210 protein-coding genes, 3 tRNA genes, 3 rRNA genes and 2 pseudogenes (2 of these 218 running past the window's edge) are annotated in these 224,627 nt (G+C 70.4%); 100 read left to right on the top strand and 118 right to left on the bottom strand.

Annotated features, from left to right (window positions below; genetic code table 11):
• Together AB1285_RS01630 and AB1285_RS01625 are read left to right on the top strand one after the other, a co-directional pair.
• On the top strand, positions 1 to 546 hold the 3' portion of the coding sequence (locus AB1285_RS01630) for an iron-containing redox enzyme family protein (protein ID WP_268776619.1). It extends 501 nt beyond the left edge of the window; only the last 546 of its 1,047 coding nucleotides appear in the window; the start codon falls outside the window, past its left edge; its stop codon occupies positions 544 to 546.
• A complete protein-coding gene (locus tag AB1285_RS01625) occupies positions 543 to 749 on the top strand; it encodes a CDGSH iron-sulfur domain-containing protein (protein WP_187662356.1) in 207 nt (68 codons plus the stop codon). The genes AB1285_RS01630 and AB1285_RS01625 overlap by 4 nt, the downstream gene beginning before the upstream one ends.
• A 7-nt stretch (positions 750 to 756) precedes the next feature.
• Here AB1285_RS01625 and AB1285_RS01620 read toward each other — a convergent pair whose 3' ends face one another.
• The gene (locus AB1285_RS01620; protein ID WP_370428603.1) at positions 757 to 1,536 is read right to left on the bottom strand and encodes a YggS family pyridoxal phosphate-dependent enzyme; all 780 of its coding nucleotides are present in this window, start codon (positions 1,534 to 1,536) and stop codon (positions 757 to 759) included.
• A gap of 73 nt (positions 1,537 to 1,609) precedes the next feature.
• On the opposite strand from AB1285_RS01620, the gene gabT reads away from it, so the two are divergent.
• Positions 1,610 to 2,953: a 4-aminobutyrate--2-oxoglutarate transaminase gene (gene gabT / locus AB1285_RS01615; protein ID WP_292797317.1), complete on the top strand. Its 1,344-nt coding sequence runs from the start codon at positions 1,610 to 1,612 to the stop codon at positions 2,951 to 2,953.
• Here the strand turns inward: gabT and AB1285_RS01610 are convergent.
• Positions 2,937 to 3,617 (bottom strand): HAD-IA family hydrolase, encoded by a 681-nt coding sequence (locus tag AB1285_RS01610; protein WP_370428602.1) that lies wholly within the window; start codon positions 3,615 to 3,617, stop codon positions 2,937 to 2,939. The genes gabT and AB1285_RS01610 overlap by 17 nt on opposite strands.
• A 26-nt stretch (positions 3,618 to 3,643) precedes the next feature.
• On the opposite strand from AB1285_RS01610, the gene AB1285_RS01605 reads away from it, so the two are divergent.
• Entirely contained in the window at positions 3,644 to 4,357 is a 714-nt protein-coding gene (locus AB1285_RS01605) for a glutamine amidotransferase (protein ID WP_370428601.1), read from the top strand.
• A 59-nt stretch (positions 4,358 to 4,416) separates the two neighbouring features.
• On the opposite strand, the gene AB1285_RS01600 is transcribed toward AB1285_RS01605, so the two are convergent.
• Positions 4,417 to 4,962, bottom strand: a complete 546-nt coding sequence (locus tag AB1285_RS01600; RefSeq protein WP_268776613.1) for a carboxymuconolactone decarboxylase family protein — start codon at positions 4,960 to 4,962, stop codon at positions 4,417 to 4,419.
• Positions 4,963 to 5,086: 124 nt separating this feature from the next.
• Between AB1285_RS01600 and AB1285_RS01595 the strand changes: the two genes are divergently transcribed.
• The gene (locus AB1285_RS01595) at positions 5,087 to 5,938 is read left to right on the top strand and encodes an AraC family transcriptional regulator (protein WP_187662362.1); all 852 of its coding nucleotides are present in this window, start codon (positions 5,087 to 5,089) and stop codon (positions 5,936 to 5,938) included.
• A gap of 2 nt (positions 5,939 to 5,940) precedes the next feature.
• On the opposite strand, the gene AB1285_RS01590 is transcribed toward AB1285_RS01595, so the two are convergent.
• The 5 genes from AB1285_RS01590 to AB1285_RS01570 all read right to left on the bottom strand — a co-directional run bounded on the left by AB1285_RS01590 (position 5,941) and on the right by AB1285_RS01570 (position 9,971).
• The gene (locus tag AB1285_RS01590; protein ID WP_363589811.1) at positions 5,941 to 7,053 is read right to left on the bottom strand and encodes a DegT/DnrJ/EryC1/StrS family aminotransferase; all 1,113 of its coding nucleotides are present in this window, start codon (positions 7,051 to 7,053) and stop codon (positions 5,941 to 5,943) included.
• 44 nt (positions 7,054 to 7,097) lie between these two features.
• Positions 7,098 to 7,168 (bottom strand) — tRNA-Cys (locus tag AB1285_RS01585).
• 13 nt (positions 7,169 to 7,181) lie between these two features.
• Positions 7,182 to 8,420 carry an aminotransferase class I/II-fold pyridoxal phosphate-dependent enzyme gene (locus tag AB1285_RS01580; protein ID WP_370428600.1) on the bottom strand — a complete coding sequence of 413 codons (1,239 nt, stop codon included), beginning with the start codon at positions 8,418 to 8,420 and terminating at the stop codon, positions 7,182 to 7,184.
• Complete coding sequence (locus AB1285_RS01575; RefSeq protein WP_370428599.1) at positions 8,417 to 9,772, bottom strand: aminotransferase class I/II-fold pyridoxal phosphate-dependent enzyme; 1,356 nt, start codon at positions 9,770 to 9,772, stop codon at positions 8,417 to 8,419. Before AB1285_RS01575 ends, AB1285_RS01580 begins: the two co-directional genes overlap by 4 nt.
• Positions 9,773 to 9,821: 49 nt before the next feature.
• Entirely contained in the window at positions 9,822 to 9,971 is a 150-nt protein-coding gene (locus tag AB1285_RS01570; RefSeq protein ID WP_187662366.1) for a hypothetical protein, read from the bottom strand.
• A gap of 204 nt (positions 9,972 to 10,175) precedes the next feature.
• Here AB1285_RS01570 and AB1285_RS01565 point away from each other — a divergent pair, with 204 nt between their 5' ends.
• Positions 10,176 to 10,865 carry a DedA family protein gene (locus AB1285_RS01565; protein ID WP_187662367.1) on the top strand — a complete coding sequence of 230 codons (690 nt, stop codon included), beginning with the start codon at positions 10,176 to 10,178 and terminating at the stop codon, positions 10,863 to 10,865.
• Between the two features lie 35 nt (positions 10,866 to 10,900).
• Here the strand turns inward: AB1285_RS01565 and AB1285_RS01560 are convergent, their stop codons facing one another.
• Positions 10,901 to 12,298, bottom strand: a complete 1,398-nt coding sequence (locus AB1285_RS01560; RefSeq protein ID WP_280565035.1) for a DUF1254 domain-containing protein — start codon at positions 12,296 to 12,298, stop codon at positions 10,901 to 10,903.
• A gap of 126 nt (positions 12,299 to 12,424) precedes the next feature.
• Here AB1285_RS01560 and AB1285_RS01555 point away from each other — a divergent pair, with 126 nt between their 5' ends.
• Positions 12,425 to 13,210 (top strand): DNA/RNA non-specific endonuclease, encoded by a 786-nt coding sequence (locus AB1285_RS01555; protein ID WP_370428598.1) that lies wholly within the window; start codon positions 12,425 to 12,427, stop codon positions 13,208 to 13,210.
• A 16-nt stretch (positions 13,211 to 13,226) separates the two neighbouring features.
• Here the strand turns inward: AB1285_RS01555 and AB1285_RS01550 are convergent, their stop codons facing one another.
• The 4 genes from AB1285_RS01550 to AB1285_RS01535 form a co-directional block, all read right to left on the bottom strand.
• Entirely contained in the window at positions 13,227 to 14,315 is a 1,089-nt protein-coding gene (locus AB1285_RS01550; protein WP_370428597.1) for an alkene reductase, read from the bottom strand.
• A 62-nt stretch (positions 14,316 to 14,377) separates the two neighbouring features.
• Positions 14,378 to 14,845 carry a MarR family winged helix-turn-helix transcriptional regulator gene (locus tag AB1285_RS01545; protein ID WP_187662371.1) on the bottom strand — a complete coding sequence of 156 codons (468 nt, stop codon included), beginning with the start codon at positions 14,843 to 14,845 and terminating at the stop codon, positions 14,378 to 14,380.
• A 52-nt stretch (positions 14,846 to 14,897) separates the two neighbouring features.
• Positions 14,898 to 15,353 (bottom strand): MarR family winged helix-turn-helix transcriptional regulator, encoded by a 456-nt coding sequence (locus tag AB1285_RS01540; RefSeq protein WP_187662372.1) that lies wholly within the window; start codon positions 15,351 to 15,353, stop codon positions 14,898 to 14,900.
• Between the two features lies 1 nt (position 15,354).
• The gene (locus tag AB1285_RS01535) at positions 15,355 to 17,082 is read right to left on the bottom strand and encodes an MDR family MFS transporter (RefSeq protein ID WP_187662373.1); all 1,728 of its coding nucleotides are present in this window, start codon (positions 17,080 to 17,082) and stop codon (positions 15,355 to 15,357) included.
• A 124-nt stretch (positions 17,083 to 17,206) separates the two neighbouring features.
• Here AB1285_RS01535 and AB1285_RS01530 point away from each other — a divergent pair, with 124 nt between their 5' ends.
• Positions 17,207 to 17,668 (top strand): DUF2243 domain-containing protein, encoded by a 462-nt coding sequence (locus AB1285_RS01530; protein WP_280565047.1) that lies wholly within the window; start codon positions 17,207 to 17,209, stop codon positions 17,666 to 17,668.
• A complete protein-coding gene (locus AB1285_RS01525; RefSeq protein WP_370428596.1) occupies positions 17,638 to 18,555 on the top strand; it encodes a cytochrome c oxidase assembly protein in 918 nt (305 codons plus the stop codon). The genes AB1285_RS01530 and AB1285_RS01525 overlap by 31 nt, the downstream gene beginning before the upstream one ends.
• On the opposite strand, the gene AB1285_RS01520 is transcribed toward AB1285_RS01525, so the two are convergent.
• From AB1285_RS01520 to AB1285_RS01505, 4 genes are all read right to left on the bottom strand, one after another.
• A complete protein-coding gene (locus tag AB1285_RS01520; RefSeq protein ID WP_292797286.1) occupies positions 18,489 to 18,857 on the bottom strand; it encodes a hypothetical protein in 369 nt (122 codons plus the stop codon). The two genes, AB1285_RS01525 and AB1285_RS01520, sit on opposite strands and share 67 nt — an antisense overlap.
• A gap of 56 nt (positions 18,858 to 18,913) precedes the next feature.
• Positions 18,914 to 19,078 (bottom strand): hypothetical protein, encoded by a 165-nt coding sequence (locus AB1285_RS01515; RefSeq protein ID WP_164498166.1) that lies wholly within the window; start codon positions 19,076 to 19,078, stop codon positions 18,914 to 18,916.
• 106 nt (positions 19,079 to 19,184) lie between these two features.
• On the bottom strand, positions 19,185 to 20,510 hold the full coding sequence (locus AB1285_RS01510) for a flavin monoamine oxidase family protein (RefSeq protein WP_370428595.1): 1,326 nt from the start codon (positions 20,508 to 20,510) through the stop codon (positions 19,185 to 19,187).
• Between the two features lie 89 nt (positions 20,511 to 20,599).
• Positions 20,600 to 20,974 (bottom strand): VOC family protein, encoded by a 375-nt coding sequence (locus AB1285_RS01505; RefSeq protein WP_370428594.1) that lies wholly within the window; start codon positions 20,972 to 20,974, stop codon positions 20,600 to 20,602.
• Between the two features lie 113 nt (positions 20,975 to 21,087).
• On the opposite strand from AB1285_RS01505, the gene AB1285_RS01500 reads away from it, so the two are divergent.
• The 3 genes from AB1285_RS01500 (at position 21,088) to AB1285_RS01490 (ending at position 22,269) form a co-directional block, all read left to right on the top strand.
• On the top strand, positions 21,088 to 21,294 hold the full coding sequence (locus tag AB1285_RS01500) for a hypothetical protein (protein WP_025102541.1): 207 nt from the start codon (positions 21,088 to 21,090) through the stop codon (positions 21,292 to 21,294).
• Positions 21,295 to 21,345: 51 nt separating this feature from the next.
• Entirely contained in the window at positions 21,346 to 21,780 is a 435-nt protein-coding gene (soxR, locus tag AB1285_RS01495) for a redox-sensitive transcriptional activator SoxR (RefSeq protein ID WP_060922707.1), read from the top strand.
• A gap of 150 nt (positions 21,781 to 21,930) precedes the next feature.
• The gene (locus tag AB1285_RS01490; protein ID WP_292797276.1) at positions 21,931 to 22,269 is read left to right on the top strand and encodes an ATP-dependent DNA ligase; all 339 of its coding nucleotides are present in this window, start codon (positions 21,931 to 21,933) and stop codon (positions 22,267 to 22,269) included.
• 39 nt (positions 22,270 to 22,308) lie between these two features.
• Here AB1285_RS01490 and AB1285_RS01485 read toward each other — a convergent pair whose 3' ends face one another.
• Entirely contained in the window at positions 22,309 to 23,757 is a 1,449-nt protein-coding gene (locus tag AB1285_RS01485; RefSeq protein WP_429977415.1) for a protein kinase domain-containing protein, read from the bottom strand.
• 132 nt (positions 23,758 to 23,889) lie between these two features.
• Here AB1285_RS01485 and AB1285_RS01480 point away from each other — a divergent pair, with 132 nt between their 5' ends.
• On the top strand, positions 23,890 to 25,290 hold the full coding sequence (locus AB1285_RS01480; RefSeq protein WP_292796158.1) for a threonine/serine ThrE exporter family protein: 1,401 nt from the start codon (positions 23,890 to 23,892) through the stop codon (positions 25,288 to 25,290).
• 10 nt (positions 25,291 to 25,300) lie between these two features.
• Here AB1285_RS01480 and AB1285_RS01475 read toward each other — a convergent pair whose 3' ends face one another.
• Together AB1285_RS01475 and AB1285_RS01470 are read right to left on the bottom strand one after the other, a co-directional pair.
• The gene (locus AB1285_RS01475; protein ID WP_187662381.1) at positions 25,301 to 25,816 is read right to left on the bottom strand and encodes a GNAT family N-acetyltransferase; all 516 of its coding nucleotides are present in this window, start codon (positions 25,814 to 25,816) and stop codon (positions 25,301 to 25,303) included.
• An 86-nt stretch (positions 25,817 to 25,902) separates the two neighbouring features.
• Positions 25,903 to 26,394 carry a DUF1269 domain-containing protein gene (locus AB1285_RS01470; RefSeq protein WP_187662382.1) on the bottom strand — a complete coding sequence of 164 codons (492 nt, stop codon included), beginning with the start codon at positions 26,392 to 26,394 and terminating at the stop codon, positions 25,903 to 25,905.
• Positions 26,395 to 26,561: 167 nt separating this feature from the next.
• Between AB1285_RS01470 and AB1285_RS01465 the strand changes: the two genes are divergently transcribed.
• Both AB1285_RS01465 and AB1285_RS01460 read left to right on the top strand, forming a co-directional pair.
• Positions 26,562 to 27,392: a hypothetical protein gene (locus AB1285_RS01465; RefSeq protein WP_370428592.1), complete on the top strand. Its 831-nt coding sequence runs from the start codon at positions 26,562 to 26,564 to the stop codon at positions 27,390 to 27,392.
• 72 nt (positions 27,393 to 27,464) lie between these two features.
• Positions 27,465 to 27,809 carry a hypothetical protein gene (locus AB1285_RS01460; RefSeq protein WP_187662384.1) on the top strand — a complete coding sequence of 115 codons (345 nt, stop codon included), beginning with the start codon at positions 27,465 to 27,467 and terminating at the stop codon, positions 27,807 to 27,809.
• On the opposite strand, the gene AB1285_RS01455 is transcribed toward AB1285_RS01460, so the two are convergent.
• Complete coding sequence (locus AB1285_RS01455) at positions 27,747 to 28,490, bottom strand: metal ABC transporter ATP-binding protein (RefSeq protein ID WP_259954030.1); 744 nt, start codon at positions 28,488 to 28,490, stop codon at positions 27,747 to 27,749. The two genes, AB1285_RS01460 and AB1285_RS01455, sit on opposite strands and share 63 nt — an antisense overlap.
• Before the next feature lie 55 nt (positions 28,491 to 28,545).
• Here AB1285_RS01455 and aztB point away from each other — a divergent pair, with 55 nt between their 5' ends.
• The 4 genes from aztB to aztD are packed head-to-tail and all read left to right on the top strand — an operon-like array spanning position 28,546 to position 32,818.
• Positions 28,546 to 29,424, top strand: coding sequence for a zinc ABC transporter permease AztB (aztB, locus tag AB1285_RS01450; protein WP_268776595.1), 879 nt, complete (start codon positions 28,546 to 28,548; stop codon positions 29,422 to 29,424).
• Between the two features lie 20 nt (positions 29,425 to 29,444).
• Positions 29,445 to 30,671 (top strand): ABC transporter, encoded by a 1,227-nt coding sequence (locus AB1285_RS01445; protein WP_370428591.1) that lies wholly within the window; start codon positions 29,445 to 29,447, stop codon positions 30,669 to 30,671.
• Between the two features lies 1 nt (position 30,672).
• Positions 30,673 to 31,590: a zinc ABC transporter substrate-binding protein AztC gene (aztC, locus tag AB1285_RS01440; RefSeq protein WP_370428590.1), complete on the top strand. Its 918-nt coding sequence runs from the start codon at positions 30,673 to 30,675 to the stop codon at positions 31,588 to 31,590.
• A 28-nt stretch (positions 31,591 to 31,618) separates the two neighbouring features.
• Entirely contained in the window at positions 31,619 to 32,818 is a 1,200-nt protein-coding gene (aztD, locus tag AB1285_RS01435; RefSeq protein ID WP_370428589.1) for a zinc metallochaperone AztD, read from the top strand.
• 89 nt (positions 32,819 to 32,907) lie between these two features.
• Here aztD and AB1285_RS01430 read toward each other — a convergent pair whose 3' ends face one another.
• The 3 genes from AB1285_RS01430 to AB1285_RS01420 are packed head-to-tail and all read right to left on the bottom strand — an operon-like array spanning position 32,908 to position 36,162.
• The gene (locus AB1285_RS01430; RefSeq protein ID WP_187662390.1) at positions 32,908 to 33,528 is read right to left on the bottom strand and encodes an NADPH-dependent F420 reductase; all 621 of its coding nucleotides are present in this window, start codon (positions 33,526 to 33,528) and stop codon (positions 32,908 to 32,910) included.
• The gene (locus AB1285_RS01425) at positions 33,525 to 34,745 is read right to left on the bottom strand and encodes an FAD-dependent monooxygenase (protein ID WP_187662391.1); all 1,221 of its coding nucleotides are present in this window, start codon (positions 34,743 to 34,745) and stop codon (positions 33,525 to 33,527) included. Before AB1285_RS01425 ends, AB1285_RS01430 begins: the two co-directional genes overlap by 4 nt.
• Before the next feature lie 40 nt (positions 34,746 to 34,785).
• Entirely contained in the window at positions 34,786 to 36,162 is a 1,377-nt protein-coding gene (locus AB1285_RS01420; protein ID WP_187662392.1) for an MFS transporter, read from the bottom strand.
• Between the two features lie 147 nt (positions 36,163 to 36,309).
• Here AB1285_RS01420 and AB1285_RS01415 point away from each other — a divergent pair, with 147 nt between their 5' ends.
• On the top strand, positions 36,310 to 37,242 hold the full coding sequence (locus AB1285_RS01415; protein ID WP_259954035.1) for a LysR family transcriptional regulator: 933 nt from the start codon (positions 36,310 to 36,312) through the stop codon (positions 37,240 to 37,242).
• Here the strand turns inward: AB1285_RS01415 and AB1285_RS01410 are convergent.
• From AB1285_RS01410 to AB1285_RS01400, 3 genes and pseudogenes are all read right to left on the bottom strand, one after another.
• The gene (locus AB1285_RS01410; protein ID WP_429977494.1) at positions 37,206 to 39,332 is read right to left on the bottom strand and encodes a hypothetical protein; all 2,127 of its coding nucleotides are present in this window, start codon (positions 39,330 to 39,332) and stop codon (positions 37,206 to 37,208) included. The genes AB1285_RS01415 and AB1285_RS01410 overlap by 37 nt on opposite strands.
• Positions 39,312 to 39,491, bottom strand: a pseudogene (locus tag AB1285_RS01405) (hypothetical protein); the annotation flags it as partial. The pseudogene AB1285_RS01405 and the gene AB1285_RS01410, both read right to left, overlap by 21 nt.
• A gap of 55 nt (positions 39,492 to 39,546) precedes the next feature.
• Positions 39,547 to 39,996 (bottom strand): annotated as a pseudogene (locus tag AB1285_RS01400) (hypothetical protein); the annotation flags it as partial.
• A gap of 115 nt (positions 39,997 to 40,111) precedes the next feature.
• Here AB1285_RS01400 and AB1285_RS01395 point away from each other — a divergent pair.
• The 4 genes from AB1285_RS01395 (at position 40,112) to AB1285_RS01380 (ending at position 43,478) form a co-directional block, all read left to right on the top strand.
• On the top strand, positions 40,112 to 40,645 hold the full coding sequence (locus AB1285_RS01395; protein WP_370428587.1) for a DUF488 family protein: 534 nt from the start codon (positions 40,112 to 40,114) through the stop codon (positions 40,643 to 40,645).
• 120 nt (positions 40,646 to 40,765) lie between these two features.
• A complete protein-coding gene (locus AB1285_RS01390) occupies positions 40,766 to 41,857 on the top strand; it encodes a YihY/virulence factor BrkB family protein (protein WP_187662396.1) in 1,092 nt (363 codons plus the stop codon).
• Positions 41,858 to 41,976: 119 nt separating this feature from the next.
• Positions 41,977 to 42,471, top strand: a complete 495-nt coding sequence (locus AB1285_RS01385; RefSeq protein WP_187662397.1) for a transporter substrate-binding domain-containing protein — start codon at positions 41,977 to 41,979, stop codon at positions 42,469 to 42,471.
• Positions 42,468 to 43,478 carry a cation transporter gene (locus AB1285_RS01380; protein WP_370428586.1) on the top strand — a complete coding sequence of 337 codons (1,011 nt, stop codon included), beginning with the start codon at positions 42,468 to 42,470 and terminating at the stop codon, positions 43,476 to 43,478. The genes AB1285_RS01385 and AB1285_RS01380 overlap by 4 nt, the downstream gene beginning before the upstream one ends.
• Here AB1285_RS01380 and AB1285_RS01375 read toward each other — a convergent pair.
• The 4 genes from AB1285_RS01375 to AB1285_RS01360 all read right to left on the bottom strand — a co-directional run bounded on the left by AB1285_RS01375 (position 43,446) and on the right by AB1285_RS01360 (position 47,246).
• Entirely contained in the window at positions 43,446 to 44,936 is a 1,491-nt protein-coding gene (locus tag AB1285_RS01375) for a thioester domain-containing protein (RefSeq protein WP_370428585.1), read from the bottom strand. The two genes, AB1285_RS01380 and AB1285_RS01375, sit on opposite strands and share 33 nt — an antisense overlap.
• A 307-nt stretch (positions 44,937 to 45,243) precedes the next feature.
• Positions 45,244 to 45,759 carry a hypothetical protein gene (locus AB1285_RS01370; RefSeq protein ID WP_280568104.1) on the bottom strand — a complete coding sequence of 172 codons (516 nt, stop codon included), beginning with the start codon at positions 45,757 to 45,759 and terminating at the stop codon, positions 45,244 to 45,246.
• A gap of 13 nt (positions 45,760 to 45,772) precedes the next feature.
• Complete coding sequence (locus tag AB1285_RS01365) at positions 45,773 to 46,624, bottom strand: aminoglycoside phosphotransferase family protein (protein ID WP_280568102.1); 852 nt, start codon at positions 46,622 to 46,624, stop codon at positions 45,773 to 45,775.
• A 1-nt stretch (position 46,625) separates the two neighbouring features.
• On the bottom strand, positions 46,626 to 47,246 hold the full coding sequence (locus AB1285_RS01360) for a cyclodeaminase/cyclohydrolase family protein (protein WP_370428584.1): 621 nt from the start codon (positions 47,244 to 47,246) through the stop codon (positions 46,626 to 46,628).
• A gap of 117 nt (positions 47,247 to 47,363) precedes the next feature.
• Between AB1285_RS01360 and AB1285_RS01355 the strand changes: the two genes are divergently transcribed.
• A complete protein-coding gene (locus AB1285_RS01355; protein ID WP_370428583.1) occupies positions 47,364 to 47,753 on the top strand; it encodes a hypothetical protein in 390 nt (129 codons plus the stop codon).
• Between the two features lie 17 nt (positions 47,754 to 47,770).
• Here the strand turns inward: AB1285_RS01355 and AB1285_RS01350 are convergent, their stop codons facing one another.
• A complete protein-coding gene (locus tag AB1285_RS01350) occupies positions 47,771 to 48,442 on the bottom strand; it encodes a hypothetical protein (protein ID WP_370428582.1) in 672 nt (223 codons plus the stop codon).
• A gap of 211 nt (positions 48,443 to 48,653) precedes the next feature.
• Between AB1285_RS01350 and AB1285_RS01345 the strand changes: the two genes are divergently transcribed.
• The 4 genes from AB1285_RS01345 (at position 48,654) to AB1285_RS01330 (ending at position 50,606) form a co-directional block, all read left to right on the top strand.
• Complete coding sequence (locus tag AB1285_RS01345) at positions 48,654 to 48,968, top strand: hypothetical protein (protein ID WP_370428581.1); 315 nt, start codon at positions 48,654 to 48,656, stop codon at positions 48,966 to 48,968.
• A 100-nt stretch (positions 48,969 to 49,068) separates the two neighbouring features.
• Positions 49,069 to 49,686, top strand: a complete 618-nt coding sequence (locus AB1285_RS01340) for a hypothetical protein (protein WP_429977414.1) — start codon at positions 49,069 to 49,071, stop codon at positions 49,684 to 49,686.
• 88 nt (positions 49,687 to 49,774) lie between these two features.
• The gene (locus AB1285_RS01335; RefSeq protein WP_268776581.1) at positions 49,775 to 50,236 is read left to right on the top strand and encodes an adenylyltransferase/cytidyltransferase family protein; all 462 of its coding nucleotides are present in this window, start codon (positions 49,775 to 49,777) and stop codon (positions 50,234 to 50,236) included.
• Between the two features lie 94 nt (positions 50,237 to 50,330).
• Positions 50,331 to 50,606, top strand: coding sequence for a hypothetical protein (locus AB1285_RS01330; protein ID WP_259954065.1), 276 nt, complete (start codon positions 50,331 to 50,333; stop codon positions 50,604 to 50,606).
• A gap of 261 nt (positions 50,607 to 50,867) precedes the next feature.
• On the opposite strand, the gene AB1285_RS01325 is transcribed toward AB1285_RS01330, so the two are convergent.
• From AB1285_RS01325 to nrdH, 5 genes are read right to left on the bottom strand one after another with little or no spacing between them, the layout of a single operon-like run.
• Positions 50,868 to 53,075: a restriction endonuclease gene (locus AB1285_RS01325; protein ID WP_370428579.1), complete on the bottom strand. Its 2,208-nt coding sequence runs from the start codon at positions 53,073 to 53,075 to the stop codon at positions 50,868 to 50,870.
• An 18-nt stretch (positions 53,076 to 53,093) separates the two neighbouring features.
• Positions 53,094 to 54,074, bottom strand: coding sequence for a class 1b ribonucleoside-diphosphate reductase subunit beta (nrdF, locus tag AB1285_RS01320; protein WP_060922463.1), 981 nt, complete (start codon positions 54,072 to 54,074; stop codon positions 53,094 to 53,096).
• A 39-nt stretch (positions 54,075 to 54,113) separates the two neighbouring features.
• On the bottom strand, positions 54,114 to 56,258 hold the full coding sequence (nrdE, locus tag AB1285_RS01315) for a class 1b ribonucleoside-diphosphate reductase subunit alpha (protein WP_060922464.1): 2,145 nt from the start codon (positions 56,256 to 56,258) through the stop codon (positions 54,114 to 54,116).
• Positions 56,255 to 56,689, bottom strand: a complete 435-nt coding sequence (gene nrdI, locus AB1285_RS01310) for a class Ib ribonucleoside-diphosphate reductase assembly flavoprotein NrdI (RefSeq protein WP_060922465.1) — start codon at positions 56,687 to 56,689, stop codon at positions 56,255 to 56,257. Before nrdI ends, nrdE begins: the two co-directional genes overlap by 4 nt.
• 57 nt (positions 56,690 to 56,746) lie before the next feature.
• Positions 56,747 to 56,980, bottom strand: coding sequence for a glutaredoxin-like protein NrdH (gene nrdH, locus AB1285_RS01305; protein WP_017202656.1), 234 nt, complete (start codon positions 56,978 to 56,980; stop codon positions 56,747 to 56,749).
• A gap of 422 nt (positions 56,981 to 57,402) precedes the next feature.
• Here nrdH and AB1285_RS01300 point away from each other — a divergent pair, with 422 nt between their 5' ends.
• From AB1285_RS01300 to AB1285_RS01280, 5 genes are read left to right on the top strand one after another with little or no spacing between them, the layout of a single operon-like run.
• The gene (locus AB1285_RS01300) at positions 57,403 to 58,566 is read left to right on the top strand and encodes an MFS transporter (RefSeq protein WP_268776580.1); all 1,164 of its coding nucleotides are present in this window, start codon (positions 57,403 to 57,405) and stop codon (positions 58,564 to 58,566) included.
• Entirely contained in the window at positions 58,563 to 59,480 is a 918-nt protein-coding gene (locus AB1285_RS01295) for a sugar kinase (RefSeq protein WP_292796097.1), read from the top strand. The genes AB1285_RS01300 and AB1285_RS01295 overlap by 4 nt, the downstream gene beginning before the upstream one ends.
• A gap of 40 nt (positions 59,481 to 59,520) precedes the next feature.
• Positions 59,521 to 60,279 carry an alpha/beta fold hydrolase gene (locus AB1285_RS01290; RefSeq protein WP_268776578.1) on the top strand — a complete coding sequence of 253 codons (759 nt, stop codon included), beginning with the start codon at positions 59,521 to 59,523 and terminating at the stop codon, positions 60,277 to 60,279.
• Positions 60,276 to 61,436: an acyl-CoA dehydrogenase family protein gene (locus AB1285_RS01285; RefSeq protein ID WP_292796093.1), complete on the top strand. Its 1,161-nt coding sequence runs from the start codon at positions 60,276 to 60,278 to the stop codon at positions 61,434 to 61,436. Before AB1285_RS01290 ends, AB1285_RS01285 begins: the two co-directional genes overlap by 4 nt.
• Positions 61,437 to 61,490: 54 nt before the next feature.
• Positions 61,491 to 61,958: an Lrp/AsnC family transcriptional regulator gene (locus tag AB1285_RS01280; RefSeq protein WP_187662412.1), complete on the top strand. Its 468-nt coding sequence runs from the start codon at positions 61,491 to 61,493 to the stop codon at positions 61,956 to 61,958.
• 9 nt (positions 61,959 to 61,967) lie between these two features.
• On the opposite strand, the gene AB1285_RS01275 is transcribed toward AB1285_RS01280, so the two are convergent.
• The gene (locus AB1285_RS01275; protein ID WP_313366723.1) at positions 61,968 to 63,509 is read right to left on the bottom strand and encodes a PucR family transcriptional regulator; all 1,542 of its coding nucleotides are present in this window, start codon (positions 63,507 to 63,509) and stop codon (positions 61,968 to 61,970) included.
• Between the two features lie 98 nt (positions 63,510 to 63,607).
• Between AB1285_RS01275 and AB1285_RS01270 the strand changes: the two genes are divergently transcribed.
• The gene (locus tag AB1285_RS01270) at positions 63,608 to 65,092 is read left to right on the top strand and encodes a CoA-acylating methylmalonate-semialdehyde dehydrogenase (RefSeq protein WP_370428578.1); all 1,485 of its coding nucleotides are present in this window, start codon (positions 63,608 to 63,610) and stop codon (positions 65,090 to 65,092) included.
• A gap of 15 nt (positions 65,093 to 65,107) precedes the next feature.
• Positions 65,108 to 66,496, top strand: coding sequence for an aspartate aminotransferase family protein (locus AB1285_RS01265; RefSeq protein ID WP_370428577.1), 1,389 nt, complete (start codon positions 65,108 to 65,110; stop codon positions 66,494 to 66,496).
• Between the two features lie 20 nt (positions 66,497 to 66,516).
• Here the strand turns inward: AB1285_RS01265 and AB1285_RS01260 are convergent, their stop codons facing one another.
• Entirely contained in the window at positions 66,517 to 66,789 is a 273-nt protein-coding gene (locus AB1285_RS01260) for a metal-sensitive transcriptional regulator (protein WP_025102619.1), read from the bottom strand.
• Positions 66,790 to 66,825: 36 nt separating this feature from the next.
• Here AB1285_RS01260 and AB1285_RS01255 point away from each other — a divergent pair, with 36 nt between their 5' ends.
• Both AB1285_RS01255 and AB1285_RS01250 read left to right on the top strand, forming a co-directional pair.
• Positions 66,826 to 68,103: a DUF445 domain-containing protein gene (locus AB1285_RS01255; protein ID WP_366237456.1), complete on the top strand. Its 1,278-nt coding sequence runs from the start codon at positions 66,826 to 66,828 to the stop codon at positions 68,101 to 68,103.
• Position 68,104: 1 nt separating this feature from the next.
• Positions 68,105 to 69,019, top strand: a complete 915-nt coding sequence (locus AB1285_RS01250; RefSeq protein ID WP_366237455.1) for an agmatinase family protein — start codon at positions 68,105 to 68,107, stop codon at positions 69,017 to 69,019.
• Between the two features lie 30 nt (positions 69,020 to 69,049).
• On the opposite strand, the gene AB1285_RS01245 is transcribed toward AB1285_RS01250, so the two are convergent.
• Positions 69,050 to 70,054, bottom strand: a complete 1,005-nt coding sequence (locus AB1285_RS01245; protein WP_187662417.1) for a LacI family DNA-binding transcriptional regulator — start codon at positions 70,052 to 70,054, stop codon at positions 69,050 to 69,052.
• Positions 70,055 to 70,170: 116 nt separating this feature from the next.
• Here AB1285_RS01245 and AB1285_RS01240 point away from each other — a divergent pair, with 116 nt between their 5' ends.
• The 4 genes from AB1285_RS01240 to AB1285_RS01225 are packed head-to-tail and all read left to right on the top strand — an operon-like array spanning position 70,171 to position 75,222.
• Positions 70,171 to 71,421, top strand: coding sequence for a sugar ABC transporter substrate-binding protein (locus tag AB1285_RS01240; protein ID WP_259954071.1), 1,251 nt, complete (start codon positions 70,171 to 70,173; stop codon positions 71,419 to 71,421).
• Positions 71,422 to 71,423: 2 nt separating this feature from the next.
• Positions 71,424 to 72,521 carry a carbohydrate ABC transporter permease gene (locus AB1285_RS01235; RefSeq protein WP_259954072.1) on the top strand — a complete coding sequence of 366 codons (1,098 nt, stop codon included), beginning with the start codon at positions 71,424 to 71,426 and terminating at the stop codon, positions 72,519 to 72,521.
• Positions 72,518 to 73,357, top strand: a complete 840-nt coding sequence (locus AB1285_RS01230; RefSeq protein ID WP_268776569.1) for a carbohydrate ABC transporter permease — start codon at positions 72,518 to 72,520, stop codon at positions 73,355 to 73,357. Before AB1285_RS01235 ends, AB1285_RS01230 begins: the two co-directional genes overlap by 4 nt.
• The gene (locus AB1285_RS01225) at positions 73,354 to 75,222 is read left to right on the top strand and encodes a glycogen debranching N-terminal domain-containing protein (RefSeq protein WP_370428576.1); all 1,869 of its coding nucleotides are present in this window, start codon (positions 73,354 to 73,356) and stop codon (positions 75,220 to 75,222) included. The genes AB1285_RS01230 and AB1285_RS01225 overlap by 4 nt, the downstream gene beginning before the upstream one ends.
• Before the next feature lie 12 nt (positions 75,223 to 75,234).
• Here AB1285_RS01225 and hutI read toward each other — a convergent pair whose 3' ends face one another.
• Genes hutI through hutH form a run of 3 tightly spaced genes read right to left on the bottom strand, consistent with a single transcriptional unit; the run spans position 75,235 to position 79,590 of the window.
• Positions 75,235 to 76,401, bottom strand: a complete 1,167-nt coding sequence (gene hutI, locus AB1285_RS01220) for an imidazolonepropionase (RefSeq protein WP_370428575.1) — start codon at positions 76,399 to 76,401, stop codon at positions 75,235 to 75,237.
• Positions 76,398 to 78,056, bottom strand: a complete 1,659-nt coding sequence (hutU, locus tag AB1285_RS01215; protein WP_370428574.1) for a urocanate hydratase — start codon at positions 78,054 to 78,056, stop codon at positions 76,398 to 76,400. The genes hutI and hutU overlap by 4 nt, the downstream gene beginning before the upstream one ends.
• Positions 78,049 to 79,590: a histidine ammonia-lyase gene (hutH, locus tag AB1285_RS01210; protein ID WP_370428573.1), complete on the bottom strand. Its 1,542-nt coding sequence runs from the start codon at positions 79,588 to 79,590 to the stop codon at positions 78,049 to 78,051. Before hutH ends, hutU begins: the two co-directional genes overlap by 8 nt.
• 94 nt (positions 79,591 to 79,684) lie before the next feature.
• On the opposite strand from hutH, the gene AB1285_RS01205 reads away from it, so the two are divergent.
• On the top strand, positions 79,685 to 80,422 hold the full coding sequence (locus AB1285_RS01205; RefSeq protein WP_232089255.1) for an IclR family transcriptional regulator: 738 nt from the start codon (positions 79,685 to 79,687) through the stop codon (positions 80,420 to 80,422).
• A gap of 80 nt (positions 80,423 to 80,502) precedes the next feature.
• Here the strand turns inward: AB1285_RS01205 and rrf are convergent.
• The 9 genes from rrf to AB1285_RS01160 all read right to left on the bottom strand — a co-directional run bounded on the left by rrf (position 80,503) and on the right by AB1285_RS01160 (position 91,240).
• Positions 80,503 to 80,619, bottom strand: a 5S ribosomal RNA gene (rrf, locus tag AB1285_RS01200).
• A 111-nt stretch (positions 80,620 to 80,730) separates the two neighbouring features.
• Positions 80,731 to 83,833, bottom strand: a 23S ribosomal RNA gene (locus AB1285_RS01195).
• Between the two features lie 415 nt (positions 83,834 to 84,248).
• Positions 84,249 to 85,773: ribosomal RNA gene (locus tag AB1285_RS01190) — 16S ribosomal RNA — on the bottom strand.
• Together the 16S, 23S and 5S rRNA genes form the textbook arrangement of a ribosomal RNA operon.
• Positions 85,774 to 86,229: 456 nt before the next feature.
• A complete protein-coding gene (locus AB1285_RS01185; protein WP_370429138.1) occupies positions 86,230 to 87,618 on the bottom strand; it encodes an MFS transporter in 1,389 nt (462 codons plus the stop codon).
• 42 nt (positions 87,619 to 87,660) lie between these two features.
• Positions 87,661 to 88,872, bottom strand: a complete 1,212-nt coding sequence (locus tag AB1285_RS01180; protein ID WP_370429139.1) for an alpha-hydroxy acid oxidase — start codon at positions 88,870 to 88,872, stop codon at positions 87,661 to 87,663.
• 153 nt (positions 88,873 to 89,025) lie between these two features.
• Entirely contained in the window at positions 89,026 to 89,754 is a 729-nt protein-coding gene (locus tag AB1285_RS01175) for a GntR family transcriptional regulator (protein WP_370429140.1), read from the bottom strand.
• A 138-nt stretch (positions 89,755 to 89,892) separates the two neighbouring features.
• Positions 89,893 to 89,965 (bottom strand) — tRNA-Ala (locus AB1285_RS01170).
• 92 nt (positions 89,966 to 90,057) lie between these two features.
• A tRNA-Ser gene (locus AB1285_RS01165) sits at positions 90,058 to 90,148 on the bottom strand.
• 45 nt (positions 90,149 to 90,193) lie between these two features.
• Positions 90,194 to 91,240, bottom strand: coding sequence for a hypothetical protein (locus AB1285_RS01160; protein ID WP_370429141.1), 1,047 nt, complete (start codon positions 91,238 to 91,240; stop codon positions 90,194 to 90,196).
• A 176-nt stretch (positions 91,241 to 91,416) separates the two neighbouring features.
• On the opposite strand from AB1285_RS01160, the gene AB1285_RS01155 reads away from it, so the two are divergent.
• Positions 91,417 to 92,199 (top strand): hypothetical protein, encoded by a 783-nt coding sequence (locus AB1285_RS01155; RefSeq protein WP_370429142.1) that lies wholly within the window; start codon positions 91,417 to 91,419, stop codon positions 92,197 to 92,199.
• A gap of 3 nt (positions 92,200 to 92,202) precedes the next feature.
• Here AB1285_RS01155 and cydC read toward each other — a convergent pair whose 3' ends face one another.
• The 5 genes from cydC to AB1285_RS01130 are packed head-to-tail and all read right to left on the bottom strand — an operon-like array spanning position 92,203 to position 98,641.
• The gene (cydC, locus tag AB1285_RS01150; protein ID WP_370429143.1) at positions 92,203 to 93,870 is read right to left on the bottom strand and encodes a thiol reductant ABC exporter subunit CydC; all 1,668 of its coding nucleotides are present in this window, start codon (positions 93,868 to 93,870) and stop codon (positions 92,203 to 92,205) included.
• Positions 93,867 to 95,525, bottom strand: coding sequence for a thiol reductant ABC exporter subunit CydD (gene cydD, locus AB1285_RS01145; protein WP_187662431.1), 1,659 nt, complete (start codon positions 95,523 to 95,525; stop codon positions 93,867 to 93,869). The genes cydC and cydD overlap by 4 nt, the downstream gene beginning before the upstream one ends.
• The gene (cydB, locus tag AB1285_RS01140; RefSeq protein WP_187662432.1) at positions 95,522 to 96,550 is read right to left on the bottom strand and encodes a cytochrome d ubiquinol oxidase subunit II; all 1,029 of its coding nucleotides are present in this window, start codon (positions 96,548 to 96,550) and stop codon (positions 95,522 to 95,524) included. Before cydB ends, cydD begins: the two co-directional genes overlap by 4 nt.
• A 14-nt stretch (positions 96,551 to 96,564) precedes the next feature.
• On the bottom strand, positions 96,565 to 97,980 hold the full coding sequence (locus tag AB1285_RS01135) for a cytochrome ubiquinol oxidase subunit I (protein ID WP_363590456.1): 1,416 nt from the start codon (positions 97,978 to 97,980) through the stop codon (positions 96,565 to 96,567).
• Positions 97,967 to 98,641, bottom strand: a complete 675-nt coding sequence (locus AB1285_RS01130) for a helix-turn-helix transcriptional regulator (RefSeq protein WP_187662434.1) — start codon at positions 98,639 to 98,641, stop codon at positions 97,967 to 97,969. Before AB1285_RS01130 ends, AB1285_RS01135 begins: the two co-directional genes overlap by 14 nt.
• A gap of 100 nt (positions 98,642 to 98,741) precedes the next feature.
• On the opposite strand from AB1285_RS01130, the gene radA reads away from it, so the two are divergent.
• Positions 98,742 to 100,109 carry a DNA repair protein RadA gene (gene radA / locus AB1285_RS01125; RefSeq protein WP_187662435.1) on the top strand — a complete coding sequence of 456 codons (1,368 nt, stop codon included), beginning with the start codon at positions 98,742 to 98,744 and terminating at the stop codon, positions 100,107 to 100,109.
• Between the two features lie 18 nt (positions 100,110 to 100,127).
• On the opposite strand, the gene AB1285_RS01120 is transcribed toward radA, so the two are convergent.
• From AB1285_RS01120 to AB1285_RS01105, 4 genes are all read right to left on the bottom strand, one after another.
• Positions 100,128 to 100,547 carry a dehydrogenase gene (locus AB1285_RS01120; protein WP_187662436.1) on the bottom strand — a complete coding sequence of 140 codons (420 nt, stop codon included), beginning with the start codon at positions 100,545 to 100,547 and terminating at the stop codon, positions 100,128 to 100,130.
• Positions 100,548 to 100,788: 241 nt separating this feature from the next.
• Positions 100,789 to 101,439: a hypothetical protein gene (locus AB1285_RS01115; RefSeq protein ID WP_187662437.1), complete on the bottom strand. Its 651-nt coding sequence runs from the start codon at positions 101,437 to 101,439 to the stop codon at positions 100,789 to 100,791.
• A gap of 60 nt (positions 101,440 to 101,499) precedes the next feature.
• Positions 101,500 to 102,000, bottom strand: coding sequence for an amino-acid N-acetyltransferase (locus AB1285_RS01110; protein WP_259955273.1), 501 nt, complete (start codon positions 101,998 to 102,000; stop codon positions 101,500 to 101,502).
• A 204-nt stretch (positions 102,001 to 102,204) separates the two neighbouring features.
• Positions 102,205 to 104,736, bottom strand: a complete 2,532-nt coding sequence (locus AB1285_RS01105; RefSeq protein ID WP_071329948.1) for an ATP-dependent Clp protease ATP-binding subunit — start codon at positions 104,734 to 104,736, stop codon at positions 102,205 to 102,207.
• Positions 104,737 to 104,911: 175 nt separating this feature from the next.
• On the opposite strand from AB1285_RS01105, the gene AB1285_RS01100 reads away from it, so the two are divergent.
• The 6 genes from AB1285_RS01100 to AB1285_RS01075 all read left to right on the top strand — a co-directional run bounded on the left by AB1285_RS01100 (position 104,912) and on the right by AB1285_RS01075 (position 109,222).
• Positions 104,912 to 105,535, top strand: a complete 624-nt coding sequence (locus AB1285_RS01100; RefSeq protein ID WP_370429144.1) for a hypothetical protein — start codon at positions 104,912 to 104,914, stop codon at positions 105,533 to 105,535.
• The gene (locus AB1285_RS01095; RefSeq protein ID WP_370429145.1) at positions 105,535 to 106,167 is read left to right on the top strand and encodes a hypothetical protein; all 633 of its coding nucleotides are present in this window, start codon (positions 105,535 to 105,537) and stop codon (positions 106,165 to 106,167) included. Before AB1285_RS01100 ends, AB1285_RS01095 begins: the two co-directional genes overlap by 1 nt.
• Positions 106,167 to 106,919, top strand: a complete 753-nt coding sequence (locus AB1285_RS01090) for a hypothetical protein (protein WP_370429146.1) — start codon at positions 106,167 to 106,169, stop codon at positions 106,917 to 106,919. The genes AB1285_RS01095 and AB1285_RS01090 overlap by 1 nt, the downstream gene beginning before the upstream one ends.
• The gene (locus tag AB1285_RS01085; protein WP_071329944.1) at positions 106,916 to 107,152 is read left to right on the top strand and encodes a helix-turn-helix domain-containing protein; all 237 of its coding nucleotides are present in this window, start codon (positions 106,916 to 106,918) and stop codon (positions 107,150 to 107,152) included. The genes AB1285_RS01090 and AB1285_RS01085 overlap by 4 nt, the downstream gene beginning before the upstream one ends.
• A 162-nt stretch (positions 107,153 to 107,314) precedes the next feature.
• Positions 107,315 to 107,656 (top strand): hypothetical protein, encoded by a 342-nt coding sequence (locus tag AB1285_RS01080; protein ID WP_370429147.1) that lies wholly within the window; start codon positions 107,315 to 107,317, stop codon positions 107,654 to 107,656.
• A 144-nt stretch (positions 107,657 to 107,800) separates the two neighbouring features.
• A complete protein-coding gene (locus tag AB1285_RS01075; protein WP_187662442.1) occupies positions 107,801 to 109,222 on the top strand; it encodes a dicarboxylate/amino acid:cation symporter in 1,422 nt (473 codons plus the stop codon).
• A 160-nt stretch (positions 109,223 to 109,382) separates the two neighbouring features.
• Here the strand turns inward: AB1285_RS01075 and AB1285_RS01070 are convergent, their stop codons facing one another.
• Positions 109,383 to 111,113, bottom strand: a complete 1,731-nt coding sequence (locus AB1285_RS01070) for a cation:proton antiporter (protein ID WP_370429148.1) — start codon at positions 111,111 to 111,113, stop codon at positions 109,383 to 109,385.
• A gap of 57 nt (positions 111,114 to 111,170) precedes the next feature.
• On the bottom strand, positions 111,171 to 111,479 hold the full coding sequence (locus tag AB1285_RS01065) for a MerR family transcriptional regulator (protein ID WP_187662444.1): 309 nt from the start codon (positions 111,477 to 111,479) through the stop codon (positions 111,171 to 111,173).
• Positions 111,480 to 111,604: 125 nt separating this feature from the next.
• Between AB1285_RS01065 and AB1285_RS01060 the strand changes: the two genes are divergently transcribed.
• The 5 genes from AB1285_RS01060 to AB1285_RS01040 all read left to right on the top strand — a co-directional run bounded on the left by AB1285_RS01060 (position 111,605) and on the right by AB1285_RS01040 (position 115,083).
• The gene (locus tag AB1285_RS01060; RefSeq protein WP_025105470.1) at positions 111,605 to 112,027 is read left to right on the top strand and encodes an Hsp20/alpha crystallin family protein; all 423 of its coding nucleotides are present in this window, start codon (positions 111,605 to 111,607) and stop codon (positions 112,025 to 112,027) included.
• A gap of 66 nt (positions 112,028 to 112,093) precedes the next feature.
• Positions 112,094 to 112,321, top strand: a complete 228-nt coding sequence (locus tag AB1285_RS01055) for a DUF2795 domain-containing protein (RefSeq protein WP_259953410.1) — start codon at positions 112,094 to 112,096, stop codon at positions 112,319 to 112,321.
• Between the two features lie 36 nt (positions 112,322 to 112,357).
• Positions 112,358 to 113,395, top strand: coding sequence for an LLM class flavin-dependent oxidoreductase (locus AB1285_RS01050; protein ID WP_370429149.1), 1,038 nt, complete (start codon positions 112,358 to 112,360; stop codon positions 113,393 to 113,395).
• A gap of 816 nt (positions 113,396 to 114,211) precedes the next feature.
• Entirely contained in the window at positions 114,212 to 114,775 is a 564-nt protein-coding gene (locus tag AB1285_RS01045) for an endonuclease domain-containing protein (RefSeq protein ID WP_370429150.1), read from the top strand.
• Positions 114,776 to 114,876: 101 nt separating this feature from the next.
• The gene (locus AB1285_RS01040; protein ID WP_187662448.1) at positions 114,877 to 115,083 is read left to right on the top strand and encodes a methyltransferase; all 207 of its coding nucleotides are present in this window, start codon (positions 114,877 to 114,879) and stop codon (positions 115,081 to 115,083) included.
• A gap of 467 nt (positions 115,084 to 115,550) precedes the next feature.
• On the opposite strand, the gene pheA is transcribed toward AB1285_RS01040, so the two are convergent.
• A complete protein-coding gene (gene pheA / locus AB1285_RS01035) occupies positions 115,551 to 116,534 on the bottom strand; it encodes a prephenate dehydratase (RefSeq protein ID WP_187662449.1) in 984 nt (327 codons plus the stop codon).
• 45 nt (positions 116,535 to 116,579) lie between these two features.
• Between pheA and pgm the strand changes: the two genes are divergently transcribed.
• Positions 116,580 to 118,223, top strand: a complete 1,644-nt coding sequence (gene pgm, locus AB1285_RS01030; protein ID WP_429977413.1) for a phosphoglucomutase (alpha-D-glucose-1,6-bisphosphate-dependent) — start codon at positions 116,580 to 116,582, stop codon at positions 118,221 to 118,223.
• Between the two features lie 526 nt (positions 118,224 to 118,749).
• Here the strand turns inward: pgm and AB1285_RS01025 are convergent.
• The 10 genes from AB1285_RS01025 to AB1285_RS00980 all read right to left on the bottom strand — a co-directional run bounded on the left by AB1285_RS01025 (position 118,750) and on the right by AB1285_RS00980 (position 129,543).
• Complete coding sequence (locus AB1285_RS01025) at positions 118,750 to 119,568, bottom strand: ABC transporter ATP-binding protein (RefSeq protein WP_060922883.1); 819 nt, start codon at positions 119,566 to 119,568, stop codon at positions 118,750 to 118,752.
• A gap of 11 nt (positions 119,569 to 119,579) precedes the next feature.
• Complete coding sequence (locus AB1285_RS01020) at positions 119,580 to 120,614, bottom strand: ABC transporter substrate-binding protein (RefSeq protein ID WP_292795419.1); 1,035 nt, start codon at positions 120,612 to 120,614, stop codon at positions 119,580 to 119,582.
• Between the two features lie 30 nt (positions 120,615 to 120,644).
• Positions 120,645 to 121,496, bottom strand: coding sequence for an ABC transporter permease (locus AB1285_RS01015; protein ID WP_085605959.1), 852 nt, complete (start codon positions 121,494 to 121,496; stop codon positions 120,645 to 120,647).
• 141 nt (positions 121,497 to 121,637) lie between these two features.
• Positions 121,638 to 122,741: a glycerate kinase gene (locus AB1285_RS01010; RefSeq protein WP_370429036.1), complete on the bottom strand. Its 1,104-nt coding sequence runs from the start codon at positions 122,739 to 122,741 to the stop codon at positions 121,638 to 121,640.
• Positions 122,738 to 123,805 (bottom strand): LacI family DNA-binding transcriptional regulator, encoded by a 1,068-nt coding sequence (locus tag AB1285_RS01005; RefSeq protein ID WP_292794939.1) that lies wholly within the window; start codon positions 123,803 to 123,805, stop codon positions 122,738 to 122,740. Before AB1285_RS01005 ends, AB1285_RS01010 begins: the two co-directional genes overlap by 4 nt.
• 43 nt (positions 123,806 to 123,848) lie before the next feature.
• Positions 123,849 to 124,613 carry a sugar phosphate isomerase/epimerase family protein gene (locus AB1285_RS01000; protein WP_292794941.1) on the bottom strand — a complete coding sequence of 255 codons (765 nt, stop codon included), beginning with the start codon at positions 124,611 to 124,613 and terminating at the stop codon, positions 123,849 to 123,851.
• A 426-nt stretch (positions 124,614 to 125,039) separates the two neighbouring features.
• A complete protein-coding gene (locus tag AB1285_RS00995; RefSeq protein WP_292794943.1) occupies positions 125,040 to 125,957 on the bottom strand; it encodes a sugar phosphate isomerase/epimerase family protein in 918 nt (305 codons plus the stop codon).
• Positions 125,954 to 127,174: a DUF993 family protein gene (locus tag AB1285_RS00990; protein WP_292794945.1), complete on the bottom strand. Its 1,221-nt coding sequence runs from the start codon at positions 127,172 to 127,174 to the stop codon at positions 125,954 to 125,956. Before AB1285_RS00990 ends, AB1285_RS00995 begins: the two co-directional genes overlap by 4 nt.
• Positions 127,171 to 128,340 carry a Gfo/Idh/MocA family protein gene (locus AB1285_RS00985; protein ID WP_280567301.1) on the bottom strand — a complete coding sequence of 390 codons (1,170 nt, stop codon included), beginning with the start codon at positions 128,338 to 128,340 and terminating at the stop codon, positions 127,171 to 127,173. The genes AB1285_RS00990 and AB1285_RS00985 overlap by 4 nt, the downstream gene beginning before the upstream one ends.
• A gap of 102 nt (positions 128,341 to 128,442) precedes the next feature.
• Positions 128,443 to 129,543 carry a substrate-binding domain-containing protein gene (locus AB1285_RS00980; protein ID WP_292794948.1) on the bottom strand — a complete coding sequence of 367 codons (1,101 nt, stop codon included), beginning with the start codon at positions 129,541 to 129,543 and terminating at the stop codon, positions 128,443 to 128,445.
• A 186-nt stretch (positions 129,544 to 129,729) separates the two neighbouring features.
• Between AB1285_RS00980 and AB1285_RS00975 the strand changes: the two genes are divergently transcribed.
• Together AB1285_RS00975 and AB1285_RS00970 are read left to right on the top strand one after the other, a co-directional pair.
• Positions 129,730 to 130,743 (top strand): hydroxyacid dehydrogenase, encoded by a 1,014-nt coding sequence (locus AB1285_RS00975; protein ID WP_313366537.1) that lies wholly within the window; start codon positions 129,730 to 129,732, stop codon positions 130,741 to 130,743.
• Positions 130,740 to 132,698: a DUF2264 domain-containing protein gene (locus AB1285_RS00970; RefSeq protein WP_313366536.1), complete on the top strand. Its 1,959-nt coding sequence runs from the start codon at positions 130,740 to 130,742 to the stop codon at positions 132,696 to 132,698. Before AB1285_RS00975 ends, AB1285_RS00970 begins: the two co-directional genes overlap by 4 nt.
• A gap of 3 nt (positions 132,699 to 132,701) precedes the next feature.
• Here AB1285_RS00970 and AB1285_RS00965 read toward each other — a convergent pair whose 3' ends face one another.
• Positions 132,702 to 133,667: a LacI family DNA-binding transcriptional regulator gene (locus AB1285_RS00965; RefSeq protein ID WP_313366570.1), complete on the bottom strand. Its 966-nt coding sequence runs from the start codon at positions 133,665 to 133,667 to the stop codon at positions 132,702 to 132,704.
• 106 nt (positions 133,668 to 133,773) lie between these two features.
• On the opposite strand from AB1285_RS00965, the gene galT reads away from it, so the two are divergent.
• From galT to galE, 3 genes are read left to right on the top strand one after another with little or no spacing between them, the layout of a single operon-like run.
• Positions 133,774 to 134,961, top strand: a complete 1,188-nt coding sequence (gene galT / locus AB1285_RS00960; RefSeq protein ID WP_313366535.1) for a galactose-1-phosphate uridylyltransferase — start codon at positions 133,774 to 133,776, stop codon at positions 134,959 to 134,961.
• On the top strand, positions 134,958 to 136,142 hold the full coding sequence (galK, locus tag AB1285_RS00955) for a galactokinase (protein ID WP_313366534.1): 1,185 nt from the start codon (positions 134,958 to 134,960) through the stop codon (positions 136,140 to 136,142). Before galT ends, galK begins: the two co-directional genes overlap by 4 nt.
• Before the next feature lie 46 nt (positions 136,143 to 136,188).
• Positions 136,189 to 137,166 carry a UDP-glucose 4-epimerase GalE gene (gene galE, locus AB1285_RS00950; protein ID WP_292797446.1) on the top strand — a complete coding sequence of 326 codons (978 nt, stop codon included), beginning with the start codon at positions 136,189 to 136,191 and terminating at the stop codon, positions 137,164 to 137,166.
• Between the two features lie 2 nt (positions 137,167 to 137,168).
• On the opposite strand, the gene AB1285_RS00945 is transcribed toward galE, so the two are convergent.
• Genes AB1285_RS00945 through AB1285_RS00935 form a run of 3 tightly spaced genes read right to left on the bottom strand, consistent with a single transcriptional unit; the run spans position 137,169 to position 140,585 of the window.
• Positions 137,169 to 138,494 carry an MFS transporter gene (locus AB1285_RS00945; protein WP_292797443.1) on the bottom strand — a complete coding sequence of 442 codons (1,326 nt, stop codon included), beginning with the start codon at positions 138,492 to 138,494 and terminating at the stop codon, positions 137,169 to 137,171.
• Positions 138,491 to 139,420 carry a polysaccharide deacetylase family protein gene (locus AB1285_RS00940; RefSeq protein ID WP_292797440.1) on the bottom strand — a complete coding sequence of 310 codons (930 nt, stop codon included), beginning with the start codon at positions 139,418 to 139,420 and terminating at the stop codon, positions 138,491 to 138,493. Before AB1285_RS00940 ends, AB1285_RS00945 begins: the two co-directional genes overlap by 4 nt.
• 19 nt (positions 139,421 to 139,439) lie before the next feature.
• Positions 139,440 to 140,585, bottom strand: a complete 1,146-nt coding sequence (locus tag AB1285_RS00935) for an ROK family protein (RefSeq protein ID WP_187662465.1) — start codon at positions 140,583 to 140,585, stop codon at positions 139,440 to 139,442.
• Between the two features lie 224 nt (positions 140,586 to 140,809).
• Between AB1285_RS00935 and AB1285_RS00930 the strand changes: the two genes are divergently transcribed.
• Positions 140,810 to 141,337 (top strand): GNAT family N-acetyltransferase, encoded by a 528-nt coding sequence (locus AB1285_RS00930; RefSeq protein ID WP_268777081.1) that lies wholly within the window; start codon positions 140,810 to 140,812, stop codon positions 141,335 to 141,337.
• Between the two features lie 12 nt (positions 141,338 to 141,349).
• On the opposite strand, the gene AB1285_RS00925 is transcribed toward AB1285_RS00930, so the two are convergent.
• Complete coding sequence (locus tag AB1285_RS00925; protein ID WP_280567277.1) at positions 141,350 to 142,798, bottom strand: gamma-aminobutyraldehyde dehydrogenase; 1,449 nt, start codon at positions 142,796 to 142,798, stop codon at positions 141,350 to 141,352.
• Positions 142,799 to 142,897: 99 nt separating this feature from the next.
• Here AB1285_RS00925 and AB1285_RS00920 point away from each other — a divergent pair, with 99 nt between their 5' ends.
• Genes AB1285_RS00920 through AB1285_RS00910 form a run of 3 tightly spaced genes read left to right on the top strand, consistent with a single transcriptional unit; the run spans position 142,898 to position 145,142 of the window.
• The gene (locus AB1285_RS00920) at positions 142,898 to 143,365 is read left to right on the top strand and encodes an Lrp/AsnC family transcriptional regulator (RefSeq protein WP_025105441.1); all 468 of its coding nucleotides are present in this window, start codon (positions 142,898 to 142,900) and stop codon (positions 143,363 to 143,365) included.
• 26 nt (positions 143,366 to 143,391) lie between these two features.
• On the top strand, positions 143,392 to 144,795 hold the full coding sequence (locus AB1285_RS00915) for an NAD(P)/FAD-dependent oxidoreductase (protein ID WP_259953362.1): 1,404 nt from the start codon (positions 143,392 to 143,394) through the stop codon (positions 144,793 to 144,795).
• Entirely contained in the window at positions 144,792 to 145,142 is a 351-nt protein-coding gene (locus tag AB1285_RS00910) for a cupin domain-containing protein (protein ID WP_259953361.1), read from the top strand. Before AB1285_RS00915 ends, AB1285_RS00910 begins: the two co-directional genes overlap by 4 nt.
• Before the next feature lie 24 nt (positions 145,143 to 145,166).
• On the opposite strand, the gene AB1285_RS00905 is transcribed toward AB1285_RS00910, so the two are convergent.
• From AB1285_RS00905 to AB1285_RS00885, 5 genes are all read right to left on the bottom strand, one after another.
• Positions 145,167 to 146,084, bottom strand: coding sequence for a DNA-methyltransferase (locus AB1285_RS00905; protein WP_259953423.1), 918 nt, complete (start codon positions 146,082 to 146,084; stop codon positions 145,167 to 145,169).
• Between the two features lie 77 nt (positions 146,085 to 146,161).
• On the bottom strand, positions 146,162 to 147,211 hold the full coding sequence (locus AB1285_RS00900; protein ID WP_366236973.1) for a lipoate--protein ligase family protein: 1,050 nt from the start codon (positions 147,209 to 147,211) through the stop codon (positions 146,162 to 146,164).
• A gap of 33 nt (positions 147,212 to 147,244) precedes the next feature.
• Positions 147,245 to 147,982: a DUF1684 domain-containing protein gene (locus AB1285_RS00895; RefSeq protein ID WP_370429035.1), complete on the bottom strand. Its 738-nt coding sequence runs from the start codon at positions 147,980 to 147,982 to the stop codon at positions 147,245 to 147,247.
• Between the two features lie 926 nt (positions 147,983 to 148,908).
• Positions 148,909 to 149,763, bottom strand: a complete 855-nt coding sequence (locus AB1285_RS00890; protein WP_187662471.1) for an alpha/beta fold hydrolase — start codon at positions 149,761 to 149,763, stop codon at positions 148,909 to 148,911.
• Positions 149,764 to 149,772: 9 nt separating this feature from the next.
• Positions 149,773 to 150,531 (bottom strand): copper homeostasis protein CutC, encoded by a 759-nt coding sequence (locus AB1285_RS00885; RefSeq protein WP_370429034.1) that lies wholly within the window; start codon positions 150,529 to 150,531, stop codon positions 149,773 to 149,775.
• Between the two features lie 71 nt (positions 150,532 to 150,602).
• Between AB1285_RS00885 and AB1285_RS00880 the strand changes: the two genes are divergently transcribed.
• Genes AB1285_RS00880 through AB1285_RS00870 form a run of 3 tightly spaced genes read left to right on the top strand, consistent with a single transcriptional unit; the run spans position 150,603 to position 152,725 of the window.
• A complete protein-coding gene (locus AB1285_RS00880) occupies positions 150,603 to 151,043 on the top strand; it encodes a MarR family winged helix-turn-helix transcriptional regulator (protein ID WP_187662473.1) in 441 nt (146 codons plus the stop codon).
• Positions 151,044 to 151,048: 5 nt separating this feature from the next.
• The gene (locus AB1285_RS00875; RefSeq protein ID WP_187664233.1) at positions 151,049 to 152,380 is read left to right on the top strand and encodes an MFS transporter; all 1,332 of its coding nucleotides are present in this window, start codon (positions 151,049 to 151,051) and stop codon (positions 152,378 to 152,380) included.
• Between the two features lie 60 nt (positions 152,381 to 152,440).
• Positions 152,441 to 152,725 (top strand): hypothetical protein, encoded by a 285-nt coding sequence (locus AB1285_RS00870; RefSeq protein ID WP_025105431.1) that lies wholly within the window; start codon positions 152,441 to 152,443, stop codon positions 152,723 to 152,725.
• 90 nt (positions 152,726 to 152,815) lie between these two features.
• Here AB1285_RS00870 and rocD read toward each other — a convergent pair whose 3' ends face one another.
• The 7 genes from rocD to AB1285_RS00835 all read right to left on the bottom strand — a co-directional run bounded on the left by rocD (position 152,816) and on the right by AB1285_RS00835 (position 161,362).
• Complete coding sequence (gene rocD, locus AB1285_RS00865; RefSeq protein ID WP_370429033.1) at positions 152,816 to 154,090, bottom strand: ornithine--oxo-acid transaminase; 1,275 nt, start codon at positions 154,088 to 154,090, stop codon at positions 152,816 to 152,818.
• Entirely contained in the window at positions 154,087 to 154,965 is an 879-nt protein-coding gene (gene ddaH / locus AB1285_RS00860) for a dimethylargininase (RefSeq protein WP_187662474.1), read from the bottom strand. Before ddaH ends, rocD begins: the two co-directional genes overlap by 4 nt.
• A 163-nt stretch (positions 154,966 to 155,128) precedes the next feature.
• Complete coding sequence (locus AB1285_RS00855) at positions 155,129 to 156,127, bottom strand: NAD(P)-dependent alcohol dehydrogenase (protein ID WP_187662475.1); 999 nt, start codon at positions 156,125 to 156,127, stop codon at positions 155,129 to 155,131.
• Positions 156,124 to 156,354: a helix-turn-helix transcriptional regulator gene (locus AB1285_RS00850; protein ID WP_187662476.1), complete on the bottom strand. Its 231-nt coding sequence runs from the start codon at positions 156,352 to 156,354 to the stop codon at positions 156,124 to 156,126. The genes AB1285_RS00855 and AB1285_RS00850 overlap by 4 nt, the downstream gene beginning before the upstream one ends.
• On the bottom strand, positions 156,354 to 156,788 hold the full coding sequence (locus AB1285_RS00845; RefSeq protein ID WP_280567248.1) for a hypothetical protein: 435 nt from the start codon (positions 156,786 to 156,788) through the stop codon (positions 156,354 to 156,356). Before AB1285_RS00845 ends, AB1285_RS00850 begins: the two co-directional genes overlap by 1 nt.
• A 274-nt stretch (positions 156,789 to 157,062) precedes the next feature.
• Entirely contained in the window at positions 157,063 to 160,737 is a 3,675-nt protein-coding gene (locus AB1285_RS00840) for a proline dehydrogenase family protein (RefSeq protein ID WP_292797412.1), read from the bottom strand.
• Positions 160,738 to 160,801: 64 nt separating this feature from the next.
• Positions 160,802 to 161,362 carry an acyl-CoA thioesterase gene (locus AB1285_RS00835; RefSeq protein ID WP_187662479.1) on the bottom strand — a complete coding sequence of 187 codons (561 nt, stop codon included), beginning with the start codon at positions 161,360 to 161,362 and terminating at the stop codon, positions 160,802 to 160,804.
• A 130-nt stretch (positions 161,363 to 161,492) separates the two neighbouring features.
• Between AB1285_RS00835 and AB1285_RS00830 the strand changes: the two genes are divergently transcribed.
• Positions 161,493 to 162,002, top strand: coding sequence for a GNAT family N-acetyltransferase (locus AB1285_RS00830; protein WP_060922628.1), 510 nt, complete (start codon positions 161,493 to 161,495; stop codon positions 162,000 to 162,002).
• 52 nt (positions 162,003 to 162,054) lie between these two features.
• On the opposite strand, the gene AB1285_RS00825 is transcribed toward AB1285_RS00830, so the two are convergent.
• Entirely contained in the window at positions 162,055 to 163,206 is a 1,152-nt protein-coding gene (locus AB1285_RS00825; RefSeq protein WP_259953351.1) for an acetyl-CoA C-acetyltransferase, read from the bottom strand.
• A gap of 106 nt (positions 163,207 to 163,312) precedes the next feature.
• Here AB1285_RS00825 and AB1285_RS00820 point away from each other — a divergent pair, with 106 nt between their 5' ends.
• Both AB1285_RS00820 and AB1285_RS00815 read left to right on the top strand, forming a co-directional pair.
• Positions 163,313 to 163,684, top strand: coding sequence for an ArsR/SmtB family transcription factor (locus AB1285_RS00820; RefSeq protein WP_292797406.1), 372 nt, complete (start codon positions 163,313 to 163,315; stop codon positions 163,682 to 163,684).
• Positions 163,684 to 164,901, top strand: a complete 1,218-nt coding sequence (locus AB1285_RS00815) for an MFS transporter (protein WP_370429032.1) — start codon at positions 163,684 to 163,686, stop codon at positions 164,899 to 164,901. The genes AB1285_RS00820 and AB1285_RS00815 overlap by 1 nt, the downstream gene beginning before the upstream one ends.
• A 7-nt stretch (positions 164,902 to 164,908) precedes the next feature.
• On the opposite strand, the gene AB1285_RS00810 is transcribed toward AB1285_RS00815, so the two are convergent.
• The 4 genes from AB1285_RS00810 to AB1285_RS00795 are packed head-to-tail and all read right to left on the bottom strand — an operon-like array spanning position 164,909 to position 168,797.
• Positions 164,909 to 165,370 (bottom strand): ASCH domain-containing protein, encoded by a 462-nt coding sequence (locus AB1285_RS00810; RefSeq protein ID WP_292797400.1) that lies wholly within the window; start codon positions 165,368 to 165,370, stop codon positions 164,909 to 164,911.
• 22 nt (positions 165,371 to 165,392) lie between these two features.
• A complete protein-coding gene (locus tag AB1285_RS00805) occupies positions 165,393 to 167,045 on the bottom strand; it encodes a cytochrome b/b6 domain-containing protein (protein WP_363332475.1) in 1,653 nt (550 codons plus the stop codon).
• Between the two features lie 2 nt (positions 167,046 to 167,047).
• Complete coding sequence (locus AB1285_RS00800) at positions 167,048 to 168,019, bottom strand: electron transfer flavoprotein subunit alpha/FixB family protein (RefSeq protein WP_370429031.1); 972 nt, start codon at positions 168,017 to 168,019, stop codon at positions 167,048 to 167,050.
• Position 168,020: 1 nt separating this feature from the next.
• Complete coding sequence (locus tag AB1285_RS00795; RefSeq protein ID WP_268777069.1) at positions 168,021 to 168,797, bottom strand: electron transfer flavoprotein subunit beta/FixA family protein; 777 nt, start codon at positions 168,795 to 168,797, stop codon at positions 168,021 to 168,023.
• A gap of 175 nt (positions 168,798 to 168,972) precedes the next feature.
• Between AB1285_RS00795 and AB1285_RS00790 the strand changes: the two genes are divergently transcribed.
• The 3 genes from AB1285_RS00790 to AB1285_RS00780 are packed head-to-tail and all read left to right on the top strand — an operon-like array spanning position 168,973 to position 170,419.
• The gene (locus AB1285_RS00790) at positions 168,973 to 169,509 is read left to right on the top strand and encodes a MarR family winged helix-turn-helix transcriptional regulator (RefSeq protein WP_259953343.1); all 537 of its coding nucleotides are present in this window, start codon (positions 168,973 to 168,975) and stop codon (positions 169,507 to 169,509) included.
• Positions 169,509 to 169,979, top strand: a complete 471-nt coding sequence (locus AB1285_RS00785) for an SRPBCC family protein (RefSeq protein WP_187662486.1) — start codon at positions 169,509 to 169,511, stop codon at positions 169,977 to 169,979. Before AB1285_RS00790 ends, AB1285_RS00785 begins: the two co-directional genes overlap by 1 nt.
• Positions 169,976 to 170,419: a YdeI/OmpD-associated family protein gene (locus AB1285_RS00780; RefSeq protein WP_370429030.1), complete on the top strand. Its 444-nt coding sequence runs from the start codon at positions 169,976 to 169,978 to the stop codon at positions 170,417 to 170,419. The genes AB1285_RS00785 and AB1285_RS00780 overlap by 4 nt, the downstream gene beginning before the upstream one ends.
• A 93-nt stretch (positions 170,420 to 170,512) precedes the next feature.
• On the opposite strand, the gene AB1285_RS00775 is transcribed toward AB1285_RS00780, so the two are convergent.
• The 4 genes from AB1285_RS00775 to AB1285_RS00760 form a co-directional block, all read right to left on the bottom strand.
• Complete coding sequence (locus tag AB1285_RS00775) at positions 170,513 to 171,289, bottom strand: enoyl-CoA hydratase-related protein (RefSeq protein WP_370429038.1); 777 nt, start codon at positions 171,287 to 171,289, stop codon at positions 170,513 to 170,515.
• Between the two features lie 105 nt (positions 171,290 to 171,394).
• Complete coding sequence (gene mmsB, locus AB1285_RS00770; protein WP_370429029.1) at positions 171,395 to 172,273, bottom strand: 3-hydroxyisobutyrate dehydrogenase; 879 nt, start codon at positions 172,271 to 172,273, stop codon at positions 171,395 to 171,397.
• Positions 172,270 to 173,451, bottom strand: a complete 1,182-nt coding sequence (locus AB1285_RS00765) for an acyl-CoA dehydrogenase family protein (protein ID WP_247641450.1) — start codon at positions 173,449 to 173,451, stop codon at positions 172,270 to 172,272. The genes mmsB and AB1285_RS00765 overlap by 4 nt, the downstream gene beginning before the upstream one ends.
• Positions 173,452 to 173,460: 9 nt before the next feature.
• On the bottom strand, positions 173,461 to 174,960 hold the full coding sequence (locus AB1285_RS00760) for a CoA-acylating methylmalonate-semialdehyde dehydrogenase (protein ID WP_370429028.1): 1,500 nt from the start codon (positions 174,958 to 174,960) through the stop codon (positions 173,461 to 173,463).
• A gap of 944 nt (positions 174,961 to 175,904) precedes the next feature.
• On the opposite strand from AB1285_RS00760, the gene AB1285_RS00755 reads away from it, so the two are divergent.
• Positions 175,905 to 176,489: an antibiotic biosynthesis monooxygenase gene (locus tag AB1285_RS00755; protein ID WP_187664235.1), complete on the top strand. Its 585-nt coding sequence runs from the start codon at positions 175,905 to 175,907 to the stop codon at positions 176,487 to 176,489.
• A 13-nt stretch (positions 176,490 to 176,502) separates the two neighbouring features.
• On the opposite strand, the gene AB1285_RS00750 is transcribed toward AB1285_RS00755, so the two are convergent.
• The 6 genes from AB1285_RS00750 to AB1285_RS00725 all read right to left on the bottom strand — a co-directional run bounded on the left by AB1285_RS00750 (position 176,503) and on the right by AB1285_RS00725 (position 183,646).
• Positions 176,503 to 177,990, bottom strand: a complete 1,488-nt coding sequence (locus AB1285_RS00750; RefSeq protein WP_370429027.1) for an MFS transporter — start codon at positions 177,988 to 177,990, stop codon at positions 176,503 to 176,505.
• A 170-nt stretch (positions 177,991 to 178,160) separates the two neighbouring features.
• Complete coding sequence (locus tag AB1285_RS00745) at positions 178,161 to 179,294, bottom strand: bifunctional 2-methylcitrate synthase/citrate synthase (RefSeq protein WP_187662493.1); 1,134 nt, start codon at positions 179,292 to 179,294, stop codon at positions 178,161 to 178,163.
• Positions 179,295 to 179,296: 2 nt separating this feature from the next.
• The gene (prpB, locus tag AB1285_RS00740; RefSeq protein ID WP_370429026.1) at positions 179,297 to 180,199 is read right to left on the bottom strand and encodes a methylisocitrate lyase; all 903 of its coding nucleotides are present in this window, start codon (positions 180,197 to 180,199) and stop codon (positions 179,297 to 179,299) included.
• Between the two features lie 118 nt (positions 180,200 to 180,317).
• Complete coding sequence (locus AB1285_RS00735) at positions 180,318 to 181,844, bottom strand: MmgE/PrpD family protein (protein ID WP_370429025.1); 1,527 nt, start codon at positions 181,842 to 181,844, stop codon at positions 180,318 to 180,320.
• On the bottom strand, positions 181,841 to 182,506 hold the full coding sequence (locus tag AB1285_RS00730) for a GntR family transcriptional regulator (RefSeq protein ID WP_187662496.1): 666 nt from the start codon (positions 182,504 to 182,506) through the stop codon (positions 181,841 to 181,843). The genes AB1285_RS00735 and AB1285_RS00730 overlap by 4 nt, the downstream gene beginning before the upstream one ends.
• A gap of 195 nt (positions 182,507 to 182,701) precedes the next feature.
• Complete coding sequence (locus tag AB1285_RS00725; protein WP_370429024.1) at positions 182,702 to 183,646, bottom strand: EamA family transporter; 945 nt, start codon at positions 183,644 to 183,646, stop codon at positions 182,702 to 182,704.
• 38 nt (positions 183,647 to 183,684) lie between these two features.
• Here AB1285_RS00725 and AB1285_RS00720 point away from each other — a divergent pair, with 38 nt between their 5' ends.
• From AB1285_RS00720 to AB1285_RS00685, 8 genes are all read left to right on the top strand, one after another.
• Complete coding sequence (locus AB1285_RS00720) at positions 183,685 to 184,221, top strand: CGNR zinc finger domain-containing protein (protein WP_210675806.1); 537 nt, start codon at positions 183,685 to 183,687, stop codon at positions 184,219 to 184,221.
• 131 nt (positions 184,222 to 184,352) lie between these two features.
• Positions 184,353 to 185,621 (top strand): ABC transporter substrate-binding protein, encoded by a 1,269-nt coding sequence (locus tag AB1285_RS00715; protein WP_187662499.1) that lies wholly within the window; start codon positions 184,353 to 184,355, stop codon positions 185,619 to 185,621.
• A 165-nt stretch (positions 185,622 to 185,786) separates the two neighbouring features.
• Entirely contained in the window at positions 185,787 to 186,701 is a 915-nt protein-coding gene (locus tag AB1285_RS00710; RefSeq protein WP_370429023.1) for a carbohydrate ABC transporter permease, read from the top strand.
• Positions 186,701 to 187,555 carry a carbohydrate ABC transporter permease gene (locus AB1285_RS00705; protein WP_101848193.1) on the top strand — a complete coding sequence of 285 codons (855 nt, stop codon included), beginning with the start codon at positions 186,701 to 186,703 and terminating at the stop codon, positions 187,553 to 187,555. Before AB1285_RS00710 ends, AB1285_RS00705 begins: the two co-directional genes overlap by 1 nt.
• Positions 187,552 to 189,468, top strand: coding sequence for a hypothetical protein (locus AB1285_RS00700; RefSeq protein ID WP_370429022.1), 1,917 nt, complete (start codon positions 187,552 to 187,554; stop codon positions 189,466 to 189,468). Before AB1285_RS00705 ends, AB1285_RS00700 begins: the two co-directional genes overlap by 4 nt.
• The gene (locus AB1285_RS00695; RefSeq protein WP_259953317.1) at positions 189,465 to 190,247 is read left to right on the top strand and encodes a ribonuclease activity regulator RraA; all 783 of its coding nucleotides are present in this window, start codon (positions 189,465 to 189,467) and stop codon (positions 190,245 to 190,247) included. Before AB1285_RS00700 ends, AB1285_RS00695 begins: the two co-directional genes overlap by 4 nt.
• On the top strand, positions 190,217 to 191,161 hold the full coding sequence (locus AB1285_RS00690) for an aldo/keto reductase (protein ID WP_370429021.1): 945 nt from the start codon (positions 190,217 to 190,219) through the stop codon (positions 191,159 to 191,161). Before AB1285_RS00695 ends, AB1285_RS00690 begins: the two co-directional genes overlap by 31 nt.
• Before the next feature lie 21 nt (positions 191,162 to 191,182).
• Positions 191,183 to 191,992 carry an amidohydrolase family protein gene (locus tag AB1285_RS00685; protein WP_370429020.1) on the top strand — a complete coding sequence of 270 codons (810 nt, stop codon included), beginning with the start codon at positions 191,183 to 191,185 and terminating at the stop codon, positions 191,990 to 191,992.
• 174 nt (positions 191,993 to 192,166) lie between these two features.
• On the opposite strand, the gene AB1285_RS00680 is transcribed toward AB1285_RS00685, so the two are convergent.
• From AB1285_RS00680 to AB1285_RS00665, 4 genes are all read right to left on the bottom strand, one after another.
• Positions 192,167 to 192,817, bottom strand: a complete 651-nt coding sequence (locus AB1285_RS00680) for a GntR family transcriptional regulator (protein ID WP_136051814.1) — start codon at positions 192,815 to 192,817, stop codon at positions 192,167 to 192,169.
• A gap of 19 nt (positions 192,818 to 192,836) precedes the next feature.
• Positions 192,837 to 193,442: an SGNH/GDSL hydrolase family protein gene (locus AB1285_RS00675; protein ID WP_370429019.1), complete on the bottom strand. Its 606-nt coding sequence runs from the start codon at positions 193,440 to 193,442 to the stop codon at positions 192,837 to 192,839.
• Entirely contained in the window at positions 193,433 to 197,506 is a 4,074-nt protein-coding gene (locus AB1285_RS00670) for an Ig-like domain-containing protein (RefSeq protein ID WP_370429018.1), read from the bottom strand. The genes AB1285_RS00675 and AB1285_RS00670 overlap by 10 nt, the downstream gene beginning before the upstream one ends.
• Before the next feature lie 160 nt (positions 197,507 to 197,666).
• Positions 197,667 to 198,110 carry a hypothetical protein gene (locus AB1285_RS00665; RefSeq protein WP_370429017.1) on the bottom strand — a complete coding sequence of 148 codons (444 nt, stop codon included), beginning with the start codon at positions 198,108 to 198,110 and terminating at the stop codon, positions 197,667 to 197,669.
• A 246-nt stretch (positions 198,111 to 198,356) separates the two neighbouring features.
• Between AB1285_RS00665 and AB1285_RS00660 the strand changes: the two genes are divergently transcribed.
• The 6 genes from AB1285_RS00660 to AB1285_RS00635 all read left to right on the top strand — a co-directional run bounded on the left by AB1285_RS00660 (position 198,357) and on the right by AB1285_RS00635 (position 206,562).
• Entirely contained in the window at positions 198,357 to 199,211 is an 855-nt protein-coding gene (locus tag AB1285_RS00660) for a carbohydrate ABC transporter permease (RefSeq protein ID WP_174235390.1), read from the top strand.
• 189 nt (positions 199,212 to 199,400) lie between these two features.
• Positions 199,401 to 200,114, top strand: coding sequence for a carbohydrate ABC transporter permease (locus AB1285_RS00655; protein WP_429977412.1), 714 nt, complete (start codon positions 199,401 to 199,403; stop codon positions 200,112 to 200,114).
• 50 nt (positions 200,115 to 200,164) lie between these two features.
• Complete coding sequence (locus AB1285_RS00650) at positions 200,165 to 201,490, top strand: extracellular solute-binding protein (RefSeq protein WP_370429015.1); 1,326 nt, start codon at positions 200,165 to 200,167, stop codon at positions 201,488 to 201,490.
• 11 nt (positions 201,491 to 201,501) lie between these two features.
• Positions 201,502 to 203,307 carry a BNR-4 repeat-containing protein gene (locus tag AB1285_RS00645; protein ID WP_370429014.1) on the top strand — a complete coding sequence of 602 codons (1,806 nt, stop codon included), beginning with the start codon at positions 201,502 to 201,504 and terminating at the stop codon, positions 203,305 to 203,307.
• 37 nt (positions 203,308 to 203,344) lie between these two features.
• Positions 203,345 to 205,606: an FAD-dependent oxidoreductase gene (locus AB1285_RS00640; protein ID WP_370429013.1), complete on the top strand. Its 2,262-nt coding sequence runs from the start codon at positions 203,345 to 203,347 to the stop codon at positions 205,604 to 205,606.
• 68 nt (positions 205,607 to 205,674) lie between these two features.
• Positions 205,675 to 206,562 (top strand): LacI family DNA-binding transcriptional regulator, encoded by an 888-nt coding sequence (locus tag AB1285_RS00635; protein ID WP_268777049.1) that lies wholly within the window; start codon positions 205,675 to 205,677, stop codon positions 206,560 to 206,562.
• Between the two features lie 11 nt (positions 206,563 to 206,573).
• On the opposite strand, the gene AB1285_RS00630 is transcribed toward AB1285_RS00635, so the two are convergent.
• Entirely contained in the window at positions 206,574 to 207,383 is an 810-nt protein-coding gene (locus AB1285_RS00630; protein ID WP_370429012.1) for a DeoR/GlpR family DNA-binding transcription regulator, read from the bottom strand.
• Between the two features lie 80 nt (positions 207,384 to 207,463).
• Between AB1285_RS00630 and AB1285_RS00625 the strand changes: the two genes are divergently transcribed.
• The 7 genes from AB1285_RS00625 to AB1285_RS00595 all read left to right on the top strand — a co-directional run bounded on the left by AB1285_RS00625 (position 207,464) and on the right by AB1285_RS00595 (position 213,848).
• Complete coding sequence (locus tag AB1285_RS00625) at positions 207,464 to 208,438, top strand: acetylxylan esterase (RefSeq protein WP_370429011.1); 975 nt, start codon at positions 207,464 to 207,466, stop codon at positions 208,436 to 208,438.
• Between the two features lie 122 nt (positions 208,439 to 208,560).
• Positions 208,561 to 209,136, top strand: coding sequence for a glucose-6-phosphate isomerase family protein (locus AB1285_RS00620; RefSeq protein ID WP_370429010.1), 576 nt, complete (start codon positions 208,561 to 208,563; stop codon positions 209,134 to 209,136).
• 9 nt (positions 209,137 to 209,145) lie between these two features.
• Entirely contained in the window at positions 209,146 to 210,636 is a 1,491-nt protein-coding gene (xylB, locus tag AB1285_RS00615; protein WP_370429009.1) for a xylulokinase, read from the top strand.
• Entirely contained in the window at positions 210,636 to 211,613 is a 978-nt protein-coding gene (locus tag AB1285_RS00610; RefSeq protein WP_259953289.1) for a phosphoglycerate dehydrogenase, read from the top strand. Before xylB ends, AB1285_RS00610 begins: the two co-directional genes overlap by 1 nt.
• Positions 211,610 to 212,560, top strand: coding sequence for a shikimate dehydrogenase family protein (locus AB1285_RS00605; RefSeq protein WP_429977411.1), 951 nt, complete (start codon positions 211,610 to 211,612; stop codon positions 212,558 to 212,560). Before AB1285_RS00610 ends, AB1285_RS00605 begins: the two co-directional genes overlap by 4 nt.
• Positions 212,560 to 213,528: a phosphotriesterase family protein gene (locus AB1285_RS00600; protein ID WP_259953279.1), complete on the top strand. Its 969-nt coding sequence runs from the start codon at positions 212,560 to 212,562 to the stop codon at positions 213,526 to 213,528. The genes AB1285_RS00605 and AB1285_RS00600 overlap by 1 nt, the downstream gene beginning before the upstream one ends.
• A gap of 23 nt (positions 213,529 to 213,551) precedes the next feature.
• Positions 213,552 to 213,848, top strand: coding sequence for a putative quinol monooxygenase (locus tag AB1285_RS00595; protein WP_126894150.1), 297 nt, complete (start codon positions 213,552 to 213,554; stop codon positions 213,846 to 213,848).
• A gap of 737 nt (positions 213,849 to 214,585) precedes the next feature.
• On the opposite strand, the gene AB1285_RS00590 is transcribed toward AB1285_RS00595, so the two are convergent.
• The 4 genes from AB1285_RS00590 to AB1285_RS00575 all read right to left on the bottom strand — a co-directional run bounded on the left by AB1285_RS00590 (position 214,586) and on the right by AB1285_RS00575 (position 219,306).
• A complete protein-coding gene (locus AB1285_RS00590; RefSeq protein WP_071329175.1) occupies positions 214,586 to 215,587 on the bottom strand; it encodes an ABC transporter substrate-binding protein in 1,002 nt (333 codons plus the stop codon).
• Between the two features lie 134 nt (positions 215,588 to 215,721).
• Positions 215,722 to 216,756 (bottom strand): ABC transporter permease, encoded by a 1,035-nt coding sequence (locus AB1285_RS00585; protein WP_025105378.1) that lies wholly within the window; start codon positions 216,754 to 216,756, stop codon positions 215,722 to 215,724.
• Complete coding sequence (locus tag AB1285_RS00580; protein ID WP_025105377.1) at positions 216,756 to 218,258, bottom strand: sugar ABC transporter ATP-binding protein; 1,503 nt, start codon at positions 218,256 to 218,258, stop codon at positions 216,756 to 216,758. The genes AB1285_RS00585 and AB1285_RS00580 overlap by 1 nt, the downstream gene beginning before the upstream one ends.
• Positions 218,259 to 218,436: 178 nt before the next feature.
• Positions 218,437 to 219,306 carry a sugar phosphate isomerase/epimerase family protein gene (locus tag AB1285_RS00575; protein ID WP_292793379.1) on the bottom strand — a complete coding sequence of 290 codons (870 nt, stop codon included), beginning with the start codon at positions 219,304 to 219,306 and terminating at the stop codon, positions 218,437 to 218,439.
• Positions 219,307 to 219,494: 188 nt separating this feature from the next.
• Between AB1285_RS00575 and AB1285_RS00570 the strand changes: the two genes are divergently transcribed.
• Entirely contained in the window at positions 219,495 to 220,496 is a 1,002-nt protein-coding gene (locus tag AB1285_RS00570) for a LacI family DNA-binding transcriptional regulator (protein WP_370429153.1), read from the top strand.
• 96 nt (positions 220,497 to 220,592) lie between these two features.
• Here the strand turns inward: AB1285_RS00570 and AB1285_RS00565 are convergent, their stop codons facing one another.
• The 3 genes from AB1285_RS00565 to AB1285_RS00555 are packed head-to-tail and all read right to left on the bottom strand — an operon-like array spanning position 220,593 to position 223,288.
• Positions 220,593 to 221,012 (bottom strand): RbsD/FucU family protein, encoded by a 420-nt coding sequence (locus AB1285_RS00565; RefSeq protein WP_292793385.1) that lies wholly within the window; start codon positions 221,010 to 221,012, stop codon positions 220,593 to 220,595.
• 25 nt (positions 221,013 to 221,037) lie between these two features.
• Complete coding sequence (locus AB1285_RS00560; protein ID WP_370429154.1) at positions 221,038 to 222,006, bottom strand: aldo/keto reductase; 969 nt, start codon at positions 222,004 to 222,006, stop codon at positions 221,038 to 221,040.
• Positions 221,993 to 223,288 carry an L-fuconate dehydratase gene (locus AB1285_RS00555; RefSeq protein WP_370429155.1) on the bottom strand — a complete coding sequence of 432 codons (1,296 nt, stop codon included), beginning with the start codon at positions 223,286 to 223,288 and terminating at the stop codon, positions 221,993 to 221,995. The genes AB1285_RS00560 and AB1285_RS00555 overlap by 14 nt, the downstream gene beginning before the upstream one ends.
• Positions 223,289 to 223,411: 123 nt before the next feature.
• Between AB1285_RS00555 and AB1285_RS00550 the strand changes: the two genes are divergently transcribed.
• Positions 223,412 to 224,272, top strand: a complete 861-nt coding sequence (locus AB1285_RS00550) for a fumarylacetoacetate hydrolase family protein (protein WP_292793393.1) — start codon at positions 223,412 to 223,414, stop codon at positions 224,270 to 224,272.
• A protein-coding gene (locus tag AB1285_RS00545) for an SDR family NAD(P)-dependent oxidoreductase (protein ID WP_429977410.1) crosses the window boundary here: on the top strand, positions 224,269 to 224,627 show its 5' end (the start). It continues 409 nt past the right edge of the window; the window shows 359 of its 768 coding nt (coding positions 1–359); its start codon is at positions 224,269 to 224,271; the stop codon falls past the right edge of the window. Before AB1285_RS00550 ends, AB1285_RS00545 begins: the two co-directional genes overlap by 4 nt.

Raw genomic sequence — 224,627 nt, 5'->3', positions numbered from 1 at the left:
GCGATCCCACGGCTGACCGGCCGCCCCAAGGCGGCGCTGGTGGAGATCCAGTCGGACGAGTACGGCGGCGGCCGACCGCAGCGGGTGCACGCGGAGCTCTACGCCCGCGCCCTTCGCGCCGCCGGACTCGACGACACATACGGCGCCTACGTCGACGACGCCCCCGCGATCACGCTCGCCTCGCACAACATGATGAGCCTGTTCGGCCTCAACCGCCGCCTCGTGGGCGCAATCGTGGGTCACCTCGCCGCCTACGAGATGACCTCGTCGATCCCGTGCCGCTTCTACGCCGACGGCCTGCACCGGCTGGGGTTCGCCGACGATGTCGCCGCATACTTCGAGGAGCACGTGGAGGCCGACGCGGTGCACGAGCAGATCGCGGCCCGCGACCTCGCGGGCAGCCTCGCCGAGGACCGTCCGGAGCTGCTCGCAGACATCCTGTTCGGCGCGGCCGCGTGCCTCACGGTCGACGGCTGGGCTGGTGCGCACACCCTCGACGCGTGGACCGAGGGCCGCTCGGCGCTGCGGGAGAGGACGACGGCATGACCGCCCGGGACGAGCCGGTCACCGTCACGGCGTACCCGGACGGCCCCCTCCTGGTGCGCGGAGAGATCGAGTTGCACGCGAGCGACGGCACGGTGATCGACCCGCGTCGACGCACGGTGGCCCTGTGCCGCTGCGGGCTCTCCGCGCTGAAGCCGTTCTGCGACGGCACACACAAGGCGGCCGGTTTCCGCACCGAGGACTGAGCGGGCGTCAGCCCTCCGGCCAGTAGTGACTGTCCGGGACGGCGCGCGCACCGAAGATCGCCTGCCCGACCCGCACGCACGTCGCGCCCTCCTCGACGGCGATCTCGTAATCCCCGGACATACCCATCGACAGGGCGCCGTCGCCGATGAGTTCGGGGTTCTCCTCACGTGCTCTGTCACGGAGGGTCCGCAGCATCGCGAAGCATTCCCGCACCCGGGCATCGTCCGGTGTGAGCAGCGCCAGCGTCATCAGGCCGCGCACACGGAGAGCACAGTACGAGGGCAACGCCTTCAGGAAGTCGAGAAGCTCCTCCGGCGGCATCCCGAACTTCGAATCCTCGGCCGAGGTGTTCACCTGCACGTACACGTCGAGGCTGCGCCCCGCGGCCTGCAGGCGCCGGTCGAGAGCCTCGGCGACCCGCAGCCGGTCGAGCGCCTGGAACTCGGCGGCGAAGGAGGCGACATCCCTGGCCTTGTTCGTCTGCAGGTGGCCGATGACCACCCAGTCCACATCGAGGTCGGCAGTCTCCCGGTGCTTGCGCACGGCTTCCTGCACCTTGTTCTCGCCGAGTCGGCACAGCCCGGCGTCGATGGCCACCCGCACCCGATCGGTCGGCACCGTCTTGCTCACCGGGAGCAGGTGCACCTCACCGGGGTCGCGTCCTGCGCGCTCCGCGGCGGCGTCGATGCGGGCGCGGACGTCGGCGACGTTGGCGCGGAAGTCCGCGGCGGTGAAGGCCGTCGGGTAGCGCTCGGCGCTCTCCCCCACACGCTCGATCTTTGACATAGGTCAAAATCTAACATAGCTTCGACACCACGTCGCGTACCCGCCGACACCCCCTTCACGAAGGAGCCCGCCCATGTCCGCACCCGGCCTGTTCTCGGACACCGCCCTGTCGACCCCGCGCCTGCGCACCGAGGTGCCAGGGCCGCAGAGCCGGGCGCTGCACGAGCGCCGGCAACGGGTCGTCCCGCGCGGCGTCGGCAGCGTGCTCCCCGTCTACATCGAGCACGCCGACGGCCCCTGGGTCACCGACGTCGACGGCAACCGCTTCCTCGACCTCGGCAGCGGGATCGGCGTGACGACCATCGGCCACACCAACCTCGCAGCCGTCACCGCCGCGGCGGAGCAGCTCGACCGGGTCACGCACACGCTCTTCACCGTCACCCCCTACGAGGGCTACGTGCGCCTCGCCGAACTGCTCGCGGAAAAGGTCCCCGGCACCCACGAGACCCGCACGGCCTTCGCGAACTCCGGCGCCGAAGCCGTCGAGAACGCGGTCAAGATCGCCCGGAGGCACACGGGACGGCGCGCCGTCGCCGCCCTGGACCACGCCTTCCACGGGCGCACCAACCTCGCACTCGCGATGAACCACAAGGCGGCGCCGTACGGCACCGGGTTCGGTCCGTTCGCGCCCGATGTCCACCGCGTCCCCAACTCGTACCCCTACCGCGACGGCCTCGACGGCGAGGAAGCCGCCGCGCGCACGATCGCCCATCTCGAACAGCGGATCGGCGTCCACGACCTCGCGGCCGTCATCGCCGAGCCCATCCAGGGCGAGGGCGGCTTCGTCGTCCCGGCCGAGGGCTACCTCCCCGCCCTGCAGGAGTGGTGCACGGAGAACGGCGTGGTGTTCATCGCCGATGAGATCCAGACGGGCCTCGGGCGCACCGGGACGTGGTTCGCGAGCACGCACTTCGACCTCGTGCCGGACCTCGTGCTCACGGCGAAGGGCATCGCCGGCGGGCTGCCCCTGGCCGGGGTGACCGGCCGCGCCGAGATCATGGACGCGCCCGACCCTGGCGGCCTCGGCGGCACATTCGGCGGCAACCCGGTCTCGATCGCCGCCGCCCTCGCAGTGTTCGACGAGCTCGAGCACGGGACCTTCTTCGCCGACGCCCGTCGGATCGGCGCCCACCTGTCCGCCCGACTCGAGGGTCTGCGCACTCGCCATGCGGTCATCGGCGACGTCCGCGGGATCGGCGCCATGCAGGCCTTCGAGCTGAGCACCCCCGGGACGACGCGACCGCTGGCCGGGGCCGCCTCCATGATCGCGGAGTTCGCCGCCCAGCGCGGCATCCTGCTGCTCACCGCCGGCAGCGACGGCAACGTGATCCGCTTCCTCCCCACTCTGACCACGACCGACGAGCAGCTCGACGTCGCCGTGGACGTGATCGACGAGGCCCTCAGCGCGCTCCGCTGAGCACGCGGAGGCACAGCGCCTCCCCGCTCCACCGCACGTGGGCGAGGTCGTGCACGACCAGGTCGGGGTCAGCCGCCCCGGAGCCTGTGCCCACCCCGACCACGAGGCCGGCACCGGCCGCTCGCGCCGCGCTGATCCCCGGCGCCGAGTCCTCGAAGACGACGCAGGCCCCCGGGTCCCGCCCGAGGAGCCGTGCGGCACGGACGTACGGGTCGGGCGCGGGCTTGCCTCTGTTCACGTCTTCGGCGGCGACCAGCACCGCCGGCGCCGGGATACCCGCTCCGCCCATCCGTGCGGTCGCGACAGCTCGGTTGCTGCTCGTCGCGACCGCCCACAGCTTCGGGGGCAGCGCAGCGAGCAGCGCAGCGGCCCCGGGGATCCCGGTCGTCGCCGGGGCGACGGCGAGCTCCCGGGCGAGGAGGTCGGCCGCCGCCTCGGCCGCCCGTTCCGGCCCCACGATCGCCGCGACCACCTCACTCGGCCGCATGCCATGAGGCGCGTCCCTCAGGAAGTCGAATCCCGGGGCGTGCCGGAGCGCCCAGGCGTCCCACGCGATCGCCGCCGAGGGGACGGAGTCCACCAGCACGCCGTCGCAGTCGAACAGGACCCCCGTGGCGCGCACGATCACCTCGGCACCGCGAACCTCGTGTGCTATTTTTGGCATAGGTCAAATCTATCCGAGGAGAGTGCATGTCCGCGTCCCGCACGCCTCGGACGGCGATCGCCGTCCGCCACGTCCCCTTCGAAGACCTCGGGATCCTCGCCCCGCTGCTGGCGGCGCGCGGCTACGAGACCACCCTGCTCGACGCCGGCATCGACGCGATCGCCCCGGACGCCGTCGCCTGCACGGACCTGCTCCTCGTCCTCGGCGGACCGATCGGCGTGTACGACGAGGATCGGTACCCCTTCCTGCACTCCTCGAAGGCGGCTCTCGCGACCCGGCTCGCCACGGGCGGCGCCACGCTCGGCGTCTGTCTCGGCGCCCAGCTCCTGGCCGAGGCTCTGGGCGCAGAGGTACGCCCGACCGGGGCCGTCGAGATCGGCTACGGCCCGCTCGCACTCACCCCCGAGGGCCGGGAGTCCGTCCTCGCCCCTCTCGACGGCGAGCCCGTGCTGCACTGGCACGGCGACGAGTTCGCGATCCCCGCCGGGGCGCACTCCCTGGCGCACACGCCCGGCTTCCCCCATCAGGCCTTCGCCGTCGCGCGCACGCTCGGACTCCAGTTCCACCTGGAAGCCGACCACCGCGTCATCGAGCGCTGGCTCATCGGTCACGCGCACGAGCTACATCACCACGGCATCGACCCGCGGACGATCCGGGAGCAGGCGCAGCGGCACGGCCCGCGGCTCGAGGCCCTCGCCATCCGTGTGCTGAGCGACTGGCTCGACGAGGTCGAGGCGTAGCAGGCGGGCAGGGGAAGAGGCCGGACCCCCAGCGAATCCGGCCTCTGCTCCCCTCGACCTCAGGCGGCGCGACGCAGCGGCACCGTCGGGAAGTCGATCGGCACGTCGAGCGCGATGTTCACGTAGTTCGTGAAGAGGTTCAGCGCGACCTGGCCGATGGTCTCGACGATCTGCTCGTCGCTCCAGCCGTGCGCGCGGAGAGCGTCGACGTCGGCCGAGGTCACCTGACCCCGCTCCTCGACGAGCTTGAGCGCGAAGGCCAGCAGAGCGGCCGTACGAGGGTCGTCGGAGTTGCCGGCCTGGGCCTCGGCGAGCGCTTCGGTCGTGAGGCCCGCCTTCTTGCCGAGCGCGGTGTGCGCCGCGAGGCAGTAGCCGCAGGAGTTGCGGTTCGCGACCGCGACCGCGATCTGCTCACCGAGGGCCGCGCCGAGCGTGCCCCCACCGTAGGCGCCGAAAGCGCTCCACATGCTGGTGAGCGCGGCGGGCGAGTTCGCGACCGCGCGGAACATGGCGGGGACGGCGCCGAAGGCGGAGCCGATCTGCTCCAGCTGCTCCTTGACGGGGCCGGTGGCGGTCTCACGGTCGACGAGAGGGACGTTGGGCATGGGTTGCTCCTTTGTGTTTCGGGACGGGCCGGATTCGGCTTCCCCTTCAGTCTTGCTCGCCGCGCAGTACGATACGCATCATTTGGTCTTGCGTTCGTGACATATCGTCCAGAAGAATGGAAGCATGCCACCGCTGGATCGCCTCACCCCGCTGCTCGACCGCTTCCGGGTGCGCAGCCGCCTGTTCCACACCGGACCCCTGTGCGGGACCACGGTCTTCGCCGCGAGTGCGGGCCACGGCTTCCTCCACGTGCTGCGTCGCGGCGAGATGGAGGTGACGCACCAGCGCCCGGACGGCGGCATCGAGCGCGAGACGATCACCCGCCCGAGCCTGCTGTTCTTCCCGCGCCCGGTCGACCACACCTTCCTCAACGCCCCGACCGATGAATCCGACTTCGCCTGCGCGACGATCGACTTCGACGGCGGAGCCACGCACCCGCTCGTCCGCACCCTCCCCTCGGTGATCGTCCTGCCGCTCGACGAGGTGTCCACCCTCGCCCCCGCGCTGGACCTCCTGTTCGCCGAGGTCGACAACGTGCGCTGCGGTCGTCCGCTGCTGGCGGACCGGATGTTCGAGGTCGTGCTCATCCAGCTCCTGCGCTGGATGCTCGACCACTCCGGCGATCTCACCCTCCCGCCGGGGCTGCTGCCCGGCCTTGCGGACGAACGCCTCGCACCCGCCCTCGTGGCGATGCATGAGGCCCCCGGCGAGCCGTGGACGCTCGACACTCTCGCGCGGACCGCCGCGATGTCGCGCAGTGCCTTCGCGGCGCGCTTCAAGGAGGTCGTGGGTCGAGCGCCGGGCGACTACCTCACCGAGTGGCGTCTCACGATCGCCCAGGAACAGCTCCGTGCGGGGATGTCCGTGAGCGCTGTGGCCGCCGACCTCGGCTATGCGAGCGCCTCCGCCTTCTCCCGCGCGTTCGCCCAGCGGCTCGGTCGCTCTCCGCGGGCCTGGCTCGGCCTCGCCGCCTGAGCTCAGCCGCCGGCTGACATCACGGCAGCGACCCCGGTCACGATCCGGTCGAGGTCGCCGGCCGTGAGCGAAGGGTGCACGGGGAGGGAGAGCACCTCCTGCGCCGCCCGTTCGGTCTCCGGAAGCTCGTCGGCCGGCGCGAAGCGCGCCAGCGAGGGCAGCCGGTGGTTCGGGATCGGGTAGTAGACGCCGGAGCCCACCCCGTGTTCGTCGCGGAGTGCGTCGCGCACCCGGTCGCGCTCCCCCGCGGCGACCCGCACCGTGTACTGGTGGTAGACGTGCTCGGCGCCCTCCGCGACCGCAGGCACGGTGAGCCCGTCGATGCCGGCGAGCGCGGCGTCGAGGAATGCGGCGTTCTCCTGGCGCTGGCGGGTCCAGGCGGCGACCCGCCCGAGCTGCACCCGACCGACCGCGGCGTGCACCTCGCTCATCCGGTTGTTGTAGCCGACGAGCTCGTTCGCGTACTGGGTCTCCATACCCTGGTTGCGCAGCAGTCGGACCCGGCGCGCGACCTGCTCATCGACGCACGAGACCATGCCGCCCTCGATCGCCGTCATGTTCTTCGTCGGGTAGAGGCTGAACATGCCGAACCTGCCGATGGTCCCGGCCGGCCGCCCTCGCCAGGCGGCGCCGTGGGCCTGCGCGGCGTCCTCGTAGATGTCCAGGCCATGGTCCCTGGCGACCTCCTCGATGTCGTCCACGAGGAACGGATGCCCGTACAGGTGCACCGGCATGATGCCTTTCGTGCGGGCGGTGACGGCGGCACGGACCCGCGCCGGATCCAGCGTGAAGTGCCTCGGCTCGATGTCGACGAACACCGGCGTCGCGCCGGCCAGGACCACGGAGTTCGCGACCGCCGCGAAGGTGAAGGACGGCACGATCACCTCGTCGCCCGGGCCGACACCGGAGGCGAGCAGGCCCAGGAGCTGGCCGCTCGTCCCCGAGTTCACCGCGACGGTGGTGCGGCCCTCCACGAACTGCGTCGCGAACTCGCGCTCGAACGCCGCCACCTCGGGGCCCTGGGCGAGCATGCCGCTGCGAAGCACGCGTTCGACGGCTGCCACCTCGTCGTCGCCGATGAGCGGCGCGGCGGCCGGGATGAAGTCCTTCTGCATGGGTATGTCCTTCGTCGGGAACGGCTCGGCGCGAGCCGGATCGGAGGTGGAGGCAGGAATCGAACCTACGTGCACGGTCTTGCGGACCGCGACCTGGCCACTCGGTCACTCCACCGGGTCAGATGTCCTCACGCGCCCGGCGGCGAGTACCCCTGCAGGAAGCGGCCGAAGCGCTGCACCGCATCGATCAGCGTGTCGGTCCCGGGCAGGAAGGCGAGGCGCACGTGATCGGTGTCGGCGCCGTTGAAGGCGCGGCCGTGCACCAGCAGGATGTGCTCCGCGTCGAGGAAGTCGAGCACCAGACGCTCGTCGTCACGGATGCCGAACACCTCAGGGTCGAGGCGCGGGAAGAGGTAGAGCCCTCCACCCGCCTCCTGCACGTCGACGCCGGGGATGGCTCGGAGCGCAGCCGTGGCGGCATCGCGCTGCACCGTCAGCCGCCCGTCCGCCGCGACGAGCGCGTCGAGCGATGTGTCATGTTCCAGGGCCGCCGTGATCGCGTGCTGTGCCGGCACGGACGCGCACATCCGCATCGAGGCGAGCAGCCGCAGACCGGAGAGGAAGGGGTCATCGGCAGCGAACCCGGTCGTCAACGCCCAGGCCGCCCGATACCCGGCGACGCGGTGCGTCTTCGACAGGCCGGCGAAGGTGACACAGGGCACGTCGGGGGCGACCTGCGCCGTGGAGACATGCGTGAATCCGGGGTACACGACACGGTCGTAGATCTCGTCCGACAGCAGCAGCAGACCATGGCGACGGGCGAGCTCCGCCACGCCCTCCAGGGTCTCCCGCGGGTAGACCGCGCCGGTGGGGTTGTTCGGGTTGATGATGACGATGGCCACGGTCCGTGGGCCGATCGCCGCCGCCATGGCCTCGAGATCCGGGAGCCACCCGGCCTCCTCCGCGCAGCGGTAGTGCACGGGCTCACCCCCGGCGAGGACCGTCGATGCGGTCCACAGCGGATAGTCGGGACTCGGGATGAGGACCTCGTCGCCCGGCTCCAGCAGCGCCTGCAACGTGAGACCCACCAGCTCGGACACGCCGTTGCCGACGGTCACCGCCTCGATCCCGAGGGACGGGAACCCGGCCCGGCGCGAGTAGTGCACGCGGATCGCCTCCCTCGTCTCCGGAAGGCCCGGTGATTCCGAGTACCCATGGGCGTGCGGAAGAGCCTCGCGCAGGGCCTCCACGATGACCGGCGGCGCCTCGAAACCGAACGGGGCCGGGTTGCCGATGTTCAGGCGGAGGATCTGCTCGCCGCGGGCCTCCAACTCGGCCGCACGCTCGGCCACCGGACCCCGCAGGTCGTAGAGCACGCCGTCCAGGCGCGATGATCGGCCGATCCGGAACGGGGCCCTGGCCGTCATTCGTCCCCCTCGGCCTCGGCCGGACCGGAAGCGGCGGCGATGTCGTCGGCCAGTCGTCGCAGGTCGGCGTCGTCGAGGTCGTGCACCGTCAGACGCAGATGGTGGCCGCCGGTCGAGCCGTCCTCCAGCGCGAACTCGGACCCCGGTCGAACGAGCCATCCGCGGTGCGCGAGCCGCTCGGCGACGACCGCGGCCTCCTCGCGGACATCGACCCACGCATTCAGACCGCTCTCCGCGGTGACGGCCGATCCACGGGCGGAGACGAGCGCGGCGAAGGACCTGTTGCGCGCGCCGTATCGGGCCCCCGCCTCCGCGATGAGCCGGTGCACGTCTTCGTCACGGAGCATGGTCGCGGCGAGCTGCTGCATGACGTGGCTCACCCACATCGTGCCGGGGCTGAGCCGGAGGGCGAGGCGCTCGGCGGTGACGGGGTCGGACGCGGTGAGGGCCAGCCGCATGTCGGGTCCGAGGAACTTGGACACCGACCGCACGAGAGCCCACCGTTCGTGGCCCGGTCCGATGACGGTGGCGTACGGAGTCGGGGCGAGCAGCGAGAAGTGGTCGTCCTCGATCACCAGGACGTGGGGGTGCGGAGCGAGCACCTCGCGCAGCGCCGCGGCACGCGCGGGACTGATGCTGACCCCGGTGGGGTTGTGCGCGCGGGGCGTGCAGACGATCGCGCGCACACCGCTCTCCAGAGCGTCACGCACGCCCTCCACGGTCATGCCCTCGTCGTCGACGGGTATCGCGACGGGCGTGTACCCCGCCAGACGCGCGGTCTGGATGCTCGAGAGGAAGCACGGATCCTCGAGACCCACCCGGTCGCCGTGCACGAGCGTCTGAGCGAGCAGGCGCTCCACCGCGTCGACCGCCCCGGCGGTGACCGAAAGGCGGAAGGGGCGAGGCTGGTCCTCCGCGATCCATCGGGTCGCCCACTCGGCGAGACCGGCATCGATCACCGACTCGCCGTAGAGGACGGGGCTCGGGTGCACGGCTGCGAGAGCGGCGGCGAGGTCGGGAAGGAGGGCCGCCTGAGGGTTGCCGTTGGCGATGTCGCGGAGCGCAGTTCCGGGCGTGAAGCCCTCATCCGGCGTGGCGGCGGGTCCGAGCACGGTCGTCCCTGTGCGCCCGCCGGTGGTCGCGATACGGGCGGTGACGAGTGCGCGGTAGGCGGCGAGCACAGTGTTGCGATTGACGCCGAGCCGCTCGGCCAGCGTGCGGACCGGCGGCAAGCGGTCCCCGGCGACGAGCGTCCCCCGTTCGACGAGGTCGCGCACGCTCTCCGAGATCTCCGCGGCGGTGACGCCGCTGATCCCGTCGGTCTCGTCGTCTCTGCTCTCCGCCGCTGCCATGACTCGACGGTAGGGGAGATTTTGACCTATGTCAAAATCTCCCCGGGGATCAGGGGCGGTCGTCGACCTCCACGCCGTCCTCGATCTCCTCAGGCTCCAGGTCGGTCACGTCGACCTCGGGCGCGTCGCCCTCCCCGTTGTTCGCGGTCGGGGGCTCGCCGTGGAATCCGGTCGTCTCGTCCTGTCGCGGATCGGTCATGATGCCTCCTCGGTTGATGGGACTCCATGATCGGCCCGCCGCGCTGCCGGAGCGAGCACCTTGACAACGCCGCCTCCGGTGGCCCGGCTCCCGATGCACGCAGGCGGAGCCCAGGTACACCGGTTACCGTTCAGGAGCGGTCGGTCCCCACGGATCTCCTCCCGCATCCCGCACGATCACCGCGATCCCCCGACAGAGGACACGATGACCCCCGGCACTCTCCCCCTCGCCGCTTCCGCCCCCGGCTACGACGGATTCATCGGCTGGGTGCTCAGCCTGATCGAGACCCTGGGCGAGGTCGGCGTCGGCCTCGCCGTGCTCATCGAGACGTTCGTCCCGCCGATCCCCTCGGAGGCGATCCTCCCGGCGGCGGGATTCCTTGCCTACGACGGGCGGATGAACGCCTGGGGCGCCTGGGCCGCGGCCACCATCGGCGGACTCGTCGGTGCATGGATCTGGTATGCACTCGGCGCGGCGGTGGGCCGGGACCGCACACGGCGCATCGTCGGACGCATCCCCCTTCTCGACCACGACGACTTCGACAAGGCCGAGGCGTTCTTCGCGCGCTGGGGCGGCGGTGCCGTGCTGTTCGGTCGCTGCGTGCCCCTCGTGCGCTCGTTCATCTCGATCCCGGCCGGCATCGAGCGCATGGCGCTGTGGAAGTTCACGCTGTACACGCTGGTCGGCTCGGCGGTCTGGAACGGCATCTGGATCGGCCTGGGCTTCGCCTTCGGCCCCGCCATCCGGCCGATCCTCGAGCAGTGGAGCGGCGTGATCTCCGATGTGGTCGTCGGCGTGCTCATCCTGCTGCTTCTGGTGTTCATCGCGCTGCGCATCCGCCGCCGCATGCGCGAGGCCGCGGCACGGCGGGCAGAGGACAACGGGCAGGCCTGAGGCCCCTCCCCCGCGCGGCTTCGTGTCACGAGGTGTCAGCCGGCGGCGTCGGCCGCGACGATGTCGCCGAGCTTCCAGGACCGATCGAAGTACGGCTGCAGCGGCCCGTAGAAACGGAAGTAGCTGAACCAGTGCCGCCCCGGAATCGTCTGCACCCAGTTCGAGCGCCCCTCCGTCGGCGGTTCCGGGCCGAACCACAGATCGACGGAGCCGTCCTCGTTGTATCGGAGGTCCTCATCGCGCGACCCGCGGTCGCCGCGCTGCTGCTCGTTGTCGATGAGGCAGCGGGTGTCGGCGTCGTACACCGTCGCAGACCAGAACAGCTTCGCCGGCACGTCCGCCGGCACGTGCAGGCGATAGGTGCGGGCACCGTCGAGCCACTCTCCGTCGGCATCGGTGTAGGCACCGAGGTAGGCCTGCCCGACACCGGGAGTGGTGCTCTTCATCGCCTCCGAGAAGCTGACAGCCTCGTAGAACCATGAGGCCCTCTCGAGGAGCTCGTCATAGCCGTCGCCCCGCTGCGCGGAGTTGTCCAGGACGATCGCCTGCTCCCACACACGGTCGGGCCAGTAGCTCCCCTGCGCGAAGCGCTTCGCGAACGTGTTCGCCTGCGCCATCAGCTCACCCGCTTCGGCGCCGCGCTCCAGGATGCGGGTGAGACGGTCGTCCGGCGCGAAGGGCTCCCCGACGCGGATGCCGAGCTGCCGCAGCATCGCGAGATAGAAGCGATCGCGTTCGTCGACGACCTCCGACTGGTAGATGCGGTGCAGAAGACGCCAGTAGTCCATGCCGCGCGGCTGATCGCCGCTCCACGGCCGACCGTCCGGAGAGATGATGCGCGTCGGTGCGGGGTCCTCCCGATCGCGGTACGGGTAGATCCGTACGGCGCGCACGAGGGCATCGGCGCGCTCCGGATCAGGGTCGAGCGTGCGGAAGCCGAACATGATGTTGACCCCGGAGGACTGCAGGATCCGGAACTCGGCCGTGATGTCTGCGGGGACGGTCGCCCCGGGCGCGACGATCACGTACTTGCCGCCGCGCCCCTGGTCCGGCCCCATCTCCCCCATCGCCCCGACCTCCCGCTGCCAGAAGTCGGAGACGCCGCCGGCCGTGTGCCCCGGGGGCAGGTCGATGACCAGCGGTCCGGTCTCGGCGAGGTCGAAGAAGTTCAGGATGTACGGCGTCGTGGCATTCGCCGTGATGAGGCCGAGGCGGTCGCGATACGTCAGGTATCGGACGAGATCACTGCTCGTCGCACCGAAGACCTCCTCGTGCTGCGACTTCCACTGCGCGTAGGAGACGAGCGGAAGAGCCCAGAGGTAGGCCTGGCACGCGAACTGGAAGTCCAGCTCGTCGAAGATCGCGGGGATCGACTCCCGCGCCGGCAGCTCGCCGTCCTTCCGTACCCCGTCGATTCCGCTCGCTCCGGTCATATCCGTCCCCCTCTGTCAGCGCGCTCCCGCACCGCGCGAATCGGCTCCGCCTGAACCCCGACAGTAGTGGGGCGGACGAGCACGCGGAAGAGGTGCGATGTCGGCGGGGCGGGGCACGATGGTGGCATGACGGACGGCTACGACCCCGCGTTCCTCGGCATCCCGCTGCCGCTGCCCGTGCCCCCGATGCCGGTGCGCGCGCTCCCTGCGCCCCGGTTCACGGTGCTGCTCGATCCGGAACGGCGCCTCGCCGCGGTGACGGCCGTGACCATCGACGGCGCCCGCCTGCGGGATCTCCCGCGCACGGGTGAGTGGCGCCTCGACCCCCGGGTGCCCGCGGAGGAACAGGCGGGGCCCGCCGTCTACGCCCGGAACGACCTCGACCGCGGACACCTCGTCCGTCGCCGCGACCCGGGCTGGGGGGAGCTCGACGAGGCCCGCGCCGCCGCGGAAGCCACCTTCACCTACCCCAACGCGGCCCCGCAGGCGGCCGCCTTCAACCAGTCGAAGGACCTCTGGCTCGGGCTGGAGGACCACGTGCTGGCGTATGCGGAGGCGACGGCGCAGCGCCTATCGGCGTTCACGGCCCCGGTGCTCGCGGACGCCGACCCGCCGTACCGCGGCATCCGCGTGCCCCTGCGGTACTGGAAGATCGTGGCGTGGCGCTCCGAGGACCGACTCGCGGCCGCCGCATTCATCCTCGACCAGACCGAGCTCGTGGACACGCGGGAGGGTGCCTTCGCCGTCGCGAGCCTCGGCGCCTTCCGCACGTTCCAGGTACCGGTCACCGAGGTGACAGCCCTCACCGGGGTCGACCTCGGCCCCCTTCCCGACGCCGATGTGCTCCCCCGGCGCGGACTCCGCGAGACGGCATGGCGCCCGCTGCACACCGCCGACGACATCGTCCTGTGACAGCGGGCACCCCGCATCACTCGCCGGCGCGCACGCCCTCGAGCGACGGGTAGTCGATGTACCCCTCGGCAGTCGAGCCGTAGAACAGCTCGGGGCGGGGCTCGTTCAGCTCGGCCCCGGTCCGCCACCGCTCCACGAGGTCGGGGTTGGCGATGACGGGACGCCCGGCCGCGACCGCGTCGGCCCAGTCCTCCGCGACCAGTTCCTCGGCCGCGGCTCGGGTGGTCTCGACGCCGAAGCCGGTGTTGACGATGAACGGAGCGCCCGCCGCTCGGCGGATGGCCTGCACGAGTTCTCCGGCCGGCTCGGGGTGCAGCACATCGACGAAGGCCAGCCCCAGAGGTGCGAGTCCTTCGGCCAGCGCGGTGTAGGTCGCGAGCACGTCGGCGGGGTCGTCCTCGATGACGCCCTGGATGCCGTGGGCCGGTGAGAGGCGGATTCCGGTGCGGTCGGCACCCACGGCTGCTGCGACCGCCGAGGTCACCTCGACCGCGAAGCGCGCACGGTTCTCCGGCGAGCCGCCGTACCGGTCGTCGCGGACGTTGGACACCGGGGACAGGAACTCGTGGACGAGGTAGCCGTTGGCACCGTGCACCTCGACGCCGTCGAAGCCGGCCGCGATCGCTTTACGCGCGGCCTGGACGAACTGCTCGACGACCACGGGGATCTCGTCCAGGGTGAGGGCATGCGCGACGGGCAGATCGGCCTTGCCCTTGAGGGTCCGCGTCTGCCCGGGGGCCGCCAGAGCACTCGGCGCGACGACGCGGGGCTCGCCGGAGATGTCCGGGTGGCCTACACGGCCGCCGTGCATGAGCTGCATGACGATGGTGCCGCCCTCGGCGTGCACGGCGTCGGCCACGCGGCGCCATCCCTCGATCTGCGCGGGGGTCACGATGCCCGGCTGCCCGGGATACGACTTGCCTTCGAGGACCGGCCAGACCCCCTCCGAGATGATGAGTCCCTGCCCGGCCCGCTGGCGGTAGTACTCCTCGATGATCGCGGTCGGCACGCCCTCCGCGTCCGCACGGGTGCGGGTGAGCGGCGCCATGACGACGCGGTTGGACAGGTGCAGCGAGCCGAAGTCGGCGGAGTCGTAGAGAGTCACAGTGGGGCCAAGGCGTCCGACCGCCACTGTATTCCCGTGAATCGATGACGTATTCCGGTGTATCAACCGCCCAGATCGGCGACGAGGTTCGCGAAGTGGTCGAGGTCGGCGGCCGTCCAGCCGCGCAGGCGCTCGCCGATGCGCCCCTCATACCGGGAGCGGGCGAGAGCCACGCGCTCCTCGGCCAGCGGGGTCGCCACCAGCACCCGGGCGCGACCGTCCTCGGGATCGGGGATGCTCTCGACGAGCCCGAGCTGCTCGAGCTGACGCACCTGCCGGCTCACCGCGGACTTGTCCGTCTGCAGGCGCTCGATGAGTGCTCCCGCCGAGGTCGCCCGTCCGGCGAGGATCGAGGTCAGCACCTGGTAGCCCAGCGGCTGGAGATCCGGATGCACGGTGACCGCGGCCTCGCGCCACCCGACGCGGATGCGGGCGAACAGCCGGCCGAGCTCGTGCTCGACGCGGGCGACCGCCTGGTCGAGGTCGTCGATCGGAGCGCCGTCGGCGGGTTCGTCGGACGGGGCGCTCATATCGCCAGTGTACGGCGAAGCCCCGCGACCGGATGCGGTCGCGGGGCTGTGCTCAGACCTCGGCGAGGAGCCGGAACACCTTGGATGCGGCGTCGATCTCCGCGGGCGTGAGCTCATCGATGACAGCGCGGAGTCGGCTGCCGTACTCCCGGCGGACATCGGTGAGCGCGGTGCACGCGGCCGGTGTCGCGGTGAGCACCCGGAGCCGGCCGTCGCGCTCATCCGGCACCGAGGCGATCAGCCCGAGCTCCTCCAGCATCCGCACCTGGCGGCTGACGACGGACTTGTCCATCTCGAAGCGCTCGGCGAGCTCGTGCGCGCTGGCCGAGCCCGCCCGGTCGATGAAGGTGAGCAGCTTGTACCCCGCCACCTGCAGCTCCGGGTGGACCCGGGACGCCGATTCCTTCCACAGCGACCGGGTCCGCGCGAAGATGAGGTTGAGATGCGCCTGGAGGTCGCTGAGGGCGGTATCGACGTCGGGGGTGCCGACCGCCTCGGACGCGCTCATGTCAGCGCTCCTGCTTCCGATCGTCGCGCTCGAGCACGCTCACGGACCCCGTGGTGGTCGCCGGTTCGGCCTGCCCGGTGCGAATGGTCCCGGTCGAGAGGTTCGCGCCGACCTCGGCCTCGGAGACCTCGATGACGGACTCCTCGGCCTGCTCGCGCAGCTGCTCCGCGGCGTTCTTGGTGGACAGCGGCTTGTTCTTGATGAACGCGATCGCGATGATCGCGATGACCGCCAGCGGGATGGCGAGGATGAACGCGTCCGCGATGCCGTGCCCGTAGGCGCTCTCGACGATCGTGCGGATCGTGTCGGGCAGCTCGCCCACCTTCGGCACGTCGCCGGAACCCAGGCGCTCCAGGGCGCTGATCTCGTCGGGCGTGGTCGGGACGAAGCCCTTCAGACCGTCCTTCATGAAGTCGGCGACGCTCGTGGAGAGCAGCGACCCCATGACGGTCACACCGATGGTGCCGGCGATCGTACGGAAGAAGTTGACGTTCGACGAGGCCGCGCCCAGCTGCTGCGGAGCCGTGTCGTTCTGCACGATCAGGGTCAGGTTCTGCATGACCATGCCGAGCCCGGCACCGAGGACGAACATGTAGACAGCGACCAGCGGGAACGGGGTGTCGTAGCGCAGCGTCGCCATCAGGCTCACGCCGATCGTGGCGAGGATCGAGCCGGTGACCATCCAGCTCTTCCACTTGCCGAAGCGGCTGACGAGCTGGCCGATGATGATCGACGCGCCCATCTGACCGATGATCATCGGGATGGTCATCAGGCCCGACTCGGTGGGCGTCGCGCCCCGGGCCAGCTGGAAGTACTGCGCGAGGAAGACCGAGGTCGCGAACATCGAGACGCCGATCGCGATCGAGGCGATGACCGACAGCGTGAAGGTGCGGTTGCGGAACAGCGTCATCGGGACGATCGGCTCCTTGACGAAGAACTCGACCACGATGAAGGCGGCGATCGCGACGACCGCGGTCACGATGAGCGCGATGCTCGTCCCGGAGTCCCAGTCGAACTGGTTGCCACCCATGGACACCCAGATGAGGAGCGTCGAGACGCCGACGGCGAGCAGGACGATGCCGAAGTAGTCGATCGAGACCTTCGTGCCGCGCTGCGGCTTGGGCAGGTGCAGCGTGAACTGCAGCAGCACGAGGGCGAGGATCGCGAACGGGACGCCGACGAAGAAGTTGGAGCGCCAGCCCCACACGTCGGTGAGGAGTCCGCCCAGCAGCGGTCCGCCGATCGTGCCGAGGGCCATGATGCCGCCGACGACGCCCATGTACTTGCCGCGCTCACGCGGCGAGATGATGAGGGCCACCGCGATCATGACGAGCGACATGAGACCGCCGACGCCGATGCCCTGCACGACGCGGACAGCGATGAGCATGTTCGTATCGGTCGAGAATCCGGCGATCACGGTGCCGACCGTGAAGAGGATGAGCGAGATCTGGACCAGCACCTTGCGGTCGACCAGGTCGGCGAGCTTGCCCCAAATCGGGGTGGAGACGGCGGTGGCGAGAAGGCTCGCGGTGATGACCCAGGTGTACTGCGACTGCGTGCCACCGAGGTCGGCGATGATGACCGGCATCGAAGTCGAGACGACCGTGCCGGAGAGCACGGCGACGAACATGCCGACGATGAGGCCGGAGATCGCGGTGAAGACCTCGCGGGCCGAGCGCGTGGTCTCGGAAGAGGATGAGGTGTGTGTCACGGGGGAATGCTCCTGCATAGAAAGTTGATCGAGATCAACCATACGCCGATAGTTGCGGTTTCGCAACTATCGGCGGCTACCGCACTCGAAGGCCGGGGTCAAGGACGTCGCCGGGGTGGGCGGGACGGGCGACCCTGACCGCATGACCTCCGGAGCCATGCCCCGCCCCGACCGGCGCCTGCTGCTGTCGGGCTTCCTGTTCGGCTGCGGGATCGCCGCCTCGATGATCGACCTCTTCGTCTTCCACCTGGTGCTGCACTGGCACCACTTCTACGATCTGTCGACCTCTGACGTGGCCCTCGTCTCGGACGGGTTCTTCCATGCGTTCGGCTGGTTCATCACGATCCTCGGCGCCTTCCTCCTCGCCGACGTCCGCCGTCGTGGCCCCGTGCGATGGACGCGCTGGACGGGCGCGGTGATCACTGGGGTCGGGTTCTTCCAGCTCTTCGACGGCGTGGTCGATCACAAGCTCCTCGGGATCCACCAGATCCGCTACGGCGTCGACCTCGTGCTCTACGACACCGTCTGGATCGTGTCGGCCGTCCTGTTGCTCGCTGCAGGGATCCTCGTGGTGTGGCGGACCCGCCCGGACCCGGCGCGGTGACGGCCATGCGCGAGGGTCACGACGGACACCACGGACCGCCCGAGACGCCGGGCATCGACACCGACGCCGTCGGAGGCGGGATCGATCTGCTCGCGCCGGTCGCGCTCGTCGCCCTCGTCGCCGCGGCCGTTCTGTATCTCGTCGGGTTGCGGCGGACCCGGAACCGCAGCCCCTGGCCCCGGCCGCGGACGGCCGCCTGGATGACGGGCCTGCTCTGCGCCGGAGTCGGCATGGTCGGACCGTTCGCCGCCCTGGCCCACAGCAGCTTCCCGGTGCACATGGCCGGACACATGCTCGTGGGGATGCTGGCGCCACTCCTCCTCGTGCTCGGGCGGCCGGTCACGCTGGCCCTGCGCGCCCTCCCCGTCCCGCGGGCGCGCACTCTGTCCCGAGTGCTGCGCAGCGGCCCGATCCGGGTGCTCACGCATCCGGTGGTCGCCGGCGCCCTCAATGTCGGCGGCCTCTGGCTCCTCTACGCCACACCGCTGTTCCCCCTGATGCACGCCTCACCATGGCTGCATGCCGCCGTGCATCTTCACGTGCTGCTGACCGGATACCTGTTCACGGCGAGCATCGTGGGGCTCGATCCGGATCCGCACCGCGCGTCGGTCACCGTGCGGGCCGGGGTCCTCATCGTCTTCGTCGCCGCGCACTCGATCCTCGCCAAGTGGCTGTGGACCCACCCGCCCGCCGGCGTCGACGTCGGGGACGCCCGGATCGGCGCGGAGCTGATGTTCTACGCCGGTGACGCGGTGGACGTGCTGCTCATCGTGCTGCTGCTCCGACAGTGGTTCGTGGCGACCCGACCGCGGGATTCGGCTCAGCCGCAGAACGAGGAGAGCCCGTCGTGGAGGCGTTCGATCGCCTCGACGGTCTCCGGAGCCTGAAGGTCGGTCATGCCGCCGAGCTGATCGGCGCCGGAGCGGATGAGGTCGCCGAGCTGTCCGTCCATGCCGTCGGCGACGCGGTCGAGCGTGGCGACGAGGTCGTCGCGGGCGGCGTCGAGCTGCTCCGCGGACACGTCGCCCTGCGCGAGCAGCGCCTGGTACTGGGCGTATGCGTCATCGATCGTCGCGCAAGTCTCCGCGACCGGGACTCCGAACGCGTCTCCGGCAGCCTGAGTGACCTGGGCGCACCCGGCCAGAAGACCGGCGGCGAGCAGCAGGGGGACGATGGCGATTCGGCGCATGACCCGAGGGTAGCCGCGCCGCCTGGGGCGCGGCTGACCCTCGGGCGGTGCGGCGGTCAGCCGCCGGACGGGTTCTCGAGGGGCTTGCCCTCGTCGTCCGTCGTCTCGCGCTCGAGCACGTCGTCGGTGCTCTCGCCGCTGTCGTCGGGAGCGCCGCCGGAGGCCGTGTCGGCTTCCTCGTCGGCGCCGGGAGTGCCCTGCGTGTTCTGGGGGTCGCTCATGCTCTCCTCCTCTGTTCGTTCCGACGACCGTATGCGCGCCGGCCCCGGTGACGCAGGGGGTTGACCGGGGACACGGCGACGGCCACACTGCCGATGCGCCGGGGCGTCATCCCTGCGTCCAGAGCCGTTCGATCGGTACCGTCCGTCCGAGAATGCGCTCGGCCGCGCGATGCCCGGAGAACACGGCCGCCGGCACGGTCGCCGGGTCGTCGGTCCAGGTGGCTTCGCCCGCCAGGTGCAGCACGCCGCCGACCGGGGTGGCGAGGTCGTCGTGATCCGCGGTGGTCGACCCGACCGTCATGTACGCGTACGACCCGTGCGCGAACGGATCGTCCTGCCAGGCCGTACGATGCAGGCCGATCGGATCCGGGATCCCGTCCCCGTACAGCCGGCGGAGCTGGACCATGATCGAGGCCTGCACCTGGTCGTCGCTCCAGTCCCTCGTCGCCACGGCCGCGGGCCCTGCGGCGAAGGTGAGCAGGAGCGGCTCGTCGTGCAGCGCCGTGAGGTCGTACCAGGAGTGCCACCACCGTGCCTCGGGCCCCTGCTGCCGGAACGCGTAGACCCCGTCTTGCCAGAACCGGGTGGGGAACCGCAGGAAGACCTTCTCGAAGGCGTTCATGCGCAGCCGTCCCAATGCCTCGGCGTTGATGGGCGGCAGCGGAGGGACGATCTCCATGGTCCCGGACTGCAGCACGCCGACCGGGACCGTGACGACCGTCGTGTCGCCGGAGAAGTCCCCGCGCGAGGTCCGCGCCCAGACGCCGTCCTCGCTCCAGTCGACGCGGGTGACGATGTGCTCCAGCCGGACGTCCAGCCCTTCGGCGAGGCGCTCCGGGAGCACCCCGTACCCGTCCGGGAACACGACCTCGTCGCCCTCGATCGCGTCGTCGTCGAGGCCATGCGCGGCGAGGTCCTCGATCCACGCCCCGTACTGCTCCTCGGCGCGATGCTCCAGGTATTCACGCACTCGCTGTGCGCGGTCCGCGCTCCACTGCCGGCGTGAGAGCACCTGGTCCGTGACGTCGCGGTAGGAGGCCTCGGGGCCGGAGGCGGCGATGACAGCCGGCAGCGCCTCGTCCACCGCGTGGACATCCGCGGCGAAGGCGCGCGCCTCCTCCGCCGAGAGCGGGCGACCGTCGGGACCGTGATACGCGATCGGCCGGCTGTCCACCTGGAACCCGCCGACGGTGAACTCCACGGTCCGCATGCCGAAGGCCTCGGCGGCGGCAGCCACCGGACTGCCGTCGACACCGTGGATCCACGAGGCGCCGAGATCGACGATGCCGTCGGTCCGGTCCGTATGCACCCGGCCGCCGACCCGGTCGCGCGCTTCGAGCACCACGACCGTCCGCCCCTCGCCCTGCAGCAGCCGCGCAGCGGTCAAGCCCGCCATGCCCGCGCCCACGATCACCGTGTCGACCTGCTCCATGCGCCCCTCCTCGCAGCCCCGCCGCACGGAGCCGTGCCCCGACGATAGCCCAGGCGGGCGGGCATCGACAGGGTGGCGGGGCCTCTGCGTCAGGCGGCGTGCTGGATGACCCCGAGCAGGGTCCCGTCAGGGTCGAAGAACTTCAGGAAGAGAGCGAAGCCGCCGTCGTCGAAGCTCACGACATCGACGCCCTCTGCCGCGAACCGCTCCGCGAGGGAGTGGATCTCGGTCGTGCGCAGGAAGAAGATCGGCCGCTCCTCCCCCGCCACCGTCAGCTTCATCGGCGCGTGCCCCGGCGCTTCCCAGAGCATGAGGTCCGGGCCACCCTCGGCCCGGAGCATGGCGCTCGTGCCGTAGTCGGTGAGGACGCGGAAGCCGAGCAGGCGCTGGTACCACGCGATGGACGCGGCCAGATCGGCGACGGGCAGCTGGATGTGGTCGAGTCCGGTGAGGACGGATGCCATGTGGGAAACCCTCCGTGGTCGTGTCCGTTCACCGTAGCGCCACCCACCGACCACACCGCCGACCGGATGACAACCCCCTGGGCGCTGCAGGCGGAACAGCGCACCCTGGGTCCATGAGCCACCACCCCGATGACATCAAGCAGCCCCTGGACCACCTCCCCCCGGCGGATGAGCGGGACAAGGCCGTCGAGATCGACGAGCCGCACTATCCGACGTCCGGCGCACCCGCCGACAGCCCGGACGTGACGCCGGAGACGGCGGCAGAGCCGGACAAGCCGAACCGCCACGGCGTGGACAAGCTTCCGCCCACGTCGCGCTGACCCGTTCCGCCCGTTCCTCAACTATTGTTGAGGTCTACGGAAGGGCGGCGGATGGAACCCGACGATCTCCTCCCGATCGGAGAGGTCACCCGACGCACGGGCGTCGCCCCCTCCGCGCTGCACTTCTACGAGCAGCTCGGTCTCATCGCCTCGACGCGCACGCCCGGCAACCAGCGGCGATATCGCCGACACATGCTGCGCCGGATCTCCATCATCGTCGTGGCCAAGCGCATCGGCATCCCGCTCAGCGAGGTGCAGGAGCTCTTCCAGACCCTGCCCGTGGACGCGCCGCCCTCGCACGGCGACTGGCGCCGCGTGGCCAAACGCTGGCGCGCCGAGCTCGAGGAGCGGCGGACGCAGCTCGAGCATCTGCAGCGCGAGCTCGCGGGCTGCATCGGTTGCGGCTGCCTGTCCCTCAAGGCCTGCCGCCTGCTGAACCCCGAGGACGCCTTGGGCGAGAACGGTCCCGGCCCTCGCCGCATCTGAGACCGGGGACCTCCGCCGCGACCGCTGGACGAAGGTGGGGTGTTGCGAATCCGGGATAGGTGAGACCGTAGAGATATCCCCACCAGCGATCAGCGTGGTTGCGCCTCTTGGCAACGGGTTCCTGTGGTGATGGAACGAAGGATCCATCCAATGGGCAAGTTCATCTACGAGGGCGGTCCGAAGGTCGAGATCGAGGACCGCGCTCTCACACATATCCAGCTCGTCATGATGACGAAGCTCCGGCGCGGAGAGCCGATGCCGTTCTCGTGGAAGGAAGACGCCTCCGTCGGCGGCGGCCGGACGACAGTCTGGGTGCACGCGAACGCGAACATCGTGTTCAAGTTCTTCGGCAGCAGGCCCCCGGCCATCAACCGGCGGTGGGTGGACGCTCTGGCGTACACCGCGAACACGACGAACGGCCTGTACCTGGTGCCGGAGCCGATCGAGACGAGCAGTGCCTCCCGGCAGCTCGCGGACCTCACCGTCTGACACCGGCTCCGCCGACGCGGAGGTCGCAGGCCCGAGGACTCAGTCCTCGAGGTCGGCGTCCTCCGCTTCCGCTTTCTCCGCCTCCTCCTGGGCCTTCTCCGCCTCCTTCTCTGCGCGCTCCTGAGCCTTCTCGGCCTTCTTCTGCGCGTCCTCCTCGGCCTTCCGCTGCTCCTCGGCGGCCTTCTGCGTGGCCTTCTCCGCGGCCTCCTGAGCCTTCTCCGCCTTCTTGTCGGCCGGCACGCCGGGCGCGGGTTCCGGTGCCGCGGGCGGAGCCTCGGCCGGTGTCGACGGCTCTTCCCCGTCTTCCGGGACGGTCACGGGCACCACGACTGCCGGCGTGGGCGATGAACGAGGGCTCGGCTCGGTGTCGACAGGCGTCACCGCGGGATTCGGGTTGAGTGCCCCCGCCGCCCAGAGCGTTCCGGCGACGGTGAGCGCCACCGCGACCGCGACCGCGCCGGTCAGGAGCCCGCGGCGCCGCCGGACGCGCTGCGTGCGAGGGGCCCGGGCGCGGAGCATCGCCCCCTCGGCAGACGGACGAACGGGAAGCACGCGGGTCTGCGTCGGGGGCGCGGAGGGGCCGGTCGGTGTCCGATCCGCGAATGCTGCGGCGGCGATGGGGGCCGGCACCGGCGGGCGGGGCGGCAGCGAAGGATCCTGTGCGAGCGCGGACACCGCCGCGAAGACGCCGGCGGCGCTCGGCCGGTCCTCGGGATCCGTGGCGGTCATCCGCTGGAGCAGCGCGGACCACGCCGGACCCACGGATTCCGGGATCGTGGGCGGCTCGATCAGGCGGGCCAGGGTGGCCCCGATCCCCTCCGCCTCGGCGAACGCGCGCTCTCCGGTGAGCGCTTCGCGCAGGACCAGCCCCAGTGCGTAGATGTCGGCGGCGGGCGCCGGCGCCGCGCCGTTCAACTGCTCCGGCGCCAGGTACGCCGCGGTCCCGATCACCGTCCCCGGAGACGTCAGCCGCGCCGCGTCCACGAGCACCGAGATCCCGAAGTCGGCGAGCTTCGCGCCCGATCGGCTCCCGGCGAGAGAGCGACCCGTGAGCAGGACGTTGGAGGGCTTGATGTCGCGGTGCACGATGCCCGCGCCGTGCACGACGTGCAGAGCCTCCGCCAGGTCGGCAGCCAGCGCCGCCACCTCGTCCGAAGGAAGCGGCCCCTGGGCGATCCGCGCCGCGAGGGTCGGCCCGTCGATGAACTCCATGACCAGGTACTCGGCCCGCCCGGGATGCAGCTGCGCGTCGTACAGCGTGACCAGCGCGGGATGGTTGAGTGAGGCGAGGACGGTCATCTCGCCACGAGCGCGCTCGGACGCGGCCCCCTCCTCCGTCTCCGCACGCAGCATCTTGATGGCCACTGTGCGCCCGAGCAGCGAGTCCTCGGCGCGGTACACCCGCGCCATCCCGCCCTGCCCGACGCACTCCCGGAGGTGGTAGCGACCATCGAGCAGCGCCTCCGTGGGAAGCGAGTCATCCGTCATCGTCGAGTCCTCCTGCCACGGCGTCGGGAGCGCCACGGCGAGGCCACTCTAAGAGCGTGGCCGGAGGTCGTCTCGGGCCTTGACAGCGGGGCGGTCGATCGGGAGGTCCTCGCCCGCGGGAGAATGGGACATATGCCCGCGCGTTCCCCTCAGCGACTGCTCCACTCCGTCCGCCGGCTGCTGCACACCGATCCGTCCACCGTCGCCCACACCGAGGCGATGCCCGTGATCGACGAGCACACCGTCCCGCGGGTCCTCGATCTCGCGACGCGCATCGGGGAGTCGATGTTCGCGGTCGGCGCCTCCGCCCACGAGGTCACGCTCGCGATCACCCGCGTGTGCGAGGCCTATGGACTCAAGGGCGTGCAGGTCGACGTGACCTACAACTCGATCACGGTCTCCTTCCACCTCAGCGGGGAGGTGTGGCCGGAGACCCTCGTCCGCGTGGTCCGCGTCGCCGCCCCGGACCACGCCAAGCTGCAGCGCGTGCAGGCGCTCGTGGCCGACATCGACGGCGGCCTGGACCTGGAATCCGCGCGCACCGCCTTCCGCGTCATCCGCCGCGTGCCCTTCCGCTATCAGCAGCCCGTGGTGATCGTCGCACGGACGCTCCTCGCGGTCGGGGTGAGCATCATGCTCGGGGCCTCTCCGCTCATCGTGGGTCTCACGTTCGTCGCGGCCCTGGGGGCGGCGCTCACCCAGGCGGGCCTCGCCCGACTGCGGGTGCCGCTGTTCTTCAGCCAGATCGCCGGGGGCCTCGTCACCACGGTCGTCGCGGTGGCGGTCTCGGCGCTCGGCAGCGCGGGGATCGAACCGTTCGTCGGCATCCGTCCGTCGATCATCGTCGCCTCGGGCATCGTGCTCATGCTCGCCGGGCTCACCGTGGTGGGCGCGGCGCAGGACGCCATCGACGGCTTCGCACTCACCGCCGGCGGGCGCATCCTCGACCTGACGATGCAGACGCTCGGCGTGGTGATCGGCATCCTCGTCGGGCTGGAGCTCGGTGGCGTGCTGGGCTTCACGATGGAGCTCCCGGACGACCCGGCGCCGTTCGGACCCCTGCTCAACCAGTTCGCGGGGGCCATCATCATCGCGGTCGCGGTGGCCGTGTTCAACGGCGCCGGGATCCGCATCATCCTCGTCAGCGCCCTGCTCAGCGCCGTCACCCTCGCCGGGTACGCGGGCACCGTCGCGCTCCAGCTGCACCCGGCCGCGGCGAGCGCGGTCGGAGCATTGCTGGCGAGCTTCATCGGCATGCTCATCGCACACAACCTGCACGTGCCCTCGGTCGCGGTGACGACGGCGGCGATCGTCCCGCTCGTCCCCGGCGTCGCGGTCTTCCAGGGCCTGCTCGAGGTCGTGCACGCGGCGGGCACCTCCACCGGGATGCTGACCGTGGGCGGATCGCTCATCGACGCCGCCGTGATCGGCATCGCCCTCGCCTCCGGCGCCTCCCTCGGGCTCTACCTCGGAACGCCGGTGCGGGCGACTCTCGCCGGGGTGGCGAAGACCAGGGCGCGCGTGCGCCGCTGACCCGACGGCGTCATCCCGTCGAGGAGTCGGCGGCGAGGTCGAGCACCCACTCGTTGACCGTGAGCTCGGCCCCGCGGAAGTCCTCCGTGATCGTTCCCCGGCGAGTGAACCCGCCGCGACGACACACGGCGTTCGACGCGGGGTTGTCGACCGCGGGGAACGCGAGCAGGAGCCGCCCGTCCCCCACTCGACCACGGAGCACGTCGACGAGCAGAGCGAGAGCGCGGGCGGCCACCCGCCGGCCCTGCGCGGCAGGCAGCACGAACCAGCCGGTCTCCCACGCGGGCTCGTCCTGCCATGTGATCCGCCACGCGCCGATCGAGCCGAGAGGCTGCCCCTCGTCGTCGATGATCGCGAACATCAGGGCCTCGCCGTCTGCGACGAGACGCAGGTACCTCTCGTGACGCGCCTGCACCTCCGCCGCGCTCTCCGGCCCGTTGAGGTGCACCGTCATCTCCGGGGTGTTCGCCGCCCGCAGGAGAGGGAGATCGTCGGCCGACCAGGGCCGGAGGCTCAGTGTGTCCACGCGCGCAGCCTTGCACGCCCCACCGACACCGGAGACGACGATGCGCCCGCCGCGGGCGGATCCACGGCGGGCGCATCAGTGGGCGGTCAGTGGCCGCCGAGGTCCCTGACCAGCTCGGCCTCGTCCTCCTTGGACAGCGAGGTCTGCACGACGGTGCCGTTGTACGGGGCGAGCGCCTCGGCGAACTTGTCCTCCGTGAGCTTGAGGGCGTAGATGACGACGGCCGACTTGCCGGCCGTCACGGTGGCCTTGACCCGGTCGCGGAACTCGGCGTCGATGCCGGTCTTGTCGAGACCGGAGAACAGGGCCCCGAGCAGGCCGCCGAACACCAGGCCGGCGACCGGGATGAAGAACAGGATGCCGATCAGCGCGCCGAACAGGGCACCAGACGCGACGCCCAGGCCGATCCTGCTCCCGGCGCCCGGGTACTCCACCTTCGTCTTGCCTTCCCCGTCGACCTTCACGAGCGCGAGGCCCGCGAGCTCGACGACGAGGTCGTCCTGCAGGGCCTGGACGCGGTTGTAGGCGCCCTCCGCGTCGCTCTCGGTGTCATAGGAGATGACGATCAGTTCAGCCATGGTTTCCTGCTTTCGGTTGCGGTCGGAGATGCTCTCCACGCGCGCAGAGGCACCGGTCTTCGCCACCGACCCTAGGCGCGCCCCTGGGGACACGACAGAGCGGCGAGCGATGTTCACCCTGGTGACTCCGCGCGGCGATGTCCGTGGCCTGGCCTACGGTCGCTGTCGTGCCCGAGTCCGTGCAGCAGTGGTGGGCGAGACGGCAGTTCTCGCGCGGACTCGACGTGCCTTACGCGGTCGGGACGTACCGGGCGGCGTGGGCGGCTTACCCCGAGCTCATCCGGCAGTACCACCCGGAGCTCAACCACGGCATCGTGCTCTCGCAGATCCCGCTGGCCGCCGATGTCCTGCTCTGCTGGGAGTGCGCCGTCGGGCACCTGTTCGCGGCGACGCCGACCGAGCAGCGCGAGCGTCCGGGGCGGGTCCGACGGCGCTCGTCCTGGTGTCCGGAGTGCGCGGCGCTGGCGCGGCCGCAGCCGGTGATCCTCGGAGAGGCGCGTGCGCTCCCCGCCCGTCCGAAGAAGCCGGCACCGGCGCTCTGCACCAAGACTCCTGCGCTGCCGACGGGAACCGCGTTCCTGAGCGCATGCGCTCCGAAGCCGGCCTCGGCGGCGGAGGGGAAGCTCCGGCAGGCACTGGCCGAACGGCTGGTGTTCCCCGACGAGCTCAACGCGATCAAGGTCGGGCGGCCCTTCTTCCGGCATACGGAGGTGTGGCCCGACATCCTGCTCCCCGAGCTGCGCATCGCGGTCGAGTACGACACGGTCGGCCGGCACGGGCTGGAGCACGTCGGCAAGCGGGAGGAGACGGACCGCCGGAAGGACCGCGCGGTCCGCGGCGCCGGATGGGAGGTCGTCCGGCTGCGCATGGGGAAGCTGGAGCCCCTGGGCCCGTTCGACCTTCCTCTCGCCTCCGTGGGCACCGCCGGGATCACCCGGCTCATCGACCGGCTCCGCGACATCCGCGGCGCCCTGATGGTCGACGCCTATCTGCGCTGAACCGCTTATCCCCTGCTCGAGGATCGACGCAACCCCCGTGCCGGAGGGTGCCGACGACGACAAGATGTCCTCATGAAACTCGTCTCCTACGCCGGCCAGCAGCTCCTCACCTCTGACGACGTCGCCGAGACGCTCCTCACCCTCGCGGCCGCGATCGCCAGCGAGGGCGAGTCCGAAGCGGTGGAGATCCCGATCCTCCTGGACGGGGAGAAGGACTGGGCCGATCTGCTCGTGGGTGTCGGCAACGATGTGCTCGTGAGCCCCCACCACACCGCGGACCCCGAACCCGACTTCGCGACGGAGGTCGACGAGCTGCGCGCGCATCGCCACTTCCCGAAGACCACGGGCGATTCGTCATCGCGCGGAGACATCGACATCCCCGCACTCTCCGACTTCGACATGGGGCACGGTCTCTGACCGCACCGCCGTGCGCGCGTCCCGGCGACGCGGATCTGCCTGCCGCACCCCGTCGAGGAGGGCGATCCCGTGGTCGGCCGCCGCGATCAGCCCGGCGTCGTGCGTGACGCAGATCACGGTCGTTCCGCACTCGGCCTCCTCGCGCAGCACGGCCCGGATCCGCTGGACCGATTCCGCATCCAGAGCGGTCGTCGGCTCGTCCAGCAGGAGGACCGCCCCGCCTGCCGCCAGCCCCTGAGCCAGCAGCACCCGCTGCTGCTGGCCACCGGAGAGCTCCGCGAACGGACGACGCCTGAGAGCCTGCACGGCCGTGCGTTCCATCGCCGCCTCGACCGCGTGGCGCGCACGCTGATCCCGCCGCCGGAAGGCGCCGAGGCGCCCCCACGTACCCACCTCCACGACATCTCGCGCCGTGAGCGGCAGGCCGGGAGGCACCACGGCGCGCTGCGGCACGAAGGCGATCCGGCCCGTCACGCTCCGCTGCCCTCGCGTCGGTGAACGCACGCCGGCGACGACCTCGAGAAGGGTCGACTTCCCGGCGCCGTTCGGGCCGGAGACGGCGACGACCTCTCCGACTCCGATCGACAGGGTGAGGTCGCGCAGCGCATCGCGCTCCCCGAACCGCACGGAGACACCGTCCAGGCACACGGAGGGGTCGGTGGTCGATGAGAGCGTCGTCATATCTCCAGTTTATGAATTTGATAATCATTCTCAACTACGCATAGGCTCGCGTTCCGTGACCTCCTCGTTCTCCGCCCTCCTCACCCCGTTCACGCTCGAGTTCTTCCAGCGCGGGCTCCTCGGCGGCGCGCTCGTCGCGGTCCTCTGCGGGGTCGTCGGCACCTGGGTCGTCGTCCGAGGGATGGCGTTCCTCGGTGAGGCACTGGCCCACGGGATGCTGCCCGGTGTCGCGCTGGCGACAGTGCTCGGGGCTCCCGTCCTCGTGGGCGGAGCGCTCAGCGCCGTCGCGATGAGCATCGGCATCGGCGCCCTGCAACGACGCGCCCGGCTCTCCTACGACACGAGCATCGGTCTGCTGTTCGTCGCGATGCTGGCTCTGGGCGTCATCATCATCTCCCACTCGGGGAGCTTCGCCACGGACGCGACGGCCATCCTGTTCGGCGACATCCTCGCCATCACCCGCGCCGATCTCCTCCTGCTCGCCGCAGCCGCGGCACTGGGAGTGATCGCCGCCACCCTCTGCCACCGACCGTTCGTCGCGCTGGCCCTCGACACCCGGATCGCGACGGTGCTCGGGCTCCGTCCGCGGTGGGCCCAGGCGGCCCTGGTCGGGCTGGTGACCCTCGCGGTCGTGGCGTCGTACCAGGCGGTCGGCTCGCTGCTCGTCGTCGGTCTGCTCCTCGCTCCGGCGGTCGCCGCCGCACAGTGGACGTCGCGGCTGCCCACGCGCATGGTCCTGGCCTCCGCGTTCGGGGTCGCCGCCGTCCTCGTCGGGCTCCTCGCGTCCTGGTACGCGGCCACCGCGGCCGGAGCGTCCGTCGCCGCCGCCGCGATCGCGCTCGCCGGCCTCTCCTGGGCGGTGCGGGCCGCCGTGCGCACACGGCATCCGTTCGCCGACCGGGCCGCCCATCCCGACCCTGCTCCCGCCTCCTGACCCGTCTCCGAAAGGTTCTCGTGCGCTCCCGCCTCCTGCCCCTCATCACTCTCGCCGCCCTCTCCCTCGCCCTCACCTCCTGCGCCGGTCCCGCGGCGCAGAGCCCGGCCGCGCCCTCGACTCCCGCGGACGGGCACGGCGCGATCGCCGGAGCGGAAGAGGTCGCCGAACCGCAGCTCGGCCTCACGACCGTCGACGACGCGGGTCGGGTGACCCACCTCGACCTCCTGGATGAGAGCGTCACCGACATCGGTGCGGTCGCCGCCCCCGAGGGCATGGCCACCGACGGCCGGTACCTCTTCGCGGACACCGGCGACGGCGTCGAGGTCGTCGACAGCGGCGTCTGGACGTGGGACCACGTCGACCATTTCCACTACTACCGGGCGGAGCCCGCGCTGCTCGGCACGGTCGAGGGCGACGGCACGGCAACGGTCGCGACGACGAACAGCTCGACCACCGGCGGCACGGGGATCTCCTTCTCCGGATCCGGTGACGCGGTCCTCCTCGACACGGAGGCCCTGTCGAAGGGGGAGATCCGTGAGCTGTTCCGCATCGAGCGCACTCCCCACGAGGGTCTGGTGGTACCGGTCGGGTCGTTCGCCCTCGTGACCGAGGACGATGGTGAGGCGGGCGGATCCGTCGTCGGCCACACGGCACACGGCGAGCGCACCGGGCTCCGGGAGAGCTGCGTCGCGCCGAGCGGCACGATCACGACCAGGGTCGGAGCGGTGATCGGCTGCGCCGACGGCGCCCTGCTGGCTCAGGTCGAGGACGGCGCCGTCGTCGTCGACCGCATCCCGTACCCGGAGGACGCGCCGGCCGGAGCCGTGACGTCCTTCCACAACCGTGAGGGGCGCCCCACGGTCGCCGGCCTCGCCGGGCCCACCGACATCCGCATCCTCGACACCCGGGCCCGGGCCTGGACCCTCCTCACCGCTCCGGCCCCACTCGTGCAGGTGACAGCCGTCGGCGATGAGGACGACACCCTGCTCGCCCTCGCGGAGGACGGCCGTGTGCTCGTGCTCAGCGCGCTCGACGGGGCGGTGCGAGCGGAGACGGCGCCGCTGGTGGCGGAGTCGGCGGCGGGGGGAGCCACCCCGGTCCTCATCGCCGACCAGCACCGTGCCTACCTCAGCGGCCCGGCGGAGCACCGGCTGTTCGAGATCGACTACGCCGACGGCGCCCGCGTCGCGAGGACCTTCGACACGACCGACGCCCCGGCCTTCGTCGCCGAGACGGGGCGCTGACATGCGCCTCCTCCGCGTTCTCACCGCCACGGCGCTCGCCGCGTGCGCCGCTGCCACCCTGACCTCCTGCGCCACCCCTGTGGACACGCGACCGGTGGTCGTCGTCTCGACGAACATCCTGGGCGACGTGGTCGGCGAGATCGTCGGCGGTCAGGCTCGCATCGTCACCCTCATGAAGCCGAACGCGGACCCGCACTCGTTCGAGATCTCGGCGCATGAGGCCGCCACGCTCCGGGACGCCGACCTCCTCGTCTCCAACGGGCTCGGGCTCGAGGAGGGCCTGCAGCAGCATCTCGACGCGGCCGTCGCCGCGGAGGTGCCGTCCTTCGTCGCCGGCGACGCGATCGAGGTGCTGGACTACCGCGACGGCGACGCCGCGGGAATGCCCGATGCGCACTTCTGGACCGACCCCGCGCGCATGATCGACGTCGTCGATGCCCTGGAGCCCGCCCTGGCCGCGCTCGACGGGATCGACGCCGACACCCTCGCCGCGGACGTCACCGACTACCGCGAGGAGCTCACGACGCTCGACGCCGAGATGACCGCCGCATTCGCCCGGATCCCGGACGAACGCCGCGCGCTCGTGACCAACCATCACGTCTTCGGCTACCTCGCCGACCGCTTCGATTTCGAGGTCGTCGGCGCCGTGATCCCGGGCGGAACCACGCTCGCTGCCCCCTCGGCCTCCGACCTCGCCGACCTCGTGGGCGCCGTGGAGGACACGGGCGTGCCCGCCGTCTTCGCGGAGTCCTCCTCCCCCGACCGCCTCGTCCAGGCGCTCGCCGAGGAGGCCGACGTCCACGTCGAGGTGATCGAGCTGTTCACCGAGTCGCTCACCGCGGAAGACGGCGGCGCCCCGGGCTACCTGACCATGATGCGCGTCAACACCGAGCGCATCGCCTCCGGTCTCACCCGTTGAGACCACCCTCACAAGAAAGAAGCACCGCATGAAGACACTCCCCCTGCGCCGGGCGCTGGCCGGGGCCGTCGCCCTCGGCGCCGCCGTGACGCTCGCCGCCTGCTCGACCAGCCCCGGGTCCGGCTCCGCCGGAAGCGATGCCCCGGAGTCGGACCCCGGCCCCCGGGTGGCCATCTCGTACGAGGGCGGCATCCTCGTCCTCGACGGGGAGACCCTCGACACCGTCGCCGACTTCGATTCGGAGCCGTTCACCCGCCTGAACCCGGCGGGCGACGGTCGCCACGTCATGGTGACGATGAGCGAGGGCTTCCAGGTACTCGACACCGGAGCCGGGTCGACCGATGACGCGGCGCTGACCGACACGGTGTTCGCGGCCGACACCCCCGGCCACGTGGTCCGTCACGGTGGCAAGACCATCCTCTACGCCGACGGCACGAGCGACACCACGATCTTCGACACCGCCGCCCTCGGCGACGACGGCCTCCCGGAAGTGGAGACCATCGACGGCGTCGAGGCGCACCACGGCGTCTCGGTGCTGCTGGAGGACGGCACGTTCCTCACCACGGTGGGCGATGCGGACGGTCGCAGCGGCATCGTGGTGCGCGATGCGGAGGGCACGGAGATCGCGGCGTCCGATCAGTGCCCCGGCGTCCACGGCGAAGGCACGGCGTCCGACGAGGTCGTCGTCTTCGGCTGCGAGGACGGCGCGCTCGTCTACAAGGACGGCGAGATCACCAAGCTCGCCGCCCCGGACCAGCCGTACGGCCGCATGGGCAACGCCTACGTGAGCGAGACGAGCCCGATCGTAGTGGGCGACTACAAGAACGATCCCGACGCCGAGGGGTACCTGCTCGACGCCGTCACGCTCATCGACACGGCGGCGATGACGTCCGAGGTCGTGTCCCTGCCGGAGGGAGCGGAGTACACCTTCCGCGACGTCGTGCGGGGGCCGGACGACCTGGCCTACATCCTCGGCGCCGACGGTGCCATCCATGTGCTCGACCCCGTGACCGGGGAGATCACCGACTCCTACCCCGTCATCGAGGCGTGGGAAGGGCCGGCCGAGTGGCAGGACCCGCACCCCGCCATCGTCGTCGCCGGTGACATCGCCTACGTGACCGAGCCCGCCGCGGACAGCGTGCACGCGGTGAACCTCACCACGGGCGAGGTGCTCGCGAGCACCGAGCTGGAGGTCACCCCGAACGAGATCGCGCCGGCGGCCGGCTGAGCCTCGGCGCTGCGGGTCCGTCCCGTTCCGGGGCGGACCCGCAGCATCGTGTCCCGTGCACGTTCCCGGCACGACCAGACGCGGAACCCTCAGGGCAGCAGGGTGAATCCCGACTCGTAGCTCGTGGCGCCGAGCGCGGCGAGGACGATCTGGAGGAACCCCATCGCCTCGAGCTCCCGAGCACGGGACAACGGACCGACGTCGACGGCGCGGAGCCCCGCATCCTCGATCAGCGACGCGACGGCGATCTTCGCCTCCGCGTAGTCACCGGCGAAGAGGACCGTCGTCCGCGTGGTGCCGTTGGTGCCGGTGACCAGGGTGTCGCCGAGGTTGACGTTGAACGCCTTGACGACCGCTGCCCCCTCGGGGAGCATCCGCGCGAGTTCCGCGGCACTCGACGAATCGGACGGGACGGTCAGTTCGTCGTAGGTCGTGAAGTCGATGGGGTTGCTGATATCGATCACGACCTTGTCGCGCAGGCGCTCGCGATAGTGGTCGAGGATGCTCGGGTACGCCGCAGAGGGGACTGCGAGCACCACCAGGTCACCCGTGAGGTCGTCGCCGAGCGCGGCATACGTGACGTCGGGGCGGTCGCCGGAGGAACTGGCGGTGCTCCGACGGACGATCTGGATACCCGCGCCGGCGCGCGCGGCGACGTCCGCGATCGCCGCGCTCATCCTCCCGCTGCCGATGATGCTGATCGAGGTCATGCGTACTGCTCCTTCCGGAAGCGGGCCAGCGCCCTCTCGGCGACCTTCCTCGCGTCGTAGTCGAAGACCGCGCTCCGGCGGAAGTCGCGCCCGACGCGCAGGTCGGTGTCGCGCTTCCGCCGGTCCGCGAACTCGTGCTGCGCGTCGAACATCCACCCCGCCCGCCGTGAGCCGTGCTGCAGGATCGCGGTCCGCTGCATGCGGACCGAGGTGTAGCGCCGGAACGCCTCCGGGATGTCGGCGACCGTGTCGGCGGCCTTCAGGAACACGGCGAGCGCCATGCTGTCCTCGATCGCCTGGTTCACGCCCTGGCCCTGGTGCGGCAGCATCGTGTGTGCGGCGTCGCCGAGCAGGGTCACCGCTCCGTGGGACCAGTTGCGGAGCGGCTCGTGGTCGAAGAGCCCCCACCAGAACGTCTTCTCGATCGCTCCCAGGAAGCGCTGGAGCCGGGTGTCCCACATCTCGCCGGCGAACTCGGCACGGAGCTCGCTCACGTCGGCGGGGCCCGACCAGGGGCCGTGGAGCGGGCGGTCGCTGGGCACCCCGGCGACGAAGTTGAACAGGGTGCGCTGTTGCAGCGGGTAGCACATGAAGTGCCGCTGATCCCCCATCCACACCTGGCTGATCCGCGGCCAGTCCGCGGGCAGGTGGGAGGCGTCGACGACGCCCCGGTAGACGATGTAGCCGGAGTACACGGGCTCCGGATCGGGCACGATGCTGCGGCGCACCACGGAGTGGATGCCGTCCGCCCCGATGACCGCGTCGAAGAGGTCGGTCACCCCGTTCTCGAAGGTGACGCGGACGCCGGACTCCTCCGTGCGCAGGGAGGCCAGGCGGTGCCCGAGGCGGATGCTCTCCCCGTCGACCTCGCGCGCCAGGACCTCGATGAGATCCGGGCGGTACATCCCGATGTTCCGGTACTGCTTCGCGGAGTCCTCCCACGCCGCGTCGGTGACGAGCGCCCCACTCGCATCCAGGTAGACGCCGTGCCCGTCGGGGGTCGCCCCGGCCCGTCGCACCTGGTCGAGCACACCGAGGGCGTCCAGCACGCGCTGCGCGTTCGGGGCGACGGTCACGCCTGCTCCCACCTCGCCGAGCGCCGTCGCCTGCTCGAACACGGTGACCTGGACACCGGCGATCCGGGTGAGGGCGATCGCGGCCGTGAGCCCGCCCATCCCCCCGCCGATCACGGCGATCCTCGTCCTGCTGTCTACCATTGCCTCTCCTTCATCGAATGACGCACGAACAGGCGTCCTCTCACTTCGCGGCCAGCGCGGGCGCAGCCGGGCGCGACCGGAACATCGTGGCTCCCGTGGCCTGCTCGGCCTCGTGGTCCGGTCCCAGCGGAATCCCCGATCGATCCCGCAGACACAGCGTCGCGATGCCGCCGAGGAGCGAGGCCACCAGGAGGTAGGCCGACACGGCCACGGTCGTACCGGTCCTGTCGAGCAGCAACTGGGCGATCATCGGTGCGAACGCACCACCCAGCACCGCGCCGATCGCGTAGGTGATCGAGACGCCCGAGAAGCGGATCGAGGCGGGGAAGATCTCCGAGTACCAGGCGGCCAGCGGTCCGTAGGTGAGGCCCAGTCCGGTCGAGATGAGGACGAGCGCGGTGTACAGCCCCGGCAGACCTCCGTGGTCGACGAGCCAGAACACGGGGAAGACGACGAGAGCCTGCAGGGCGAAACCGATCAGGAAGGTGCTCCGCCGCCCGATCACGTCGGAGAGGTACCCGGCGAGGAGCGTCGAGAAGAACCAGACGACGGCGGCCACCGACGCGGCGACGAGCACCGCCGTGGTGTCGAGGCTCTGCACGTTGATCGCATAGCTGTTGAGGAAGCCACCCGTCGTCATGTACCCGAGCGTGCCGTTGCCCGCGAACACGAGGGCGGCCAGGAGCACCAGATACCAGTGGCGCCGGAACAGGGTCACGATCGGCGCCTGGGACTGCCGTCCGCGGCGTGCGATCTCCGCGAAGACGGGGCTCTCCGACACGGAGCGCCGGATGACGAACCCGACGGCGATGAGCACGACGCTCACCAGGAACGGCACGCGCCAGCCCCACTCCAGGTACGCGGCACCCGGGGTGATGACGCCGGTCATGAGGGCCGTCACTCCGGAGGCGAGGAGGAAGCCGAGGGGCACCCCGAGCTGGGGCCACGACCCCGCGCGCCCTCGACGGTCGGCCGGGGCATGCTCGACGGCCATCAGCACCGCGCCTCCCCACTCACCGCCGGCCGAGAGACCCTGGAGGATCCGGAGCAGCAGGAGGAGGATCGGCGCGGCGATCCCGATCTGGGCGTACGTCGGCAACAGACCGATGAGGGTGGTGGCCGCTCCCATCAGCACGAGGGTGAGGACGAGCATCGTGCGCCGCCCCAGGACGTCGCCGAAGTGCCCGGCCAGGAAGGCGCCGAGCGGACGGAAGAGGAAGGAGATGCCGACCGTGGCGAAGGAGAGCAGCAGGCCGATCTCCTTGCCGGCGGGTTGGAAGAAGAGCTGTGCGAAGACGAGCCCGGCGCTCGTCGCGTAGATGAAGAAGTCGTACCACTCGATGGTCGTGCCGATGATCGTCGCGAAGGCGATGCGGCGCTGCGAGCTGGCGTTGCCTGATGCGGAAGAGGAGGTCATGGTCGTCCCTAACGTCGTTGTCCCCCTCGCGAGCGAGGGGATCGGGATGTGTCCCTCTCATCGTGAGGGCGGGGGACTCTGTACGTAAATCGCACTTCTTCGTGGTTATAGTTCAGGTGAGCGGAAGAAGAATCGAGGGGGGCCGTCATGTCCGACGTGAGCATGAGGCAGCTCGAGCTGTTCGCCGCCCTGCCCAACTTCCCGACCCTCAGCGCCGCGGCAGCTCATCTGCACATCTCGGAATCGGCGCTGTCCCAGGCGGTGACGAGCCTGGAGCGGGCGGTCGGCGCCCAGCTCTGCGTGCGACGGAAGGCACGCGGCCTCACTCTGACGCCGACCGGTCAGCAGTTCGCCAAGCAGGCCCGTCGGATCGTCGCGGATGCTCAGGAGCTCGTCCTCGACGCGCGCCGCGGCACCGAGCTGCGCGGCCCGGTCACGCTCGGGTGCTACGCCAGCTTCGCGACCAGCGTGGTTCCGGAGCTGCTCGAAGGCTTCCCGAAGCGCCATCCGGGCGTGCAGCTCGAGATCATGATCGGCACGAACGAGGAACTCCTCGCGGCACTCGACGCGGGAGACCTCGATGTGGCGCTCGTGTACAACGTGTCCCTGCCCGCCGGATACCGTCGTCGGCGGATCTATGCCACCGAGCTCGAGGTCCACCTGCCGCCCGCGCACCCGCTGGCCGATGCGGCGACCCTGGACCTGCCGGACCTCGCCGACGAGCCCTACATCCAGTACGACGCCAGCCCGGGGACGCGCAACGTCATCGATGCCTTCACCGCGCGCGGACTCGAGCCCCGGATCGAGGCCCGCGTCAGCCAGCTCGCCCTCGTCGAAGCCCTCGTGGGCCGAGGCCTGGGCTACGGCCTCCTCATGTCCCGCCCCAACACCCTACCCGTGAGCAGCGAGGGACGCCCGGTCGTGATCCGCCCCCTGGACCCCCCGGTGACGGTCTCCCACGTCGTGGGGATCTGGCCGGCGGACATGACCCTGACGTCGCGTGCCGATGCCCTCCTCGACTTCGCGGTGGAGAAGCTCGGCGACTACGGACGCGCGGACGTGCGGACACCTGTTCCCTGATCCGTTCCTCGCCGTCGGCGACGGCGGGTCGCGATCAGCACGGCCCCGAGGAGCACGAGCAGACCACCGGCGCCTGCCATCACGACCGTCGCCGGCGCGAGCCCTGTCGTGGCCAGGTCGGAGGCCGCCCCGCCTTCCGACCCGGTCGCCGGGCCGGGGCCTCCGTCCGTTCCGGGATCCGGGTTCTCCGGTTCCGGTTCGGGTTCGGGCTCGGGCCCCGGGTCGTAGACGTTCGTGACCGTGCACACGGTGTCCATCCCGGCCGTGACCTCGACGACGTCGCCCTCCAGCGCTCCCCCGGTGCACGCCCAGCCGTCGCTGCGGTAGTCCGCTGTGGGCGCCCCCGCGACCGCCCGCTCCGAGAGCCGGAACGCACCGGCGCCGAGCGGAGCGAGGGTCACTGCGGTCTCTCCGGACGCCCCCTCGATGCGCGGACGCGGGAACTGCCCGCCGCCGATGGCGCGCAGGGTCCAGTCCGTGGCGTCGGCGGGCCCGGTCGGCGCCCCGGGGCCGACCCCGACGATGGCCTTCCGAAGCGTCAGGGTTCCGCCGACGAACGTGTTGGTCGCGGTGCAGATCGCGTCCTCCCCGAACCCCAGCGTCGCCGTGGTCCCGTCCCAGGCGGTGCCCGTGCAGGACCACTCGCCCTCGTAGCCGCTCGGGCCGTCCTCGGAGAAGATGTAGTCGCCCGGCGGAAGCTGCATGTCGGTGACGAACTCCGAGCCGCTGGGACCGGAGAGAGCCGCATTGCCCGGACCGCGGGCCTTCAGCTCGAAGTCCGCAGGCACGGCTCGGCCGCGCTCGCCGTTCACCACCTGCTTGACCAGCGTGAGGCTGGGCGTGATCGATGCGTTGGTGAGGATGCACACCACGTCCTTGGACGGAGGAACCTGGACGACATCCCCGGACACGGACCCGCCCGAGCAGTTCCACCCGAGAGGGTCGTAGCCGGAAGGGCCTCCCGTCTCGCCGAGGGTCCACGCGCCGGGGGCGACCGCCGCCTGCGTGACAGCCGGGGAGTTGGCGGGCCCCGACACCGTGGCGGCGCCGTCGGTCGCGGTCAGCGTCCAGGCCGAGGGCAGGGCCGGCGTGCCGAAGGCGGAGGCGACCTGCTTGCGCAGCGTCAGGGTCGACTCGGTCCATCGATTCGTGACGGTGCAGATCACACTCTCCAACGGCACGACCTCCACGGTGTCGCCCGTGCCGACCGGAGTGCCCTCGTCATCGACGCACGACCAGCCCTCGCTCGTATAGGAGCCCGCCTCCGGAGCGGTACTGGCCTCCGACAGGGTGAAGGTCCCCGGTGCCACCGCCGCGAAGCTGACCTTGCCCGAGCCGGAGGCGCCGCTGATGACGGTGTCGGCCGATCTCGCGGTGAGCTCCCAGTCCTGCGCGGTGAGCGGGCCGCCGCCCGCGTTCACGACGTTCTTCACCAGGGTGAGCTGGCCGACCTCGAGGGTGTTCGTGACCGTGCATGTCACGTCCGCTCCGGCGCCGACCGTCACGGTGTCGGTCGCCAGGGCGCCGCCCGTGCACGACCACGGGCCGGCCGCATACCCGGCGGGGCCATCCGCCTCGGCGAGCGCGTAGTCGCCGACCGGCACCGGGACGCGGGAGACGGCAGCGGATCCGGAGGCACCGGTGACCGTTTCCGGTCCTGCAGCCGTCAGGGTCCAGTCGGACGGCGGTTGGTCGCTGCCCACCACGTTCTTGACGAGGGTGAGCCAGCCGCCCGCGAAGGTGTTGGTGATGCGGCAGGTGATGTCGGAGCTTTCGCGCACGAAGAGGAGGCCGCCGTCGATGCCGCCGTCGCTCGTGGCGTCGACGCAGGTCCACGCGCCTCCGCTGTATCCGGCAGGGCCGCTCTCGGCGAGCGTGTAGGCGCCGGGGTCGATGGAGGCGTGGTCGACGGCGTCCGAGCCGGAGGGACCGGAGATCCGCTCGGGTCCGCTCGCGCTCAGCACGAAGTCCGACGGGGCGGCCAACGGGTATCCGGTGGCCGCCGGGTCGACGACCTCCTTGACGAGCGTCAGGTGGGGCAGATCCCCGGTGTTCGTGATCTGACAGGTCACCGCACCGCCGAGCGTCATCTCGAACTGGTCTCCGGTCACGGGGACCTCGGTGACCTCTCCGGTCGTCAGATCCCGCCGCTCGCACGTCCATGGCCCCGGCACGTAGCTCCCCGGTCCGCCGAACTCGCTCAACGTGTAGACGCCGATCCGGGCGGGCTGGTTCTGCACTTCGGCCGAGCCTCCACACCCCCTCGATGGTCGACGGTCCCTGGGCCCGCAGCGTCCACTCCGACGGGGCCGCGCCGCCGCCCTGCACGTTCTTGACGAGCGTGAGTCTGCCCTGGATGGCGTTGTTCTGCACCGTGCACGTCATCGACTGGTTCGCGGTGATCGTGATCGTGCGTTCCGGCTCCGTCGTCATGTCGCCGTCGCAGTTCCAGGCGAAGAAGGCGTAACCGGCCACGCCGCCGGTCTCGAAGATGCGGTAGGTGCCCGGCGGGACGAGGCGCGACTGCATGCCGTTGAGGCCGTCGCCGGTGAAGGTCTCCCCCGTGGCCACGTTGACGGCGTGCATCGTCCACAGGGTCCGATCCCCCAGACTGGCCCCCGTGTCGAGGTTCTCGATCGCCTTGAAGAGCGAGAGCCGGGCAGTGGGCTCGGCCGCGACGGCGGGGAGTGCGCCGCCGAAACCGACCACGGCGGCCAGCAGCACGCCCAGAACGCCGAATCGGACTCTTCTCATGATCGAACGGCCCCGCCTCGGGTGCGGATCCCACCCGTCACCTCACCGTAGGGGCGAGGACCTCGTCAGGGCAAGGGTTGCCGACGGATGGGGAGGGGTGGGCTACGGTCGCCTCATGGCCGAGCCGTTCTTCACCATCGGGCACTCCACCCGCACGATCGATGAGTTCCTCGCGTTGGTGCAGGAGAGCCGTGTGGAGAGCGTCGTGGACGTGCGCCGCCTCCCCGGTTCGAAGCGGCATCCGCAGTTCGACCAGGACGCACTCGCGTCCTCCCTCCGCACCGCCGGGATCGCCTACCACCGTGCAGAGGGGCTGACGGGTCGCCGCCCCGTGAGCAGGGACGTTCCCTTCGAGACCAACGCGTGGTGGCAGAACCGCAGCTTCCACAACTACGCCGATCACGCCCTCTCCGCGGATTTCGGGCAGGCCCTGGACGAGCTCCGCGCCGAGGGCCACGAGCGGCGCGTCACGGTGATGTGCTCGGAGAGCGTGTGGTGGCGGTGCCATCGACGGATCATCGCCGACCACCTCCTCGCGCGGGACGAAGTCGTCCGCCACATCCTCGGTCCCGGGCACGTCGATCCGGCCGAGCTCAGCGCCGGCGCGGTCGTCCGCGCGGACGGGACGGTCACCTACCCGGCCGCATGACCGCACGCCGGCACAGCATCCCCCTCGTCTCGTCTTCGCGCAACCCCGTGCCGGAACACCTCTTCTCCTCATAGGACTGGATCGCGGGAGCAGTGCTCGCGCCGACGCCGAGGAGGAGCCATGTCGAAGGCAGCCACAGGACGAAGCGGATCCGCGTCCGCTCCATCGCCAGAGCACGACGAGAAGCCGGACAGCCCGACCGATCTGCAGAAGCGGTCGTGGAAGTACGTCCTGGTCAAGAGCGTCCGGGAGTTCTCCGCCGATCAGTGCATGGACGGCGCCGCGGCCCTCACGTACTACGCGGTGCTCTCGATCTTCCCCGCCATGATCGCCGTCTTCTCGCTGCTCGGCGTGTTCGGCCAGGGCGGGGCCGCCGCCGACGCCGTGCTCGGCATCATCGGCGACGTGGCACCGCCGGAGACCGCGGAAGCTCTCCGCGGTCCCATCGAGCAGATCTCCCAGGCTCCCGGCGCCGGCATCGCGCTCGTGACCGGGATCCTCCTCGCGCTGTGGTCGGCCTCGGGCTATGTCGGGGCGTTCAGCCGGGTGATGAACCGCATCTACGAGATCGAGGAGGGGCGGCCGTTCTGGAAGCTGCGCCCCATGCAGCTGCTCGTCACGCTCATCACCGTCGTCTCGCTGACCATCGTCGCCATCGTGCTCGTGCTCTCCGGAGATGTGGTGTCGGCGCTGGGCGACGCGATCGGCGCCGGCGAGGGCGTGCAGCTCGCGTGGAGCATCGCCAAGTGGCCGCTGCTGCTGTTCGTCGTCGTCTTCCTCGTCGCGATGCTCTACTACGCGACCCCGAACGCCAAGCAGCCCAAGTTCCGGTGGATCAGCATGGGTGCCCTCGTGGCGATCGTCGTGCTGGCCGTCGCCACCCTCGGCTTCGTGCTCTACGTCACCACCTTCTCCAACTACGAGCGCACCTACGGATCGATGGCGGGCGTCATCGTGTTCCTGCTGTGGCTGTGGATCGCGAACCTCGCCCTGCTGTTCGGCGCGGAGTTCGACGCGGAGCTGGAACGCGGCCGCCAGCTTCAGGCCGGGATCGCCGCCGAGCGCGACATCCAGCTCCCCGCACGCGACACCCGTCAGAGCGACAAGCGGGCGGAGAAGGAGCGGAAGGACATCGAGGAGGGACGGCGCATCCGCGTCGAGAACGACGACGACGGGTCGGAGCCGGAAGGCCGGACGACCAGAGGACGATGACCCGGTCGGGCTATGGTGAGAGCCATGCCCTTCGCGTCGCCTGTGCGGCGCGTTTTTCCTACCCCAGAGGAGCGAACGAAGCGATGTGCAGGCCTGGTCGTCGCGCGCCGATGCGCAGGATGAGCACCGGAAGACCACTTCTCCGCGAGATCGGGATCATCGGAGGGTGGCTCGCGATCGCGGCAGCGCTCGCCGGCTGCACGGCAATCCCCGCCGACGTCGACGGCACCCTCGACAAGGCCCGCGACGGCCAGATCCGGGTCGGGATCACGCACAACCCGCCGTGGACGGACACGACCGATCCGTCGGACCCGGCCGGGGTTGAAGTGCGCCTCGTGGAGGAGTTCGCCGAGACGCTGGACGCGACCGTCGTCTGGACCGTCGACAGCGAGGCGAACCTGGCCGAGCGGTTGCACGACCATGCCCTCGACCTGGCCGTCGGTGGGTTCACCGACGACACCCCCTGGGTCGAGAAGGCGGCGATGACCGTCCCATTCGACGACGCGACGACCGCGGGCGAGACGAAGAAGCACGTGATGCTCACCGTTCTGGGGGAGAACCGGTTCCTCACCACCCTGGAGACCTTCCTGCTCGAACGAGGAGACGCGCGATGAGGGCTCATCCCGACCTTCCGCCCGCGCAGCAGGACACCCTGCGTCGAGCGATCCGCTACGAGTGGTTCACGCTCGCGTTCCTCGCGGTGGCGATCACCGGCGTCTACCTCGTCATGGGCAGCTCGCAGGCGATGAAGGCCGCGTGGATCGAGGACCTGCTCTCCCTCGCCCCGCCGATCGCCTTCCTCGTCGCCGTCCGCATCATCGCGAAGCCGCCGACCGTCAAATACCCGTACGGGTTCTTCCGCTCCGTCGGTGTGGCCCACCTCGTCGCCGGCGTCGCCCTGTTCGCGATGGGCGCGTTCCTCCTGGTCGATTCCGTCATCGGGCTGGTGAGCGGCGACCGGCCTCCGATCGGGTCGGTCCAGGTGTTCGGACACGTGATCTGGTCGGGCTGGCTGATGATGGGCATGATGGCGCTGACCATTCCGCTGCCGATCTACTTCGGGCGTGTGAAGATGCGCCTGGCCAAGGATCTGCACAACAAGGTCCTCTATGCCGATGCGGACATGAACAAGGCCGACTGGATGACCGCGGCCGGCTCGATCGTCGGGGTCGGCGGGATCGGGCTCGGGCTGTGGTGGGCGGACGCCGCCGCCGCGACCTTCATCGCGGGGAGCATCCTCTGGGACGGGTGGCGCAACACCCGCGCGGCGATCACCGACCTCATGGACACCAGGGCGACGACCTTCGACGACGAGAAGCCGCACCCCGACTCCCACGCCGTGCTGGACCACCTCCGCGCCCTGCCCTGGGTCCGCGACGTCGCGGTGCGGACGAGGGATCAAGGCCAGTTCTTCCACGTCGAAGCGTTCATCGTGCCCGTCGACGATGCCCTGCCCTCCCTGGCCGACCTCGACCGCGCGCGCCAGGAGTGCCACGAGCTGGACTGGAAGCTCGTCGACGTCGTCCTCGTGCTCGTGCCCGAACTCGCCGACCATCTGACGCGGCGGGAGGACGAGGACGAGGCATCGTCAGCGCAGGTTCGCCCGTCGCCGCACCCGTAGCAGGGCACCCGCGAGCAGGAGACCGAGCCCGGCCACCGTCAGCGCGCCCGTCATCGGCGTCGGCCCGGAGGCGGCGAGCCCTTCGCCCTCACCGCCGCCTCCGCCGCCTTCCTCGCCGCCGCCGTTGCTCGGCGACTCGACGGGGTCGTAGGTGTTCGTCACGGTCACCGCCACCGGGGTGGTCGCAGCGGCGTCCACCGTCACGGTCGCCGGTTCGATGGTCTGCGCGGCGAGCGTGACCGCGTCGTTGGCGCCGTCCGCGGACTCGCTGACCGTGCAGGTCGCGCCATCCGGCAGCCCGGAGAAGACGACGGGGTCGGCGGCCGTCGCTCCGGCGGGGATCGTGGCGGAGACGACGACGCCGGGTGCCGGGGCGGGCGTGCAGGCCAGGTCGATCGTGATGGCGCCCTGAAGTCCCGCGCCGTCACCTGTGATGATCTTCTGCACGGTGATCTCGCCGGAGGCGTAGGGCGTCGCCCGGACCCCGGCGCGGACCGGGAGCGTCGTCGTCTGCGCGAGGACCAGCTTCTGCGCTGCGGGTCTGTCCGAGGACTCCGGGTCGTAGAGATAGACCGTGCCCTGCGTCAGGGGCACCTGCGCCGTGATCCGGAAGCCGTTCACGGGTGCCGCGGGTCCGGTCCAGCGCGCCCAGAGCTGCGCACCGGACGCGACGGCGGTGCCGACGGGAACGGGCTGGGTTCCGGCCTGATCGAGGAAGACCTCGACGCCCGCGGCGGCGTCGAGCGTGCCGCTGGCGGTGCCCGAGACGGTGAACGGTCCCACGATCGAGCCGTCTTCCGGGATCGTCGTCGTGCCGGGCTCGATGCCGAGCGTCGGCACCGACGGCTCCGGGAGACCTCCGCTGTCCAGCGCATCCTGGACGACAGCGGCCGTGGCGTTCCGGATGGTCGCGGTGGTGCCGGTGGCCAGGACGAATCCGTCACTGAAGTACCAGATCGCGCTCTGCACGGCCGCCACCTGCTGGGCGAGGGTGAGCCCGGAGATCGGGTTGCTCGTGTCGAACGGGAAGTAGTTGGTGAGGATGTAGTTGATGTAGTCGAGGTTGGGCACATTGGACTCGTCCCACTCGCCGATGTTGTAGCCCGCCCCGACGCCGGTCTCGGTACTGAAATCGATGCAGTACGCCGAAGCCGTCGCCCCCGAGACGGGATCGGCGATGGTGATCAGCTGGGGGCTCACGGCCTCCACCGAGGCCCCGGTCGCCGGATAGGGGCCGGGCGTGGGCCCCAGCGTCGTCAGCTCGCCGGTCACGTTCGTCGGGTACTGCGAGCCGGTGATGGTGACCTGCGTGAAGAAGCCGGCCCGCGGAAGCACCGGATCGGGATCCCACAGAGCCGATGCCGACGTGGCTCCGAAGAGCACCATCGCCGCGGCGATGGCCGTCGCCAGAAGAGCCCCTGCCGTGCGCGTACGCGATCGCGTCGTCTCGGTGTGCATGGTGTCCCTCGATCTCGCCGATGATCCGAGTGACGGGTTCCCCGACCTGCGACAGCCCGCCGTTGGTCACCGACGATAGGCACAAGCTCCTCCGGCGAAAAGGGGGTGAGCGATGTTCACCCGGGTGAGTCCGGGTGACCTGTCGCGCAAGCGAGCGCCTCCTCGCGCAGCGGAGCGCCCGCCGGGGGAGGGAGTTGGGTGGCAGGCGCTCCGTCGGCCGCAGCGCGACCGGCAAGGCCCCCCGAGTCGATCGGTGCAGCACGTTCAGGATGAACCATGCGTACGGCCCGCGCAACGGGTGTGTCCGTCAGTGTCCGTGCGCGAGCTGCTGGACGAGCACGACGATGCCGCCGAGCCCGACGAGGATCCCCAGGGCGATGAGCTGCTGCCATCCGCTCACTCCCGTCCGGCGGACGGCGACGTATCCGATGAGTCCGAGGATCGCGACGTAGACGATCGACGCGATGGTCAGCGCCGTCCGCAGCTCGATCCATCCGAGCACGGCGACGAGGAGGACGAGCAGTGGCATCGCCGCCGATCCCAGCGCTGTACCGGTGAGCCGCAGCACATCCCGCAGCTCGGACCCTCGGGGGAAGCTGCCGTGCGCCGCAAGATGGGCGACCAGATCGGCGGCGAAGCCCGCGAGGGCGATGGCGACGATGCCGACGAGCAGAGTCACCGTGGCCTGCAGGGCGCTGGTGTGCTCCACGTTGGAGTTCTGCACGAGCACGATGGCGAGGCCCGTGAAGGTGGCGTACACCCGCTCCTTAATTGCGGCGCGGTCGTGCTCGGGCCGAGCGGCATCGGAGTCCGGCGTGCTCATGGGCGGGATGCTATCAAGACAGCCCTGCAGACCGAAGCGCATCGTCGAGCACCTTCGCGGCGGTCGGGATCGTGGGCCGGCCGTCCTCGATCTCCCAGAGCGTGTTCTGGAGGAGCCGCGCGCTCGTCCAGCGGGCCGCGCATGCGCGGTCGAGGTGGAGCATGTCGGAGAGGATGTCGAACCGACGACGCACGATGCGTGCCGCATCGGCGGTACGCGGGTCCCGGCTCCATCCACTGTCCAGAGCCGGCCACAGATCGAAGCCCGCGTCGCCGATGAGCGGCTCGGGGTCGATCGCCAGCCACGGCTCGCGCTCCGCGCCGAGGACATTGCCGAAGTGCAGGTCCCAGTGCAGAAACCGGCTGCCGGGCATCGCAGCGACGTCCGCGACGAGGTGCAGCCACCGGTCGAATCGTCGTCGGTCCTCGCCCGACAGCAGCACCGCCGCTCCCGTCGCATCGTTCAGCATCTGCGACACCACCGCCTCCAGGCGCGGAAGACCTGGCGGCGGGTCGACGCGGTGCAGGCGTTCGAGAAGGGAACCGACGACGCGCGTGGCATCGTCGTCCTCCATCGCCTCGAGGCTGCGCTCGGCATCGAGACGTTCGAGGAGCATCGCGCCTTGATCGGGGGCACTCGCGAGGAGCCGGACGATGGCTCGCCCGTCCCACCGCCCCAGCCCGACGACCGCCGCGTCGAACTCCGGCCCCGGCTGCTGCACCTTCACCACGGCGATGAGACCGTCCGGCCGCCGGACCGGGACGACGATCCCCGCTTCTCCGGACCGGAGGGGCCCGTCCGGAGAGAGACTCCACCTGTCCAGGACCTCCGCGGCGCGCGCATGCAGCGCTTCCTCGTGCGCCACGTCAGTTCAGGCGCGCGGACAGCTCCGCCGTGATCCGCGAGACCTGGGTCCGCGCCTCCGCCAATCGCCCGACCTCCTCGTCGAGCCCGGACCGCATGGACGGCGAGGCGCCGTGTGCGCGAGCGAGCTGCAGGTTAGCGCGGAGGTTCAGGGAGGCACCCGAGAGGCCGGCCTCCAGGGCCTCCGTCGCGACGGCGAGGTCCACGGCGAGGTGCGGGTTGCCGTGCGACGCGAGGGTGCGCGCCTCCGCGACCAGGGTGATGCCGATGCGGCCGAGGCGCGCGACGGACGCAGCGGCGTCGAGGGCGGCGTTCCGCACCCTCTCCTCCCGTGCCGGGGCCTCCGGTGCCAGTGCGAGCGCGGCACCGAAGCCCGCCGACACCACGCCGTCCGCCTCGACGGCCTGCAGGAGCTCCGCGCGCACGGGGTCGAGGCGGCCGGTGCTCTCGGCGACGGCAGGATCCTCGCGGGTGTATCCGGCGACCATGCCCATCAGTGCCGCGGCCAGGCCGAGCATGACCCCCGACGCCGCACCTCCGCCAGGCGAACCGGTGGGCTGACTGAGCGCGTCGAGCCAGGCGTCCATCGGACGGGACGTCGGGATGTCTGCAGAATCCGTCATGCCGGTCAGACTATCCGTGGGAAGGATGCAGTATGACGGCGGATCAGCGAGCGGTCCTCCGTGATCGGGTGCCGCGTCTCCCACGACTCCGGATGCAAGCGTCTCTACGATGGACTCGTGCAGCTCGTCGACGCCCTCTCCGTCGTCGGCGAGGTGCTGTCCTGGATCGGCCTCGGCATCGGCGTGCCGCTCCTCATCGTGGCGATGCTGATCCACCTCGTCGAGGGGCAGTGGGTTCCGGTCGAGATCGCCGTGATCGATCGGGACGGCCGCCGCACCGCTCGCTGGTTCGCGGGCGGCGACTTCCACGAGAGACCGCTGCGCCGCAGCGAGCCCACGGCCACCACCGATGGATGGCTCGACGGGTTCCACAGCTCGAACGACCCGGCCCGCATCCGGATCGGTGAGCCGCCGCATCTGCGCCGGGTCCTGCGGACTGTCGGGGTCGTCTTCGCCGCGGTCGGTGCCGTCGGCCTGATGGTGTCGTTCCTCCCGCTGGTCCTCTGACGTCGCGCGCGGAAGCCTCACGCCGTCGACGGTCGCTGCGAGGATGACCGGCGGAACGATTCCAGCGCCGTGCGATACGTGGCGGCGTCGTTCCGTACCGCATCGGTGACCAGGAGGGCGCGAGGTCCGATCTGCCGGACGTACACCCCGCGGCACGGCAGCGTCACCACCTTCCCGAGGCCCCGACGCCAGGCGTCGGCGAGCGTTGCCACGTCCCCGTGTTCAGGGCTGTCCGCGAGTGTCGTGCGGTTCGTCGCGAGGTGCGCGTCGGAGCCACGCCGCTCCCATTCGCGGTACGCCGCGTCGTCGAAGACATCGTCTCCGAACTCATCCCGCGCCGTGGGGCCGACGAGCTGGCCGAGCAGCGTCTCCCGCTCATCCGGACCCATCGTCGGATCGAGGGCGCGGTCGAACAACGTCCGATCCGGCTCCGTCGCGGCGTGCGCGACAGCCTTGTCCCAGATCCGGGGCCAGACCTCCGCCCAGTGATCACGGGTCTGCGCTCCCACGGGCCGCTCCGCCTCCGCTGGCCGGTCGACCAGGAGCGGCGGGAGCGCGTCGTCGACGGGGACCAGCCCGTGCGCCTCCCGGACCCAGAGCAGTTCGAGCAGGGCGTGAGGGCGATCGTCGACGGTGATGATCATGTCGTGCGGCCACGGGTCCCCCGGTATCGGGGTCATCGATCGCATGCGCCCTCCGCTCCCCTCGTCGACTGACCGCCGCCGCGGAGCACCGGGCCGACGACCCCTCGCAACGCGCTGACGTCCTCGTCATGTTCGGTGTTCATCGGCCCCCCTCCCCCGGCTCGCCCCTCATCTTCGCATCCTCCGATCGCGAGGAGCCGTGGTCACCGAGAACGACGCTTTCGTCGCGCGATCAGGCTGTGGCTAGGATCGCCCCGTGAGCCAGATCATCCCGTCACCTCGTCGCCGAGCCTTCGGATGTGGGGTCGCGGCCACCGTCGTGGCGCTCGTCGGGATCCTGCCGACCGCGATCGTCTTCGTCCTGGCGGGGACGGCGGACCCGAACTACGGATGGCTGTTGTTCCTCACGCTGCCGCTCGCGGTCCTCTTCGGTGGCACCGCCCTCATCCTCGGCGTCATCGGGCTCGTCTTCGCCCGTGCCGACCGCGTCGGCTACGCGTGGCCGGTCGCGGGAACCGTGCTGGGGGCCGTGTCGGTCCTTCCCGCCGCCGCGTTCCTCATGGGTGGCTGAGCCGCCGCGAGCCGGGTGTCAACCAGCCCCAACAACCCTCGCCCTCACTGCTTCCTGAAAGAGAGCCCTCGTGCGCCGGAACCCGCCCGCCAACAGACTGATGCTCGCGATGGCTGTGGCCCTGGCGGCGTTCTTCGTCTGGGGGACACTCGTGCGTCCCCTGGTCGAGGGCGAGCCGCCTGTGGCGACATCGCTGGTATTCGCGACGGGGGTACTGCTCGCGGGTCTGATCATCTGGATCGTGCTCGGACGCATCCAACGACTGCAGCGCACCCAGCGGCGAGCACTGCGGGAGCGCGAGCCGCAGGCGCGAGCCTTCGGCTCCTACGCGCTCAACGGTGTTGCAGCCTACCTGTCACGTGCGATCCCCCTCCTCGCACTCGGCCCCGCCCCCCGCGGCCTGTTGACGGCGAGCCCCACGGGCGTCATCGACCCTTCGGGGTTCCGGGTGGTCCGCGGCGGGGACCGTCTCCTCACCGCATACAGCGTGCCGCGGGATCGGATCCAGGGCGTGACGAGAGGTGCCATCCAGGAGGGCGCCTTCCTCTACCCGACCCTCGAGATCGTGGTCTCGCAGGGAGCGGGACAGGCCACGATCCCGGTCCCGGTGACCAGGGACGACGCGCCGCTTCGCCGGGAGTCACCGGACGGCATGGACCGTTTGATCTCTGACGCGGCACGCATCTGGGGCGTTCCGGTGCTCGGCGACGGCGCCTGACGCGAGCGACTCCGCGACCGGAATCGACGCGCGAGCGCGGGCCGGTAGAGTACGGGAAACAGGGGGGAACATTTTGTCTGACGAGTCCATGGCGCAACGGCGCGACTACAACCCCGGACCGCGAGTGGGGATCACCTTCTCCACCTTCGACTTGCTGCACGCAGGGCACATCATGATGCTCGCCGAGGCGAAGCGGCAGTGCGACTACCTCATCGTCGGCCTGCAGATGGATCCGACCCTGGACCGCCCGGAGAAGAACGCGCCGACGCAGACGGTCGTGGAGCGCTACATCCAGCTTCGCGGCTGTCAGCACGTGGATGAGATCGTGCCGTACTCGACGGAGCAGGACCTCGAGGACATCCTTCGGTCCTTCAAGCTCGATGTGCGCATCGTCGGGGATGAGTACCGCGATCGGGACTTCACCGGCCGCGCGTACTGCGAGGAGAGTGGCATCGAGCTCTACTTCAACAGCCGAGACCATCGGTTCTCCAGCTCGGGCCTCCGGAGGATCGTCGCGGAGAAGGAAGCGGAGCGCGCCGCGGGTCACTGACCCGCGTTCTGCCTGTGGCGACCTCCGGTCATCGAACTCCGCGAAGAACAGGTGACGGATGCGCACATCGACAGCGTGGGGGTTGATCGCAGCGATGACCGCGGTCTCGCTCGTCGCCCTCGGCGTCGTCATGACCTACCGCTTCGCGACTCCGCTCGTCGATCCTGCCCCGCCGACGCCGGACTACGGGGTCCAAGCGCTCGTCGCCGGCGTGACGATGGCGGCAGTGGTGGTGGGTGGCCTCGGCGCGGGCGTGTACGCGACGAAACGCCAGGTCGCCCGAGGTCGCGTCGTCGGTTGGACGGCCGCCGCGATGCTCGCGGGCACCGTCCTGGGAGCGGTTCTGGCCTTCGTCCTGAGCGCACGCTGAGGTTCGGGCTCCCGCGATCTCTGCCGGAACACGAAGGATGCCCCTGCGTCTTATCTCACGCCCGCCTCACGAGATCACGGTGCCTGAACCCGCACGTCGCGAGCGACCCCATCAAGCTGCGCCGCCGCGTCGAGGAACCGCCGAACAGTGCGTCGCCCCGAACCTGGTGCGGCGCCACACGGCGTGGCGCCGCACCACGGACTCAGAAGTCCCAGTCGTCGTCTTCCGTGGCCTCGGCCTTGCCGATGCCGTAGCCCAGGTTCATCCAAGGTGAGCGAAGAGGACATCGACCTCGTGAAGATCCTCGCGGTCGCTGTTCGACCACTCACGACGGTCGAAGTCGTCGTCCGGGTCGGGCTCCCATACTTCATTCAACCGCTCCCGGACTCTCTCTTGCACGTCCACAAATTCGACCGGGAAAGACTCGAGTACGCTCTGCAAAGCGTGGAGCAATTCAAAATCCGAATCGTACCCGTCCCTGTCGGGATCATCGAGGGCCCATTCGATGCTCTCGACAAGCATGGCTTCGAGATGTGACTCCACCCCAGACTCGCATTCGCGCTCAAACTCGTGAGCCGCTGAGATGTCGTGCATCCCAATCTCATCATCGACCCATACTCGGCGAACTTCCGTGGCGAGAATCTCCGCCTCACTCGCAGTCAGCAACGGCTCAAGCGCCCAGTACGCCCGAATACGCGCGTCAACATCTGACTCCTCACGCATGAAATCATGCGTGAGCTTCAGTATGTCGGTTGTCGCGCTAACCCGACCCCTGTGAGCATGATCATCCAGAACGCCCATGCCCATGGCAACGAGCCGTAGACCGTCTAGTCCTCGAGACCGCCTCAGAATCGGCACGAAGAACTCATCGACTGCTCCCAAAAGAGCCACCCGGCTTGGAACCTCAAGATCCTGCCACGGCCTGGAGGCGCGGATTCCCTTGCCACTCAGCATTGCGAAGAGGACTGCGATCGATGAAGGTTCTGCTGATTGCAGGTGCGCCCTGAAAGCTCGAAGATCTGAAAAGAGTCGCGATAGTAGAAAGTCTCTGATGCTTGGGTTTTTTGCCGAGAACTCATATTCTCCGAACGCGTCTCGGTCAACATCAATAAAAATACCCTCGAGGACGTCTACGTCAGAGTCAGTTACCACCGTAGATTCACCCCACGCCGATAAAACCGATTGCGCAGTCGCACTTGCACTTGCCTTGGAAGTATCCGTCAACCCGACACAGATCGCTAACGCCAGCGCTCTCTGGGCACTGGAGAGCTCCACCTCGTACACACTGTTCCACAAGGCAGAGGGCGAGTTCAGCGAACTCAACATGAACTCCGCAAACCCTGCGCCCTTCGACCCACCCCCAAGTGCTTGAGCAGCGGACACAATCGACTCGATCAGACGAGGATTGTAGTTGGGGTGCCTAATCACTCGGAGATAGGCGCGATTGCGGATAATACTTCGCCTAGCGGCCTGCCCTAGCCCGGAGTAGTAAATATGATTGAACAGGATATGTCCGCGTTGAAACGCGTTGTACGTACTGACATCTACAACAACGTTTGAATCGAGAACGCGGGCAGTTCGCAACTTACTATAGGTGCTTTGAGCTGCAGTCAGGATGTACTGACGCGTGGTCAGAATCATCTTGTGTGATTTCGAATCGCGTAGTCGCTGCGCTAGTAAGTCGAGGAAGTGATCCTCACCCTTCGACAGCTTCTCCATAAGGCTTGTTTGACCGAGAAAGTCGTCGTACAGAAACAGCTGCTTCGCACCGGGCTGCCACACGTTCTCTATCTCCGAGGCATTCCGAACGTCGAAGACCTCGTAGCCGTCCGCAGCATATGTCAGAGCTACCGATTCTGCGAGTGTAGTCTTCCCCACCCCGGGAGGACCGGTGATGATCGACATCCCGTACTTCCCTAGCGATTCGTGCACGAACTGAGTCGCGTCACTCGTAACGAATAGTCTCGCCCGCCTTGCGGCGCGCTCGAGAAAATATCGTTGCCGCTCGTATACTGCATGATGCAAAACAGTCTTTAGCACCGCCAGGCTCGAAACGTATAGCTTCACGTGCAGGCGCTCAACCTCACCGTGACGATCGAGAAGGTTCTCGAGATCCTCACATGCAAGAATGTGCTCTTGCCGCAGCTTCTGTTTCCCAAATATTGCGGCGATTGTAGCTTTCGCTCCCGGGCTCGCGCGCGCTGTTGTCGCTAGCCAGTACTCGCCAAGGTCGCTTGAAGCCACCTTTCTAGCTTCACGCTCCAGCTTCGACTTAAGCTGAAGGAGCGTTCGTCCCGGCGAGTGCTTACACTGGACGGTACGCAGTGCGCCAGCGCGCAGAAGCCGGACGTCGACCCCACCATCCGGCCCAGGAGAGAACGACTCGAGCCTCTCCTTCCATTCGGCTTGAAGAAGGTCCCTAACTAGACGCTCAAAGTCGTATGAAGAGAGCGATTCATATGCGCGCAATTCCGCACCCGCGGTTCCTCAGAAGTCCCAGTCGTCGTCTTCCGTGGCCTCGGCCTTGCCGATGACGTAGGACGAGCCCGACCCACTGAAGAAGTCGTGGTTCTCGTCCGCGTTCGGGGAGAGCGCCGACAGGATCGCCGGGTTCACGTTGGTGACGCTGGAGGGGAACATCGCCTCGTAGCCCAGGTTCATGAGGGCCTTGTTGGCGTTGTAGTGCAGGAACTTCTTGACGTCCTCGGTCAGGCCGACGCCGTCGTAGAGGTCCTGCGTGTACTGCACCTCGTTGTCGTAGAGCTCGTAGAGCAGGGAGAACGTGTAGTCCTTGAGCTCGTCCTTGCGCGCCTGGTCGGCCGTCTCGAGTCCGCGCTGGAACTTGTAGCCGATGTAGTACCCGTGCACGGCCTCGTCGCGGATGATGAGGCGGATGAGGTCGGCCGTGTTCGTCAGCTTCGCCTTCGAGGACCAGTAGATCGGCAGGTAGAAGCCCGAGTAGAACAGGAACGACTCCAGCAGCGTGGAGGCGACCTTGCGCTTGAGGGGGTCGTCTCCCTGGTAGTAGTCCATGATGATCTGCGCCTTCTTCTGAAGGTTCGCATTCTCCGTGGACCAGCGGAACGCCTCGTCGATCTCCTTCGTCGACGCGAGCGTCGAGAAGATCGAGGAGTAGCTCTTCGCGTGCACCGACTCCATGAACGCGATGTTCGTGTAGACGGCCTCCTCGTGAGGCGTGATCGCGTCGGGGATCAGCGACACCGCGCCGACGGTGCCCTGGATCGTGTCGAGGAGCGTGAGCCCGGTGAACACCCGCATGGTGAGCAGCTGCTCGTCGGGGGTGAGCGTGTTCCACGACTGCACGTCGTTCGACAGCGGCACCTTCTCCGGCAGCCAGAAATTGTTCACCAGACGGTTCCAGACCTCGAGGTCCTTGTCGTCCTGGATGCGGTTCCAGTTGATCGCCTGCACGCTGGAGACCAGCTTGAGCGGGGAGTGAGGAGTCATTCTTGTCCTAGTTCCTGGGTCACTGAGCCTGTCGAAGTGTCAGAGCATGCACGAGACGCACTCGGTCATGTCGGTGCCCTCGAGCGCCAGCTGACGCAGACGGATGTAGTAGATCGTCTTGATGCCCTTGCGCCATGCGTAGATCTGGGCCTTGTTGATGTCGCGCGTGGTGGCGGTGTCCTTGAAGAACAGCGTCAGCGACAGACCCTGGTCGACGTGCTGCGTGGCCGCGGCGTACGTGTCGATGACCTTCTCGTAGCCGATCTCGTACGCGTCCTGGTAGTACTCCAGGTTGTCGTTCGTCATGAACGCCGCCGGGTAGTAGACGCGACCGAGCTTGCCTTCCTTGCGGATCTCGATCTTCGAGGCGATCGGGTGGATCGAGGAGGTCGAGTTGTTGATGTAGGAGATCGAGCCCGTCGGTGGCACGGCCTGCAGGTTCTGGTTGTAGATGCCGTGCTCCTGGATCGACGCCTTGAGCTGGACCCAGTCCTCCTGCGTCGGGATGTGCTTGCCCGCGAAGAGCTCCTTGACCTTCTCGGTCTCCGGCACCCACGCCCGGTCGATGTACTTGTCGAAGAACTCGCCGGACGCGTAGGTGGAGTCGGCGAACCCGTCGAACGTCGTGCCGCGCTCGATCGCGAGCTGGTTCGAGGCGCGCAGCGCGTGGAACAGCACGGTGTAGAAGTAGATGTTCGTGAAGTCGACACCCTCCTCCGAGCCGTAGAACACGTGCTCGCGGGCGAGGTAGCCGTGCAGGTTCATCTGGCCGAGGCCGATCGCGTGCGACCGGTCGTTGCCGTCCTCGATCGAACGGACCGAGCCGATGTGGCTCTGGTCGCTGACCGCGGTGAGCGCGCGGATCGCGGTCTCGACCGTCTGGCCGAGGTCGTCGGCGTCCATCGACAGCGCGATGTTCATCGAGCCGAGGTTGCAGGAGATGTCCTTGCCGATCTCCTTGTACGACAGGTCGTCGTTGTAGGTGGTCGGCGTGTTCACCTGCAGGATCTCGCTGCAGAGGTTGGACATGTTGATGCGCCCCTTGATGGGGTTGGCCTTGTTGACCGTGTCCTCGAACATGACGTACGGGTAGCCGGACTCGAACTGGATCTCGGCGACGGTCTGGAAGAACTCGCGCGCGTTGATCTTGGTCTTCTTGATGCGCGGGTCGTCGACCATCTCGCGGTACTTCTCGGTGACCGAGATGTCGCCGAACGGAACGCCGTAGACCTTCTCCACGTCGTACGGCGAGAACAGGTACATGTCCTCGTCGTTCTTGGCGAGCTCGAACGTGATGTCCGGCACCACGACGCCGAGCGACAGCGTCTTGATGCGGATCTTCTCGTCGGCGTTCTCGCGCTTGGTGTCGAGGAAGCGCATGATGTCGGGGTGGTGGGCGTTGAGGTACACCGCACCCGCACCCTGACGCGCGCCGAGCTGGTTGGCGTAGCTGAAGCTGTCTTCGAGGAGCTTCATGACGGGGATGATGCCCGAGGACTGGTTCTCGATCTGCTTGATCGGGGCACCCGACTCGCGGATGTTCGACAGCAGCAGGGCCACGCCGCCGCCGCGCTTGGAGAGCTGCAGCGCGGAGTTGATGCCGCGGGCGATCGACTCCATGTTGTCCTCGATGCGCAGCAGGAAGCAGCTGACGAGCTCGCCGCGCTGCGCCTTGCCCGCGTTGAGGAAGGTCGGGGTGGCCGGCTGGAAGCGACCGGAGATGATCTCTTCGACGAGGTTCACGGCGAGCTTCTCGTCGCCGTCCGCGAGGGCGAGCGCGGTCATCACGACGCGGTCCTCGAAGCGCTCGAGGTAGCGCTTGCCGTCGAACGTCTTCAGCGTGTAGCTCGTGTAGTACTTGAACGCGCCGAGGAACGTCTCGAAGCGGAACTTCTTCGAGTAGGCGAGGTCGTTGAGCTTCTGCACGAAGTCGAACGAGTACTTCTCGATGACGGCGCCCTCGTAGTACTCCTTCTCCACGAGGTAGTCCAGGCGCTCCTTGAGCGAGTGGAAGAACACCGTGTTCTGGTTCACGTGCTGCAGGAAGTACTCCCGCGCGGCGCGCTTGTCGGCGTCGAACTGGATCTTCCCGTTCGCGTCGTACAGGTTCAGCATCGCGTTGAGGGCGTGGTAGTCCAGACCCTCGTATGCGGGGTTCACCTTGAATGCCACTGTCTCGGTCACTGAAGATTCCACCGTCGTTCCAATCCGTCGCTCACGCGATCCACGTCGTCCTGTGTGCCGAAGATCTCGAGCCGATACAAGTGAGGCACGTGGCACTTGCGGCTGATGATGTCGCCGGCGAGGCAGAACGCGTCGCCGAAGTTGGTGTTGCCCGCGGAGATGACCCCGCGGATGTGACGCCGGTTGCGCTCGTCGTTGAGGAACCGGATCACCTGCTTGGGCACGGCCCCCTTCTCGACCCCGCGCCCGGCACCTCCGCCGTAGGTGGGGGTGACCAGGACGAAGGGCTCGTCGACGACGAGGTCCTCTTCGTTCCGGTGGAGGGGGATGCGTCGGGCGGGAAGCCCGAGCTTCTCGATGAAGCGCGCGGTGTTACCCGACACGCTCGAGAAGTAGACCAGGAGCGGCGCAGCGGTCGCGACGGCGCTCATAGCTCTCTCCTTGGGTTCCTGAGCCTGTCGAAGGGCCGGGTCGGTGAGCCTGTCGGACTACGCCAGGCGGGACGCGAGCTCGTCGATCTTGTCGGGACGGAAGCCCGACCAGTGGTCCTCGTCGGTGACGACGACGGGAGCCTGCATGTAGCCGAGCGCCTTGACCTGCTCCAGCGCCGTCGGGTCCTCCGACAGGTCGTGGATCTCGTACTCGATGCCCTTGGCATCCAGGGCACGGTAGGTCGCGTTGCACTGGACGCAGGAAGGCTTGGTGTACACCGTGATCGACATCTGAACCCCTCAAATCTCTGGTTTCTCCGGCAGACCTCCGCCGGGATCTCAATACTACATATAGGGACGGACATTCGGTGCGACCACAAGGGGTAGTAGTTACATCCGTGTAGTTTTTCCACCGCTCTCTACAGATACAACACAGGTTGTCCACCGTTTCTTCCACAGGCGGACCCCCTCTCCCGGGGTCGGCGACCCGCGGGAAATCGCGGCTGGGAGGAGCCTGGGAGAGATCCATCCACAGGAGGCACCCTACGAGGGGCATCCGACATCCCCAGGCCTGTGGAATTCGTCGTTCGGCGTGTCCACGGCGTGTCGCGGCGTGTCCATCGCCGGCCCATCGCACCGACGTCCCCGCCGCCCGGTACCGTTGTCGGGTGGCGGGCTATCGGGATCTTCTTCGCACGCCGGGAGTGGGCCGCATGATCGCCGCCCAGCTCACCGCGCGCTTCCCCAACGGGATGATGTCCTTGGCGATCCTGCTGCACGTCGAGCAGCAGACCGGATCGTACGGATCGGCGGGCCTCGTGCTCGCCGCGACCAGTGTCGGCCAAGCGGTCGCCGGCCCCATCACCAGCCGGTGGATGGGAGCCTGGGGCATGCGGCGGGTGCTGACCCTCACCCTGTCCGTCTGCGTCATCGCGGTACTCGGCCTGGGACTGCTGCCCCTCTCGGTCCCGGGATACATGGCCCTGGGCATGATCGCCGGCCTCTCGACGCCGCCGGTGCAGGCGGCCGTCCGCACCATCTACCCCAAGCTCGTGAACGCCGGTCAGCTCACCCCGCTGTTCTCCCTCGACGCGTCCCTGCAGGAGATCATCTGGGTGCTGGCGCCGGTCGTCATCACCCTCGTCTCCACCCAGGTCGGCACCATGGAGGGCCTGCTCCTGGTGGCGATCGTCCTCGTCGCCGGCGGTGCGTGGTTCATCCTCTCCCCCGAGGTCGGCCGCGTGCGCATCCCGCGCAGCCGCAACGCGCTGGGCACGGTCGTGCTCAAGCCGCCCGTGCTCCTCGCGACCGTCATCGGATTCCTGCTCATCGGCGCCTGCTCGGCGGTCGAGGTCGGCGTGGTCGCGACGTTCGAGCACGGCAGCCTCGCGGCGGGTCTCGTCCTCGCGGTCTTCTCCGCCGGCAGCCTGGCCGGCGGCCTCGCCTTCGGCCACATCCCGATCGGCCCCTGGGCGATGGCGCGCCGCCTGCTCATCGTCACGGTGGGCCTCGCCCTCACGATGGTCATGCTCAACGTCTACTGGCTGGGCGGCACGCTCATCCTCGCCGGCATCGGCATCGCCCCCGCCCTCGCGGTGCTGTTCGCCATCACCACGGCCAGCGTGAAGTTCAGCGAGACCGCCGAGGCCTTCGGCTGGGCGGGCACCGGGCAGCTCATCGGCGCCGCGGCCGGATCGGCGGTCGCCGGCTTCCTCGTCGACGTCGGCGACTGGCGCGGTGCGTACCTGGCCGCCACCATCTTCGCGGCGGTCGGACTGCTCGTCTCCATCGTGTTCGTGCGGTCCTTCCCCGATCTGCGTCACCGCGACGCCAGCCCCCATCCCGACACCGAGCCCCTGGCGGTCACCCCCTCATGAGCCCCTCCGTCCCGTCCTCCTCCCCCGCGATCGTGTGCGTCGGCGAGTCGATGGCCCTGATCACGCCGACCGGCGCCGACCTCACGACCGCCGACACCGCGTCGATCACCCACGCGGGTGCGGAGGCGAACGTCGCCGTCGGCGTCGCGGCCGCCGGCCACCGGGCCGTCTGGGCCTCCCGTTTCGGCGACGATCCTCTCGGCCGCCGCCTCTCCACGGAGCTGGAGCAGCGTCGCGTCGAGCTGTGGACCGAGCTCGACGCGGAGGCGCCGACCGGAGTGATGTTCAAGGATCCCGGTGTGGAGTCCTCGGCGGTCTACTACTACCGTCGCGGCTCCGCGGCCTCGCGCATGGCACCCGGGTTCCTGTCCCCCGCGCAGCTCGCCGGCGTCCGTATCGTGCACACCACGGGCATCACCCCGGCGCTGTCTGCGACCTGCCTGGCGATGGTCGACCAGCTCTTCGCGGACGCGCGCACCGCCGGAGCCGTCGTCTCCTTCGATGTGAACGACCGCCGGGCGCTGTGGAGCCCCGAGGAGGCGGCCGCGACCCTCACGCGCCTGGCCGACGCCGCCGACATCGCCTTCGTCGGCCGCGACGAGGCCGAGCGCATCTGGGGCACCGCGACGGCCGCGGAGATCCGCGCGCACCTTCCGCACTGCGGTCTGCTCGTCGTCAAGGACGGCGACGTCGGCGCCACGGCCTTCGCCGGTGACGCGGACCCGGTCTTCGTGCCCGCTCCGACCGTGGACGTGGTGGAGCCCGTCGGTGCGGGGGACGCCTTCGCCTCCGGGTTCCTGGCCGCGACGCTCGACGGCGCCGACCTCGAGACCCGCCTGGCCGCAGGACACGAGGCCGCAGCGCGAGTGCTCCGCATCGCGGCCGACCTGCCGCCGCTGGAGCCGGCGCGCTGACTCCGCCCGCCGCGTCCTGGCGCGGTCGTAGGCTGGTGCCATGCCCGCTCCCGTCACCCTTCCCCGCCTGAGCTGGGGCGATCCCGCGGCGGGGCGACGCGCCCTTCTCGTGCACGGTCTCGGCTCGTCCGGCGCACTCATGTGGCGGCTCGGCGATGCTCTCGCGGCGGCCGGTTGGCACGCGACGGCGGTGGACCTGCGCGGCCACGGTGACGCCCCGCGGGCCCTCGACTACTCCGTCGCGGCGTATGCCGCGGATCTCGTCGCGACGCGGCCTGCCGGGTCGAGCGCCTGGGACGCCGTCGTCGGGCACTCGCTCGGCGGGGCGGCCGGTACGGTGGCCGCCGCCGACGACACGGGCTGGACGCACCGCCTGGTCCTCATCGACCCCGCGATCCACATCGTCCAGCGGGATGCGGCCATCGTCCGCCACAGCCAGGAACGCGCCTTCGCCGACAACCGCCTCGACGCCGTGCGGCAGGAGCATCCGCACTGGCACCCGCAGGACCAGGAGCTCAAGGTCGACGCCGTCCGGCGGGCGAGTGCGTGGGCGGTCGAGCAGACCAGCGCCCAGAATCAGCCGTGGGACGTCCGCGGACATGCGGCCCGCCTGACCGTGCCCACGCACGTGATCGGCGGCGACCCCGCCGTCTACAGCATCTTCGCCGGAGCTCTCGCTGACGAGGTGCTCGCGAGCAACCCCCGCATCTCCCTGTCGGTCGTGGCCGGCGCCGGCCACTCGGTGCATCGCGACCGCCCGGAGGAATCGATCCGACAGCTCCTGGAGGCTCTGGCATGAACGACTTCGACCCGTCGGCGTATCTCCCCGACGACCTGCTCGACCGCATCCGCGAACGCGCGCCGATCCACGACCGGGAGAACACCTTCCCCCAGGCCGACCTCGACGAGCTCCGCGCAGCCGGCTACCTGTCCATCCTCGTGCCCCGGGAGCGCGGCGGCGCGGGACTCGGCCTGGAGCAGGCGGCCGTCCTCCAGCAGCGGCTCGCCGGCGCCGCGCCCGCAACGGCCCTGGCGATCAACATGCACCTGGTCTGGACCGGCGTGGCCAAGGTCTTCTCGGATCGCGGGGTCCCCGGTCTCGAGTTCGTGCAGGACGGCGCCGTGGCCGGAGAGGTCTTCGCGTTCGGCATCAGCGAGGGCGGCAACGACCTCGTGCTGTTCGGGAGCGACACGGCGGCGGCCCCGGACGGCGACGGCGGTTACGCCTTCACCGGCACCAAGATCTTCACCTCGCTCGCCCCCGTGTGGACGAAGCTCGGGCTGCACGGCCTCGACACCACGAGCCCGGACGCGCCGAAGCTCGTGTTCGCCTTCGTCGACCGCACGTCCGCGGTCACCACTGCGGATGACTGGGACACCCTCGGCATGCGCGGCACACAGAGCCGGACCACGCGGCTCGACGGCGCCGTCGCGGATGCGGCGCACGTGGTGCGGCGCATCGACCCGGGACCCAGCCCGGACCCGATCGTCTTCGGCATCTTCTCCGTCTTCGAGATCCTCCTCGCCTCCGTCTACACCGGCATCGCGCGCCGGGCCCTCGAGCTGGCCGTGGCGGCGGCGCACCGACGTCGCTCGAAGAAGAGCGGCACCGCGTACAGCCAGGATCCGGACATCCGCTGGCGTATCGCCGACATGGCCCTCGCCTACGACGCGCTCCCGCCGCAGATCGCCGCCCTCGCCCGCGACGTGGATGAGCGCGCGGACCGCGGCGCCGGCTGGTTCCCCGCGCTCTCGGGAGTCAAGCACCGGGCGGTGACGATGGCCAAGCAGGTGGTCGACGAGGCGATGCTGGTGGCCGGTGGCGGCTCGTACTTCTCCGGCAACGAGCTCTCCCGGCTGTACCGCGACGTCCTCGCCGGGGCGTTCCACCCCTCCGACCCCGAGTCGGCGCACGCCACAGCGGCGAGCGCCTGGCTCGGCCCGATCGAGGCCTGATCGGCGCACGCGGACCCCGTTGTCCGCGATCGTCCGCAGTGCCAGGATCGCACCATGGCACCGTCGAAGAAGGACCACACCCTCGACGCGATCTCCAAGACCATCGTCGAGATGCTGCAGGAGGACGGCCGCCGCTCGTACTCCGAGATCGGCCGCATCGTGGGGCTGAGCGAGGCCGCCGTCCGCCAGCGGGTGCAGCGCCTCACCGAGTCGGGCATCATGCAGATCGTCGCGGTGACGGATCCGATGCAGCTCGGCTTCCACCGGCAGGCGATGGTGGGCGTCAAGGTCGCCGGCGACGCGCGGGGCGTGGCCGAGGCGATCGCCGACATCGACGAGGTCGACTACGTCGTGATCACGGTCGGATCGTTCGATGTGCTCGTCGAGGCGGTGTGCGAGGACGACGACCATCTGCTGGCGCTCGTCAACGACCGCATCCGTCCGATCCAGGGCGTGGTGTCGACGGAGACCTTCATCTACGCGAAGCTCCAGAAGCAGCAGTTCGCCTGGGGCACACGCTGACCGTCCCGCTCAGAGCGGCGGCGCCGTATCACGACGGCGGGCGAGCAGGGCGAGGTGCAGGGCGGCGAGGGTCTCCCCGTCGTCCAGATCCGCGCCCAGCAGGTCGCCGATGAGCGCGAGGCGCTGATAGAACACCGAGCGGGAGAGGTGGCTCGCGGCCGCCGCGGCGGAGCGGTTGCCCGGGTGCGCCACGAGAGCGGCGAGCACGGCGAGCAGATCGCCTCGGCGATCCCTGTCGTGACGCACGAGCGGATCCAGCATCTGCTCGCTGTGCGCCTGGAGTCGCCGATCGTCGCGCAGGGCGGACACGAGGCGCTCGAGCGGCCGGTCGGCGACGCGGCGGACCGGCGGCACGTCACCCCCGGACGGCCGCGCGGCGAGGTCGAGCGCGGCACGGGTCGAGGCCAGGAGTCCGAGCACGCCTTCGGCGCTCGGACCGAGGATCGCGGGCGCACCGCCGGAGAGGTGGCGGACGGCCGCATCGGACAGGGCGCCGACGCCGGTCGCGACGAGCAGCACCACGTCGGCGCCGCGCCGCGAGCCCACCGCAGCCAGACCGGCCGCACGCGCACGGGCGATCAGCCGGTCCGATGCCTCGTCGGTGCGGAACACGAGCCCGGTGCCGGTGGTGCCCGCGAGATCCAGCCCGAGCCGCCGGAGCCGGACCTCGACATCCTCCTCACGGGCGAAGCGCGCGCCGAGGAGATCCTCGATGAGGCTGCGGTGCGCGAGCACGGTCCACGCGCCTTCCCCGTCGGCGAGGCAACCGAAGGCGAGGGCGGTCGCCCCCAGCTCCAAGACGGTGGCGCGACCGGCGGGATGCGGTGGACCGTCCGCCGCGATGAGCCAGCCCCAGCGCACACCGCGCGCCTGCACCGGCACACGGTCACCGCCATCCGGGCCGGGCGGACGGAGAGCCTGGCCGACCGGAACGCGGAGAGCTTCGACGGCGACGACCTCTCCTGCCAGGTTCTCGAGGTGGACGGGGACGTCGAGCGCACGGGCGACCTCCGACACGATGAGGTCGGCCGGTGCGCCACGGAGGCTGAGGGCGGTGAAGAGATCATGCAGACGCTGCCGTTCGCGGAGCGCCGCGGTCTGCGCTTCGATCAGCGCCCGGTGCACGGCCTCGGTCACCGCGACGAACTTCACCTCCACCGCGAGCGCGACGAGGGCGAGACCGGCGGCGGCGCAGGCCTCGATGACCGCGTCCGGGACGCGGGACATCCGCGGGCCGAGTTCGATCACGATGCCCGAGACCCCGATCGCCGCCAGCTCCGCCACGAGCACGCGCAGTGCTGCGGTGCCGGTCGGCCAGGCGGCGCCGGTCGTGAGCAGCAGCTCGCCGCCGTCGAGCAGGCGGGCGACGTCGGCGCTGTCCGAGACGTGGACCCACCGCACCCCGGCCTCGAGTGCCGGGCCGCCGACAAGGACGGTCGGCGCTCCCTCCTGGACCGCGGGAAGAGCGAGGACGTCCCCGACGAGCAGCGCCGACGAGCGCCGATCCGGACGGTCTGTCCGACCGAAGAAGAACTCCTGACGCTCTGCCACTCTGCACGGGCTCCGTTCTCTGTGAGCATGGGCCGAGCCCCAGCGTAGCGACCCTCGGTCAGAGTGTGCGATACGCGACCCACTGCGAAGGAGCACCTGTGGACACCGTCCGTCATCTCATCAACGGCACCGAGACGGCCGCTGCGGCGCGCCGCGGCCCCGTCTTCGACCCGGCCACAGGAGCCGTCACGAAGGAGGTCGCCTTCGCCTCGGCCGCCGAGGTCGACGCCGCCGTCGCCGCCGCGGCTGCGGCACTCCCGGCGTGGCGGGAGACGAGCCTCATCAAACGCGCCGACGTGTTCTTCCGGCTCCGCCAGCTCCTCACGGAGCGCACGGACGAGCTGGCGGCGATCGTCACGTCCGAGCACGGCAAGGTCCTGTCCGACGCGGCCGGCGAGGTGTCCCGGGGCATCGAGAACGTCGAGTTCGCGGCCGGCCTCGTACATCTGCTCAAGGGCGAGCGCAGCGAGCAGGTCGCCCGCGGGGTCGACGTGCACTCCGTCAAGCAGCCGGTCGGGGTGGTCGCCGCCATCACCCCGTTCAACTTCCCGGTCATGGTGCCGCTGTGGATGGTCGCCTCGGCCATCGCCTGCGGCAACACCGTCGTCCTCAAGCCCAGTGAGAAGGATCCGTCCGCCGCGGTGTGGCTCGCACGGCTGTTCCACGAGGCGGGCCTGCCGGACGGCGTCCTCAACGTCGTGCACGGCGACCGGGAGGCCGTCGACGCGCTTCTCGAGTCCCCGCGGGTGCAGGCGGTGAGCTTCGTCGGATCGACGCCCATCGCCCGGGCGATCTACCAGCGGGCGTCTGCCGCCGGGAAGCGCGTCCAAGCGCTCGGTGGCGCGAAGAACCACATGGTCGTGATGCCCGACGCCGACATCGACGCGGCCGCCGACGCCGCCGTCTCCGCGGCCTACGGCTCCGCGGGCGAACGCTGCATGGCGGCGTCCGTGCTCGTGGCGGTGGGCGACATCGCCGACGACCTCGTCGCCGCGATCGCCCGCCGCATCGACGGCCTCTCGATCGGCCCCGGCACGGACCCGGCGAGCGCGATGGGCCCGCTCATCACCGCGGAGCACCGTGATCGCGTCGCCTCGTATGTCGCGGGAGCCCCCGGAGAGGGCGCCAGGGTCGTCGTCGACGGCACGAGCGCGGAGTTCGACGGCGACGGCTTCTTCCTCGGCGTGAGCCTGATCGACGAGGTCACCCCTGGCATGCGCGTCTATGACGACGAGATCTTCGGCCCGGTCCTGTCCGTGGTGCGCGTGGGCTCCTACGCGGAGGCCGTCGCGCTGGTCAACGCGAACGCCTACGGCAACGGGACCGCGATCTTCACGCGCGACGGCGGGACGGCACGGCAGTACGAGTTCGACATCGAGGTCGGCATGGTCGGCGTCAACGTCCCGATCCCGGTGCCCATCGGCGCCTACTCGTTCGGCGGGTGGAAGGACTCGCTCTTCGGCGACGCGCACATCTACGGCCCGGAGTCCGTGCACTTCTACACGCGGTCGAAGGTCGTGACGACGCGGTGGCCCGACCACACCCCGTCGCAGATCGACCTCGGCTTCCCGAGCAACCACTGACGAGGAGCGATCACGATGACGACCTTCACCGACCGCCACGGACTCTCCTCCCCCCTCCCCGCCCCCGACGCCGAGGCGCAGGTGCGCGCCGACGACCGCGCCCACGTCTTCCACTCCTGGAGCGCGCAGGCGCTGATCGACCCGCTGCCGGTCGCCACCGGTCGGGGCTCGACGTTCTGGGACTACGAGGGCACCGCCTACCTCGACTTCTCCAGCCAACTCGTGAACCTCAACCTCGGCCATCAGCACCCGGACCTCGTCGCCGCGATCCAGCGGCAGGCCGGGCGGCTCGCGACCATCCAGCCGTCGATGGCCAATGATGTGCGGGGTGAGCTCGCGCGCCTCATCGCCGAGGTCACCCCGGACGGCTTCGAGAAGGTGTTCTTCACGAACGGCGGCGCGGAGGCGAACGAGTACGCGGTGCGCATGGCCCGGCAGGCCACCGGCCGCCGGAAGGTGCTGTCGATGTACCGCAGCTACCACGGCTCCACCGCCACCGCGATCTCCCTCACCGGCGACCCCCGTCGCTGGGCGAACGACGTCACGGACACCGGCGCCGTGCGGTTCTTCGGCCCGTACCTGTACCGCTCCCCGTTCCACAGCGAGACGCCGGAGCAGGAGACGGAGCGCGCCCTCGCGCATCTGGAGCAGACCATCCAGCTCGAGGGCCCGCAGACGATCGCCGCGATCATCGTCGAGACGGTGGTCGGCACCAACGGCGTGCTGCTCCCGCCGCCCGGCTATCTGCCCGGGGTGCGCGCGCTGTGCGACCGCTACGGGATCGTCTTCATCGCCGACGAGGTGATGGTGGGGTTCGGCCGGCTCGGCGAATGGTTCGGCATCGACGCCTTCGAGGGGCGCCCCGACCTGATCACCTTCGCGAAGGGCGTGAACTCGGGCTACGTCCCGCTCGGCGGCGTCGTGATCTCGGACCGCATCGCCGCCGCCTTCGACACCGTTCCGTTCGCGGGCGGACTCACGTATTCCGGGCACCCTCTCGCCTGCGCGGCCGGCGTCGCCACGTTCGAGGTGTTCCGCCGCGACGGCATCCTGGAACGGGTACGCGACCTCGGCGAGCGGATCGTCGGCCCGACGCTGCGCGCGTGGGCATCGTCGCATCCGAGCGTGGGCGAGGTGCGCGGCCGCGGCCTGTTCTGGGCGGTGGAGCTCGTGCGGGACCAGCAGACCAGGGAGCCGCTGGTGCCGTTCAACGCGACCGGTACCGATGCCGCGCCGATGACCGCGTTCGCAGCCGCCGCGAAGCGGGCAGGAATCTGGCCCTTCACGCACTTCCACCGCGTGCACATCGCCCCGCCGCTGGTGATCGAGGAGGCGGAGCTGGTGCGGGGACTGGCCGGGATCGAGGAGGCGCTGACGGTCGCCGACGGGTACGCGGTCGGCTGAGAGGCGCCCCCCGCCGGACGCTACTTGCGGTCGAAGTCGAACGCCTTGAGGAGCTCGCCGACGGCCTTGTCGCGCTCCTCGCCGCCGTCCTCGAACATGTGGGTGACGTGCGTGCGCAGGTGATTCTCCAACAGCAGACGGTTGAGCGACTCGAGGGAGCGCTGGATCGCGCGGGACTGCGTGATGATGTCCATGCAGTACTCCTCGTTCTCGATCATCCGCGCGACACCGCGCATCTGACCCTCGAGGATGCTGGTGCGGTGCAGAGCGCGCTTCTTGATGTCTTCGATCACGTATCGAGGCTACTCGCCCCGTGAAAGGATGACGTCATGCCGCGAACACCCACGACGCTGCTCTCCGTCGCCGACCAGGAGCGTCGGCGCGCGCTGCGGCGGATGAAGGCCGTCGCGCTCGGCGCCCTCATCTTCATGGCCCTCGCCTTCATCGTCGCGTTCGCGTTCCAGGAGCGGGTCGGTGGGCTCGCCTACGTGCGAGCCGCGGCGGAGGGCGGGATGGTCGGCGCGCTGGCGGACTGGTTCGCGGTCACGGCGCTGTTCCGCCGTCCGCTCGGCCTGCCCATCCCGCACACCGCGATCATCCCGAACCGCAAGGACGAGATCGGCCGCACGCTGGGCGAGTTCGTGGAGACGAACTTCCTCGCTGCCGACGTCGTGCGCACCAAGCTGACCAGCACCGCGATCGCCCTCCGCGCCGGCGAGTGGCTCCGCGAGACCCCGCATGCCGAGCGGGTCGCTGCCGAGGGCGCGACGGTCGCGACGGCGGTGCTGAACGCGCTGAGCGACGACGACGTGCGCGACCTCCTCGCCGACCTCGCCCGCGAGCACCTCGTCGCGCCGGAGTGGGGGCCGCCCGCCGGAGCGTGGCTGGAGAAGATCGTCGACGCGGAAGCGCACCACGGCGCCGTCGACCTCGCGGTGGACAGCATCGGGCGGTGGCTCGACGCGAACGCCGCGTCCTTCGCCGGACTCGTCTCCCGACGACTCCCCGGGTGGATGCCGAAGATCGCGCACCGCCTGATCGACGACACGGTGTACAACGAGGCGGTCAAGTTCGTCCGCGCCGTGCAGGCCGATCCGCGGCATCCGGCCCGCCTCGCGATCGACGGGTACCTGTCCCGCCTCGCTGACGCTCTGCAGAACGACCCCGCGACGCGCGAGAAGCTGGAGAACGCCAAGGCCGCGCTCTTCGACAGCCCGCGCGTCGGCGCCCTGGCGGCGGAGGCCTGGAACACCGCCAAGAACGGACTCCTCACCTCCCTCGCCGACCCGGAGAGCGGGCTGCGGCGTCGCGCCGTGCAGGCCCTGCAGGAGATCGGCGAGCGGCTCACGACCGACACGGCCCTGCAGCGCCGGGTGGACACGTGGGTCTCGGACGCGGCCGTCTTCCTCGTCGACCGGTACCGGCACGACATCGCCTCGATCATCACCGACACCGTGGAGCGCTGGGATCCCGCCGAGACCACCGAGAAGATCGAGCTCATGGTCGGCCGCGACCTGCAGTACATCCGTCTGAACGGCACCGTCGTCGGCGCCCTCGCCGGCCTTGCGATCTTCACCGTCGCCCACGCCCTGATCCCGGGAGTCTGACATGGCGCTGTCCCACGATCCGTCCTGGCCGCGCGCCGGGGCCTGGCCCGCGTTCGAGGACACGGCCGATTCGGTGCTCCTCGGCGTCCCGACCTGGCGCACCTCGCTGTCCCCGACCGGAGCCCACGCGACGCCGGCCGCGATCCGCGAGGCGCTCCCCCGCTACGGCACGGCGGTCCTCGGCCCGCCGACGATCGACCTGGACGAGGTGCTCCGCATCGCGGATGCCGGGGACGTGCCGGAGCCGGACGGCGACACCGGAGAGGCACGGACGATCGAGCGGGTCCGGGAGCTGGCGCGAGCGTCCGACCTCGTCATCGCTCTCGGCGGCGACAACTCCCTCACCTACCCTGTCGCCCTCGGTGCGGAGGCCACGGGCCTGATCACGTTCGACGCCCACTTCGACCTGCGCGACGGCGTCTCCAACGGCACGCCGGTGCGACGACTCGTCGAAGACGCCCCGGCGGCGTCCGGCCTCCCCACCGCCCGCATCGACCCCACCCGGATCGTGCAGATCGGCCTCGCCGATTTCGCGAACTCCGCCGCCTACGCGCGCCGGGCGGCGGACTGGGGCATCCGGGTCGTCACGCTCGACGACGTGCGCCGTCGGGGGATCGCCGACGTCGTGGCCGAGGCGGTCGAGATCGCGGGGGCGGGCGACCGGCCCCGCGTGCACCTCGACATCGACGTGGACGTGTGCGACCGCGCGGTCGCCCCGGGGTGCCCGGCCAGCGTCCCCGGAGGCCTGGCGGCGTGGGAGCTGCGCGCCCTCACGCGCGGTGTCGCCGCCGACCCGCGGGTCCGGAGCGCCGACATCGCCGAGGTCGATGCGACAGCGGATGCCGAGGACGGTCGCACCGTGCGACTCGCGGCCCTCTGCGTGCTCGAGCTGCTCGCCGGCCTCGCCGCGCGCTGAGCAGAGGAGCGGCCCGGGCGACGCGCCGGATCAGCGCACGACGAGCTCGGGCGTGATGAGCGCGTGCGCCGAGCCGGACTCGACTCGACGCGGCGCGACGACGTCCCCCGTCGGCCCCATCAATAGATGGAGGATCGCCTCCGCCACATCCTCCGGTCGCTGCTCGACGCTGGAGAATCCCAAGGCTTCGGCGGTGGGCGTGTTGTCGAACCCGATGACCGGGACGGTCTTCCCGGCGTCGGCGAGGCCGAGCAGGGCCCCCACGGCGAGAGAGTCGCTGGCGCAGACGATGGCGTCCGCCCGGATGCCGTCTTCCAGCGCCCGGGTGATCGCCCGACGCGCCTCGGGAACCGAGTCCTCGGCGACGACCCTGGCGCCGTGCGCACCCGCCTCCGCGACGGCCTCGCGCCACCCGCGTTCTCGATCGTCCCCCGTGCCTGACCCCGACGGCCAGCCCAGGAAGGTCACCGCGCTCCCGTGCTCGAGCGCATACGTCGTCGCCGCCCTGGTGCCCGCCGCGCCGTCCACGTCGACCCAGAGATGCATCGGATCGGAGATGTCGTCATCCCCCCACGGCCGTCCGAAGGAGATGAACGGCAGACCGAGCGCGTCCAGCCGCGTGACGCGGGGATCGTCGCGCACGGTGCCGGTGAGGATCGCCGCATCGATCTCGGATCCGTCCCACAGTTCGGCGAGCCGGCCGAGTTCCTCCTCCGGGGTCCGTGCCGCGTACACGAGCATGCGCATGCCGCGATCACTCGACCGCTCCGTGATGGCGTGCACGAACCGATCCAGCACCACCCCCGAGATCCCGCCCAGGTACGGGTCGAGCCGGATGCCGATCGTCGAGCTCCGACGCAGGCGCAGCCGGCGGGCCGCCGCGTGCCGACGGTAGCCGAGCTCGTCGATGGAGGCGAGCACGCGCTCCCGGGTGGCCGGCCGGACGATGTCCGGGGTGTTCAGGACGTTCGACACCGTTTGGCGGGAGACGCCGGCGTGTGCCGCCACATCCTCCACCGTGGGGGCCTTGGCCATCGCACTCCTCGATCCCGGCGGCTTGACACGTCCGCACTGCCGCACCTAGCGTATTCCATGCAGAGTTTGATCGTTCAAATTCCTGCCCGCCGGCCCTCATCAAAGGAGAGAGAGACATGACACGGCAGACCACACGCGCCTGGCTCGGCGCCGGAGCGGTCCTGATCACCACCACCCTCGTGCTCACCGGGTGCGGCTCCGGGTTCTCGGGCGAGGAGCAGAGCGAGGGCGACACGGACCTCACCTCCTCCGACGACGGCCTCACGATCCTCATCGGCTCGTCGGGCGACGCCGAGACCGCCGCAGTGCAGTCGGCGCTCGACGCCTGGTCCGAGGAGTCCGGCACCGAGGTCGACCTCCAGGTGGCGAGCGACCTGGCGCAGGAGCTCTCCCAGGGCTTCGCCGCCGGGAACCCCGCCGACCTCTTCTACCTCGCACCGGAGCAGATGGCCGGGTACGCCTCGAACGGCTCCCTCCAGGCGTACGGCGACGAGCTCTCGAACAAGGACGACTTCTACCCCTCCCTCGTCGAGAACTTCACCCTCGACGGCACGTTCTACTGCGCGCCGAAGGACTTCTCCACGCTCGCGCTCGTGATCAACACACGCATGTGGGCGGAGGCCGGACTCACCGATGCCGACCTCCCGAAGAGCTGGGACGACCTCGCGGCCGTCGCGCAGAAGCTCACCACCGCCGACCACGTGGGTCTGGCCTTCGGCGCCGAGTACCAGCGCGTCGGCACGTTCATGGCGCAGGCCGGCGGCGGGCTCGTGAAGGACGGCACGGCGATCGCGGACGACCCCGCGAACGTCGAGGCGCTGGAGTACGTGCAGACCCACCTCGTCGACGGCACCTTCGCCTACGCGAAGGACGTCGGGGCCGGCTGGGGCGGCGAGGCACTCGGGAAGGAGCTCGCCGCGATGGTGATCGAAGGCAACTGGATCACCGGTGCGATGGCGAACGACTTCGGCTCCGTGGACTACACCGTCGCCGAGCTTCCCGAAGGACCCGGCGGCCAGGGCACCCTGCAGTTCACGAACTGCTGGGGCATGGCCGCCGACAGCCCCAACCAGCAGGCGGCCCTCGACCTCGTCGAGTACCTCACCAGTGCCGACAGCCAGCTCGCCTTCTCGAAGGCGTTCGGCCCGATGCCGTCGATCACCTCCGCCGCCGACCAGTGGACCGCGGACAACCCGGACCTCGCGCCCTTCCTCGCGGGAGCGGACTACGCGCAGTTCCCGCCCAACCAGGACGGCGCTGCGGACGTGATCGCCGACTTCAACGCGCAGCTCGAGTCGCTGAAGACGGGAGATCCCGCACAGATCCTCGGCACCGTGCAGTCGAACCTCGAAGCGATCGTCGAGTAGCGATGGCGGGACACGCCCTGTCTCGCCGCGGGGGAGCCTCCGGACTCCGCCGCGGCGAGGCCGCAGCCGGGTGGCTCTTCACGGCGCCGGTCATCCTCATCCTCGGGGTCTTCTTGCTGGTCCCCGTGCTCATGGCCCTCTGGGTCAGCATGTCGGACTGGGCGGGGCGCGGCAGCCCCCTCTCGCCGTCGGTTTCGTTCGTGGGCACCGAGAACTACTCGGCCGTGCTGGCCGACGGCGGCCTCGCGACCAAGGACTTCGGGACCGCGCTGCGCAACAACTCCTGGTACGTGCTGCTCGTCGTGCCCCTGCAGACGGCCATCGCCCTGTTCCTCGCCGTCCTGGTGAACAGAGCGGTGCTGCGCGGCCGCGGGTTCTTCCGGACCGCGTACTACTTCCCCTCCGTCACGAGCTCGGTGGCGATCACGGTGCTCTGGCTCTTCCTGTTCTCCGCGAGCGGGGCGGTCAACAGCGTGCTCGCCTGGTTCGGCCTGAACGGTCCGAACTGGTTCAACGACCCCCGCGGCATCCTGCATCTCGCGCTCAGCGGCATCGGCATCGACACCGGACCCGCCGCGCTCACCGGCGGCGGGATGCTGGGCATCTCCTGGTGGGAGTGGCTCGCCGGTCCGTCGATCGCCATGAGCGCCTACATCCTGATGGCCATCTTCACGACCTCCGGCACCTTCATGCTGCTCTTCCTCGCCGGTCTGCAGAATCTCGGCGCGGACGTCGACGAGGCGGCCATGATGGACGGGGCGAACGGGTGGCAGCGGTTCTGGCGGGTGACCCTGCCGCAGCTGCGGCCGACGCTGTTCACGGTGCTCACCCTCGGGCTCATCGGCTGCTGGCAGGTGTTCGATCAGATCTATACCGGCACCCGTGGCGCCCCCAGCAAGACGACCCTCACCCCGGCGTACCTGTCGTACAAGACGGCGTTCACGGACCAGGAGTGGGGTCAGGGCGCGGCGATCGCCTTCATCCTCTTCGTCATCATCGTGATCTTCACGCTGCTGCAGCGCTGGGTGCTGCGCGACCGGCCGGTATCGCGGCGCCGCATCCGCGCGTACGAGGTCGCGCGCGAGGGAGGGACGTCATGAGGCTCTCGCGCACGCAGCTGACCTGGCAGATCGTGCTGTACACCGTGCTGATCGTGCTCGCCGTCATCTACATCTACCCGTTCCTGATCCAGGTGTTCACGAGTTTCAAGACGGACGAGGACGCCGCGAGCTCCGGCGTGAACCTGCTCCCGGAGTCGTGGACGTTCGCCGCCTATGAACGGCTCTTCGCCAACTCCGACTTCCCCTCGTGGTTCGTCAACAGCGCCATCGTGACGATCTTCGTCACCGCGGGGCGGGTGTTCTTCAACTCCCTCGCCGGATACGCGCTCGCGCGTCTGCGCTTCCGCGGTCGAGGAGTCGTGTTCGCGGCCCTCGTCGCCGTGATGTCGGTGCCGACCGTCGTCCTGCTCATCCCGAAGTTCCTCGTCATCAACCAGCTCGGCATCTTCAACTCCTACGCCGGCATGATCCTGCCGCTGCTGGTCGACGCCGCCGGCGTCTTCATCATGAAGAACTTCTTCGAGTCGATCCCCGTCTCGGTCGAGGAGCAGGCGCGGATCGACGGAGCCGGTGCGTTCCGGACCTTCTGGTCGGTCGTGCTCCCGATGGCGACGCCCGCCCTCATCACGATCGTCATCCTGTCGTTCCAGGGGTCGTGGAACGAGCTCAGCCACTTCATCGTGTCCACGAACGACCCCGCGCTGACGACCCTCACGAAGGGTGTCGCCTCGCTCGCCAGCGGGCAGCTCAGCCAGGGCACCCAGTACCCGCTCAAGCTCGCGGCGGCGCTCATCATGACGATCCCCGTCGCCGTGATGTTCTTCATCTTCCAGCGCCGCATCATGAATTCCACCGAAGGAGCCGTCAAGGAATGACCGACCGCCCCCACCTCCAGCCGCTGCTCGACGACGCCGTGGTCGTGCTCGATGCCCCCACCCAGGTCTGGTCCGACCGCGACGGCGACGTAGGCGGCGCCCCGATCCACGGGGTCTACCATGGCGACGTCCGTCACATCGCCGCGATCGGACTCGAGGTGCGGGGCACCGCCCTGGAAGCCATCGCCTGCTCGGCGCCGGTCCCGCAGCGTGCGCTGTTCACCGGCCTGCTGCGCGGACTCGACGATGCCGCCGCCGATCCGAAGGTGCGCCTCGACCGGGATCGCACCGTCGAGGCGGGAAGACTGACCGAGACCCTGCGGGTGTCCTCGCACCTCATGCACGAGGTGACGGCCGAGCTCACGGTGCGCATCCGCCCGGACTTCACCCCCATGCAGCTCGTCAAGGCGGGGGTGGCCGGGGGCGAGGAGTGGTCGTGGGACGGCGAGCGCTGCCGCGCAGGGCAGGCGTCGTTCACGCTGCACGCTGTGGACGCCGCCGTGTCGATCGACGGTCGGGAGATGCTGCTCGCCTGGCGGGTGACCGTCCCTCCGCGCGGCGAGGTCGAGGTGACGTGGTCGGTCGACCTCGACGATCCGACCCTGGTCGTGACGTCGTCGCCACGGACAGCCGGCGTCCGGCCCGTCCCCACCGGAGCGGACCCTCGCGCCGCGCGCTGGCTGGAGCGCGCCTGCGCCGACCTCGATGCCCTGCGACTGGCCCTGCCGGATCAGCCGGACGAGGCGTTCTACGCCGCGGGCGCCCCCTGGTTCTTCACCCTGTTCGGACGGGACTCGATCTGGGCGGCCCGTCTCGCCCTCGCCGCCGACCGCGACATCGCCGCCTCCACCCTGCGGGTGCTCGCGCGTCTCCAGGGCACGGTGCACGACCCCGGCACCGCGGAGGCCCCGGGCAAGATCGCGCACGAGCTCCGCAGCGCGGAGCTCTCCCTCCCCGGCGAGGGCGTGCTGCTGCCTCCGCTCTACTACGGCACGGTCGACGCGACACCGCTGTGGATCTGCCTCCTCGCCGACGCGCGCGCGGCCGGCCTGACGATCACGGAGCTGAAGGACCTGGAGCCCGCGTTGCGCGCCGCAGTGACGTGGATGATCGAGCACGGCGACGCCTCCGGCAGCGGCTTCATCGACTATGCGGATGAGTCGGGCCACGGCTTGGCGAATCAGGGCTGGAAGGACTCCGGCGACTCGATCCAGTGGCGCGACGGCCGTCTCGCGGAAGGTCCGATCGCGCTCAGCGAGGTGCAGGGATACGCCTACGAGGCCGCAGTGCGCGGAGCAGCGCTCCTCGACGAGCTGGGCGCAGCCGGCGGTGACGACCTGCGTTCGTGGGCGGCGGACCTGCGGCGACGCTTCCGGGAGGCCTACTGGGTCACCACGCCGGAGGGGCGGTACCCCGCCATCGCCCTCGACGCCCACGGCGCCGCGGTCGACACGCTCACCAGCAACATCGGCCATCTCATCGGCACCGGGCTGCTCGATCCGGACGAGGAGAGCGCCTGCGCGGAACTGCTCGTCGGCGAGACGATGTCGAGCGGGTACGGCGTCCGCACGATGTCCACGGAGGCCTCGGGATACTGGCCGCTGAGCTACCACGGCGGCAGCGTGTGGACCCACGACACCGCGATCGCCGTGCACGGGATGCTCCGCGCCGGCCTCACCGATCATGCCGGACGCATCGCCGCCCAGCTGCTCGATCTCGCCGAGGGCTTCGACTACCGCGTGCCGGAGCTGCACTCGGGCGAGCCTCGCGTCGACGGCGGCCGACCGGTCCCCTACCCGGCCGCCTGCCGTCCGCAGGCATGGTCCGCCGCTGCCGCCATGGTCTGCGCCGAAGCCCTGCGATGAGGGGCGGGACGGTCAGACGACGGCCGTCCCGCCCTTCCAGACGCGCTGCACCAGCGGCACCCCCGGCCGGTACGCGAGGTGCACGCGAGAGGGGGCGTCGAGCAGCACGAGGTCGGCGCGCGCACCGGGGGCGATCCGGCCGATGTCGTCGCGCCGGAGCGCGCGCGCCCCGCCGGCCGTGGCGGCCCAGACCGCCTCCGCCGTGGTCATACCCATGTCGCGCACGGCGATGGCGATGCAGAAGGCCATCGACGACGTGAAGCTCGACCCCGGGTTCGTGTCGCACGCGAGCGCCACGGTCACCCCCGCGTCCAGCAGCCCGCGGGCGTCCGGATAGGGCTGACGCGTGGAGAACTCCACACCGGGGAGCAGCGTGAGCACCGTGTCCGACGCGGCGAGCGCGGCGACGTCCGCGTCGGTGAGGTAGGTACCGTGATCCACGGAGGCGGCCCCGAGCTCGACCGCCATCCGCACGCCATCGCCCGGGCCGAGCTGGCTCGCATGCACGCGAGGAGCGAGACCCCGGGCGATGCCCGCCTCCAGGATCCGCCGCGACTGCGCCACCGTGAAGGCGCCGGTCTCGCAGAACACGTCGATCCACCGGGAGTGCGGGGCGCAGGCGTCGAGCATCGGCCCGACGACGAGGTCGACGTAGGCATCGGGATCGTCAGCGTACTCGACCGGCACCACGTGCGCCCCGAGGAAGGTGACCTCCGACGTCACCTCGGCGGCGAGGCGCACGAGGCGCTCCTCCTCCGCGACGGCGAGACCGTAGCCGCTCTTGATCTCGACCGTGGTGGTGCCCTGCGTCCGCAGCTCCTCGATGAAGCCACGCAGCCGGCTCCGCAGCTCGTCGTCGCTCGCCGCCCGGGTCGCCTGCACCGTCGAGCGGATGCCGCCCGCCGCGTACCGCTGCCCCGCCATGCGCGCCTCGAACTCCGCCGCGCGATCGCCTCCGAAGACGAGGTGACTGTGGCTGTCGACGAATCCGGGGATCACGGCCCTCCCCCGGGCGTCCACGACCTCGTCGGCGGCGGGGGCTCCCGCGGACGGACCGACCCACACGATCCGCTCGCCGTCGATCAGCACGGCGGCGTCTCTGAGCGTGCCGCTCGGATCGCCCTCGGCGGCGACATTGGTCGTCAGCTCCCCGATCCCGGTGATGAGGGTGGTCGTCACAGCATCGGCACCTTCAGTCCGCGGTCGCGCGCGACCTCCCTGGCGTGTTCGTAACCGGCGTCCGCATGCCGCATGACGCCGGTTCCCGGGTCGTTGGTCAGCACGCGCGCGAGTTTCTCCGCGGCGAGTGCCGAACCGTCCGCCACCGTCACCTGCCCGGCATGGATCGAGCGGCCGATCCCCACCCCGCCGCCGTGGTGCAGCGACACCCATGAGGCCCCGGAGGCGGTGTTGAGGAGGGCGTTGAGCAGCGGCCAGTCGGCGATCGCGTCGGAGCCGTCCTTCATGGCCTCGGTCTCCCGGTACGGGGACGCGACGGACCCGGAGTCCAGATGATCGCGGCCGATGACGATCGGTGCGGAGAGCTCTCCCGACGCGACCATCTCGTTGAACTTCAGCCCGGCGAGGTGCCGCTCCTGGTAGCCGAGCCAGCAGATGCGCGCCGGCAGCCCCTCGAAGTGGACGGCCGACCCCGCCTTGTCGAGCCAGCGGTGCAGCGCGGCGTCCTCGGGGAAGAGCTCGGCGATCGCACGGTCCGTCTTGAAGATGTCCTCCGGGTCTCCGGAGAGCGCCACCCAGCGGAACGGTCCTCGCCCTTCCTCGAACTGCGGGCGGATGTAGGCGGGGACGAAGCCCGGGAACGCGAACGCCCGGTCGAAGCCCCCGAGCTGCGCCTCCGCGCGGATCGAGTTGCCGTAGTCGAAGACCGCCGCCCCCGCGTCCTGGAAGCCGACCATCGCGGCGACGTGGGCGGCCATGGACTCCCTCGACCGCCGGGTGAACTCCTCCGGATCGCGCGCGGCCTCCGCCTTCCAGCGGGACACGTCGATGCCGATCGGCAGGTAGGCGAGCGGGTCATGGGCGCTGGTCTGGTCGGTCACGACGTCGATCGGCACGCCCCGGCGCAGGAGCTCGGGGAAGATCTCCGCGGCATTGCCCACGACGCCGACCGAGAGGGCGTGACCGGCGTCCTTCGCCGCCACGACCCGCGCCACCGCCGCGTCGAGGTCGGTGGTGTACTCGTCGAGGTACCGGTGCTCGACGCGGCGGGCCAGCCGCGTCTCGTCGACGTCCACGATCAGGACCGCGCCCTCGTTGAGGGTCACCGCGAGAGGCTGCGCGCCGCCCATCCCGCCCGCACCGGCGGTCAGCGTCAGCGTCCCCCGCAGGGAATCCCGCCCGAGCGAGCGAGCGACCGCGGCGAACGTCTCGTACGTCCCCTGCAGGATGCCCTGCGTGCCGATGTAGATCCAGGAGCCGGCGGTCATCTGGCCGTACATCGTCAGCCCGAGCTCCTCCAGGCGGCGGAACTCCGGCCAAGTCGCCCAGTCACCGACGAGGTTCGAGTTGGCGATGAGCACGCGCGGTGCCCACTCATGGGTGCGGAACACCCCTACCGGCTTCCCGGACTGGACCAGGAGCGTCTCATCCGGCTCCAACTCGTCGAGCGTGCGGACGATCGCCTCGTACGCCGCCCAGTTGCGCGCCGCCTTGCCCGTCCCGCCGTAGACGACGAGATCCTCCGGGTGCTCGGCGACCTCGGGATCGAGGTTGTTCATGAGCATGCGCTTGGCCGCTTCCGCGCCCCAGCTCTTCGCGGTGCGCTCGGCACCTCGGGCTGCGCGTACCGTACGCGCTGCGGTGTCCTCAGTCATGCATGTGCTCCTTTGCGACACGGGCGACGGCGCCCGACTGGACGAGGGCGGTCACAGCCTCCATCTCGGGCGAGAGGTGGCGGTCAGGTCCGGGGCCTGCGGCGACGGTGCGCACGAGGTCGCGCACGGCTCCCGTCGCCGGGCCCGCCTGCAGCGGCGCGCGCAGGTCGAGCGCACGGGCCGCGGTGAGGATCTCGATCGCGAGGACCCGCGAGAGGCCGTCGACCGCGCGCCGCAGCTTCCGCGCCGCGGCCCAGCCCATCGAGACGTGGTCCTCCTGCATCGCCGAGGACGGGATGGAGTCCACCGAGGCCGGAACCGCGAGGCGCTTGAGCTCCGAGACGATGCCGGCCGCCGCATACTGCGCGATCATCAGACCGGAGTCGACGCCGACCTCCGCCGCCAGGAACGGCGGGAGCCCGTGGCTGCGGGCCGGGTCCAGCGCCCGGTCGGTGCGGCGCTCGGACACGGAGGCGACGTCGGCGATGGAGATCGCCAGGAAGTCGAGGACGGCGGCGACCGGCGCCCCGTGGAAGTTGCCGTTGGACTCGATGCGCCCATCGAAGGTGATGATGGGGTTGTCGATCACGCTGGAGAGCTCGCGTTCCGCGATCATCGCGGCGTGCCCGAGCGTGTCACGTGCGGCGCCGTGCACCTGCGGCGAGCAGCGCAGCGAGTACGCGTCCTGGACACGGCCGTCTTCCGGGCCCTTGTGGCTCGCGACCATCGGCGAGCCGGCGAGCAGCGCCCGGAGGTGGCCGGCGGAGACCGCCTGGCCCGCCTGCGGACGCAGCGCCATGAGGTCGGCGGCGAACACGGCGTCGGTGCCGAGCTGCGACTCGACCGACATCGCCGCCGCCACGTCCGCCGTGAGCAGCAGCGTCTCGAGGTCGTGGAGCGCGAGCACCAGGGTACCGAGCATGCCGTCCGTGCCGTTGATGAGGGCCAGCCCCTCCTTCTCGACGAGGGTAAGCGGAGCGAGGCCGGCCGCGGCGAGGGCGTCGGCCGCGTCGACGAGACGCCCGGCGGCGTCGCGCACTTCGCCCTCCCCCATCGCCGCGAGGGCGATGTGGGCGAGCGGGGCGAGATCTCCGGAGCACCCCAGTGACCCGTACTCGCGGACCACGGGGACGATGCCCGCGTTGAGCAGCGCGGCGTAGGTCTCGACCACGACAGGACGCACGCCCGTGCGCCCCGAGGCGAGCGTCTGGAGGCGCAGCAGCTGGAGCCCGCGGACCACCTCCCGCTCGACCTCGGCGCCGGTCCCCGCGGCATGGGAGCGGATGAGGCTCGCCTGCAACTGCAGTCGCCGCTCAGGAGCGATGAAAGTCGTCGCCAGCGCGCCGAAGCCGGTGGACACCCCGTAGTGCGGGTGCGGGTCCGCGGCGAGGCCGTCGATCACACGGCGGCTCTCGGCGACCCTCGCCAGCGCGGCGGGATCCACCCGGACGGGCACGTCATGCCGGACCACGCGGACGACCTCCGCCGGGGAGAGAGGGGCGGCGCCGACGATGACAGGGGCAGGATCGCTCATGTCTCGATTCCACACCCGCCGGGTCGACGCGCACGCGGCTTCGTGGCAACCTGTGTCTGTGATCCCAGACATCCCCGAGACCGATGAAGCCCAGGTGCCTGCCGCGGCGCAGACCCTGCGCATCCTCAGCTACCTGGCGGGTCGGCCGGCACCGGTCGCGGCGTCCGCGATCGCCCGCGAGCTGATGCTTCCGCGATCGACGGTCTATCACCTGCTGCGCACGCTCGCCGCCCATGGCTTCGTCCTGCACCTCCGTGAGGAGCGTCGATGGGGACTCGGCACGTCGGCCTTCGAGCTGGCAGGGGGCTATGCGCGGCAGCAACCGTTGGCACGGCTCGGCCGTCCGCTCATCGCCGCACTCTCCGACCATCTCGGGGAAAGCGCACACCTCGCGGTGATGAGCGGCGGCGATGTGCTCTACATCGTCGAGGAACGGGCGCCGCGACGCCCGGCACTGGTGACCGACGTGGGCGTGCGCCTCCCGGCGCATCTGACCGCAACGGGACGCGCGATGCTCGCCGCGCTCCCCCGCGAACAGGTGCGGGCGCTGTATCCGGATGCTTCCGCATTCTCCGACCGCACAGGGCGCGGTCCTCGCAGGCCCGGCGAACTGCGCGAACTCCTCCGCGAAGTCCGCGTCCGCGAGTATGCGACCGAGGACGGTGAGGTCGCGGACGGACTGCGCTCCGTGGGCGCAGTGGTGCGGGACGCTGCGGGATGGCCGGTCGCCGCCGTGGCGGTCACCTGGGCCGACGACGACGGCAGGGAATCTGCGCTGGCGAAAGCGGTACGCGAGACCGCGGCGACGCTCGAGGCACGCCTGGCGCGCTGAGTCCGTCCTGCGGGCCGCGGAGCGATCGTGTTAACGCAAGAAGGCCACCCAGCATTGGGTGGCCTTCTTGTCTAAAAGGAGTCCGGCGGTGTCCTACTCTCCCACAGGGTCCCCCCTGCAGTACCATCGGCGCTGTGAGGCTTAGCTTCCGGGTTCGGAATGTGACCGGGCGTTTCCCTCACGCTATGGCCGCCGAAACACTATTGATGTTTCAATCAAACCTAAAGCAATGATGAATCATTGTTGAAGGTAGTTCTCGACCGTACATCGAGAACCACTCAGTGGACGCAAGCACCAACAAACGGTGTGTTATCAAGTCATCGGCTTATTAGTACCAGTCAGCTGCACACGTTACCGTGCTTCCACATCTGGCCTATCAACCCAGTAGTCTGGCTGGGAGCCTCTCACCCGAAGGTATGGAAGTCTCATCTTGAGGCCGGCTTCCCGCTTAGATGCTTTCAGCGGTTATCCATCCCGAACGTAGCTAATCAGCGGTGCTCCTGGCGGAACAACTGACACACCAGAGGTTCGTCCAACCCGGTCCTCTCGTACTAGGGTCAGATCCTCTCAAACTTCCTACGCGCGCAGCGGATAGGGACCGAACTGTCTCACGACGTTCTAAACCCAGCTCGCGTACCGCTTTAATGGGCGAACAGCCCAACCCTTGGGACCTACTCCAGCCCCAGGATGCGACGAGCCGACATCGAGGTGCCAAACCATGCCGTCGATATGGACTCTTGGGCAAGATCAGCCTGTTATCCCCGAGGTACCTTTTATCCGTTGAGCGACAGCGCTTCCACAAGCCACTGCCGGATCACTAGTCCCGACTTTCGTCCCTGCTCGACCTGTCAGTCTCACAGTCAAGCTCCCTTGTGCACTTACACTCGCCACCTGATTGCCAACCAGGTTGAGGGAACCTTTGGGCGCCTCCGTTACTTTTTGGGAGGCAACCGCCCCAGTTAAACTACCCACCAGGCACTGTCCCTGAACCGGATTACGGTTCGAAGTTAGATATCCAGAGTGACCAGAGTGGTATTTCAACAATGACTCCACGGTAACTGGCGTCACCGCTTCAAAGTCTCCCACCTATCCTACACAAGCCACACCGAACACCAATACCAAGCTGTAGTAAAGGTCACGGGGTCTTTCCGTCCTGCTGCGCGTAACGAGCATCTTTACTCGTAATGCAATTTCGCCGAGTTCGCGGTTGAGACAGTTGGGAAGTCGTTACGCCATTCGTGCAGGTCGGAACTTACCCGACAAGGAATTTCGCTACCTTAGGATGGTTATAGTTACCACCGCCGTTTACTGGGGCTTAAATTCTCAGCTTCGCCTTGCGGCTAACCGGTCCTCTTAACCTTCCAGCACCGGGCAGGCGTCAGTCCGTATACATCGTCTTGCGACTTGGCACGGACCTGTGTTTTTAGTAAACAGTCGCTACCCACTAGTCTCTGCGGCCTCCAAACGCTTTCGGAGCACGTCCTAATACGTCGAAGGCCCCCCTTCTCCCGAAGTTACGGGGGCATTTTGCCGAGTTCCTTAACCACGATTCTCTCGATCTCCTTGGTATTCTCTACCTGACCACCTGAGTCGGTTTGGGGTACGGGCGGCTAGAACCTCGCGTCGATGCTTTTCTCGGCAGCATAGGATCATCCACTTTTTATCCGCATCGTGTCTCAGCCTGTATGAGTCGCGGATTTGCCTACGACTCGGCCTACGCACTTGCACCAGGACAACCATCGCCTGGCTTGGACTACCTTCCTGCGTCACACCTGTTAATACGCTAACCGCACCAGCATGGGGTCACGTGCTCCCCTCCACGGTGTCACCCGAAGGTGACGATGTGAAGGCTCGGACGTTTAGCACCACTGGATTAGCTTGGGCGGTTCTTCGCCGGTACGGGAATATCAACCCGTTGTCCATCGACTACGCCTGTCGGCCTCGCCTTAGGTCCCGACTTACCCAGGGAAGATTAGCTTGACCCTGGAACCCTTGGTCTTTCGGAGGACGTGTTTCTCACACGTCATTCGCTACTCATGCCTGCATTCTCACTCGTGTAGCCTCCACGGCTGGTTTCCACCGCCGCTTCGCTGGCCACACGACGCTCTCCTACCCATCAACACGGCTGGACCACGAAGGCCTACCAATAATGTCAATGCCACAACTTCGGTGGCGTGCTTGAGCCCCGTTACATTGTCGGCGCGGAATCACTTGACCAGTGAGCTATTACGCACTCTTTCAAGGGTGGCTGCTTCTAAGCCAACCTCCTGGTTGTCAGAGCAACTCCACATCCTTTCCCACTTAGCACGCGCTTTGGGACCTTAGTTGGTGGTCTGGGTTGTTTCCCTCTCGACTATGAAGCTTATCCCCCACAGTCTCACTGCTGCGCTCTCACTTACCGGCATTCGGAGTTTGGCTGACGTCAGTAACCTTGTAGGGCCCATCGGCCATCCAGTAGCTCTACCTCCGGCAAGAAACACGCAACGCTGCACCTAAATGCATTTCGGAGAGAACCAGCTATCACGAAGTTTGATTGGCCTTTCACCCCTATCCACAGCTCATCCCCTCAGTTTTCAACCTAAGTGGGTTCGGTCCTCCACGACGTCTTACCGTCGCTTCAACCTGGCCATGGATAGATCACTTCGCTTCGGGTCTAGGACATGCGACTGAATCGCCCTATTCAGACTCGCTTTCGCTACGGCTACCCCACACGGGTTAACCTCGCCACATATCGCTAACTCGCAGGCTCATTCTTCAAAAGGCACGCTGTCACACCTACCAGGGGTGCTCCAACGGTTTGTAAGCAAACGGTTTCAGGTACTATTTCACTCCCCTCCCGGGGTACTTTTCACCTTTCCCTCACGGTACTTGTCCGCTATCGGTCATCTGGGAGTATTTAGGCTTATCAGGTGGTCCTGACAGATTCACACGGGATTTCACGGGCCCCGTGCTACTTGGGATACTCTCCACGCCAGAACACGCATTTCGACTACGGGGTTGGCACCCTCTATGACCGGCCTTTCAAGACCGTTCGTCTATACGCTTCTGTAACGTCGCCAGCTCGGCAGAACTGACTGGTGAGTCCCACAACCCCGAATATGCAACTCCTGCCGGATATCACACACACTCGGTTTAGCCTGATCCGGTTTCGCTCGCCACTACTAACGGAATCGCGGTTGCTTTCTCTTCCTGTGGGTACTGAGATGTTTCACTTCCCCACGTTCCCTCTACCCGCCCTATATATTCAGGCGGGAGTCACTAGGTCGGCACGCCGCCCAGCGGGGTTTCCCCATTCGGACACCCTCGGATCAAAACTTGCTTATCAGTTCCCCGAGGCTTATCGCAGATTGCTACGTCCTTCTTCGGCTCCAGATGCCAAGGCATCCACCGTTTGCTCTTAAAGACTTGAAATCACATGAGTTTGAATCAAAAACTCGACCCCATCCGAAGATGGAATCAGAAATTGACTAATGATCTTTAAGATCATCTTGTGCAACCAGCTCGAAAGCCGGCTGCAAGATGCTCGCGTCCACTGTGTAGTTCTCAAAGTACGGGCGGAACCCCCATCCACCTGCCCCCACAGGGACAAACAGAAAGAGGTCCAGAGGTTCAGACCAGACCCCGAAGGATCCGCATCCGGTCCCTCAGGACCCAACAGCGTGCAGGCACCGGTCCCCTCACCCAGAACCTTCCAACCACCGAAGCGGCGTACTAGTCCCGAGATCAGATCTCGATGCCATGTCAAATGTTCCACCCATGAGCTCCCAGCGAAGAACGTATGCCTTCGATCTGGGTTCTGGACGCCGAAGCGTCAGATGCTCCTTAGAAAGGAGGTGATCCAGCCGCACCTTCCGGTACGGCTACCTTGTTACGACTTAGTCCTAATTACCGATCCCACCTTCGACGGCTCCCTCCACAAGGGTTAGGCCACCGGCTTCAGGTGTTACCGACTTTCATGACTTGACGGGCGGTGTGTACAAGACCCGGGAACGTATTCACCGCAGCGTTGCTGATCTGCGATTACTAGCGACTCCGACTTCATGAGGTCGAGTTGCAGACCTCAATCCGAACTGGGACCGGCTTTTTGGGATTCGCTCCACCTCACGGTATTGCAGCCCTTTGTACCGGCCATTGTAGCATGCGTGAAGCCCAAGACATAAGGGGCATGATGATTTGACGTCATCCCCACCTTCCTCCGAGTTGACCCCGGCAGTATCCCATGAGTTCCCACCATTACGTGCTGGCAACATAGAACGAGGGTTGCGCTCGTTGCGGGACTTAACCCAACATCTCACGACACGAGCTGACGACAACCATGCACCACCTGTTTACGAGTGTCCAAAGAGTTGACCATTTCTGGCCCGTTCTCGTATATGTCAAGCCTTGGTAAGGTTCTTCGCGTTGCATCGAATTAATCCGCATGCTCCGCCGCTTGTGCGGGTCCCCGTCAATTCCTTTGAGTTTTAGCCTTGCGGCCGTACTCCCCAGGCGGGGAACTTAATGCGTTAGCTGCGTCACGGAATCCGTGGAATGGACCCCACAACTAGTTCCCAACGTTTACGGGGTGGACTACCAGGGTATCTAAGCCTGTTTGCTCCCCACCCTTTCGCTCCTCAGCGTCAGTTACGGCCCAGAGATCTGCCTTCGCCATCGGTGTTCCTCCTGATATCTGCGCATTCCACCGCTACACCAGGAATTCCAATCTCCCCTACCGCACTCTAGTCTGCCCGTACCCACTGCAGGCCCGAGGTTGAGCCTCGGGATTTCACAGCAGACGCGACAAACCGCCTACGAGCTCTTTACGCCCAATAATTCCGGATAACGCTTGCGCCCTACGTATTACCGCGGCTGCTGGCACGTAGTTAGCCGGCGCTTTTTCTGCAGGTACCGTCACTTTCGCTTCTTCCCTGCTAAAAGAGGTTTACAACCCGAAGGCCGTCATCCCTCACGCGGCGTTGCTGCATCAGGCTTTCGCCCATTGTGCAATATTCCCCACTGCTGCCTCCCGTAGGAGTCTGGGCCGTGTCTCAGTCCCAGTGTGGCCGGTCACCCTCTCAGGCCGGCTACCCGTCGACGCCTTGGTGAGCCATTACCTCACCAACAAGCTGATAGGCCGCGAGCCCATCCCCAACCGAAAAATCTTTCCAAACGCAGACCATGCGGTCACGTCACATATCCAGTATTAGACGCCGTTTCCAGCGCTTATCCCAGAGTCAGGGGCAGGTTGCTCACGTGTTACTCACCCGTTCGCCACTGATCCCACAGAGCAAGCTCCGTGTTCACCGTTCGACTTGCATGTGTTAAGCACGCCGCCAGCGTTCATCCTGAGCCAGGATCAAACTCTCCGTAAAAAGAAATTGCATACGAACCGGGGAAAAACCGGAACGCAGCGAGTTTGATGCTGACCAAAGAGATAAATCATTGCTGACTATCCATTGCCAACCCCACAAGGAGGTTGGTCTTTGATCCAAAGGAATTCTCACCCAGCCAAAGCTAGACGAGGATAATTTGGCATTTGACAAGTGCACGCTGTTGAGTTCTCAAGGATCGGATGCTCCCACGACCCAGCCATCACGACCAGGCCCGCAGGGCAACTTCTCTATCTTACCGATCTCGTTTCCGTTGTCAAGTCCGAGTTTCTTCGGCCAGACCGTGGGAACGGATCAGCATCCTTCATCCTGTTCACTCAGTGAGTGTGTGGGATTCGGGAGGTGTTAGCTGCTTGACGGGAGCCGGTCCGAGGACCTCCGCTCAACCGTTTGGGGCGAACAGGTAATAACTTACGTGGGTTCCAGGCATCGGGCAAATCACCGCCGATTCCCGGGCGTGTCGCCTCCTCCCGCTCCGTCCGACACCCTCTCGGCCGATGCGATCACCGACGGACCGGACGCCTCCTCGGGCTGCAGGTCGCCGATGCGCTTCGGCGTCGCGACGACGGCCAGGAGCGACACGAGGCAGGCGGCGATGACGAACAGCACCACGAGCCAGAGCCCTCCCCCGGCGGCCACGACGAGCGCGGTGGCGATGAGCGGAGTCGGGCCGGCGACCAGCGCGCCATTGAGCTCCCGGGCCGTCGCGACGCCGGTGAAGCGGTACCGGGTCGGGAAGAGGTTCGTGAGGAAGGTCCCGGTGGACGCCGCGGTCGCACCCACGGCGATGACGCCGAGCGCCGTCATCCCGAGAGCAGCCAGCACCGGGTCGCCGGACTGCAGGGAGAGGAAGACCGGGTATGTGAGGACGATCCCGGCGACCGAGCCGAACATCACCACGCGCTTGGCCCCGAAGCGATCGACCGCGACGCCGCCGAGGACCGGAGCGAAGGCGGTGAGCAGTGAGGACACCAGGACCGCGATCAGCGCCTCGACCCGGGGCATCCCGACCGTCAGCGTGAGGTAGCTCAGCGCGAAGGCGCTCAGCACGTAGTTGGTCACGTTGTGCCCGCAGACGCTGAAGAAGCCGATGACGAGCTCGCGGGGGCTGCGGCGGAACAGCTCCGCCAAGGGCACCTTCGTCGCGGACTGCTCCGCGTTCGTCACCGCGTCCCGGTACTCGGGCGTCTCCTCGAGGCGACGACGGATCCAGAGCGCCAGGACGAACAGGACGGCGGAGATCAGGAACGGAATGCGCCAGGCCCCGCCGAGGAGCACGTCGCCGGGCAGCATCGAGGCGAAGGTGAAGGCCAGAGTCGCGAGGAACGCTCCACCAGGGGCGCCTGAGGTGACCAGTCCGATGACCCGCCCTCGGCGGCGCTCTGGCGCGTACTCGGCGACGAGCGTGAGCGCACCGGCGAGTTCCGCACCGGCGCCGAAGCCCTGGATGAAGCGGAACAGGATCAGCAGGATCGGCGCCGCCACCCCGATCGCCTCGGCAGTCGGGAGGAGCCCGATGCCCACGGTCGCGATCCCCATGAGCACGATGGTCAGGATCATCGCGGGCTTCCGGCCGACCCGGTCGCCGAGGTGGGAGATGATGAGGCCGCCGAGCGGCCGCACCACGAACCCGACGGCGAAGGTCGCGAAGGCGAGCATCGAGGCGGAGGCGGGGATGACGTCCGGGAAGAAGAGCGGGCCGATCACGAGGCCGGCGGCGGCGCCGTAGAGCGCGTAGTCGTACCACTCGATGAGCGTGCCGAAATAGGCTGCGGCGATCGCCCGCCTCGCCTGCGGGGTCATGGTGCGCTGCTGTTCGTTGGCCATGGGGTGTCCTTTCGTCATTGAAAAGTGCTGGCGTGGTCGTGGTTATCCGGTCGGTGCGAGGACCGTGGTCCCCCGGCCGCGTAGTTCAGCGGTCGTGCGCACGCCGAGAAGCTGCATCGTCGACAGGGTCTCGTTCGCCACGAGGTCGAGTGCTCGCTCCACCCCGATCCGTCCGCCTGCCATGAGGCCGTACATGTACCCCCGGCCGAGGAAGACGAAGTCGGCTCCGCACGCGATCGCGGCCACGACGTCGAGGCCGCTGCGGATGCCGGAGTCGAGGAGGATCGGGATGTCGTCGCCGACGGCGGCGCGCACCGCACCGACGACCTCGATGGGCGCGATCGCACGGTCGAGTTGGCGACCGCCGTGGTTGGAGACCCAGATGGCGTCCGCTCCGGCGTCGATGAAGCGCTCGGCGTCGATGGCGGAGAGCACGCCCTTCACGACGATCGGCCCGTCCCAGTTCCCCCGCAGCCAGCGCACGTCGTCCAAGGACAGCGCGGGATCGAACATGCTGCTGACCACGTCGGTGACGCTTCCGGATCGGGGCCCGAAGTTCGCCATGGCCGGTGCATCGTGTGCCAGCAGATCGAGCGACCACGCGGGATGCAGCGCCGACTGCACGGCGGTGCGCAGCGTCAGACGCGGCGGCATCGAGAGTCGGTTGCGGTCGTCGCGGTAGCGCTGCCCGGGCACCCGGGTGTCGACGGTCAGCACGAGGGTGTCGAAACCCGCCGCAGCAGCCCGCTCGATGAGGGCGAGCGACGCGGCACGATCCCGCCGCAGGTAGAGCTGGAACCATCGGCGCGCAGCGGGCGCCGCGTCGGCGACGTCCTCGATGCTCCGCGTGCCCATAGTGGAGAGCACGAACGGCACATCGCGGTTCGCAGCCGCGCGGACCCCGTCGGTCTCGCCGGCCGCGCGCATGAGGGCGGTGAGGCCGATGGGGGCGATGCCGATGGGCATCGCATGCTCGCGTCCCAGCAGGCGGGTGGTGAGCGACGCTCCGGCTGCGCTCTCCGTGACGGAGGGCACGAACCTCCGGCGGGCGAAGGCCGACTCGTTGTCTCGGGCGGCTTGCTCGGTCACCGCGGCACCCTCGACGTAGTCGAAGACGAATCCGGGCACGCGACGCTTCGCGAGCCGGCGGAGGTCGCCGAGGCTACGTGCCTCCGCCACGCGCGTCGCCTCGGTGGGAAGCGCCGGCGGAGCGAAGCTCAGCAGCTCGGTGAAGGTGCGGATGCGGCGTCGCAAAAGTCCTGGTTCCTCTCGGCAGCCCCGGGGCGGCCGGAGAGCCGACCGCGGTGTCGGCACCACCATAGCCACCAAATATCTCGGGCACAATAGCGATATGCCTCAGATATATCTGAGACGACCAGAGGGTCGCTCCTTCGCGACGAGCGCGGGTCAGGCTTCGAGGAATGCCTGGAGGACGAACTCCCGCAGCTCCACGAGGTGGCCGCGCATGGCCTCCTCGGCAGCCTGCGGATCGCCGGTGCGGATCGCCTCCAGCACCTGCTGGTGTCCGTTGTTCTCGACGTCCGAGTGGATTCGCGCATCGATCGCCGGGATCAGGTGATGACTCCGTGTCGTCTCGTCGAACAGGCCGCTCATGAGCGTCTTGGCCCGAGCGTTGCGCGCCGCGCCGAGGATGCACTCGTGGAAAGCGCGCGCCGCATCGGTCAGCTCCGCCGTGCCGGAGCCGCTGCGCTGCGCGTCCAGGATCGAGCTGAGCTCCTCGATGAAAGCCTCGTTGCCGTAGCGCGTCGCACCCGCCGCCATCGGCGGTTCGATGATCAGGCGCAGATCGAGCACCTCGCGCACCTCGTTGATGCCCAGCGGGCGGACGACGTATCCGCGCCGGGGAAGGGCGACGACGAGCCCCTCGACGACGAGGATCTGCAGGGCCTCGCGCACGGGCGTCTTCGACACCCCGAAGCGCGCGGCCAGCTCCGGTTCGATGACGACCTCGCCCGGGGCGAGCCGGGTGCGGACGATGTCGTCCCTGAGCGCCACATACACCTTCTGCGTGCGCGACAGCACGCGATCCCCCTCGCCGAGGGCCGCGGCACGGCGCCGGCTGTCGACGGCATGCGTGTGCAGGGTCGAGCCGGATTCGCTGGGCGTCGCGTCCATGTCCTCAGCCTAGGGGCACGGAATCGAACCCCCGCCGCTGCCGAGCGGTCTCGTCGCAGCGGTCGGTCCGGCCCAGCGCTTCAACGAAAGAACCTCGCCCTGCGAGATGCGGGGCGAGGCTCTTGCGTTCTGTTCCTGTGGACCTAAGGGGATTCGAACCCCTGACCTCCTCGATGCGAACGAGGCGCGCTACCAACTGCGCCATAGGCCCGTGAACGACATCTACGTTATCACGCTCGGGATAGCCGACAGGACGAAGGCCCCGCATCCCCGTCGTGTGAACGGGATTCGGGGCCTTCGTGGTGGCGGTGACGGTGGGATTTGAACCCACGGTAGGGGGTTACCCTACACAACTTTTCGAGAGTTGCACCTTCGGCCGCTCGGACACGTCACCGCGGATCAGTTTACGACACCGGGGCCGAGCGCGCGAATCGGCGGGTCACCAGGCGGTGGCGACCTCGGCGTGGGTGCGGAGGATGCCCTCCGTGGAGCCGGCGGGGGCGCGGCCGATGCCGCACTCCGTGGCGACGCCGAACTCCGGGGCGAACGAGACGGCGGCGGCGATCCGGCGACGCGCACCCTCCGCGCCGTCCTCCCGGTGCACGAGTCCGAGGTAGAGCTCCTCGACCGGGGTGAGCTCGGCGAGCGGAGCGAAGTAGGCCTCGTCGTCGTGACCGATCGGCACGGGAAGGTGCAGCCAGGTGAGCGGACGGTGGGCCGCGGCGATGACGGCGTTGGCGTAGCGGACGAGCGCGCCGGCGTCGGTCGGCTCGAAGAAGTGCTTCTCCCCCGCGTCGCCGTAACAGAGGTGCACGCCCACCTCGACGTCGTCCGGGACGGCGTCGACGAGGGCGGCCAGACGCGAGACGAGTCCGTCGAACGGGTCACCGGGCCACCACGCCTCCATGACGGCGCCGTAGCCGGAGGCCCCCTCGATGATGCCCATCTCGCTCGCGACGTCCCACTGCACGGCGAGGTCCCCGTGCGGGATCGCGGCGAGGGTCTCGTCGAGCTCGCGGAGTATCGCGGCGGTGTACACGGGCTCGATCGCGGCCCGGTCGTCGCCGTGGAAGAAGGAGGAGATGACGGCGAGCGGGGTGGGCAGCGACACCTGGAACCGGGTGCCCGCCGCGACTGCTCCCTCCTCACGCAGCCGGGCGAAGAGCCCGTACGACTCGATCGCCGCGGAGGCGTACCCGAGCGGAGGCAGTGCGATCGTCGCCGGGTCCACGCCCTCGGCGATGCGGAGGCCGCGGGCGTCGATGCCCGCGGGGAACGGGATGGGCTCTTCGCCGATCCGCTCGATGCCGTCCGCCTGGCCGATGACGTCGGGCTGGAATATGATCCAGTGGAACCGCTTGCCGACCTCGCCGTCCGGGATGCGGCGCAGGCGGTCGCCGAGCAGCTCCGCAGCGGTACGCATTGTGGTCTCGGCGTCGTCGAAGTTCACACTGCCCACGAGAAGGGCACCCTGGGGCTGCGTCATGCCCTCAGAATATCGCTCGCCGACCCACCCCCTTCCGGCCGGGCCACCCCTCTGCGTGCGGCCGGAAGGGGGTGGGACACACGCAAGGGGGCGGGTCGGCGAGGGGAGGTCGGGATTAGGATTGCCTAAGAACCCGCCGCCTCCGGGGGCAGAACGACGGGAAGGATGCAAGCAGCATGGGATTCATCACGTCTGCGGCGCTCGCCGAGACCGGATACGTGGTCCTCGATGACGAGACCACCCCGGTGGACCCGTCCGAGTGGCGTGACCTCGAGTACGTCGGCTGGCGCTCCTCCGGCATCACCCGCTTCGCACCCCTGACGAGCTACGCCGGCGACATCGACTGCAACGGCTTCTGGAACCACACACCCCCGCGCACCGACAAGGACGGCGTCTGGATCCCGGCGCAGGTCGCGATCGCCCCGACCCTGCAGCGCCGCGCCCTGGCCCCGGGCGCCGGCGTCGGCCGCTGCCGGGTCATCGAGCTCCAGCCCAACGACTACGCCGACGCGATCTACAACCTGCACCAGGACGACAACAACCGCCTCAACGAGCCGGGCACGGGCTGGGTGGTCCGCGGGTACTACAACCTCACCGATGACACCGACTCGATGCTCATCCTCCGCTCCGACCGGTTCGACCCGGCCACGGAGGTGCGGCTGCCGCTGCGCGCCGGCTCCCGGATCATCGTCGACACGCAGCGCTTCTGGCATGCCGTGTGGCATCGCGGGACAGGTCCCCGGTACGCGCTCATCACCTCCTGGACTAGCGGTCCCGAGCTCGACGCGTACATCGCCGCGCACCACGGCGACCCGCATCCGCCGACCGTCGACCTCGACCCGCGTCTGGTGGACGAGGCGCAGGTCGAGATGCACCGCCGGATCGAGGAGCGCCGTCGCGCGTTCGAGGCGCAGGGCATCGTGATGGAGCCGCCCGCCGACATGAACCTCGTCGGCTGAGGCTCAGACCGTCCGGCCGCCCTCGATCCGCACGACCCGGTCGACCGTCCCCGCGGGCGGTGCCACGTGCGAGATGAGCAGCACGGACTGCTCCCCCGTCGCCTGCAGCAGGTCGCGCAGCAGAGCGTCCGAGGCCTCGGGGTCGACGCCCGCCGTCGGCTCGTCCAGCACGAGCACCGGGAAGCCGCGGAGCAGCGCGCGAGCCAGGGCGATCCGCTGCGCCTGACCGCCGGACACCAGCGCACCGCGGTCACCCACCCGGGCGTCGAGACCCCCGCGCTCGCGGACCCACGCCGCGAGGCCCACACGGTCGAGCACGGCGAGGAGCTCGTCATCGGTGGCGGTATCCCTCGCGAAGAGCAGGTTCTGCCGCACGTCCTCGTCGAACAGCTGCGGCTGCTGCTCGCACAGACCGACGATGCGCCGCAGTGCCGGTCCGGACAGGGCCGCCGCGTCGAGGTCGCCGATCCGGTACTCGCCGTCCACGCGGAGGAAACCGACCAGTGCGGCCGCCAGCGAGCTCTTGCCCGCCCCGCTCGCTCCGGAGACGAGCACCCGCTCCCCGGGTGCGAGGTCGAGGTCCACGCCGGTCAACGCCGCCGCGCCTCCGGGCCAGTGCGCCGTGGCACCGCGCAGGACGAGGGCGGGCACACCCGCGACCTCGGCATCCTGCCCCGCGTCGGGCCGCAGCTCCGGCGGCATCCGTTCGGGCAGCACGTCCACGATGCGCTCCGCACTCGCGCGCACGCTCCGCCACGAGGCCGCGGCGATCGGCACGGCGCCGAACACCTCGAACACGACCATCGGCACGAGCACCGCGACCGCGAGCCACGGCGCATCGATCGCCCCCGTGTCGAGGCCCGGAGCCGCCACGGCGAGCGCCCACACGGATGCGGCCCCGGCCATCAGCGACACCACTCCGGCCGCGACGGCCTGCGCGAGCGACGCCCGACTGACCACGCGACGCAGCGCGGCGTCCGCGACGCGGATCCGCTCCCGCGCCTGCGCCTCCGCACCGAACGCGAGGAGCACGTCGAGACTGCCGAAGTAGTCGACGAGGGCCGCGGACACCTCGGCCCGACGCGCCGACACCGCGGCCTCCGCGCGGGAGCCGAAGATCCAGCCGAGCCCGACCGCCGCGAACGCGGCGACGAGGAGGCAGACCGCGAGGGTCAGCGCGGCGGGTGGCGAGACGAAGGCGAGGAAGCCCACCGCTCCGAGGGCGACGACGCCCGAGACCGCGAGCGGCTGCACGACCCGGAGCGGGAGGTTCTGCAGGTTCTCCACGTCGTCGACGAGCGCCGCGAGCACCTGCCCGCGGTCGGTCGCGCCGAGCCCCGCCGGCGAGAGCGGGATGAGGCGGCGCACCATGTCGGAGCGGGTCGTGGCGAGCTGCCGGAGCGCGGCGTCGTGACCGCTCAGCCGCTCCAGGTACCGCGTGACAGCCCGGGTCACGGCGAAGAACCGCACCCCGACGACCGCGATGGACAGCGGCACGAGGGAGTCGACGATCGACGCGCTCACGATCAGCCAGCCGCTCACCGCGAGAAGGCTCACTGCGGCGGCCGCCGACAGCACCCCCCAGATCAGCCCGGGGAGGAAGCGGCGGAGCGGCGGCTGCGCGAGCCGGAGCATGTCCCGGACCCGCTCGCTGCGCGTCGTCTCGGTCATGCGCTCACCCCGAGCGCCACGATCCGGTCGGCGATGTCCCTGGCCGAGCGGCGGTGCGAGACGAGGAGGATGGTCGCGCCGGCATCCGCCCGCGCGCGCAGCGACCGCCACAGCCGCTCCTCGGTGTCGGCGTCGAGGGCGCTGGAGGGCTCATCGAGCGCGAGCATCCGCTCCGGGGCACCGTCGTGGCGATACAGCGCCCTGGCCACCGCGACGCGCTGCGCCTGCCCTCCCGACAGCCCTGCGCCCTGCACGCCCAGCACGCGGTCGGCCTCGATCCCCTCCGCGCACGCGGCGTCGAGGGCCCGGCGCACGCGGGCGAGGTCGGGAGCCGCGTCGCCCAGAGCCACGTTCTCCGCGACCGTGCCGCGCATCAGCCCCGGCGTCTGGCCGGCCCAGGCGAGCCATTCCGACGGCGCGAGCTCGACGACGTCCCGTCCGTCCCAGGTCGCGGTCCCCGTGTAGTCCACCGCTCCGCGGAGGGCGGCGAGCAGACTCGACTTCCCGGAGCCGCTCGGTCCCTCGATCAGGGTCACCGTCCCCGGCTCCGCGACGAACGACACCGGCGGCAGGTCCCTCACCCGGAGCCCCTCAACCACGAGTCCGTGTGCCACCTGCACGACTCCGGCACGGCTGCCGGACGAGTCCACGGGGTTCGGTCGTGCATCCGTGTCCGGATCGTGCCGGCGCACCCCGCCGCGGTCCCGGTCGCGCGCCGCATCCAGCACATCGAACACGTCTTCCGTGGCCGCGACGCCCTCGGCCGCGGCGTGGAACTGCACGCCGACCTGACGGATGGGGAGGAAGGCCTCCGGGGCGAGCAGCAGCACGAAGAGCCCGACCTCCAGGCTCAGGTCTCCTGACAGCAGCCGGAAGCCGACCGCGACCGCGATGAGCGCGACCGCGAGCGACGACAGCAGCTCCATCGCGAACCCCGAGAGGAACGAGAACCGGAGCACCTTCATGGTCTCGCGGCGGTACTCGTCGGCGGTCACCTCGATGCGGTCGGCCGCCCGACGGTCCCGGCCGAACAGCCGCAGCGTCGACAGCCCCTGCACCGTGTCGGCGAAGCGGGCGGCGAGGTGCTGCAGCGTCTGCCACTGCTTCTTCTGCACCGTGCGGGTCGCGATGCCGATGAGGATGAGGAACAGCGGGATGAGCGGCAGGGTGATGACGGCGGTGAGCCCGCTCGGCCAGTCCTGCCACCACATGACCGCGACGAGCACGGGCGTCGCGATGACGGTGAGGACGAGCTGCGGGATGTACCGCGCGAAGTACGCGTCCAGGGCTTCCAGGCCGTGACCGGCGGTGACGGCGATCTGCGTCTGGTTCCGCTGAGCGAGCCAGCCCGGCCCGAGTCGCCCGACCGCTGCGACGAGCGCCGCGCGCAGCTGCATCCCGGTGCGGGCCGCGGCCTGCGTGCCCGCCGCATCGGACGCGGCGATGAGCAGGCCCCGCAGCAGCGCCGTCGCCAGCAGCCAGAGCAGGGTCGCGGTGACGTCGCGACCCGCGATGGCGCCGACCACCGCCTCGGTGAGCAGCCACGCGAAGGCGATCGTCACCGCGGTCTGGAAGACGCCGATCGCGGCCGACGCCAGGAGGAACCCCCGGGCGGCGGCCGCGTATCGGAGCAGCCTCGGATCGACGGGTTTCACGCGTGCGCCGGAGCCCCCTCGATCGACCGGCGGGTGACGCGCTTGCGGAACACCCAGTAGGTCCAGGTCTGGTACGCGATGACCAGCGGGAGGGCGATCAGCGCGGTCCAGCTCATGATCTGCAGCGTATACGGAGTGCTGGACGCGTTGGCGATCGTGAGGCTGAACGCCGGGTCGATCGTCGAGGGCATCACGAACGGGAAGAGGGCGGAGAACAGCATGACGACGGCGAACATGACCGTGAGCATGCCGGCGAAGAACGCCCACCCGTCGCGGCGGACGAGCGAGAAGCCGACCGCCGCGATCAGGCTGACCGCCGCGAGCGCGCCGGCTCCGATGACCAGCCAGAGCAGCGGCGCCTCACGGCCCATCGCGATCGCGACCGTCCAGACCACCGTCGCGGCTGCGACGAGGATCGTCGGGATGGCGGCCTTCTTCGCGAGCTTCCGGGCATCCTCGTGCACCTGGCCGTCCGTCTTCAGCGCGACGAACAGCACGCCGTGCAGGAAGAAGAGCAGCAGGGTCGTGACGCCGACCAGCAGCGCATACGGGTTCAGCAGCGAGAAGAAGCCGCCGACGTAGATGTGGTTCTCGTCGATCGCCACGCCCTGCACGATGTTGCCGAAAGCGACGCCCCAGAGCAGTGCCGGGACGACCGAGCCGATGACGATCATCCGGTCGAAGCCCTGCTTCCACTTCCGGCTCTCCCGCTGGTGGCGGTACTCGAACGAGACGCCGCGGAGGATGAGTGCCAGCAGGATGAGCAGCAGCGGCAGGTAGAACCCGCTGAACAGGGTGGCGTACCACTCGGGGAACGAGGCGAAGAGCGAGGCCCCGGCCACGATGACCCACGTCTCGTTGAGGTCCCACACGGGACCGATCGTGTTGATGACCTGCCGGCGGGAGACGTCGTCCTTGCCGAGGAACGGCAGCGACATGCCCACACCGAAGTCGAACCCGTCGAGGACGAAGTAGCCGACGAACAGGAAGGCGACCACCCAGAACCAGATCGTTGCGAGATCCATGATGCTCGTTCCTCTCAGTACACGACCGACGGCAGCTGAGCCGTCTCCTCATGGGGCTGTTCGTCGGTGTCCGGCCCCTTCTGGGCGGCCTTGACGATCAGCCGGACCTCGACGACGGCCAGCGCGGCGTAGATCGCGGTGAAGGCGATCAGCGAGATCAGGACCTCGAGTCCGCTCACCCCCGGCGAGACGCCGTCGCGGGTGGACATCAGACCGAACACGATCCACGGCTGTCGGCCCATCTCGGTGAACACCCAGCCCATGATGTTGGCGGCGAGCGCGAGCGGGAACGACCAGATCGCGACCTTCCACATCCACGGTGCGACCGGCTTCGTGGCCTTCTTGCGCGTGACCCAGAGGCCGGCGACGGCGACGAGGGCGGCGGCCATGCCGAGGCCGATCATCCAGCGGAACGACCAGTACGTGATCCACAGGACGGGGGCGAAGTCGGTGAGGCCGGTGCTCGCGTAGGTCTGGGCGTACTCGGCGTTCAGGTCGTTGATGCCGTGCACGCAAGCGTCGAGCGTGTGGGTCGACAGCAGCGACAGCAGGTACGGCACCCGGATCGAGAACAGCTCGGAGCTGCCGTCCGGCGTGCCCAGCGTGAAGATGCTGAAGGAGGCGTCGGCGCCGCAGACCGTGTTGAACGTCGCCTCGGCTGCGGCCATCTTCATCGGCTGCGCGGCGTACATCGCCAGGCCCAGCTGGTCACCGGTGAGCACGACGCCCGCCGTGGAGAAGATCATCGCCCAGAGGCCGAACTTCAGCGAGACGCGCATGGTGTCGAAGTGCTGCCCGCGGGCCAGGTGCCAGGCGGACACCGAGATGACGACACCGGCGGCGAACATGAGCGCGCCGAAGATGGTGTGCGGGAACGCGGCGAGGGCGACGGGGTTGGTCAGCAGCGCCCAGAAGTCGGTGAGCTCGGCGCGGTTGGTCACCTCGTTGTACGTGTAGCCGACCGGGTTCTGCATGAACGCGTTGGCGGCGATGATGAAGTACGCCGACAGGATGCTGCCGATCGAGACGCACCAGATGGTGGCGAGGTGGATCTTCTGCGGGAGCTTGTCCCAGCCGAAGATCCAGAGGCCGATGAAGGTCGCCTCGAAGAAGAACGCCAGCAGGCCCTCGAAGGCGAGCGGGGCGCCGAAGACGTCACCGACGAAGCGGGAGTAGTCCGACCAGTTCATCCCGAACTGGAACTCCTGCACGATGCCGGTGACGACCCCCATCGCGAAGTTGATGAGGAAGATCTTGCCGAAGAAGCGGGTGAGGTGCAGGTACTGGACCTTGGCCGTGCGCACCCACGCCGTCTGGAAGATGGCTGCGACGAGCGCCATGCCGATCGTCAGCGGGACGAAGAGGTAGTGGTAGACGGTCGTCAGCCCGAACTGCCATCGGGCCAGGGCGAGCGGATCAAGCCATTCCATGAGCGACTCCCGTTCTGTTCGACGCCTGCGCGGCGGTGTCGCGCAGCTGCACGGTGCATTCGGAGGGCAGCGCGGCCTCGCGCACGCACTCGGCTTCGAGCGGACCCCCCGCTTCTGCCAGGATGCCCTGCATCAGGCCGAGATGCACCTGGCACAGCATCGGGCGGTCCTCCGGCCGGCCGGCCGCGTGCGGGCACGGGCTCAGGTCGACGGTCAGCCCGCGGTCATCCACGACCGGCTCGAAACCGCTCTCCTCCAGGTGCTCGACGAGGGCGTCGAGCTGGTAGGTGGCGTCCCTCCCGAGGGCGCTTCCGGTGCCGGGAAGGACGCTGCGGAGGAGGTCGCCGCGACGGGCGGCGGCCTTGGCCTTGTTCCGCGCGACCGGGCTGGAGGCGTCGGGGGCGCCGGTGGCGGCACGGTACAGCGTTCGAGGACGGCCCCGGGTGGTGCGGTGCTCCACGGTCGGGATCACGTAGCCGCCCTCGATGAGCCGCTGGAGGTGCTCGCGCACCGTGTTCGGGTGGAGGCCGGTGGCCTCGCACAGGTCGCCGATCGCGAGTTCTCCGGAGGCACCGGAGTGCCCGGCCTCGAAGAGGAGGTGCAGGATGCGCACCCGGGAGTAGCTGGAGATCGGCCCGCAGACGGACCCGCCGTTGGACATGTCTCAATTATCGGCCGGGACCGGTGGCCGTCGGGGGAACCGGGCCGTGAATAATCGCCTGGTCGATAGGGATGTCTGATCCCGCCGATAGCCTGGGGGCATGGCCACCCGGAAACCCGCTCCCCCCGCGTACGTCTGCACCGAGTGCGGGTGGACGACGGCCAAGTGGGTCGGCCGCTGCGGGGAGTGCCAGCAGTGGGGCACGGTCCAGGAGCAGGCCGCGCAGACCGGGATCCTCCGTCGCGTGAACGCGCTCGCCCCGACCGCCGATCGCGCCGCACGACCGATCACGCAGATCACGACCCAGGACGCCCCGCGGCGCACGAGCGGCGTCGGCGAGTTCGACCGTGTGCTCGGCGGCGGCATCGTGCCGGGAGCCGCGATCCTCCTCAGCGGCGAGCCCGGCGTGGGCAAGTCGACCCTGCTGCTCGAGGTCGCCGCGCAAGCGGCGCGGAGCGGGCGACGGGTGCTGTACGCGAGCGCGGAGGAGTCGCCGGCCCAGGTGCGGCTGCGGGCGGAGCGGACGGGCGCGCTGCACGACGAGCTCTACCTCGCGAGCGAGACCGACCTCGCCACCATCCTCGGACACATCGACGAGGTGCAGCCGCAGCTCGTCATCGTCGACTCCGTGCAGACCGTGTCGTCGTCCCTCACCGACGGCGCGGCCGGTCAGCCCAGCCAGGTGCGGGAGGTCGCCGCGACCCTGATCCGGGTGGCGAAGGAGCGCGACCTGCCGATCATCATCGTCGGGCACGTGACCAAGGACGGCCAGGTCGCGGGGCCCCGGGTGCTGGAGCACCTCGTCGACGTCGTGTGCCACTTCGAGGGCGACCGGCAGACCTCGCTGCGCTTCATCCGGGCGCTGAAGAACCGCTTCGGCCCCACCGACGAGGTCGGCTGCTTCGAGATGACCGGAGACGGCATCGCCGAGGTCCCCGACCCGTCCGGTCTGTTCCTGTCGCAGGGCGCCTCCGAACCCGGGACCTGTGTGGCCATCTCCCTCGAGGGCCGTCGCGCTCTCCCGGTCGAGGTGCAGGCGCTCACCGTGCCGAGCAACGCCCCGAACCCCCGCCGCATCGTGCACGGCCTCGACTCCTCGCGGGTGGCCATGGTGCTGGCCATCCTCGAGCGCCGGGCGGGCGTGCCCACCGGCAGCCTCGACGTGTACGTGTCCACGGTCGGCGGCGTGCGGTTCACGGAGCCCGCGGCCGACCTCGCCATCGCGATCGCCGTCGCCGGATCCATCCAGATGATCTCGGTCCCGCGTACGGTCGCCGCCGTCGGCGAGCTCAGTCTCGCGGGTGAGGTGCGGCCGGTGACGCAGGCGGCGCAGCGGCGGTCCGAAGCCGCGCGACTCGGCTACGAGCAGGTCGTGGACGACCGTTCGAAGACGCTGCGTGCCGCGCTGGGAGACGTCAGGGCACGGAACAGCACCCGTCGGCCCGACCGGGACATCCCGCCGTTCTGAGCCGGAGCGCGGCTGAGGTCAGGCGTCGAGGGCCTTGAGCAGTTCCACCGGGTCGGCCTGCATCGGGTGCGGTCCTGCGATGTCGAGGAACACGGTCGTGATCGGGTGCGCGGAGAGGAACGCCCGCAGCCAGGTCGCGTCGTAGATGCCCACGCCGGGCGGCAGGTTCGCCGGCTTGTTCTTCGCGTCGCTGAACAGCAGGAGGGCGAGGTCACCCGAGTTCGGGTCGCGGTAGGTCCAGACCTCGCCGCTGTCGAGCGGGTTGTCGCGGGCGCCCGGCTTGATGAGCGGGACGACGGTGGTGCCGTGCCGCAGGGCGAGCGCGACTGCGGCGACGTCCTGCTTCTCGAGCGCGAGCGCGAGCGCTTCGGACCGGAAGTCCTCGGGGGCGGGCTTCTTCTTCGCGCTCTTCCCGGACTTCGCCTTCTTCGCTGCCATGCATCCAGCTTAGGCATCGGGGCGACGCGGCGGCGCCGGGGAAAGATTGGGGCCCTCTCGAGTCCTCCATTGGGGACTGGGGTACTCGAGAGGGCCCTCGGACTCTCGAGCGGCGGTGTCGAAGCGCTGGGGACGCTGTGATTCGACGCCACTGGGGATGGCATGTTGCCGCATATCGGGAGAGTCACCTCTATGGTATCCCAAAGAGTGAGCCCTGTCAGCACAAGTGCCGGTCACGCCCTCAGAACAAGAGGATCTGGGTGGTCGTGGCGCTGGGGAAACCGCCGATCGAGACGCCCACGTGATACGAGGCCCCACCGCCGGGAGCCCGTTGCCGGTTCTCCTGCGCGCAGGTCTCGACGCTGGAGCGCGTGCGATCCCAGACGACCGGCTCCTTGCTCACCACGGTGGATCCCGCGGTGAGTGTGGCGATCATGCTGCTGGGGTTCTCCTGGCAGTCGGTCGACCGCCACCACACGTCCGAGCCGCTGGAGACCGTGAAGACCTGGGTCGTGGAGCCGACGTCGATCGTGCAGTCCCTGGTGCCCTTGTTGGTCAGCGAGATGGAGAGCTTCGGCGAAGCACCGTCGGCGTATGACTCGGCATCCGTCACGGCCTTCACCTCGACGTCCTTCGCCTCGCACGCGACGACGGCCGGAGTGGCGTCCGCAGAGGGCGAGGGTGAGGGCGACGGCGAGGCTGACCCGGACGGCGTCGGACCGGCGGTGGCGGAGGAGGTCGGCGCGGGTGCGGTCCCCTGCCCGTCGGCGGCCGCCCACGGTCGTGCGACGAGGAGCCAGACGGAGGCTCCGACGAGCGCGAGGACGAGGAGCAGTCCCAACAGCACCGCCAACCGCCGACGACGATAGACGGCGGCGGAGTGACGGGGCATGCCTCCAGGTTAAGCGATCCCCCTCCACGAGCCTGGGAGGCGCGAGCGGTCGTCCGGGGCTCAGAGCACCTTGAGCATCCGGGTGTTGCCGAGCGTGTTCGGCTTCACGTGCGCGAGATCGAGGAACTCCTCGACGCCGGCGTCGCCGCTGCGCAGGAGCTGCGAGTACACGTCCGGATCGACGACCTGCTCCCCGATGGGGGTGAAGCCGCGACGGCCGAAGAAATCGACCTCGAACGTGAGGCAGAACAGGCGCGTGAGCCCGAGCGCCCGCGCGTTCTCCTCGAGCTGCTCGACGATCGCCCGACCGACGCCGTGATGGAGCCAGTCGTCGCGGACGAGCAGGGTGCGCACCTCGCCGAGGTCCTCCCAGATCACGTGCAGCGCGCCGCAGCCGATCAGCTCGCCGTCGGCCTCGGCGACGACGAACTCCTGCACGGCGCCGTAGAGCACGGCGAGGTCCTTGCCGAGCAGGATGCGCTGCTCCACCATCGGCTGGAGCAGGTTCCGGATGCTGACGATGTCGGCGCTGCGGGCCGGCCGGACGATGTACGCGCTCACCCGACCAGCCTAGGACCCGCTCCTCCCGTCGGCTCTCAGACGGGGCACAGCTTCGGAGATCCCGACCGACACCCCGCCGCCCAGAGGCTGCGCCCCCGCGTGTCGTCTGCCATCTCCGAAGTTGTGGCCAGGAGGGCGGCGGAGCGGGGACGACGAAGGGGCGGATGCTGTCGCATCCGCCCCTTCGGGTGACCGGGTCGAGGATCAGTCGTTGCCGGTGATCGCCAGGTCGGGCGTGCCGGAGATCGCGCCGCCGCCGGTGTTGACACCGACCGCGACCTTCTCGCCGCGCGGGCCGTGCTCGAACAGGAACTCCCCGTCCTTCGCGTCGACCTTCACGTGGTCGCCCGAGTCGAGCTCGCCGTGCAGGATCTTCTCCGACAGACGGTCCTCGATCTCGTGCTGCATCGCGCGACGCAGCGGACGAGCACCCAGAGCCGGGTCGAAGCCGATCTCGATCAGGCGCTCCTTGGCCGACTGCGACAGCTCGATCGTCATGTCGCGGTCGAGCAGACGCTCGCCGAGGCGCTTCGTGAACAGGTCCACGATCTGCACCAGCTCGCTCTTGCTCAGCTGCGGGAAGACGATGATGTCGTCGACGCGGTTGAGGAACTCGGGCTTGAAGTGCCGCTTGAGCTCCTCGTTGACCTTGCCCTTCATCCGCTCGTAGCTCGTGGCGTTGTTGCCCTCGATCTGGAAGCCCACGGGGCCTCCGGCGATGTCACGCGCACCGAGGTTGGTGGTCATGATGATGACCGTGTTCTTGAAGTCCACGATCCGACCCTGGCCGTCGGTGAGGCGACCCTCTTCCAGGATCTGCAGCAGCGAGTTGAAGATGTCCGGGTGGGCCTTCTCGATCTCATCGAAGAGGACCACGCTGAACGGCTTGCGCCGCACCTTCTCCGTGAGCTGACCGCCCTCTTCGAAGCCGACGAACCCGGGAGGGGCACCGAACAGCCGCGAGACGGTGTGCTTCTCGCCGAACTCGCTCATGTCGAGCGAGATGAGCGCGGCCTCGTCGTCGAAGAGGAACTCCGCGAGCGCCTTGGCCAGCTCGGTCTTTCCGACGCCCGTGGGGCCGGCGAAGATGAACGAGCCGGAGGGACGCTTCGGGTCCTTGAGGCCGGCACGCTGACGACGGATGGTCTTGGAGAGGGCCGCGATGGCCTCCTCCTGACCGATGACGCGCTGGTGCAGCGCCTTCTCCATGAAGACGAGTCGGCTGGACTCCTCCTCCGTCAGCTTGAACACGGGGATGCCGGTCGCCTGGGCGAGCACCTCGGCGATCAGGCCCTCGTCGACGACCGCCTGGGTCGCGACGTCGCCCGCACGCCACTGCTTCTCGAGACGCAGACGCTCGGCGAGGAGGCTCTTCTCCTCATCGCGCAGGGAGGCGGCCTTCTCGAAGTCCTGCTCCTCGGAGGCGATCTCCTTCTGCTCGCGCACGGCGGCGATCTTCTCGTCGAACTCACGCAGCTCGGGCGGGCTCGACAGGATCGACAGACGCAGACGTGCGCCGGCCTCGTCGATCAGGTCGATGGCCTTGTCCGGAAGGAAGCGGTCGGAGACGTAGCGGTCGGCGAGGTTCGCCGCAGCCACGATCGCGCCGTCGGTGATCTGCACCTTGTGGTGCGCCTCGTACCGGTCGCGCAGCCCCTTGAGGATGTTGATCGCGTGCGGCAGCGTCGGCTCGTTCACCTGCACCGGCTGGAAGCGGCGCTCGAGCGCGGCGTCCTTCTCGAAGTGCTTGCGGTACTCGTCGAGCGTGGTGGCGCCGATGGTCTGGAGCTCACCGCGCGCGAGCAGCGGCTTGAGGATGCTGGCCGCGTCGATCGCGCCCTCGGCGGCGCCCGCACCCACGAGGGTGTGGATCTCGTCGATGAAGACGATGATGTCGCCGCGCGTGCGGATCTCCTTGGTGACCTTCTTCAGCCGCTCCTCGAAGTCACCGCGGTAGCGGGACCCGGCGATGAGCGAGCCGAGGTCGAGCGAGTAGAGCTGCTTGTCCTTCAGCGTCTCGGGCACATCGCCCTTGACGATCGCCTGGGCGAGGCCCTCGACGACGGCGGTCTTGCCGACGCCGGGCTCGCCGATCAGGACGGGGTTGTTCTTGGAGCGGCGGGAGAGGATCTGCATGACCCGCTCCGCCTCCTTCTCGCGCCCGATGACCGGGTCGAGCTTGTTGTCGCGCGCGGCCTGCGTGAGGTTGCGACCGAACTGGTCGAGCACCTGCGAGCCGCCCTGCGCACCCGACGGGGTGTCGTTGGACTGCGCGCCGACGGACGCGGGCTCGCGGCCCGGAGCGCCGGAGAGCAGCTGGATCACCTGCTGCCGCACCTTGTTGAGGTCGGCGCCCAGCTTGACGAGCACCTGAGCGGCCACGCCCTCACCCTCGCGGATGAGGCCGAGGAGGATGTGCTCGGTGCCGATGTAGTTGTGACCGAGCTGCAGGGCCTCGCGGAGGCTCAGCTCGAGCACCTTCTTGGCGCGCGGCGTGAACGGGATGTGGCCGGTCGGCTGCTGCTGACCCTGGCCGATGATGTCCTGAACCTGCTCGCGCACGGCGTCGAGGGAGATGCCGAGCGACTCCAGCGCCTTGGCTGCGACGCCCTCGCCCTCGTGGATGAGGCCGAGCAGGATGTGCTCGGTGCCGATGTAGTTGTGGTTGAGCATCTTCGCCTCTTCTTGGGCGAGGACGACCACTCGACGGGCTCGGTCCGTGAATCTCTCGAACATGTTGACTCCTTATTCGCACGGGGCGAAGACGCATGAAGCGCTTGTACATCGAGAGTAACGACCAGAAATGGCGGGTATGCCCGTGTTCGCCGTGGGCATAGCGAGGCCTTGACGGGTTTATCGACAGTCGTTATGTTAACGAAAGTCGATAAACACCGACCCACAGGAGGAGCACATGCTCGCCACGGAAAGACACCCTTCGCTCGCCGACGGCATCGCGCTCGGGCTCATCGCCACCGGTGCCGTCAGCGTCGGGATCGGCGCCATCGTCGCGGTCGCCCAGGCCGCCGACGCCCTGTTCTCCCCGTCGCCCACGGTCGTGATGCCGGTGCACGACGTCGACCTCTCCACCCTCGACGGGGTGGCCGGGATCGAGGGCGCCGCCGTCGACTCCGCCCTCGTCACCCTCACCGCGCCACCCACGGGCGCCCGCTGGCTGCTGCTGCTGGAGACGGCGCTGCCCGCGCTCGCCACCGTGGCCCTGTGCGCGGTGGTGTGGTGGCTGGGCGTCTCCCTCATCCGCTCCCGCCCGTTCCGCGCCTCCCTCGGGTGGATGTTCGCCGTCGCCGCCTGTCTGCTGATGGCGGGCACGCTGTTCGGCCAGCTCGCCGGCGGCATCGGCCGGGCCGAGATCGTGAAGGACCTCGCCGCGACCGACCCCGCGGTCGAGGACGTCCTGTGGACGCTGCTCATGGAGTTCGATCTCGCACCCGTCGGGTGGGCGTTCGCGCTGGCTCTCGTGGCCGGCGTCTTCACCATCGGCCGCCGCCTGCAGCGCGACACGGAGGGACTGGTCTGATGGCAGCCACCACCACCCGCTCCGAGCGGGCCGATGCGATCACCGTCATCCTCTATGCGGCGGCGGCCCTCGTGACCGTCGGCATCGCGACGGTGCTCCGCGTGGGCAGCACCTTCCGCGACGACGGGATCGCGTGGACGCTCCCCATCGACGAGCAGCCGATCTCGGCGACCACCGATTCCGGGCAGATCTCGATCGAGGGCATCGCGCAGGAGGCGATGGTCTTCGCGACGGGGGTGAACAGCGTGTCCCTCGCCGCCATCGTCGCCGCCATCGCGCTGTGGGCCCTGGCCGCCGTCGCCGTGATCGGCGCGGTCACGCTCGTCGCCTGGAACTTCCTCCGCGGACGGTTCTTCGTGCCGGGCAATGCGCGCGCCTTCGACGTGATCGGCTGGACACTGGTGCTCGCACCGATGGCGATCGTGATGCTCGAGACGATGGGACGCAACGGCGTGACCGCGGCCCTCGGCCTCGGCGATGGGGAACCCGTGCACCCCATCGAGTTCTGGAGCATCGCGCCGATCTTCGCCACCGGGGTCACCGTCGGCCTCATCGCCGTCGCGTTCCGTCGCGGCATCCGGCTGCAACAGGAGAAGGTCGTGCTGGAGAAGGAGACGGAGGGACTGGTCTGATGATCTCGTTCGGTTCGGAGGCCGTCTGGCCGTCTCTGCTCAACATCGGGATCGCGCTCGCGGTCTGCGCGGCCGTCGTCGCCCTCGTGGTCTGGAACAGTCGTCGCCGTGGCAGTCGCACGGTCGCCCTCGACGCGGCGCTCACGCTGTCCGGGTGGTGGATCACGCTGTCCGTCCTCGGGGCGGTGTCGTTCATCATCAAGGCGTTCGCGGTGGACTGGGCGGAGCTGCACGGTGCGACGACGGTCTTCCTCGACTGGCCCTCGAGCCTCCCGTGCTCGGAGTACGGCGACAGCACGACGACCATGCTCACCTGCGGCGGCACGGAGCTGTCGGACTTCACGGTGGGCAACGCCTCGCTCGGGCTGCGCCTCCTCGCTGCGGCCGCACAGCTCAGCACCCTCGCCCTGACCACGATCCCCGCCGTGGTCCTCGCGCTCATCTGCTTCCACACCCTCCGCGGCCGCGCGTTCTCCCGCACCGTGACCCGCGCCCTCGTCGGGGGTGCGATCGCGTTCGGGGTGCTGGGCGTTCTCTCGGACCTCCTCAACGGCATCGCCGCCACCACCGGACTGCGGGAGGCCCTGCCGGCGGACAGCACCTGGTATCCGCAGACCTACTGGCTCACCGTGACACCGCTGCCGTTCGCCGCGGCACTCGGCCTCCTCGCGCTCGCCGCGGTGTTCCGTCAGGGCATGCGCGTGGAGCAGGAGCGGGCCGCCCTGGAGCGCGAGACGGAGGGGCTGGTGTGAGCCCGGCGGAGAGCGACGACGAGTTCACGGGCATCCACTGCCGTCTGGATGAGCTGCTGGTCGCCCGCGGGATGACGCTGACGGAACTGAGCGCCGCCGTGGGCGTCAGCATCGTGAACCTGTCCGTGCTGAAGAACGACCGCGCCCGCGCGATCCGCTACTCCACGTTGCGGGCCATCTGCGAGGCGCTCGACTGCGAGGTCGGCGACCTCCTCGTCCTCGCCGATCGCTGACTCCCGTCGACCCGCCCCCTTGAGCGCGCCCCGGCCTCTTGCGGACGCACGCAGGGGGCCGAGACGCACGAAGAGGGGTGGGTCGACGGAAGGGCGAGCACGGTCATACAGTGGATTGCAAGCCCCTTCTATGAGTCGGCTGTGAGTGGATACGGTCGTCCCATGATCAGCACCCGCACCCCCTCGCGTCGCGGCCTCCGCCTCCTGGCGATCCTCCCGGCCGCTGCCCTCGCCTTCTCCCTCGCCGCCTGCGCCGGAGAGAGCCGCCCCTCGGTCGACGATGTCGCCGACGGCATCCAGAAGGTCTTCGAGGGCACCCCGCAGGAAGAGGCCATGACCGACGATGCCGCCACCTGCCTGGCCGAGGCCCTGGTCGACTCCGACCTCAGTGATGAGACGCTCGGCTACATCGCCGACGGGGAGGACAAGCAGCGGGACGAGGCAGACAAGGCCCTGACGACCCAGATCATCCAGGACAACCTCCAAGACTGCGTCACGCCCTGAGGGCGGGATCGCAGCGAGGGATGACGGCCTCGGGAGGGCGGCCGTCATCCTTCGTCATATCCGCCCAGGGAATTCTCAGGCTCTCCTAGCGTTGAGCCTCATGGCGTGCACCCGGCGCGCCGCGATTCTGGAGTCCCCACCTCAATGAGCACCACCGCACGCGCCCAGAAGGCGCCAGACACCCGCGGGCCGGTCCGGAAGCTGCTGACCTCGTTCGGCTTCCAGATCATCGCCGCCCTCGTCCTCGGCATCGCCGCCGGTCTGATCGGCCGCCAGCTCGGCGCCACGGCCGAGAACCCGACCGCCCTGTCGGGCACCCTCGACACGATCGGCAGCTCCTATGTGACGCTGCTCCGCGCGGCCGTCGTCCCGCTGATCTTCACCGCGATCGTCGCCAGCATCTCGAACCTCCGTCGCGTGCAGAACGCCGCCCGCCTCGCCGGCCAGACGATCCTGTGGTTCGCGATCACCGCTTTCATCGCGGTCATCATCGGCATCGTCCTCGGCCTCGTGATCCAGCCGGGCAGCCACGCCGGCGACGGCCTGGAGCCCGGCGAGCCGTACACGGTCGGCACCTGGTGGAACTTCCTGCTCGGTCTCATCCCGCAGAACTTCCTCGGCCTGACCGTCAGCACCTCCCCCGGCGCCACCGAGGGTGCGTTCACCTCGAGCGTCGGCTTCAACATCCTCCAGGTGATCGTGGTCGCGGCCGTCGTCGGCATCGCGGCGCTCAAGGCCGGCAAGAAGGCCGAGCCGTTCCTCGTCTTCACCGAGTCGCTGCTCAAGGTCATCCAGCGCGTGCTGTGGTGGATCATCCGCATCGCGCCCCTCGGCACGTTCGGCCTCATCGGCTCCGCCGTCATCAAGTACGGCTGGGAGAAGCTCGCGTCGCTCGGCTGGTTCGCGGGCGCGGTCTACATCGGCCTCGCGCTCGTGCTGTTCGTCGTGTACCCGATCCTGGTGCGCACGCACGGCCTGTCCATCAAGCAGTACTTCTCGGGTGTGTGGCCCGCAGTGCAGCTCGCTTTCGTGAGCCGCTCCTCGATCGGCACGCTCCCCCTCACGGAGCGCGTGACCGAGCGCAACCTCGGCGTCCCCCGCTCCTACGCCTCGTTCGCGGTGCCGCTGGGCGCGACGACGAAGATGGACGGCTGCGCCGCGATCTACCCGGCCATCGCCGCGATCTTCGTGGCGCAGTTCTTCGGCATCGAGCTGAACTTCGTGCAGTACCTGCTGATCGTGATCGTCTCGGTCGTCGGTTCCGCCGCCACCGCCGGCACCACGGGCGCGGTCGTCATGCTCACGCTGACGCTGTCCACCCTGGGACTGCCGCTCGAGGGCGTCGGTCTGCTGCTCGCGATCGACCCGATCCTCGACATGGGCCGTACGGCCGTGAATGTCGCGGGTCAGGCACTCGTCCCCGCGATCGTCGCGAAGCGCGAGGGCATCCTCGACGAGGAGCTCTACAACGCACCGCGCGAGGGCCTGCCCTTCGCCGACGACTCCGGCGACGACGCCCCCGAGGCCGACGCCGCTTCCACCCCGGAGCCCGCCGGCGCGCGCTGACCCGGTCTCCTCACGAGCGCCCCACTTCCTTCCGGAGGTGGGGCGCTCTTGTCTCCCTTCACCCCCGTCGACCCACCCCTTTGCGTGCGTCCCGGCCCGTTGCGGGCGGTCGCAGAGGGGTGGGTCGACCGGAAGGGGGTGGGTCGAGGGGAAGGAGGGGTCAGCTGCGGCTCAGGGGGCGGGTCGCGCCGCGGGTGTCGAGCGCGAGCTCCTCGGCGTCCATCGCGGCCAGCAGCTCCCGCATGACCTCCTCGTCGAGCTCCCCGGCATCGCGCTCCGCGACGAGGATCTCCCGTCGCACCTGCAGCCATCCCTTGGTCAGCGCGACGAGGTCGTCGTAGGACGGGCGGGCCACGGTGTCCTCGACCTGCTGCGCGTCGTCGGTGTCCTTCTCCACCCGGGTCATGCGCTTCGTGAACGCGTCGAACATGCCGAGGTCGACCTCGCCGTGCTTCTGCTCCCACTCCCGACGCTTCTCGGCGAGATAGGCCTTGCCCGCCTCGCGGCTCTTGGCCTTGACCGTCTCCAGCGCCGCGACGTCCTCCTCGTGCTCCTCATCCCCGGCGATCTCCAAGCGCCGGATGAGCAGCGGCAGCGTGAGCCCCTGCAGCAGGAGCGTGCCGACGGTGACGATGAAGGCGACCACGACGATGGCGTGCGCGGCCTCGGTGTCGAGGCCGGCCAGGTCGGCGGCGGCCACCGCGATCGCCAGGGTCACCACGCCGCGCATGCCCGCCCAGGAGATGACCGCGTTGTCCTTCCACGTGAGCCGCAGACCCGCCATGCGCTCCCGCACGATCTGCGTCCGCAGCTCGTCCGTGCTCTGGTCGCGCCACCGCCGGGACCGCCGACGACGCTCGTCGAACTCCCCGGACGCGATGCCACGGTCCATGCGTGCGAGCCGGCGGCGGTCCTGGAAGTTCGACCACGCGCTGATCGGGTAGATGTAGAGCGGCCGGACGACGAGCACCACGAGCAGCACGGCGCCGGAGAGCAGGAGGATGTGCCCCACCGACTCGCTGCCGAGGTCGTTGAGCACCCGCGGGAACTGGAGGCCGATGTAGGCGAACACGAAGCTCTCCAGCAGCAGGTCGGCCGACAGCCACAGCGGCGCCTCCTGCTGCCGGGTCGTGTAGTCGGTGCGCGGGGCGTTGAAGCCGACGAAGAGGCCCATGGCCACGACCGCGAGCACGCCGGAGCCGAGCAGATGCTCCGCGATGTTGTACGCGCCGAACGGGGCCAGAAGACCGAAGGTGCCGATCACGACCGGGTCGCCGATGCGCATCCGGAGCTGATGCAGCACGATCCCGAAGACGAGCCCGATCCCCACCCCTACGCCGACCGCGAGGAGGAACTGCCCGACGCCGCTCCCGATCGACACGGTCGCCCCGGCGAGGATCGCGGCGAACACCCGGTAGAGCGTGAGCGAGGTCGCGTCGTTGATGAGGCTCTCCCCCGACAGCACCGTCATGATGCGGCGGGGCAGACCGAGACGACGACCGATCGCCGCCGCCGACACCGCGTCCGGCGGAGCGACGATGGCCCCGAGCAGCAGCGCGCCCGGCAGCGTGAGCGACGGCAGGATCCACCAGGCCACGAGTCCGACGGCGAACGCGGTGAGCAGCACCAGCCAGATCCCGAGACGGCGGATCTGCGGGAGGCTGCGCTTGAACCCGACAAACGACACGTCGAGGGCGGCGGAGTACAGCAACGGCGGCAGCACGAGGCCGAGCAGCAGGTGCCCGTCGATCTCCAGCTCCGGCACGAACGGCAGGAACGAGGCGGCCAGCGCGACGACGGTCACGAGCAGCGGTGCGGGCCACCCGCGCCACCGCGCGACGGCGGCCACGGCGACGGCTCCGACGAGGACGTAGAAGATCCCGGCTTCCATGCGGAAAGCGTAGCGGCGTCGTCCGCGCTCCCCGGTCCGCGGAGCATGGGCGGGGTGTCAGTCGCGGACGGGGCGCTCCCGTCCCGGCCCGTCCGCATCGAGGGCTTCGCGGAGGCCCGCGTTCTCGTCCTGCAGGTCGAGGACCCGCGCGATCCCGGCGATGTTGATGCCGTCCCCGCGGAGTTCGGCCGCGCGACGCAGGCGGGTGATGTCGTCGTCGCTGTACCGACGCGTGCCGCCGTCACTGCGAGCGGGCGCGAGAAGCCCCTTGCTCTCGAAGAGTCGGATCGTCGCCTCCGGCAGGTCGACGAGCTGGGCGGCGACGGCGATGCCGTAGAGCGGGGTGCGCGAGTCGCGTGCGGTCATCCGGGTGTCCTCAGGTCGGGGTTGCGAAGAATCCTGCAAGTGTTCTATAACAAATCTATACCTGACGTGCAGATAATCTGCACACCACCTCAGCCCTTGCAGGGCCGCACGAAAGGAGAAACCTCATGGCACTGACCTTCGATCCCTTCAGCCAGCTCGACCGCTTCGCCGCGAGCGTCTTGGACTCCGTGCGCGCGCCCCGGTCGATGCCGGTGGACCTGTACCGCGACGGGGACCGCTACATCCTGCACGCCGACCTCCCCGGCGCCGACCCGGGCTCCATCGACGTCGACCTCGACGGCGGTCAGCTCACGATCCGCGCCCAGCGCACGGCCGACACCCGTGAGGGCGTGCGCTGGCTCGCCCGCGAGCGCGGGGCCGGGTCGTTCCTGCGCCAGTTCTCGCTCGGCGACGGTGTGGACCTCGACAACATCAGCGCCTCGTATGAGAGCGGTGTCCTGTCGGTCGTCATCCCCGTCAGCGAGCGGGCGAAGCCGCGCAAGATCGTCGTCGAGTCCGGCGAACAGCGCCAGGCGATCGACGCCTGATCATCCTGGGGGCGGTGCACTCGCACCGCCCCCGCTCTTCTCCTCTTCTCACGGAAAGGACGAATCATGGCACTCTCCCCGACCCTCGACCGTTTCCTCGCCGACATGGAGTACCCGGCGACCCGCGACGATCTCCTGCGCGAAGCGGCGCGGGACGGACTGCCGGCGGAAGATCGCGCGGTGCTGCGCGACCTGCCCGAACAGAGCTACAGCGCCGCCTGGCTCATCCGCTACCGCCTCGCCCGCACCGCTCTCGCCGACGCGCTCACCCCCGCCTCGCGACTCGCCGCCTAGGGAATGCCGGAGCGGCCGCCGAGGTTGCATCCGGAGATGAACGACGTCGCCCTCTCCGTCCTCGACCTCGTGCCGGTCCGCTCCGGCCAGACCAGCGCCGAGGCCATCTCCGCCTCCCTCTCCCTCGCCGCGACCGCCGATCGGCTCGGCTACCGCCGGTACTGGTTCGCCGAGCACCACAACATGCCCGCGGTCGCCTCGACCACGCCGCCGGTCCTCATCGCGGCCGCCGCCACGCGCACCTCCCGCATCCGACTCGGCTCCGGCGGCGTCATGCTCCCGAACCACGCGCCCCTGATCGTGGCCGAGCAGTTCGCCGCCCTGGAGGCCATCGCGCCCGGACGTATCGACCTGGGCCTCGGCCGCGCGCCCGGCAGCGACCCCGTGATCACCCAGCTCCTCCGGGGATCCGGGACCACCGGCGACGTGGAGCAGTTCCCCCGGCACGTGCAGGACATCGCGGCGCTCTTCACCGCCGACGGCGCCACCGTGCGCTTCACCTCCGGCGGCGAGTACACCGTGCGGGCGACCCCCGCCGCGACAGGAGTGCCCGAGGTGTGGCTGCTGGGGTCGAGCGACTACTCCGCACAGCTCGCCGCCTCCCTCGGCCTGCCGTACGTGTTCGCGAACCACTTCTCCGGACAGGGCCTGGAACGCGCCCTCGACCTCTACCGCACGAACTACCGTCCGAGCGAGGAGCATCCGGAGCCGCGGACCTTCCTCACCGTGAACGCCGTCGCGGCACCGACCGCGGAGGAGGCGGAGGCCCGCGCGCTCCCGCAGTTGCGGATGATGGCGCGACTCCGGCTCAACCAGCCGCTCGTCGCGCTGGAGACCGTCGAACAGGCCCTCTCCGCAGAGCATGACGCCGCGACGGACCAGGTGGTCGAGGCCGCGCGGTCACGGTGGTTCGTCGGCACCGGGGAGTCCGTCGCCGCGGAGGTCCGCTCCTTCGCGACGACCTACGGGGTGGACGAGGTCATGCTCTCCCCCGTCGCCGGAGCCTACGACGCGGAGCCGAAGGACTCGGCTGCGGGGCGCGCCCAGACGCTGGAGCTCGTCGCGGGGGCGTGAGTCGCGTCTCGCGTCGCGGGCGCGTGAGTCGCGTCGCGGGCGCGTGAGTCGCGTCGCGGGATCGTGAGTCGCGTCGCGGGCGCGTGAGTCGCGTCGCGGGATCGATAACGGTCCCCGGCGCGGTCCGGCCGGCACTCTTTTGATCCCGGGTCCGGCCCCTTCCGAGGTGCGGGATCGATAACGGTCCCCCGCCTGCCCTGCGCGGCGCCTTTCTGATCCCGCACCCTTGACACCCGCCGCCCCCTCGCTCACGCCATGTGCGCCGCGCGCCTCAGCACGCGGGACCAGAAACGTGCCTCGGACCGCCATCGGAGGGGCATCTCTGATCCCGCTCGACGGGGACGTCTCCGCCACAGGTCCGTGTAGGTTCGGGTTTTCCACAGGAGCCGGACGGAGCGAGAGGAGACCGTCGGAGGGCGGGCACCCCACGGACAGCATGGACGCATGCGACACCGGATCCCTCTTCCACCTGACCTCGGCCCTCACTTCGCCGTGCGCGACGCCGCCGCCATCGGGGTCGGTCGGAAGAGGTACTCCAGCAGAGACCTCTCGCGGCCGTTCGCCGGCGTGCGGTCGACGGTGGAGCCCGCCACCTTCGACGATCGAGTCGCCTCCTACCTGCCGCGCCTCCGCCAGGGACAGGCCTTCGCCGGCCGTACGGCCCTGCGGCTGTGGGGCCTTCCCACACCCGTCCGCTGGTCACCCGGCGAGCCCCTCGATGTCGCTGTGCCCACCGGGACATCACCGCCCCGGACGGCCGGTGTCCGGGGGCGTCGTATCGCGCCCGGACGGGCAGATGCGTGGCACATCAACGGAGTGCCGACGGTCGACCCGGTCAGCACACTGTTCCTGTGTGCACGGGAGTTCGCGTCGACGCCGATGGTCGTCGCGCTCGATGCCCTGCTAACGGCGTCCGATGTCTATCCGGGCCTGAGGACGGGCCGGCCTGTGGCAACCGCGGACAGCATCGAACGGCACTTGGTGCGATGGGGACGTTTCCCCGGGTGCGGCCGCATCCGAGAGGCGCTGCCGCTCGCGCGCCCGGGTGTCGAGTCCCCGAAGGAGACGGAGACCCGCCTGCTGCTCGTGAGCCTCGGACTGCCGGAGCCCGCCGTCCAGCACGTCGTCTCCCCGGGCGGACGCTTCCTCGCCAGGGTCGACCTCGCTTATCCGGAATACCGCATCGCCATCGAATACGAAGGCGACGGCCACCGGACGGACCGCGATCAGTGGCGGGCCGATATCCGGCGCCAACGCGACCTCGAAGACCACGGGTGGCTCGTGATCCGGATGACCGAGCTCGATCTTCGCGATGGCGGAACGGTTCTCGCCGCGCGCGTCCGTCGTGCGCTCGACGTTCGACGCCACCTCTGGGGTTGAGGTCCGTGTCACGGGCCGAACGGGAAGGCTTCTCCCCGGGAAGGGGCTGGCCCCGGGCCGCACTGAGGCGTAGCCTCGGCCGCAGAGAGAGGGGTTCGACGATGAGCACCAAGACACTCGCACTGTGGGTCGCCTACGGGACGAACGGTGTGGTGGGGAGCATCCGCCACGATGAGGACGGCTATGTGGTGACCATGGCGGGAGCGGACGCGGCGGCCGGAACCTATCCCAGCCTCGCCTCTGCGAAGGGCGCGCTGCATTCCCGCATGCTGCCCGGCAGCGCCTGGCCGCGGTTCCAGGAGCACTGAGCACCCCACTCCACGCGTGCGGGATCGAAAAGGCGCCTCCTGCGACGGGGACAGGCGCGAATCTGACCCCGCAGTGATCGCTACCGCGGGAGCGAGGCGGTATCTCGGCGTGGGTGTGTCCGGACGCTGCCCCGCATGGCCACGAGTACGGGGATCAGACGCGCTCGTCCCGCACAGCCTCAGGTGCCGGGATCAAAAGGGTTCCTCGCCGCGCCCGGAGACGCGCATTCTCGAACCCACGTGGATGATGCGGCGCGATGCGGGATGGAGAACGTGCGCGAGTCGGGTCGGGGACGTGCGTTTTCGATCCCGCACCCGGCATCCCTGCGGGACTCCAGGACTCCGGGACCCCAGGACTGCAGGACTGCGGGACGGAATCCGCGCGTTGACCGCGTCGGGGAGGCGCGAGATGGATCCCGCATGCGCACGGCACACGGGGGCGCGCGACGCACGGGCCGCGGCGAGACTCAGGCCTCGGGTTCGCCGGAGAGGATGCCGCGAAGCCAGTCGCGGGCCTCGATGAAGACCTCGTCCGAGTAGCGGTCGGGGTACTGCACGATCTGCCGATCGGCGCGGGGATAGGACCCGAGGAACACCACGCGGGGGCTGAAGCGGCGGATCCCGAGCAGGGCGTCTGCCATCCGCTCGTGCTCGATGTGACCGTCCGCGTCGATCACGAACCGGTACCGGCCGAGCTCGTCGCCGATCGGCCGGGACTCGATGAGCGAGAGGTTGATGCCGCGCGTCGAGAACTGCTCCAGCATCTCGAGGAGCGAACCAGGGTGGTCGTGCGGGAGCTCCACGATCAACGAAGTCTTGTCGGCACCGGTCGGCGCGGGCGAACGCGTGGTCCGCGTGACGAGGACGAACCGGGTCACGGCCGCCGCGTTGTCGCCGATGCCCTCGGCGAGGACGTCCACGTCATAGTGCTGCACGATGCCCGGGGCGGCGATCGCGGCCTGCGCGGGCGAGCTGCCGTCGAGGACGCCGATGGCCGAGGCGACGTTGCTCGCCGCCGGCACGTGCGAGTGGGTCGGGAGGTGTTCGCCGAGCCAGCCGTGGCACTGCGCGTAGGCGACAGGGTGCGCGGCGATGACCTCGACCTGGTCGAGAGTGGTGCCGCGCGGTGCGACGAGGACGAAGTTCACCCGCACGAGGTACTCGCCGATGATCCGGAGTCCCGGCAGAGTCGCCAGCGCATCCTGCGTGGTGGACACACCGCCCTCGATGGAGTTCTCGATCGCGATCATGGCCGCGTCGCTGCGTCCTTCGAGCACATCCGCGAGCGCCTCACCCACGTTGTGCACCGGCCGCCAGTCCTGCCCCCTGGCCTCGGCCACCTGGTCGAGCGCCGCCTCCGTGAAGGTTCCGGCTGGTCCGAGATAGCTGTAGGTGCGGCGTGCAGTCACGGCGTTCAGCCTATCCCTCGGTGACTCATCGCGATCCCGCATGTCAAGCCGGATGCGAGCATCCGCCGCACGGGGCAGACTGAGTGCATGAGCAGCCGTGCCGGCCTCCCCGCGGAGGAAAGTGACCTGATCGACGTCGACGAGCTGATCGCCGCCTACTACGACCGCGTGCCGAACCCGGACGTCCCGAGCGAACGGGTCGTGTTCGGCACCAGCGGCCACCGCGGCTCGTCGCTCACCAAGAGCTTCAACGAGAACCACATCCTCGCCACGACCCAGGCGATCGTCGACTACCGTGCGGCGCAGGGCATCACCGGCCCCCTCTTCCTGGGGCGCGACACCCACGCCCTCTCCCTCCCCGCAGAGCGGAGCGCCATCGAGGTCCTGCTCGCGAATGGAGTGGACGTGCGCGTCGACGCCCGGGACTCCTGGGTGCCGACCCCGGCGCTGAGTCATGCGATCCTCACGTACAACCGCGACCGCGCCGCGGACGACCCGGGGCGTGCGGACGGTATCGTCGTGACCCCCTCGCACAACCCGCCCCGCGACGGCGGCTTCAAGTACAACCCGCCCCACGGCGGTCCCGCCGACACGGATGCGACCGGCTGGATCGCCGACCGCGCCAACCAGCTCATCGCGGGCGGCCTGGCCGAGGTGCGCCGCGAGCGCTTCGCCGACGTGGACTGGGACGCCATCACCGGATACGACTTCCGCGACGCCTACGTGCGCGACCTCCCGTCGATCATCGACATCGAGGCTATCCGCCGCGCCGGCGTGCGTATCGGCGCGGACCCGCTGGGCGGCGCCTCGGTGGAGTACTGGTCGCTGATCGCCGAGATGCACGACATCGACCTCACGGTCGTCAATCCCGAGGTCGACCCCACGTGGCGCTTCATGACCCTCGACTGGGACGAGAAGATCCGGATGGACCCGTCGTCTCCGTCGGCCATGGCGTCGCTCGTGGCGAAGAAGGGCGACTACGACATCCTCACCGGGAACGACGCGGACGCGGACCGGCACGGCATCGTTACCCCCGACGCCGGGCTCATGAACCCGAACCACTTCCTCGCCGTCGCCATCGACTACCTCTTCTCGCACCGGGAGCACTGGCCGCGCGAGGCAGCGGTCGGCAAGACGCTCGTGTCGTCGATGATCATCGACCGCGTGGCCGAGTCGCTCGGGCGGCGTCTGCTGGAGGTCCCGGTCGGCTTCAAGTGGTTCGTGCCCGGGCTGCTCGACGGTTCCGTGGCGTTCGGCGGCGAGGAGTCGGCGGGGGCCTCGTTCCTGCGGCACGACGGCTCCGTGTGGTCGACCGACAAGGACGGTATCCTCCTCTGCCTGCTCGCGGCGGAGATCCTCGCGGTGACCGGCAAGACCCCGTCGCAGCGCTACGCGGAACTCGAGGACGCCTTCGGTTCGTCCGCCTATCAGCGCGTCGACGCCCCGGCCACCCCTGAGCAGAAGGCGACGCTGGGCAAGCTGACTCCGGAATCGGTGACGGCGACCACCCTCGCCGGCGAGGACATCGTCGCGAAGCTCTCGCACGCTCCCGGCAACGGTGCGGCGATCGGCGGCCTGAAGGTGCAGACCCCGCACGCGTGGTTCGCCGCGCGGCCGTCCGGCACCGAGGACGTCTACAAGCTCTACGCCGAGAGCCTGCGCGGCCCGGAGCACCTCGCCGAGGTGCAGGCCGAAGCCCGCGCCGTGGTGTCCGCCGCCCTCGGCGACTGACTCCGCCCCCGCGGGATCCGCGGGTGCCGCGGGTGCCGCGGGATCGAAACCGCTCCCCTCGGCCACCGCCGAGGGGAGTTTTCGATCCCGCACCCCGGTGGACACCTCGTGCGGGATCGAGAGTGCGCCTGGCACGCGCCGGAGAGGGACGTAATCGATCCCGCGACCCGGGTCGAGCGAATCCACCGAGTGCGCGCGTACGTCCCAAGGCCGTGGCGATGAGTCCTTCCGTTGTCGCAGGTCGGCCGCCCGTCTCCCGCCCACCGCTCCCGGTCGCGGGATCCAAAACGTCCCTCCGGGAGACCGCGGAGGAGCGGTTTCGATCCCGGCCCGCCGGCCACCCCTGTCGCGGGATCGAAAACGTCCCCGCGAGAGACCGCGGAGGAGCGGTTTCGATCCCGTCCCGCCGGCCATCCCTGTCGCGGGATCGAAAACGTCCCTGGGGGCCTTCGCGGAGGGGCGGTTTCGATCCCGGGCGGGGCGGGACGGGGTGGGGTGGGGCCGGACGGGGCGGGACGGGACGGGGTCAGTCGGCGTCGGTGGAGGAGCCGAGGAGTTCGCGGACGCGGCTGGACACGCGGTGGAACTCCTCCGTCTCCAGCACGTCGGCGTAGCCGCGGCGGGCCGGGAGGTCGACGCGGTGCTCCTCCAGGATCCGTCCGGGGCGCGGACCCATCACGATGACGCGGCTGGCGAGGTAGACGGCCTCCGCGACCGAGTGGGTCACGAGCAGCACGGTCGTGCCGGTGGCGCTCCAGATCCGGTTGAGCTCGACGTTCATGCGCTCGCGCGTGAGGGCGTCGAGGGCACCGAACGGCTCGTCCATGAGCAGCACCCGCGGCTCGTGCAGCAGCGCCCGACACAGCGACACCCGCTGCTGCATGCCGCCGGAGAGCTCGTGCGGCAGCGACTTCTCGAAGCCGGTGAGGCCGGTCATCTCGATGAGCTCGTCGGCACGGGCCTGGGCCTTGCGCATGTCCATCCCGCGCATCTCGGCCTGCAGGAGGATGTTGCCGCGGACGCTGCGCCATTCCAGGAGCGCCGCCCGCTGGAACACGTAGCCGATGTCCTGCCGCGGACCCCGGACCTCGTCGCCGCGCAGGCGGATGCTGCCCCGGCTCGGCGCGGTGAGTCCGGCGACGGCCTTCAGGAGGGTCGACTTGCCGCAGCCCGAGGGCCCGGCGATGGAGAGGAACTCCCCCTCCTCGACGCGCAGGTCGACGCCCTCGAGGGCCGTGACCTGGCGCCGCTTGGAGGCGAAGGTGATCGCGAGATCCGAGACCTCGAGCGCCGGAGCTGTGCTCGTGGCCGCGGGTCCGCGTTCCTGCTGAACGTGAGTGTCCATGACGATCGGTCTCACTTCCCGGGGGTGAAGGCGTCGTCGAAGTAGGTCTCCACATCGCCGTCGCCCGAGATGAGCCCGGCCTCGGACAGCACCTCCAACGTGGACTCCCAGTCCTCGGTGGAGTTCGCGCCGGGAGCCTGACCCTCGGTGGCGTCGGTGTGGAGCAGCTCGATGGTCTCCTCCCACTGGTGCAGCAGGACCTCCTGCGACGGCATCTGCGGGTCCTTGCCCTCCATCGCGGCCACCGCGGCCTCGGGGTCCTCCTGCGCGGCCTCGAAAGCCTCCGAGGTCGCGGCGACGAGGGCCTCGACGAGCTCCGGGTCGTTCTCGATGGTGTCGGTCGGCGCGATGAGGCCGTTGCTGAAGAAGTTCAGGCCGGCGTCGGAGTAGCGCAGGTACTCGACGTCCTTGCCGCTCTTGTCGGCGATGGTCGGACCCTGGTCGTGTGCGAAGCCGATGAGACCGTCGACCTTCCCGGACAGCATGGCGGCGATCTTCCCCGCGGCGTCGAGGTTCTGCTGCGTCACATCGCCCTCCTCCAGGCCCACGGCCTCGAGGTACATCGGGAAGGTCGTGGTCGGGGCGTCGCCCGCAGAGACCGCGATGGTCTTGCCCTTGAGGTCTTCGGGGCTGGAGATGCCGGAGTCGGCGAAGACCTGCACGGCCGACGGCGTGGTCTGCAGGAAGACGCCGACGCTCTTGATGCCGACGCCCTTGTCGATGTTCGCGAGGACGGCGGGGGTGTCCGCCCAGCCGAAGTCGACCTGCCCCTGCCCGACGGCCTGCGCGGTCTTCGTCGAGCCCTGGCCGGCCTTGATCGTGAGGTCGATGCCGTGCTCCTCGAAGATGCCCTGGTCGACGCCGTAGTAGAACGCCGCGTGCTCGCCGTACGGGTACCAGTTGAGCATGAGGGTGACGGGCGTGAGCTCCCCGCCGTCACCGTCGCCGGAGCTCGCCGGGGTCGTCGATCCTCCGCAGCCGGAGAGGGCGAGCACCGCGGCGGACGCGAGGGCGATCGAGCTGAGGATGGTGCCTGACTTCTTCATCAGTGCCTTCTTTCGTGGGGGCGAGGGGGGTCAGAGTCGGACGGTGGCCGCGGCGACGTCGCGCTTGGAGGCGTGCCACGGGATGAGGAAGCGTTCGGCGATCTGGATGATGCCGAAGAGGATGACGCCGAGCAGCGACATGATGATGAGCGCGGCGAAGAGCATGGCGGTGTCGAGGTTGCCGTTGGCCTGCAGGATCACGTAGCCGAGGCCCTCGTTCGCGCCGACGAACTCGCCGACGACGGCACCGGTGACCGCGAGCGTCGCGGCGACCTTGAGACCGGAGAGGAGCTCGGGCAGCGCCGCGGGCAGCCGCACCTTGAGGAAGGTCTTGAAGCGGCTCGCTCCCATGGTCGACGCGAGCTGGAGGATCTCCGGGTCGACGGTGCGCAGGCCCGCGAGGCCCGAGATGACGACCGGGAAGAACGCCATGAGCACGGCCACGAGGATCTTCGGCTCCGCGCCGAACCCGAGCCAGACCACGAACAGCGGAGCGATCGCGATCTTCGGGATGACCTGGGCGAAGAGGATGACCGGGTAGAGCGTCTGCTCCAGACCCCGCGAGTACACCATGAGCACGGCGACGAGGACGCCGACGACGACCGCGATGACGAACCCGATCACGGTCTCGTAGGTGGTGACCCAGGTGTTCTGCGCGAGGTAGGCGGCGTTGTCGGTGAAGGCCGCCCAGGTGTCGGCGGGCGACGGGATGATGAACGCGGGCACCCACCCGAGGCTCGTGGAGACCCACCAGAGGGCGAGCACCGCGAGCACGAAGACGAGCGGGTGCCAGTGACGGCTCCACCAGCGGACGATGCCCGGAGGCTCGGGGCGGTCGGCGGCGATCGCCAGGGTCATGGTCGCGGAGGGGGCAGACGACATGGGGTCCTCGACATCTTCGTGAAGGATTCGGGAAAGCGCATTCCCGTTCGGTGTTGCGAGTCTATGCCGACCGTTCTGCCGTGTCAACGCACCGTGTCGCGCCCGCGCGGATCTCGCGCGTCGGCGCGGCCTCCGGGTCGGTCACCGCGACCGGGCCAGCTCCGCGCCCGCGACGCGAAGCCAGCGCGCGGGGTCGGCCACGGCGGCGGCGGACGACCCCGCCAACGCGGTCAGCGACACGGCCCGCGTGAACAGACCGGCGTCGGCATCGTCCGCGATCCGACCCGCGGCGAGCAGAGGACGCGCCCCCGCCTCGACGGCGAGCGCGGCGAGGAAGGACGGCACCTTCCCGTCACCCGACTGTCCGTCGTACGACCCCTCGCCGGTGATCACGGCCTCGGCGCCACGGACGGCCCCGGCCAGATCGACGAGCGCGGCCACCTCGGCCGCCCCCGGGGCGAGCATCCCGCCCCAGCGCACGAGCGCCGCCCCCGTACCGCCGGCGGCACCCGTGCCGGGGAGCTGCGGGTCGACGGGAAGGAGGGCGGCGAGACGGGCGAGCGCGTCGTCGACCCGGGCGATGTCGCCGGGCTCCGTGAGCCCCTTCTGCGGACCGAACACCGCCGCCGCGCCGCGAGACCCGGTGAGCGGATTGGTGACATCGGTCAGCACGCGGACATCCGGCGCGGTGCGCAGCGCGCCGAGATCCGCCGTGGCGATGTCCGCCAGACCCCGGGCTCCCCTCGCGACCGGCCGGCCGTCCCCGTCGAGGAAGCGCGCGCCGAGGGCGGTGAGCATGCCGGTGCCGCCGTCGGTCGAGGCGCTGGAGCCGATGCCGAGGATCAGTCGCGAGACGCCGTGATCGAGGGCGGCGGCGATCGCCTGCCCGAAGCCGGTCGTATCGGCATCCCAGGGCCGCAGACCGTCGAGGAGCTCGATGCCCGAGGTCGAGGCGATGTCGACGACGCCCGTGCCGCCGGGAGCATCGGTCGTGCTCGGCAGGAGCAGCCAGGACGTCTCGACGGGAGCGCCCGCCGGGCCGTCGACGGTGACCGGCATGCGCTGTGCATCCGGTACGGTCGTCGCGAACGCCGCGACGGTCCCCTCCCCGCCGTCGGCCATCGGGCGGAGGACGATGTCCGCCGCCGGCTCGACCTCCCGCCAGCCGTCGGCGAGCGCTGTCGCGGCCTCCGCCGCCGTGATCGTGCCCTTGAAACTGTCCGGAGCGATGACGACGCGGGTCATGCCCGGAGCCCCGGGGTGCTCGCGCGCACGACCACCTCGAGCGGGAGCGTCGGCTGCTGCCAGTCCTCGTCGACGATCGCCCGGAAGGCCTGATACCCGGCATCGCTCAGCGGCACGCAGACCGTGGTGAGCGCCGGGGTCACATCGCGGCTCGAGGGCACGTCGTCGAAACCGCAGACGGCGATGTCCGCGCCGACCTCCCGGCCCGCCGCGCGGATGGCCGCCATCGCCCCGATGGCCACCACGTCGCTGATGCCGAACACGACGGTACCCTCGGGGACTCCGGCTGCCAGGGCCTCGGCCATCGCCGTCGCCCCCGACTCGCGGCGGAAGTCTCCGCGGACGGTCTGCGCGACCTCGCCGCCGCCCTCCGCGAATCCGGCGCGGAAGCCCGCCAGCCGGTCGTCCGAGGTGCGCACGCCCTCCGCCGCCCCGACGAGCACTGCCGAGCGATACCCGAGTTCCGCCATCCGACGGCCGAGCGCGGCGGCCCCGGCCCGGTTGTCGATCTCCACCCGGCGGTCGCCGTCGCCGTCCGCGCCGAAGGCGACGACACGGCCCCCGAGGCGGGTGAACTCGGCGAGCTCGCGGGCGGTCTCCGCCTGCCCCTCCTCCTGCGTGCGCGAGGCGGCGAGGATGAGCCCCTGCGGTCGTTGTCCGCGCAGCGCACGGACGATCCGCGCCTCCCGCGCCGGGTCGCGCTCGGTGATGGCCACGGTCACGACGAGACCCTGCTCGTCGGCACCCCGCGCGACGCCCGATGCGATGAGTCCGAAGTAGGGGTCGGCGATGTCCGCGACGAGGAGCGCGATCACCGGCGAGCGTCCGCGGGCGGTCGCCTGCGCGGAGACGTTGGCGGTGTAGCCGAGGGCCTCGGCGGCGGCCTCCACGCGTTCCCGGAAGGGCGCCGCGACCTTGCGCTCGGAACCGTTCAGCACGCGAGAGGCGGTCGCCAGCGAGACCCCGGCCTCGAGCGCGACGTCATGCAGCGTGGGCGCCGGTCCCCGGGCGTGACGGGGGCGACGCGCGGCCGGCGGCTCTGCCGGTGTGGCGGACGGGGTCATGCTCCGAGCCTACCGACGAGGACGGATCCGCTTCGAGGGACGCTCACGGCCGCCGTCCGAGGAAACCGAGCAGGGCGGCGGCCTCACCGGCGAGGAGCTCGGGGGCGTCGTCGGGCACGAACTCCAACAGGGCGTCACGCGGCGGGTGCGGGGTGGCGGCCGCTTCCGCGAAGAACCGTGTCCAGAGCGCGGACCTCGAGCGCAGCGGGTGCCGTTCGGTGCGCGGCCACCAGGAGAAGACATGAGCGGCGGAGACATGGGGGCTGAGCCGACGGAACTCCTCGAGCACCGCGGGGACGGCGGCGCCGACCGTGGGCTGCCAGTACGTCGACAGCATCGGGTGGTCGACCTCGTGCAGGAGCGCGAGGGTGGCCGGGGCGGTGTCGGCGAGCGTGCCGCCGTGGAACTCCAGGGCGAGCCCGATGCCGCGGGCAGCCGCCTCGACCGCCGCCGCGCGGAGCCGCGTCACGACGCGGGCACGCTCCTGCGCGGACACCTCCGCGGAGCCGTGACTCCCTGCCCACACCCGCACGCGGTCGGCTCCGAGGGCCGCGGCGCTGTCGAGGACCGCGGTCAGCGACTCCTCCGATCCGGCTCGGAAGTACGACCCGTAGGACGCGACGGCGAGCCCGGCATCCGTGGTCATCCGCGCGACCTCCGCCGCGCGGCCGACCTCCCCCGGTGGCACATGCACGTCCCCGCCCCACTCGATCACCTCGAGACCTGCGGCGGCCGCGAGCGCGACGATCCTCTCCGGCGGCAGGGCACGGAACGTCACCGAGCACAGCCCTGCACGGATCCCCGTCATCCCGTCATCCTCTCAGTCCTCCCGATCTCCCCGACACCGGCCGGCCCGTCCATTCCCCGGGCTCCTCGGTCGGACGTCCCGGCCCCTTCCGTTCCCCGTCCTCGAGTCCCACCTGCACGACCCCGTCCCGCCTGCACGACCGAAACCTAGGTCTGATCGTGCCCACGGACCCGGGTCGTGCAGGTGTCCCTCGTCGACCGACACACGACGACCGACACACGACGACGGGACTGGGACGATGGGACTGGGTCGGATACACGACCCGGGCACGTCGGGACGACCGACACCCGGGGACGGGCCGTGCATCCGGGAACGGCCCGTGCATCCGGGAACGGGTCGTGCATCCGGGACCACGCCGGGACCAAGGAGGGGCCGGAGACGAGGGACCGGGACCAAGGAGGGACCGGGGATGGGCGTCACCGGGGCTCACAGGTGGGGGGCGACCGCCGTCGCGAAGGCCTCGGCCGTGCGCCGGACCACACGGGCCGGGTCGTCGGCCCAGACGTCGGCATGGAAGATCTCCACCTCGATGTCGCGGTCGTAGCCGGTGTCCTGCACCGCCCGCGTGAGGGTGCCGAAGTCGATCACTCCGTCCCCCGGATAGTGCCGGGAGAGCAGGGGGTCTGCGGCGAGGGGGGTCTTCCAGTCGCACACCTGGTACGTGGCGATGCGCCCCTCCCGTCCGGCCCTGGCGATCTGGTCGAGCACCTGCGGATCCCACCAGATGTGGAACGTGTCGACCGCGGCACCGACCACGGAAGGGTCGAAGTCCGCGGCGATGTCGAGCGCCTGACCGAGGGTGGAGACCACGGCACGGTCGGAGGCGTACATCGGATGCAGCGGCTCGATCGCAAGGGTGACCCCGGCGGCGCGAGCGTCGTCCGCGAGGGCGCCGATGGCGTCGCGGACACGCTCACGCGCCCCGACGAGGTCACGCGACCCCTCGGGCAGACCGCCGGCGACGAGGACGAGCACCGCGGTCGAGCCCTCCGCACCGGCCGCCGCGAGGGTGGCCGCCTCCTCGATCGCCCGGCGGTTGTCGTCGAGCGCGGCGTCACGCTCCGGACCGGGCGGAAGCGTGAAGAAGCCCCCGCGGCAGTGCGTCGTGAAGCGCAGGCCGGAGTCGGTCAGCATGCGGGCGGCGACATCGAGTCCCACCGCCTGCACGGGCTCCCGCCACAGGCCGATGGCCTCGACCCCCGCCGCCGCCGTGACGCGCAGGGCCGTGGCGAGGTCCGCGTGCTTCACGGTGGCCTGGTTGATCGAGAGCCGCGGATGCGGCACGGTCCCGACGCCGGGTGTCCGGGACTCGCGCTCCGCCGCCAGGCTCCGGGGGGCGGTCATGCGTCCACCCCGTTCAGCCGGAGCAGGCCGTGCCATCGCTCCCGGGCGAGCTCCGGCCGCTCCAGGGCGAGCGCCCCGTTCGCCAGCTCGACGATGCGGCTGAGGTGCGGCAGGCTCCGTGCGGAATGCAGCCCCCCGACCATCTGGAACGCGGGCTGATGGCCGTTGAGCCAGGACAGGAAGGCGACCCCGGTCTTGTAGTAGTAAGTCGGTGCCGCGAACACCTGCCGACTCAGCTCCTCCGTCGGGCCGAGGAGGTCGAGGTACCGCTCCGGGTCGTTCGCGTCGAGGGCCTGGATCGCGGCGGAGGCCACCGGGGCGAGCGCGGCGAACGCGCCGAGCAGCGCATCCGAGTGACCGCGCGACGCGGACCCCTCGGGCGCGGCAGCCCCGGTCAGGCTGTCCCCGCCGATGAGGCCGACGTAGTGGAAGTCGTCGCCGGTGAACATGCGCACGCCCTCCGGCAGCCGCTCGCGTACCCACACCTCGGAGTCCGCGTCGAGCAGGCTCATCTTCACCCCGGCGACAGCGGCGCGGTTCTCGCCGATGATGTCGAGCAGCACCCCGGCGGCCTCCTGCCACGCGGGACCACCGCTCCCGGCGGGCGACGAGGGCGCGAAGTAGCCCGCGAGCTCCGGGTCGAACGCGGTGCCGAGCCAGTGCAGCACGACGGGGACCGACGCGCGAGAGAGCACCTCGCGGTAGACGCGGCGATAGTCGTCGGCGGTCTCCGCGACCCGAGCCAGGTGCCGCGAGGCCATGACCACCGGCCCCGCCCCCTGCTCCTCGGCGAAGTGCAGCTGCTCGAGATAGGCGGCGATCACCTGATCGAGCGAGATGCGCTCCTCGTCGACATGATCGGTGTTGACCCCGACCACGACCGTGCCGCCCTCCTCGCGGGCGACCTCGGCGCTGCGGGCGATGAGCTCGCGCACCGCCGCCGCATCCAGCCCCATGTTGCGCTGCGCGGTGTCCATCGCGTCGGCGACGCCGAGACCCCACGAGTACACGTTGCGGCGGAAGGCGAGGGTCGCGTCCCAGTCGATGTCGGCCGGCTGTCCCGGGGTGTTGTCCGCGTGGACCTTCGGGACGACGTGCGCGGCGGCGTAGGCCACCCGGCTGCGGAGCGGGCCCTCCGGCCGCGTGACACCGGCGACCTCGCGGAGCTCCGTGTCGGCGGTGCGGCCGTCGGCGGCGAGCAGGCGGAGGGTGGTCATGCCTCGTCCAGGGTCAGGGGCTCGAGCACGATCTTGCGTCCCTCGGCGCTGGACGCGAGTCCGGCCTCGGCGAACTGGACCCCGCGCGCGCCGGCCAGCAGGTCGAACGGGTAGTCCGTCCCGAGGGCGAACGAGGTGAGGTACTCCTCCCACTGCTGCCGGAAGCCGTTCCGGAACACGTCGTTCGTCGGCACCTGCTGCCAGTCGGCGTCGTAGTCGTGGCTGTCCTCCAGGTCGGGGTTCCACACGGGCTTGGGCGTGGCGTTGCGGGGCTGGATCTTCGCACCGAACAGTCCGACGACCGCGGAGCCGTGCGTGCCGTCGACCTGGAACTCCACGAGCTCGTCGCGGTTCACCCGCACGGTCCACGAGGAGTTGATCTCGGCGATCGCCCCGCCGTCGAGCTCGAAGATGCCGTACGCGGCGTCCTCGGCCGTGGCCGTGTAGTGCTCGCCCTTCTCGTCCCAGCGGTCGGCGATGTGCACCGCGGCCTGCGCGTAGACGCTCTTGACCTCGCCGAACAGGTTCTCCAGCACGTAGTTCCAGTGCGGGAACATGTCGGTGATGATGCCGCCGCCGTCCTCGGTGCGGTAGTTCCAGCTCGGACGCTGCGCGGGCTGCCAGTCGCCCTCGAACACCCAGTAGCCGAACTCGCCCCGGACGGAGAGGATGCGGCCGAAGAAGCCCGAGTCGATGAGACGCTTGAGCTTCTGCAGCCCCGGGAGGTAGAGCTTGTCGTGGACGACGCCGGTCTTCACACCGGCGTCGCGGGCGAGGCGGGCGAGCTCCAGAGCCTCGTCGAGCGACTCGGCCGTGGGCTTCTCGGTGTAGATCGCCTTGCCGGCGGCGATGGCCTTCCGGATCGCGGATGCCCGGGCCTTCGTGACGAGGAAGTCGGCGTAGATCTCCCACTGCGGGTCGGCGAGGGCCGCGTCCAGATCGGTCGTCCAGTCCTCGATGCCGTGCTTCGCCGCCAGTTCGGCCAGCTTGGCCTCGCTGCGTCCGACGAGGATCGGCCGCACGGTCACGCGGCTGCCGTCGGGGAGCTCGATCCCGCCGTCGTCACGGATCGCGAGGATCGACCGCACCAGGTGCTGCCGGTATCCCATGCGCCCGGAGACGCCGTTCATGATGATCCCGATCTCGCGGGTGGGGGCCTGTGCCATCTCGGTCCGTTCCTCTCGGTGGAAGCTGTCGGCGCTGACAGGAGAATGTTGGTAAGCGCTTTCCGAGATCATGGCATGAGACGCTCGACCTCGCAACCGCGCCTAACGCGGAGGGGCCGTGCTCGCCCGCACGTGCAGCGCCGGGGCGACCTCCACGCGCTCGGCGGGCCGGGTGGTCCCCTCGCGCAGCCGATCCCGGAGAAGCTCCACCGCGCGGCGTCCGACGTGCTGCTTGGGCGGCCGCAGCGCGGTGAGCGGAGGGGAGCCGTGCTCCGCGACCTCGTCGTCGTAGGCGATCAGGGAGAGGTCGTCGGGCAGCCGCCAGCCCGCATCCTGCAGATGTTGCTGGAGCAGGAGCGCCTGCGGGTCCGAGTGCACGAGCAGCGCGGTCGTGCCCGTGTCACGGATCTCGGCGAGCACCGAGGACACGACGTCCGCCTGCGCGGGCCCCTCCATCCGGTCCAGCGCCGCATCGCGATCCACGCCCACCGCGAGACCGAGCTCAGCGACCGCCCGCGACCAGCCCTGCCGGAGCCCGGCGGAGGTCGGCGACTGCGGCGACGTGAGCACCCCCACCCGCCGGTGCCCGAGTGCGGCGAGGTGCCCGGCGGCGAGCGCACCCCCGAACGCGTGGTCCGTCGCCACGGTCTGCATCCGGGTGAGGGCGAGCGCGGGCGGGGTCCGGCGCTCGACCAGCACGACGGGAACCGGGAGCGTGTCCAGCCACGAGAGCAGCGCGTGTCCGTCGGCCCCTTGCGTCTCGGGGGCCACGATGAGGCCGTGCACGGTTCCGGATTCCAGGAGCGCCGCGATCTGGCGACGCTGGTCCTGCGCGGCGTAACTGGCCCCGCGGAGCACGAGCTGCACCCCGGTCTCCACCCCGGCGCTCCGGGCGCCGACGACGACCTGCGGCCAGTAGTAGCTCAGCGACGGCACCACCATGCCGATGCGGAACTGCGGCCCGGGAAGGGCAGCGCGGGCGACGGTCGTGTCCAGCGCGCTCCGCAGCACTGCTCCCCCGTGCACCCTGGTCAGCAGTCCGCGGTCCGCCAGCGCGGTGACGTCGCGACGGATGGTGAGCTCGGCCACCCCGAAGTCACGGGCGAGCTCGGCGACGCGCACGGCGCCGGTACGGCGCAGCTCGTCCAGGATGCGCTCGCGGCGGGAGAGGCCGAAACGCGGGGTGGGACGCTCTTCGGTCACACGATCCTCCCGACGTGCCGCACATCTTCGAGGGTGATGCGGGGGATCAGCATCCGGCTGCCTTCCGTGTACGAGTGTGTTCGATCTGGATGGTTCCTGTTCGATCACGTTGCCTGGGCTCGAACGCACAGTCTTCACTGGAACGGCACGCTTCGGCAAGCGCATACCCGAGACCCGCGGAGACTCATGGCCCACCGACCGTTCACCATCGCCGCCCTCTCCACGGAGGCGTGGGACCTCGTGTTCGACGACGCTCGGCGCGCCCGTCTGCGGACGCTCGTGGCCCCCGGCGCCCCGCTGCACACGCCCGCGCTCGACGCGGCCGCCGCGGCCGACCGCGTGTCAGGGATCGAGGTGCTGGTGACGGGCTGGGGCGCCCCCCTCCTGGACGCGGCCCTGCTCGACCGGCTCCCCCGACTCCGCGCGGTGTTCCATGCGGCGGGGAGCGTGCGCGGCGTCGTGTCCGACGCCTTCTGGGAGCGCGACATCCTGCTCACGTCCGCCGCCGAGGCCAACGCGGCCCCCGTCGCCGAGTACACACTCGCGATGATCCTGCTCTCCGGCAAACGCGCCCTCCTCCCGCTCCGCGGGGACGACGCACAGCGCGACCTGCGCATCGGGCCCCGCGTCACCGGCCGCATCGGCAACCTCGACCGCACGGTGGGCATCGTCGGGTTCTCCCGCATCGGGCGCCGCGTCGTCGACCTGCTGCGGCCCTTCCCCGGACTGCAGGTGCTCGTCGCCGACCCGTACGCGGACGCCGAAGAGGTGGCCGCGGCGGGCGCCCGGCTCGTCCCACTCCACGCCCTGCTCCCCGCCGTCGACCTGCTCTCCCTGCACGCACCGGCGCTGCCCGCGACGCGGGGGATGATCGGCCGCGCGCAGCTCGCGGCCCTGCGCGACGGCGCCACCGTGCTCAACACCGCGCGCGGTGCCCTCCTCGATCACGACGCGCTGCTCGCGGAGTGCGCCTCCGATCGCCTCGACGCGATCCTCGACGTCACCGATCCGGAGCCGCTTCCGCCCGACCACCCGCTGCTGCACCTGCCGAACGTCGCGGTCACCCCGCACCTCGCCGGCTCGCTCGGCACCGAGGCGCACCGGCTGGCCGACGCCGCCCTCGACGAGCTCGAGGCGTGGGTGGTCGGCCGTCCGCCTCGACACCCCGTGCACCGCGCCGACCTCGCGCACAGCGCATGACGATCCTCGCGCTGCCTCCGGAAGACCGGGCGCTCTCCCCGCACACGGGATGGACGCGCGCGCACCTGATGACGGTGGCCGATGCCATCCTCGACGGGGCCGCCCGTCATGCGAGCCCGGCGGGCGCGGGCATCCGGTACCCCGGCGCCCCTGGCGGCTTCGGCGCCGCGGTCGACGCGCTCGAGGGCTTCAGCCGCACGTTCCTGCTGGCCGCGTTCCGCATCGCCGGCGACCCACGCGGCACAGAGTCGCTGGCCGAGCGGTATGCCAGAGGGCTGGCGGCAGGTGTCGATCCGGCCGGTGCCGAACGGTGGCCGCGCCCCGACGAGGTCGACCAGGCGAAAGTCGAGGCCGCGGCGCTCGCCCTGGGTCTGCACCTCACCCGCGACACGGTGTGGGCGCGCCTGGACGACAGCGCCCGGACCCGCACCGTGGACTACCTGGCGGCCGTCGTCGGTGGGAGCCATCCGCCGAACAACTGGGCCTGGTTCCGGGTGCTCGTCGAGCAGTTCCTGGAGAGCGTCGGCGGGCCGTCCTCCGACGCGGACCGCGCAGCCGACTTCGCGCTGCTCGACGGCTTCGAGCGGGACGGCGGATGGAGCGCGGACGGCGCCGCCCGATCGTTCGACCACTACGCCGGCTGGGCGCTGTCGTTCTACCCGCTGCTCTGGGCGGACATGGTCGGCGACGAGCCGCGCCACGCGGATCGCATCGCCCGGTATCGCCGGCGGCTGGACGCGTTCCTCGACGACGCGCTGCACCTCGTCGGCGCCGACGGAGGACCACTCATCCAGGGCCGCAGCCTCACCTACCGTTTCGCGACGGCCGCCGCGGCCGGGGTCGCGGCGTTCTCCGGCACCTCGCGGCACGACCCCGGCCTCCTGCGCCGGGCGGTGAGCGGTCAGGTCCGGCACTTCACCGACCGCGGTGCGCCGGATGCGACCGGAGTGCTGCCACTCGGCTGGCACGGCGCCTGGCGTCCGCTCGCCCAGGACTACTCCGGCCCCGGCTCTCCGTACTGGGCGGCGAAGGGTCTCCTGCCGCTCGCCCTGCCCGCGGCGCATCCGTTCTGGACGGCCGTCGAACAGCCCCTGCCGATCGATCGGGGTCCGTTCACCCGCGTCCTCATCGCCCCGGGGTGGCTCGCGACGGGTACCGCGGACGGCATCGTGCGTGTGGTCAACCACGGCACCGACCACCGGATGCCGGGTGCCCACCAGCCGGATGCGCCGTTGTACGCGAAGCTCGGGTACTCGACCGCGACAGCGCCCGTGCTCGCCGGCCCCGGAGTCCGTGATCCGCTCGACGGCACGGTCGCCGTGGTGCGTGGCGGCCGAGCGAGCCATCGCTCCGGCTTCGCGACCGGAGCGCTGCGGAAGGTCGACGACGCCGTGCTCGGCGGCTCCTCCGGCCTCGTGCACTGGCACGACGGCTTCCGCGCGGAGTTCGATGTCGGCGGAGGCGGCGCGGCCGCCGAGACCACGGTCGGCCCCATGGTCGACGTGGTGTCGGCGCTCCGCGGACCGTGGGAGGTGCGGCTCGTGCGGGTCCGGGCGGGCGCGGGGACGGACGGGGTGATCCGCGACGGCGACGTCCTCCGCATCGGCGGCTGGGCGCTGTCCTCCCCGACGGTCGTCGAGACCGGCCCCGCGGTCGTCACCGCCGCCCTCGCCCTCGGCGGCGAGACGCAGAGCCGGGTCATCGGACTCCTCGGAGTCGACGGTGCGACCGCGGGGGTCCGACGGGAACGGGACGCGACCCCGCTCGGCCCGGAGACCGCCACCCCGTGGCTCTCGGCGGCGGTGCGGCCGGACGTCTGGATGGCCGTCGGCGTGCTTCTCGGGAGTTCCCCCGGCGTGCCGCAGCTCGACCTGCAGGCAGGCGACGCGGCGGTGTCCTGGCCGGACGGTGCCACGACACGCTTCCGCCCCGAGGAGTTCCTTCCGCGGGGGTGAGCGTCAGGGGCGTGCCGTACTCGCGCGCTCGACGAGCCGAGTCGGCACCACCACGGGCGCGGCGGGATCGGTCGCCGCCGCGTCGCCCTCCACGGCGGCGATGAGCGCTGTGACCGCCCGCTGCGCGAGCGCCGGGAAGTCCTGGCGGATCGTCGTGAGCGGCGGGAGGAAGTTCGCCGCTTCCGGGATGTCGTCGAAGCCGACCACGCTGACATCGCCGGGGACCGTGCGTCCGGATTCCGCCACCGCGCGCAGCAGCCCGAGCGCCATCTGGTCGTTGGCGCAGAACACCGCCCTCGCCTGGGCCAGGGCCGCCCCCGCGGCGAAGCCGGACTCCGCGCTCCAGTCCCCGCGCACGACCGCCGGAGGCGTGAGACCGGCAGCCGTCAGAGCCTCGCGCCACCCGCGCTCGCGCTCGGCTGCGGCGAACGAGTCCGCCGGTCCCGCGAGGTGGTGGACGGTCTCGTGCCCCGCGGCGAGCAGGTGGCGCGTGGCAGCCTCTGCTCCCGCGGCGTGATCGCTGTGCACCACGATCGCTCCGGCTCCTGCGGGAGCGTCCACGACGACAAGACGCAGCTCCGGCGGCAGAGTGGCGGCAGGGACCAGCGCCGAAGCCTCGTTCAGCACGAGGGCACCGTCGACACCCTGGTCGGCGAGCCGGGCGAACGCCGGGTCCACGCCGTCCGCAGCCGTGACGACCGTGAGCGCATAGCCGCGTTCCGCCGCCGCCTCGGCCGCGGCCTGCAGCATCCGGGAGTTGCCGACCGTGGCCAGGGTGGTCACGACGAGACCGAGGGTGTGGCTGCGACCGGTGCGCAGCGCCCGCGCGGCCCGATGCGGCCGGTACCCCAGTTCGGTCATCGCGGCCTCGACCCGCGCCCGCGTCTGCGGGTCCACGCGCGGACTGCCGTTGACGACGCGGGAGACGGTCTGTCCGGAGACACCGGCTCGCGCCGCCACAGTCGCCATGGACACGCGGGCGGACACCGACGCCGACAGCTTCCGGGCCACGGGATCCTCCGTTCACAACTCCGTCATGTTGACGTTAGCACGCAGCGGCACCTACCATGTTGACGTGAACACGCCCGAATCTCCTGAGTTGCGCACGGAGCGTCTCGGCGCCGGGGTCGTCAAGCGCCCGACCACCCTCGCCGACGGCCGTGAGCTCATCTACTACGACGACCCGGAGACGACCCTCGGCGCGGAACGGTCGGTCGACGCCCGCACCCTCGCCCCTCGACCCGACACCGCGACCATGCGGCTCGACGTTCTCACGGGCGACTGGATCACCGTCGCCGCCAACCGCCAGAACCGCGTGATGATGCCGGGAGCCGACGCCGACCCGCTCGCGCCGCAGACGCCGGCGAATCCGTCCGAGGTGCCGTCCCGGTACGACGTGGCCGTGTTCGAGAACCGCTCCCCCGCATTCGGCCCCGCTCTCGCCGAGCCCGTCGGCACCGCCCCCGGGGCGACGAACCCCCCGCGCGGCCTCGACGACCTCACCGCCCTGGGACTCGGGCGCACCCGCACCGCCGTCGGCCGCTGCGAGGTCGTGTGCTTCAGCCCCGAGCACTCCGGCTCCTTCGGCACCCAGACCGCGACCCGCGCCCGCACCGTGATCGAGGCCTGGGCCGACCGCACCGCCGCTCTGTCCTCCCTGCCCGGGATCCAGCAGGTCTTCCCGTTCGAGAACCGCGGCGAGGCGATCGGCGTGACCCTCCCCCACCCGCACGGGCAGATCTACGCGTACCCCTACGTGACCCCGCGCACCGCCCGGGTGCTGGAATCCGTCGACCGCACCGCACCCGACCTCTTCGCCCGCATCCTCGCCGAGGAGCAGGCGTCCGAGCGGGTGGTGTTCCGCGGCGAGCACTGGACCGCGTTCGTGCCCTTCGCGGCGCGGTGGCCGCTCGAGGTGCACCTCATGCCGCATCGGCACGTGCCCGACCTCGCCGAGACCACGGCGGAGGAGCGCGACGAGCTCGCCCCGCTCTACCTCCGTCTCCTCCGCGGCGTCGACGCGCTCTACGACAGCCCCACCCCGTACATCGCCGCGTGGCACCAGGCTCCGGTCCACGTCGGCCGCGAGAGCGTGCGCCTGCACCTGCAGCTCACGAGCCCCCGCCGCGCCGCCGACAAGCTCAAGTTCCTCGCGGGCTCCGAGGCCGCGATGTGGGCCTGGGCCGCCGAGGTCGCCCCCGAGCAGGGGGCCGCCCGACTCCGCGAGGCCCTCGCTCGCGCCGACCAGGAAGCCTCCGCATGACCTCCGCACACGACGCCGCCGTCGACCTCTTCGCCGCCCTCGCCGGGCGCACGCCGGACGGCGTCTGGTCCGCCCCGGGGCGCGTGAACCTCATCGGCGAGCACACCGACTACAACGACGGCTTCGTGCTGCCGTTCGCGATCCCGCAGCGCACGGTCGCCGCCGTCCGCCACCGTGCCGACCGACGGCTCCGCGTCGCCTCGACCTTCGCGGACGAGCCGGTCGAGATCGCTCTCGACGACCTCGACCGCCTCTTCCCCACCCCGCCCGGCACGGCGCCCGCGGTGCCGGAGTGGGCGGCGTACCCGCTCGGCGTCGCCTGGGCCCTCCGTGCGGCCGCCCCCGCGACCGCGGCCTCCGGCCTGGACATCGCGATCGCCTCCGACGTCCCGGTCGGGGCCGGGCTCTCGTCGTCCGCCGCGATCGAGGGCGCGACGGCCACGGCACTGAACGAGCTCTGGGACGCCGGCCTCGACGCGGTCGCCCTCGCCCGGATCGGACGCACGGCGGAGAACGAGGCCGTCGGCGCGCCCACCGGCATCATGGACCAGATGGCCTCGATGCTCGGGGAGCCCGACGCCGCGATCTTCCTCGACTGCCGCTCTCTCGCCGCCGACGTCGTGCCGCTGGGCATGGCCGACGCCGGCCTCGCGGTGCTCGTGATGGACACCCGCGTCACGCACGCGCACTCCACCGGCGGCTACCGGGAACGCCGCGCCGCATGCGAACGCGGAGCCGCGATCCTCGGAGTGCCCGCGCTGCGCGACGTCGCCGTGGCCGACCTCGCCCGCGCCGAGAGCCTGATGGACGACATGACCTTCCGCCGCGTGCGCCACATCGTCACGGAGAACCAGCGCGTGCAGGACACGGTGGCGACGCTGCGCACCGCGGGCGCACGCGGCATCGGCGACCTCCTCGTCGCGTCCCACGCGTCGATGCGCGACGACTTCGAGATCTCGACGCCGGAGCTCGACGCCGCGGTGGAGACCGCCCTCACCTCGGGGGCGGTGGGTGCGCGCATGACCGGCGGCGGCTTCGGCGGCGCCGCGATCGCCCTCGTCGACCGCGGTGCCGTGCCTCACCTCGCCGACGCGGTGCGGGGGCGGTTCGCCGCCGAGGGCTTCGTCGCCCCGCACCTGTTCGAGGTCAGCCCGTCCGCAGGTCCGCGCCGCGACGCCTGACACAATGAAGGGTCGAGCCGCCACCGCCGCGGCAGGAGAGGAACGCATGTCCTGGATCGTCACCGGCGGCGCCGGCTACATCGGTGCCCACGTCGTCCGCGCTCTCGCAGAGGCCGGTCTCTCCCCCGTCGTCCTGGACGACCTCTCCAGCGGCGTCGCCTCCTTCGTGCCGGAGGGCGTGCCCTTCGTGCAGGGCAGCATCCTCGACCGCGCCCTCGTCGAGGAGACCCTGCGCACGCACGAGGCGGAGGGCGTGATCCACGTCGCGGGCTACAAGTACGCCGGCGTCTCGGTCCAGCGCCCGCTGCACACCTACGCCCAGAACGTCGAGGGGACGCGGATCATCCTCGAGGCGATGGCGGCGGCGGGCGTCGCGAACATCGTCTTCTCCTCTTCGGCGGCCGTGTTCGGCACCCCGGACGTCTCCCTCGTCGTCGAGGACACCGCCAAGAGGCCCGCGAGCCCCTACGGCGAGTCGAAGCTCATCGGCGAATGGCTGCTCCGCGACCAGGCGATCGCCACCGCCGACTCCGACCGCCCGCTGCGTCACACCTCGCTGCGGTACTTCAACGTCGTCGGCTCGGCCGACCCGACGGTCTACGACGTCAGCCCGCACAACCTCTTCCCCATCGTCTTCGAGGCGCTGATCGAGGGCCGCACCCCGAAGATCTTCGGCGACGACTACGACACCCCTGACGGCACGAACGTGCGCGATTACGTGCACGTCGGCGACATCGCCGCCGCCCACGTCGCCGCAGCGCAGCGCCTGGCCTCCGGCGCACCGATCGAGCCCGCGTACAACCTCGGCTCCGGCGACGGCCTCAGCGTGAAGCAGATCATGGATGCGGTCGCCCGCGTCACCGGCATCGACTTCACCCCCGAGGTCGGCCCTCGCCGCCCCGGCGACCCGGATCGGATCGTGGCGACCGGCGAACTCGCGGCGCGCGACCTCGACTGGACCATGCGCTACACCGTCGACGAGATGGTGCGCACGGGCTGGGAGGCCCGCCGCGCCGCCGGCTGACCTCAGAGGTCGCGCGTGCGGATGGGGTAGAGCCAGAAGCACAGCCATCCGACCGCGGTGAAGCCCAGGGGGATGACCGCCAGCATCAGCCGGATGCCGCCGTCGACGGCCTCCAGCTGCGCGTCGCCGAGCCCGGCGTCGAAGCCCGTCGCGGTCAGCACAGCCGCGGCGACGATCGCCTGGAGGACCACGGAGCCGCGCACGACGAACCCGTTCACGCCGAAGTACGCACCCTCGCGACGGTGGCCCGTGCGATGCGCGTCGTCGTCGATGATCTGGGCGAGCACGACCTCGAGGAGCTGCAGCAGCCCGCCGACGCCGACGCCGACCGCCACCCCGACGAGAGCCGCCGCCCCCACCGACGTCGGGACCAGGTAGCCGAGCACCGCGACCCCGAACACCGCGACGCTCCACAGCAGCGCCGTGCGCGGGGAGGTGCGCCGGACCACCGCGCTCCACAGCACGATCGACGGGATGGCCGTGAGGAAGATGGCGCCGAGCAGGAGGCTGCCCTCGCCCTCGGCCGCCCCCAGCGAGTAGCGGACGTAGAACGGGACGGCGGCGAGGATCACGGCGATCGAGGTCTGCACGCAGAGCGAGCCCAGCACGTACGGCACGAAGGCGCGGTTGCGGAACGTGTAGACGAGCTGGTCCCGCCAGCGCATGGCCTCGGAGGCGGCCTCGGGCACCCGGCGCTCGATCATCCCGCCGAGGAACGACCACACGAGCAGCACGAGACAGACGCCGGACAGCACGAGGGCCATCCCGGGCCAGCCGATCGCGTCGTAGAGCGCGGGGGCTCCTGCCGTGCCGAGCACCATGCCGAGGATCGCGAAGATCTGCCGCGGCACGTTCCCGCGGGCGCGCTCCTCCGTGGTGCGGAAGATCTCCGGGAACAGCGCCGAGATGTTCAGCACCACCACGACGAAGGCGATGTCGTAGACCGCGACGACCACGAGGAACCACACGATGAGCCCGGCCGCCGGGAGCGCGGGCGGCATCCAGACGAGGGCGAACGCGACGACGAGCGGCACGATGCCGAGCCCGATCCACGGGATGCGGCGGCCCCACGGCGTGCGGATCCGGTCGGAGAGCGCCCCGACGACAGGGTTGAGCGCCGCGTTGAGGATGCCGTGGGCGATCATCGCCGCCGCCACCCACCCCGCGGGGACGGCGAGGTGCGAGACGTAGAAGTACACGACGAACGCCGAGAACGTCTGCGTCATCAGCTGCGTCGGGAACCCGGAGGCTCCGAAGGCGATGGTCTGGGAGCGGGTGGGAGCGGCGTCGAGACGGCGGTCGCGCAGCCGTTCGCCGAGCGCCGTCACCGGGCGTCTCCCCGCTGCAGCTCCCGCAGCGCGCGCCAGCCGACGCGGACCAGACCCTCCTCGACGATCGTCTGCTGCACGAGCGGGTCGTCGAGCAGCCGCAGCTCGTAGCCGCGTTTGGCCGCCGCGAAGTCCACCGCGGCGCGCAGCTCCTCGCCGTCGGCCATCGGATGCAGGTAGATCTCGGTGACACCGGGCGGGACGGCGCGCAGCACCGCGAGGAACCCGTCTCGGACCTGCTCGTACGACTCCTCATCGGCGGTGCCCTCGCCGCGCAGCTCGAACGGGTGCGTCCAGAGCCGATCGACGATCTCCACGCCGAAGGCATCCGCCACCGCCGCCGCCTCGGTGAGCTTCGCCTGCAGCATCGGATCGGCGTCCGCTCCCTCCATCTCGCGGGGCAGGCGGAAGGGGAGGCCGTGCCGGGCGGCGAGGTCGAAGACGGCGCGCAGGAAGTCCCGGCCGGTCAGCAGCCCGTAGACGGAGCCCATGTGGTTGTCGAGGTGGGTCACGTCGACGCCGGCATCGAGCGCCGCCTGCAACTGCGCGGCTATCTCGGCGGCGACATCCTCCTCCGACGCGTGCTGCTCCACGGTCGCGACGTCGGCGGGGAAGAAGCCGTCGGCGTCGACGAGGGTCGACGAGCCCGCGGTGAGCGGACGCCACCGGTATCGGCGCCACTCGCTCGTGAGGACGAGGTGCACGCCCACGTCGAGGTCCGGGTGCGCGGCGGCGAAGGCGAGTGCTTCCGGGGACCAGGCGCAGGGCACCATCACCGTCGCCGAGTCGATCCGCTCGCGGAGGAGGAGTCCGGAGATCGCCGCGTTCGCGGCATGGCACATCCCGAAGTCGTCGGCGTTGAGGATGACCGCCCTGGCACCGGACGGCAGCCCGAGTCGGTCGGCGAGAGCGGAGGAGGCGGTCATGGCGTGTCCTGTCGGGCGGTCAGCGGCCGGTGGCGGGTGCGCGGGAGGGTGTGAGGATCCGGGTGAAGACGTCGGCGCGGAGCGCGGAGGCCGCCTCACCCACAGCTCCGACGAGCGGCGCCTCCGGACCGAACGCCGAGGCGAGGAAACGGAGCGGCAGCTGCGCGGCGAACTCGTCCGCGACCCGCTCGATCGCATCCAGGAGCGCCGGGTGCACCGCCTCCCCGCCGAGGATGAAGGCCTCGGGATCGAGCACGAGGGCGACGCTGCCCGCCGCGAGGAAGAGCCGTCGTCCGATCTCCGCGACGAGGGCCTGCGCCGCCTCGTCTCCGCGTTGCGCCGCCTCCAGGTGGGCGAGGAAAGGCGCGTCGACATCCAGTCCGAGCCCGAGGGCGAGGTCGCGCACCACCGCGGCGCCCGCGACCGGGGCGCCGATGGGCACCGGCGTCTGCGGGAGGTACATCACCTCGCCCGCCACTCCCGAGAACCCGCGATGCAGCGCCCCGTCGATCACGATGCCGGCGCCGAGGTCGTCGTCGAGCAGCAGCAGCGCGAAACTCGCGAGGTCGATGCCGACGCCGGTGGTCGACTCGGCGAGCGCGGCGAGGTTGACGTCGTTCTCGACGCGGACCGGGCAGTCGAGGGCTGCCGCGAGAGCCGAGCGGAAGGCGCCGCCGTCCGGTCCCTGGTCGTCGCGGATCGCACCGTCCGACGCGACGATGCCGGGCACTCCGACGACGGCGAGGTGGAGCGCGCCCTTCACGGATCGGCGGCAGGCCGCGACGAGGGCGGCGATGTGCGCGACCCGGTCCTCGCCCGCGGGGAAGGCGCCGTGCCGTTCGGCTCTGATGGTGCCGGTCGCGTCGACGAGGACGACGTGGGCGGCGTGATGGTCCACGTGCACGGCCGCCGCGACCCCGAGGGCGGGGTGCAGAGCGACCCGGCCCGCCGCCGGTCCGCGGGTGTCGCGGTCGACCCCGGCCGCAGTGACGGCTCCCGCGGCGTCGAGCATCCGCAGTACCTGGGTCACGGCCGTGCGGGAGAGGCCGGTCGCCGCCATGAGCTCGGCCCTGGTCTGCGGTCCGCTCCGGGCGAGGCGCTCGAGGATCGCGCGGCCGTTGAGCGTGCGGAGCAGGGTCTGCGGTCCTGCGAGGGGTCGTGACATGCGGCGGAACCTCTGGGGGGTCGATTCTCGTGCGGAGTCGGTGCCCGCCAGCCTGCCACATCGCGTCGCACCCGTCGACCCGTCCTTCCCGGCTGCGTCGCCTGCACGACCCGGGCACGGCCGCACGACAGAACCCGGGATTCCTCCCCACAGACGCACCCGTGTCGTGCAGGTGTGACCGGGGAACCCGGAAGGACGTCGGCGGGCCCGCATAGGGTGGAGGGATGACGCCCCTGGTGATCCGAGACGCCGTCGCCGACGATGCCGAGGCCGTGGCCGGAGTGCACGTGCGGTCGTGGCAGGCGGCCTACGAGGGCCTCATCGACCAGGAGGTGCTGGACGGGCTGTCCGTCTCGGAACGGGCCGACGGGTGGCGCCGCATCTTCGCCGATCCGTTGCCCACGAGCCTCGGAACCCTGGTCGCGGAGCGCGACGGCACCGTCGTCGGCTGGGCGTCGTTCGGCTCTGGTCGCGACCCCGACGGCTTGGACGATGCCGAGCTGTACGGCATCTACGCCGACCCGACCGCGTGGTCGACGGGGGCGGGGCATGCCCTCCTCGACGCCGCCGAGCAGCGCATGATCGATGCCGGCCACACCCGCGCCTACCTCTGGGTCCTCGACGGCAACGACCGCGCCGACGGCTTCTACGCCCGGCACGGGTGGGAGCTCGACGGGGCCACGAAGATCGATCAGCGCCCGCAGTTCACGCTCCGGGAGCACCGCCGCGTCAAGCTCCTCGCCCTGCGCTGAACGACCGCCGCGTCAGTCGAGCGCGCTCATCACGTGCTTGATCCGGGTGTAGTCGTCGAAGCCGTACTGCGACAGGTCCTTCCCGTATCCGGAGTGCTTGAACCCGCCGTGCGGCATGTCCGACACGAACGGGATGTGGGTGTTGATCCAGACGCAGCCGAAGTCCAAGTCGCGGGAGAAGCGCATGGCCCTGGTGTGCTCCCGCGTCCACACCGAGGCGGCGAGCGCGTACGGCACGTCGTTCGCCATCGTGAGCGCCTCCTCCTCGGTATCGAAGGGCTGCACGGTGAGCACGGGTCCGAAGATCTCGCCCTGCACGACCTCGTCGTCCTGCTGCACGCCGGTCACGATGGTCGCCTCCCAGAAGTAACCGCGGTCGCCCTGCCGCCTCCCACCGGTGGCGATGGTCGCGTGCGCCGCAAGCCGGTCGATGAAGCCCTGCACCTGAGCGAGTTGGGCCGCGCTGCTCAGCGGTCCGTACAGCACGCCCTCTTCGTCCGGCACCCCGGTCCGCGCGTGCGTGCGGGTCCGCTCCACCAGTGCGGCGACGAGCTCGTCGTGCATCGACGCGTGCACGAGCACCCGGGTCGCCGCGGTGCAGTCCTGACCCGCGTTGAAGAAGGCCCCGGTGACGATGCCCTCGACCGCCTTCTCGATCGACGCGTCCGGGAAGACGATCGCGGGCGCCTTGCCGCCGAGCTCCAGGTGCACGCGCTTGACGTCGTCGGCCGCGGAGCGGGCCACGGCCATCCCCGCCCGCACCGAGCCGGTGATCGCCACCATCTGCGGTGTCGGATGCTCGACGAGGGCCGCTCCGGTCTCGCGGTCGCCGAGCACGACGTTGAGGGTGCCCGCGGGGGTGTGCGCGGCGACGATCTCCGCGAGCAGCAGCGTGGTGAGCGGCGTGGACTCGGCCGGCTTCAGCACGACGGTGTTGCCGGCGGCGAGCGCGGGAGCGATCTTCCACACCGCCATGTTCAGGGGGTAGTTCCACGGCGTCACCTGCCCGATCACGCCGATCGGCTCCCGGCGCACGAAGGAGGTGTGCCCGGGGAGGTACTCCGCGGCGGCTCGACCCTCGAGGCTCCGCGCGGCCCCGGCGAAGAACCGCAGCTGGTCCACCGACTGCAGGATCTCGTCGGCGACGAGCGTCGCCCGCGGCTTGCCGGTGTCCTTCGACTCGAGGTCGGCGAACTCCTCGGCCCGCGCGGCCATGTCCTCGGCGATGCGGAACAGGGCGAGTTGGCGCGCAGACGGCGGGGTGTCCCGCCAGGTCGGGAACGCCGCCGCGGCCGCGGCATACGCGGCATCCACGTCGGTGCGGTCGGAGATCGGGATCTCGCCGTAGGCTTCCTCCGTCACCGGATCGATGAGCGGCAGGCGCCCGCTCCCCGATGCGGTGACGGCGCGACCGCCGATGAAGTTCTGCAGGGGCACGGTCATCGTCGACGGTGAGGACATAGCGCCATGGTAGCCATCCGAGCGCGGAATCTGTAGCTTTTCGTCCACAGATCGACGGAATCAGTTGCGCAGGGCGGGTCAGAATGTCACGATCGGTACATGAGTCCGAAGACGCCTCCCCCCGCCCTCGACGACATCTCGAAGCGCATCGTCGAGTTGCTGCAGGAGGACGGGCGGCGTCCCTATGCGGAGATCGCCCGCGAAGTAGGGCTCAGCGAGGCCGCGGCCCGCCAGCGCGTGCAGCGCCTGACCGAATCGGGTCTGATCCAGATCGTCGCCGTGACCGACCCGCTGCAGCTCGGCTTCCACCGCATGTCGATGATCGGGATCCGGGTGTCCGGCGACCCCCGCGCGATCGCGGAGGAGCTCACGGCGATCCCCGAGCTGGCGTACGTCGTCGTCACCCTCGGGACGTTCGACATCCTCGTCGAGGCGGTGTGCGAGGACGACGACCATCTGCTCGACCTCATCGCCACCCGCATCCGCACCATCCCCGGCATCATCCAGACGGAGAGCCTGCTCTACGCCGGCCTCTACAAAGACCTCTACAACTGGGGAACGCGCTGACGCGCTCCCCTCGCATCGGAGTGAACATGGGCACCACGGTCTTCGAACGCCGTCGTCCTTCGCAGTCCGTCGTCGACGACGCCCTGCGCGACACGGCCCTGTCGGTCTTCTGGCTCGACGACGTCGAGCGGCCCGCGCATCCGCCGCTGCGCGGCACCGTGCACACGGACCTCGTGGTCGTCGGCGGCGGCTACACCGGGCTCTGGACGGCCGTGCGCGCGAAGGAGCGGGATCCGGAGCGGAAGGTGGTCCTCCTGGAGGCATCCCGCGTGGCCTGGGCGGCATCCGGGCGCAACGGCGGCTTCTGCGAGTCCAGCCTCACGCACGGCCACGAGAACGGCGTGAACCGCTGGCCCGAGGAGATCGACCGCCTCGAGGAGCTGGGCCACGAGAACCTCGACGGCATCGCCGAGACCGTGCGGCGGTACGACATGGATGCCGAGTTCGAGCGGACGGGCCAGCTCGCGGTCGCCGTGGAGCCGCATCAGGTCGAGTGGCTGCGCGAGGAGGAGGGCTTCCTCGACCGCGAGGCGGTGCAGGCGGAAGTGCATTCCCCCACGTTCCTCGCCGGCGCCTGGGATCGGGAGGGCAGCGCTCTCGTGCACCCGGCGAAGCTGGGCCTGGAGCTCGCACGGGTGGCCGTCGAGCTCGGCGTGGAGATCCACGAGCACAGCCTCGTCCGGCGGATCGAGGGCGCGGACTCCGGTCCGGTGACCCTCGTCACGGAGCACGGCCGGGTGACCGCCGACGCGGTGGCGCTCGCGACGAACGTGTTCCCCTCGCTCCTGAAGCGCAACCGCCTCATGACGGTCCCGGTGTACGACTACGTGCTGATGACGGAGCCGCTCTCGGCCGAGCAGCTCGCGTCCATCGGCTGGCGGAACCGTCAGGGGCTCGCCGACAGCGCCAACCAGTTCCACTACTACCGGCTCACCGCCGACGACCGGATCCTGTTCGGCGGCTACGACGCGGTGTACCACTTCGGCGGCAAGGTGCGCCCCGCGTACGAGGACCGGATGGAGAGCCACCGGCGCCTGGCCTCGCACTTCTTCACCACCTTCCCGCAGCTCGCCGGCCTCCGCTTCACGCACCGCTGGGCCGGAGCCATCGACTCCTCCAGCCGATTCTGCGCATTCTTCGGCACCGCCCGCGGCGGTCGGGTCGCCTACGCCACGGGGTTCACCGGACTCGGGGTCGGGGCCGCCCGGTTCGCGGCCGATGTCATGCTCGACAAGCTCGACGGCGAGGAGACCGAACGCACGCAGCTGCGGATGGTGCGCGAGAAGCCGATCCCGTTCCCGCCGGAGCCCGCCGCGTCCGTCGGCATCAACCTCGTCCGCGCCGCGATGGACAGGGCCGACCACAACGAGGGGCGCCGCAACCTGTTCCTGAAGACGCTCGACGCCCTCGGCATGGGCTTCGACTCGTGACCACGCTCACCCCAGGAGCCGTCGTCGACGCGGGGAACCTCGCGCTGACGCACGCCCCGCTGCCCGACGAGGACGTCCGCGACGGCGCACCGACCACGGCCTACACGGTGCTCGACGATGCCGGCGGGATCGAGATCGGCGTCTGGGAGATGACGCCGGGCACGGCGGTGGACGTCGAGGAGGACGAGGTGTTCGTCGTGCTCTCCGGTCGCGCGACCGTGGCGTTCACCGCACCCGCGCTCCCGCCCGTGGGACTCGGCCCAGGGTCAGTGATGCGGCTCACGGCCGGCATGCGGACGGTCTGGACCGTGAACGCGACCCTGCGGAAGGTCTCGATCGGGATCTGACGGCTCGTGCCGAGCGCGTCCCACTCAGGCCCGGCGGACCTCCGCGTGCGGGATGCGTGCGGCCATGACCCGCACCGCTTCCGGGTTGTCGTCCACGAGCACCGCCTCCCGACCGAGTGCGGAGGCCACCGCTCCGGTCGTGCCGCTGCCGGCGAAGAGGTCGAGCACCCGATCGCCCGGTCGGCTGGACGCGGTCACGATGCGCCGGAGGATGCCCTCGGGCTTCTGCGTCGGATAGCCCGTCTTCTCCCGTCCGGTCGTCGGGACGATCGTGTGCCACCAGACGTCGGTCGGGAGCTTGCCTCGTGCCGCCTTCTCCGCGGTCACCAGCCCCGGAGCCATGTACGGCTCCCGGTCGACGTCGTCGGAGTTGAACACGTACGTCCGCGGGTTCTTCACGTACACCAGGATCGTGTCGTGCTTGGTGGGCCACCGCCGCCGGGATTTCGCGCCGTAGTCGTACGCCCAGATGAGCTCGTTGAGGAAGCAGTCCCGGCCGAACACCGCGTCGAGCATGACCTTCGCGTAGTGCGCCTCGCGGTAGTCGAGGTGCAGGTAGAGGGTGCCGTCGTCGGCGAGCAGCCGCCAGGCCTCCTCCAGCCGCGGCATGAGGAAGGCGCCGTAGTCGTCGAAGCTGTCGTCGTACGCGCGCAGCATGCCGCGCACCCGCTCGTACCGGTGTCCGTGGAAGCCGTGCCGCACCTCCGGCCCGCCGACTGCGTGTTCAGAACTCAGGAGATCCGACGCGGTTTCGGCCGGTTGGGGGCTGCCCCCGTCCGGATCCGCCGATTCTTCCGGAGTTGTGAACGTGCGGCGGGCGGTGACCACCTGCCGCTCCCGCACTCTTCCGGTGTTGAACGGCGGGTCGAGGTAGACGAGCGTGAAGGACCCGGACGGCAGGGTCGCCGCGACGGCGAGGTTGTCCCCCTCGATCACCGACACCCGCCCCGGGACCTGGACCCCTGAGCCTGCACCCTGGGTCCCTGAGCCTGTCGAAGGGCCTGAGCCTGTCGAAGGGCTCACGGAACCCGATGCAGCCACGCGTCGGTCGAGAACTTCGACTCCACCAGAGCCTGCGCATCGGCGTACTCGTCCGGCGTGATGCCGCCCTCCTCGGCGGAGGTGAGCGAGCGGAACGTGTCCTTGAAGCGCTCGATGATCTCGGCGCGTTCCAGTCCGGTCTGGCTGCGCAGCGGGTCGACGCGCTTGGCGGCCGAGGTCGTGCCCTTGTCGCTGAGCTTCTCGCGGCCGATCCGCAGCACCTCGGTCATCATCTGGCCGTCGATGTCGTAGGAGAGGGTGGCGTGGTGCAGCACACCTCCGTTCGCGAGGCGCTTCTGCGCGGCGCCGCCGATCTTGCCGGTCGGGCTCGCGATGTCGTTGAGCGGCTGGTAGACGGCGTCGATGCCGAGCGAACGGAGCGCCTGCAGCACCCAGTCGTCGAGGAACGCGTAGGAGTCGGCGAAGGTCATGCCCGCGACGAGCGAGGCCGGCACGTAGAGCGAGTAGGTGATGATCTGCCCCGCGGCCATGAGCATCGCTCCGCCTCCGGAGATCCGGCGGACGACGTCGAAGCCGTGCTTCGCAGCGCCCTCGGGGTCGACCTCATTGCGATACGACTGGAACGACCCGATGACGACGGCCGACTCGTCCCACTCCCAGATGCGCAGCGTCGGACGCCGACGCCCCTCGCCGACGCGGGAGGTGAGCACCTCGTCCAGGGCGAGGTTCATGCGCGGCGAGACCGCCTTCTCGTGGACGATCTCCCAGTCGAAGTCGCCCCAGCCGGGCGCCGTGACGAGCGCGCGGCGGACGGCGGTGCCGACCGCCTCGGGGGTGAAGCCGAGCAGCTGGGCCCCCTCGGGGAGGGCGCCGCGGACGGCCGCGGCGATGGCCGTGGCGTCGGACTCGACGGGGAGACCCTCGACAGCGGCGTTGATGTCGTCGAGCGCGGAGTCCGGTTCGAGGAAGAAGTCCCCGGCGAGCCGGAACCGCGCGATCCGGTCGTTCTCGACCTCGAGGTCGACGACGACGAGCTTGCCCCCAGGAACCTTGTATTCACCGTGCACGGATCCAGCTTAAGGCGCGCACTGCCCCCGTGGTCAGCCGCCGAGCACGACCACGCGCTCCCCTGCCCTGATCGGCGTGGAGTAGCGGTTGCCGGGCGTCGGCAGGGGGCAGACGAACTGGTCGGAGAACGCACAGGGCGGCAGGTAGGCGCGGTTGAAGTCGAGCACGGCGGAGCCGTCGGCGGCGGGTTCGTCGACGGGGAGGAACCGGAACCGGTACGTCTCCAGCCCGTTCGTCCCGTCGGCGAAGACCGCGCTCAGCGCTCCGCTCCCACTGCGGGTGACGGTGAGCTCGTGCGGGGTGCCGGCGAGTTCGAACCGCAGGCGTCCGGCGATCGCGGTCTCGCGCTCCTCACCGTCGACCGAGGTGACGACGATCCGCTCGTCTGGCGCGGGTTCGAACGTCGCGGGGAGCCGCCAGCGCTCGTCCGGGGCGTAGGCGTCGATCGCCGTGAACCACTCCCGCTGCGGACGGGCCGGATTCCAGACGCGGAGGGCCAGCAGCCCGTTGCGATCGAATACCCGCAACTCCCGCCGCCCGAGGCGCAGGGTCTGGGCGCCGCGGAGGGTGACGACCGACCCCGACGGTCCGAGTTCGCTGCCGCGGATGCCGCCGTCGCCGGTGAGGGCCCAGAGTCCGGGGACGCCGTCGACCGCTGCGGGTTCGGTGATGAGCCAGTTCGTCGACTCCAGCGCGGACGGCCCGTACTCCGACCCCGCATAGCGTTCACGCGCCGCATGCCACTCATGCCAGTCCGTCAGGAAGCTCATCGCCGCGGGCCCTCCCCTCGCTCGTGCGGATGTGCCCCGAATCTAGGGCTGCCCCCACCTCCCGTGGCCTCCCTCCGTCACACGCCTTCACCGCGCGTCATCCCGCGTCACACTCCCCCGCGGTCCCCGCGCACCTCCCGCGGGATCAAACCCGTCCCTCGTCGCACCTTTCCCCGCCCGTTCCTGATCCCGCCACCCGTGCGCAGCCGCCGCGCACATCCCGCGGGATCAAAACCGTCCCCCAGCGCACCCTCCCCCGCCCGCTACTGATCCCGCCACCCGTGCGCAGCCCCCGCGCACATCCCGCGGGATCGAAATCGTCCCCCAGCGTGCCCTCCCCCGCCCGTTCCTGATCCCGCCACCCGTGCGCAGCCCCCGCGCACATCCCGCGGGATCGAAATCGTCCCCCATCGCACCCTCCCCCGCCCGTTTCTGATCCCGCCACCCGGGGTCGTCCGCGGCGCGACGGAAGCCGAAGATCCTCCGCGCCTCCGCGCCCCCTATTCGCGGGGCGCGGGTGATTCCCCACTGCCACCGGCGCGCGAATCACCGTGCGTGTTCGAAAAGGCTCCCCCGAGGTCCGTCCCGGGCACGAAAGTGATCCCGCGGCAGTGGCGGGAGGCACAACATTGATCCCGCGGGATGTCCGGAGGCTCGAAGGTGATCTCGCGGGCGGTGACGGGAGGCGCGGCGTTGATCCCGACAGGTCATCGTGGACGCGGACTCACCGGCGCACCCACGCACAGTGCGTGTTCGAAAACGTTCCGCTGGGGCCTGTGCCACGCGCGAAAATGATCCCGCGGGGCCGGGGGAAGGGGCGAAAGTGATCCCGGACCGTAAAGGGACCGGGACGGACCGGGACGGAACGGGACTGAACAGGCCGGGGAAGGGCCGGACTGGGATCGGACCCGAACCCGGGACGGGAGTCAGCGGGCGGGGATGTGGGCGTCGAGCCAGGCGAGGACGTCGGCGCGCACCTCGTCCTGCTGCAGCTCCTGGAAGATCTCGTGCCGGGCGTCGGGGTAGACGAGGGTCGTGACGTCGGTGAGTCCGGAGCGGCGCCGGTACTGGTCGGCGAGCTTGTGGACGCTGCGGGGACCGCCGACCGGATCGTCACGGCCGACGAGGAGGAGCATCGGGAGGTCGCGCGCGAGGTGCGTCGCCGGACGCCCGTACAGTCGCGCCGCGTCGAGCAGACCGAAGAGCTTGAGCAGAGGCACCCCCGTCGTGAGCGGGTCCTCCTCGAAGGCCTTCCACACCGCGGGGTCGCGGCTCAGCCACTCGTATCCGGTCGCGTCGTCCGCGGCCCACGCGGCGTTCAGCGGCGCCGGGTTCAGGGAGCGGGGCGTGCGCAGCGCCGAACCCGACAAGATCACCGCATCGAAGGCCTCGGCGTGCTCGTTCACCAGCATCTGCGCGAGGAACGACCCCCACGAGTGCCCGAGGAGCACGAGCGGAAGGTCCGGGTTCTCGTCGCGGATGATGCCGGTCAGCTGCCAGATCGCATCCTTGGCCGCCCGGAGACCTCCGGGCCCGAGCCGTCCGAGCCGGGCCGGATCGCCGTGCTGGCGCATGCCGGTGCGCCCGTGCCCACGGTGGTCGTCCGCGTAGACGGTGAACCCGGCTCCGGTGAGCGCGGCGATCAGCGCCGGATACCGTCCTGCGTGCTCGCCCACCCCGTGCAGGAGCTGGACGACGCCGCGGGGCGTGCCCTCCGCGGGGTGGACGTCGTAGACGATGGCGATGCCGTGGCTGTCGGTGTACTCGCGGGTCTCGGTCATGGGTCGGCCCTACCGGTCGGTTCCCTCGACGGCGTCGCGGATCGCGTCCCGGATCGCGAAGGCGATGTCGCGGTCCGTCACCTCGTAGCCGCCGACCCCGTCGGAGGCGGAGCCCATGCGCACGCCGCCGTCCTCGGTCACCGCCCGCTTCGCGGAGAAGTGGAGGGCGTCGACGCCGGCCGCGGCGAGCACCGGAGCGCTCGCGACGTCGACGCCGCTGCCGGCCATGACCTCGATCTGCCCCTCGGCCGCGGCGACGAGCGCGCGCAGCGTGTCGATGCCATCGATCGCGGCCGAGGCTCCTCCGGACGTGAGCACGCGCCGGAGCCCGAGCTCGCGCGCGGAGCGCAGGGTCGCCACCGGGTCGGCGGTCACGTCGATAGCCCGGTGCAGCGTCGCCGGAGCTCCCCCGGCCGCATTCCGCAGCCGCGCCATGGCATCGTGGTCGAGCCGCCCCTGGGCGTCGAGCGCGCCGATCACGACGCCGGCCGCGCCTGCGGCGACCGCGTGCCGCACGTCGCGTTCGGCGACGGCCAGCTCGTCGGCGCTGTAGTGGAAGCCGCCGGCGCGCGGACGGATGAGGACGTGCACCTCGGGGCCGTTCGCCCCCGCGGCTTCGAGCGCGAGCTCCAGGGTGGCCGGCGACGGGGTGAGCCCACCCAGGGCGAGGGCCGTGGCGAGCTCGACGCGGGCGGCGCCGACCTCGGCGGCGATGCGCACTCCGGCGGGGTCCTGGACGGCGATTTCGAGAGCGATCGTTCGGGTCACCCCTCCATTGTGCCCGCTGGCCTCGGCTCCTCCCGCCCCCGCGACGGAAATATTAGATAGACTAACTAAGTATGTCTGCGTCCGATGATTCCCTGCACCTCACCGCCACAGACCTGCGCATGGCCACGTTCCGGCTCGCCCGCCGACTGCGCTGCGCCCGCGCCGCCGACATGATGAGCGACACGCAGCTCGCCGTTCTCGCCGAGCTGCGCATGAACGGCCGGCGCACGATCTCCACCCTCGCCGAGCGCGAGCGCGTGACCGCCCCCTCGATGACGAGCATCGTGAACGGCCTGGAGGAGCAGGGCTTCGTCGCCCGCACCCCGGACGAGGACGACCGCCGCCGCGTGCAGGTGGACATCACCGCCGCCGGCGTCGAGGTCGTCGTCGAGACCATCCGCCGCCGTGACGTGCTGCTGGCCGACATGCTCCGCGAGGTCGACTACACCGAGGAGGAACTGACGACGCTGCGAGAAGCGAGCGCCCTGATGCGGAGGGTGGTGGAGCGATGAGCGCCATGTTCCGTTCCTTCGCGAACATCAACTACCGGATCTGGTTCGCCGGCGCCCTCGTGTCGAACGTCGGCGGATGGATGCAGGCCACAGCCCAGGACTGGGTCGTGCTGACCGAGCTCACCGACAACGACGCGACCGCGATGGGCGTCACCATGGCACTGCAGTTCGGCCCACCGCTGGTGCTGGTGAGCCTGACCGGCTGGGTCGCTGATCGCTTCGATCGGCGGAAGATCCTGCTGACCACGCAGACCGCGCTGCTCGGCCTCGCGATCGCGGTCGGATCCCTGCTGCTGGCCGGCGTCATGACCCTGCCGATGATGCTCGCGTTCGCCCTCGGTTTCGGCATCGTCAACGCGTTCGACGCACCCGCCCGGCAGGCCTTCGTGTCGGACATGGTGTCCGCCACGGAGACCTCCAACGCCGTGGCCCTCAACTCCGCCTCCTTCAACCTCGCCCGTATGATCGGCCCCGCGGTCGGCGGTCTGCTCATCGTCGCGATCGGCTCCGGTTGGGTGTTCATCGTCAACGCCGCGACCTTCCTCGCCATGATCGTCGCGCTGATGCTCATGCGCACGCACCTGCTGGCACCACGGCCGAAGAACCGCAGCCGCGGCGGCCTCGCGGAGGGCTTCCGGTACGTCTGGGCGCGCAGCGACCTCAAGGTCGTGTTCGTGACGGTGTTCCTCATCGGCGCGTTCGGCATGAACTTCCCGATCTTCGCCTCGACCATGGCGCTGGAGTTCGGAGCCGGCGCCGACGGGTACGGGGTGCTGAGCTCGGTGCTCGCTATCGGCTCCCTGATCGGCGCCCTCCTCGCCGCACGGCGGGACCGTGCGAGGGTGCGCGTGGTGATCCTCGCGGCGGGCGGCTTCGGGATCGCGGCCTTCGTCTCGGCCGCGATGCCCACCTACCTCTCCTACGCGGTCACGCTCACGTTCACCGGCTTCATGATCGTGACGCTGCTGACCACGGCCAACGGCTACGTGCAGATCACGACGGATCCGGCGCTCCGCGGCCGCGTCCTCGCCCTCTACATGGCCGTGATCATGGGGTCGACCCCGGTCGGCGCACCGATCGCGGGCTGGGTGGCGGACACGTTCGGTCCCCGCGCCGCCATCATGCTCGGCGGGACGGCCGGCTTCATCGCGTGCGCGATCGGGGTGACGTGGGTGCTGATGTCGGGGAGGCTGCGCCGCGAGGAGAGCAGCCGCTTCCGCTTGACCCTCGACGAGACGCGCCCGCTGCGCGTCGTGCAGCCGGTCGAGCCGGTGGACTACACGGAGAAGGCCGCGGCGACGACGCCCATCCGGCTTCCTCGACGCGACGACGAGTGAGCTGCGGGCGCGTTTGTCAACGCCTTCCTCATCACGGCCCGGCGGTCGTAGCGTCGTGTCATGGACGAGAACATGAGCACCCCGCACCCGCAGGATCCGGCCGAAGGCGCTCCCGGCGTCGACGTCCCTGACGAGAACTCCGGCCAGGGCGACGGCACCGGCGGCGCGATCCAGGGCGACAGCTCCCGCGGCGAGTCGACCGGCGGCGCCATCCAGGGCAGTTCCGGCCCCGGCCACGACGCGCCGCTGGGCGGCGACGAGAACACCGAGGACGAGCTCGCGGCCGACAACGCCGCCGAGGAGGACACCCTCCGCACGCTCGACCCCGACTCCCCGCCGGCCTGAGCCGTCGACCCACCCCTTTCGAGACGAGCCACCCCCTTGCGAACGTTCGCAAGGGGGTGGGTCGTGCAGAAGGGGGTGGGTCGGCCGCGGTCAGGCGTCGAGCACCACCTTGAGCTGCTCGACGGCCCAGTCGAGCTCGGTCGCCCGGATGACGAGCGGGGGCGCGATGCGGATGGTCTGCCCGTGCGTGTCCTTCACGAGCACACCCCGGTCGAGCAGCTTCTCCGCGATCTCTCGGCCCGAACCGATCGCGGGGTCGATGTCGACGCCCGCCCACAGCCCGGCGATGCGCACGCCCGTGACACCGTGGCCGATCAGCGGCTGCAGCGCCTGCTCCAGGTGTGCGCCGAGTGCCCGCGCACGCTCCTGGAACTCGCCCGTCTGCAGCATCTCCACCACGCGCAGGCCGACGGCCGCCGCGAGCGGGTTGCCGCCGAACGTGGAGCCGTGCTCACCGGGACGGATCACGCCCAGCACATCGGTGTTCCCCACCACGGCCGAGACCGGGAGGATGCCACCGCCGAGCGCCTTGCCCAGCAGGTACAGGTCCGGAACGACACCCTCGCGGTCGCACGCGAACGTCTCGCCGACACGTCCGAGCCCGGCCTGGATCTCGTCGGCGATGAACAGCACGTTCTTCTCGTCGCAGATCTCACGGATGCGGCGGAGGTACCCCTCCGGCGGGATCACCACACCGGCCTCGCCCTGGATCGGCTCCACGAGCACGCCCGCCGTGTCCTCGGTGATCGCCGCGGCGATCGCCTCCGCGTCGCCGAACGGCACGCGGTCGAAGCCGGGCGTGTAGGGACCGAAGTCGTCGTGCGCGGTCTCGTCGTCGCTGAAGCTCACGATCGTCGTCGTACGGCCGTGGAAGTTGCCCTTCGCCACGACGATCCGCGCCTTCCCCTCGGGGATGCCCTTCACGCGGTAGCCCCACGCCCTGGCGACCTTGATGCCGGTCTCCACCGCCTCGGCGCCCGTGTTCATCGGCAGGACGAGCTCCTTGCCGCAGAGCTCGGCGAGCGCGGCCGCGAAGGGCTCCAGCATGTCGCTCTGGAACGCCCGGCTGACGAGCGTGACCCGACCGAGCTGCTCGGTCAGGGCCGCGACGAGCGCGGGGTGACGGTGCCCGAAGTTGACCGCGGAATAGGCCGCGAGCAGGTCGAGGTAGCGCTTGCCCTCGACATCGGTCACCCACGCTCCCTCGCCGCGCGCGATCATCACCGGCAGCGGGTGGTAGTTGTGCGCGACGTGCGGCTCCGCGACCGCGGTGGGTCCCTGAGCCTGTCGAAGGGTCGCTGAGCTCGTCGAAGCGCCCTGAGCCTGTCGAAGGGTCGAACCGCCCGCCGTCTGCTCGATCGTCACTTCGCACCCCGCAGCTCGAGCGTGCAGCACTTGATCCCGCCGCCACCGAGGAGGAGCTCGGACAGGTCGACGGTGATCGGGTTGTAGCCGCGCTCCCGGAGCTGCTGCTCGAAGCCCTTCGCCCGCGGCGAGATGATGACGTTGTAGCCGTCGCTCGAGGAGTTCAGGCCGAACACCGCGCCGTCCTCGTCCGACACGAGGATCGCGTCGGGGAAGCGCTTCTCCAGCTCGGCACGGCTGGCGTCGTCGAAGGCCCCGGGGAGGTAGGCGATGTTCGCCCGCTCCGGACCGCCGTTCTCCACGCCCTGCACGGGGTCGAGCACCGCGATCGCGGTGTCCAGGTGGTAGAAGCGGGGGTCGGTGAGGTTGAGCGACACGACCTCGCGGCCGAAGACCTCGCCGACCTCGCGGTGGCTGTCGCCGGTGGAGCGGAACCCGGTGCCGGCGAGGATCACGTCGCCGACGAGCAGGAAGTCGCCCTCGCCCTCGTTGACCTCCTCCGGCATGACGGTGTCGTAGCCGGCGGCGCGGAACCAGTCGGCGAAGGCCGGAGCCTCCCCCTGCCGCTCCACGAACCGGAACTCCGGCACGTAGGCGCGCCCGTCGATGAGGAAGCCGCCGTTGGCCGTGTAGACCATGTCCGGGTAGCCGGGGAGCGGATCGATGAGCTCGACCTCGTGGCCGAGCTCGACGTACAGGTCGTAGAGCTTCTGCCACTGGGCGACGGCGTTGGCGGTGTCGGTCGGCCGCGACGGCTCCATCCACGGATTGATGGAGTAGTTCACCGTGAAGTGCTCGGGACGGCACATCAGGTAGTGGCGGCGGTGCGCGGTGCGCGTGGGGGCGGTGGTGACGGCGGTCTCCGGCGTCGACATGGATGCTCCTCGTGTGAACGGGCGCGGCGGACGCTGTCCAGGGGCCCGGCGGTCCTTCGACCCCCTGCTCGGAAGAGGCGGAGGGGAAGATGCGACTCGGGCACGCCGGTGACCATTGTGCCACCGGACCCTGGGCGCCACCAGCATCCGTCCCGTGTCGTCGTCAGCCCTCGCGCTGCGTCACCACGACCTTGCCGACCGTGTGCCCGGCCTCGACGTGCGCGAGCGCCGACACGGCCTCGGCGAACGGGTAGGTGCGCTCGATCACGGGGACCAGGTGCCCTTCCTCCACGAGCTCGAGCAGCTTCGCGAGGATCTCCGGGTGCGAGGTCGCCGCGAGGGACACCACCCGGGGTCCGCGGACCGAGAGCACGGCGGCGCGGATCATCCGCGGCACAGGACCGAGTACGCGTCCGCCGTCGCCCGTCACCAGCACCACGCGACCACCCGTGCGGACGAGACGCTGCAGCTCGCGGATCGGCACACCTCCCGCGAGGTCGATGACGGCGTCGAACCGGGCGGAGGGCAGGTGCGTGAGCGGAGACGTGCGGTGGTCGAGCGTGCGCACGGCTCCGAGGCGCTCCAGCAGCAGGGCGTTCCGGGGACGGCACGTCGCCCAGACCTCCGCCCCGCGGAGCGCCGCGAGCTGCACGGCGAAGGTCCCCACGCCGCCGGACGCCCCGATCACGAGGACCCGCTGCGCACGGTGGCGCAGCCCCACCCCGGCGGCATCGAGCGCCTGCCACGCGGTGCCTCCGGCGATCGGCAGGCAGGCCGCCGCCTCGGGCGTCACATCCGGGGGCACGGGCACGACGCGGTCGGCCGCGATGCGGGCGTGGGAGGCGAGGCCGCCGCCGCCCTGCAGCTCTCCCACCACGAGTTCGCCGAGTTCGGCGTTCACGACGTCGGCGCCGACCGCCACGACGGTGCCCGCGACGTCGAGCCCCCGGACCGGGTGCTTCGGGCGCGTGAGGCCGAAGAAAGGCCGGACCAGCAGCGGATCGCCGAGGAGCAGCCGCACGTCGCCGGCGTTGAGGGCGGTGGCCTGCACGCGCAGCACGACCTCTCCCCGGTGGGGCTGCGGCACGGGCAGGCGGGTCAGCGAAGTCCCGGCGGCCGGGCCGTACGTCTCGCGGGTCCAGGCGGGCATCGTCTCGGTCATGCGGCACCTCCGGGGTCGGTGGGATACGCGAACAGGTCGTCGATCCCGACGCCGAAGGCCCGGGCGATCTGGAACGCGAGCTCGAGCGTCGGCGAGTACTTCTGCTGTTCGATCGCGATGAGCGTCTGCCTCGTGACCCCGATCGTGCGGGCGAGCTCGGCCTGCGTGAGTCCGGCACGCTCGCGGTGGGCGCGGATGCTGTTGGAGACGAGGGTGGGCTTGACCATCAGAGCAGCCCCCGACGGTACGCGATCGCCCGAGCGACGCCACCGACGACGGCCGCCACGAGGAACCCGGCGAACATGGTGTTCGCGATCCAGAACGCGTCAGCACCGAGACCGCACAGGACGATGACCCCGAGGCCGGCGATGGCGACGAAGGCCTGCTCCACGCGCGCCCCCATCCGGCCGATGTCCCGGTCGCGGATGTCGGAGCGGCCGACTCCGTCCGGATCGGACATCCCGGCGATGATGCCCCAGAGGATGCTGAGCACGATCGTCCCGACGATGCCCCCGCCGATCGTCCACAGCATCAGCGGGAACCAGTCCGTCGCGGTGAGCGGTCCGCCACCGGCCTGCTGCATGAGCAGCAGCACGTAGACGACCGCGACGATCGGACTGACGATGAGCCCGGCCCAGACGTTGCGCTCCTCGTAGACCATGCGCTTCTCCTCGTGTCAAAGATTCTTGACACGAGATTACGTCCGCATCGCACCTGTGTCAAGAATCTTTTACACCCGCATTCCGTCCCGCGCAGTCTCTTCCGGGATCACAATCGCACCCCCGAGCCGCCTCTCCCGCCCGTTTCCGATCCCGCATGTCCTGCGCAGCCCGAAGCGGGATCGAAAACGCACCTGCCGGGGGCCGGGAAGGCACCTTTTCGAGCCCGCACCGCACTGGCACCGGCGCCCGCACCCGCACCGGAACGGGCGGGGGTCAGATGACGGAGGCGCTCCAGGGGTCGGGGTTTCCGTAGCGGTGGGCGGTGATCGAGACGGACTGCTCGTGCACGAACGGGAGGAGCTCGATGCGGGCCGCCGCCGTCACCTCCGCGTCGTACACCGCGAGGTCCGGATCACCGCCGGTGGCCACCGCCAGCGCGGAGCGCAGCGCCGCCACCGACTCCCGTCCACCCACGAGCCGCACACGCCCATGCCGCGGAAGCACCGGAACACCCGCATCTCCCGCGGCCCCCGACTCCTCGGCCACCTGCATCCGCTGGAGCCACTCGTCCTCCGTCTCCAGGAACACCACGGCGTCGAGGTCACCCAGAGCATGCCGCACGCCCGCCGGAAGCCCGACCGGAGTGGACACCACGAAACCCGCCCCCGCGCGCACTCCCGCGATCACGACCCGCAGCAGGTCGTGCAGGGCGGCGTCCTCGGTGGCGCGGATCTCCACGGGTACGGGCCGATACCGGAAGAGGTTGCGCTCGATCTCCAGCCGCGAGACGTCCCGCACCCGGCCGAACTCCCGGTCCCAGGCCAACGCGTCCGACAGAGCGGATCGCCGAAGCCACTCGAACGACTCGAACGGGAGGGAGGGCTGCGCCGCCTCGATGAGCCCCGTGATCCGGGAGTCGAGCCCCCGCAGATGGAGGGTGCTCGACGCCGGGGCCCCGTGCTGGGCGCGCCACGACCCGAGTCCGATGAGGTGGTTCGGCCCGCCGGGCTTGGCGCCGGCGCCGACGGAGGAGCGCTTCCACCCGCCGAACGGCTGCCGCTGTACGATCGCTCCGGTCGTGCCGCGATTGACGTAGAGGTTCCCGGCCTGCACGCGGTCGAGCCAGAAGGCCAGGTCGTCGGGATCCTGGGTGTGGAGCCCCGCCGTGAGACCGTAAGCGACCGCGTTCTGCAGGTCGACGGCCTTCGCGAGGGTCGGGGCGTGCATGATCCCGAGGACCGGTCCGAAGAACTCCTCGGTGTGGAAGCGAGAGCCGGACTGCACGCCGACCCGCACGCCGGGGCGCCAGAGCCGTCCGCTGCCGTCGTCGGCGGGGTCGAGGGCGGGTTCGATGAGCCACCGCTCGTCGCCCTCCAGCTCGGAGAGGGCCCAGGCGAGCTTGCCCTCGGGCTTCTCGATGACGGGGCCCACCTCGGCGAGCGGATCCGAGGGCCAGCCGACCCGCAGCGAGCGGACCGCGTCGGCGAGCTGACGCGCGAAGCGCTGCGAGCGCCCCACCGGCCCGACGAGGATCCCGAGCGACGCCGCGGAGCATTTCTGCCCCGCGTGCCCGAACGCGCTCTTCACGAGGTCGGCCACGGCGAGGTCGAGGTCGGCCGAGGGCGTGATGATCATCGCGTTCTTGCCGCTGGTCTCCGCGAGCAGAGGCAGGTCGGGGCGCCAGGAGCGGAACAGCGCCGCGGTCTCCCACGAGCCGGTGAGGATCACCCGGTCCACGGCCTCGTCCGTGATGAGGGCACGGCCGAGGTCGCCTTCCTCGATGTCGACGAGAGCGAGGGCTTCGCGGGGCACGCCGCCCTCCCACAGCGCCGCCACGAGCACCGCCGCGCACCTGCGTGCCTGCGGGGCGGGCTTGAGGACGACGCCGGACCCCGCGGCGAGCGCCGCCAGAACGCCACCGGCAGGGATCGCGAGGGGGAAGTTCCACGGCGGAGCGACGACGGTCACCCGGGCGGGGACGAACACGGCGCCGGAGATCGCATCGAGCTCGCGGCACGTCGCGGCGTAGTACCGGGCGAAGTCGACGGCCTCGCTCACCTCGACGTCAGCCTCGGCGAAGACCTTGCCGGTCTCCGCGGCCGCGACCTCGATCAGCTCCCCGCGGCGGGACTCGAGAGCGGCCGCCGCGCGCAGCAGCACCTCCGCCCGCTCGGCCGCGGGACGTGATCCCCACGCTGCCGCCGCGCCCTGCACGCCGCGCACGATGCGGCCGAGGTCATCGGCGTCATCGACGCGCGCCGCGTCCAGGACATCCCTCCCGACCGTCGAGTCCGCGAGCCTCGCACGGATCCCCGCCGCCCACTCACGATTGGCGGGGAGGGCGAGGTCGGTATCGGCCGTGTTCACGAAGCCCGGGGCGCCCCCGGTGTCCTCCCCGCGCTCGCGCGCGGCGTACACGGCGGTCTCGAGGTAGGCGCCGGTGTCGGTGTCGTCGGAGCCGCGCACGATGCCGAGCACCGCCTTCGTGAGGTCGGCCTCCGCCGCCGGACCGACCGGGGCGGGTCGCACGGACTCGTGCACGGGCGCGAGGCGGTCCTGGGTGCGCCGCGGGCCGAGGCCGAGGGCCGGGTCCCCCGCCCGGTCCAGGGCGTCGAGGAAGCGCTCGGCCTCCCGCGCGAAGAGGGACTCGTCGTCGTGCAGGTGGAACGCCGCGGAGAGGAAGTTCTCGGACGACGCGTTCTCCTCCAGCCGCCGCACGAGGTAGCTGATGGCCACATCGAACTCGGCGGGCGCGACGACCGGCACGTACAGCAGCACCGGACCCACTTCGCGGGACACCGCCTGCACCTGCCCCTGAGCCATGCCGAGCAGCATCTCGAACTCGACCGCGTCGCGGACCCCGCGCTCCCCGGCGAGCAGCCACGCATGGGCGATGCCGAAGAGGTTGTGGCCGGCCACCCCGATCCGCACCGAGGTCGTGTGCTCGGGCTGCAGCGCCCAGTCCAGGCAGCGCAGGTAGTTGGCGTCGGTGTCGAGCTTCGTGTCGTAGGGCGCGGGCGTCCATCCGTGCAGGGTCGCCTCGACGTGCTCCATCGCGAGGTTCGCGCCCTTCACGAGGCGCACCTTGATGCGGGCCCCGCCGTGGATCACGCGATCCTGTGCCCAGGCGGTGAGCTCCTGCAACGCCGGCAGCGCGTCGGGCAGGTAGGCCTGCAGCACGATCCCGGCCTCGAGTCCGGTGAGCCGAGGGTCCTCCAGGATCCGCGTGAAGACGGCGATCGTGAGGTCGAGGTCGCGATACTCCTCCATGTCGAGGTTGATGAAGGTGCCGTCTTCCGCAGCCGTCACGTAGAGAGGGAGCAGCCGGTCGATGACCCGCTCGACGACCTCGTCGAAGCCCCACATCGAGATGCGGCTGACGATGGCGGAGACCTTGACCGACACGTAGTCGACATCCGGACGCCGGATGAGCTCGTGGATGCCGTCGAGCCGCCGCTGCGCCTCTGCCTCCCCGAGCACCGCCTCCCCGAGGAGGTTGAGGTTCAGTCGCGACCCCGACTCCCGCAGCTTCTCGATCGCGGGTCCGAGCTTCGCGGGCCGGGCGTCCACCACCAGGTGCCCCACCATCTCGCGTAGCGCCCGCCGCGCGATCGGCACGACCGGCGTCGGCAGCACCGGGGCGACCCCGCCGCCGAGCCGCACGGCGGAGCGCAGGTACCACGGCAGGAACTCCGGCACGATGGGCGCGATGCGGCGCAGCTGGGCGGCCGCAGCGGTCAGGCTCTCCGGCCGCATCACGCCGTCGACGAAACCGAGGGTGAACGGCAGGCCGTTGGCGTCGCGGAGGACGCCCGCGAGACGCTCGGCGGCGGGGTCGACGTCGGCCGCAGCCGCCTCGATCACCCAACGGCGCGCGAGTTCGACGGCCTGATCGGCGAGGGATGCGGATGCCCCCGCCTCCGCGGAGGATGACGACGACTCTGCCATGTGACCACCCTAGGTCTCCGGTCGCGGAATCCCGGGGTGCCCGACCGGGCGGGCCGCAGCCGGGTCAGTTCCAGATGCTGGGGGCGGGCGTGCGCACGGGAGGCAGGGCGGACGCGGCGGCCCAGTCATGCACCCACGCGTCGATCTCCGGCACCCCGTCGGGCTTGCCCACCGCGGCGAACAGCTCCTCGTTGCTGACCGTGCCGCCGGACCGGCGCAGCACGCGGGCCCGCACGATGGCCCTGGCGTAGACCTCGCCGGCGACCACGGCCCGGTGCTCCAGGAACAGCGCCTTCTCGTCGTGCCCGATGAAGCGCGACTGCACCTCGAACCGCTGCCAGAGCTGGAGCGACTTGCGGAAGGTGATGGTCTCGCTGGAGACCACCGCGTACCAGCCCTGCTCCTTCATCACGTCGAACAGCCCCGTGCGGATGAGGTGGTCCCAGCGGCCGAGGTCGAACAGCGACAGGTACCGGCCGTTGTTCATGTGGCGGAGGATGTCGAGGTCCGTGGGCAGGGTGGTGACGGTGACGGTGCCGACGGCGGTCGGGTCGAGGGTCTTCCCCTGCCGTACGCGACGACGCGCACCGAGGATCACGAGGAGGGTCCGCCAGATCACATTCACGAGCACTGATCGTAGCCATCCGCGCACGACGGTCGAACTTCGTTGTCCGATTCCTCCATGCGGTCGAAGGGCCTCCCACGGGCCGTCATCCCGATTTCCGATTTCCACGGACCCGCCGTAGAGTCACCGCATGAGCGCCGAAGCCCAGCCCGAAGTCATCGTCCGTCCGGTCCGTGATGTGGATGCGGAAGCCCTCGGTCGCGTGCATGCGCAGTGCTGGCACGAGACCTACGATCACCTCATCAGCAAGGCGGCGCTGGAGAAGGTCTCGCCCCGCCGTATGGCCGAACTGTGGACGCACTGGGCCTCGCAGGGTCCCGACTTCAAGATGAACGCGGCGCTCGTCGACGGCGAGATCGTCGGCTTCGTCGGCTCGGGTCCGGCCCGCGACAAGGACGCCCCGGCGTTCCGCGAGCTGTACTTCATCTACCTGCTCGACGCGTACCACTCGACCGGCATCGGGCAGAAGCTGTTCGATGCGGCCGTCGAGAAGGACGAGCCGCTCTACCTCTGGGTCGCCGAGGACAACCCTCGCGCGCACCGCTTCTACACGCGCAACGGGTTCCACCTCGACGGCGCCGCGCACACCGAGCCGTTCCTGGGCGAGACGCTCACCGAGGTCCGCTTCGTGCGCCCCTGACCCTCGTCCTCACCGAAAGGGCCGCCCCGCGGGGCGGCCCTTTCGTCTGCGCTCAGAGGCGTTCGATGATCGTGACGTTCGCGACGCCGCCGCCCTCGCACATCGTCTGCAGGCCGTACCGTCCGCCGGTGCGCTCGAGCTCGTTCAGCAGGGTCGCGAGGATGCGGGTGCCCGTCGCGCCGATCGGATGCCCCAGTGCGATGCCGCCGCCGTTGACGTTGACCTTCTCGTGCGGCGCACCGGTCTCGCGCATCCAGGCGAGCACGACCGAGGCGAACGCCTCGTTGACCTCGAACAGGTCGATGTCCTCGATCCGGAGTCCCGTACGCTCCAACGCGTGCCGGGTCGCCGGGATCGGTGCCGTGAGCATGAGCACGGGGTCGTCGCCGCGGACGGAGACGTGGTGGATGCGGGCCCGCGGCGTGAGGCCGTGCTCCTGCACCGCCCGCGCGCTGGCGATGAGCACGGCACTCGACGCATCGCTGATCTGCGACGCGACGGCGGCGGTGATCCGCCCGTCGGGCGCGAGCGGCGGCAGGCCGGCCATGCGTTCGAGGGTGGTGTCCCGGCGCACGCCCTCGTCGTGGTCGAGCCCGGCGAGCGGCGCGATCTCCGCCGCGAACCGCCCGTCGTCCTGGGCCTGGGCCGCCCGGCGGTGGCTCTCCAGCGCGTACCGCTCCATCTCCTCCCGTGAGATGTCCCACCGCTCGGCGATGAGCTCCGCTCCGCGGAACTGCGAGATCTCCTGGTCGCCGTAGCGCTCCTGCCATCCGGGCGACTCGGCGTACGGCGTCGTGAAACCGTACTCCCGGCCGACGGTCGCGGCGGCGGTGAGCGGGATCCGCGACATGTTCTGCAGCCCGCCGGCGATCACGAGGTCGCTGGTGCCACTGAGCACCGCCTGCGCGGCGAAGTGCACGGCCTGCTGACTCGATCCGCATTGCCGATCGATCGTGACGCCCGGCACGTGTTCCGGGAAGCCGGCGACGAGCGACGCGGTGCGCGCGACGTTCCCGGCCTGCCCGCCGATCGCATCGATGGCTCCGAGGATCACGTCGTCCACGGCGCCGGGGTCGATGCCGGTCCGGTCGACGAGGGCCCGCAGACTGTGCGCGCCGAGGTCGGCGGGGTGGATCTCCGCGAGAGCGCCGCCACGGCGTCCGACCGGCGAACGGACCGCGTCGACGATGTAGGCCTCTGCCATGAGTGCTCCCTCCTCAGCGCCGGGACCCCGACGTCACACCTTCCAGAGTGCCTCATCGCACGCTCGGGGAACACCAGCGACCCCTCCCGTGTGCAACAATCTGCGTATGCATGCAGATAAGCAATGTTCCCTCACGCCGGACAGCAGCTACGTCGAACTCGCCGTCGAGGTGTTCGCGATGCTCGCCGACGCGACGCGCATCCGCATCATCTTGGCCCTGCGCGATCAGGAGCTCTCGGTCAACCACCTCGCCGACATCGTCGACAAGCCGGCACCCGCCGTGTCGCAGCACCTCGCCAAGCTTCGGCTCGCTCGGATCGTCGTGGCGAGGCAGGAGGGCACCCGGGTGTTCTACCGTCTCGCGAACGAGCACGCCCGGCAGCTCGTGGCCGACGCCATCTATCAGGCGGAGCACTCGCTGAGCACCGACCCCGCGCACCATCGGGGCGCACACCCCGCTCCGGAGCAGACGCGGTAGTGCTCCGGGTCCTGCGGAACACCGTCTACGCCCGCCTGTTCGCCGCGCAGGTCGTCGCGCTCCTGGGCACCGGGCTCCTCACGGTGGCTCTCGGGCTGCTCGCCTTCGACATCGCCGGCGACGCGGCCGGATCGGTGCTCGGCACCGCGCTGACGATCAAGATGGTCGCCTATGTCGGCGTCGCCCCGCTGATCGCCGCCCTGGTCGATCGTCTCCCCCGCAAGGCGGTCCTCGTCACCGCGGACATCGTGCGCTTCGCGATCGCGCTGGCGCTCCCCTCCGTCGGCGAGACCTGGCAGATCTACGTGCTCGTGTTCGTGCTGCAGTCCGCCTCCGCGACCTTCACGCCCGCGTTCCAGTCGCTGATCCCCGCGGTTCTGCCCGAGCCCAGGGACTACACGCGCGCCCTGTCGCTGTCGCGACTCGCGTACGACCTCGAGGCGCTGCTCAGCCCCCTGATCGCGGGGACGCTGCTCGTCGTGGTCACGTTCCACGATCTGTTCGCGGGCACGGCGATCGGATTCGCCCTCTCCGCGCTCCTGGTGGTGAGCACTCGCGTGCCCGGCACCGGCGACGAATCCGCCACCTCCTCCTTCTGGCAGCGCCTACCGGCCGGAGCCGCCGTGTTCGCACGGACTCCCAGCCTGCGCTTCCTGCTGCTCACGAACATGGTGGTCGCCGCCGGCACCGCGATCGTGCTGGTCGATTCCGTCGTGTACGCGCGCGCCGTGTTCGACCTCGATGACGCCGCCCTCGCCATCGCTCTCGCCTGTTACGGCATCGGATCGCTCGTGACGGCGCTGAGCATCCCCTGGCTGGTGGACCGCGCAGGGGTGATCCGCACCATGTCCATCGGGGTCGCCGTGATCGTGGCGGGGCTCCTCGCAGCAGTCGTCGTCACGGCCGTGGCCACGGCGAGCGGCGCGGGATGGGAGGCGCTCCTGGGCACCTGGGTGCTGCTGGGCATCGGCACCTCACTCGTGAACACGCCGTCATCCCGACTGCTTGCCGACGCGTCGACTCCGGCGAACCGCACGCTCGTCTACACCGCGCAGTTCGCGCTCTCCCACGCGTGCTTCCTGGTCACCTATCCGGTCGCGGGATGGCTCGGCGCACTCAGCCTGACCGGAGCAGCCGGGACGCTCTTCGGAATCGCCTTCGCCGCGGCGACCGCGGCGCTCCTGTTCTCCCGACGCCGGCTGCGCACGGCGGCCTGAGCGTCGATCAGCCGGAATACACGAGCCGGAAGCGCTCGCACAGCACCGGCATGTCCGGTGCGAAGCCGCGAGGATTCTCCGAATGCGCCCGCCAATAGCGCTCGTGCACCGTGCGCCAGTGGGCGAGCGTGCGATCACCCTCGCCTTCGGCGAAGGCGTGCTCCTCGTCGACCTCGTCGAACGGCACGGTCGCCAGCGCCGTGGTCTCGATGACGGCGCGTGGCGCTCCGGTCCCGTCGAGGATGATGCTCAGCTCACCCTCGACCGGGAGCGGGTCGCCGGTCGCGTCGTAGTCCCAGAGCGACGACGCGGTGCCGACCTTGATCCCGTCGAGGACCAGCGCGAGCAGTTCGTCGGCGTGTGCGGGCGTGGCGCCGAACGCCCACGCCTCGGGCCGGTCGGTCGGGAGCTCCGGGCAGGCCTCCCTCGCCGCACGCCAGAATCTGTCGATGTCGGTACCAGGGCTCACCTCACCAGGCTAGCCCGGAGGATCAGCGCCCCGAGACCTTGCCGAACGCCTTCGCGATCGGGGCGAGCACGAGCGGACGCGCAGCGACCCAGGCGACCGCGATCACGACGAGCGAGGCGATGAACACCCAGAATCCCGTCCACGTCGCGGCATCCTGCGCCGCGAACATGTGGTTGAGGTTCCGCAGGAAGCCGGTCAGCATCACGAGGGCGACGTGCGCGATGATGAACGCCACGAAGTAGAGCATCACCGGGAAGTGCAGGGCACGCGCCCACTCCACCGGGTACGCCTTCGACAGGCGCTCCGCCCTCTTGGGCCAGAGCCCCGACATGCGGAACCCGGTGACCGCGGCGAGCGGCGCCGCGAGGAAGACGGTGACGAAGTAGGCGAGCTGCTGCAGGCTGTTGTAGTTGTTCCAGCCGTTCTCGTGCGGCCAGTCGAACGAGATGTACTGGAGGGCCGCCGACAGCGCGTTCGGGAACACCTCCCAGCTCGTCGGCACGATCCGCACCCAGTGCCCGGTGACGAACAGCAGGACGACGAAGATCACGCCGTTGACCAACCACAGGATGTCGAGCGCCTGGTGGAACCAGAGGTTCAGGCTGATCTTGCCCTTCGGGTTGTTCCGCGGGGACCAGAACACGCTCGGCCGCTTCTCGGTGCGCACCTGCAGCCCCGAGCGGATGATCAGCACGATCAGGAACATGTTGAAGAAGTGCGCCCAGTTGACCCACGGCGCGAAGCCGGGCTCGACCGGGATCGGTGGCTCGTACTCGCCAGGGAAGGCCGCCAGGAAGTCCTGCATGAACGGGAGGCTCAGCAGCGTGCGGACGAGGGCCACGGCCGCGGCCGCGAGCACGCCGAGGGCGGCGGCGCCGAACAGCGTCGCGATCGCCTGGGTCCAGGTCGGGCGCCGGCGAGCGGTCGCGGCCGCCGAGGCGGCGGCCGGGAGATGCCGCGGTGCTCGACCGTTCCAGACCGTACGGGTCCAGGGCAGCGGCGCGCTGATGTCGGCGCCGGTGGCGAGCGCGGTCCCCGGGACAGCGGCGGGCTCGGAGACGAGGGTCGCGGACGGCGCCGCCGTCTCCGGGATCGCGGAGACATCCGCCGCCACGGCCGGGGACGGAGCGGAGGTCGGACGGGCGGGCACGGTCCCCGCGGGGGGCCAGGGCTCGCCACCCGGGACTCGGGGCAGTCCGCGGCGGACGCTCTCGCCTGCGGCGGGCGTCTCGGGAGCGGGCGCCGCAGCAGGAGTCCGGGCCGGCGCGGCGGACGACGCGGCGGCAGCGGGCGCGGCAGGAGGCGCAACGGGCGCGGCGGACGCCGCGGTGGAAGGTGCGGTCTCGCCCGGCACCACGGCGGGTGCGGACGACGCCGCGGGCGCGGCCCCGACCGTAGACGGCGGCCAGGGCTCACCGCCCGGAACGCGCGGGAGACCCCGGCGGAGCGCCCGACGCGGCGCGGCGTCCGGCTGCGCAGCCTGGACGCCGGTGGCGTCCGGCGTGACCGCGGTGGGGTCGTCCTCCCCGCCCTCCGGCGTCGCAGAGACCGGCGTCGCCACCGGCGCCTCGACGGCGACGGCCGCATCGACGGTCTCGACCGTCGCATCGGCGGGCGGCCACGGCTCGCCGCCCGGCACCCGCGGAAGCCCGCGGCGCAGCACCCGCGTCGCCATGACTACTTCTTCCGCGCCTCGAGCGCGGCGATCACCTGCGGGACGATCGCGAACACGTCGCCGACGATGCCGAAGTCGGCGACGTCGAAGATGGGCGCCTCCGGGTCCTTGTTGATCGCCACGATGTTCTTCGACGTCTGCATGCCGGCGCGGTGCTGGATCGCGCCGGAGATCCCGAGCGCGACGTAGAGCTGCGGCGACACCGAGACCCCGGTCTGCCCGACCTGGTGGGACTGCGGGATGTAGCCCGCGTCGACCGCGGCGCGCGAGGCACCGACGGCCGCGCCGAGAGCGTCGGCGAGCTCCTCGACGAGCACGAACTTCTCCTTCGACGCGAGGCCGCGGCCACCGGAGACGACGCGGGTCGCTCCGCGCAGCTCGGGACGAGACGAGGTGGCCTCGACGGTCTCGACGGGGCCCGCCGTCGCGGCGACCGCTCCGGACGGGGTGACCGCGAGCTGCTCGACCTGCGGGGAGGCGACCGCCTCGGCCCTGGCCTCCACCGCGCCCTGCCGCACCGTGACGACGAGCGTGCCGTGCGTCGCGGCCGCATCGACGAGGTACGCCCCGCCGTAGACCGAGTGGTGGGCGACGATGCCCTCGTCGTCGCGGGAGACCCCGACGGCATCCACGGCGAGAGCGCTCTTCGATCGCACCGCGAACCGGCCGGCGACATCGCGCCCGGAGATCGAGTTCGAGATGAGGATGGCCTCGGGCTGCGCCTGCACGGCGGCGGCCTGCAGCGCGTCGACGATCGGGACCGTGAGCGCCGACGGGTCGCCCTCGGCCGTGAGCACGACCGCGGCTCCGGCCGCCGCGGCCGTGGCGACCGCGGACTCGGAACCGCCGACGATCAGCGCCACCGGGGTGCCGATGCCCGCCGCCGCGCCGAGGAGTCCGGCCGCGCTGCTGACGAGCTCGCCGGACGGGTCGACGTCGAGGAGCACGAGGATCGGGTTCTCGGGGTACGCCATGTCACACCAGCCTGTTCTGCACGAGGAACTCGACGAGCTTCTCGGCGGCATCGCCCTCGTCGGTGATCTTGACACCGGCCGCCCGCGGAGGCTTCTCGGAGACGGCGGTCATGATGGTGCGCGGAGCCGCCGCGGGGTCGGCCGACACGTCGAGGTCGGCGAGGGACAGCACCTCCAGCGGCTTCTTCTTCGCCGCCATGATCCCCTTGAAGTTCGGGAACCGGGCGTCAGGGAGCGCCTCGGTGATGGAGATCACGGCGGGCAGCGGCGCGGTCACCTGCTGGTTCCCCGCGTCCGCGCCCCGCGTGCCGGAGATGCCGTCGGCCGTGATCTCGACCGCGGAGAGGGCAGTGGCCTGCGCCCAGCCGAGGTGCTCGGCGAGCATCGCGGGCAGGACGCCACCGGCGCCGTCGGTGGACAGGTTGCCGGTGATGACGAGGTCGGGGGCGCCACGGCGGATCGCGGCGGCGAGGACCTCGGCGGTGAGTCCCAGGTCGGCGCCGACGAGCTGCTCGTCGACGATGTGGATCGCGGAGGCGGCGCCGATCGCGAGGGCCCGTCGCACCGACGCGGTCGCGCTCTCCGGCGCCATCGTGAGGGCCACGACCTCGGTGCCCTCGTTCTTGTCGGCGTAGGAGAGAGCGACCTCGAGGGCCCGTTCCGTGATCTCGTCGAGGACCACATCCCCGGCGCCGCGATCGGCGAGGCCGGTCTCCAGATTCAACGTGCGATCACCATAGGTGTCCGGCACCTCTTTGACCAGGACGAAGATCTTCATCGAATGCTCCTCACGACACGCTGAGTCTATCCGCCCGCTCTTCTATGTAGCCAAAGGCAGAGGGATCCGCAGGCTGCACCCGACATTTCGGTCACGAATGTATACATAGTCGACAGTTGCCGTCCTCGGCTCGCCGCTGGCGACCGGGGGCGCCCTCCCCCGGTACCGTAGAGACGTGGTCCGACCCCGCCCGCTTCCCGTCGACCCGCTCGCCGAGGCGAAGCGGCAGTGGATCGCGCACGGCTGGACCGAGGCCGCAGACGGCATGACGGTCGTCACGTCGGTGATGCGGGCACAGCAGCTCCTCCTCGCCCGCGTCGACGCGGCCCTCAAACCCTTCGCGCTGAGCTTCGCGCGGTACGAGGTGCTCCGGCTGCTCGCCTTCAGCCGGGCCGGACGACTGCCGCTGTCGAGCGTCGTCGCGCGCCTGCAGGTCCACGCCACCACCATCACCAGCACCGCCGAGCGGCTCGTGCGCGACGGCCTCGTGATCCGAGAACCGCACCCCCACGACGGACGCGCCGCGATGCTCGCCCTGACCGACGCCGGGCGCGACCTCGTCGAGCGCGCCACGACCGCCCTGAACGCCGACGTCTTCGCCGATCCCGGCATGAGCGAGGCCGATGCCGCGGAGCTCGTCGCCATCGTCGCCCGCCTGCGCCGTGACGCCGGCGACTTCATCGATCCGCGCCCCCTCCCCGAACCGCTCTGATGCCCCGGTTCGTGCTCGACACCGTGATCGCGGCGCCCCGCCCGGTCGTCTTCGCCGCGGCACTGGACCCCGAACTGCATCTGCAGTCCATGGCGCGCTACAGCGAGACCATGATCGAGGAGCCTGCGGGCGGCGCGTTCACCGAGGGTTCCACGGTCACCTGGCGCGCGCGGCACTTCGGCATCCCGTTCCGCCTGCGCTCCGTGGTGTTCGACATCGACGCGCCGCATCGGTTCACGGACCGTCAGATCGCCGGACCGTTCCGCGAGCTCCGGCACGAGCATGTGTTCGAGGAGCACCCGCGTGGCACCCTCATGCGGGACACCGTCGTGTTCCGGTCGCCTTTCGGGCCCCTCGGCCGCCTCGTCGACGCCCTGGTCCTGGGGCGGTACATGGAGCGGCTGATCGCGGAGCGCAACACCGCCCTCGTCGCCGCGATCGAGGACGGCGGGCGTACTCTTCCTGCATGAGCGAACTGCGCGTGCACACCGTCCTCACCGGTCGCGGTCCCGCCGCGGCGATCCTCCTCACCGACGAACAGGTGGCCTCCTTCGGCGCGGGCAAGACCTTCCCGGTCGCGGTCACGATCGGCGGCCGCACCGCCCGCCTGCGCCTGGCCCGGATGGGAGGCGAGAACATGATCGGTCTCAGCAAGGCCGCCCGCGCAGACCTCGGGGTGGAGATCGACCAGGAGGTGGACGCCGTGATCCGGCTCGACACCGCAGAGCGGACGGTCGAGGTGCCGGCCGCCCTGGCCGCCGCCCTCGACGTCGACCCCGCGGTGCGCGCCGCCTTCGACGCGCTTTCCCCCTCGGCCCGCAAGGAGCACGCCAGGGCGGTCGCCGACGCCAAGCAGGACGCGACGCGCGAGCGCCGGATCGCGAAGATCGTGGAGTCCCTGCGCGACTGACCCGTTCACAACTCAGGAGAATTGCGGCCGACCGGGCCCCGACACCGCAGAACGCCGGCTCCGCGACTCGACCTCCTGAGTTGTGAACCGCGATCAGCTGTTCTGGAAGTCCGGCGTGCGCTTCTCGCGGAAGGCCGCCATGCCCTCCTTCTGGTCGTGCGTGTCGAACAGCGCCGCGAACGCCTGCTTCTCGTGGGCGAGGCCGGCGGACAGCGTCGTCTCCATCGCCGCATCGAGCGCGGCCTTGGCGGCGTAGACCGACGGCAGCGACTTCGACGCGATCGTCTCCGCCAACGTCGTCGCCTCGGCCAGGAGTTCCGCCGCCGGGACGACGCGGGACACGAGTCCGGAGCGCTCCGCTTCCTCGGCCCCCATGAAGCGGCCGGACAGCACGAGCTCCGCGGCCTTGTAGTACCCGACCGCGCGGATGAGCCGCTGCGTGCCGCCCATGCCGGGGATCACCCCGAGGTTGATCTCCGGCTGTCCGAACTTCGCGGTGTCCGCGGCGAGGATGATGTCGCACATCATCGCCAGCTCGCAGCCGCCGCCGAGCGCGAATCCGGAGACCGCCGCGATGACCGGGGTGCGCACGGCAGCGAAGTCGTGCCAGACGCCGAAGTGGTCGGTCTCGAGCATCTCCGCCGCAGACATGCCCTCCATCTCCTTGATGTCGGCACCGGCCGCGAAGGCCTTCTCGGAGCCGGTCAGGACGATCGCCCCGATCCCGTCATCCGCATCGAAGGCCTGCGCGGCCGCGGTGACCTCCTCGGCGAGCCGGCTGTTCAGCGCGTTGAGCGCCTCCGGACGGTGGAGGGTGATCCACCCCACGCGTCCGCGCTGCTCCACCAGGATCGTCTCGTACTCGGTCATCGCTGCCGCCTTCCTGTCGTTTGTCATCCACCCTCCCCTTCGAATCGCCCGATGTGCTGCATTTCGGCCGGATTCGGCGCCAATCGCGCGATTCGAAAGCCGGGGTCAGCCGCGGATGTCGGTGATGATGCCGGAGAAGTCGCGGGCGGCGCCGTCGCCGGCGGCGTAGGCGGCGTACAGCTCCTGCGCCAGACGACCCATCCGGGCATCCGTCGAGGTCTGCTCGATGGCCTGCAGCGCGAGACCGAGGTCCTTCGCCATGAGTGCCCCCGCGAACCCCGGCTGGTAGTCCCGGTTCGCGGGGCTCGTGGGCACCGGACCGGGGACGGGGCAGTTCGTGGTGAGCGCCCAGCACTGCCCGGACGCCTGGGACACCACGTCGAACAGGGCCTGATGCTCCAGCCCCAACCGCTCGCCCAGCACGAAGGCCTCGGCGACGGCGATCTGCGATACCGCGAGCACCATGTTGTTGCAGACCTTCGCCGCTTGACCGAGTCCCGGTCCGCCGCAGTGCACGATGCGCTTCCCCATGATCTCCAGCAGCGGCAGCGCCGCCGCGAAGTCGTCGTCGGAACCCCCGACCATGAACGCGAGGGTCCCCGCCTCCGCCCCGACCACGCCGCCGGAGACCGGAGCATCGATGTGCCGGTGGCCCGCGGCGAGCGCGAGCGCATGGGCGGCCCGCGCCTCGTCCACGGCGATGGTCGACGACTCGATGAACAGCGTCCCGGGGCGCGCGGCCGCCAGCAGCTCCGTGCGGTAGGCCTCGATGACGTGCTTCCCCGCCGGGAACATCGTCACCACGACCTCCGCGTCCGCCACCGCCTCCGCGCCGCTGGCCGCCACGGGGATCGCGGCCGCCCGCGCCGCCTCGACGGCCGCGGGCACGAGGTCGAAGCCGTGCACCTCGTGTCCGCCGGCGACGAGGTTCTTCGCCATCGGCAGCCCCATGTGCCCGAGCCCGAGGAAGGCGACGCGGGTCATGATGCGCTCCGCATCGACGTCGACCCCGCGGGTCGCAGCATCTCCCGGCCGACGATCAGGCGCATGATCTCGTTCGTCCCCTCGAGGATCTGGTGCACGCGGAGGTCGCGGACGATCTTCTCGATGCCGTAGTCCTGCAGGTAGCCGTAGCCGCCGTGCAGCTGGAGGGCGCGGTTGGCCACCTCGAAGCCGGCGTCGGTCGCGAAGCGCTTGGCCATCGCGCAGCGCATCGTCGCGTCCGGCGCCTTCTCGTCCACCGCCTCCGCGCCGTCGCGCACCATCAGCCTCGCGGCCTGCAGGTCGGTGCGCATGTCGGCGATCGCGAAGAGGATCGACTGCTTCTCCGCCAGCGGCTCCCCGAACGCGACGCGCTCGTGCACGTACTGCACGGCCTTGTCGAGCGCGGCCTGCGCTCCCCCGAGCGAGCACGCCGCGATGTTGAGGCGTCCGCCGTTGAGCGCCGACATCGCGATCGCGAAGCCGCGCCCCTCGTCCCCGAGCATCGCGGACGCCGGCACCCGCACGCCGTCCATGATCACGGGGCGGGTGGGCTGCGCGTGCCACCCCATCTTCTTCTCCGGGGCGCCGAAGCTCAGGTTCTCCGCGTCACCGGGGACGAGGAAGGCGCTGATGCCCCGGGCTCCCGGCTCGCCGGTCCGCGCCATGACGACGTACACCGCGGCCTCACCGGCTCCGGAGATGAACTGCTTCACGCCGGTCAGCACGTACTCGTCGCCCTCGCGGACGGCGCTGGTCGCGATGTTCGCCGCGTCGGATCCGGCTCCCGGCTCCGTGAGGCAGTAGCCGCCGAACTCCTGCATGGCGGTCAGCGACGGCAGCCAGCGCGACCGCTGCTCGTCGTCGCCGTAGGTGTCGATCATCCACACCACCATGTTGTGGATGGAGATGTAGGCGGCCACGGCGGGGTCGGCCTTGGCGAGCTCCTCGAAGATGGCGACGGTGTCGACGCGGGTGAGGCCGGTGCCGCCGAACTCCTCGCTCACATAGATCCCGCCGAGGCCGAGCTCGCCACCGCGCTGGAGCGACTCGCGCGGGAACAGGTGCTTCTCGTCGCGTTCGGCGGCGAACGGAGCGAGCTCCGCGTCGGCGAACTCCCGCACGGCGTCGAGGATCGCCTCGCGCTCCTCGTCGGTGGTGGTGACAGTGGTCATGGTCATCGCGTGTCCTTAGTGCATGGTGGGGATCACGAAGCTCGCGCCCTCGCGGATCCCCGACGGCCAGCGGCTCGTCACGGTCTTGGTCTTCGTGTAGAAGCGGAAGGCGTCTGCGCCGTGCTGGTTGAGGTCGCCGAAGCCGCTGCGCTTCCAGCCGCCGAACGTGTAGTAGGCGATCGGCACCGGGATGGGCACGTTCACGCCCACCATCCCGACCTCCACCCGAGCGGCGAAGTCGCGGGCGGCATCGCCGTCGCGCGTGAAGATGGCGACGCCGTTGCCGTATTCGTGCTCGGAGGCCATGCGCAGCGCCTCCTCGTAGTCGGCGGCGCGGGCGATCACGAGCACCGGGCCGAAGATCTCCTCACGGTAGATCGCCATGTCGGTGGTCACGTGGTCGAACAGGGTCGGTCCGAGGTAGAAGCCCTCCTCGTGCCCGGGGACCGTGAAACCGCGGCCGTCGGCGAGCAGTGTCGCCCCCTCATCGATCCCCTGCTGGATGTACCCCTCGACCCGCTCGACGGCTGCCCGCGTGACCAGGGGGCCGTAGTCGACGTCCGGCGCGAGGGACGGCCCGACGCGCAGCTGGGCGACGCGTTCGGTGAGCTTGGCGGCAAGCGCCTCCGCGGTCTCCTCGCCGACCGGCACGGCGACCGAGATGGCCATGCACCGCTCTCCCGCGGAGCCGTAGCCGGCGCCGATGAGGGCGTCGACGGCCTGGTCGAGATCCGCGTCCGGCATCACGATCATGTGGTTCTTCGCGCCGCCGAAGCACTGCGCGCGCTTGCCGTGGGCGGCCGCGGTGGCGTAGATGTACTCAGCGATGGGCGTGGAGCCGACGAAGCCGACCGCGCGGATCCGGTCGTCGGTGAGCAGCGTGTCCACCGCCTCCTTGTCGCCGTGCACCACGTTGAGGACGCCGGCCGGCAGCCCCGCTTCCAGGAACAGCTCGGCGAGACGCACGGGCACCGAGGGGTCGCGCTCACTGGGCTTGAGCACCACGGCGTTACCGGCGGCGAGCGCGGGACCCGCCTTCCACAGCGGGATCATGGCGGGGAAGTTGAAGGGCGTGATCGCGGCGACGACTCCGAGCGGCTGCCGCATCGAGTACACGTCGATGCCGGCCCCGGCCCCGGTGGAGTACTCGCCCTTGAGCAGATGCGGGGCCCCGGCGGAGAACTCGATGACCTCGAGACCCCGCTGGATGTCACCCTTGGCGTCGTCGACGGTCTTGCCGTGCTCGCTCGCGAGGAGTTCGGCGAGCGAGGTCATCTCCTGCTGAACGAGGTCGAGGAACCGCAGGAGGACGCGGGCGCGCTTCTGCGGGTTGGTCGCCGCCCACGCGGCCTGGGCCTGCTCGGCGTTCCCGATGACGCGGCGCACCTCCTCCGCGGATGCGAGCGGCACCCGGGCCTGCACGGCTCCGGTGCTCGGGTCGAAGACGTCGGCGAAGCGTCCGTCTTCCGGGGTGACAGGCGTTCCGCCCACGAAGTGCGGGATAGTACGGGTCATTGTGCGACATCCCTCCGTGCCCTCTTTGGCACATCGGCGAGTTTACTCCGACGACCGTGAAAATACGAGGACGTCCTTGTATCTCTTGTCGTCGGGCAGACGAGTGGCCGCACGGCGCCGTTCGCCCCTCGTTCACCCGCTGGCCACCTGGGCCGATTACAACTGCAGATGCACGGCACAGACTCAGACCGGATCGGGTAGTCGCGTCTCCCGTGCACACGGTGAGCACTCTCGCTCCCGAGACCCCCGCCGAATCGGGTCGGCGGGGGTCTTCTTCTTCCCTTCGAACCCAGCCCGACAGCAGCGGTGGGAGCGTGGGGGCATGGGACGACGACACGAGCTTCCGGCCCGCTTCGGGGTGGACTTCGCGGTACGGACGGCGCGGCTGCACGGCGTGAGCCGCGGTCGATTGCGCGGATCCGACCGGACACTTCTTCAGCCACGAGACCGCGGCCTCGATCTGGGGAGGCCCGCTACCGCTCGCCTTCGACGACCGCGGGGGCGTCGCGACGGCGGACGACCTCGCCCTCCACGTCAGCGCGTCCGGCGGGATCCCGTTCCCTCGCGCCCGCGGCGTGACCGGACACCGCACGCTGTCCAGCCTCACCTCGATCCGTTATCGGGACGGCCTCCGGGTGACCTCCCCCGCCGCGACCTGGGTCTCCCTCGGCACGCTGCCGCTCGCGGACCTGGTGGCGCTCGGCGACTACTTCTGCCGACGCTGGAGGCCGGGGGTCGGGCGGCCGGATGTCGCGTGGCAGCCCTGGGCGACGATCGATGAGCTGCGGGAGATGCTGGCGGCATCCGGCCCGGATCTGGAGCCAATCGCGCGACTCGAAGGAGAACTAGAATCGACCAGGCGCCGCGACCCTGGCGCCGTCGCCCCGCGTCCGCACCCTGACGCCGCTCACCCCGAGGACCGCACCATGTCCGCATCCGCCCCTGTGTCCGAACCCGTCACCGTCTCCATCCGCCGCGAGGTCGATCCGGAGCGCATCGCCGAGGCGACCGCGTGGGTGCAGACCGGAGTGAACCTCGCGACGAAGTACCCGGGCTTCCTCGGCTCCGGCTGGGTCCGTGCCGGCGAGGACTCGCAGGTCTGGCACATGCTCTACCGCTTCGCGAGCGAGGACGCGCTCACCGCGTGGGAGCAGTCCGGGGAACGCGCCTGGTGGCTGTCGATGGGCCAGGGCTTCGTCCGCAGCGAGAGGTCCAAGCGCCGCTCGGGCATCGAGGGCTGGTTCGACGAGCCGTCCACCGGCTCCATCCCCGTCGTCGACCCGGACGGCACGACGAGCACCGTGACCGTCGCCCCGGCGCCGCCGCGGTGGAAGCAGGCCGTCTCGATCTGGCTCGGCTTCTTCCCCGTGAACCTCGCGTTCACCTACGCCATGAGCCCGGTGCCGGGATGGGACGTCGTTCCGCTGTGGCTCCGCGTGCTCATCACCACCCTCGTGCTCACGCCGATCATGACGTACTGGGTGCTGCCGTTCGTCACGCGCTCCCTGCGGAACTGGCTCGCCCGCTAGCGGAACCGCCTTCTCAGGAGCCGGACTCCGACCCCGGGGTGACGCCCTTCTTCGCCGGTTCCACGAGCGACAGCGGATCGGCGATGTCCTCCAGTGACTTCCCGGCCGCACTGACGCCGAAGACACCGCACACGACACCGCCGAACATCATGATCGCCGCGCCGAGCACGTACCCCCAGAACAGCGGACCGCGGTCGCCCGACTCCGCGCTCGCGCCGATCAGCGCGCCGTAGAGAACCGGGGCGACCGCGCCGACGAGCTGCCCGATGGAGAACACGTAGGAGATCACCTGGCTGCGCAGCTCGAGTGGGAAGATCTCGCTCACGGTCAGGTACGCGGCGGACGCACCGGCCGAGGCGAAGAAAAACGACGCGCACCAGAACGCCGTGTGCGTGCCCGCGTTCAGCACACCCGCGTTGAAGAGGAAGGCGCTGACGAGCAGGATCAGACCCGCGAGCACATAGGTGCCGAACAGCATCCGCCGACGGCCCCACGTGTCGAAGAAGTGGCCGAGGATGAGGGCGCCCGCGAGGTTGCCGACCGCGAAGACGATGAAGTACTGCGATGCGGACGCCGGCGGGGTGTCGTAGAAGTTCTCCAGCACGAGCGCGTAGGTGAAGAAGATCGCGTTGTAGAGGAAGGACTGCGTCACCATCATCGTGATGCCGACGAGGGTGCGCCGCGGGTACTTCTTGAACAGCACCTTCGCTATCACGAGGAGCGGGACGCTGCCGTACTCCTTGACCGTGATGGCCTTGCTCTCGTCCACGGGCTCGATCGACTTGCCCTCCTTGCGGATGCCCTCCTCGATCTCGTCGACGTTGCGCTCGGCCTCCTCCTCGCGGCCGTGCGTCATCTGCCAGCGGGGGCTCTCCGGGATGTGCCGCCGCAGCCAGATGATGAGGATGCCGAGGATCGGACCGACGAAGAAGCTCAGCCGCCAGCCGATGTCGGCGGGGAGGAGGTCGGTGTTGAGGAAGAACATGTTGGCCACGGCGCCGAGCGCCGCACCGCCCCAGTAGGTGCCGTTGATGGCGATGTCGACGCGGCCGCGGTACTTCGCGGGGATGATCTCGTCGATGGCCGAGTTGATGGCCGCGTACTCGCCGCCGATGCCCGCGCCGGCGACGAAGCGCCAGATGTAGAAGAACCAGGGGGCGAACGCGAGACCGGCGACGGCCGATCCGACGAGGTACACCCCGAGCGAGAGCAGGAAGAGGTTCTTGCGGCCGAGGCGGTCGGCGAGGCGGCCGAACACGAGGGCGCCGAACACCTGGCCGAGCAGGTAGCAGGTGCCGGCGAGGCCGACCTCGGCGGGACCCATCCCCAGCGTCTGCGCGTAGCCGTTGGCCGCGACGATCTGCACCTCGAGGCCGTCGAGGATCCAGGAGAACCCGAGTCCGACGACGATCATCCAGTGGAAGCGCGACCAGGGGAGCCGGTCCATGCGCGCGGGGACGAGCGACCGGACCTCCTTGACGGTGACGTCGGACGCGGACATGGGGCCTCCTTCTCGCGGGACATGCTTTCGTCCCGGATCCGGTTTACTCCTCCCCGAAATCCGCCGCATCCGCTTGACCCGGGGGCCGTCGGCACGCTACTGCTCCGAATCGCGCGAATGGCTCCATCCCGCGGTGAGATGGAGCCATTCAGGCGATTCGAACGGAGGGGTCAGCCGGCCACGTGCCGCTCGTCGGGGCCGTCGTAGTGGGACAGCGGACGGATCAGGGCGTTCGCGCCGGCCTGCTCGATGACGTGGGCCGTCCATCCCGTCACCCGCGCCGCGACGAACAGCGGCGTGAAGGTGAGCGTGTCGAAGCCGATGAGGCTGTACGCGGGGCCGGACGGGTAGTCGAGGTTCGGGTGGATGCCCTTGCGCTCGACGAACTGCGACTCCAGCGCGTCGTACAGCTCGGCGACGTCCTCCCGGCCGTAGTGCGCGACGAGGGTGTCGAGCGCGGCCTTCATGGTCGGCACCCGTGAGTCGCCGTTCTTGTAGACGCGGTGTCCGAAGCCCATGATCTTGCGCTTCTCCGCGAGAGCCTTGTCGAGCCAGGTCTCGACGGCGTCCGCCGATCCGATCTCCTTGAAGATGTGCAGCACGGCCTCGTTCGCCCCGCCGTGCAGCGGGCCCTTGAGCGCACCGATGGCCCCGACCACAGCCGAGTAGATGTCGCTGAGGGTCGAGGTGATGACCCGGGCGGTGAAGGTCGAGGCGTTGAAGGAGTGCTCGGCGTAGAGGATCATCGACCGGTTGAAGGCGTCGACCACGACGTCGTCGGCCTCTTCCCCGAACGTCATCCAGAGGAAGTTCGCCGAGTAGTCGAGGTCGTCGCGCGGAGGGATGAGCTCCTGGCCACGACGGCGACGCTGACCGTAGGCGACGATGGCCGGCAGCGCCGCGAACAGGCGGATGCTGCGCGCCAGGTTCTGCTCCGGGCTGCCACCGGCGTCGAGCACCGAGCCGCCGGCCTCGGGGTCCGATGCGCCGATCAGGCTGACCGCGGTGCGCACCTCGTCCATCGGATGCGCCTCGAGCGGCACGAGATCGATCGCGGCCTTGACGTTGTCGGCCAGGGCGCGGTGCTTGCGCTCCTCCAGCCGGAACGCGGCGAGCTCGTCGCCCGTCGGCAGCTCCCCGTTCCACAGCAGGTACGCCACCGCCTCGAAGGACTGCGTGTCTGCGAGCTCCTGCACGGGATAGCCGCGGTAGAGCAGGCTGTTCGTCTCGGGGTTGACCTTCGAGATCGCGGTCGTGTCGACGACGACGCCCGCGAGGCCCTTCTTGATGTCCGGCTCGGTCATGGTCACTCCTTCGTAACGGTGAAGTTGAAGACGCCGGAGTCGAAACGGTTGTACGACTCGTAGTCGATCAGCTCGTAGAGGTCGGCGCGGTGCTGCATCTCGCCGAGCTTCGAGGTCAGGTGCCCCTCGTCGTTCAGCGTATCGAGCGCACGGCCCGCGGCCCCCATCGAGATGCGCAGCAGCGACACCGGCCAGATCACCATCCGCACCCCGGCGTCGCGGAGACTGTCGACGGAGAACAGCTCGCTCTTGCCGAACTCGGTCATGTTCGCCAGGATCGGCACGTCCAGCGCCGCGGCCATGGCCTCGAACTCGCCGATCGTGCGCATCGCCTCGGGGAAGATCGCATCGGCTCCCGCGTCGACGAGCGCCTGGGCCCGGTCGATCGCGGCGTCCAGCCCCTCGATCGCCCGGATGTCGGTGCGCGCCATGATCAGGAAGTTCTCGTCACGGCGGGCGTCGGCGGCTGCGCGGATGCGCTTGATCGCGGTGTCCTCGTCGACCACGGCCTTGCCGTCGAGGTGTCCGCAGCGTTTCGGGTTGATCTGGTCCTCGATGTGAGTGCCGGCGAGACCGGCGTCCTCGAGCTCCTGGATCGTGCGGGCGACGTTCATCGGCTCGCCGAAACCGGTGTCGGCGTCGACGATCGCGGGGAGGTCGGTCATCCGGGCGATCTGCTTCGCGCGCCCGGCGACCTCGGTGAGCGTGGTGAGGCCGATGTCGGGCAGGCCGAGGTCGGCGGCGAGCACGGCGCCCGAGATGTAGACACCCTCGAACCCCTTCTGCTCGATCAGTCGGGCGCTCAGGGGGTTGAACGCGCCGGGGAAGCGCAGCAGCTCCCCGGAGGCGAGCCGTTCCCGGAACAGGCGCCGCTTCTCGGCCGGCGTCGTGGTGGAGTACAGCATCAGTTGCTCCCCTTCGATCGGTGTTCACAACTCAGGAGACCGGCGGGGGAGAGAGCCGTGTAGGCGGTCGGCCGACGCGTTCCGCGCCGATTCTCCTGAGTTATGAACGGCGTGGGCATCAGAACAGACCGGCGGGCGCCGCGGCGTCGTCGAGCAGACCCGGCTTCGCGACGATCGAGAGCTCGGCGACCTCGGCGGCCGTGAGCTCGGGCAGGCGCTGCACGAGCTCCAGGAACCGCTCGATCTCAGCGGCCTCGAGCACGGGCTCCGCGAGCAGGCGGAACTTGGCGATGTAGTTCTCCCGTGCGAACGGTCGGGCACCGAGCGGGTGGGCGTCGGCGACGGCGATCTCGTCGACCACGGTCGAGCCGTCGGTGAGGCGGACCTCGACGCGACCGCCGAAGGCCTTCTCGTCCGGGTCCTCCGAGTGGTAGCGGCGGGTCCATTCCGCGTCCTCGGCCGTGGTGATCTTGTGCCACAGCGCGACGGTGTCGGCACGGCCTGCGCGCTCCGGCGTGTAGGAGTCGACGTGGTGCCAGCCGCCGTCCTGCAGCGCCACCGCGAAGATGTACGGGATGGAGTGGTCGAGGGTCTCGCGGGAGGCCGTCGGGTCGTACTTCTGCGGGTCGTTCGCACCCGAGCCGATCACGTAGTGCGTGTGGTGGCTGGTGTGCAGCACGATCGAGGCGATGTTCGCGGGGTCGCGGAGCGCCGGGTTCGCCGTGCCGAGCTTGCGGGCAAGGTCGATCCACGCCTGCGCCTGATACTCCGCGGAGTGCTCCTTCGTGTACGAGTCGAGGATCGCGCGCTTGGGTTCGCCCGCAGCGGGCAGCGGCACCTCGTAGGCGGCGTCCTTGCCGTCGAGCATCCAGGCGATCACGCCGTCCTCACCTTCGTAGATCGGCGCGGGGCTGGTCTGTCCGCGCATCGCCCGGTCGACCGCCTCGACGGCCATCTTCCCGGCGAAGGCCGGGGCGTGCGCCTTCCACGTGGAGATCTCGCCCTTGCGGCTCTGCCGGGTGGCGGTCGTGGTGTGCAGCGCCTGGCCGACCGCCTGGTAGATCGTGTCGACGTCGAGGCCGAGGAGGGTGCCGATGCCGGCGGCGGCGGACGGGCCGAGGTGCGCGACGTGGTCGATCTTGTGCTTGTGCAGGCAGATCGCGCGCACCAGGTCCATCTGGATCTCGTAGCCGGTGGCGATGCCGCGCACGAGCGCGCTGCCGTCCTTGCCGGTGTGCTGCGCGACCGCGAGGATCGGCGGGATGTTGTCGCCCGGGTGCGAGTACTCCGCGGCGAGGAACGTGTCGTGGTAGTCGAGCTCGCGCACGGCCACGCCGTTCGCCCAGGCCGCCCACTCCGGGCTGGTGCGGCGGTCGAGCGGTGTTCCGAAGAGGTTGGCGCCGGCACCACCGGTGGACACGGGGTGGCTGAACGCCTGCGCGCGGGCTGCGACGATCGGCGCACGGGTGAGGGAGGCCGCGGCGACGGACGCGTTGTCGATGATGCGGTTGATGATCATGTCGACGACGGGCTGCTCGACCTCGACCTGGTCGACCGCGACCTCGGCGATCTTCCAGGCGAGCTGGTCCTCGCGGACGAGGTTCTCGGAGCTGGCGTGCACGCGGACGTGGTGGGTGACGGTCATGAGTGTCCTTCGCTGTCGGGGAGGGAGTCGAGGATGCCGGTGAGCGCGTTGTGCAGGTGCACGTGCGTGGCATGGGCGGCGAGGTCGCCGTCGCGGGCGGCGAGCGCCTCGGCGATCGTGCGGTGCTCGGCCGCGGAGGCGGCGAGCCGCGCGGGCTTGTCACGGGCCATGCGCCGCACGCGCACGAGGTGGGTGCGGACGGTGCGCAGCGCCGCGGCGATGTAGTCGTTGGCGACGGCGTCGTCGAGGGCCGCATCGAACCGCGCGATCAGCGCGTAGTAGGCGTCGCGGCCCTCCGCCCTGGTGAGGTCCACGTGCGCGAACTCCGCGGCGAGCGCGGCGAACCGGTCGGCGTCGCCCCGGACGGCCGCGAGGCGGGCGGAGGTCTCCTCCAGCGCGCGGCGGATCTCGAACAGGGACCGGATGTCGTCGGCGTCGAGGTCGGCGACCACGGTGACGCGGGGCGACTGCTGCACGACCAGGCCGTCGGCGGCCAGACGACGCAGCGCCTCCCGCAGCGGCGTCCGGCTCACGCCGAGGCGCTCGGCCTGCTCCACCTCGCCGAGCACGAAACCGGCCGGCAGCTCCCCGGACTGGATGCCGTCCAGGAGCGCCGCATAGGCGCGATCACCCATGGACGTGCGCTCGACCGGGAGAACCATATCGCCAGTGTATACATAAATGGCCCCCAGCAGGCCACCTATCTTGTTCAGGCGGTGCATTCGTATACATAGTCTCCGCCCAGCCGTTCCCCCATCCGGGCACAGCTTCGGAGATCGCCGCGGACACGCCGCACGGCGGGGCCGGGGGGCGGCGTGTCGGCCCTGGAGTCCGAAGTCGTGCCCGCGGGACGCCGCTCAGGCGGCGGGGCGGGGCTCGCCGAGCTTCACCACGACCACACCGGCGAGCACGAGCACGCCACCGACGGCCTGCAGCGGACCGGGGAGCTGGCCGAGCAGAAGCCAGCCGAAGAGGAGGGCGGCCACGACCTCGGCGAGCGCGACGAACGAGGCGAGCCGCGAGCCGAGCATCCGTGTCGAGACGATGCCGAGCACGTACGCGAGGGCCGTCGCGATCACGCCGATCGCGAGGACCGGCACGAACCACGGCACCGCGCCGAAGCGGTAGCCGACGTCGGAGGTCGTCCACGCGAAGGGCAGCACCCCGACGAGCGCGGCGAGACTCAGGCCGACGGCGCCGAGCAGCAACCCGCTCCCCGCGAGCGCGATCGGCGGGATGCCGGTGTCGGCCCGGGCGGACAGCACGAAGTAGCTCGCGGCCCCCACCATCGCACCGAGCGCCCAGAGGACACCGACGACATTCACCTGCGCGCCGGTGACGATGTCGAGCATGAGGACGAGCCCGACGAAGGCGATGCCGGCACCGAGGACGCTGGGCCGCGTGGGACGCTCTCCCCGACGCAGCCAGAGCCAGACGAGCACCGCGACCGGGGCGGTGTACTCGATGAGCAGAGCGATCCCGACGTCCATCACCGCGACCGCCTGGAAGTAGCAGAGCTGGGTGGCTGCGACGGCGAGCAGGCCGTAGGCGGCGACCATCCCCGCGTTCTGCCGGAGCGCACGCCACCGTCCCCGCAGCGCGAGAAGAGTGGGGACGAGCAGCACGAGCGCCGCGACCCACACCCGCACGGTGACGGCGGCACCTGGCGTCCACCCCGCGTCGATGAGTCCGCGCGCCCAGGCCCCGGAGGAACCGAACGCGAAAGCGGCGGCGATCGCGAGCGGGAGCCCGAGCCGCACGCCGGCCCGGGTCCGGACGGCGTCATCAGCCACAGTGCTCATGGGAGATGACGCTACGCGGACGGGAGTAAGCTGTCAACATGGTCTTCACCGATGACACCGAGGACGCACTCCGAGCCGCGGTCTGGCTCGCGAACTCGGCGGAAGAGCCGGACACCCTCGTGGATATCGACGACGAGAAGACCTTCCTCCAGGTGTTCCCGTACACGGGACGGGTCGACAGGGACGCGGTGGAGCTCGACGACCTCCGCGCTCTGCGCCCGCGGCTCCGTGCCATGCTGCTGGCTCCGCGCGACGAGATGGCCGCGCACGTGAACGCCGCTCTCGCGGAGGTGCGTCTGACCCCGCGGCTCGTCCGTCACGACGAGCTGGACTGGCACCTGCACGGCCTCGCCGATGAGCGCCCGCTGGCCGAACGCGTGCTCGTGGAGACGGCGATGGCTCTGATCGACGTCATCCGCACGGACGAAGGCTCTCGCCTCACCGTCTGCGCGGACGAGACCTGCCAGGCGATCGCGCTCGACCTCTCCCGCAACCGCTCCAAACGGTACTGCTCCACGAGCTGCGCCAACCGCAACGCCGTGGCGGCCTATCGCGCCCGGCGCGCCGCCGGCTGACCCCGTCGCCCGCCACGCTCGGAGGCCGCCCTCTCCGAGCGAGATCTGATGCTGCCCGCTCTTCACAAACGATTATCGATTAGTGTAATGTCGCGAGCGGCCCTCCCTCATGCATCAGGAAAGGATCAACGATGATCAAGGCCCGAGTCCTCCCCCTCGCCGGCATCGCGGCGGTATCCGCCCTCGCCATCGCCGGCTGCTCGACCACCGCCGGTGACGACGGCGGCGATGCCGGCGGCGACGTCACCGTCCGCATGCTCGTGAACGTCACCCCGAACCTGACCGAGGAGTTCTGGAACGACCTCGTCGCCCCGTTCGAGGACGCCAACCCGAACATCGACGTCGTCATCCAGAACCCGGGCGCCGAGGGGGTCGAAGCCGCCGTGCCGCGTCTGCTGGCCGCCGGTGACGCTCCCGACGTCGTGCAGTCCATCGCCCCGACGACCAAGCTCGCTCCCGAGCTCGTCGACCTCTCGCAGTACGAATGGGCGTCGTCCGGTCCGCTCGCCGACCAGTACTCGATCGACGGCAAGAACTACATGGCCGGCATCGGCGTGCAGCTGCAGAGCCTCTTCTTCTACAACAAGACCGCCTTCGAGGAGGCCGGGATCACGGAGCTGCCGACGACCGTCGACGAGCTCACGGACGCCCTCGGGAAACTCAAGGACGCAGGGTGGACCCCCGTCCAGACCGGCGGCGACTGGATGACCAGCCACACGCTGCAGGCGCTCGGACTGCCGACCATCATCGCCGACGACCCGGAGTGGTTCCAGGACATCTCGGCGGGCGACGTCACGTTCAGCGAGACCTACGGCGACGCGGTCGAGACCTACGCGGACTGGGTGTCCGAGGGGTACATCCCCGGCGACGCCCTGGGCATCAAGTACCCGGATGCCGAGCAGGCCTTCCTCTCCGGCAAGACCGCGGTGTACTCGATGGGCAGCTGGTTCGCCGGCACCCAGGCGAAGGCGACGGACTCGGCAGACATCGGCGTCTTCCGCGCCCCCGCGATGAGCGCCGACGAGCAGCCCGCGATGGGCGCCAACATCGCCAGTCCCTACTCGATCCTCAAGGCGAGCAAGAACCAGGATGCCGCGGCGAAGCTCATCGAGTTCCTCACCACCGACCAGACCGCCGTGAGCGACCAGCTCGCTGTCGACGGCAACTTCCGCGACGGCTACGAGTACGACATGACGCCGCTCGGCGAGGAGCTGCTGCAGATCGTCGCCGACACCCCCGCCGAGGCCTACACGCCCACCGGCGGTGGCTACGGCGAGCGCACCCTCCCCGACGGCTACGCGGGCGAGATCAACACCCAGACCCAGGCCCTCCTCGGCGGCGCGCCCGCCGACCAGGTGCTGCAGGCCATGGACGACTGGTTCGCCGCGAACGCCGGCTGACCCTCGAGGAGCCGGGGACGCACCGTCCCCGGCTCCTCCCCGGCGCTGCTCCAGCGCCCTCCCCGCTTACGCGCCACCGAGAACGAGAGTGCCGCCATGACCCCGCCCACCACAACCGCGCCACCCCCGGCCGCGGCCACCTCCCCGACAGGACCATCGACGCCGATGAGCTCGACCCCCGCCCCGCGCCGCCGCACCGCGCTGCAGCAGTGGCGGAACCGGATCCCCGGCATCCTCATGGGAGGCCCGGCCGTCGCCGTGTTCCTGGCGATGTTCGTCATCCCGATGATCCTCGCGGCGGTGCTCAGCTTCACCGACTGGAACGGGTACAGCCTCAATTTCACCTTCGTCGGCTGGGACAACTACATCAAGGCGTTCCGCAGCCCGCGCTCGATACAGGCCGCGATCTTCACGGGCATCATCGCCGTGGTCGGCACGATCCTCTGCAACGCCATCGGCCTCGCGATCGCCGCCCTCATCTCCGGGCCCGGCCGCTCGAACACGATCCTGCGGACGGTCTTCTTCTACCCGTACGTGATCAGCGCCCTCATCATCGGCTTCCTGTGGTCGGCGATGCTCTCCCCCACCGGCGCCGTCAACGGTCTGCTCAGCACGCTCGGCCTCCCGGCCATGCCGTTCCTCACGGACCCGACCTTCGCCAAGGCGAGCGTGATCTTCACGATCGTGTGGTCGCACTTCGGCTTCAATATGATCCTGTTCCTCGCCGGCATCAAGTCGGTCCCGGCGGAGTACTACGAGGCGGCGACGGTGGACGGCGCCACGCGGTGGCAGCAGTTCCGCTCCATCACGCTGCCGCTCATCGCCCCCGTCTTCACCGTGAACCTCGTGCTCACGCTCGTCGGGCTCCTCAAGGCGTATGACGTGGTGCTGTCGCTCACCGACGGCGGGCCTGCCGGCTCGACGCAGACCATCGTGTACCAGATCCTCAAGGACTCCTTCGCGAACTCGGCCCTCGGCTTCGGCGCCGCGCAGTCCATGATCCTCCTCATCGTCACCGCGGTCGTCGGCCTCGCCGTCACCCTGGTGCGACGCCGCGCCGAGCAGAAGGCGACCGACTGATGAAGCAGACCCGCAACCGCCCGGCCCTCGCCGTCAGCGCGATCCGGTGGATCGTCCTCGGCGTCGTCGCGATCACGATGCTGATCCCGATGTACACGATGCTGATCAACGCGTTCAAACCGCAGGCCGACATCATCGAGAACCCCCTGCTGATCACTCCGCAGATGTTCACGTTCGACTACCTGTGGGCCGCGATCACGAGCAGCAAGTTCAACGTGATCGCCGCGTACGGCATCACGCTGCTGTTCGTCGTGCTCGTGAACCTGTGCTGCATCGCCCTCGCCGCGCCCGTCGCCTACGTCATCGCCCGCGGGCGGTCGAAGTGGCACCTGGGACTGCTGCTGCTCTTCGTCTCCGGGCTCTTCATCCCCGGTCAGGTGACGCTGATCCCCGTCGTCTTCGTGCTGCGGGTGCTCGGGCTCATCAACACGATCCCCGGGTTCATCCTCTTCGAGACGGCGGCGACCCTGCCGGTGACGATCTTCCTGTTCACGGCCTACCTCCGCAGCGTGCCGCGTGACATCGACGAGGCGGCGTCCCTGGACGGCGCCGGGCCCATCCGCGCGTTCTGGGCGTGCATCTTCCCGATCATGAAGCCCGTCGTCGCGACGGTCGTGGTGCTCAACTCGATCGGCGTGTGGAACGACTTCGTGAGTCCGCAGATCATCCTCGGGCCGAGCTCCGGGATCTACACGGTCACCACCGGCGTCTACGCGGCGGTCGGACAGTTCTCGACCGACTACACCCAGGTGTTCCCGACCCTCCTGCTTGCCGTGCTGCCCGCGATGGTGTTCTTCATCGTGATGCAGCGCCACATCATCGGCGGCCTGGTCGCCGGAGCGACGAAGGGATGACCGTGCCGGAGACCCCGCTCACCCGTCCGTTGCGCACGATCCCGGCCTGGGCCGTGCTGCAGCGCCGGCTCTTCGCCGAGGTCGAGGAGGCCCGCCGCCTCTTCCGCGACCGCTACACGCTGCCGGACGGCCGCCTCCGCGGCGTCGCCGAGTTCATCGACCGCGACGGCGTGGACGACCTGTACGAGCCCTTCTTCAACTGGCCCGCGTTCTACCTGCTCGGTGGCTCCGACGAGGTGCTCGCCGACGCCAAGCGGCACTGGGAGGGCGTGACCGTGCAGCTCGCCGAGGCGGGCATGCTCACCGAGGAGTACGACAACGGCTACGACTGGTTCCATCAGGGCGAGTCGCTGCTGTTCCTCGCCGGCATCTGCGCCGCCGACCCGGCCGACTCCGCGTTCGCCGCGCGCGCCGCCCGGTTCGCGGCCCTCTTCACCGACCCCGCACAGGGCAACTACGACGCCGAGCGCAACATGATCCGCTCGCCGCACAACGGCGCTCTGGGTGCGCGCGAGGGTCTCGACGAGAAGATCGTGCCGTACACGGCCGACCGGGACGAGATGCGCCCTTACGGTCTGCCGCTGCACGGCCTGGACGGCATCGTCTCCTGGGACGACCTCGCCGACCCCGCCCACGCCCAGCGGATGGCGGAGGAGATGCAGCGCCGCGCGGCGGGCGACATCGCCGTGAACCTCGCCGCGACCTCCCTCGCCGCGAACCGTTGGCTCTACGACGGTGACGAGGAGGCGGCCGCGTGGATCCGCCGGTACGTCGACGGCTGGCGCGCGCGGGCGGACGGCGGGCTGCTCCCCGACAACGTCGGCCCGGACGGCACCGTCGGCTCCCTCCACGACGGCCGCTGGTGGGGCGGGCACTACGGCTGGGCCTGGCCGCACGGGCTGCACTCGGTCGGCATGAGCGCCCTGATCGGTGCCCTCAACCACGCGCTCGTCACAGGCGACGACGCCGCCCTCGACCTCGTGCGCACGATGCTCGACACCGTGCTCGCCGAGGCGCGCACGGGCAGCGTCGCGGAGTCCACCTACAGTCTGCGCGGCGGATGGATGGCCCGGCTCGGTGCCGCCGCCACCGAGCCGGGACTGCTCGTCCCGTACCGTCACGGCGCGGACGGCTGGTTCGACTACGGTCCGCTGCAACTCGACCTCCCCCTGTGGCTCTGGTGGTGGTCGCGACGGGCGTCTGACCGGGAGCGGCTGGAGACGGCGATCGCCGGTCTCCCCGACTCCACCGACCTCGTCGCGCCGTTCCGCGACAAGGAGGAGGCGGGCCACGAGGCCGGCTGGTTCGCGTATCTCTCCGGCGACCTTCCGGACTACCCGGTGCGGGCATTGGAGATGGCGCTCGGCCAGGTGGCGCGCCGTGCCGCGATGATGCTCGCCGACGACCGCGACCCCGACGCCGCGCACCTGCACTTCTGGCAGCGCGTGAACCCCGTCGTGACCGAGGTGCTGACCCAGCTCGTCAGCGGGGCTCCACAGGTGCTCTACAACGGCGGACTCGGTTTCACGGCTCTGCGCTACGAGGATGTGGACCGCGCGCGACCCGGGCTCCCGGAGGACGTCGCCGCGCTCGTGCACCGCCTCGACGACCACGGCATCGGCGTGCAGCTCGTGAACGCCTCCGCCGTGCACACCCGCACCGTGCGGCTGCGCGGCGGGCGCTTCGGGCTCGACCGGATCGTCCAGGTGACCGCCACCGGGGAGGAGCCCGGCTTCTGGCCCGGCGCCTCGGGCACCTACACGGCCCCGGACGCCCCGCTCGTCACCACGACGTTCGACGTGGACGACGACCTCGTGGTGACCTTGCCCCCGGCGCACAGCGCCGACCTCGACCTGACCATCGCGCGTGCGACCGGCTCGCCGCGCCACCTGTTCCCTGAAGGAGACGCATGAGCGCCGATCTGATCCGACCCGACTTCGCCCTGCCCGTGCGGGGTGGGGCCTACGAGCGGCCCTCGCGCGAGGTGGTCGACTCCTTCGACGCGATCTCCTCCGCCACCGCGTGCGCCAAGCTGCACGGGCTCGGGATCCGCCGCAGCTACATCGACGGGCCGGAGCCGCTGAGCCTCGGTCAGCGCGTGGTCGGCTCGGCGCTGACGCTGCAGTTCATGCCGCAGCGCGAGGACATGGCCTCCGGCGACGGTCAGGAGTACGCCGAGCGGCACACCGCCCTGTGGCACGTGCTCGAGGCCGTGCAGCCCGGCGACGTGCTGGTGATCCAGGCCTACGGCAGCCGCTTCTCCGGGTGCATCGGCGACATCCTGGCGCGTTACTTCGCACGCAAGGGCGGGGCGGGGATCGTCGTGGACGGCCGCATCCGCGACGCCGGCCGCATCCGCGAGCTCGGCATCCCGGTGTGGTCGACGGGCACGACCCCGCACTACGCCTCGCAGTCGGAGCTCGTGCCGTGGGCGTACGACGTGCCGGTCGCGGTGGGCGGTGCGCTGTGCATGCCGGGCGACCTCGTGGTCGCCGACGACGACGGCCCCGTCGTGGTGCCGCAGGCGATGGCGCCGCAGGTCGTGGACGACGCGCGCGATCATGAGGAGTGGGAGGTGTTCAGCCGCCGCCGCCTCGACGAGGGCGCGCGCCTGAGCGACTACTACCCGCTGACCCCCGACAGCCGCGAGGAGTACGAGGCATGGCGTTCCGTCCAGAGCTCCGTCCGCTGAACCCCGACGTCGCCGCGCGCGACGACGTCGGACTCGGTTGCGCGCCGATCGGCAACCTCTTCGCCCCCGTGGCGGACGCCGACGCGGTGGCCACCGTGCATGCGGCGCTCGCCCGGGACGTGCGGTTCTTCGACACCGCGCCCCTGTACGGGTCGGGTGAGAGCGAACGGAAGCTCGGCCTCGCCCTCCGCGACGTCCCGCGCGACGACTACGTGATCGCGACGAAGGTCGGCCGGGTGCTCGTCGATGCGGACGGCCGGCCGGTCTCGGGAGCCGCGAGCGGGCACGACTCCGTCGTCGATCTCAGCAGGGACGGCGTGCGGAGGAGCCTCGACGGCAGCCTCGCCCGGCTGGGCGCCGATCGCGTGGACGTGCTCCACCTGCACGACCCCCTGGACGTGGAGGCGGCGTTCGCGACAGCACTCCCGGCGCTCGTCGAGCTGCGCGACGAAGGGGTGGTGCGCGCGATCAGTGTGGGCCTCGGCCGCCTCGACCCCCTGGAGCGCTACGTCGCCGAGGCGCCGCTCGACGTGGTGATGGAGGCCGGACGACTCACTCTGCTCGACCGCACCGCCCTGGACCGGCTGCTGCCGACCGCGGCGGCCCGTGGCATCGGGGTGCTCGCGGCCGCGGTGTTCAACTCCGGCATCCTCGTCGACCCGGTCGGCTCGCCGTTCTTCGAGTACAAGCCCGCACCCCCGGAGCTCCGGGAGCGGGCGCTGCGGTTGCAGGCCGTGTCCGCGACGTACGGCGTGCGGCTCGCCGACGCCGCGGTGCAGTTCCCGCTGCGGCACGGTGCGGACGCCGTGGTCGTCGGGGCTCGGACGCCCGCGGAGGTGGACGCGTTCGTGGACGGCCTCGATGCCGAGCTGCCCGCCGCGCTGTGGGACGCCCTCGACGCGGAGGCCGCGTGACCGCGCGGCGCAGGATCTGACGTGCGGATCGTCGACGCCCACGTGCACGTCTGGGATGCGGATGCCTTGCCGATCCCCTGGTTCCGCGACGACCTCGGCCTTCCCCGCCACGCCGCGGCCACAGACCTCGGGCGGGAGCTGACGGACGCCGGCGTCTCCTCCGCCATCGCCGTGCAAGCAGCGGACTCGGTGGCCGAGGCGGAATGGCTGACGGCGACGGCCGCCCGGGACCCGTACCTGCGGCGCGTGGTGCTGCAGTACACCCCCGCGCCGGGACGGGCCGCCGGCGCCACCGCAGTCGCGTTCTCTCCCGCCGTGGTCGGCGTGCGCGCCGCGGTGCCGCAGTACGCCGCTGACCTGTCCGATGTGGACGGCCTCGACGCCCTCGCCGACCACCTGGGCGCGACCGCCCGCACCCTCGAACTGCTCATCCGCCCGGAGCAGCTTCCCGCCGCGGCCGCCCTCTCCCGACGGCACCCCGGCACCGCGATCGTCCTCTGCCACCTCGGCCTCGGAGCACGGACGGCCGATGCCGCATGGCTCTCCGCCCTCGCCGAGGCCGCGTCGGCTCCGGGAGTGTCGGCGAAGGTCTCCGGGCTCGACCTCGCGGCGCGCGGGGCGGACGAGTCGCAGGAACTGCTGCGCTCCGCATTCACCCTCTTCGGCGCGGACCGGCTGATGTTCGGCAGCGACTGGCCGATGTCCACGCGGACCACAACCTACGCGGAGGTGCTCGCCGCGACCCGGCGGGCCCTTCCTCCCCTGTCCCCTTCCGAAGCTCGAGCATTCTGGTCCGGCACCGCCGACCGCCTCTCCCCCTTCACGGCCTAGCCCCCCGTCGCAGATCCTCACCGCGTCGCAGGGACTCTGGTCACCCGTGCGACCTCGGTGCGAAACTGCGACCCCGCGCAGGGACTCCGCAGCCCCGTCGCGGATCCTCACCGTGTCGCAGGGGCTCCGGCCAGCCGTGCGACCCCGGTGCGAAACTGCGAACTCGCGCGGGGGTCAGTCGAGGAGGGTGCCGGCGGCGTGGGCGCGGAACAGGGAGGACGCGGCCTCTTCGTCACCGGCGTCCAGCGTGTCGAGCAGGCCCTTGTGCCAGTCCGCGACCTCGTGCCAGTCCCCCGTGAAGGTGGGGTCGCCGAGCACGTGCATGACGCGCAGGCTCGGCTCCAGGAGGTCCCACATGCGGGGGAGGTACACGTTGCCGCTGGCCTCGATCACCGCACGGTGGAAGGTGAAGTCGAGCTCGCGGAACCGGGCGAGGTCCTCCGCCTCGGCCGCCTCGTGCATCTGTGCGATGAGGCCGACGAGCTCGGCCCGGCGAGCCGGGTCGAGCGCTCCGCAGGCCAGCCGTCCGGCCAGCCCCTCCAGCTCGACGCGGGCGACCTTGGCCTGCGCCGCCTCCTCCGCGGAGTAGCTCGCGACGAAGTTGCCCTGATGCCGCACGTGCGACACGAGACCCTCGTGGGCGAGCCGCTTGAGGGCGTCGCGCACGGGCGCCTGGCTCACCTGCATCTGCCGGGCGAGCTGCGACTCCACGAGCTGCTCGCCGGGAGCCAGCGTGGAGTCCTTGATCATCGCCTTGATGAGCGCGTAGATCTGATCAGACAGCAGTCCGCGCTGCAGTCCGGCCGTGCCGAGAGCATCCGTCATGACCATCAGTCTACGTCCATTATCGACTATCGCTAATGGATGCGGCCGTGCGCCAGGCATCCGCGATGAGGGCGGATCCGCGGGGCGTCGGGTGCACCCCGTCCGGCGCGAGCTCGACGACCGGATGCTCCTCCGCGGCCGCCGTGAAGACATCGTGCAGGGGCACGAACGCCGCCCCGTGTTCCGCGGCGAGAGCCCGCACCGCCGCCCGTTTCCCGTCGAGGTCGTCGAGCCACGCGCGCTGTTCCTCCGTCACCGGGAGGAAGTACGGCTCCATGAGGATCAGCCGCGGGGCGTGCGTCGCCACCGCTCGGGCGAGGAGGTCGCCGAGCGTCGCTTCGAAGTCCTCGGCCGGGGTCGGGTCGTCGCTGTCGAAGCGTCGCCACATGTCGTTCACGCCGACGTACACGGTCAGCAGCTCCGGAGCGGTCGGCGTCAGCTCCGCGTCCCACCGGGCGGCGAGGTCGCGGGCGCGGTCCCCGGCGATCCCGAGGTTGCGGACCGTGGCTCCCGCCGCCTGCAGCTCGGGCGCGAGGAGCGACACGTAGCCGTCGCCGAAGGACCCGGGGTCGGAGCGATCGCGCCCCGCGTCGGTGATCGAGTCTCCGATGAAGGTCACCCGCATCGTGGCACGTCCTGTTCGTCGTTCTTGAGCTTGGGTCGCACCGAGATCGGGAGCTCGACGCTCGCGCCAGCGTACGTCACGGTGAGCGTGTGGTGCGGGCGCACCTTGCTGCTGTCGAAGCCGCTGACCATGTCCGCCGTCACCTGCTGCGTGGTGCGGGAGCCGTCGCTCCAGTCCACCCCCAGCAGCATGCCGGTCACGTCGAGCTCCTCGCCGCGCACGTAGCGGGTCTTCGGGTCGGCCTCGGGGGCCCAGCAGATGCCGGTCACCGTCGCGGGCGGTGGCGTCGGCCGCACGGCCAGGGTGTTCGTCTTGCCGTAGTGGTAGACGTTGAAGAAGCCGTCGGCACCGATGCGGAGGTTCTCCCTGGCGTCGACCATGTTCCACACGGTCACGTCGTCCACCCGGAGCACGATGCGGGTGCCACCGTCCTCGGCGACGGCCCCGAACTCGATGCGGTGCGTGGAGCCCGGCTCGATGACCGTGTTGGGGATGCTGTCGAGCATGGTCTGCCCCGGGGTCCAGCTCTGGAACTCGATCACGTCCTCCTTGATCACCGCGAGGTAGCCGGTGTTGGAGTTCTGCCAGGCGGGGAGCCCGGTCTGATCGGAGCGCGCCTGGAAGCCGTACCAGCCGCCATCGAAGGCGCCGAACTCCGCCTCGAACTGCAGCAGGGTGTCGCCGAAGCGCTCGGCCTCGTAGCCGTGCACGCCCTGGCCGCTGATCACGACGCCGGTGTCGTCCACGGCGATGTGGTCGGACTGACTCCAGTTCGCCCCGTCATTCAGCTGGCCGTCGAGGCGGGTGGTCGGGTACTCGGCATCGTCCACCGTGACGGTGACCGTGTCGCTGAGGCTCGGGTCGGCGACCGAGGTCGCGGTGATCGTCGCGGTTCCAGCCGTGACCCCCGCGATCCGGCCGCCGGAGACCGTGGCGACCTCCGGGGCATCGGTCGTCCAGGTGACCCGGGCGTCGCTGGCGTCCTCCGGGGCGACCGTGGCCGCGACCGACCGCCGCTCCCCCACGGTCAGCCCCACGGCGTCGGCGTCCAGGCTCACGCCCGTGACCGGCACACCGGAGAGCGAGAACCCGACGTCGTCGAAGTCGAGCGAGGCGTAGTTCTCCACGTAGAACCCGACCCGACCGGCCTTGCCGGGCCCGGGGTCGGCGCCTTCCAGCGCGATCGCCCCGTTCACGGAGATCCGGATCTGCCCGTCCTGCACCGCGATGCGGACGTGCGACGTCTCCCCGGGGGTCAGGCCCTGCGCCGCCGGCACGACCTTCTCGGCGACGACCTTCCAGGCGTCGTCGAAGATCGTCCAGGTCGGACCGGCCGCGGCCTGACGGAAGCGGATGTAGCCGCCGCCCTTGCCGTTGCGGTCGTAGACGATCAGTCCCGCGTTGGCGGGGGTCGTCGCCGGGGCCGTGACGTCGAAGTCGAGCACGAACTCCGTGAAGTCCCGCGGCAGGATGCTGTTGGCGCCCTTGAGGATGCGGTACACCTTGTCGCCCGATGCATCCACCTGAATGGAGCGGTTCGGGTCGGTCGGCCAGCCGTTCGCCCCCGACTCGAAGTCGGTGAAGTGCAGCACGCCGTCGCCCTCCTCGACGATCACCTCGATGGTCGCGGTCTTGGTGGCATCGGCCTTCGCCGTCGCCGTGACCGTGGTCGTGCCGGGGCCCATGCCGAGCACCACGCCCTTGTCGTTCACGGTGGCGACGGCGGCATCGGCCGAGGCGTAGGTCACCGCGGCGTCGTCGGCGTTCCACGGCAGCGGCACGGCGCGCACGCGCACCTCGTCGCCCGCGTCGATCGTGAGCGTGTCGCTGTCGAACGCGATGCCCTCGAGCGGGACGGTCTGCGGCTGCTGCGTCTGCCCGATCGTGCCGTCGACCCCGATCTCGCCGAAGGCGATGGACTCGAAGCCCGGGATCTGGTCGAACACGGCGGCATCGGCCTTCAGCGTGTAGTCGCCGTTCGCGGCGTCCACGAAGCCGGGGTCGGCGTCGGCCACCCAGTTGTCCTCGTAGTTCAAGAGGTTCTTCCCGTCCTTCGCGCCGTGTTCGTTGACGCCGGCCATCCGGGCCCGGTTCGGGTTCCACACGACGTTCTCGGCGAAGGTGCTGTGGTTCGGGAAGTAGTGGTCGTCCTCGAAGAAGTGCGCGAGCTCGGGATACTTGGTCAGGTACGGCGTGCCCACGAAGTCGTTGTTGTCGGCGAACACCTTCTCCCAGGCCGGCATGTAGTCGCGGTCGACGACGTTGCCCTCCTGGTCGCCCATCCACTGCTCGTAGTTGTCGTACGGGGCGTAGGCGTCGACGAAGACGTTGTTGCGTGCCTCGATGTAGTCGGCCGAGCCGCTCTTGATCGCGCCGTTGCCCATGTTCACGAACACGTTCTTCTCGATCGTGAGGTCCCACGTGAAGTTGTCGGCGTAGATGCCCTCGACGCCCGCCATGCCGACGCCGATGTCGTGGAAGTAGTTCTCACGGAACACGTGGCCGCGCTGCTGCGGGGTCTTACCGGAGTTCATGTAGATCGCACCGAGGTCGTGGAACTGCTTGCAGACGTCGTACACCTCGTTGCGCTCGAACAGGTGGTCGTTGCCGTGCACGATGATCCCGGGATGTGGGGCGTCGTGGATCTCGTTGTCCCTGGCGATGTTGCCGACGCCGTCGAACATCACGCCGGGGTTGTAGGCCTTGTGGTAGTAGGCGAAGTCGGCGATCTCGGAGTTCTCGACCCGGTTGCGGCCGGGTTCGAGCGTCGTCTTGTCACCGCCCTGGAGCACCACGCCGACGCCGCCCACGTGCGTGAGCCGGCTGTCGGTGACGGCGTGGTCGCGGCCGCCGCGGTTCACCGGGATGCCGTCGTAGGTGTAGCGCCCCGGCGAGTTGATGAGCACGCCGCCGTCGGTGAAGTTGCGGATGTCGCTGTGCGAGATCGTGACGTGCGAGCCGCCGAGGATGACCGCGGCCGTCGCGCGTCCGTACTCCATCACGAGGTCGTCGAAGTTCACGTAGGAGGCCCCGTCGGCGCGCAGCATCGGCTCATCGAGCGTGGTGACCGTCACGGCGCCGCGGCCGGACGTGAAGGCCGCGTTCGGGATGAGGTACAGCTTCCCGGCGTCGCGGTCGATGTAGTACTCGCCGGGGGCGTCGAGCTCCTCCAGCAGGTTCTGCGCGAAGTGGAAGTCGGGGAACCAGCTCTTCATGATCCCGGACATCTCGCCGTAGCGGAGGGTGATGGTCTTCGCCTCGGTGTCGATGCTCTCGACCTTGTTGTACGACCACTCCCAGCTGTAGCCGAAGATGCCGTCCAGCCAGACGTCCTCGGCCTGCGTCCAGTGCTTCGGGCGGTCGTAGCCGTAGCTGAACGTGCCGCCGCGCTCCTGCAGGTCGGCGTCGTTGCGGTCCGGCCCGGCGTCGATGATGTCGCCCATCTGCACGGTCGGGGTGGCCGCGTCGGCGTTGGGCCAGCGCGCGAGGGTCATGCCCTGGCCGTCGATGAACAGCTCCATGGGCGGGGTGGTGCTGACGTCGTTGGCCTTCCAGTAGCCGTGGCGGCTGAGCTGGCCGTAGTCGGTGATGCCGAGGTCGGCGAGGTCGATCCCGACGACACGGTCGCGGGCAGCTGGGTCGATGATGCGGTCGGTCACCGCCGCGTCGTCGACCGCGGCGAACTGGTCGCGCGGCAGCTCGCGACCGCCGGTGAGGGTGGCAGTCTCCCCCGGGTACGAGCGGTAGGTGATGGGGGCGTCGGCAGTGCCCGAGTCCTGCGCGCCGATCTCGAACGACGCCGAGCGGGGGTACGTGCCCTCCCGGAGGTACACCGTGAGGCCGTCGTTCGGGAGCGCGGAATCCGCCTTCAGCGCGCGGATCCGGTCGCGGGCGCCTTCCAGCGTCGCGAGGGGGTCGTCGATCGTGCCGGAGGCCGCGTCGTCACCTCCCGGCGCGAGGTAGAGGGCGTCATCGTCCGCGGCCGCAGCCGCCGACGGGACCGCCGCAGCGAGGGCGGATCCGAACACCGCCGCCAGGGTCAGGCTTGCCAGTACACGCTTCATCGCGTCTCCGAACTGTCGCTTCCCGCACGGCCGATGCGCGCGGCGCCGCGGGAGCGGCTGCTCCGACCGTAGCCAATCGATAATCGACTAGCAAGGATCGATACTGATCGTTTCAAATCGTCGATGTGTCAGAACGCCCGCCCCACACTGAGCAGTACGCCTAGTGATCCCGAGCCGCGAGGAGGGAGGTCGGGATGTGCCCGACCGCGAGGACGACCGCGGCGAGCGCGATCCACGGGTTCTGCAACCACGCCGCTGTGCCGAGGAAGGCGGCCACCGGCGCGAGAGCCATCGGCACCGGGATGCCGAAGACGGTGTCGAACAGCGCCGACCCGGGCCGGCCGCGACGCAGGTAGCGGATCCAGAGGGCCCCGTACGCGAGCACCGCCAGCGCCACCGGCACCGCCCACCCCCACGCGATTGCGCCGGTCGCCGTGATCGCCGGGACCGTCATGCAGAGCGCCTGCCCTGCCCTCTCGAACACGAGGAGCACACGGGGCACCGCCGGGCTCTCGAGCTTCGGCCTCGGCGGGAAGGGGATCAGCAGCAGGTTCGGGAGGAAGATCGCGAGACTCACCGCCAGGCCGAGCAGTGAGAACCCCATGTCGTGATCGTACCGAGGGCGCCCTCCGGGTGAATCAGTTCACAAAGCAAACATTTTCCACCACTTTCTGACTATTGCGCTCTCCAGTTGACGTCGCTGTAATCTGCCGGAAATACTGAGGAAGCCCGAGACCGCACCGCGTGAGTGCGGACACATCACCCCAGGCCAAGGATGACCTAGATGACAGAACAGACCATTTCCTCACAGATAGGAACAGGTCGCCGGCCCCGTCGCCTCTCGGACGGGATGTTCGCGCTCCTCCTCACGGCTCCCGGCCTCGCGCTCCTCGCCGCCGTCGTCGTGTACCCGCTGATCACGGCCCTCATCACCGCGTTCTACAAGCAGAGCCTCGTCGAACCAGGCCGCGAGTTCGTCGGCTTCCAGAACATCGTCGACGTGCTCACCGGCGAGTTCTTCCCCCTCCTCACCCAGACCCTCGTCTTCACCCTCGGCACGACCATCGCGCCGTTCGTGATCGGCTTCGGCCTCGCCCTCGCCCTGAACACGCGCATCCGCGGCGCCAAAGTGCTCCGCGGCCTCATGCTCATCCCGTGGCTGATCCCCGGCGTGGTCGTGTCGTTCCTGTGGATGTGGATCTTCAACGCCAACTACGGCGTGCTCAACGCCGCGCTCGAGACCGTCGGCCTCATCGACTCCCCGCAGGCGTGGCTCGCGAACCCCACCACCGCCATGATCGCCGTGATCGTCGCGAAGACCTGGCAGTCGTTCCCCTGGATGATGGTCATGCTCCTCGCCGGCCTGCAGACCGTGCCGATCGAGCTGCACGAGGCCGCCGAGATCGACGGCGCCGGCACCATCCGCCGCTTCTTCTCCATCACGGTCCCGCAGATGAGCGGCATCATCGGCCTCGTGATCCTGCTGGAGTTCATCTGGAACTTCCAGCACTTCGACATCATCTACGTCCTCACCGGCGGCGGTCCCGCCGGCTCCACCCAGACGTTCGCGACCGCCGTGTACGAGACCGCGTTCGACGGCTTCGACCTCGGCCACGCCGGGGCGATCGGCCTGCTCTGGATGATCCTGCTGATGGCGCTCGTCGTCGTCTACGTCCGCCTGTCCGAGAAGGGAGAGAAGCGATGACCGCCGTGCTGACCGAGGAGACGGTGGCCGCCGTCTCCGCCCCGCCCGCCGCACCCCGTCGTCGGCGCCACCGCGCCGACCGCCGTGCCTCCACCGTGAGCGCCTGGATCGCCGTCGTCGTGTTCGGCGGGTTCGCGCTGCTGCCGGTGTACTGGCTGCTCGCGACCTCGCTCACACCCGCGCACGGAGGTGTTCAGCTACCCGCCGAAGCTGTTCCCCACCGAGATCACCTTCGAGGCCTACGCCGCCCTCGCGAACAACCCGGCCCTGTTCGGCTACCTCCGCAACAGCATCGTCGTCTCCGTCATCACCGCGATCCTCTCGGTCCTGGTGTCGGCGTACATGGGCTACGCGTTCTCGAAGTTCCGCTACCGCGGCCGCCGCAGCCTCATGTACTTCGTGCTGGCGTCGCAGATGTTCCCGCAGGCGCTACTGCTCATCACCCTCTATGCGGTGTTCTCGGCATACAGCCTGCTCAACACCTACACGGCGCTCGTGCTGTCGTTCACGACGTTCACGCTGCCGCTGTGCGTGTGGATGTTGAAGGGCTTCTTCGACACGATTCCGGACGAGCTCATCGAGGCCGCGCGCGTCGACGGGGCCTCCCGCATGCGCATCATCCACTCCATCGTGCTGCCGCTGGCCGCGCCCGGCCTCATCGCCGCGGGGTTGTTCGCGTTCGTCCGCGGCTGGAACGACTTCATCTTCGCCCTCACGCTCGCCGGCCCCGACAAGCAGACCCTGCCGCCGGGACTCGTCAACACGTTCATCGGCGAGGCGTCCACCGCCTGGCCGGAACTCATGGCGGCTTCGCTGGTGGTCTCGCTCCCCGTGGCCATCGCGTTCATCGCCCTGCAGCGCTTCCTCGTCGGCGGGCTCACCGCCGGCGCGGTCAAGGGCTGACCCGCACCACCCCCTCATCCGCAGTCCCTCGAAGAAGAGAGAGCACCCCCATGTCCGAGAACACCACCGTCTCCCGTCGCCAGCTCCTGCAGTTCGCCGGGCTCGGCGCCGCCGGCCTCCTCCTCGCCGGTTGCATGCCGAGCGGCGGCGGCAACGGCAGTCCGTCCTCCTCCCCCGGCGCCGGACTCGGCACCGGCGGCTTCACCGCCACCGACTTCTCCTTCTCCAGCTGGTCGCTGACCGAGGAGGCCGCCGCCCCGGCGACCCGCGCGCTGCTCGACGGCTACAAGAAGACCAACGAGGTCGGCATCACCGAGGTCTCCTTCCCCTACAACGAGTACTTCAAGCAGCTCATGCTGCAGGTGCGCGGCGGGCAGTTCACCGGCGCCGCGCACGTCGACGTCGCCTGGCTCGCCTCGCTGGCCGCGCTCGGCAAGCTGGAGGACGTCTCGGCACTCACGAAGGGCCGCGGCTACACCGCGTCGAGCTTGGAGGCCACGCAGCTCGACGGGAAGCAGTACGCGTTCCCGTGGACCATCGGCGCGATCGGGCTCATCACCAACTCGGAGCTCCTGAAGAAGGCGGGGATCTCCACGTTCCCGACCACCGTCGACGACTTCGAGGCGGCGCTGAAGAAGCTCAAGGCCCTCGGCGGCGGCCTCATCCCCTACGCCGCCTCGACCAAGGCCGCCCAGCTCAAGGACGTTCTCATCTGGATGCAGACGTTCGGCAGCGACCTCGTCAAGGACGGCAAGGTCACGATCGGCGACGACGCGAGCATCGAGGCGGTCACCTGGTACAAGTCGCTGTACGACCAGGGGCTCATCGCCGCCGACGTCGACCGCTTCGACGCCCGCTCGCTGTTCTCCCAGGGCCGCGCCGCCATCTACGACGACGCCCCCGTGGGCCGCGCGTCCGTCACGAAGGACTCCCCGGATCCGGACCTCGCCTCCAAGCTCGTGCCCGAGTCCCGCCCCGTGCTGAAGAAGGGCGACACCCCGCGCGCCCTCGTCTGGGGCGGCGCGATCGCCATCGTCGGCGGCGGAGCCGGCGACAGCACGCGCACGGCCGCGGACTTCGGCCAGTGGGCCACGAGCGACCTGAAGGCGGTGCTCGGCGACTACGAGCTGCGCGGACTGCCGCCGGTGACCGAGGAGGCGCAGGCCTCGAAGGAAGTGGCGTCCGACGCGTTCGGCTCGCGCTTCGCCGAGAAGATCACGGCGACCGCGACCACCAACCCGTTCTGGCAGTACCCGCAGTACGCCCAGATCGAGACCGTGATCGCGGACCGCGTGCAGGCCGTCCTCGTGGGACAGCAGAGCGCGAAGGACGCGATGGCGCAGGCCGGCGACCAGGCGCAGAAGCTGCTGGGCTGAGGAGCATCGCCATGACCCTCCGCTGGAAGGCCGGCGCCACCGCTGCCGCCGCCCTCACCGCACTCGTCCTCGCCGCGCCGGCTCCGGCCGCCGCCGCGACCCCCGACGTCGAGACCGTGCCCGTCACGGTCGACAGCTCCAACCAGTCCGGCTGGTGGAACCCGCTCGTCGTCGACGGCGACGAGACGTACTTCGCCTACAACGTGCCCGGTTCGGTGGCGGCGAAGCACCAGGTGAACCTGGCCGTCCGCGCCGCCGACGGCACGTGGACATCGGGCTGCCTGCGCCTGGCGACCGGGGCCTGCGCGGAGTATGCGGACGACAACGGCCACAACCAGCCGTCCATCGCGATCGACGGCGACGGGTACATCCACGCGTTCGTCTCCATGCACCACGAGCCGTGGAAGTACTTCCGCTCCACCGTGCCCTACGACGCGACCTCGCTCGTCGACGTGAGCGCCGAGATGCCCGACGCCGGCGCCGCGATCTCCTACCCGGTCACCGCGCAGGGCGCCGACGGCGACATCTGGCTCATGGTGCGGGTGGGCGCCGACCCGCAGGCCCGCCGCGACGGGGTGCTGTACCACTATGACCCCGTGGCCGGGACGTGGACCCGCGAGACGACGATCGCCGCCGCCGTGAACCACTCCTTCTACCCGGACGACCTCGAGGTCGATGCCAGCGGCAAGGTGCACGTGCTGTGGGAGTGGGGCCCGTGGCCGGCCGATCCCTACCGCCACCTCGGCTCGTACGCGGTGTACGACCCGGCCGCAGGCGGCTTCCGCGACGTCGCCGGGCAGGCGCTGCCGACCCCGATCCGCCCGGACACCCCCGGCGCCGTCGTGTGGCGCGGCTACGAGCCCGGCGAGACCATCGGCGACGCCGTGCCCGCGGTGCAGACCGCGAAGATGGCCCTGGCCGACGGCGACCTCGTGGGCGTGACCTACCGGTACGCGGACGAGACCGAGAACGCCTTCGACGTGCGGTGGGCGACCTGGACCGGCTCCGCCTGGACGAGCGAGACCCTCGTGGACACGGACGCCCTCGGTGGCGGCGTGCAGACCATCGCGGCGCTCGACACCACCACCGCCGGCGGCGAGACCCGCGTCTACGCCGTGGTGTCGGTGCAGGACTGCGGCATCACCCGCAGTCAGACGGTGCTGCTGACCGCCGGAGCGTCCGGATGGACCGCCGACACCGTGGGCGATCCGGTCGTGGGCCAGCAGCGCCTCCGCGCGGCGACCCGCACGGACGGCACCGACGTCGTCTACCTCAGCGCCCCTGCTGTCCCCAACGGAGGGACGCTGCGGCATGCCGAGATCCCGCGCGACGGGCAGCCCGGCACCACCAGCCTCTCCGCCATCGTGGCCTCCCTCCGGGGCGACGCCGGCGGCGAGAACCTGGCGCTCGGCGGCACCGCGACCGCCTCGTCCCAGCTCCGCGCCGACACCGGCCCGGAGAAGGCGATCGACGGCGGCTGCACGGATGCGAGCCGGTGGATCTCGGCGGCCTCCGACACCCAGCCGACCATCACGGTCGAGTGGGACGAGGCCGCGCCGCTGGACGTCGTCCGGGTCCGCAGCGGATACACGGTCGGCCCGCCGCAGACCTCCGTGCTGCGCGACTTCACCGTCCAGCTGCGCACCGCGAGCGGCTGGGTCACGGTCGGCACCGTCACCGGCAACACGCAGACGACGGTCGTGGTCGACGCCCAGGGGCGGACGGCCGATGCCGTGCGCCTCGTCATCACCGACCCGTCCGACTCCGCCACCGACGTCGCCCGCGTCTACGAGATCGAAGCGATCGCCGCGCGCTGAGCGGCATCACCACCCCTCCCGAAAGGAACCCATCCCCATGCGCACCCAGACCGTCGAAGCCGACATCATCGTCGTCGGCGGCGGCCTCGCCGGAGTGAGCGCCGCCGTCGCGGCCGCCCGCCTCGGCCGACGTACCGTGCTGATCAACAACCGGCCGGTGCTCGGCGGCAACTCCTCCTCGGAGGTGAGGGTCTGGGTGTGCGGAGCGACCGCCCACGGCAACCAGCGGTGGGCGCGGGAGACCGGGATCATCGGCGAAATGTACCGGGAGAACCAGTTCCGCAACCCCGAGGGCAACCCCGTGTACTGGGACGACGTGGTGCTCGACATCGTGCGCCGCGAGCCCAACCTCACGCTGTTCCTCAACACGGAGGTGCTCGAGGCCGAGGCCACCGGACCCGACGACGCCCGTCGGGTCCGGTCGGTCACCGGTTGGACGATGGGCTCGGAGATCCGCACCGTCTTCCGCGGGCCGCTCTTCCTCGACTGCACCGGAGACGGCCTGGTCGGACGGCTCGTCGGCGCCCGGCACCGACTGGGCAAGGAGAGCCGCAGCGAGTTCGGCGAGGACTGGGCGCCCGAGCAGCCCGTGCGCGAGTTCCTCGGCTCGACGCTCCTCTTCTATACGAAGGATCTCGGGCACCCGGTGAAGTACGTCGCGCCGGAGAGCGCGAAGGACATCTCGACCACCCCGATCCCCTCGTCGCGCATCATCCGCAGCGGCGACAGCGGCGCGCACTACTGGTGGATCGAGTGGGGCGGCACGCTCGACATCGTCGACGACAACGAGGCCATCCGCGACGAGCTGCGGTCGGTGATCCTCGGCATCTGGGACCACATCAAGAACTCCGGCGAGTTCGACGCCGACAACCTGACCCTGGAGTGGATCGGCAACATCCCCGGCAAGCGCGAGTACCGCCGCTTCATCGGCGACTACACGCTGCGCCAGCAGGACATCCTGGAGCAGACGTCGTTCGATGACGGCATCGCGTTCGGCGGCTGGTCCATCGACCTCCATCCCGCCGAGGGCATGTACGCGACGGGGGCGGGCGCGGTGCAGCGCTTCTCGGACGGCGTCTTCGAGATCCCGTTCCGCTCGCTCTACTCCGTCAACGTCGACAACCTGCTCATGGCGGGTCGCGATATCTCGGCCACGCACATCGCCTTCGGTGCCGCCCGAGTGATGGCCACGTGCGCGGCGATGGGCGAGGCCGCGGGCACCGCCGCCGCCCTCTGCTACGCCCACGACGCCACGCCCCGGGAGCTGTACGAGAACCACCGTGCGGAACTCCGGCAGACGCTGCTGCGCGCCGACGCCTCCCTCATCGGCGTCGCGAACGAGGATCCCTCCGACCTCGCCCGCACCGCCGCCGTCACCGCGTCCAGCACCCTGCGCACGATCGGCACCCCGGAGAGCACCGTGGCCGCGGCGACCCCGCACACCCTGACGGACGACCTCGGCATCGTCGTCCCCGTGCACCCGCGCCTCGACACCACCGAGCTCCTGCTCAGCGCCGAGGCCGACACGCAGGTCATGGTGGAGGTCTGGTCCACGGGCCGTCCGCAGAACATCGTGCCCGCGGTGCTCGAGCACCGCACGGTGATCGACGTCCCCGCCGGTGGCCCGTCCTGGGTGCGGGCGGAGACGCCTTTCGCGCCGGAGGAGCCGCAGAACGCGATCGTCGTGCTCCGCGCGAACCCGCAGGTGCACGTGCAGCTCGCCTCCGAGCTGCCGCCAGGGGTGCTCACCCTCGTGCACCGCGTCGACAACGACGACCGCAACGTGCAGGTCGACCGCGACGGCCTCCTCGTGCAGTGGCCGACCAAGCCGCTGCGCGGCCGGGTGCCCGCGTTCCGCACGAGCCCGGACTCCGAGGCCGTCGCGCCGGAGCGCGCCGTCTCCGGCTACAACCGTCCGTTCGGCGGACCGCACCTGTGGGCGTCCGCCCCGGAGGCGGAGGGCCCGCAGTGGCTGCGCCTGGACTGGGAGCAGCCGGTCTCGGCCTCCGAGATCCGTCTCGTGTTCGACGACGACGTGGACCTGGAGCTCAACACCCTGCATCACCACCGCAGCCCCGACGAGGTGCTGCCCCAGCTCGTGCGCGACTATCGCGTCGAGGTGCAGCCGGAGGGCTCGGACGAGTGGCGCACCGTGGCCGAGGAGCGCGACAACCGCCATCGCCTGCGGGTGCATCCGCTGCCGGCGGACCTCGGCGCCTTCACGGCCGCCCGCCTCGTGGTGGAGCGGACGAACGGCGTCGCGGAGGCACGCGTGATCGCGTTCCGAGTGCAATCGTGACGGAGGGCGCTAACGTGAAGGGCATCCGTCGTCCCGGCGGAGACCGTCGTCCCTCCAGGAGGCCGCAGGTGACCACCTCGCCCGGCGGCCGCGTGCTCCCCGTCGCGCGGGCCACCCGCACGGGGCTCATCGCGCTCGCGGTGCCGCATCTGGAGGAGCCGTACTTCGCGGAGCTCGGCTCGCGCATCGTCCGCGGCGCCGATGACCGGGGCCTGGCTGTGCTCATCGTGCAGACCGAGGGCGACCACGGCCGCGAGATCGACGTCGCCAACGGCGTCGGCCTGCCGCCCATCGACGGGCTCATCCACATCCCGCGCTCGCTCACGGTCGCCGACCTCACGCGCCGCACCTCCCCCGGGCCGCTCGTGCTGCTGGGCGAGCACATCCAGGTGAGCCCGTTCACGCACGTGACGATCGACAACCGGGCCGCCGCCTACACCGCCACGGAGCACCTGCTCGCGGTCGGCTGCCGCCGCATCGCCTTCGTCGGTCGCCGCGATGCCCGCCCGTCGGACGCCGCCGACCGTCGGCATGCCGGATACCTGGAGGCGCTGGCCGCCGCCGGAATCCCCGCCGATCCCGCACTCACCGCGCAGGTCGACGCCTTCACGGCCGAGGAGGGTGAACGCGTGGCGGGCGCCATGGCCGCCGCGGTCCCCGACCTCGACGGCATCGTCTGCTCGAACGACTCCGTTGCCCTCGGCGCCCTGGCCGCCCTTCAGGCCCAGGGACGGAACGTGCCGGGAGACGTCGCCGTCGTCGGCATCGACGACATCCGCGCCGCACGCTTCGCCGTCCCCGCCCTCAGCACCATCGCCCCCGACCACGCGCGCCTCGTGGACGCCGCGTTCACGGAGCTGGAACGGCAGATCGCCGCACCCCCGGGAGCCGATCTCCCGGTGCGGCACGTGACGGTCGGCGCCCGGCTGATTCCGCGGGCGAGCACGGCCCGATGACGGCGGCGGACTCAGTCCGCGAGGGCCGCCGCGAGCGCACGTTCGTCGCCGCCGTCGCGCGGCGCGACGTGCAGGGTACCGACGTGGGCGGCGAGCAGCTCCCGCGCGGAGTCGTCGAGGCCGTCGTCGGTGATGAGGCGGTCGATGTCGCTGAGGTCGGCGACGGTCGTGAGTCCGACCACGCCCCAGCGGCTGTGCTCCGCGAGGACGACGACCTCCCGCCCCGCAGCCATGAGCGCCCGGTTGGTCTCGGCCTCCAGCAGGTTCATGGTCGTGATCCCGGCCTGCTCGTCGAGGCCGTGGGCGTCGAGGAACACGAGGTCGCAGTGCAGGTGCTCGAGGGCGCGGACGGCGACCGGCCCGACGAGCGCCTGGGAGGGCGTGCGCACGCCCCCGGTGAGCACGACCGTCTGCGTGTACGGGGCGTCGGCGCGGTCCGGCGGCGAGAACAGGTCGGAGACCGGCAGAGCGTTCGTGACGACCGTGAGCTCCGGGATGCGCACGAGCTCCCGCGCGAGCGCCAGCGCCGTGGGTCCGCCGGAGATGCCGACCGCCATGCCCGGCTCGACGAGGCCCGCGGCCGCCGCGACGATCGCCCGCCGTTCCGCCGAGGCCGCCGGAGCCGGAACCAGACGCTGGAGGCCCCGCGCCCGCACGCCGCCACGGATGCGCTCGACCGCGCCCTCCTCGGCCAGCTGATCGACGTCGCGCCGCACCGTCATCTCGCTCACCTGCAGCGTGGCCGCGAGCTCGCCGATGGACGCAGTGCCGCGATCGCGGGTCAGGGCGAGGATGCGCTCGCGTCGTTCCGTGACCAGCACGCGGTCTCCTTCCGATGGAGCCTCCAGTCTGCCACGCACCCCCGCCCGCCCCACTCCCGGAACAGGATCCCTCAGCCCGCATGACCTTCCCCGAGCCTTACGCCACCTGGTTCCCCGATGCCGCGTTCGACGGCAGCTACGGCCGCACCGAAGCCGACCTCCGCGCCGTCCGCCCCGTGCCCGCGCCGCCCGGTTTCGCCGACCGCTGGCGGCGCTGGCGGCGCGAGGCCGCCGCGGTGGACGCGGCCCCCGTGGTCCTCTCCACCTCCGAGGAGCAGGGCCGTCGGGTGTCCGTCGTCGAGCATGCCGGCGTCGACGGCGTGCGACTGCGGGCCTGGGTGGTCGAGCCCCTCGACGGCCCTCCCCGCGCGGGCGTCGTGCACGGCCACGGCTACGGGGGTCGCGACGCGGTCGATCTCGCCCGGGTGCCGGACGACGTCGCGGCGATCTATCCCGTGGCCCGCGGGCTCGGCGTGCTGAACGCGGGGATCGGAGCGCCCGAGCCCACCCCCGAGCACGTGCTCGCGGGCATCGACGATCCGGAGCGCTACGTGCTCGGCCTCTGCGCGCGCGACCTGTGGCTGGCGGCGGACGTCCTCGTCTCGGTCGTCGGCGCGCTTCCTCTCTACTACGTCGGGGAGAGCTTCGGCGGCGGCATCGGCGCGCTCGCCCTGCCGTGGGACGACCGGTTCGTGGGGGCCACCCTCATCGTGCCGAGCTTCGGCCAGTACGACGAACGGCTGGCGGTGCCGTGCCTGGGGAGCGGGGAGACCGTGCGTCAGCACGTCCTGCGGCATCCCGAGGCCCGCGAGGTGCTGCGCTGGTTCGACTCCTCGACGAGCATCGGCTTCGCGGAGGTACCGGTCCGGGTGGAGGCGGCTCTCTGGGACCAGTACGTGCCGCCGCAGGGGCAGTTCGCGGTCGCCGCGGGGGCCCATGATCTCGAGCTGGCGGTGCTTCCGGCCGGCCATGCGGAGTATCCCGGGTGGGACGACGTGACGGCGGCCGCGATCCGCGACGGGCGCGCACATCTCGAGCGCGCGCTTGCCCGCTGAGACCGCCGCATGCGCGGCTCCTCGCGCGCGGGAGAGCACTGGACGCAACCTGTCATAACAGGTACAGTGAGCTTGTCATTACAGGTTGCGCGACGACGCAGCACCCGTTTCGAGGAGCATGGATGCCCGAGTACCAGACCCCGCCGATCTCCCCGAGGGCGATCGCCTTCGACGCTGAGAAGCTCACCCTCTCCCCCGAAGGCCCCACGCTGACCCGGCGGATGTCCGACCTCGAGGGCCTGTTCCGCGACCGCGACGCCTGGGCGGCCGCCGCCGCGGGCGAGGACCCGATCGTCTACACGGTCGTCAGCTCCCCTGTGCCCGAGATCGAGCGCGAGCTGCCGCAGTCGATCACCACGATCATGCCCGGCGACACGGGCGGCGAGCTCTGGATGACCAAGGGTCACCAGCACCCCGACCACCAGGGCGAGATCTACCTCGCGCTGCACGGCCGCGGCGGACTGCTCATGTTCGACGGCGAGCGCACTGAATGGCTCGACATGCTCCCGGGCACCATCGGCTACATCCCGCCGGGCTGGGCGCACCGCTCCGTGAACACCGGGGACGAGCCCTACTCCTTCCTCGCCGTGTACCCCGGGGGCGCCGGCCACGACTACGGCTGGGTGCTGGAGCACGGCATGGGCTCGCGGGCGTTCCGCGCGGAGTCCGGCGTCGACCTGCGTCCCTACGCGGAATAGGCTCCGGCCATGATCATCGCCCACGACCTCGGCACGACCGGGAACAAGGCGTCCCTGCACCACGACGACGGTCGCCTGATCGCCGCGGTCACCGTGTCGTACCCGGCCCACTTCGCGGCCGGCGGGGTCGCTGAGCAGAACCCGGCGGACTGGTGGCACGCGGTCGTCACGGCGACCCGCGATCTGCTCGCGCGCACCGGTACCGCCGCCGCCGACGTCGCCGGGCTCGTGGTCAGCGGGCAGATGATGGGCGCCGTGCTCCTCGATGCCGACGGAGAGCCCGCGCGGCCGGCGATCATCTGGGCCGACACCCGCGCCGGCGCCCAGCAGCGCGAGCTCGAGGCGGCGGTCGGCGCCGAGCGCGCGTACGGCATCCTCGGTCATCGCCTCAACCCCACCTATTCGATCGAGAAGGTCATGTGGGTCCGGGACAACGAACCCGAGGTGTGGGAGCGCGTGCGCCGGGTGTGCGTGGCCAAGGACTTCATCGTGCTGCGGCTGACCGGGCGGTTGGCCACCGACCGTTCGGACGCCTCCGGCACGAACGCGTACGACCAGGTCGCCGGCACGTGGTCCCCCGAGGTCCTCGCCGCCGCGCGGCTCGATCCCGCCCTGTTCCCCGAGATCCTGGAGTCGACGCAGATCGCGGGCCCGCTCACGGCCGCCGCGGCCGAAGCGCTCGGGCTGCACACCGGCGTCCGGGTCGTCATGGGCGGCGGCGACGGACCGCTCGCCGCGGTCGGCTCCGGAATCGTGGCGCCCGAGGACGGCGCCTATGTCTGCCTCGGCACCTCGTCGTGGATCTCCTTCGCGGCGGACGCCCCGCTGCACGACGCCGCGATGCGGACCTTCACCTTCGACAACGTCGTCCCGGGCTCGTTCGTGCCGACCGCGACCATGCAGGCCGGCGGCGCCTCCGTGCAGTGGATCGCCGAAGCCCTCTCCGTCGACCCCGCGCACCCGGAGACGGGGCGCCTCGTCGCCGAGGCCGCGAGCGATGTCGACACCGACGATCTCTACTTCCTTCCCTACCTGCTCGGCGAGCGCTCCCCGCTGTGGGATCCCGACGCGCGCGGCGCGTTCGTCGGTCTCGCCCGCCACCACGGGCGCGCCCACCTCGTGCGCGCCGTGCTGGAGGGGACGGCGTTCAACCTCCTCACCTGCATCCAGGCGTTCCGGGGAGCTGGCGCGACGATCGACCGCATCGACGCGGTCGGCGGCGGGGCGCAGAGCGACGTCTACCTCGCCGTCCTCGCCGACGTCTGGGGAGTGCCGGTTCGTCGCCGCACCATCGTGGAGGAGGCGAACAGCCTCGGTGCCGCGGTCACGGGAGCCGTCGGTCTCGGCCTCACCGACTTCTCCGCCGCCCGAGCGCTCAGCGAGGTCACCGCCGAGTTCACGCCCGACCCCTCCCGGCATGCGGTCTACGCCGAGCGCCACGCGCGTTTCACCGACGCCTACACGGCCCTCGCGCCGTGGTTCGCCGGAAGGCCGCACTGATGGGCGTCATCCTCGTCACGAGCCGCTCCTTCTCGGACGGCGACCTCGACCTGGTCGGGCGCGCCGCGCAGGCCGGACACCGTATCCTCCGCGGACCCGCGCATCACGACCTCGACGAGCTGCGGGTGCTGCTGCACGGCGCCGACGCCTGGATCGCCGGCACCGGACCGGTCACCGACGCGCACCTCGCCGCCGGCCCGAAGCTCAAGGTCGTGGCGCGCTACGGGGTCGGCACCGAGGCGGTGGACCTCGCGGCGGCGCGCGAGCGCGGCATCCCGGTCACGAACACCCCCGGCGCGAACGCCGACGCGGTCGCCGACCACGCGGTCGGCCTCATGCTCGCCGCCCTGCGCACCATCCCGGACGGCGACCGCCGCGTGCGGACCGGCGACTGGACCGTGCGCCGCGGCCGGGAGCTCGGCGCCGCGACGGTCGGCATCGTCGGCTTCGGGCGGATCGGCCAGGGGGTCGCGCGGCGGCTGGGCGGATTCGGTCCGCGACTGCTCGCCTCCGACCCGTTCCTGCCCGCCGACCTCGTGCGGGACCGCGGCGCCGAACCCGTCACCCTCGACGACCTGTTCCGCACCGCCGATGTGATCACCCTGCACGCCCCCGGCGGGCAACAGCTCGTCGACGCCGACCGCCTCGCCGGGATGCGACCGGGCACCGTGCTCGTCAACACCGCCCGCGGCGACCTCGTGGACGAGCAGGCCGTGGCCGACGCCCTCCGCGACGGCATCCTCGCCGGGTACGCGGCGGACACCCTCGACGGCGACACGGCCGCGCACGACAGCCCCCTGCTCGACCCGGCGCTCGCCGACCGCGTCATCGTCACCCCGCACCTCGGTGCCCAGACCACCCAGGCCGTCGACAACATGGGGGCGCTGTCCCTCGACGACGTGATCGCGGTCCTCCGTGGCGCCGACCCCGCCCACCCCGTCCCCGTCCCCGCGTCCGCCCCCCAGGAGAACCGATGACCACCGCCGCGACGCCCTCCGCACCGCCCGCCACCGCCGACTACATGGGCTTCGTGGGCGTCACCACCGCCTCGTCGTCGATCATGAAGGTGTTCCCGCTGTGGGCCGACATCCTCGGCCTCCCCACCCGGACCCTCGTCGGCCACGACCTGCCGATGGATGCCGACCCCGCGCAGTACCGCGCCATGGTCGAACAGATCCGCGACGACCCGCACCACCGCGGCGCGCTCGTCACCACGCACAAGATGAACGTGTACGCGGCGGCGTCCGACCTGTTCGACGAGCTCGATCCGTTCGCGGTGTCCTGCGCCGAGATCTCGAGCATCGCCAAGCGCGGCTCCACGCTGTCCGGCCGCGCGAAGGACCCGATCACGGTCGACCTGGCGCTTCGCGACTTCCTGCCCGCCGATCACTTCGCGCGCACCGGTGCCGAGGTCGTCATCCTCGGGGCCGGTGGTTCCGGCACCGCCCTGAGCTGGGCCCTCGCCGAGCGGGACGACGCCCCCGCGCTCATCACCGTCACCGCGCGCACCCAGGACAAGCTCGACCACCTCCGCGAGGTGCACCGCCAGCACGGCACCCCCGAGGGACTCCTCCGCTACGTCGTCACCGAGACGCCGGAGGAGGCCGACGCCCTGGTCGCCGCTGCGCCCGCGGGATCGGTCATCGCGAACGCCACCGGGCTCGGCAAGGACCGCCCCGGCTCCCCGCTGACCGACGCCGTCGTGTTCCCCGAGGGCGCGTATGTGTGGGAGTTCAACTACCGCGGCTCGCTGGAGTTCCTGCACCAGGCCGAGGCACAGGAGGACGATCGCGCGCTGCACGTGGTCGACGGCTGGCGGTACTTCATCCACGGCTGGTCGCAGGTCGTGGCGGACGTGTTCGACCTCGACCTCACGCCCGAGACCGTCGAGCGCCTCGCGGAGGCTGCGGAGTCGGTGCGCTGATGCCCGCCGTGCGGACCGTCCTCGGCGACATCGACCCGTCGCAACTCGGGCGCGTGGACTACCACGAGCACCTGTTCCAGGCGTCGCCGCTGCTGGTCGGGGACGAGCTCGACGACGAGGACGCGTCCGGCGAGGAGGCCGGTCTGCTGCGGGCGAGCGGCTTCGAGGCCATGGTCGACGCCACGCCGTTCGGCCTGGGCCGCGACCCCGCCGCCGTCGCCCGCATCAGCGCCGCGACCGGGCTGCATGTCGTCGCGACGACCGGTCGACACCGTGAGGCCCACTACGGCCCCGACCACCCGATGCAGGTGTGGGGCGCCGACCGCCTGGCCGCCCTGTTCGTGTCCGACCTCACGCGCGGGATGCCGGCGGATGACGCCGCGGTGTTCGAGACGCCAGACGTGCCCCTCGCCGCGGGCCCTGGAGGGGAGCCCGTGCGCGCCGGGATGCTGAAGGGCGGCGCCGACTACTGGCGCATCAGCCCGTTCGAGCGGACGACCCTGGTCGCCGTCGCCCGGGCGCACCGGGAGACGGGAGCGCCCGTCATGGTGCATCTGGAGTTCGGCACCGCGGCCCACGAGGTCCTCGATCTCCTGGAGGCCGAGGGGGTGGCAGCGGATCGCGTCGTCCTGGCCCACGCCGACCGTGACCCCGACCCCGGTCTGCACGTCTCGCTCGCCGAGCGCGGTGCCCACCTCGGCTACGACGGCTTCGCCAGGCCGCGCACCCGGTCCGACGCGGAGCTGCTGGCGCTCACGGTCGCCGTGGTCGAGCGCGGGGCCGGCGACCGGATCCTGCTCGGGGGCGACGTCGCCCGTCGCACCCGGTACATCGCCTACGGCGGCATGCCGGGTCTCGCCTACCTCGGCGACCGCTACCTCCCGCGACTCCGCGAAGCCGTCGGCGATGACGCGGTGCACCGGATGCTCGTCACGACGCCGGCGCGCTTCCTGACCCTCCGCCCCTGACCACCCGAACCCGAGGAGTCGTCATGCCCGAACCCACCGTCCTCCACGCCGTCTTCACCGCGCAGCCCGGGGCCGCCGACCGCGTCGCGGCACTGCTGCGGGACTTCGCCGAGGTCGTCCGCGCCGAGGAGGGCAACATCGTCTTCGAGGCCCACCGTCTCGTCGACGACCCCGACCGCTTCTTCGTCTACGAGGTCTACCGCGACGAGGACGCCTTCCAGGCCCATCTCCACGCACCCGCCGGCGTCCCCTTCAACGCCGCACTCCAGGAACTCATCGTCGAGCCCACCTCGATCCTCACGTTCCTCCGCCCCCTCTGACCCCGTCTGACCCCTCTCCGTCTCCCCTCTCCGTCTCCCTGTTTCACCTGCACGACCTCGCCACGCCCGCACGCCCGTTCCGGCCCCCTCGTCGTGCCCCCGTCACCCCGTCGTGCATCCGCCCCTCGTCGTGCCCACGTCCGTCCTTCTGGCTGACCGTCCCTCGTGCCACACGGCTCCGCTCGGCCCTCCGGTTTCACCTGCACGCCCCTGCCACGACGGCACGACCCAACCGCCCACCCGGTCACACATCGGTCCCCGCGTCGTGCATCCGCACCTTCGGCTGACCGTCCCACGGCCGAACGGCTCCACTCGGCCATCCGGTTTCACCTGCACACCCCTGTCACGACGGCACGACCGAACCGCCCACCCGGTCACACATCGGTCCCCACGTCGTGCATCCGTCCCACCCTCGGTCCCATCCCAGGCCCAGACCCAGATTCAGTCCCCAGACCCAAGACCCAGACCCCAGACCCCAGACCCCAGACCCATCCCAGACCCAGACCCCAGGCCGACCCGACCCGACCCCGGACCCTGTTCATCTGCACGACCCCGAGACGGGTGCACGAGGAAACCGGGGGTCCGATCGTGCATCCGCCCCGGGGTCGTGCAATCGGACCGCCGATCGCCCACGGACCCACGGACCCACGGACCACGGATCACGGACCCACGGACCCGGAACACCACTGAACACGACGAAGCCCCCCGCCCGAAGGCGAGGGGCTCCGTCGTGCGGGTCACTCGTAGAGGACCGCGGCGATCTTGTCGTCGTCGATGTTGTTCTTGTCGTACCAGTAGGAACCGGTGTCGTAGAACTCCTCGACGTCGTCGCCGTTGGCCGCGTCGTAGGCCGCCTGCACGACCTGGGCGCCGATGCCGATCGGGTCCTGCGTGATGGCGCCGGCCATGGTGCCGTCCTTGATGGCGTTGATCTGGGCTGCACCGGAGTCGAAGCCGACGATGGTGATCTTGCCCTTCTCCAGGCCGAGCTCGTTCACGGCGTTCACGACGCCGATGGCCGAGCCCTCGTTGGTGCCGTAGATGCCCTTGAGGTCGGGGTGCGCCGCGATGAGCGTCTTGGCGATGTCGGCCGACTTCAGGTGGTCGCCGTCACCGTACTGGATGTCGACGATCTCGATGTCGGGGTAGTCCGCCTCGATCTTCTCGACGAAGCCGTCGCGACGCTCGACACCCGTCGAGTTGATCTGCGAGTGACCGACGATGGCGACCTCGCCCTCGCCGCCGATCAGCTCGGCCATGTGCTCGGCCGCCAGCGCGCCGGCGACCTTGCTGTCCGTCGCGGAGAGGCTGAGTCCGACGTCGCCGTTGCACGGGGCGTCGAAGTAGACGACGGGGATGTCCTTCGACTTCGCCTGCTCGAGCGGGGCGACGCACGCCTCGGGGTCGAGGGCGGCGTAGGCGATGGCGTCCGGGTTCTTGTCGATCGCGGCGGTCAGCATCTCGAGCTGCTGCGCGATCTCGGTCTCGGCGGCCGGGCCCTCGAAGGTGATCTTGACACCCAGCTCCTGGGCCTTCTCCTCCGCACCCTTCTTGACGGCCTGCCAGAACTGGTGCTGGAAGCCCTTCGAGACCATGGCGATGTACATCTCGCCGTCGCTGCTGCCGGTGTCGCCGCCCGAGCCCTCTTCGATCACGTCGCCGCCGCCGGCACAGCCGGCGAACACGAGCGCGGATGCGGCCACGAGTGCCGCGAATGCGGTCTTCTTGCCGAATTTCATGGAAACTCCGTTGTTCTGTGTGGGTGCCGGCCAGGACCGGCGGGTGGACATTCGTGGTGCCTGTGCGGAGGGTTCCGCGGGGTCCGGCCGGAGCCGGGGACGGCGGCGGGCACGGGTTTCGCCGCCGCCGTGTCTCAGGTCCGCTGGCGGTTGCGCAGCGAGTCGAGGAAGACGGCCAGCAGGACGACGACGCCGACGACGATGTTCTGCCACTCCGGCTGGATCGACATGATCCGGAGGCCGTTGACCAGGACGCTCATGATGAGCGCACCGATCACGGTGCCGAGGATCGAGCCGCGGCCGCCGAGCAGCGAGGTGCCGCCGATGATCACGGCCGCGATGGCCTGCAGCTCGTAGCCCGTGCCGATCTGCGGCTGGGCCGAGTCGAGGCGGGCGGCGATAACGATGCCGGCGATGCCGGTGAAGGCGCCCGCGAACATGTAGATGAGGATCGTCCAGCGGCGCGTGTTGACGCCGGAGAGGCGCGTGGCCTCCTCGTTCGATCCGATCGCGAACGTGTACCGCCCGAGGAGCGTCTTCGACAGCACGAGCCAGGCGACGATCGCGAGGGCCGCGGTGATGAGCACCGCGTTCGGGATGCCGGGGATGAGCACGCCGAGCGCGATCTTCTTGAAGTCGGGAGCCGAGGTCGAGAAGTAGATCGGCGCGACGTTCGAGATGACGAGGGCGAGGCCGCCGGCGATCATCATCATGGCCAGCGTCGCGATGAACGGCGGCAGCCGCAGGAAGGTGATGTTGACGCCGTTCACCAGACCCATGAGCACACCGGTCGCGATGCCGCCGAGCACGCCCACCCACACGGGCAGGCCCAGGTTGGTGATGAGCACACCCGTCATCACGGCGCAGAGCGCCATGCCGGTACCGATCGACAGATCGATGCCGCCGGTGATGATGACGAACGTCGTGCCGAGGGCGAGGATGCCGATGACCGCGGTGGACAGCAGCACCGTGGCGATGTTGCTGAAGGTGAAGAAGTTCGGGCTGGCGATCGAGAAGAAGATGACCAGGACGATCAGGGTGCCGAACGCGAGCGACTGCTGGAACTGCCGCTTGAGGAACCCGGCGACGTCGCGCTTGTCGGTGTCCTCGTTGACGGCCGTCTGGATGATCGTCGTCGTCGACGATCCGGACTGCTGTGGGGTGCTCATCAGTCTTCCTCCCCGTGGGCTGCGAGTTGCATGATCTTCTCCTGGCTGGCTTCCTCGTTGCGGAGCGTCCCGGTGATGCGGCCGTTCGCGAACACGGCGATGCGGTTCGCGACCCGGAGGATCTCGGGGAGCTCCGACGAGATGACGATGATGGACTTGCCCGCGTCGGCGAGCTGCTGCATGAGGCGGTAGATCTCCTCCTTCGCACCGACGTCGATGCCTCGCGTCGGCTCGTCGAAGATGAGGATGTCGCAGTCGCGCATCAGCCACCGGGCGATGACGACCTTCTGCTGGTTCCCTCCGGAGAGGAGCTTGACGACCTGGTTGACCGAGGGGGTCTTGACCCGCAGCTGCTGGACGTATTCCTTGGTGCGGTTCTTCGCCTTGCTGTCGCCCATCCAGCCGATGCCGTTGGCGTAGGAGCCGAGCGACGCGAGCACGGTGTTGAAGGTGACGTCCTGCTCGAGCATGAGGCCGAGCAGCTTGCGATCCTCGGAGAGGTAGCCGACGCCGTGCTTGACCGCGTCCGCGGGCTGTGCGATGCGGACGGTGCGCCCGCCGATCGTGATCGTGCCGCCGTCGCGGTGGTCGGCGCCGATCACGGCCCGGGCGGTCTCGGTGCGGCCGGCGCCCATGAGGCCGGCGAATCCGAGGATCTCGCCCTTGTGCAGCTGGAACGACACGTCCTTGAGGAGCTTCCGCGTGGAGAGCCCCTGCACGTCGAGCACGATGGGGTCGTTGAGATGCTCCCGCGCCTGCGGACGCGTGCCCTCGTCGATCACGCGGCCGACCATCATCTCGATGATCGTCGGAATCGTGATCTCGGACTTGTCGAGTGATCCGATGTATGTGCCGTCGCGGAGCACGGTCACGCGGTCGGCGAGGCGGCGCAGCTCGTCCATGCGGTGCGAGATGTAGACGATGCCGGTGCCGCGCGCCTTGAGCTGCTCGATGAGGACGAAGAGGGTCTCGACCTCGCTGTCGGTGAGGGCCGACGTCGGCTCGTCCATGATGAGGACCTTGGCGTTGAAGGACAGCGCCTTGGCGATCTCGACCATCTGCTGCTCGGCCACCGTCAGCTCTCCCACGCGCTGGCGGGGGTCGAGGTGGATGTCCAGGCGCTGCAGCAGCTCGGCCGTCTGCCGGTTGAGCTTCCGCTCCGACAGGAACGGGCCCGTCGTGGGCTCGCGGCCGACGTAGATGTTCTGCGCGACCGTGAGGTCGGGCATCAGGTTGAGCTCCTGGTGGATGATCGTGATCCCCAGCTCCTGCGCCTGCAGCGGGCTGGTGAGCTCGACCTCCTGCCCCTCGAACGTGATCGTGCCCTCGTCCTTGGTGTAGATCCCGGAGAGGATCTTCATCAGGGTGGACTTGCCGGCACCGTTCTCACCCACGAGGACGAGCACCTCGCCGGCGCGCACCTCGAGATGCACGTCCTTCAGCGCCTGGACACCGGGGAATCCCTTGCTGATCCCCTCGACCCTCAGGATGGGTCCACTCATGCGCTCACCTGCTTCCTTGAAGGTTCTGTCGCGATTTCGGCGGACCGTTCCGCCGTAAACATCGGATCAATTCTGCGTCCTGCACCCGGGTCAGTGCAAGTTGTATCTAAATGTATCTAACGATCGGCGGCGGGGGAAGACCTGTAATAACATCTTGATCTCGAAGCACCCGCGGGCCTCAGTGGAGGCGGATGGAGTCGACCGCCACGAGCTTGTCGCGGATGTAGTCGTTCGCGTGCGCCCCGAGTTCGTCGTTGTCCGTCCAGAGGTTGCGCCAGATTCCGAGCATGCGGCTGAGGTCAGGCGCGACCACGGCCGAGGAGAACGACTCGAACACGATGGGGCCGTCGTAGCCGATGCGTCCGAGCGCCTTGAAGAACGTGTCGAAGTCGACCGTCCCGGTGCCGAGATAGCCGCGGTGGCTCTCGCCGATATGCACGTACCGCAGGGCCGGGGCCGCATCGAGCACCGGCGCGAACATATCCGACTCCTCGATGTTCATGTGGTACGTGTCCAGGTGGATGCCGAGGTTCGGACGGTCGACCTCAGCGAGGTACGCCAGCGCCTGCCGCGCGGTGTTCAGCACGTTGGTCTCGTAGCGGTTGACGACCTCGAGCGAGACGGAGACTCCCCGCTCGGCGGCGTGGTCGGCCACTCGGGCGATCGTCCGACGGCTCGAGGCGAGACCCTCGGGCGTGACCGGATCCATGTACTTCTTCATGGCGCTGTAGATCACGCCGCAGAAGTGCGTGCCCCCGAGCTCGGCGAGCACGTCGACCGCGCGGAGCAGGAGCGCCTCGCCCGCGGCCACCACGGCGGGGTCACCGCTGGTGATGTCGGTCTCGTCGGAGAGCCCGAGCGAGGCGCTGACCGCGAGTCCGTGCTCCGCGAGGGCGGCCTTCGCGGCGGCGACGTCGAACGAGAACGGATCCATCAGCGGGAACTCGATGAGGTCGAAGCCCGCCTGCTTCGTCTTCTCGACCGCGAGCCGGATGCCGTCCGCGTCGAAGGTCCCCGTCCAGACGAGTCCGTGGCAGCCGATGTTCATGAGCGCTCCTCCGGCGGGTGTCCGGCACCGTCGCCGCGCGGACTTGGCACGTTACAAGTCCGGTGTGCGAGTCACGCTACGTCGCCGTCGACCGGGGTGTCAAGAACTTTCTTGGCACGTTACAAGTCCTCCGCTAGCCTGGGCCTCATCGGGCCGCACACCGACGGCCCCACCGTCGAAGGAGACCCATGTCCGCGAGCGTGAAGGACGTCGCGGCTCTCGCGGGGGTCTCGGCATCGACCGTGTCGAACTACCTCAATCACCCGCACGTCCTCGGCGCCGCCAGCCGCGAGCGGGTGCGCGCCGCGATCGCCGAGCTCGGCTTCGTGCCGAACGAGTCGGCCCGCCAGCTCCGCGCGGGATCGAGCAAGGCCCTCGCCCTCATCCTCCTCGACGCCTGGCTGCCGTACTTCAACGACCTCTCCCGCGGCGTCGACGACGTGGCGCGGGAGGGCGGCTGGTCGCTCTTCTTCAGCGACAGCGCCCGCGACGTCGCCCGCGAGGAGCAGAACATCGACATGTTCGAGGCCCACCGGGTGCAGGGCATCATCATCTATCCGCGCGGCGATGTCGTGCCGCGGCTGGAGCAACTCGCGACCCGCGGGATCCGCTCGGTGGTCGTCGGCCCCATCCGGGATTCGCCCTCCGTCGCCGCGGTCACCTTCGACGACCGCGGCGGAGGACGGCTGGCCGGTGAGCACCTGCTGTCCCTCGGCCGACGCCGCATCCTGTTCCTCGGAGCCCCGACGGTCAGCCAATCGAACGACCGCCTCGCCGGCCTGCGCGATGCGGTGGCGGGCACGGACGTCCGCGTCTCCGTCCTCGACGTCGAGCATCTGGCGACCGAGGACGGCCTCCGCGCCGGGGCAGGCCTCGTCGAGCTCCCGGCGGACGAGCGCCCGGACGCGGTCTTCGCCGCGAACGACGGGGTGGCCCTCGGTGTGCTGACGCAGCTGCTCCGCCACGGCATCCGGGTGCCGGAGGAGATCGCCCTCGTCGGCTTCGACGACGTGGCCGCCGCACACCAGGGCGTGGTGCCGCTGACGAGCGTGCGGCAGCCCGGCTACGAGATCGGCCGCGCCGCCGGGGCCGCGCTGCTGCAACTCCTCGCCGATCCGACCGCTCCCCCGCCGGCGCCGACGCCGTTCCCGGCCGAGCTCATCGTGCGGGAGTCCACCGTCGGGCGGTGAACCCGGCGTTCACAACTCAGGAGAAGAGCGCGGCTCCGCGTCGAAACGGCCCGTCCAGCCGCTTTCACCGACGCAGCTCCTGAGTTGTGAACGGAGTCAGGCCGAGGGGTGGCCGACCACGCCCTTCCGGAGCAGTGCGTTGCCGTACTTGCGCGTCTCCCCCGTGCGCACCATGAGGTACGCCTCCTTCGCGACCTCGTAGTACGCGAAGCGCTCGACGAAGCGCGTGGTGTCGAGCTCCGTACCCGCCGCGGCCATGAGCTCGCGTTGCACATCCAGCACCTCGCCGTCGGCCGAGGTCATCAGGTCGATGCCGGGCGCGTCGTCGAGTGGCAGCACGCTGCGGATCGCGGCCACGACCTCCGGCGTCGTGGTCCCGGGAAGTTCGACCACCCGTGCGCCCAGTCCCCACGCCGGGAAGTGCGCGTCGGCGACGACCACCGCGTCGGAGTGCCCCATCCGGTCGAGATGCAGCAGCAGCTCCCCGGTCAGCAGCGGGTGGATTCCTTCGAGCACGGCGGCTCCTCTCGGTGGACGGGGGTCAGGAGGTGGGGATGAGGCCCTCGGCCGCGAGGTTCTCCCACAGGGCCGACGGGATCTCCAGGGCAGCGTACTCGGCGTTCTGCCGGAGCTGCGCCGGACGGCTGCCCCCGACGACCACCGAGCGCACCACGTCAGACTGCAGCGGGAACTGGATCGCCGCGGCCGGCAGGGGCACATCGTGATCGGCGCACACCGCGGCGATGCGCACGAGGCGGTCCCACAGCTCGTCGGGGAGCTGCCCGTACTCGTAGCGGCCATCGCGTCGCGGCTCGTTCGAGGCGAGCAGGCCGGAGTTGAACACCGACGCCGCGACGATCCCGGTCCCGGTCTCGCGGCACGCGGGCAGCACGTCGACCGCGGCGGGCTGCTCCAGCAGCGTGTACCGACCGGCCACCATCACGAGGTCGAGGTCGGCCGAACGCACCGATGCCGCGAGGGCGTCCGACACCATCGAGCCGATGCCGATCGCGGTCACCTCACCGTCGGCGCGCAACTGCTCCAGGGCGGGAAGCGCCTCGGCGAGCGCGAGGTCGAGGTCGTGCCGCTCCGGGTCGTGCAGGTAGAGGAGGTCGATGCGCTCGATGCCCAGGCGCTCGCGCGACTCCTCCAGGCTCGTCCGGATGCCGTCCGCCGAGAAGTCCCACACGCGCTGGAGGTCGTCCGGTACGTGGAAGTCGTTCGCGGTGTCGAGGCCGCCGGCGTGGTCGGGGTTCGGGCGCAGCAGCCGGCCGACCTTGGTCGAGAGCACGTACTCGTCCCGCGGCTTCGTCTGCAGGAAGGCTCCGAGTCGGCGCTCGGACAGCCCGAGGCCGTAGTGCGGAGCGGTGTCGTAGAAGCGGATGCCGCTCTCCCACGCCGCGTCCAGCACCGCCCACGCGTCGTCGTCGGACAGCTCACGGAAGAGGTTGCCGACGTTCGCGGCACCGTAGCCGAGGGTCGGGACGGTCAGGCGCTCAGGCGTGGACATGCGCACCCGTCCAGGTGTACTCCGCGATGCTGTCGGCCTTCATCTCCATGCCCGTACCCGGCGCGGTCGGAGCCATGTAGGAGCCGCCCTGGATGTCGGTCGGCACGATGAAGTGCTCGTGCAGGTGGTCGACGAACTCGATCAGGCGGCCTTCGCGAGTGCCTGAGACGGCGACGAAGTCGAACATCGACAGGTGCTGCACGGCCTCGCACAGCCCCACGCCGCCGGCATGCGGACACACCGGCACGTCGAACTTCGCCGCGAGCAGCAGGTTGGCGATGTTCTCGTTCACTCCCGCGACGCGGACGGCGTCGATCTGCATGACCGAGATCGCGTCGGCCTGCAGGAGCTGCTTGAAGATCATCCGGTTCTGCGCGTGCTCACCGGTGGCGACACGGATGGGCGCGACGCCGCGGGCGATCTCCGCGTGCCCGAGGATGTCGTCGGGGCTGGTGGGCTCCTCGATCCATGCGGGGTGGAACTCGGCGAGCGCGTTCACCCACTCGATCGCCTCGGAGACCTCCCAGCGCTGGTTCGCGTCGATCGCGATGGGGAAGTCCGGGCCGCACACTTCCCGAGCCTTCCGGAAGCGGCGGATGTCGTCGTCGAGGTCGGCGCCGACCTTGAGCTTGATCTGCGTGAATCCGTCGGCCATGGCCTCGCGGGCGAGGCGCTCGAGCTTCTCGTCGGAGTAGCCGAGCCAGCCGGGGCTGGTCGTGTAGCCCGGGTAGCCGGTGGCGAGGAGCTGCTGCTCGCGCTCGGCCCGGCCGGGCTCCGCCGTGCGCAGGATCTCCAGCGCCTCCTCGCGGGTGAGGGCGTTGGTGAGGTAGCGGAAGTCGACGAGGTCGACGAGCTCCTCCGGGGTCATCCGGGCGAGGAGCTGCCAGAGCGGCAGGCCCGCGCGCTTGGCCTTGATGTCCCACAGCGCGTTGATGACCGCGCCGATGGCCATGTGCATGACGCCCTTCTCCGGCCCGAGCCAGCGGAGCTGCGAGTCGCCGATGATCTCGCGGAACGTGCCGCCCATGTCATCGAGCAGCGGTTCGATCTCCCGCCCGACGAGGTGTCCGGCGAGCGCGTCGATGGCCGCGACCTGCACGTCGTTGCCGCGGCCGATCGTGAAGACGAAGGCGTGCCCCTCGATGCCGTCGGCGGCGTCCGTGCGGACGATGACGTACGCGGCGGAGTAGTCGGGGTCCGGGTTCATCGCGTCGGAGCCGTCGAGGCTCAGCGACGTGGGGAAGCGGATGTCGGTGGTGTCGAGGGCGACGATACGGCTCACGGGGTTCCTCTCCATGCGCGGGTCGTTCTTCCGCGCGGATCTCTTGGAGTGTAAACATCCGATGTCTATACTGTCAACGAGACCGGCCGCTGAGCAGCGGCCTCCCGAACGATCAGGAGAATCATGAAGTTCGCGCGGCTCGGCACCCCGGGGGCGGAGATCCCCGTCCTCCTGGAGGGTGACCGCTACCTCGACCTCCGCCCGGTGACATCCGATGTCAACGGCGACTTCCTTGCGGGAGACTTCGTCGCCCGCGTCGCCGCCGCCCGCGACGCCGGGGAGCTCCCCGAGCTGCCGGACGCCGCGACGATGCGCATCGGCGCCCCGATCGCCCGCCCGAGCGCGGTGATCTGCATCGGGATGAACTACGCCGCGCACGCCGCGGAGTCGGGGTCGGAGCCGCCGACCATCCCCATCATCTTCCTTAAGACGCCCAACACGGTCGTCGGCCCCAACGACGCGGTGACGATCCCGCGCGGGAGCGAGAAGACCGACTGGGAGGTCGAGCTCGGCATCGTCATCGGCACCCGCACCGCCTACCTCGACTCCCCGGAGGAGTCGATGGCGCACGTGGCCGGCTTCGTCGCCGCGAACGACGTGTCGGAGCGCGACTTCCAGATGGCGGTGTCCGGCGGGCAGTGGTCGAAGGGCAAGATCGCCTTCGGCTTCAATCCCACGGGTCCCTGGATGGTCACCCCGGACGAGGTGGACCATCAGGCGCTCGGCCTCCGCAGCTTCGTGAACGGCGAGCCGCGGCAGGACTCGAACACGAGCGACATGATCTTCACGGTCGAGCAGATCGTGCACCACCTGTCGCAGTACGTCACGCTCGAGCCCGGTGACCTGATCCTCACCGGCACCCCGCAGGGCGTGGCCCTGTCCGGCACGTACCCCTACCTGGCCGCGGGCGACGTGGTGGAGATCGAGATCGACGGCCTCGGCCGCCAGCGCCAGGACTTCGTCGCATGGGAGGCAGAGAAGTGACCCTTCGAACTCAGGGAACCGACGCGGAAGGCCTCGTGGCCATCGTCACCGGAGGAGCCTCCGGCATCGGCGCGGCGATCGCCGACCGTCTGCATGCGGATGGGGTCACCGTCGCGGTCCTCGATCGTGACACCACGCACGCCGACGAGCGGTTCGCCGCGTTCACCGCCGACGTCTCCGACCGCGCGAGCGTGGACGCCGCCGTCGCCGCCGTCGCCGAGTGCTTCGGCCGCATCGACATCGTCGTCAACAACGCCGGCGTCGGCGCACAGGGCGACATCGCCGCGAACGACGACGACGAGTGGGCGCGCGTCCTCTCCATCAACGTCACGGGCATCGCTCGGGTGACGTCGGC

Source organism: Microbacterium sp. NRRL B-14842, from assembly GCF_050470785.1.
Note: the sequence above shows the minus strand (reverse complement) of the source record. Positions and strands in the feature narration are given on the sequence as shown.

Coding starts and splice junctions, on each gene's coding strand:
- AB1285_RS01625 (WP_187662356.1), top strand. CDS start 543: ATGACCGCCCGGGACGAGCCGGTCACCGTCACGGCGTACCCGGACGGC.
- AB1285_RS01620 (WP_370428603.1), bottom strand. CDS start 1,536: ATGTCAAAGATCGAGCGTGTGGGGGAGAGCGCCGAGCGCTACCCGACG.
- gabT (WP_292797317.1), top strand. CDS start 1,610: ATGTCCGCACCCGGCCTGTTCTCGGACACCGCCCTGTCGACCCCGCGC.
- AB1285_RS01610 (WP_370428602.1), bottom strand. CDS start 3,617: ATGCCAAAAATAGCACACGAGGTTCGCGGTGCCGAGGTGATCGTGCGC.
- AB1285_RS01605 (WP_370428601.1), top strand. CDS start 3,644: ATGTCCGCGTCCCGCACGCCTCGGACGGCGATCGCCGTCCGCCACGTC.
- AB1285_RS01600 (WP_268776613.1), bottom strand. CDS start 4,962: ATGCCCAACGTCCCTCTCGTCGACCGTGAGACCGCCACCGGCCCCGTC.
- AB1285_RS01595 (WP_187662362.1), top strand. CDS start 5,087: ATGCCACCGCTGGATCGCCTCACCCCGCTGCTCGACCGCTTCCGGGTG.
- AB1285_RS01590 (WP_363589811.1), bottom strand. CDS start 7,053: ATGCAGAAGGACTTCATCCCGGCCGCCGCGCCGCTCATCGGCGACGAC.
- AB1285_RS01580 (WP_370428600.1), bottom strand. CDS start 8,420: ATGACGGCCAGGGCCCCGTTCCGGATCGGCCGATCATCGCGCCTGGAC.
- AB1285_RS01575 (WP_370428599.1), bottom strand. CDS start 9,772: ATGGCAGCGGCGGAGAGCAGAGACGACGAGACCGACGGGATCAGCGGC.
- AB1285_RS01570 (WP_187662366.1), bottom strand. CDS start 9,971: ATGACCGATCCGCGACAGGACGAGACGACCGGATTCCACGGCGAGCCC.
- AB1285_RS01565 (WP_187662367.1), top strand. CDS start 10,176: ATGACCCCCGGCACTCTCCCCCTCGCCGCTTCCGCCCCCGGCTACGAC.
- AB1285_RS01560 (WP_280565035.1), bottom strand. CDS start 12,298: ATGACCGGAGCGAGCGGAATCGACGGGGTACGGAAGGACGGCGAGCTG.
- AB1285_RS01555 (WP_370428598.1), top strand. CDS start 12,425: ATGACGGACGGCTACGACCCCGCGTTCCTCGGCATCCCGCTGCCGCTG.
- AB1285_RS01545 (WP_187662371.1), bottom strand. CDS start 14,845: ATGAGCGCCCCGTCCGACGAACCCGCCGACGGCGCTCCGATCGACGAC.
- AB1285_RS01540 (WP_187662372.1), bottom strand. CDS start 15,353: ATGAGCGCGTCCGAGGCGGTCGGCACCCCCGACGTCGATACCGCCCTC.
- AB1285_RS01535 (WP_187662373.1), bottom strand. CDS start 17,082: ATGCAGGAGCATTCCCCCGTGACACACACCTCATCCTCTTCCGAGACC.
- AB1285_RS01530 (WP_280565047.1), top strand. CDS start 17,207: ATGACCTCCGGAGCCATGCCCCGCCCCGACCGGCGCCTGCTGCTGTCG.
- AB1285_RS01520 (WP_292797286.1), bottom strand. CDS start 18,857: ATGCGCCGAATCGCCATCGTCCCCCTGCTGCTCGCCGCCGGTCTTCTG.
- AB1285_RS01515 (WP_164498166.1), bottom strand. CDS start 19,078: ATGAGCGACCCCCAGAACACGCAGGGCACTCCCGGCGCCGACGAGGAA.
- AB1285_RS01510 (WP_370428595.1), bottom strand. CDS start 20,510: ATGGAGCAGGTCGACACGGTGATCGTGGGCGCGGGCATGGCGGGCTTG.
- AB1285_RS01505 (WP_370428594.1), bottom strand. CDS start 20,974: ATGGCATCCGTCCTCACCGGACTCGACCACATCCAGCTGCCCGTCGCC.
- AB1285_RS01500 (WP_025102541.1), top strand. CDS start 21,088: ATGAGCCACCACCCCGATGACATCAAGCAGCCCCTGGACCACCTCCCC.
- soxR (WP_060922707.1), top strand. CDS start 21,346: ATGGAACCCGACGATCTCCTCCCGATCGGAGAGGTCACCCGACGCACG.
- AB1285_RS01490 (WP_292797276.1), top strand. CDS start 21,931: ATGGGCAAGTTCATCTACGAGGGCGGTCCGAAGGTCGAGATCGAGGAC.
- AB1285_RS01485 (WP_429977415.1), bottom strand. CDS start 23,757: ATGACGGATGACTCGCTTCCCACGGAGGCGCTGCTCGATGGTCGCTAC.
- AB1285_RS01480 (WP_292796158.1), top strand. CDS start 23,890: ATGCCCGCGCGTTCCCCTCAGCGACTGCTCCACTCCGTCCGCCGGCTG.
- AB1285_RS01470 (WP_187662382.1), bottom strand. CDS start 26,394: ATGGCTGAACTGATCGTCATCTCCTATGACACCGAGAGCGACGCGGAG.
- AB1285_RS01460 (WP_187662384.1), top strand. CDS start 27,465: ATGAAACTCGTCTCCTACGCCGGCCAGCAGCTCCTCACCTCTGACGAC.
- AB1285_RS01455 (WP_259954030.1), bottom strand. CDS start 28,490: ATGACGACGCTCTCATCGACCACCGACCCCTCCGTGTGCCTGGACGGT.
- aztC (WP_370428590.1), top strand. CDS start 30,673: ATGCGCCTCCTCCGCGTTCTCACCGCCACGGCGCTCGCCGCGTGCGCC.
- aztD (WP_370428589.1), top strand. CDS start 31,619: ATGAAGACACTCCCCCTGCGCCGGGCGCTGGCCGGGGCCGTCGCCCTC.
- AB1285_RS01430 (WP_187662390.1), bottom strand. CDS start 33,528: ATGACCTCGATCAGCATCATCGGCAGCGGGAGGATGAGCGCGGCGATC.
- AB1285_RS01425 (WP_187662391.1), bottom strand. CDS start 34,745: ATGGTAGACAGCAGGACGAGGATCGCCGTGATCGGCGGGGGGATGGGC.
- AB1285_RS01420 (WP_187662392.1), bottom strand. CDS start 36,162: ATGACCTCCTCTTCCGCATCAGGCAACGCCAGCTCGCAGCGCCGCATC.
- AB1285_RS01415 (WP_259954035.1), top strand. CDS start 36,310: ATGTCCGACGTGAGCATGAGGCAGCTCGAGCTGTTCGCCGCCCTGCCC.
- AB1285_RS01410 (WP_429977494.1), bottom strand. CDS start 39,332: ATGACGCTCGGCGGTGCGGTGACCTGTCAGATCACGAACACCGGGGAT.
- AB1285_RS01395 (WP_370428587.1), top strand. CDS start 40,112: ATGGCCGAGCCGTTCTTCACCATCGGGCACTCCACCCGCACGATCGAT.
- AB1285_RS01390 (WP_187662396.1), top strand. CDS start 40,766: ATGTCGAAGGCAGCCACAGGACGAAGCGGATCCGCGTCCGCTCCATCG.
- AB1285_RS01385 (WP_187662397.1), top strand. CDS start 41,977: ATGAGCACCGGAAGACCACTTCTCCGCGAGATCGGGATCATCGGAGGG.
- AB1285_RS01380 (WP_370428586.1), top strand. CDS start 42,468: ATGAGGGCTCATCCCGACCTTCCGCCCGCGCAGCAGGACACCCTGCGT.
- AB1285_RS01375 (WP_370428585.1), bottom strand. CDS start 44,936: ATGCACACCGAGACGACGCGATCGCGTACGCGCACGGCAGGGGCTCTT.
- AB1285_RS01370 (WP_280568104.1), bottom strand. CDS start 45,759: ATGAGCACGCCGGACTCCGATGCCGCTCGGCCCGAGCACGACCGCGCC.
- AB1285_RS01360 (WP_370428584.1), bottom strand. CDS start 47,246: ATGACGGATTCTGCAGACATCCCGACGTCCCGTCCGATGGACGCCTGG.
- AB1285_RS01350 (WP_370428582.1), bottom strand. CDS start 48,442: ATGCGATCGATGACCCCGATACCGGGGGACCCGTGGCCGCACGACATG.
- AB1285_RS01340 (WP_429977414.1), top strand. CDS start 49,069: ATGCTCGCGATGGCTGTGGCCCTGGCGGCGTTCTTCGTCTGGGGGACA.
- AB1285_RS01335 (WP_268776581.1), top strand. CDS start 49,775: ATGGCGCAACGGCGCGACTACAACCCCGGACCGCGAGTGGGGATCACC.
- AB1285_RS01330 (WP_259954065.1), top strand. CDS start 50,331: ATGACCGCGGTCTCGCTCGTCGCCCTCGGCGTCGTCATGACCTACCGC.
- nrdF (WP_060922463.1), bottom strand. CDS start 54,074: ATGACTCCTCACTCCCCGCTCAAGCTGGTCTCCAGCGTGCAGGCGATC.
- nrdI (WP_060922465.1), bottom strand. CDS start 56,689: ATGAGCGCCGTCGCGACCGCTGCGCCGCTCCTGGTCTACTTCTCGAGC.
- nrdH (WP_017202656.1), bottom strand. CDS start 56,980: ATGTCGATCACGGTGTACACCAAGCCTTCCTGCGTCCAGTGCAACGCG.
- AB1285_RS01300 (WP_268776580.1), top strand. CDS start 57,403: ATGATCGCCGCCCAGCTCACCGCGCGCTTCCCCAACGGGATGATGTCC.
- AB1285_RS01295 (WP_292796097.1), top strand. CDS start 58,563: ATGAGCCCCTCCGTCCCGTCCTCCTCCCCCGCGATCGTGTGCGTCGGC.
- AB1285_RS01290 (WP_268776578.1), top strand. CDS start 59,521: ATGCCCGCTCCCGTCACCCTTCCCCGCCTGAGCTGGGGCGATCCCGCG.
- AB1285_RS01285 (WP_292796093.1), top strand. CDS start 60,276: ATGAACGACTTCGACCCGTCGGCGTATCTCCCCGACGACCTGCTCGAC.
- AB1285_RS01280 (WP_187662412.1), top strand. CDS start 61,491: ATGGCACCGTCGAAGAAGGACCACACCCTCGACGCGATCTCCAAGACC.
- AB1285_RS01265 (WP_370428577.1), top strand. CDS start 65,108: ATGACGACCTTCACCGACCGCCACGGACTCTCCTCCCCCCTCCCCGCC.
- AB1285_RS01255 (WP_366237456.1), top strand. CDS start 66,826: ATGCCGCGAACACCCACGACGCTGCTCTCCGTCGCCGACCAGGAGCGT.
- AB1285_RS01250 (WP_366237455.1), top strand. CDS start 68,105: ATGGCGCTGTCCCACGATCCGTCCTGGCCGCGCGCCGGGGCCTGGCCC.
- AB1285_RS01245 (WP_187662417.1), bottom strand. CDS start 70,054: ATGGCCAAGGCCCCCACGGTGGAGGATGTGGCGGCACACGCCGGCGTC.
- AB1285_RS01240 (WP_259954071.1), top strand. CDS start 70,171: ATGACACGGCAGACCACACGCGCCTGGCTCGGCGCCGGAGCGGTCCTG.
- AB1285_RS01235 (WP_259954072.1), top strand. CDS start 71,424: ATGGCGGGACACGCCCTGTCTCGCCGCGGGGGAGCCTCCGGACTCCGC.
- AB1285_RS01230 (WP_268776569.1), top strand. CDS start 72,518: ATGAGGCTCTCGCGCACGCAGCTGACCTGGCAGATCGTGCTGTACACC.
- AB1285_RS01225 (WP_370428576.1), top strand. CDS start 73,354: ATGACCGACCGCCCCCACCTCCAGCCGCTGCTCGACGACGCCGTGGTC.
- hutU (WP_370428574.1), bottom strand. CDS start 78,056: ATGACTGAGGACACCGCAGCGCGTACGGTACGCGCAGCCCGAGGTGCC.
- hutH (WP_370428573.1), bottom strand. CDS start 79,590: ATGAGCGATCCTGCCCCTGTCATCGTCGGCGCCGCCCCTCTCTCCCCG.
- AB1285_RS01185 (WP_370429138.1), bottom strand. CDS start 87,618: ATGGCCAACGAACAGCAGCGCACCATGACCCCGCAGGCGAGGCGGGCG.
- AB1285_RS01175 (WP_370429140.1), bottom strand. CDS start 89,754: ATGGACGCGACGCCCAGCGAATCCGGCTCGACCCTGCACACGCATGCC.
- AB1285_RS01160 (WP_370429141.1), bottom strand. CDS start 91,240: ATGACGCAGCCCCAGGGTGCCCTTCTCGTGGGCAGTGTGAACTTCGAC.
- AB1285_RS01155 (WP_370429142.1), top strand. CDS start 91,417: ATGGGATTCATCACGTCTGCGGCGCTCGCCGAGACCGGATACGTGGTC.
- cydC (WP_370429143.1), bottom strand. CDS start 93,870: ATGACCGAGACGACGCGCAGCGAGCGGGTCCGGGACATGCTCCGGCTC.
- cydB (WP_187662432.1), bottom strand. CDS start 96,550: ATGGATCTCGCAACGATCTGGTTCTGGGTGGTCGCCTTCCTGTTCGTC.
- AB1285_RS01135 (WP_363590456.1), bottom strand. CDS start 97,980: ATGGAATGGCTTGATCCGCTCGCCCTGGCCCGATGGCAGTTCGGGCTG.
- AB1285_RS01130 (WP_187662434.1), bottom strand. CDS start 98,641: ATGTCCAACGGCGGGTCCGTCTGCGGGCCGATCTCCAGCTACTCCCGG.
- radA (WP_187662435.1), top strand. CDS start 98,742: ATGGCCACCCGGAAACCCGCTCCCCCCGCGTACGTCTGCACCGAGTGC.
- AB1285_RS01120 (WP_187662436.1), bottom strand. CDS start 100,547: ATGGCAGCGAAGAAGGCGAAGTCCGGGAAGAGCGCGAAGAAGAAGCCC.
- AB1285_RS01115 (WP_187662437.1), bottom strand. CDS start 101,439: ATGCCCCGTCACTCCGCCGCCGTCTATCGTCGTCGGCGGTTGGCGGTG.
- AB1285_RS01105 (WP_071329948.1), bottom strand. CDS start 104,736: ATGTTCGAGAGATTCACGGACCGAGCCCGTCGAGTGGTCGTCCTCGCC.
- AB1285_RS01100 (WP_370429144.1), top strand. CDS start 104,912: ATGCTCGCCACGGAAAGACACCCTTCGCTCGCCGACGGCATCGCGCTC.
- AB1285_RS01095 (WP_370429145.1), top strand. CDS start 105,535: ATGGCAGCCACCACCACCCGCTCCGAGCGGGCCGATGCGATCACCGTC.
- AB1285_RS01090 (WP_370429146.1), top strand. CDS start 106,167: ATGATCTCGTTCGGTTCGGAGGCCGTCTGGCCGTCTCTGCTCAACATC.
- AB1285_RS01080 (WP_370429147.1), top strand. CDS start 107,315: ATGATCAGCACCCGCACCCCCTCGCGTCGCGGCCTCCGCCTCCTGGCG.
- AB1285_RS01075 (WP_187662442.1), top strand. CDS start 107,801: ATGAGCACCACCGCACGCGCCCAGAAGGCGCCAGACACCCGCGGGCCG.
- AB1285_RS01070 (WP_370429148.1), bottom strand. CDS start 111,113: ATGGAAGCCGGGATCTTCTACGTCCTCGTCGGAGCCGTCGCCGTGGCC.
- AB1285_RS01065 (WP_187662444.1), bottom strand. CDS start 111,479: ATGACCGCACGCGACTCGCGCACCCCGCTCTACGGCATCGCCGTCGCC.
- AB1285_RS01060 (WP_025105470.1), top strand. CDS start 111,605: ATGGCACTGACCTTCGATCCCTTCAGCCAGCTCGACCGCTTCGCCGCG.
- AB1285_RS01055 (WP_259953410.1), top strand. CDS start 112,094: ATGGCACTCTCCCCGACCCTCGACCGTTTCCTCGCCGACATGGAGTAC.
- AB1285_RS01050 (WP_370429149.1), top strand. CDS start 112,358: ATGAACGACGTCGCCCTCTCCGTCCTCGACCTCGTGCCGGTCCGCTCC.
- AB1285_RS01040 (WP_187662448.1), top strand. CDS start 114,877: ATGAGCACCAAGACACTCGCACTGTGGGTCGCCTACGGGACGAACGGT.
- pheA (WP_187662449.1), bottom strand. CDS start 116,534: ATGCGGGATCGCGATGAGTCACCGAGGGATAGGCTGAACGCCGTGACT.
- pgm (WP_429977413.1), top strand. CDS start 116,580: ATGAGCAGCCGTGCCGGCCTCCCCGCGGAGGAAAGTGACCTGATCGAC.
- AB1285_RS01025 (WP_060922883.1), bottom strand. CDS start 119,568: ATGGACACTCACGTTCAGCAGGAACGCGGACCCGCGGCCACGAGCACA.
- AB1285_RS01020 (WP_292795419.1), bottom strand. CDS start 120,614: ATGAAGAAGTCAGGCACCATCCTCAGCTCGATCGCCCTCGCGTCCGCC.
- AB1285_RS01015 (WP_085605959.1), bottom strand. CDS start 121,496: ATGTCGTCTGCCCCCTCCGCGACCATGACCCTGGCGATCGCCGCCGAC.
- AB1285_RS01010 (WP_370429036.1), bottom strand. CDS start 122,741: ATGACCCGCGTCGTCATCGCTCCGGACAGTTTCAAGGGCACGATCACG.
- AB1285_RS01005 (WP_292794939.1), bottom strand. CDS start 123,805: ATGACCCCGTCCGCCACACCGGCAGAGCCGCCGGCCGCGCGTCGCCCC.
- AB1285_RS01000 (WP_292794941.1), bottom strand. CDS start 124,613: ATGACGGGGATCCGTGCAGGGCTGTGCTCGGTGACGTTCCGTGCCCTG.
- AB1285_RS00995 (WP_292794943.1), bottom strand. CDS start 125,957: ATGACCGCCCCCCGGAGCCTGGCGGCGGAGCGCGAGTCCCGGACACCC.
- AB1285_RS00990 (WP_292794945.1), bottom strand. CDS start 127,174: ATGACCACCCTCCGCCTGCTCGCCGCCGACGGCCGCACCGCCGACACG.
- AB1285_RS00985 (WP_280567301.1), bottom strand. CDS start 128,340: ATGGCACAGGCCCCCACCCGCGAGATCGGGATCATCATGAACGGCGTC.
- AB1285_RS00975 (WP_313366537.1), top strand. CDS start 129,730: ATGGCCCACCGACCGTTCACCATCGCCGCCCTCTCCACGGAGGCGTGG.
- AB1285_RS00970 (WP_313366536.1), top strand. CDS start 130,740: ATGACGATCCTCGCGCTGCCTCCGGAAGACCGGGCGCTCTCCCCGCAC.
- AB1285_RS00965 (WP_313366570.1), bottom strand. CDS start 133,667: ATGGCGACTGTGGCGGCGCGAGCCGGTGTCTCCGGACAGACCGTCTCC.
- galK (WP_313366534.1), top strand. CDS start 134,958: ATGACCTCCGCACACGACGCCGCCGTCGACCTCTTCGCCGCCCTCGCC.
- galE (WP_292797446.1), top strand. CDS start 136,189: ATGTCCTGGATCGTCACCGGCGGCGCCGGCTACATCGGTGCCCACGTC.
- AB1285_RS00940 (WP_292797440.1), bottom strand. CDS start 139,420: ATGACCGCCTCCTCCGCTCTCGCCGACCGACTCGGGCTGCCGTCCGGT.
- AB1285_RS00935 (WP_187662465.1), bottom strand. CDS start 140,585: ATGTCACGACCCCTCGCAGGACCGCAGACCCTGCTCCGCACGCTCAAC.
- AB1285_RS00930 (WP_268777081.1), top strand. CDS start 140,810: ATGACGCCCCTGGTGATCCGAGACGCCGTCGCCGACGATGCCGAGGCC.
- AB1285_RS00925 (WP_280567277.1), bottom strand. CDS start 142,798: ATGTCCTCACCGTCGACGATGACCGTGCCCCTGCAGAACTTCATCGGC.
- AB1285_RS00920 (WP_025105441.1), top strand. CDS start 142,898: ATGAGTCCGAAGACGCCTCCCCCCGCCCTCGACGACATCTCGAAGCGC.
- AB1285_RS00915 (WP_259953362.1), top strand. CDS start 143,392: ATGGGCACCACGGTCTTCGAACGCCGTCGTCCTTCGCAGTCCGTCGTC.
- AB1285_RS00895 (WP_370429035.1), bottom strand. CDS start 147,982: ATGAGCTTCCTGACGGACTGGCATGAGTGGCATGCGGCGCGTGAACGC.
- AB1285_RS00890 (WP_187662471.1), bottom strand. CDS start 149,763: ATGACCGAGACCCGCGAGTACACCGACAGCCACGGCATCGCCATCGTC.
- AB1285_RS00880 (WP_187662473.1), top strand. CDS start 150,603: ATGTCTGCGTCCGATGATTCCCTGCACCTCACCGCCACAGACCTGCGC.
- AB1285_RS00875 (WP_187664233.1), top strand. CDS start 151,049: ATGTTCCGTTCCTTCGCGAACATCAACTACCGGATCTGGTTCGCCGGC.
- AB1285_RS00870 (WP_025105431.1), top strand. CDS start 152,441: ATGGACGAGAACATGAGCACCCCGCACCCGCAGGATCCGGCCGAAGGC.
- ddaH (WP_187662474.1), bottom strand. CDS start 154,965: ATGTCGACGCCGGAGACCGCCGTCACCACCGCCCCCACGCGCACCGCG.
- AB1285_RS00855 (WP_187662475.1), bottom strand. CDS start 156,127: ATGACCGAGACGATGCCCGCCTGGACCCGCGAGACGTACGGCCCGGCC.
- AB1285_RS00850 (WP_187662476.1), bottom strand. CDS start 156,354: ATGGTCAAGCCCACCCTCGTCTCCAACAGCATCCGCGCCCACCGCGAG.
- AB1285_RS00845 (WP_280567248.1), bottom strand. CDS start 156,788: ATGGTCTACGAGGAGCGCAACGTCTGGGCCGGGCTCATCGTCAGTCCG.
- AB1285_RS00840 (WP_292797412.1), bottom strand. CDS start 160,737: ATGGCAGAGTCGTCGTCATCCTCCGCGGAGGCGGGGGCATCCGCATCC.
- AB1285_RS00830 (WP_060922628.1), top strand. CDS start 161,493: ATGAGCGCCGAAGCCCAGCCCGAAGTCATCGTCCGTCCGGTCCGTGAT.
- AB1285_RS00825 (WP_259953351.1), bottom strand. CDS start 163,206: ATGGCAGAGGCCTACATCGTCGACGCGGTCCGTTCGCCGGTCGGACGC.
- AB1285_RS00820 (WP_292797406.1), top strand. CDS start 163,313: ATGCATGCAGATAAGCAATGTTCCCTCACGCCGGACAGCAGCTACGTC.
- AB1285_RS00805 (WP_363332475.1), bottom strand. CDS start 167,045: ATGGCGACGCGGGTGCTGCGCCGCGGGCTTCCGCGGGTGCCGGGCGGC.
- AB1285_RS00800 (WP_370429031.1), bottom strand. CDS start 168,019: ATGGCGTACCCCGAGAACCCGATCCTCGTGCTCCTCGACGTCGACCCG.
- AB1285_RS00795 (WP_268777069.1), bottom strand. CDS start 168,797: ATGAAGATCTTCGTCCTGGTCAAAGAGGTGCCGGACACCTATGGTGAT.
- AB1285_RS00785 (WP_187662486.1), top strand. CDS start 169,509: ATGCCCCGGTTCGTGCTCGACACCGTGATCGCGGCGCCCCGCCCGGTC.
- AB1285_RS00780 (WP_370429030.1), top strand. CDS start 169,976: ATGAGCGAACTGCGCGTGCACACCGTCCTCACCGGTCGCGGTCCCGCC.
- AB1285_RS00775 (WP_370429038.1), bottom strand. CDS start 171,289: ATGACCGAGTACGAGACGATCCTGGTGGAGCAGCGCGGACGCGTGGGG.
- mmsB (WP_370429029.1), bottom strand. CDS start 172,273: ATGACCCGCGTCGCCTTCCTCGGGCTCGGGCACATGGGGCTGCCGATG.
- AB1285_RS00765 (WP_247641450.1), bottom strand. CDS start 173,451: ATGACCATGACCACTGTCACCACCACCGACGAGGAGCGCGAGGCGATC.
- AB1285_RS00760 (WP_370429028.1), bottom strand. CDS start 174,960: ATGACCCGTACTATCCCGCACTTCGTGGGCGGAACGCCTGTCACCCCG.
- AB1285_RS00750 (WP_370429027.1), bottom strand. CDS start 177,990: ATGTCCGCGTCCGACGTCACCGTCAAGGAGGTCCGGTCGCTCGTCCCC.
- AB1285_RS00745 (WP_187662493.1), bottom strand. CDS start 179,294: ATGACCGAGCCGGACATCAAGAAGGGCCTCGCGGGCGTCGTCGTCGAC.
- prpB (WP_370429026.1), bottom strand. CDS start 180,199: ATGCTGTACTCCACCACGACGCCGGCCGAGAAGCGGCGCCTGTTCCGG.
- AB1285_RS00735 (WP_370429025.1), bottom strand. CDS start 181,844: ATGACCGTCACCCACCACGTCCGCGTGCACGCCAGCTCCGAGAACCTC.
- AB1285_RS00730 (WP_187662496.1), bottom strand. CDS start 182,506: ATGGTTCTCCCGGTCGAGCGCACGTCCATGGGTGATCGCGCCTATGCG.
- AB1285_RS00725 (WP_370429024.1), bottom strand. CDS start 183,646: ATGAGCACTGTGGCTGATGACGCCGTCCGGACCCGGGCCGGCGTGCGG.
- AB1285_RS00720 (WP_210675806.1), top strand. CDS start 183,685: ATGGTCTTCACCGATGACACCGAGGACGCACTCCGAGCCGCGGTCTGG.
- AB1285_RS00715 (WP_187662499.1), top strand. CDS start 184,353: ATGATCAAGGCCCGAGTCCTCCCCCTCGCCGGCATCGCGGCGGTATCC.
- AB1285_RS00710 (WP_370429023.1), top strand. CDS start 185,787: ATGAGCTCGACCCCCGCCCCGCGCCGCCGCACCGCGCTGCAGCAGTGG.
- AB1285_RS00705 (WP_101848193.1), top strand. CDS start 186,701: ATGAAGCAGACCCGCAACCGCCCGGCCCTCGCCGTCAGCGCGATCCGG.
- AB1285_RS00700 (WP_370429022.1), top strand. CDS start 187,552: ATGACCGTGCCGGAGACCCCGCTCACCCGTCCGTTGCGCACGATCCCG.
- AB1285_RS00695 (WP_259953317.1), top strand. CDS start 189,465: ATGAGCGCCGATCTGATCCGACCCGACTTCGCCCTGCCCGTGCGGGGT.
- AB1285_RS00690 (WP_370429021.1), top strand. CDS start 190,217: ATGGCGTTCCGTCCAGAGCTCCGTCCGCTGAACCCCGACGTCGCCGCG.
- AB1285_RS00680 (WP_136051814.1), bottom strand. CDS start 192,817: ATGACGGATGCTCTCGGCACGGCCGGACTGCAGCGCGGACTGCTGTCT.
- AB1285_RS00675 (WP_370429019.1), bottom strand. CDS start 193,442: ATGCGGGTGACCTTCATCGGAGACTCGATCACCGACGCGGGGCGCGAT.
- AB1285_RS00670 (WP_370429018.1), bottom strand. CDS start 197,506: ATGAAGCGTGTACTGGCAAGCCTGACCCTGGCGGCGGTGTTCGGATCC.
- AB1285_RS00665 (WP_370429017.1), bottom strand. CDS start 198,110: ATGGGGTTCTCACTGCTCGGCCTGGCGGTGAGTCTCGCGATCTTCCTC.
- AB1285_RS00660 (WP_174235390.1), top strand. CDS start 198,357: ATGTTCGCGCTCCTCCTCACGGCTCCCGGCCTCGCGCTCCTCGCCGCC.
- AB1285_RS00650 (WP_370429015.1), top strand. CDS start 200,165: ATGTCCGAGAACACCACCGTCTCCCGTCGCCAGCTCCTGCAGTTCGCC.
- AB1285_RS00645 (WP_370429014.1), top strand. CDS start 201,502: ATGACCCTCCGCTGGAAGGCCGGCGCCACCGCTGCCGCCGCCCTCACC.
- AB1285_RS00640 (WP_370429013.1), top strand. CDS start 203,345: ATGCGCACCCAGACCGTCGAAGCCGACATCATCGTCGTCGGCGGCGGC.
- AB1285_RS00625 (WP_370429011.1), top strand. CDS start 207,464: ATGACCTTCCCCGAGCCTTACGCCACCTGGTTCCCCGATGCCGCGTTC.
- AB1285_RS00620 (WP_370429010.1), top strand. CDS start 208,561: ATGCCCGAGTACCAGACCCCGCCGATCTCCCCGAGGGCGATCGCCTTC.
- xylB (WP_370429009.1), top strand. CDS start 209,146: ATGATCATCGCCCACGACCTCGGCACGACCGGGAACAAGGCGTCCCTG.
- AB1285_RS00610 (WP_259953289.1), top strand. CDS start 210,636: ATGGGCGTCATCCTCGTCACGAGCCGCTCCTTCTCGGACGGCGACCTC.
- AB1285_RS00605 (WP_429977411.1), top strand. CDS start 211,610: ATGACCACCGCCGCGACGCCCTCCGCACCGCCCGCCACCGCCGACTAC.
- AB1285_RS00600 (WP_259953279.1), top strand. CDS start 212,560: ATGCCCGCCGTGCGGACCGTCCTCGGCGACATCGACCCGTCGCAACTC.
- AB1285_RS00595 (WP_126894150.1), top strand. CDS start 213,552: ATGCCCGAACCCACCGTCCTCCACGCCGTCTTCACCGCGCAGCCCGGG.
- AB1285_RS00590 (WP_071329175.1), bottom strand. CDS start 215,587: ATGAAATTCGGCAAGAAGACCGCATTCGCGGCACTCGTGGCCGCATCC.
- AB1285_RS00585 (WP_025105378.1), bottom strand. CDS start 216,756: ATGAGCACCCCACAGCAGTCCGGATCGTCGACGACGACGATCATCCAG.
- AB1285_RS00580 (WP_025105377.1), bottom strand. CDS start 218,258: ATGAGTGGACCCATCCTGAGGGTCGAGGGGATCAGCAAGGGATTCCCC.
- AB1285_RS00575 (WP_292793379.1), bottom strand. CDS start 219,306: ATGAACATCGGCTGCCACGGACTCGTCTGGACGGGGACCTTCGACGCG.
- AB1285_RS00570 (WP_370429153.1), top strand. CDS start 219,495: ATGTCCGCGAGCGTGAAGGACGTCGCGGCTCTCGCGGGGGTCTCGGCA.
- AB1285_RS00560 (WP_370429154.1), bottom strand. CDS start 222,006: ATGTCCACGCCTGAGCGCCTGACCGTCCCGACCCTCGGCTACGGTGCC.
- AB1285_RS00550 (WP_292793393.1), top strand. CDS start 223,412: ATGAAGTTCGCGCGGCTCGGCACCCCGGGGGCGGAGATCCCCGTCCTC.